The organism is Streptomyces sp. NPDC111802 (assembly GCF_055634335.1).
The window spans coordinates 1-197232 of the sequence record NZ_JBVKCZ010000017.1; the positions used below are offsets into that span (position 1 = coordinate 1).

Here is a 197232-nt window from a genome sequence, read left to right on the forward strand (position 1 = left end):
ATACGTGGAATCGGCTTCGGAGTCGACCACCGGCCAGCGGTGGTCGTGCACTGCGTCCGGCCCATATCCGCCAGGTTGGAGCCGGTGTCGTAATTACGGGGCGTCAAGCACTGATTCCTCGCGTGCACCTTCCCGTCTCGCTAGCCGGACCCGGACCGTCTGGCAGTGCCAATCCGTCCCGACGCTGTCGGGGCTGCTTACCGCTCGACTCGGCATCCCCCGAATCGAACTGCCCCCAGCTTCAGCCAGATTGCTGCGACAACCCGGCGGTGAAGGTCTCTCACCTCACTCGATTCCATGGCGCCTCGTGGCGCACCCACGCGCTACGACAAGCTCGCGGTCCGCTACGAGGCGACTGTACTGGTCGCAGCGATCAACGAATGGCTATGAGCCAGTCTCGCGCGTCATCACATATGTGTTCCCGATGTCGGGATCGCCGTAGAAGAAGAACAGCTTCAACTCGTCGTGCTGATCGCGGTCCACGTAGAAGGACCACGCGTATGTCGACGGGGGCTCAGGAGCCGAGGTGTCAGTGGCCGTCGCGGGGAAGCGGCTCTCCACTCGGGTCCGGGCTGTCAGCGCGAGCCGGACGACCTGTCCACCGTCGTCGTCGGTCAGTTGCCAGGTTCCCGTACCGGAGAGGCGCCAGCCGTCCTCGAAGTCGAAGTCCTGCCCGTCGAGCTTTTCGAGAAGAGCCGTTCCGTCTTTGCGAAGCACCACGCGGGTCCCCTCGACGTTTTCCCAGCCCCCAGCGACTTCGGCCGCCGTGGTGTCGTGGATCCCTGTTCCCTCGTAGTACTGATAGGGACCGGCGCACGCCGCCAGAGCAGCCAAAACCCCCATCAAGCCACCGAGGGTTGCCCCCAACGCACGCAGCCTGCTTCCGCCCGCCACCAGGCCCTCCCACCCTCAGCCCGCATCGGCCAACCGATAGGAGTGGGCCGTGGAGAGATACCTTGCCAGGCCGGTTGAACGTGTTCAACTCTGCGACTGGGAGGTAGCGCGTACCACCCCGGCTCGTGTATCCGGCGCTGCCCGCAGCCAGCGATGAGCACCGCGAACAGCGTTTTCGATACACGCCCTAGCTGTGCTGTTCGGGCAGGTTGGTGATGCGGCTGGCTGGGGTTTGGCCGCCGATTCCGGTGTGGGGTCGGTGGTAGTTGTACCAGTCCAGCCAGTCGGGAAACGCTGTCTGCCGTTCGGCGTCTGAGGTGTAGGGCTGGTGGTAGGCCCATTCGTCGAGCAGGGTGCGGTGGAAGCGTTCGACCTTGCCGTTCGTCTGCGGCCGCCAGGGCCGCGTCCAACGCGGACTGACGCCCAGCTGGTGGCAGGTCTGGCGCCAGGTGTTCTTGGTGTAGGCCCAGGCGTTGTCGGTCAGGACGCGCTCGACGGTGACGTGACGTGCGGCAAACCAGGCCGTGGCGCGGGTGAGGAAGCCGGCGCAGGTGGCAGCGGTCTCGTCGGGCAGGTTTTCGGTGTAGGCCAGGCGGGAGTGGTCGTCCAGGGCGGTGTGCAGGTAGGCGTAGCCGGGTCCCGGTCCCGGTGCGGTTGCGTCGGCCTTCAGCACGGCCTTGGGTGCGGTGCCCGCCGCCGTCGGGGATGCGGCCGAGTTTCTTGACGTCGATGTGGACCAGTTCGCCGGGCCGGGAGCGTTCGTATCGGCGGACGGGCTCGCCGGTGGCCCGGTCCAGCGCGGCCAGAACGGGCAGGCCGTAGCGCTTAATGATGCGGTGGGCGGTGGACGCGGCGATCCGGGTACGGGCGGCCAGCCGTAGCGGTCCGATGCGGTGCTCGCGTCGCATCCGCACCACCTCATCTTCGACGTCGGCGGGTGTCCGCCAGGGGCAGTGGTGCGGGCGGCTGGAGCGGTCGTGCATGCCCCCGGCGCCGTGGCGGCGGTAGCGGTCGGCCCAGCGGGCGGCGGTGGTGTGACTGACCTGGAAGCGTTCCGCGGCTCGTCGCAGCGGCCAGCCGTCATCAACGACACACCGGGCCAGACGCAGCCTGCCGGTCGGGGTCAGCGGGGCGTTACGGTGGGACAACGAGGGCCTCCTGGCTGCCGGTTGTAGATGTCGCAATCCACACCGAACCCAGGGGCCCTCACCTCGTTCAAGGACCACTCAAGGCGTGTAGCCCGTCACCAATGTCCCCGGACAACACACCTAGCCCCGTTCAGCCAGGCCACCCATCCTGGTAGATGCTTGATGTCCACAAGCCGCAGCGCCCAGGGCACGGCAGGCGACGCAGCGGGCGGCGTCAGGGCTCATCGGGTTGAGCGGGCTCACCTCGGTACCCGCGTGCAGGTCGGGGTCCAAAGACAGCAGGGTGGCGTCCTCGCCTGCCTGCCTGCCTGCCTGCCTGCCGGGCCACGATCACTGAGGATGCTGGATGCACCCCCCCAGTCCGCCTGCCGTTTCTGGCTCCCGTCGTCACCTTGATCATTGAGGCGGCAGCGGTTGTGGAGGATCCGCGATTCGGTGAGCGCTGTCGGCGGATCATGAGCACCGTCGGAGCAAATTCCGGGTGATCATGAGCATCGGTGGAGCTCAGTGGCTGTCAGGTATGGGCTTGTGGCCGGACCGTACAGGTGCTCCGTACCGTCGACGGTTTGCGATCTTGCCCGGCGTGTCCCGGGGACCCCAGGCGTAGCGATAGCCGGATCGCGGCGACGGGCCCTGCGAGGTGTGATCGATGCGTCTCGCTGGGTTGGGCCTTGGGCCGGTGGGCCGACCTGCGCACACTGGAACTGTGCGCGAAATGCTCGTGGGCGGGATGGCGGAGCGTGAGGATCTGCTCGCTGCTGCCGTCGTCGAAGCCGTCGAAGGAACCGGTGCGTACGCGGGGAGTGTCTTTCTCCGCTCCCGCGACCGTCGGTCGATCGTGCTCGCCGCGACGTGCGGGGTGCCGCCTTCTCTGCTGGGTGGCTGGCACCTCATTCCGGTGAGCAGTCCCATCCCGGTCGCCGCGGCCTACAGCTCTGGGCGTACGGTCCACCTGGCCGACGCCGACGAGACGATGCGCCGGTTTCCTCAGCTGGCGGTAGCTCTGCAGTACGCCTTCGGCTCCTGCTCCGTGCCGGTAGGCGCAGGTGAGGAGACCTTCGGGGCGCTGGCGATCGTATGGGCGGCGTCACCCGGCAGCGCAGGGCTGTCCAGGGCCCAGCGCCGCCGCGTGCGGACCATCGCCAAACGGCTCGGTGCCTCCCTCGCCGATCTCCGCGCCCGTACCGGCGATCCCATCGAGTGCCACCCGCAGACGATTCCCGTCGAGTCCCCAGCCCCCTTGGCACCGGCCGTGAGGGTCGGCCTGTTCGACTGGGACCTCGTCACCGGTACCCTCACCGTGGACGACGAGCTCTGCGCGATCTTCGGTCTCGTCCCCCGTGATTTCGACGGACGAGCCGAAACGCTGACTTCCTGCTTGCACCCCGGCGACCGCGCCGCCCTTCGAGCGGCCGCCCGCGCGGCAGCCGCCGAGGGCCGGATCACAGCGCGACCCCTGCGCATACGGGATCGCAGGGACGGCGCCGAGGGGTACCGCACAGTCGAGTTGTGGGGCCGCGCACCGCAGGCCAACGACGCGCGGCCACACACCCACCTGGTCGGCACGGTCGTCGACGCACAGGCCGGCAGCGCGGCCGTCGCCGCGGTCGAACGGCTGCGGGACGGGATGTTCTCCCTCGCCCCCGACGGGCGGGTCACCTACGCCAACCACAGTGCCCTGCAGCTGCTGGGCGTGCGCGGCGACGCGCTGCTGGGTCAGTTTCTCTGGGACGTGCTGCCGTGGCTGTCCGATCCCGACGTCGAGTACCGGCACCGGTCCGCGATGATCTCGCAGGCGCCCGTCTCCTTCCTGGCCTGCCGACCGCCCGACCGGTGGCTCGCCTTCTCCCTCCATCCGGAAGCGGACGGAGTAACCGGCCGGGTGGTGCCCTCCGGTCATCCACCCCCGACCTCGGCGCCATCAGCCTCCTCCGCCGAGCCAGCAACCGCTGCCACACCGGCGCGCCTGGGCGTCATGTACCACGTCCTGCAGCTGGGCAGCGCGCTGACCGAGGCGGTCACCGCCCGCGAAGTCTGCGAAGTCATCTCCGACCAGCTCCTACCAGCCTTCGGAGGCCAGCAGCTGGCGATCTACGTGGTCCGCGACGGAACCATGCGTCTGCTCTACCACACCGGCCACCACCAAGACTTCCTCGACTGGCTGGAGGGCGTACCGCTGCACGCCTGCCTGCCCGGTACAGAGACCCTGACCTCCGGCGCTCCGCTCTTCATCGAGTCGCAGCAGGACCTCTCCCAGGGCTACTCGGGCATCCCCACGGGCGAAGTGAGCTCGTGGGCGTATCTGCCACTGATCGCCTCCAGCCACCCCGTCGGCACCTGCATCCTCGGCTTCGACGAGATCCACCGGTTCACGGAGAAGGACCGCGGCGTCCTCACCGCACTCGCCGGCCTGATCGCCCAGGCCCTGGAACGAGCGCGGCTCTACGACGCGGAGTCCGCCCTCGCGCACGGCCTGCAGCAGGCCCTCCTGCCGCACCGACTACCAGTAGTCCCGGGTCTCCGCACCGTCGCACGCTATCTGCCCGGCACCAGCGGAATGGACATCGGCGGCGACTGGTACGACGTCATCCCCACCGGTAGTGGGGTCTGTCTCGTCATCGGAGACGTCGAGGGACACAGCATCGCCGCCGCGGCCACCATGGCCCAGCTGCGCAGCGCCGTACGGGCCTTCGCCGCAGTAGGCCATACACCCAGCGACGTGATGGCGGGCGCCAACCGAACCCTCATCGACCTCGACCCCGGGCTGCTGGCCAGCTGCTGCTACATCCACCTCGAACCCCCCGGCCACCACGCCTACGCCGTCACCGCCGGCCACCCCCCACCCCTGCTCCGCCGTCCCGACGCAACGACCAACGCCCTGGAACTGGACATCGGCCCACTCCTCGGTGTCGATCACGCAAGCGCCTATCCACCGGTGCAGAGACAGTGAACAAGAACACCATCAAGGCAGCCGGCCTCACCCCCGTCGACCCGTCGAAGTACCAGCTGATCCCAGTGGCTCGCGACGCGGCGATCCGCGACTGGGTCATCGAATGCGGGCACAGCTGCCGCACCGGGGGTGCGTTCTACCAGCTGAGCAAGTCGGAGAAGGTGCAGGCGCAGAAGCAGATTGCGGTGCTGGAGAAGAACACGGACCGGGTGTACACAGGGCCCGAGGCCCGAGCCCTGCTCGGCCTGCCGGACGTGGAAGTCCGCATCAAGCCGGACCACAACGACGACTTCACCATCTTCGTGCAGAGCACCAGCGTGAACCGCAAGCTTGTACCGAACACACGGCTTCTGCTTATGCTCTGACACCTTGCAACCCTGCGCGACACGTTCAGCGCCGAGCAGGGCAAGGGCCTCATCGTCGCAGGACTGACCGGCGTTTTCATCATCGGCTCACTCAGCACCGTGTTCACCATCGTCTACGGCATGGCCCTCTAGCCGACCCCGACACCGCAGTCTCCAGTCGGCGACCGACCTCAGCACGACGGACGGGCCCTCGTGGGAGGGTCCGTCCGCTCCCGACAACCAGCCCGGCATCCGCGACACGCCCACCCGGCCCGCCCAGTTCACCGACACCGGGCAGCCCCGAGGGCCAGCCCATGTCAGGGTCGTCGGCCAACTGGCCAGCCAGCGCCTTCAGCGCGTATGGAACTCCGGATCCGAGCTGGCCGGCAGTGTCCCGTAGAGCGGGCCGAATTCGACGTTCACAGCCTGCTGCTCCTTGCTGGTCGGATGGAGGGCGGTGCCCGTCTCACCCTAGGACGCGCGCGCTCAGCCTTGGGTGGTGTGGGCGCCTCGTGCGGGCGGGCCAGGCCGTTGTCGGGATCCGTGCCCGCGAAACAGCGAGCGCTCCGCCCCGTCCCACTGCCTGCACGGTGAGCCCGCTGTGCGGCGCGGCACAGGCCGTCCGCATGGGTTCCGGGTCGGCGATCGCTCCGTGAACGGTGCAACGGCCAGCGCCCCCTCGGCAAAACGGCTTTCGCGCCGATCGCTCCGCTCGCCTCCGAGCCGCCCCCGTCCGGCCGGGTGCCCGCACCGTCAGCGCAGCAGCATGGGCACCCTCAGGGGCGCCCGCTCATGACGCTGCGCAGCAGGTCGACGATGGGCTGCACCGGGACGGTGGGGTCGAAGGCGCGCTGGACTCCGAGCCCGATGCCGAGGCTGAGCAGGGTGAGGGCGGCGGTGTCGGCGGGCAGGGTGGGTGTGATGCCGAGTTCGTCCGCCTGCGCCCGGATCAGGTCCGCGAGCGCGTCGGTTACGGTGCGCCGGCGCTGGGCGAGTTGCTCGCACACCTGTTTGTCGCGGCGGTTGGCGGTGGCGAACTCGACTTCCAGCGAGGTCCACGAGCTGTCGCCGATGGTCTCGTCGGCCCAGCGGGCAAATCCCGCGATCCGGTCCTCGAAGCGGGGCGCGTCGCCCATCGCGGCGGCCAGTTGTGTCACCTGTTCCGCGGCGATGCGGTCGAGGACGGCCAGACACAGCTCGTTCTTGGTGGCGAAGTTGGAGTACACCGCTCCCTTCGAATAGCCCGCCGCCTCGGCGACACGCTCCATCGACGTCGCCGTGAAGCCGTCGCCCAGGAAGAGCGCGTACGCGGTATCGAGGACGTGTTCGCGGGTGCGGGCCTGGCTCTCGGCCCGGGTCAGTCTTGCCACCCCCGCAGGATACCGCTAGCTTTCGGATTCCCTTGGAATTCAAATTCTGGGAGTATCTATGGCGCGGCGTCAACGTCGCGGGCTGGTCGTCGGGTGCGGCGGCACCCTCGGCTTCGCATGGGCGGTTGCGGCACTGGCCGCGGTCGAGGAGCAGCTCGACTGGGATGCCCGCACCGCAGAGGTGCTGGTGGGGACGTCGGCGGGGGCGGAGGTCGTGTCCGTGCTCGGGTCCGGCCGGTCGGTCTCCGACCTGCTCGCGGCACTGCAGGGCCGGTCCGACGCGGACCCGCTGCTCCTGCGGCACGTCGGCGCGCACCCGGGCGCCCTGCCACCGCTTCCATGGCCGGGGCTGCCGGGCGCCGGGCTGACGGCGGCGGCAGCCCGGGGCCGTGTCCCGCTCGGGTCGGGGCTGCTCGGTCTCCTGCCACTCGGCCGTGGTGATGCGGGGTGGCTGCGGGGCTTCGGCGCCTCGCTGGCGGACGGCCACACGTGGCTCGCCTCGTCACGTACGTGGCTGGTGGCGACCGAGACGCGCTCCGGCAAACGGGTCGCGTTCGGTTCGCCCGACGCCCCCGTCGCCGACATCGGCAGCGCGATCGCCGCGTCGTGGGCGATCCCGGGCTGGTTCCCTCCCGTACGGATCGACGGGCGCGCCTACCTCGACGGCGGGATGGTGTCGCCCACGTCGGCCGACCTCGTTGCCCCGCTCGGCCTGGACGAGGTGGTGATCGTCGCCCCGATGGCGACGTCCGGGGGCCCGCCCGCCACCGGGCTGAGCCGCCTCGAACGCGTCGTCAGGCGCTGGATGACCCGGACCCTCGACGCGGAGGAACACCTGCTTCGGGCAGCGGGGACCCGCGTCGTCCGGATCGAACCCGGCGCCGAGGAACTGGCCGTCATGGGCTTCAACTTCATGGACATCGCCCGCCGCCCGGCCACCCTCGACGTCTCCCTGCGTACCGCACCCGACCGTGTCAACCGAGCTATCGACAGGAGCACGACGGCATGAGCGCCCATTTCGAGGTCATCGTCATCGGCGCCGGCATCTCCGGGGTCGGCGCGGGGGTCAGGTTGCGTGAGGCCGGGATCCGGGACTTCCTGATCATCGAGGCCGCCGACGACTTCGGCGGCACGTGGCGGGCCAACACCTATCCGGGCTGCCAGTGCGATGTGCCGTCCCGGCTCTACACCTACTCGTTCGCGCCGAACCCGGACTGGACGAGGGTGTACGCGCATCAGCCGGAGATCCTCGCCTACGTGAAAGGAGTCGCCGACCGGCACCGGCTGCGCGAGCACACCCGGTTCGGCGTGCGCATGAACGAGGCGCACTGGCAGCCCCAGGCGGCACGGTGGCGGATCAGCACCGATGCCGGGGAGTTCACCGCCCGGTTCCTGATCGCCGGTGCCGGGCCGTGGAACGAGCCTCTCACCCCCGATATCCCGGGCCTTGCGGATTTTCCCGGCGAGGTGTTCCACTCCGCGCGCTGGAACCACGACTACGACCTGCGCGGCAAGCGGGTCGCAGTGCTCGGCACCGGGGCATCGGCCGTGCAGTTCGTCCCGGCCATCGCCCCGCAGGTCGATCGGCTCCACCTGTTCCAGCGCACTGCCCAGTGGGTGCTGCCCAAGCCGGACCATCGCATACCGAAGGCCGAGCGGTGGGTGATGCGTCATGTGCCCGGCGCCCGGGCCGCGGTGGCCGCGGTGGAGTACCGGGCCATGGAGACGCTGGGCCGCGGATTCCGCAGGCCCTCGCTGCTGCGCGGCGTACAGGCCGTGGCACGCGCACACCTGCGCGCCACCGTCCGGAACCGTGAACTGCGCCGGAAGCTGACCCCCGACTACACCATCGGCTGCAAGCGCATCCTGTTCTCCAACCACTACTACCCGGCCCTGACCCGCCCGAATGTGGACGTGCACGCCAGCGCCGTCCGCACGGTCGACGGCACCACCGTGCTCGGCGCCGACGGCAGCAGCGCCGAAGTGGACGCGATCATCCTCGGCACGGGCTTTCACATCCTCGACATGCCCCTGTCGAACCTCATCCACGACGGCGCCGGACGTTCCCTCGCCGACCACTGGCAGGGCTCCCCCGAGGCCTACCTCGGCACCGTCACCGCCGGGTTCCCCAACGCGTTTCTACTCCTCGGTCCCGGCCTGGGCACCGGACACAGCTCCGCGTTCACCATCCTCGAAGCCCAGCTCGATCTCGCCCTCGGCGCGATCCGCTCAGCACGCGCCCAGGAGGGGGCATCGATCGAGGTACGCCACGACGTGCAGAGCGCCTACAACACCGAACTGCAGGCCGCCCTCGCGGGCACCGTCTACAACACCGGCGGATGCCGGAGCTACTACCTCGACGCCAACGGCCGCAACAGCTTCAGCTGGCCCTGGTCCACCAGTCGGCTCCGCACACAGGTGGCACGCTTCAACGCCCGCGACTTCACCGTCATCCACCCCACCGACCAGCAGGATCTCAGCTCATGAGATTCCCCGCCATCGACATGCGCGGCGCCGACATCGCCATCACCGGCGCTGCACGCGGCTCGGACTCGCCACCGCGAAGGCGTACGCCCCCGGTGCCCACGCCACGCTCGGCGAACTCGACGGCGACCTGGCCGGCAGACCGCTTAGAACTCCTAACGAAATGATCCTAGAGGTGGTTGGATCGCTCTGGGACCGTTGATCCGGGGGTGCGGGGTGGCCCGGCCGAAGCCGTGGGATGTCGATGACGAGTTGTGGGCGGTGGTTGAGCCGCTGCTGCCCAAGGTTGAACGGCGAGCTCGGCATCCAGGAAGGAAGCGGCATCCGGACCGGCTGGTGTTCCAGGGCCTGGAACATTGCAGGATCGTCGAGATCTCAGGGTCGTGGAGACACTGTGGACGGCCGCCTGAGCCGAGCGGCAACTGCTAGCGTTCGGGCCGATCATTACTGGGTCGACCTGGGGGAGCAACCCGCGATGAAGCGTCCGATGGCCGTTGTCGGCGTCGCCACCGCCGCCGTTCTACTGGCAGGTTGCGGCGGCAGCGACGACAAGTCCGACTCGAAACCCGAGAGCGGCGACAGCACCGCAGCCGCCACACCGTCGGCGCCGGCAGCCGCCTCCTTCGACCCGCCCAAGGCATTCGTCGCGATGTCGGCGTTCGGCGTCGAGCGCACGGACAAGGACAACCAGTACACACTCAAGCCCGGCATGGTGGGCCAGAGCTCCCTGATCGCGGGACTCACCGGTGTCACCGGCCGCAACATCGCCGCGCAGGGCGAGCCGTGGACCGTTCCGTCCGCTGCGGTGCCCACCACCGAGACGCTGGACGTGACCGCACCGATGGGCGTCCAACTGGACGGCAAGGACGTCGTAGCGATCGCTTACGTGCAGAACGACAAGGGCAACGGCACCCAGAAGTCCAAGGGCCAGGTGGTGTTCCAGTGGCTCAACGCGACCGACGGCAAGAAGGTCGCCGAGGTCACCGCGGACCTCACCGCGGCCCTCGGCGTCGGCCAAGGCGGCGACAACGTGGTGAGCCAGGCGTACGACGCCGCCACCGGGCAGATCGTCGTCGGTGTCGGGGCCGACGGCGAGGAGGCCGCCAAGAAGGGCGGCGAGGTGTTCACCGTCTATGCCGATCCGAAGACCCAGAAGTCGAACGTCATCCCGTTCGTCACCCCTGCGGGCGTGCTGAACGGTGTCGTCGCCGGTGCGAAGGGCAGCAACCGGGAGGGCGCGGCCGACGGCACGATCGTGATCGCCGATGGCCCGACCGGCAAGATCACCAAGCAGACCCCGACCAAGCAGGACTACCTGAAGCCGGCAGGCAGCGGCTCCAAGCGCGCCTACCTCGCCTCCAACTCGTATACGGGCAACGACAAGTACAACAACGTCCTCTACTCGGTGGACATCGCGGGTGGCGCCGTCGTGCGGACCAAGTCACAGGTCGTGGACGAGCAGGTGAGCACCTTCACCTGCTGGGGCGACCAGGCCAAGGCCGTGGTCTGCACGTCCGGCGAGTCCGGCGGCAAGGAGATCATCGGCTTCGACGACACCACCGGCAAGAAGGTCTGGGGGTACACCGACAAGTCGGCGAGCCGGGACGTCCCTGCGGTCACCGCGGCGTACCACGGCATCGTCTACGCCCAGTCCGAGGTCCAGCCGGTGCTGATGAACGCCGCGACCGGCGCGGACGTCAGCACGCCAACCGCGACCTCGATGCCTTCGCACAGCAAGGACCCGAGCACCACGAACGGCTCGGACATGTCGCTGTACGACGGCAAGCTGAAGTCGCCGACGGCGGTCACGAAGTACGGCGGCGCCTACCTGCAGGCCCCGAGCGGCAGTAACTACGACTTCGAGTCCATTCTGATCGCGCTGGCACCCACCGCCTGATCACCTGAGAACGGCCCAGAGGGCCGGGTCACCCGGCCCTCTGGCCCGAACCGATACGGCGGCTAAGAACCCTAACGAAATGATCTTCGAGGAGGTTGGGGCACTCCGGGACTGATGAACCGGGGTGCTGGGTGGCGCGGCCGAAGCCGTGGGAAGTCGACGACGAGCTGTGGGCGGTGATCGAGCCGCTGCTGCCCAAGGTGGAGCGTCGGACCCGCACCCGGGACGCAAGCGGCATCCGGACCGGCTGGTCTTCCAGGGCATTCTGTTTGTCCTGCACACCGGGATCTCGTGGGAGCATCTGCCGCAGGAACTCGGCTTCGGCTCGGGCATGACCTGCTGGCGCCGCCTGGCCCAGTGGTCCGAGGCCGGGGTGTGGCCCCGGGCTACACGAGGTCCTCCTTGCCAAGCTCCGCAGCGCGAACGCCCTGGACTTCTCCCGGGCGGCGGTTGACGGCTCCCACATCCGGGCGTTGAAGGGGGGTTCCAAGACGGGCCGAAGCCCTGTTGACCGGGGCAGAACCGGTAGCAAACACTATTTGATCACCGATGCCACTGGCATCCCGCTTGCGGCCACGCTGACCGGCGGCAATCGCAACGATGTCACCCAGCTCATCCCGCTACTCGAAGCGGTGCCGTCGGTGCGGGGCAAGCGTGGCCTGCCCCGGCGTCGCCCGGACATGGTGCTGGGCGACCGCGGCTACGACCATGACAAGTACCGCCGCCTGGTCTGGGATCTCGGTGTGAAGCCGCTGATCGCCCGCCGGGGCACCGAGCACGGCTCCGGTCTGGGAACCCAACGCTGGGTCGTAGAGCGCGCCTTCGCCCACCTGCACTGGTTCCGCCGCCTGCGGATCCGCTGGGAGATCCGGGACGACATCCACGAAGCCTTCCTCACCCTGGGATGTGCACTCATCTGCTGGCGACGTCTGCGCTCACGCTGTTGATCCGTCTAGCAAGTTGGACGAGGGGACTGCGGATCAGGAGTGCATGCTGCTTCCTGGGCGGCCATAACCTCATCGCCGTACTCGAAGGCCCATGCGCCGACGGCGTCGATGGGCGCCAGCAAGCTCCTTCCCAGAGCGGTGAGTTGGTACTCGACCCGTGATGGCGCGTCGGGGTCTGCCTGCCGGTCGACCAGTCCGTTGAACTGCAGCCGGCGCAGAGTCTCGGTGAGGACCTTGGAACTGATGCCCCCGATCCGCTCCCGTAATTCGACCGGGCGCCTGGGACCGTCGCGCAGTGCCCAGAGCACCACGGCGTTCCAGGTGTTGGAGAGCAGATCGAAGGCGAGGCGGGCGCGGCAGTCAGCGAGGAAGGCGTCGGTCGTCACGTACCAAATGGTGCCCGAACGGCCTTCTAGCGTCGGTGTGAACGGTCGAAGCAGGCACGGAAAGGGACCACGTGATGAGAATCGGCGTACTGGGCACGGGCAACATGGCCGAAGCGCTCGCCACCCACTGGGTGCGGGCCGGGCACGATGTGACCGTCGGGGGGCGGGACCCACACAAGGCGGAGCGGCTCGCGACGCGCATCGGAGGCAGCGCGAAGCCTGGCAGTCTGCGCGCGGCGGCCGAGTCCGGTCAGGTGGTGTTGGCCGCGCTGCCCTTCGGGGCGGGAATAGACGTGGCACGGGACCTGCACGCGGCACTGGAGGGCAAGGTGCTGCTCGACTGCTCCAACCCGGTGGGACCGGGCTTCCGGCTGCTGACGGAAGGAGGCCCCTCAGCCGCGCAGCAACTGGCTGTGGCAGCACCGGGCGCCCACGTGGTCAAAGCTTTCAACCTCTGCCACGAGGACGTGTGGCGGATGCGGCCGCCTGTCTTCGATGGGCGACCACTGGCCGTTCCGGTCTGCGGGGACGACGAGACGGCTCTCGTGAGTGCACGCGAGTTGGTGCGGGACGTGGGCTGTGAACCCGTGGCTGGCGGCGGTCTCGAACGTGCGGGACTCCTGGAAGCGACCGCCGCGCTGTTCATCGCGCTGTGGGTCGGCGAGGGAGCGGATGCCCAGGCAATCGCCCCTCCGCTGGCATACGCGGCCGGACCGAGCCACCAGGAAGCGGAGGGCGGCACGGACGCATTCCGTTAGGTTCTAAGTGGCCACTCAGAGCGGAAAGGTTGCCGTCTCAATTATTTCTTTCGCCGAGACGCGGTAGCACCGTCTCACCGGACCCGGTGATCCCGTGACCCGGTGCCCCGGTGACACGCCCGGGCTCCCTTTCCACCTCCACGGCGCGAACCATCACATGCTTCCGGCCGCACGCCGCCCCGCCGTGGCCGAGCGACTGAAGCCGCACAGGAAGCACAGGAAGAGGGAAATTCCACCGGCATGCGGCGGACCCAACCACCCGCCGCTACAGAACGTGGACCTTTGGCCGAAGGGCCCCAGGAAGCAGACCACTCGTGCTAGAAGTTCACCGCTCGCTGCTCATGATCGTTCTCAGCGCCAACCGCTGTACCGATGTTCCCCAAGCCTGGAGATCCCCGTGGGTTCAGGGAAACCGGAGGTCTTTCAGCGCGAACCCACGGGTCCAACGGTCTGCGTCAGGCCGATGCATCCGTGGGTTCGGGTGAAACACGAGGATGCTGAGCGATCCGAAGTGTCGCGTCGAGCGCGGCCACATGCGCGTCGGCGACCCCGGCGACCGTGGTGCGGCCGCTCAGGACACGGCACACGTCGTCGAGCCCGAGGCCCAGCTCCCGCAGGGTGCGGACCAGCTCGACGCGGGCCACGGACTCGGGCCGTACAACCGGTAGCCGCCCGCGGAACGGCCCACAGGTGGCACCGCGCCCTCGTCCGACCAGAAGCGCAGGGTACGTACCGGAAGTCCGGTGCGGTGCGCGAGCCGGCCAATGGTGAGCACGTCGGGGCGTTCGTCGTCCATGAGTAGGATCCTGAACCCTCCGGCGGCTGGAGACTCAAGCGCCTCAGTGCGACATCCCGTGAGTTCTCCAGAACTCTGCCGAGTCTTCTCACCACCGCCAGCGTCGACAGCATGCGCCTCCCTGCTTTCAACGAGACTGCAGACTGATCAGATCGGACGAGAAAGCTTCAGGAATCCCGAAGTCACGTCACTGACCGGCCGATCACGCGAACGAGAGAGAAGCCCCAGGCCAGGGGCTCAGGGTTCCGGCAAGAACCGCGGGAACCCACGGGCTGTCGCACAGCTGGCCGGTTGGCTACAGGACTCCGTGCCGCCGCAGGAGGGCCGGGGGGGCGTCTCGTCTGCATTCCTCCTGTTTAATCCCGTGACGCGCCTTCGTGCGTCGTCCGCTTCGCGCGCCCGATGCATGCGCCTGGGCGGAACCGGCGGCTGACCGGTACTTCAAGACCATGGCCGAACGCCGTCGTTATCCGAGCGATCTGTCGGACGCCCGCTGGGAGTTGGTCGAGCCGGCCCTCACTGCCTGGCGGGCCGAGCGTCGCGGCCGGGGACTGGACATCGGCCGCCCGCCGGACCATGACCTGCGCAGCCTCCTGGACACGATCCTCTACGTGAACCGCACCGGGATCCCCTGGCGCTACCTCCCGCACGACTACCCGCACTGGAACACCCTCTACGCCTACCTCGCCCGCTGGCAGGAGGAGGGCGTCTTCGACCAGCTCAACAGTCTCCTGCGCCGGCAAGTTCGCAGGCAGGAAGGCCGGGAGGCCGAGCCCAGCGCATGCGTGATCGACTCACAGAGCATCAAGACGTCCACCAACGTTCCCGCGGCCGGCCAAGGCGTCGACGCAGGCAAGAGGATCGTGGGCCGCAAGCGGAGCATCGTCATCGACACCGTCGGCCTGCTGCTGGGGTACTGGTCACGGCCGCGAGCGTTCAGGACTCCGTCGCCGGCCAGGCCTTCATCGAGAAGGTGGCCACCGATCACCCCACCGTCGTCAAGACCTGGGGCGACGGCGGCTACCGCCAGCACCTCGTCGAGCATGCCGCGACCCTGGGCATCACATGCACATCGTCCGCCGTGACCCCAGCGTCAGGGGATTCACCGTTCTGCCTCGCCGCTGGACCGTCGAACGTACCCTGGGCTGGCTGATGAACCACCGCCGCCTGACCCGCGACTACGAAGCCCACCCCCACCGCTCCGAAGCCATGATTCACCTCGCGATGATCAACCTCATGCCCCGCCGCCTCACAGCTGGATCCACCCCGAGCTGGCGCCGCACCTAGAACCCCACCGAATTAGGGCACCCAGGGACTAAACAATGGAATGAAACGCCCTCTCACTGCTCATGCCTATGCGAACCGACTCCAACGAGATCGGAACCAACGCCTAGAACCTCTGGATCATCGACGAGCTGCTTGCGTTCCAGGACTACCTCGTCTCCGACGAGACGCTCAAGAGCATGCCCACCACCGGATCCGAGTCGACGACGGAGCCCGACGTATTCGCGACTCGGCTCGTCGACACCCCGGCGCTGACCGCGGAAGGCGAGAAGCTCCCGCTGCCGTCCATCGTCGTGATCGAGATCAAACGACCGATGCGTAACGACGCGTCGGAGGGCAAAGACCCGATCCAGCAGTGCCTTGAGTATGTGAATCGCGTGCGCGCCGGCGGCGTGACCACCATGGCGAAGACAGGCCGACTGAGCCCGGTGTTCAGCGGAGCCGACTGGAGCGATGTGACCGCAGCACTCGGCGAGCCGTAGGACATCGGAACAATGAGCCGGAACAGAAAGTGGCCGCGGCTCTTCGCCTACGGAGACCTTGAGCTGAATGTCTGCCGCTGCCGCGAGGTTTCCCTCATCTGCGTCCAGACCTGGCGTGACGTCGTCGAACTCCCTCCGTCGGTTGTCGGGGGGGACGGGCACCTTCCCGGCAGGGCTCAAGCACGCGGACGTCGTTTCCGCCTTGGGCAGGGCGGGCTGTTCCTGGAAGCCGCATGCTGCGCTGACCTTCGGCAACCAGTGCTCGCTCACGGCGATCGCGTCAGGAGCGAACTTCACCTTCGAGATCCCCGTGGGAGGAACCCGTGCTGAACGTCATGGGCCTGCCCGGCGACGGACACGACTGCTCCGCACAGACCGCAGGCCAAGATCACTGACGCGAAGCGCCGTCAAAACTCGTGAAAACCTTTCCCCCAGAGATCGCAAATCGCCGCTCAAACTGGTCGACAAACGCTGTCACTGAAGGTGAACGAAGCCAAGGTGGGCGTCGGCGCCGAAGCGATGGGCTCGTAGTTGCAGCAGGAAGACGACGTGGGTCCAGGGGAACGACGGCGACACGGACCGATGCCCGGGATGGGCTTGCGGAATTCTCGGCACACCACGGCCGGCAGGCGGATCCCAGGATCCCCGGTGGCGTCATAGGGCCTCGGTCCGTTCCCACGATGAGAGTCCACGAAAGAGAGAAACCCCAGCCGACGCGCGGCTGGGGTTCCTCAAGGCGGTGAGTATCGGTCAGCAGGTGGAGTTACCCGCGCCGTAGACAGCTCGTCCACGCGGCGGCGGACCGCACCCCATGGCTGTCACCGTGGATCAGGCGGGTCAGCGCTGCAGGGTGAGCAGGCCCGGCCGGTACGGCAGTTGCATGTAGCCGGTGTTCGGCGGGATGTCTTTGAGGAGGCCCTGGTAGAGGAACTGCAGGTTGCAGGGATCGATGGTCATGGTCTGGTCGGGGTTGTTGCGGACCAGGTCACCGTGGCTGACGCCCTGGGCCCAGGTGGAACCGCTGTTGGCCTGGCCCGCGAAGGGGCTGCTCTCGCTGCCGGCCTGGACGGTCCACGGGCCGTTCAGGCTGGAGGCGGTGAACGAGCGGAAGTAGCGGTTCGAACCCTGCGCCTCAACGATCATGAGGTACTGGTCCCGGCCCTGGACCTTGTAGACCTCCGGCGCCTCGAACAGAAGGTCCCTGTTTGTGTCACTCATGACCGTCGTGTACGAGGAGCCGAAGCTGCTGGGGAAGTTCCCGAGCGGCATGCTCGTCCGGTAGATCTTGCCGTTGTCACCGGCGAAGAACAGGTACATGTTCTGGTTGTCGGCGATCATGGTCGCGTCGAGCGGGGCGCCGTCTTCGCCGGCAGGGAGGCTGCCGGTGAACAGCGGCTGCGGGGCGGACCAGCCGTTGGGGTTGGTGGGGTCGCTGGACGTGCTGTAGACGAACGACGGCCACTGGTACACCATCACCCAGATGTTCTTGGTTGAGAGGTAGAACAGTTCGGGCGCCACCGCGTCCTGGTTCGTCTTGGTCTGGGTGGCCGCCCCCATGTCCGACCAGTTCGTGAAGGGACTGAACCCCGTCGAGCCCCACCCACTTTCGTTGGCGGTGGTCGCGTAGACCAGGTTCTTGCCGTTGTACTTCACGGTGGCGAAGTCCTTCAGCGCGAGCTGCCCGTTCGCCGGCTGCGCCAGCGGACCCGTCGAGGTCCAGCGGTAGGTCGACGGAAGAGCACACGCGTTGCTCGCCCCGGACAGGCCGGTCCACTTCTGGTTGGCGCCGCCGTGGCACGACCAGAGCCGCACCTCCGTGCCGTTGGCCTTACCCCAGCCCGAGACGTCCAGGCACAGCCCGGACCGCACGCCGACGATCGTGCCGTCGGGGTTCACCCGCCACTGCTGGTTCTCAGTGCCAGTGCACGTCCAGATCTGCACCGGGGTCCCGGCCGTGGTGCCGCCGCCCCGGGCATCCAGGCACTTGTTGCCGTACACGGTCAGCTGGGCGCTGTCCGTCAACGTCCACTGCTGGTTGATTCCACCGTGGCAGTCCCAGATGTACACGTTCGCGCCGTCGGTCTGGCTGACGCCCGCCACATCGAGACAGCGGCCGGAATCAACACTGCGCACGTCGCCGGTGGTGGCCGCCTGAGCCGGGCCGGCGACGAGCAGCGCCGCCAACGCGGCCAGGGTCGCAACCGCGGCGGCGAGCACCGCGGACGGGCGTCTGCGGCTGAAAATACGTCTGCGCATAAGGACCTCGTCATCCTTGAGCAAGCGGCTCCGGTTGGCCCGTCAGGGGCTGCCCGGATGCCGGTGTGGCGGAACTCCGACTGTTCGACATATCGAACAGCGGTCGAAGTGCCGATCGTGAGAATGCTAGACATCCCATGAATGACGTCAATACTTCTCGCAAGACCCGCGGGCAGGAAACGTTCGCAGGCTGAAACCAGGCAGCTTCAAGTCCTATGGTTGTACGGGCCTTTGGCGTGAGGGCCAGGTAGCGGTGCGGGCGCGGACTTGGTGATCATCACGGGCCCCGACCAGGTCGCTCACCTGAGCCTCTGGTCCGGCTCGGTACCCGACCCGCGCCCGCGGCGGGGCCGGTGGCACTCACTGACGCCGGTCCGGTCGACGTGTGCCCGCGGCGGTCGTCTGCGGTGCGGGGAGCGTCGAGAACTCGCCGAGCGGGGCGCGAGGGCCTCGGGTGGGCCGTTCACGGGCCCTCGCTGTGGGCCGTCACCTGCCCGGGTGGCGGCGTACACCGTCGTCGGCGGCGATCGGGCGTGCCGGGGGCTGTTGACGGCGACGCCCTGGACCGGGCGGTGGCTGCCTACCTCGCCGACCAGCACCACGCCACCGACCAGCACCGCGGGGACCGTCGACGTCCGCACCCGCAGTCTGCGCTCCCGAAGGAACTGCACGAGGCCGTCCATGGGTTGACCATCGCACCGGCGGGGCGCCTCGGACGGGCTCGCCGTGATCAGTTCGGCAGCGAAGCCGGAGCCCGTGCAGGCCCGGACGAGGATGGCCGCGAGGTGAAGTGCGGCCTGGTGAGCGAGGACCGGCAGGTGCGGTTCTCCACGCGAGCGATGGCCTGGCCAGCTCCGGTTTGGTGGCGAAGGTCCTCTCGTCGGGCAGGCCGTCGGGGGTGCGGTGGCCTGCGTGTTCGGCCAGTGGTCAGCCGTTTTTGCGGCCGACCGGACCGAGGAGGGCGCGGACGTAGTCACGCATGCGGCGTCGCAAGTCGGCGGGGCCGAAGCGGTGGCCGATGCGTAGGAAGAGGTCGTCGAGTTCACGGTCCCAGGTTGCGTCGGCAAGGTCGTCGATCCCCCGGGAGGCTGCCCTCATCACAGCTCGGACAGCCCTCGATGCCACTCGTTGGAGGGGCGGTCCGGCGAGACCGCCCCTCCAATGAGTGGGGTCGGGACTTGGCCAGGCTCCGACAGGGACAGCCTCCCGGCATGACCACGAAGAGTTGGCCCGGACGACTTCGAGAGCCCCGAAGCGCGCACGATCACCGAACGACGACTGCTGCGGGCGAGCCGCCAACCACCCGCTGATCGCCCGGTGTTGACGCCCCTCCTGCCCCCTCCTATATTCTCGTTCGATACTCAGAATAATGTCCGACATTTCGAACTTCGGCTCTCGGTCCCCGCACCCGTAAGGAAGCTGATCTCGCATGTCCTGGCTCCAACACCCCCACAGCCGCCGGAGACTCATGGCGGTCACCGCCGGTCTGGTCGCGGGCGCCACGCTGCCGGCGATGCGCGCGGCGGCGGCCACGACGGCCCAGCAGGAGCGGTTCACCAACCCGGTGATCTGGCAGGACTTCGCCGACCTCGAGGTCATCCGCGTCGGCGACACGTACTACTACACCGGCTCGACCATGCACTACTCGCCGGGCGCGCCCGTCCTGCGCTCCTACGACCTGGTCAACTGGGAGTTCATCGGCCACTCGGTGCCGGTCCTCGACTTCGGCGACGCGTACGACCTCAACGGCGGACGGGCGTACGTCGGGGGCATCTGGGCGTCCTCGATGCGCTACCGCCCCAGCGACAAGACCTTCTACTGGCTGGGCCAGATCGGCTTCCAGCGGTCGTACATATACAGCGCCACCGACGCGGCGGGCCCCTGGACCCGGCACGCCGAGATCGGCAGCATCTACTACGACGCGGGGCTGCTCTTCGACGACGACGGCACCCCGTACGTGGCGTACGGCGCCAACGAGATCCGCGTCGCGCAGCTCTCCCCGGACATGCGCTCCGAGGTCAGGTCCGAGCACGTGCTCACCAAGCCCGCCGAGTTCGGCCTGATGGAGGGCTCCCGCTTCTACAAGATCAACGGGAACTACTACATCTTCGTCACCCGCCCGGCCGACGGCACCGCCGGGCAGTACATCTGGAAGTCCACCTCAGGCCCCTTCGGCCCGTACGAGATGCGGGAGGTGCTGTGGGACCTGTCCCGCCCGATCCCCGGCGGCGGCGTGCCGCACCAGGGCGCGCTGGTCGACACCCCGAACGGCGACTGGTACTACATGGGCTTCATCGACGCCTATCCCGGCGGCCGCGTCCCCGCCCTGGCCCCGGTCACCTGGAACGCCGAGGGCTGGCCCGAGCTCCAGACCGTCGACGGCGAGTGGGGCGAGACATACCCCTACCCGGTCACCCCGCACCCGCTCCCGCCGATGACCGGCGCCGACACCTTCGAGGGGACGGCGCTGGCGCCGTACTGGGAGTGGAACCACAACCCCGACACCGCCGCGTTCACCGTCGACAACGGGCTCACCCTCAGGACCGCCACCGTCACCGACGACCTCTACAACGCTCGTAACACCCTCACCCGCCGCATCCAGGGCCCCGCCTCCACCGCGACCGTCGTGCTCGACTACTCCGGGATGGCGGACGGCCACCGGGCCGGGCTGGCGATGCTGCGGGACTCCTCCGCCTGGATCGGCGTCACACGGCAGAACGGCGTCAGCCGGCTGGTGATGTTCGACGGCCTGACCATGGACGCCCGCTGGAACACCACCGGCACCGGCACCGAGCAGGCCCGCGCCGACCTCCCCGCGTCCAGCAGCCGCGTCTGGCTGCGCGCCACCGCCGACATCAGCCCGGGGCCGGGCCGCCGGGCGACGTTCTCCTACAGCACCGACGGCACCACCTTCACCCCGCTCGGCCCGGCCTTCACCATGACCAACGCGTGGGAGTTCTTCCTGGGCTACCGCTTCGCCGTCTTCAACCACGCCACCAAGACCCTCGGCGGCAAAGTGCGGGTGGAACGCTTCGAGTTGAGCGCGTGCGCGCCGACGGCGCAAGCGGTCACTGTGGACACGAACGCCTGGTACATCATGGTCAACCGCAACAGCGGCAAGGCACTGGACGTGGCGGGCGGGAGCTCCGCGGACGGCGCCGCGGTCACGCAGTGGGCCCGGCACGACGGGACCAACCAGCAGTTCCAGTTCGTGGACTCCGGTGACGGCTACTACCGGTTGAAGGCCAGGCACTCCGGCAAGGTGCTGGACGTCTCCAGCTGGTCGACGGCCGACAACGCCGCCATCCACCAGTGGAGCGACCACGGTGGCGTGAACCAGCAGTTCCGGTTGGCGGACTCACCGGACGGATACGTCCGGTTGATCAACCGCAACAGCGGGAAGGCCGTCGAGGTACCGGGCTTCTCCTCCGCCGACGGGACCGGCATCGTTCAGTACTCGGACTGGGGCGGCGTGAACCAGCAGTGGAAGCTCGTCCGCGCCGGCTTCACCGGCTTGCCCTCCTGCTGACACCGCTATCCGGTTCAAGCCCACCGATACTCCCCTTGCCCGCTGGGCAAGGGGAGTATCGGTCTGCGCGCACCCGAGGTCGCACAGCCGACAGCGAGGTCCGAAAAAACTTGGACCGGGCGCCAACCTTTTCTGAAGAGGATCGAACGCTGGGATGCCCGGTCCTGACCACTGCGTGCTGCGCAGCGCGCTCGGGAGACGTGGCGCCGCCCTGAACCGTGTGCCAGGCACGGCAGGCCGCGTTCTTCCCCTGAGCGATTAGCCGGCGCACTGCTCCACGGGGTCCGCGAGATCCTGGCCCGGCTCCTGCCGAGACGGCGACGACGCAGCAACCTCCGCGTGGTCAAACGCAAGATGTCCACAGATCGACCACCTGCAGACCCGGTTGCGGGACGCCGAGATGCACCTGGAGCACCTCACGATCACCCGCAAGACCGTCACCGGTCTCACCGACCGGCTCCCGGCCGTCGCGCCGGACCTGCCCGAACACCCGGACTACCCCTGCATCCTCGCCGCCTTCAACTCGGATGTGCGGTCCACGGGTGGCGGTGGTCCGGGCGACCGTCGGTCTCTGTCGTTCTGGCGGGATGCCGGCCGGCCGGTCCGGCGGGACTGCCGGCGGCCGATGCGCCGGGTCATGAGCACGATGGCACGCTGGGCCCACGCCGGTGGGCGGCGTCTCGCGTGCCGTCGGCCCGGCACCCGTGGTGATCGCGGATGCCGGGCCGACCGTGCAGAGAGAGGCGGTCCGTCAGCCCTGGCGGGCCTTGAAGCGCGGCTCCTTCTTGTTGATCACGAAGGTCACGCCCCGACGGCGCACCACCTGGGCGCCGGGCCTGGCCTTGAGTGAGCGAAGCGACTTGCGCACCTTCATCGTGGTCTCCTCTCGACTGGCCGGTGAGTCGGCTGTCAGTGGCCGGCGGCGGTACGGCCATAGCGCCGCTCGAATCGCTCCACACATCCTGCGGTGTCCAGGACACGTGAGGTGCCCGTGTAGAACGGGTGGCTCGCCGACGAGATCTCGACGTCCACCACCGGGTAGGTCTCGCCGTCCTCCCACTCGACCGTCCACCGCGAGTCGAGCGTGGAGCGGGTCAGCATGGCGAATCCCGACGCACGGTCGCGGAAGATGACCGAACGAGAGACGGGATGAATGCCGGGCCTCATGGAATGTCCCTTCGTCACGTTTGCTGCGAAGCAGCGGGATGCCGACGTCAGCGTTCCTCGCGGAACATGACGTGAGCGTCGGCGACCGGGTCGTACTTGCGCAGGACCAGCCGGTCGGGGTCGTTGAGACGGTTCTTGCGGGTCACATAGGTGACACCGGTGCCGGCCGTCGACGTCAGCCTCACGACGGGCCGTGCGCTGCTGCGTGCCATTGGGGACTCCCTTCCGCCACCATGCGAGCCAGTTGACTCGAACATGTCAGGTACGGGGTTCAACAACATGCCCCGGTGCCGCATTCCCGAGCCCCTCTCGGCAGGGACAGCCGCCGCTCGTGACCATGCAACGCGCACGTCAGCCGGTAGATTCCCGATGTCCCAGGGGTCGTGAGTGCTGCCTGCCCCTCCGTTCGGAGGCCGGGACAGCCCACCGCGCCGTCTGCGGGACGTCGCGCGCGCCGCCTACGTCGCCGCCGACTAATCGCCGTTGCCCATCAGCCGGCGCTGCGGCGGCCTGCCCTGGTCGGACAGCCACTCGGCGGGCAGGCAGCATGGCTCACCGCAGATGCACGCCCCGGATCAGCCCTCGCGCTCCAGTACCGGCCACGATCTGCCGTAGGAACCACAACGACGCCGAGGCCTGACCCGCAGATGCTAGGCGGCCAGTGTCTCGTCCTCTTGCGTGGTGCTCTTACGGCCGGCGCGGTACCCCTGCAGAAGTGCATCCGCCGCGGCAAGAGCCTCATCGGCAGTGCGGGCGCCGGTCATCACGCAGAGCGTGTACGTGGCGTCCTCGAGAGCGCGGCTGGTGCGAACGGTGGGAAGCACATCGTGCTCGATGCACGACTCTGCAAACCGGGCCAGGGCGGCACGCAACTCCTTCTCAGCCGGAAGGATCATGGCAAGTCCCCTCTCAAAGACGCAGCCCGCATGCCGCTCGGCGTCACCAGGAAGAGCAGGCTGGATACAGGGCTTCTCACGCCACCGCCCGGCACCAAGCAGCGCCGGGCAGAACCCCAAGTGCCCCGCGTTGAAGGATTTACGCCTGAAACTGCCCCGGAGTCCCCCGTGCGGAGCAAGCGGCCGGCCTCCCCCTGCCGGGTCACGGGTCGAGCGCGGCGGAAACGACGTCGGCAGCAGACCAGCGGCTCGCTCTCTACGCCCGTGACGAGCGGGGTGCGCCGGCCGACGGCAGCAAGACAAGCACCGCGAGTGCCGGGCTGCAACGGCAGCGGGCGACGAGGAGTATGAGTAGGGCACGGACGCGGGCGGCCGACGTACCCGCTCTCGCGGGCGCGGAGCGGATGCGGATGCGGATGCGGATGCGGATCAGGGGAAACGGAGCGGCTGTGACGAGTGGTGACGCCGTCTTGTCGGACCTTCTGGCGCGCTCCCACAGGGTGGCCGCCGGGGAGATTCCTGCGCTGATCGACGAGGCAGGGCATCGCCTGGGCCTGTCGAGTACCCAGGTGTACGTGGCCGACCTGCAGCAGAACCGGCTGGTCCCCTTGCCGCACCCCTCCCCCGCCGCGGTCGCCGCCATTGACATCGACGGTTCGCTGGGCGGCCTCGCCTACCGCACGCAACAGGTCCAACAGTCCCGCGACGGCAGCACGGCCTGGCTGCCGCTGATCGACGGAGTCGAGCGAGTAGGCGTCATGAAGGCCGGTGCGCCCCTCCTGGGACCCGCCCTGCTCGAGACCTGCCAGGCGTTGGCGGGACTGGCAACCCTGCTGGTGATGTCCAAGTCGACCCACAACGACCTGCTCATCACGCAGGCACGCTCGCGGGCCATGACCACCCAGGCGGAACTGTTGTGGGCGTTCGTGCCGCCGCGCACCATCGGCACCCGGCACGTCACCTCCAGCGCTCTCCTGGAACCGGCCTACGACGCCGGCGGAGACGCCTTCGACCACAGCCTCAACGACGGCGTACTGCACCTGACCCTGTTGGACGCCATGGGCCACGACCTGGCCTCCGGAGGCGCAAGCGCGGTCGCTCTCGCGGCCTGCCGCGCCACCCGCCGTGCCGGTGGCACCCTCACCGACATCGCCGCCACCATCGATCAGACCCTCAGCCAGTGGATCCCCGACCGCTTGCTGACCGCCGTCATCGCCCATCTCGACATCACCACCGGTCACCTCACGTGGATCAACTGCGGCCATCCCGCTCCACTGCTCATCCGCGACGGTCACGTCCTGCCCCAGGCCCTGGAACGCCCCCCGCAACTCCCCCTCGGCCTCGGACTCGACACCGGAACCGCACCGACCGAGCACCACGCCCGCCTCCAGCCCGGAGACCGCATTCTGCTCTACAGCGACGGCGTCACCGAAGCTCGCTCAGCCGAAGGCACCCTCTTCGGCGAACAGCGCCTTACCGACACCGTCATCCGCTCCATGGCAACAGGAAACAACGCCCCCGAAACCCTGCGCCGCCTCATCCAGAACCTCCACCAGGAACACCGCCTGCACGACGACGCCACCATCCTGCTGACCCAATGGCACCCCACCTGACCCGCAAGTCACCAACAGAGGGACCGCGTCCCGAATCTGAGTGTGGGTCAGCACGTCTCACCCGGTGTACCGGTCGATCGGTCTACCGGTCTACCGGTCTACCGGAGACTGACTGTGCTGAGGCATCAATGAGTCCCCAGGTCACAGCACCGCACCTGACGGTAGATCAACGGGCCGCCCGTGGCGCATGATGGAGCGCCCGTCCCCTCACAAGCGAGGTGCCGCGTCCCGATGAACCGCAAGACCAGACTCCTCCTGGCGGGCCTGGCCTCCGTGGGCGGCGCCGTCGCCGGCGCGGGCATGCTGCACAACCGCCGGCCCGATCGCAGGGAACGCCTCCACGTCACCGTCTTCAGCGAGCCCAACTACATGGGCCGCAACGAGAGTCTGACCTGGACCGGCGGCGAGCGCGAGGTCGTCCCGCTCACCCGGGTACAGCTGCCGCGCATCGGCTCGATCAGGCTGGAGCGGCTCGTGTACCGCTTCCAGCCCGAGGTGCGGCTACCGAACATGTACATCCTGTGGCACGCCCTCACCGAGCGCCCGGACCGCACCGACCCCGAGGACGGCGTGACCAGCTTCATCGCCATGCACGAGCTCGCCGGCATGTTCTCGGTGGGGTGGTGGGAGCCGGTCCGCGAGTCCGAGGGGCGGTCGGGAGTGCGGCTCTGGGCCGGGCGACCCGGCTGTCCGCCGGCCGCGCTCGACGAGGAGGACCCTTCCGGTAAGGCGACTTCCGACGAGGCGGCCGCTCCCCGCACCCAGCCCTGGCACGACGTCCTGGCCAACACGCCCGACCTCGGCTCCTGGGGCACCCGCACCCGCTACCTCGAACTCGGCTACCACCGCGGAAGCACCCACAACGGCTGACCGGCCGCCTGCCCCCCCCCGGATCCGAAGCCCTCAGGCCGAGCCACCCATCCGCGACGGCCGGTCCGGACCCTCGACCTCCTCCACCGGCGGCATGAACGCGCGCAGCCACCGCTCCGTCTGGGCGACATGCGCCTGGGCCGCGCCGGCCGCGGCGACGGGGTCGCGGTCGGCGATGGCGGTGGCCAGGACGCGGTGGTCGTCGTCGCTCTTCCTACGCATTTCAGGGCCTTCGGGCAAGGTGAAGACCTGGTACTTGCGGGAGCGGGACCGGAAGACCGCCAAGAGGGAGGCCAGGGTGGGGTTGCCGCCGACGCGGGCGATTTCCGCGTGGAAGCGGTGGTCGAGTTCGGAGGCCTTGGTGGGGTCGCTCGTGGCCTCCATGTCCTCGATGAGAGAGAAGAGCGTGCGCACCGTCTCCGGCGTGCAGCGGGCCGCCGCCTGGGCGGCGACGTGGGCCTCGAGGACGCGCCGGATCTCGTAGACCTCCAACAGGCCCGACAGCGGGAGGAGTTCGAGGGTCAGGGAGAGGCTGCCGATCACGTCCTCGGGCCTCAGTTGTGAGACGTACGTACCCGAGCCGTGCCGCGGCTCGATGACGCCCAGGGCGGCGAGCATCCGTACGGCCTCGCGCAGCGATCCCCGTGAGACGCCCAACTCCTCACAGAGGTCGCCCTCGGGCGGAATGCGCTCACCGGGACCGAGGCGTCCCGTCGCGATCATGTGCCGTAGGCCGTGGAACGCCCTGTCGACTGCGGACATCCGTCCCCTTCCTCCCCCTGACGGGCCCGCGATCACGCCGCGGTCCCCTCGGAGCACTGTAGCGAGTCTCAGATGTGAGTCGCAGATGTGTCGGATGCGTCTCCCCGAAAGTCATCTGATGACTTTCACTGTACGACCCTTGTTTCCGTCCAGAAAGCCGTGCAGGATGCCGAGTCATCATATGAGTCCGGGGAATGGACCTGACCTTCCGCGGGACCGCCCAGCCCCTGCCCCTGCCCCTGCCCAGATGTGGAGTCCTGTGAGCGAGACCGAGGTGACCACCGCACCGCGCCCTCTGCTGCTGGCGGACGGCCGGCCCGCCGACCGGGCGTGGTCGCTGGATCCTGCCCTCAAGCACCTGAACCACGGCTCCTTCGGGGCGGTTCCGCTGGTGGCGCAGGAGCGGCAGGAACTGCTGCGGGTGGAGATGGAGCGCTCGCCGGTGGTGTGGTTCCCGGCGCTGCCGCAGCGGCTGGCCGCCACCCGTGTCGAGCTCGCCGACTTCCTCCATGTCAATGCCGACGAACTCGCCCTCGTCCCGAACGCCAGCGCCGGCGCGAGTGTCGTCTACGCCGCCCTCGCCCTCCGCCACGGCGGGGAAATCCTCGTCACCGACCATGGCTACGGGGCGGTCACGATGGGTGCCGAGCGGCTGGCACGTCGCTGGGGCGGCCGGGTCCGTACCGCCCGGGTGCCGCTCGACGCGGACGAGGACCAGGCATACGAGGCCGTGGCGGGCGAGCTCAGCGACGCCACCGAACTCGTCGTCGTCGATCAGATCACCTCGGCTACCGCGCGCCGACTGCCGGTGGAGCGCATCGGGGCGGAGGCCGGGCGCAGAGGCGTCCCCGTGCTCGTCGACGGCGCGCACGCGCCGGGGCTGCTCGCTGCCCCGCTCGCCGACGCGACGTACGACTTCTGGACCGGCAATCTGCACAAGTGGGGCTGCGCCCCGCGCGGCACCGCGGCGCTGGTCGCCCGCGGCCCGCTGCGCGATCGGCTCCACCCCCTCATCGACTCGTGGGCAGCGGCCGACCCCTACCCCGACCGCTTCGACCAGCAGGGCACCATCGACGCAACCGCCTACCTGGCCGCGCCGACGTCCCTCGCCTTCGTCGAGCGCACCTGGGGGTGGCCCGCTGCCCGCCGCTACATGGACGACCTGGCCGACTACGGCGCCCATGTCATCGGCACCGCCTTCGCCGAACCGACCGGTGCGGACTGTGCGGTCGACGTCGGCATGCCCGTGCCCGGCATGCGTCTGGTGCGCGTCCCGGACGGCCTCGCCGCCGACCGGATCGAGGCCGACGCACTGCGTGACCGGGTGGCCCTCGAACTGGGCGTGGAGGCGGCCTTCACCAGCTTCGACGGCATCGGCTACATGCGTCTGTCCGCCCACGTCTACAACACCGCCGCCGACTACGAGTACTTCGCCGAGGAATGCGTCCCCGTCCTCGGCAAGTGGGCCCGAGAGAACTCAGGGAAGAGGTCAGCACAATGAGAAGAAGGACGGCAGCTCTCGCGCTCGGCACCGCCGCCGCGATGGTCCTGACCGGCTGTTCCACGATGAGCCCCGACGCGAGCGGGACTGTCACCGTCAACATGGTCGAGAGCCTGACGAACCCCACCCGCACCGACCTGCTCAAGGACCTCATAGCCGACTTCGAGCAGCAGAACCCCAAGATCAAGGTCAACCTGGTCTCGCCGCCCACCGAGCAGGCCGACCAGAAGCTCCAGCAGATGCTCCAGTCCGGCAGCGGGGTGGATGTGCTGGAGGTCCGCGACATCACCGTCGGGCCCTGGTCGAACAACGGCTGGCTCTACGACATGAAGAAGGATCTCGGCGGCTGGAAGGGCTGGCAGGCCATGACGGAGAACGCCGTCAAGGCCTCGCAGGACGCCAAGGGCAGAACGTACTTCGTTCCGTACGGCTTCTACGGCCTGAGCCTCTTCTACCGCACCGACCTGATCAAGAAGGCGGGCTTCAGCAAGCCACCGGCGACCTGGTCGGAACTGCTGGAGCAGGCCGCCGCCATCCACGACCCGGCTCAGCGCCGTTACGGCTACGCCTTCCGCGGTGGCGCCAACTCCAACAGCAACGCCACCGCCGCCATCGAGGCCTACCTCGCCGACCAGGTCGACCCGGCCAACGGCTTCAAACTCAAGAACGGCCGTACGATCTTCTCCGCGCCAGAGGCGGAGGACGCCATCGAGAACTACCTCAAGCTCTTCAAGCAGGCGTCCCCCAAGTCGTCCGTCTCCTGGGGCTACCCGGAGATGGTCGAGGCCTTCTCCAACGGGTCGACGGCGTTCCTGCTCCAGGACCCCGAGGTGATCGCCACGGTCTCGGAGTCCAAGTCCATCTCGAAGGGGCAGTGGGGCACCGCGCCGCTGGTGGCCGGGCCCGGCGGCAAGACCGTGCAGCCCCTGGCCACCGCCGGGTGGGGTGTCGCCAAGGGCAGCAAGCACAAGGCAGAGGCCGTCAAGCTGGTCGAGTTCCTCTCCGAGGGCGCGGCGTCGACGACGTTCACCAAGAAGAACAGCCTGGTGCCCATCCTCAAGTCCGCGAGCAGCGACTCCTTCTACCGGACCGGCCCCTGGTCGAGCTACGTCACCATGACCGAGCACCCGGAGAAGTACCTGGTCGTCACCCAGCCACGCGGCGTGACCTGGTGGGCCGAGTGGCAGCAGAAGGCGGACGCCGACGTGCAGAAGCTGATCCTGGGCAAGACGACGCCCAAGAAGCTGCTCGCGGGCTGGGACGCGTACTGGACCGAGAAGTGGCAGCAGGAGCAGTAGACATGTCCGTCGCTTCAACGACTACGGCGAAGACGACCGCGCCGGGCAGTGGGGAGGCCTCCCGCAAGCGAGGTCTCCCCCAACGGGGCCGCCGACGGGAGTTCACCACCCGGCGCGGTCTGCAAATCGCCGCCTTCATGGCGCCGGCCGCGGTCCTCGTGGCGGTCTTCACCTACTACCCGATGATCGCGGGCGGCCAAATGGCCTTCCGCAACTGGAAGTTGACCGACCTGACCGACACCTCCTGGGTCGGGCTCAAGAACTTCCGCGACGTCTTCGCCGACCCTGCCTGGGGCACCGTGCTGGGCAACACCGCGGTCTGGGTGATCGGCTCGATCGTCCCTCAGTTGGTGATCGGCTTCGCCCTCGCGCTGTGGCTGCGCCGTCGCTTCCGCTTCCGCGGCCTCTACCAGGCGCTGATCTTCTTCCCCTGGGCGATCTCCGGATTCCTCATCGGCATCCTCTTCCGCTGGCTGTTCAACAGCGAGTTCGGCGTCGTCAACGACCTGCTGCAGAAGGCCGGACTGATCGACGAGCCGATCGCCTGGCTGGCGGATCCGAAGACGGCGATGGTGGCCGTGCTCGTCGCCAACATCTGGTACGGCGTCACCTTCTTCGCGATCATGATCCTGGCCGCCCTCCAGTCGATCCCCGACGAGCTCTACGAGGCCGCGGCGCTGGACGGCGCGGGCAAGGCACGCACGCTGTTCCAGATCACCATTCCGTACATCCGCACCACGCTGGCACTGACCGTGCTGCTGCGGGTGATCTGGATCTTCAACTTCCCCGACCTGATCTTCGGAATGACCGGAGGCGGGCCGAACAACGAGACACACATCGTGACCACCTGGATGATCAAGATCACTCAGCAGGGCGACTACGGCAGAGCCTCCGCGCTCGGCCTCCTCGTGGTGGCCGCGCTGCTGGTGTTCGCGGTGTTCTTCCTCATGGCCACACGTGAGAAGAAAGGGGTGAGGCCGTGATCGGCAAGGAGACGACGGCCGGCCGTGCCGTCAAGTTCACCTTCCTCGGTGTGTGGCTGCTCTTCACCGTCTTCCCGCTCTACTGGATCACCGTCACCTCGCTCAAGGCGCCCGGCGACATCTTCCACTTTCCGCTCGCCTACTGGCCCGAGCGCTTCTCCCTGGAGAACTACAGCGGCCTGTTCGGCACGGCGGACTTCGGGACGTACCTCACCAACAGCCTCGTCGTCTCCACCGTGGCCGGCGTGACGGCCACGGCGATCTCGATGCTTTCGGCGTATGTGCTGGCCCGCTTCGAGTTCCGCACCAAGTCCGCTCTGCTGATGGCCGCCCTGGTCACCCAGATGATCCCGTCGTTCATCGCACTCGGGCCGCTCTACCTGCTGATGACCGACCTGAGGCTGGTCGACAACCGCCTCGGACTGATCCTCGTCTACATCGCGGTGTGCATCCCCTTCTGCACGGTGATGCTGCGCGGCTTCTTCGAGAACATTCCGGACGCGCTGGAGGAGGCCGCCATGATCGACGGCCTGTCCCGGTTCGGAGCGCTCTTCCGGGTCCTGTTGCCGGTGATGCGCCCCGGCATCATCGCCGCGTTCATCTTCAACTTCGTCAACTGCTGGAACGAGCTCTTCCTGTCGGTGACGCTCATGAACAGCGACAGCAACAAGACCGTACCCACGGCCCTGAACGGCTTCATCTCCAGCTTCAACATCGACTGGGGCTCGATGTCCGCGGCGGCCGTGCTCACCATCCTGCCGACCATGCTTCTGTTCGCCTTCGCCAGCCGCCACATCGTTCAAGGCCTCACGTCAGGCGCGGTGAAGGGCTAGCGTCGGTAGCTGTGGCTGTGGCTGTGACGGTGGTTGCGGCTGTGGCGGTGGCTGAAGGCAGTCACCGCCAGGGTGGTCAGGACGAGCACTCCCGCCGTCTCGACGTACAGGGTCGGGCGCACCAGCTCCGCGTCGATGTACTCGTTGAACCCGAACAGGCCCGCGGTGAGGCTCAGGAACAGCGCGCCCAGCGCGCCGACCGTGAACAGCGCGGTGACGGCGGCGACCGGGCCGAGCCCGCTCACGGGCGTGACCAGCAGCGCCAGGGCGAGCAGGATGCCGACAACGCCGGTGAGCAGGAAGAGCGGCCCGATCGTGGCGAGGTCCCGGTAGCCCTCGGCCCACAGGCGCAGATGGATCGCGGCCATCGCCGCCGTCAGTCCGGCGCCGGCCAGACGCAGGACGAGCCGCGCGCCCGCTCGGTCAGTAGCCATTGCCCGGGGAGGTGTTGTTGTCGGACGGCGCCGAGGCTCCGCCGACGGTGATGTCCGTCTTCATGCCCTGGTCCTTGTGTCCGTCGACCGGGCAGTAGACCTCGTACGAGCCGGACTTGAGCGTCACCGTGAGAGTCGTGGACTGACCCGGCTCGATCGTCTTGCTGCGGTCCTCGCCGCCGGGGCCCTCGATCTCCAGGGCATGGTCGTGCGAGCCCGTGTTGTTCGCGGTGAAGGTGTACTGGCCGGGCTGGAACTTCTCCGTCGAGAGCTTGATGTGGAAGTCGGACAGCTCCGCCGTGACCTTGGTGCCAGGGCCCTCGCTGTTGCTGGTGCTGTTGTCGTTACTGCTGCTGCCGTCGCCGCCGCCTCCACAGGCGGCGAGCAGGGCGGTCAGGCCGCCGGCGGCCACGCCGAGGAGCAGGCGGCGGATGTGCGGGATGGTCATGAGTCGGTCCTCCGGTTCGTCCCCCCGCAAGGGGTACGACGCTGCCGGGCCGAGGGATTGCGGCCCGCGGGATCACGCGGGCGGAGAATGGACGTAAGGCAATCCGTTGCAGGCGGCGAAACGTATCCCTGGTATGTGGCGCATGGGCCTCTCCCTCGGGCGGGTCCCCGACGAGGCACTGCTCACCGGTCTGACGACGGGCGATCCGGAGCTCGCCGTCGCGTTCGTGCGCCGTTTCCAGCGCACGGTCTTCGGCGTGGCCGTCGCCGTCCTCGGCGACCCCCAGCTCGCCGAGGACGTCGCCCAGCAGACCTTCGAACGGGCCTGGCGGCACGCACAGATGTACGACCCCCGGCGCGGTTCCGTACGGTCCTGGCTGACGGCGATCGCACACAACCTCGCGATCGATGCGGTACGGGCCCGGCGTGCCAGCCCGGTCGCCCCGGAGGACCTGGACACGCTGCTCGGCATCGTGACCGAGACGCCCGAGCGGCGGGCGCTCGCTGACGACAGCGCGGAGCGGGTCAGGCGGGCGGTGGCGGAGCTGCCCCGGGAGCAGGCGCGGGCCCTGGTGATGGCCGGGATCTACGGGATGACGGCGCGGGAGGTCGCGGACGCTGAGCACGTTCCGCTGGGCACGGCGAAGACCCGGATCCGGAGCGGGACGCTCAAGGTACGAGCGCTCCTTGAAGAGGCGGAGAAGCGGTGAGCGGCATGGAGTGCGAGCGGCTGCGTGAGCTGGACGCCGAGCTGGTGCTCGGGGTCCTGCCGGCCCGCGAGCGCGCCGAGGCGGTCGCCCATCTGGACCGCTGCCCGGAATGCCGGGAGCACGTCGAGGGGCTGACGGTGGTCGGCGACGGTCTGCTCGCCCTGCTGCCGGGCGCCGAGCCGCCGGTCGGTTTCGAGAGCCGGGTCGTACGGGCCCTGGGCGCGGCGCCCGCGCCGAAGCGGCGTAGGCACCGGCTCCGGCTGGCGGCGGCTGCGGTGGCCGCGGCCCTGGCCTGTGGTTTCGGCGGATGGGCGATCGGCACGGTGGTCGAGGCCGCGCCACCGTCCGTCTCGCAGCGGACGGACGACGGCCTGCGGGAGGCGGCCTTGGTCTCCGACGGCCACGAGGTGGGCCGTATCTACGCTCATGCCGGTGACGAGGTCTGGGTGTACATGTCGGTGGACCTGGACGGGAGCAGCCGGGAAGGCTCGGTGCGCTGTCTGCTCGTTCGGGCCGACGGGTCGACGGTCCCGTTGGGTTCCTTCCCGCTCAAGGACGGCTACGGATACTGGGGCGGGCCGGCCATGACCGACCCTGCGACCCTGACCGGCGCCCGCCTGACGGCCCCGGACGGAAGCGTCGTGGCCACGGCGAGCTTCCCGACGAGTTAGGCCGTGTCCGCAGGCGGTCTCGTTTTGACCAGCGGGCAGAGCGGGACTGAAATCGATTCGAACGGGCACTCGTACGCCACCAACGATTGAGGGGTGGCATACCGCTCATGGAGATCTCAGGCGTCCTCAGCGCCATTGTTATCGGCATTGTGATCGGTGTTCTCGGCCGACTCGTCGTTCCCGGCCGCCAGCGCATTGGCGTCCTCTGGACGATCGCAATCGGCATCATCGCCGCGTTCATCGGAACCGGCATCGCCTCCGGCCTCGACGTCGCCGACACCAAGGGCGTTGACTGGGTCGAGTGGCTGTTCCAGATCGCTCTCGCGGCCCTTGGCGTTGTCGCAGTCAGCAAGGTGAAGCTGCGCCACTGACCGAAGGTCTCACAGCACCTGACGCGAACAGAGCGCGCAGGCGCACACCCACCTCGCCGGCGCGGACAGTCCCCCGCCGGCGAGGTGGTCCCGCTTCCGGCTCCGGCAGGAACCACGGGCCGCCGCGCCGGTCGGTTCACGGCGCGGCGGCCACTGTCCGTCGGCTTCCCGCGTCACGCACCCGGTCCGGGGTCCGGCTGGACCGGTGATTCGATGCCGGCGCGAGCCGCTTCCAGTTGTGCGGCGAAGGCGATGCCGAGGAAGAGTACGACGGCGGTGAGGTTGGCCCACAGCAGCAGGGCGATGAAGGCGGTCAGAGGCCCGTACACGGCGCCGAAGGCACCGCTCTCCTCGACGTACAGCGCGAGCGGCCAGGTGGCCGCCACCCACAGCACGAGGTGTACGGCCGAGCCGAACGCCAGCCAGGTGTAGCCGGGCTGGTCGCGGCGGGGCGACCAGCGGAAGATCACTGCGGAGGCCACCCAGGCCAGCGCGAGCCCCACGGGGACGTCGAGCACACCCCACCACTGCGGCCCACCGCCCTCCCAGTCGGCGGAGTCAGCCACCGCGTCACCCACGGCCTCACCGGCGACGAGCACGACGAACCCGAGCACCAGGGGCAGACCGGCGGCGAGCGAGAGAACCATCGCCCGCCCGTACTTGCGCGGGAAGGGACGGTCGCGCTCGATGCCGTAGATACGGTTGGCGCCGCGCTCGATCTGGCCCATGGCCGAGGCGAGGTTCAACAGTGCGAACCCCAGGCCGAGCCACAGAGCGAGCGTGCTCCAGACGTCGCCGTGAGCGGTGCGCCGGGTGCCCTGGAAGGCGTCCTCGACGATGTCGGCGCTGGCACCCGGCACGATCCGGCCGAGGGTGAGCTCGATGATCCGGCCCACGCCCTCCGTGTGCACCGACGTGGCCAGCCCGACGAGCGCCACGGTGCACGGCACCAGACCGAGCACCACCTGGAAGGCGAGAGCTCGCGCGTTGGTGAAGCCGTCCGCGTAACGGAACCGTGCGAACGAGTCGGTCAGCAGCCGCACCCCTCCGTAGTGGCGCAACGCGGTGAACGCCTCGTCGCCGGAGAGCTCCTCCCCGATCATGTCCCGGGTCTGCGGGACGTGGACGGCAATACCCATCGCGTCAACGCTCCTAGTCTCGCCGCTGCTCCCTGTCCGGATGCCCCGGGAACCCCTTGGTACGACCTCATGCTTCCGGCGCCGGAAGCCGGATGGGGGCGCAACCTCCACCGGTCGGCGCTGCGCGTCCAGTCATCAGTACCCGTTGCGGCGGCGCAGCCCGAAGGGCCGGCCATCCGGGTCGATGAGGACGCGATGCAGGGGCGTGCAGAACGCCTTCGTCGTACGCGAAAGGCGCGGCGGCCGATAGGCGCGCAGACGTCCGGGCGGCCTCGGACCGCGGCGGCCACGGTCGTGCCAGGCGTCCAGTGCGGCGGCGCTCGCCGCGAAGGCGTCGAAGGCCTTCGCGGGATCACAGAGCACGTCCGGCATGTGCGGGGTCGCGGGTTCCTCCAGGTCCAGATGCTCGCGTGAGAGTTCCAGGCGCAGATCCCTGGCAAAGGCACGCGCGCCGTCCCCGAGACCGCCGGGATCGTGCGGCCCGCGCGGGTCGGCGGTCTCGTCCAGCACGGCACAGGTGAGTTCCGAATCGTGGGTCCAGGAGCGGAGGTTGACGTTGTCCGACCCGACCGAGGCCCACACGTCGTCGATCACACACACCTTGGCGTGTACGTACACCGGTGTCCCCGCGTGATTCTCCAGCCCGTACACCGCGACACGCCCGCCGCCGGCACGGCGCAGCCTGTCCAGGGCCGTGATCCGGCCGATCAGGTTCATCGGCAGGGTGAGCCGGCCGTCCTGTTCGGGGACGGAGGGGATGACCGCGATCAGTCGCAGGCCGGGGTGGGCGCTCAGCGCCTCGGCGAAGCACTCCACCACATGCGGTGACCACAGGTACTGGTCCTCCAGGTAGATCAGGGCCCGGGCCCGGCTGAGCGCCTTGCGGTAGCCGCGGGCGATGCTGCGCTCGCCGTCGGGGGCGAAGTCGTAGCCGCGCAGCAGCCGGTTGGGGTAGGTGCGCAGGACCTGGAGGGTATGTGTGCCGCACGGCGCGGGGTCGGGTGTCTGAGGTGGTAGCCGGTCGGCACGTGTGTCCTCGCGGTGAGCGAGCTCCCGCAGGCGGACGAAAGGGCTGCGGGTGAGCGGCGCGGGGTCTTCCCAGCGTTCGCGGAAGACGGCCTCGATGTCGCCGACGGCCGGCCCGTGCACCGCGAGCTGGATGTCGTGCCACGGCGGGTGCGGTCCGTACGCGGCGGCGATGCGCAGCGACTGCCGGTCGCCGCGGTGCGTGGCGTCGTCGTTGCGGTTGTGGCACAGGTCGATCCCGCCGACGAACGCGACGTCGAGCTCGGGCCGGTCGACGTGACGGAGCACGACGAGCTTCTGGTGGTGCGAGCCGCCGGGGCGCACCCGCATGTCCAGCAGGCATTCGCCGCCGGCCGCCTCGATCTCCTCGCCGAGGTGCCGGTTCTCCGCCTCACTGAACTGGAATCGGTCCAGGTGGGAGCGCCACAGCAGTCCCTTGACGATCACTCCGCGCTCGGCCGCCTCGGCCAGGACCCGGCCGATTTCGCTGCCGGGGCCGTCCAGGCGCTCGTCGGGGTCCCCCCGCCAGTCGGTGAAGAGCAGCAGGTCCCCTGCGCGCTGTGCGCTGATCGCGCCGAGAAGTTCCCGGAAGTACGTCACCCCGTGGACGAGGGGCCGTACCAGGTTGCCGCGCGACCAAGCCACCCGATCTGATCGGCGCTTGTCCAGACGAGTGGCGCTGTTGCCCCGTTCGCCCGAAGTCAGCAGCCATTCGGTGAGTTCCACAGCCCAAGCCCTCCAGACGGGGCAGAAGGGCACACGGGTACCCACTTCGCCCGGTGAGAAGCCCTCGGTTCGCCGGAACGGCAGGAGACGCGGCACTGCGTGCCCGGAACGCCGAGGTCGTCAAGGCCGTCGAACGTGCCCTCCGGCCGCGTCCTGAACGACGCTCCGAACCCGGCCAAGTACCCCGTATCTCTCGGCCCATACGTCGTCGGCGACGAGTTCACCGTCTTACAGGAACCCCCCGCACCAGGCTTTTGTTGCCGCCTGACAACTGAGTTAACCTTCACCGGATCTTCTCATCCGCCCGAACCCGTGAACAGCGGAAACCCGGGCGGTGAGTGGGCCCTTCACGGGGTCCGGCGCGGTTCCGAGTCCTCGGCTCGAGGGCTCTTGGGGAGCGGAACGAGGGTGCGCATGACGAGCAAGACGATCGAGGCCGTCGACGGGGCCCCTGGCGAGCGGGAGCTACGGCAGTTGCTGGCCGGACTGACCGCCGTACGGGACGGCGACTTCGGCACCCGGCTGCCGTCCGACGCCGAGGGTCTGCTCGGCGATATCGCAACCGTCTTCAACGGCATGGTGGACCAGCTGTCGGTGTTCACCTCGGAGGTGACCCGGGTGGCGCGCGAGGTCGGCACCGAGGGAACGCTGGGGGGCCAGGCCGCGGTGCCGGGCGTCTCGGGCACCTGGGCCGATCTGACGGACTCGGTCAACGCCATGGCGGGCAATCTGACCACTCAGGTGCGTGACATCGCGCAGGTGGCGACGGCGGTCGCCAGGGGCGATCTGTCGCAGAAGGTCGACGTGCCCGCGCGGGGCGAGATCCTGCAGCTGAAGGAGACCGTCAACACGATGGTCGACCAGCTCTCCGCGTTCGCCGACGAGGTCACCCGGGTCGCCCGCGAGGTCGGCAGCGAGGGACGGCTCGGCGGTCAGGCACAGGTGCCCGGTGTGGGCGGTGTGTGGCGCGACCTGACCGATTCGGTCAACTTCATGGCGGGCAACCTCACTTCCCAGGTCCGCAACATCGCCCAGGTCACGACAGCGGTCGCGCAGGGCGACCTCTCACAGAAGATCACCGTGGACGCCCGCGGCGAGATCCTGCAGCTCAAGAACACCATCAACACGATGGTCGACCAACTGTCCGCGTTCGGCGACGAAGTCACCCGCGTCGCCCGCGAGGTCGGCACCGAGGGACGCCTCGGCGGACAGGCGGACGTCAAGGGGGTGAAGGGCACCTGGCGCGACCTCACGGACTCCGTGAACTTCATGGCGGGCAATCTCACCGCACAGGTCCGCAACGTCGCCCAGGTGGCCACGGCCGTCGCGCAGGGCGACCTCTCACAGAAGATCACCGTGGACGCCCGCGGGGAGATCCTGGAGCTGAAGACCACCATCAACACGATGGTCGACCAGCTGTCGGCCTTCGCCGACGAGGTCACCCGCGTCGCCCGCGAAGTCGGCACCGAGGGCAATCTGGGCGGCCAGGCGATCGTCCGGGGTGCCTCCGGGACGTGGAAGGACCTGACCGACAACGTCAATGTGATGGCGTCGAACCTGACCGGCCAGGTCCGCTCGATCGCCAAGGTCGCCACCGCGGTCGCGCGCGGTGACCTGTCCCAGAAGATCACGGTCGAGGCCAAGGGCGAGGTCGCTGCCCTGGCGGACGTCATCAACACGATGGTCGACACGCTCTCCGCGTTCGCCGACGAAGTCACCCGCGTCGCCCGCGAGGTCGGCACCGAAGGACGCCTCGGCGGACAGGCGCACGTGCCGAACGTGGCGGGCACGTGGAAGGACCTCACCGACAACGTCAACTCCATGGCCAACAACCTGACCGGCCAGGTCCGCAACATCGCCCTGGTGACGACGGCGGTGGCGGGCGGCGACCTGTCGAAGAAGATCGACGTCGATGCCCGCGGCGAGATCCTGGAGCTGAAGACCACCATCAACACGATGGTCGACCAGCTGTCGTCGTTCGCCGCCGAGGTCACCCGGGTCGCCCGTGAGGTCGGCAGCGAGGGACGGCTCGGCGGGCAGGCGGAGGTCGAGGGAGTCGAGGGCACCTGGAAGCGGCTGACGGAGAACGTCAACGAGCTGGCCGGGAACCTCACGCGCCAGGTCCGTGCGATCGCCGAGGTCGCGAGCGCCGTCGCCGAGGGCGATCTGACCCGTTCGATCACCGTGGAGGCATCGGGCGAGGTCGCCGAACTCAAGGACAACATCAACTCCATGGTGGGGTCCCTGCGGGAGACCACACGGGCCAACCAGGAGCAGGACTGGCTCAAGACCAACCTCGCCCGGATCTCCGGGCTCATGCAGGGCCACCGCGACCTTCCCGTCGTCGCCGAGCTCATCATGGACGAGCTCGCGCCCCTGGTCTCGGCGCAGTACGGCGCCTTCTACGCCGCCGAGGACACCGTGCGCGGACCCGAACTGCGGCTGGTGGGCTCGTACGGCTATCCCGACACCGACCGGCCCGAACGCATCCCCGTCGGACACTCGTTGGTCGGGCAGGCCGCGCGCAACCGCCGTACCGTCAGCGTGGAGGAGCTGCCGCCGGGCTATGTGACCATCTCCTCCAGCCTCGGGCAGTCGGTTCCCAGCGCCTTGGTGATACTGCCCATCGTGGTCGAGGACCAGGTCCTCGGTGTCATCGAGCTGGCCTCCGTCACCCGCTTCACCCAGATCCACCAGGACTTCCTCGCCCAGCTGATGCCGACCATCGGCGTCAACCTCAACACCATCGTGGCCAACGCCCGCACCGACGAGCTGCTGGACGAGTCCCAGCGGCTCACCGCCGAACTCCAGGCCAGGTCCGAGGAGTTGCAGGTCCAGCAGGACGAACTGCAGCGCTCCAACGCCGAACTGGAGGAGAAGGCCTCCCTGCTGGCCTCGCAGAACCGCGACATCGAGGCCAAGAACCTGCAGATCGAGCAGGCACGGCAGGAACTGGAGACCCGCGCGCAGGAGCTGGCGCTGGCGTCGAAGTACAAGTCGGAGTTCCTGGCGAACATGAGCCACGAGCTGCGCACCCCGCTCAACAGCCTGCTGATCCTGGCGCAGTTGCTGGCGCAGAACCCCTCACGCAACCTCACGCCGAAGCAGGTCGAGTACGCGGGCATCATCCACTCGGCGGGCTCGGACCTGCTGCAGCTGATCAACGACATCCTCGACCTGTCGAAGGTCGAGGCCGGCAAGATGGACGTCACTCCCGAACGCATTCCACTGCGCGAGCTGCTGGAGTACGTCGAGGCGACGTTCCGCCCGATGACGACGCAGAAGAGCCTGGAATTCACGGTGGCCACCGCACCGGGCACGCCGGCCGATCTGCTCACCGACGGCTCCCGGTTGCGGCAGGTCCTGCGCAACCTGCTGTCCAACGCGGTGAAGTTCACCGAGCAGGGCGGTGTCGAGCTGCGTATCGAACCCGCCGCGGACCGGGAGGTGCCCATGGGCGTCCACCGCGGCGGCCCCATCGTGGCCTTCCGTGTCAAGGACACCGGCATCGGCATTCCCAAGCAGCAGCTGGAGGCGATCTTCGGGGCCTTCCAGCAGGCGGACGGCACGACCAGCCGCAAGTACGGCGGCACCGGCCTGGGGCTGTCGATCACTCGGGAGATCGCCCATCTGCTGGGCGGCGCCGTCATGGTCGACAGCACGCCCGGCCAGGGCAGCACCTTCACGCTCTACCTTCCCGTGGCACGCGCCGACTTCGAGGGCCTGCCCGACGGTGGCGGCCGGCCGGTGGAGCTGCCGCCCGCCACCGCCGCCGAGCTTTTGCCGCCCTCTTCGTCGGACACGCCTTCCACCAGGGCTCCCGAGCAGCGCAGGCGCCGTCTGCTCGTCGTAGAAGGCCGTACGCGCGGACTGCTCACCCTGGTCGCCGAACGCGCGGTCGCGGACATCGCACCGGACCCCGACGACCCGCTCGGGGCGATCGACATCATCACGGCGGTCGGGGCGCAGGAAGCGGCGAGCACACTGGCCGCCGAACCCTGCCACTGTGTCGTCCTGGAACTCGGCATGCCCGGCGACGAGGGCGCGCGTCTGCTGCAGGCCATGGAGGGTGACTCGGCGCTGGCCAGTGTGCCGGTGCTCGTGCACACCGGTCATCATGTGGACCTGGCTCAGGAGCAGCTGTTGCGCTCCGGCGCCGAGGGCCGCCCGCTGGACTTCCTCTCCAGCCTGGACGAGCTGCGCGAACGCATCACCCTGCACCTGTCAGCGGAGGAACCCGGGGACGTGCTGCAGCTGGTGCGCGGCGAGGAACCCCAGCACGCGATCGCGCAGGTCGTCGACAACGCCCTCGTCGGCCGTACGGTGCTCGTGGTCGACGACGACGCGCGCAACCTCTTCGCGCTCAGCGGGGCACTGGAGCTCCACGGCTTCCACGTCCTGCACGCCGAGAACGGCCGCAAGGGCATCGAGACGCTGCTCGCCCACCAGGACGTCTCGCTGGTCCTGATGGACGTGATGATGCCGGAGATGGACGGTTACGCCGCCACCGCGGAGATCCGGTCGATGCCCCAGTACGCGGACCTGCCCATCATCGCGGTCACCGCCAAGGCCATGCCCGGGGACCAGGAGAAGAGTCTGGCGTCCGGGGCGAACGACTACGTCACCAAGCCCGTCGACACCAACGACCTCATCAGCCGCGTCCAACGCTGGCTGTCCCTGTGACGGGCGGTCGACCCGTCGTGCGCAGCAGTCGACCCTCTGGCGTCCTCGGACGTCCCGGCCGAGGAACAGGTCAACCGTGAGCAACTCCCACCGTCCGACCGAGCCGGAGACCGCCGGCGGCGCCGAACTGCTTCCCGCCGACCGGCCCACCACGGTGCCCGTCGCCCGCAGCGGCGACGGCCCGCCGGGGACCGACGTGGCCGTACGGGACGAAGACGGCCGGCGCTCCCCCGTCGGCAGGCTGGCGGCGACCGTGGAGCGGCTTCGCCGGGAGGTGCGGGCGGCCCAGGCCGAGGCGGACGGGCGTGCCCTGATCGAGCTGGCCAAGGGCATCCTCGTCGAGCGGCTCGGGTGCGGGCCCACGCAGGCCGCACGGCAACTCGCCGAGCTGACCGAGCAGGCGGGCATGGCACCTCTCGAATTCGCCGTCGAGGTCATCAACCAGGCCTCGCGTGACCGGCTCTCCGAGGTGACCGCCGCCTTCCTCACGAACACGGCGGGCAGTGCCGAAGCCACCGATCCAACGGAGAGCACTCCCTCCGCCGTACGGCTGCGGGCCGCCGAGAGCGGTGCACTGGCCGCTCCCGACGCCCAGGCCGTCGCCGAGTCCCTGATGGAACACGCCCTGCGGCCGCTCGGCGCGGAAGCGGTGGCCATCTGGGCGCTGGGCGGCGACGGCTCGCTCACCCTGGCGGGCAGCGCCGGGTTCTCGGTCCCGGAGGCCGGACGCTGGCGGCATGTGCCACCGGGCGTGGCGACGGTGGCGCGTCGTGGGCTCGGCGAGGCGACCGGCCACTGGATCGGCTGTCTGTCGGCCAGCGGGCTGCCCTCCATCGGCCAGCACCAGCACCCGGACGGCGGCCGCGTCGCCGTACCGGCCGGCACCGGCGGTCGGATCAATGGCGTGCTCGAGATCGTCTGGCCCGCGCCGCTGGAACCTCAGTCGCCACAGATCGTCCGTCAGGTGGAGGCTCTGGCCGAGCTGTGCGCGCACACCCTGGAAACCTCCGCCCCGCGCCACCCCGACGGCGATGGGCGGCCCGGTGTCCTGCCGGACGTCGCCGAGCTGATGGACCTGGCCGACGGCCTGCACGACCCCGCGCTGGTGCTCGTCCCGTATCTGGACACCGCCGGGGAACTCGTCGACTTCCGTATCCACCACATCAACAACCGCTTCCTCGACCCGAGCGGCCGGCCCCGGAGCGTCGTCAACGGCTCCCTGCTGCTGGAGGCGTACCCGTTGGTCGCCGGCGAGAGCGAGCTGTTTCAGCAGATCGAACGGGTCTACGCCACGGGCGAGCCGTTCCGTGCCCGCCGCGTGCGGCTGACCGCGCTGGTCGACGACGTTCCGCTGGCAGCGGTCGCCGACATCAACGTCAGCCGGCACGGCGGCTGCGTGCTGCTCATCTGGCGCACGGAGACCGAGACGGCACGGCTGGCGAGCCTGCTGCAGCACGCCCAGCGCCTGGGCCGCATAGGCGGTTTCGAGGAGAACCTCCTCACCGGCGAGATCACCTGGAACGTCCAGCTCTACAGCCTGTACGGCAAGCCCCCCGCGAGCGGCCCGATCTCGTTGGAGGACCTGCCCGCCCATGCCCACCCGGACGACGCGGTCGCCATCGGCCGGTTCCTGCGTACGCTGCTGCACCACCGCCGTCCCGCGTCCACGGCCTTCCGGCTTCAGCGACCCGACGGTGTGACCCGGCACATCCGTGTGGTGGCCGAACCGGGACTGGACTCCGACGGCCGGCTGTTCGTCGTACGGGGCGCCTGCCAGGACATCTCCGCTCACCACTGGACGGAGGTGGCGCTCGCCGCCACGCGTGACCAGCTCGCCCACTCCGAGCAGCAGGCGAGCGAACGCAACCGACTCGCCCTCCAGCTGCAGCACGCGATCATGCCCCCGACGCAGGCGCCGCTGGACGCCCCGGGACTCCAGGTGGCGGTTCGTTACCGGCCGGCCGAGACCCAGCAGCTCGTCGGCGGCGACTGGTACGACGCCGTCGTGCTGCAGTCCCGGCTGGTGCTGCTGTGTGTGGGCGACGTCGCCGGACACGGCATGGACGCTGCCACCAGCATGGTCGTCCTGCGCAACGCGCTGCGCGGCCTCGCCGTGACAGGCGCCGGGCCGGGCCAGTTGCTGTCCTGGCTCAACATGGTGGCCCACCATCTGACCGGCGGCATCACCGCCACAGCGGTCTGCGGCCTGTACGACCCCGAGCGCCACACCCTGCGCTGGGCCAGGGCCGGCCATCTGCCGCCCGTCCTGGTACGCGGCAGCGAAGCGACACCCCTGCCCCTGGTCCAGGGCATGCTGCTCGGCGCCGTGCCCCAGGCGACGTACGAGGAACACGAGGTCCAGCTGGCCGTCGACGACACCTTGCTGATGTACACGGACGGCCTGATCGAACGTCGTGACCGGTCCGTGGAGGAATCACTGACCCAGCTGCTGGCGGCCGCCCGCACGGTCCCGCCCACGCTCGAACAGCAACTGGACAGGCTGCTCACCTACAGCAAGTCCGACACGGACGACGACACGTGCATCGTGGGGGTCCGCGTGACCTAGAGGCGCACTCCGCCGCCCCCTGTGCGGTCCCTTCGGTGGCGCGCCACGTGGTGAAAGGGGACGCTGGATTCAGGGGTTCGTGATGGAGAGGCGCCCCATGGCCGAGACCAGCCCAGACCACAAGGCTCACACGCCGTTCCTTTCCCGCCCCGGCGTCCGCCGCCTCGTGCCGTTCGTTCTGATCACCGCGGTCGCTCTGGTCTTCATCTTCGAGAACCGCGCGAGCGTCGAGATCCGCCTTCTCATCCCACAGGTGACCATGCCGCTGTGGGGTGCCCTTTTGATCGCCTGGGGCCTCGGCATGCTGGCCTGCGCCCTTACTCTGCGTCGACGCCCGAAGCGGCATTCACGACGGCCGCGGTAGGTTCGTGCGCCGCCCGCGCGTCGGAGCGGAATGCCGTTGCCTCGGGCGGAACGCGGCCGAAATGACCATGGACCGGTTGCACGAATGGCCCGCCCCGAAGTGCCTGGCAGGCCCCGAGCTACTTAGCGTCGTCCTGCGCACCCCGCGCGGACCGCGCCGCGCGTCCACGCCGTGCCGTTCTGGTGGAGGGAGAAGGCACTGCGAGAATATTTCGCCCGCATCGGGCATACGATGACAACTGGGCCAGTGCACTCTCACGTGCCAGGGCCCGGAAGGGCGGCCCCGGTGTGCATGCGCCGGGGCCGTTGCACACCGGCCGCTTCGTCCCGGAGCCCTGTGCCGCCACAGCCGTCTCCCCGGGACGAAGGGAAGCAAAGCAGCGATGACGGACGGTAGGCGGAAGTCGGACAGGATTGGGGTGGACCGGTCGGAGGGGTTTGGCGAACGACTGCTGGGTGTGCTGCTGGACCGGGCCCACGAGATGCCGCCGGAGTTGATCGCCCCACTCGTCGCGGAAGAGGTGGCCAGGGTCGGGGGGCGGGAGGTCTCCATCCTCCTGCAGGACTACGAACAGGTGCTGCTGGTGCCGCTGCCGGGCCGGAGGCTGAGGGTCGGCGGCCCCGAGCCGGTCGAGGACTCCCCGGCCGGCGAGGCGTTCCTGGGCCGCAGAACGGTAGAGGTGCCGCAGGACGGCAGTGTGCGGATGTACCTGCCGCTGCTGGACGGCAGCGACCAGATCGGGGCGATGGCCGTCACCCTGGACAGGGTCGATGACGACGACCGGCGGTTGCTCCGCAGACTCGCCGGTCTGGTCGCGGACATGATCGTCACCAAGGACGCCTACACCGACCAGTTCTTCCAGGCCCGCCGCAGCGCCCCGATGAGCGTGGCCGCGGAGATCCAGTGGTCGTTGCTGCCCCCGCTGTCGATGACCGTTCCGCAGGTTGAGGTGGCCGGAATCCTGGAGCCCGCCTACGACGTGGCCGGCGACAGCTTCGACTACGCCCTCAACGGCGAGATCCTTCATGTGGCCATGATCGACGCGATGGGCCACGGACTGGACGCGGCGACCATGGCGACGGTGGCCATCGGTGCCTATCGCCACACCCGACGGGCCCATACCGATCTGTCCCAGGTGTACGCGTTCATGGACAGGGCCATCCATGAGCAGTTCGGCGCCGACCACTTCGTCACCGCACAGATGATGGTTCTGAACATCGCCACAGGCCGGCTGCACTGGGTCAATGCCGGCCACCCGGCTCCGTTCCTGATCCGTGACCGCGCTGTGGTGGACCGGCTGGAGAGCCCGACCACATTGCCGGTCGGCTTCGGCGGTGAGGAGCCGGTGGTCAGCGAGCGGATGCTGCAACCCGGGGACCGGTTGCTGTGCTTCACCGACGGCCTGATCGAGGAGCACCAGACCGGCGGGGAGCAGTTCGGTGAGGAGCAGCTCATCGAGTGGACCAACCGGATCCTCCGCGACCGCACCGAGGTGCGGGCGGTGGTGCGAGCGCTCTCCCACGCCCTGAAACAGGAACGTGGCGGCACCACGAGCGACGACGCGACCATTTTCCTCATCGAATGGCGAGGCGGCGACGCCGATCATCTCGCCGCTCTCGATTGAGTGCGCGACGAACGCTGAGCTGCCCATCCGCGGCCGGCCTCGCCGTCGGCCACAGGAGGTCCAGGCCGGGACGTCAGTCGGGCCGTTGGGTGCGGTTCTCGTGGGCGAGGCCGTCCGTGCGGGCAGCCGTGCGGGGCCCGAGGGGAAGGACCAGGGCCCGTAGCAGCACAGGGTGCGACGGCCGGAGGGCCGTGGGATCCGGCGGCCGACGGATCGCCCCGATGTCCTGCCACCCCCACGACTGGAAGGCGTCGTAGGCCAGAGCGTCGGCCTGGTCGACCAGTGTCGCCCCGAGCGAGGCATGGTGGTCGGCGAGCAGGCGTTGCTGGAGTCGGCGGGCGAGGTCCCGGTCGTCCGTGTGGGGGTGCACCACGATCTCGGTGATCGCGAAGACGTGTCCGGACGCGGTGAGCTGCTCGACGCTCTGCGGAAGGGTCCCGTCGAACCCCCTCCACCATGTCCCCTCGCGCGGAACGGGGAATCCGTAGGCACACCCGGCGAAGGCCGTGTCCTCCGCGATCAACAGGGCGAATCCGGCGCGCCGGATGTCGCCGGTGAGCCGCCGTAGAAACGCCTCCCGGCCTCGGTACTCCTGGCCTGCCTGCGCACGGGAGGACTCCACGTACAGATCGGCCAGGTCCTCCCTCAGGGTCTCGGCCTGCCAGCGGTTCAGTCGGCGCAGACGTACCGCGTGGGCGGAAGTCCGTGTGCTTCCCTCACCCACTTGCGGCTCGCGGTCGAGCGGGGCCATCACGGCGCACCGGCCGCGGCAGCAGGTACCCGAAGTGATGCCGGTCGAGCGGCATGGAGCTCGTATTGGATCTCTCGTGCGTGCCGGTACACGTTCAGTTGTGGATGGGGCATGGCTCCTCGGTTCGGAGTGCTCGTCGGAGAGTGTCGCGGGACGGAAGGTCCGCGCCCGGCGGGCATGTTGTCCTGGAGGGGCGCCGTCCGAGGCACGAACGGCTCATCGGCCTCGTTGGCTCGCGCACAGGACACGGGAAGACCCCGGCCTGTCAGGTGCGGTGCTGCGGCCGGGGTCCTGGGCTGCGGGTAGTGCTGTCAGTTCGGCCCGTTCGGCCCGTGCGGTGATGGGCCGGGAGAATCTGCCGGAACCATGGGCTCATCCCGCTCTCTTATGGGTGCGGCGCCGGGGGCGGAGCCGCCCGCGTCCGCCGTCGCGATGGTCACGGCGGCCGCCGGGGCCGCTTGCCCCCGCCCGACCACCGGCCTTCAGCGGAGCCGACGGGGCCGGTCCCGGGACGGGCATTCCGGAGCGGCCGTAGTGGAAGGCCACGACGCGCCCGCTGTGCTGCGAGTTGAGCAGGTGGATGACGAGCATCCCAAAGGCGATCATCGCCAGGATCGCCACCACGGTCACGAGCGTCTGCATGATCCTCACCTCCCCATCGGCTGATGCGGCATCGCGGCGGTCACGGTCGGGATCTGTGGACGTGCGGCCGGGTCGCGCGCCTCATGTCCACCTTCGGAGTCCCAGACCGCTTCCACGGCCCGGTCGGCCTCGGACACCGTCCGCAGGCGCGCCGCTTCCTCCATCAACCGGCTCGCGGTCGACGTGCGCAGGGGGTCGCTCGCGGCGGCCATCAGCCAGGCGGCCGAGACGGGAGTGGTCTGCGGCGGGACCACCAGGAGGTTCCAGCGGCCCAGGCCGTACGAGAGCAACAGCAGTTCGTGCGGGTCCTGCTCGGCCAGGAACCAGCCCACCTTCACCACGTGCCCGGCGACGGGCACCTTGCGCGGCACGATCGGCCAGTGCGTGGGATTCACCGTCACCCGGGTGATCCGCCCCCACAGTGGATCCAGTACGGCGGTCAGTGAGGGGAGTTCCGCCCCGAGATCGCGGGAGCGGGGCCACCAGGCGCCGTCCAGCAGAGCCGGTGCGGGACCGACGGGAGCCAGCGACAGACGCAGAGAGGACGAGGAGATCGGGTCATCGGCTTCGAGTGTCGGCGGTAGAGAAATGGTCGCAGTCATGACGCGAACCCTGCCCCGGGCCAGCCGTAACCGGCCCGGCGTATTCAATCGCCGAAAACGACACGAGCCTAAATGCCGGTGCGCGAAATGTCCTCGGTACTTTTAGAGTACTCCTCGGACAGGCCCAACGGACCGTACGGCCAGCGGAGGAACGGTCCCAGCGCCCCGCGGCCACCACGCCGCGTAGGCCTGGTGGAGGGCGTCCGGCAGGAGCCTGGTCACTCGTGGGGGCTGCGGGGCGCACCGGAGTAGAGTGAATGATCCGGTCCGTCTCATAGGGGTCCGTCTCATACGGGTCAGTCTCATACCGGGACATCGAACTCCGAGGTCACCATGCAGCCCACGGAAACACCTTCGGACGGGCACGCCGCGGTCCGTATCGTCGCCGCCTCCCCCGAGGTCGCCCGTCGCGTCGCCGAGGTTCTCCGCCGTTGCTTCGCCGCCACAGAGCAGCGCAGCTATCCCGCGGGCACCGATGGAGGCACGCGTCTCGACCTCACCGTGGACACCACTCGCACGGCAGAACCCGCGCGGTCGTGGCTCGAGACCAGTTCGTCCGCGCAGGAGGGCAGTGGGCGGAAGTGAGACGGCGTCCGGGAACGGTCGGCTCAGCCCTTTCGGGGAGTAGCGTGAAGCCGTCGGGAACACTTCGCACACCGGCTCCGACGCCGGTGTCGTTCCTGGTGAGCGACGACACCGGGCAGCTGCCCTTGCGCAGGGTCCCGGAGACAGGTTTGCGCGATGTCCGCGACCACCTCTCATCCCTCGCTACGGGCCGGTCCCTTCAGAGTCCCGACCGCGCGCCTCGCGCTGAAATCCGAGAGCCTTTCCGGGGGTCCCGCCGAGTTGGACGGCGCGTGGTGGCCTCGTTCACGTGACCTGCCGAGTGAACTCTCCGCCCTGGCGGATGTGCTGGATCCGCTGTGGGGACGGATCACCCGTATCGCGGTCAACCCCCGCCACTGGGCGACCCTCCCGCCCAAGATCTTCGTCAACGGCCATGTGCTGAAGGTCGGTTGGTTCACCTCGGAGCTGGATCCGCACGCGATCCTTCTCCTGTCCCGCACCGCGGGCCGCTGGAACCTCCTGGTGATCCCCCCGGAGACCGACGCCCCCTCAGCCGCACGGCTGATGGCCGCCGCGAGCGCGGACACCGGTCCACCGATCACCGCGACCGCCCTCATGACGGCAGAACGGGCCGGCCACGGAAGCGGCAGTGCCCTCTCCTCCCACGGCCGGAATCAGCGGCACGCTGTGGGGATGTGACCGGCACGCCGAACCCGTCGCCCGCCGAGGCATGGCAGCGCAGGGCGGGTCCCGTCGCAGTCGTACGACCTGGATGGCGCCGAGTGTCCGGCCAGGTGCCGGGGACCAGGCTGAACGGGCGCCTCCGTGGGGAGCCAGGCGCAGGCGCGTCGGTCAGAGCGTGGACCACGCCGCGCAGTCGCCGATCGGGTCGTACGCGTCGATGCTGTTCGCTATCGACTCTCCGGCCGGCCAGTCCGGTCTGCGCCTCCCAGAAACAGCCAACAGACACCGGAACGCCCGTCACGTGGCCGACGGTCGTGGCTGTTCCGGCGGGACCGAGCCCTCGGCGACCGCCATCCACTGGTCGAGGTCAGCCTGCGTGAACTCCGGCCACGGCGGGATCTCAGGAAGCCGGCGGAGAAGGTCGAACGCCTCCCCGATCTGTGGCCGGCGAAGCACCGGCGTGTGGCAGCCGGCGATGACCTCGGGACCCAGTCGCTCGAAGTCGTCGACCACTCCCCGGAACTTCTGGCCATCCAGCAACGCGACCCAGGGCGAGACCAGGCGCCCGCCGAAGAATTGCCCGTCACGAAATTCCCCCGCGGACAGGTCGGCGATTTCGGGCATGGGAGTAGGCACGTTCGTCGCGAAGGTATCCACCGCCCACAGGACATTGGTCTTCGGGTCGAAGAGGCCGCGGGTCGTCGGGTTGTCGTACAACGGCGGCCGCTTGGCAACCAGTGTTCGGTCACCCACATCCACCGTATCGCCGTCGATCATGAAGCGGCACCGGCTGATGGGCGTCTCCCACTCCTCGGCCATGCGCCCGAGCGAAAACCAGGTCGTCAGCAGTGTCGCGTTCGGACATGCGGCGAGAACCGCCAGGAGATTGCCCGCGTGATCACGGTCGTCATGGGTGAGGAACACCCACCGCACGTCCAACGGATCCACGACGGACCATGCGGCCTCCAGCCACTGCGTCCGCACCGCCGGTGCTCCGGTGTCCACGAGCACCGGTTCGGATCCCCGGATCACCATCGAATTCATCGGGAAGTGGCCGACCGGCGGGGCTTCCAGGGCCCACGGAATGACGAAGGTCTCCTCGGCGATCTGGTACGGCTGGAGAAGATTGAAAGTTTCCATAGTTGTCATCGCTGCTCTCCCTAGGATGAGAGTTCGACCGCAGCGCTCGTGATTCCAGTCCAGCCCCATGGCACGTCATCGTCAAGCGCAGGACAAACACGCTGGCCACGGGTACGTCATTCAGGCCCGCAGCCCGGTCCGATGGTCGAGCCGAAGATCTACGAAGCGGTGAGTCAGCGGGTCGTGAGCACCATGCGGAAGCGGGCGCTTCCGGCGAGCATCTTTTGGTAAGCCGCATTGGCCTGGCCCAGTGGCACGGTCTCCACCACCGGACGGATCCCGTGCAGGGCGCTGAAGGCCATGGTCTCCTGCACGTCCTGCGCGGTACCGGAAGAGTGGCCGCGCACGGTCCTGGCCGGCAGGATCAGTTGCAACGGGCTGATTCCCAAGGGGTCAGGGCTTACTCCGATGACCACCAGTTCGCCACGATGCGTCATACCGTCGACTGTCGCCGTGATGGCGTCGGAACTGCCGGCGGTGGCCAGTACAACCTTGGCACCCCCGAGAGACTGCAGCGAATCCGCGACTGCAGTCGGTCGCGTGCTGTCGATGTAATGGTGAGCCCCGAGCTGCTTGGCAAACTCGGCCTTCTCCCCTCCCCGTGCGATGGCCACCGTCTCGAAGCCCATGGCCACTGCGTACTGAACGCCCAGATGACCAAGACCGCCGATACCGAGTACGGCTACCAGGTCGCCCGGCCGGGCGGAGCTGCACCGTAGGCCATTGAAGGTGGTCACGCCCGCGCAGGCCATGGGCCCCGCATCCGTCGCCGTCAGCGCGTCGGGAATACGGGCCAGGGCGTCGATCGGCGCAATCATGTTCTCGGCAAAGCCCCCGTCGTAGGCCCAGCCGGGAATCTTCAGGTTGTCGCAGACGATGAAGTCGCCCTGCCTGCAGGCAGTGCAGTGGCCGCAGCTGCCTCCGAACCAGCCCACTGTGACACGGTCCCCCACGTTCCAGTTGCGGCCCTGAGTTCCTTCGCCGAGCTCCTCGATACGCCCCGCGACCTCATGCCCGGGAACCAGCGGGAACTGCACGCCGGGCATACCACCGCTCACGAAGAAGTCGTCGCTGTGGCAGATTCCGCAGGCCTCCACGGCGATCCGTACATGACCGGGGCCCGGCTGCGGTACCTCACGCTCGACGATCTCGAAGGGCCCGCCTGCCGTGGCAACCTGCGCAGCTTGGTATGTACTCATGTGCGTCTCCGGATTCGTCCAACGCGAGAGCACATCCATCGCACCACTGTGCGGTCGGCACAGCAACAGGAGTTCGCAGGGGTCAGGATTTCTCACATCAAAACAGGTCAAAACGGATCAAAACAAGGATGCCTCGGCCATAGTCCAGGCAGGTGCCAGATCGCTCAATGAAAGCTGCGTCACAGGTCTGTGACCACGAAAGCAGGGCACCTGAACTCCTACTTCATCTCTACGGAACAGGAGTTGCGAGCATGGCGAAGGACCTCACCCCCAAGTACACGGTGCCGGGCATCGAGCGCGAGGCAGCCGGTCGGCTCATCGACGTCCTCCGCCTGCGGCTGCACGCCCTCAACGACCTCCACCTCACGCTGAAGCACGTCCATTGGAACGTCGTGGGACCCCACTTCATCGCCGTGCACCAGATGGTCGACCCGCAGGTCGACAGGGTGCGCGACATGGCCGACGACGTGGCCGAGCGCATCGCCGCACTCGGCGGAGTCGCGCAGGGCACGCCGGGCGCTCTGGTCAAGGAGCGAAGCTGGGACGACTACTCGATCGGCCGCGAGGACGCCATCGCTCACCTCGGTGCGCTCGACGTCGTCTACACAGGCCTTGTCGAGGACGTCCGCGCCGCGATCAAGGTCGTGGGCGAGATCGACCCGGCGACAGAGGACCTCCTCATCGAACAGCTGCGGGACCTCGAGCAGTTCCAGTGGTTCGTCCGGGCCCACCTGGAGAACGCCGGCGGCACGCTGACGACGGCCCGGGCCGAAACGGAGGAGGACGGCGCCAGGGCTGCCAAGGCCTGACGGGTCGGTGGACCGTCCGCGCGGGCACCGGTGCCAGCGACGACCACGGCCCCGGCCTCGTCTGCACCCTCGCCGCCCGGCCGTGTCCGCCGGGCGAGCGATGGGTCCATGCGGACTACGGGAGTTGCACGAAGGGCGACAGGAAGGTGCGGGCGCCCGGGGTGTCCAGACGGTAGGTCACATTTGTCGCGTAGCAGGGGGTGTCGCCGGTGATGGTGGTGGCGGCCAGGATCCTCTTGCCGCCTGTCACCATGAAGTTGGGGCCGCCCGAGTCGCCGTAGCAGGCACCGCCGTTGCCCTGCGGAGCGGTCATCGCCAGGCGTACCCAGGAGGCGTTGAGGGCGTCGAAGGTGACGGGCGCCTTCATACGGACGCCACCTCCGGGGTGGGTCTGCCCGCCGGGTCCGTTGACGGCCTCCTGGGTGCCGTATCCGGCGACGAACCAGTCAGTGTTGTTCAGGGCCTGCGGGCCGAGAGCGCCGAGCTGGTTCTCGGTGGGCAGGGTGGCCGGGGTGAACGTCCAGCGGGCTTTGACCTGGGCGGCGGGCAGTTCGACCACCGAGATGTCGTGGGTGTCGGACGCCGGGCCCGGGAAGCCGGGGTGGCTGTGGGCGGTGCCCTGGACGGCCACGGCCCTGGCCTGGGCGGCCGGATCGCCGGGGTATCTCTTTGCGGCGGCGTCGAGACCGGCCTGCACATCCTGGTCCAGCGACACGTAGAACTTCACGTTGTCGGGCCAGTCGGTGGTGCAGTGCGCGGCCGTCAGGAACGTGTCCGCGTCGATCATGGTGCCGGAGCAGACCCAGTCGACCCGGTCCGGTGTCGCGGCATCGCCGTCGTGGTCCCAGGTGGCCACGAGCGCGCCGACCTCGGTTCGTTCGGGGGCGGGCGACGCGTTGTACGAGTTGATGGCCGAGGACGGCACCGCCGTGGCGAGCACGGCCGCACAGGCCGCCGCGGTGACGGCGCAGGCGCGTATGGCTGACAAAAGAACTGACCCTTCTGCTGGTGAGCTTGGGTGTTCTCCTGCGGGGGGTGCGCCCAGTGAAACGCCTGAGAGCGACCGCGACAAGGGGATGACCATGGCTCCAGGGTTTTCCCTATGGACCATCAGCACGGCCAGCACGCTCAGCACGACCGGCTGGACGAGGTCGCATCACGCCACCGTGGACACGCTCACATCATTCAGGCCATTTCACACCCCGGGCACCTCGGCCACACCTGCAACCGACGAATAGCCCCAAAGACCTCTCACCTCCTCAACCGTGAAGAGTGGTTGGCCGATCAAGCCACTGATTCAATAGGCAATTTGGTCTGAATTGCAGCGATGAGAGTGGTTCTTTCTTGTCCGCCCTGAAACGGAGGCAATAGGACGGGTACTTCGAGTCCTTCAGCACCACAACCAGAAGGGAGACACACCATGCGGCCAATGACACGCTGGGCAATGTCAGGAGCTCTGCTCACCGCAGCCGTGGCGGGCCCCTTGAGCATGAGCACGCCCGCCCACAGCGCCCCCGCCTCGCTGTACGCCCCCTCAGCCCTGGTCCTCACCACCGGCCACGGCGAGAACGCCGTCACCACCACACCGGAGCGCGCGGTGACGCTGAACTGCGCGTACACCACCTCGGGGACTCACCCCGACGCGCGGCAGGCCTGTGCGGAACTGGATCGCGTGAACGGGAACCTCGACCGCCTGGCCACCCTCCGCGGAAATGAGACGGGACGCCCCTGCACGAAGGAGTACCGGCCCGTTGTCGTCACCATTCAAGGCGTATGGCGAGGTACGCGCGTGAACTACGAGCACACGTTCGCCAATTCATGCATCAAGGAAACTCAGGGAGCATCGGCATTCGCCTTCTGAGCCATCACAGCTCAGTAGGTCTCCAACCGGTGGGACCTGAACATGCCGGGCCACGGCGATGATGCCGCGGCCCGGCCGCATGCCGTCAGAAGGACCCCGGGTCAGGAGGTCCGAGCGGCGAGGTACTCCTCCACACCGGGCGCGGTGTGCGCCTCCTCCACGTTCACCGCGGCGCCGACCGCCTTGGCGTCCGGCTTGTACACGTACGTCGAGGTGCTCGCCGGCTGCGCCTTGTCGGAGAAGTTCTGCGCGCTGCCGAGGCCGACGTCGACCTTCGACTGCGAGCGGTGCGCCTTGACCACGTCCTCGCGGGCGAGGCTGCCGTTCTCACAGGCCTTCTCCAGGTCGGCACCCATCAACTGGGCGGCGTTGTAGCCGGAGAGCACGCCGGAGTCGACCAGGGAGTCCGGGTACTTCTTCTTGTACGAGGCGACCATCTTGCGTACCCCGGCCACATCGGAGCTGACCGCGGGCACGGCGCTGACCACGTTCAGCATGGCGGTGAGGGCGGGCGCGGCCGGTGTCTTCATCAGCTGCGGGGCGTAGCCGGGGGCGCTGCTGACGACGGGCACCTTCAGACCGCGGGAGGCGGCGACTCCGACCAGCGACGCGGTCTGGGCGGGGCCCGCGCTGATCAGGATCGCCTTCACGCCCTCCTTGCGGAGCGCCGAGACCTGGGCGGACAGGTCGGTGTCGGTGGCCTTGATCTTCTGTCCGACGACCTTCACCCCCGCCTTCTTCGCGGCCCACTGCGAGCCTTCGAGCGCGTTCGCGCCGTAGTCGCCCTCGAAGTAGACATGGCCGATCGTGTCGCCCTTCGCCAGACCCTTGGTACGGGTGAGGAAGTCGACCGCGGCGATCATGTCGATGTCGTAGGTGGTGCCCAGGACCTGCACGGAGTCCCGGCCGAGCAGGGAGGCGGCCCAGGCCTGGGGGAAGGTCAGCAGCTTGTCCCGCTCGATGTCGTCGAGCAGTGCGGCCATCACGGGCGATCCGATGACCTGGGGCAGCGCCACGACGTCGGCGGAGATGTCGGCGTAGGCGGTGACGGCCTTCTGGACGTCGTAGCCGTGGTCCTTGACGACGATCTCCACACGCCGGTCGCAGATGCCGCCGCGGGCATTGACCTCGTCGGCCCACATCTGCTGGGCCTGCACGATGCTCTTGCCGAGGGTCGCGTACGGGCCGGTGAGGTCCGTCAGGGCGCCGAGCTTGATGGCCTTGTCGGTCACTCCGGGCCCGGACTTGACGCCGTCGGCGCCGTCGGCGGCGCTCCCGGAGGAGTCGGCCTTGGAACTGCATCCGGTGCCCGCGAGCAGCAGAGCCGCGAGGGCCGCGGCCAGGAGAGTCCTGGAGCGTGGGGCGGGGCGGTGCGTGTGGTCGTGCGTGGGCTTCACGGGGTGGGCTCCTTGGCTCGTACGGCTGACGCGGGTGGGTGGGACGGGGAGGAGGTGGATTTCGGGGGTGGTGGGGCGGCTTCGCGGGCGCGTAGACGTGCGCGAAGGCGGCGGACCAGGCCGTGCAGGCCGTCGGGGGCGAAGAGCAGGATCAGGACGATCGCCGCTCCGTAGAGGTAGCGGGCGGCCTCGGTGGGGCCGACCGTGCCGTCGGTGGTGCCGGGGGCGGCCACCAGGGGCAGTTGGTCGGCGTAGCGGGTCATCAGCAGGGGCAGCGCGGTGACGAAGACGGCGCCGGCGGTGGCTCCGGCCACCGACCCGAGCCCGCCGATGACGATCATGGCGAGGTAGTCGACCGACAGCACGAGGCCGAAGTAGTCGGGCACGACGCGCCGGAAGGAGAGGGCGAGCATCACTCCGGCCAGGCCCGCGTACATCGACGACACCACGAAGGCCGCCGAGCGGTAGCGGGAGACGTCGACGCCCATCACGGCGGCCGCGGTCTCGCTGTCGCGCAGCGCCGCAAGGGCGCGTCCGGGACGGCCGCGGAGCAGTCCGCGGGCGGTGAACCAGGTGACCGCGAACAGCGCGAGCCCCAGGTACCAAAGCCGTTCCTCAGCTCCGAACGGCACGCCCAGCAAGGTCAGTTCGGAGTCGGCGGAGAAGGAGAAGCCGCCCACTTCCAGCGGTGGCACCGAGCGGCCGTTGAATCCGCCGGTGACGGAGTCCGCGGTGAGCAGGACGTGGTGCCCGAGGAAGACCAGGGCGAGGGTGGCGACGCCGAGGTAGATGCCACGCACCCGGCCGGCGACAGGGCTGAACAGGCCGCCCGCCGCCCCGGCGAGCAGGACCGCGAGTACGGCGGCTACGGCGGTGGGCAGCCCGGGTCCTGGCTCACCGGCCAGCCATACGTAGCCGTAGGCGCCCACGGCGAGGAAGAAGGCGTGGCCGAGGGAGAGTTGACCGGCGGTGCCGGACAGCAGTCCCAGGCCCACCGCGCCGACGGCGGCCGCCATCGAGAACAGGCCGATGCGCAGCCAGAACGCATCGAGGTAGAACGGCAGCGCGCACAGGACGATGACGGCCGCGAAGGTCCAGCCGACGCGGAAGGCGGCGGCGCGGGAGAGTCGCTCAGACACGGACCGCCGCCTTTCCGCCGAACAGCCCGGTGGGCCGCACCAGCAGCACCAGCACCATCACCGCGTAGGGGGCGACGTCGCCGAACCCCTCACCCAGGACGTGCAGATCGGACTGGTAGCCCGCTACGAGCGCCTCGGTCAGACCGATCAGCAGGCTGCCCGCGAGGGCGCCGGGCGGCGAGGCCATTCCGCCGAGGATCGCCGCCGGGAACGCCTTGAGGGCGATCTGCCCGGTGGTGCGCTCCAGGCCGGGCGCGGGGAACGCGGCGAGGAAGACCGCGGCAAGGGCCGCCAGCGCTCCGGCCAGGCACCAGGCGAGGGTCCGCACCCGCACCAGCCGTACGCCCATCAGGGCTGCCGCCTCGACGTCCTCGGCCGAGGCGCGCAGCGACAGGCCCCAGGAGGTGTACCGGAAGAGGGCGAAGACACCGGCGATGACCACGGTGGAGACCACGATCGCGGCGATCCGGCTGTCGGCGACGGTCACCGGCCCCAGCCCGCTGACCGAGTCTCCCCAGGGGTCGCCGAGCGAGAGCAGGTCGCCGCCGATGCGCCGCGACAGGTCGGTGAGGATGACGATGTCGACGCCGATGGTGACGATGGTCTGCACATGGGCGGCGTGCGGGTCCGCTCCCCCGCCGGCCTGGAGCAGGAAGCGGTCCATGGCTCCGGCCACGGCCGCCGTCACCAGGACGGAGACCGCGAGGGCTCCGGCGAAGCCGAGGTCGTCGTGGAGTACGGCGGTGAGGTAGCCGCCGAGCAGGAGCAGCGAGCCGTGGGCGAAGTTCATGACGCCGGACGCCTTGAAGATGATCACGAAGCCGAGGGCGACGAGGGCGTAGACCGCGCCGAGGGCGAGGCCGTTGAAGATGTTGTCCAGGAAGGTGGTCATGCCGCGTCCTCCTCTTCGGCCCCGGTGCCGAGGTAGGCGCGCAGCACCTCCGGGTCGCTGCGGACCTCGTCCGGGGTGCCGTGCGCGATGACGCGGCCGAAGTCGAGGACGGTGACCTCGTCGGCGAGCCGCATCACCAGCCCCATGTCGTGCTCCACCAGCACCACGGACAGACCGAGTTCGGCGCGTACGGCGCGCACGACCTCCGCCGTGCGGGCGCGCTCGGCCGCGTTCATCCCGGCGACCGGCTCGTCCAGCAGCAGGACGCTGGGCTCCAGGCACAGGGCGCGGGCGAACTCCACGCGCTTGCGGTCGCCGTAGGAGAGCAGGGTGATCGGGCTTTCGAAGTGCTGTGCCAGACCGGTGAGTTCGGCGATCTCACGGGCGCGGTCGAGGTGTTCGCGTTGTTCGCGCCGTGCGTGGGGCAGGCGCAGCGCGCTGGCGGCGAATCCGGCCCGGGACAGGGCGTGGCGGCCGAGCATCAGGTTGTCGGCGACCGTGCCTTGAGTGGTGACGATGTTCTGGAAGGTGCGGGCGACGCCGAGGGCGGCGATGCGGTGAGGGGCGAGCCGGGTCAGTTCGGCGTCGCCGAGGCGTACGGCGCCGGCGGCCGGGCGGCACAGTCCCGACAGCACGTTGAAGCAGGTGGACTTGCCCGCTCCGTTGGGTCCGATGAGCGCGTGGACGGAGCCCGGGGCGACGGTGAAGGACACCGCGTCCAGGGCGGTGAGCCCGGCGAACCGGACGGTCACATCCGTCACGGCGAGTTCGGGCGGTGCGGTGGTGCGTACGGTCACGCGGCTCCCTGCCCCTCGATGTTGTCGGCGGCCTTGGCGACCCCGCTGGACTCCGTATCCGCGGTGGTCTCTGTGGCGGTGGTCTCTGCCGTGGCCTCTGTGGCCTCTGTGGTCTCGCCCAGGTACAGCCGCCGTACGGCGTCTGTGCGGGCGAGTTCGTCGGCGGGTCCGGAAAGCCGCACCTCGCCGACCTCCAGGACGTGGGCGGTGTCGGCCAGGGACAGCGCCATGCCCGCGTTCTGCTCGACCAGCAGGACGGCGGTGCCCTGGGTGTTGATCTCGCGGACGACCTCGGAGATCCGGTACACCATCTGCGGGGCGAGGCCCAGGGAGGGCTCGTCGAGCAGCAGCAGTCGCGGGGCTGCCATCAGGGCGCGGCCGATGGCGAGCATCTGCTGCTCGCCGCCGGAGAGCAGCCCGGCGGCCTGCCGGGTGCGCTCGGCAAGCCGTGGGAAGAGCGCGAAGACTCGCTCCCGGGCCTCGGCGACCTGAGCGGGGCGGCGCCGTCCGAGACCGAGACCACCGGTGCGCAGGTTCTCGTCGACGGTGAGCCCGGCGAAGACCCGGCGGCCCTCGGGAACCTGGACGACTCCGGCGCGCACCGCGGCGACCGGGTCGCGCCCGTCGAGTTCCGTGGCGCCGTAGCGGATACGGCCGGCCGTGATGGCGCCGCGGTGCAGGCGCAGGGTGCCCGACACCGCCCGCAACAGGGTCGTCTTGCCCGCGCCGTTGGCGCCGAGCAGGGCGACGACCGTGCCGTGCGGGACGGTCAGGGACACGGAACGAAGGGCGGACAGGGCGCGGCCGTAGGTCACGTCGAGGCCCTCGACGTACAGGGCGGGCTCTTCGTCCGGTGGTGCTTCGGGCATCACGACTCCTCGGATCCGTGCCGTCGGGCACGGGTGCTTCGGGGGGTAGGGCAGCCCACGACAGCACGGGGTCGGGCGGGCGGTACAGGTGTTCGGGCGAGGTCGCTGCGTGGTCCCAATGCAGGTGGCCGGGGGTTGTGCGGGTGCCCAGGGGCCGTGAGCCGAGGGCGGCCGGACGCGCGGAGCCGCTGCCCTACAGGCTGTGCAGAATGGTTCCTTTGCCGGCCACGACGTCTCCCGCCCGACCGGCCCCCCTACCCGGTCAACCCTGCAGCAGCCGCCGTGTCGTCAGCGCGAGGCTGATCTCCACCACGTCCACCGGGCGTGCCAGTGAGCGTCCGGTGAGCTGCTCGCAGCGGCGCAGCCGGTTCAGGACGGTGTTGCGGTGGCAGTACAGGCGCTCACCGGCGCGCTGGGCGGAGCCGTCGCAGGCGAACCAGGCAGCCAGGGTGTCCAGCAGTACGTCCCGGTCGACCGGTTCCAGCCGCAGCAGCGGGCCGAGAACCCGCTCGGTGAGGCTCGCGCCCAGCTCCGGACAGGAGATCACCAGGGCCTCGGGGAGGTGCTCGGTGAGCCGGACCGTGCCGCCCGCGGGCGCGCAGATGTTCAGGGCCAGGTCGGCCAGGCGCCGGGCGTCGCCCACCGCGGCCAGCCCCGTCACGGCGCTGCCGACACCGATCCGGCCGCAGGACGTGCCGTCGGCGGTCAGCCCCAGCGCCTCCACCGGGTCGCGGTCGTCCTCCTCGTTCCCCTCGGCACCGACCAGGACGATGCCGTAGTCGACTTCCACTCCTGAGTGCCAGTACACCTGCGTGCCAGGTGGTACGGCTGGGGCGCGGACGCCCGTGGGGAGCTGCGGCCGGGCGCCGGCGACCGCGACGACGACGTACCGGCCGTGCTCCGGCAGGCGCAGTCCCTGGGCGGTCTCGGGCAGGTCGGCGATCCGGCTGGTGCCGTCGAGGAGGGCCGCCGCGAGCAGCCGTACCCGGTTCTCGCGCCGCCAGGCCAGTTGCCGCTCGGCCTGCCGGTAGGCGTCGGCCACGACGCTGCAGTGCTCGTCGACGAAGTTCCACACATCGGTGGCCACGTGCACGAGGAGCCGGACGTCCTCGGGCGCCGATCGCGAGGTCTCCTCCACCAGCCGCTGCCAGACCAGGGACCCGCCCAGCCGGAACGCGTGCAGCAGGGCGTCCAGCGGCAGCCCCTGCTCGGCCCGGGCGACGCCGATCCGCCAGGTGCAGCGGTGGGCGGCGTCGCGGGTGCCGCGCGGATCGAGCAGCGAGGTCACGCTGTGCCGCAGCGAGCGGTGCACCTCCTCCCAGGTGCCGGTGTGGTCGTTGTCCAGGGCGGTCCGGTACGCCGGTTCCTGCTCGCTGAGGACCGCCAGGAGTCGGTCGGTCAGCTCCGGCAGGTCGTCGAGCAGGACGCGGGCCGCCCGGTGCAGGACACGCAGCGCGTCGGCGTCGATCAGCGACCGGATGCGGCGTGTCCGCGGCTGCGGAACGGGCTTCGGCCCGGTGCTGATCCTCGTGCGTGTGCGTACGGCAGGATGCATCGCGCTCCTCCCCCAACCTCGGCGTCCCGGCAGCGCTCCGGCACCGGGCCGGCTTAGCGGTGTCCGGCGGGTTGCGCTGCCCGTGCGACGGTCGTCACCCGACTCGTCCTGCCCCGAAGGATGGCATACCGTCCGGTCGGTCCCTAGGGTCGTGCAGCGGCATTCTTCCCGGCGGACCACGGGATCTTCCCGTTGGCGCCCAGGTTCACGCGGCCGGGTGGAGGTTCAGCGGCTCTCCTGGTCGATCATGCGGGCCAGTTCGATACGGGAGCGCACGCCGAGGGCGGCGAAGACGTTGCGCAGGTGATAGTCGACCGTGCGAGTGCTGACGGCCAGCCGCTGGGCCACCTCCCGGTTGGTTGCGCCCTCGGCCACGTGCCGTGCGATGCGCAGCTGCTGCGGGGTCAGCCGTGACAGCTCTCCGCCCGCCTCCGTCCTGGACGCCGCTCCATTGGCCCGCAGCTCGCCGCGCGTCTGCTCGGCCCAGGCGCCGGCGCCACAGCGTTCGAAGCCGACCAGGGCGGCTCCGAGCCGATTCCGTGCCTCCCGCAGTCGGCGCCGCCGCCGTAGCCATCGGCCGTACAGGAGCTCCGTACGGGAGCGTTCGAAGTCGCCGCCCGTTTCGTCGTGCAGGGCGAGCGCCCGCAGGTAGAGGTCGTCGGCGCAGTCCCCGGGGGCGAGCATGGCGCGGCAGCGGGCGAGTTGGGCGGCGGCGTGCGGGTCGGCACCGTAGGCCGCCCACAGGGCGAGGGAGGTGACGACGGTCCGCGCCTCCTCAGGGTGCCCGGCGAGCACCGCGGCCTCCACGAAGCAGGGCACGGCGAGCATCCACACGGCGAAGTGGCCGCGCCGGGGGCCGGGCCCGACGAGCGGGCCAAGCCGGTCGGCGGCGTCCAGAGGACGGCCACGGGCAAGGTCGGCGCGGGCGACGGCCCACTCGGCCAGGGTCGCCGCCTGGGCCAGGCCATGGCGGCGGGCGATGGTCAGGGCTGCGGAGGCGTGCCCCTGGACCGCGCCGGCGTCTCCCTCGATCGAGGCCGCCAGGGCGAGCATCGCGTGGTGGCTCGCCGCCGTGTTGCGGTGCCCGGCCGTCAGCGCGGCCCGGACGCCCTCCTCGGCGTGGGCGCGCGCCTGCGCGTGGCGGCCGGCGCGCAGCTCGCCGTATGCCAGGTACTCCAGGGCCCTGGCCTCGAACGCGACGCAGTCAGCGTTGCGCGCCGAAGCGAGGGCGCGGGCCCCTGCGGCGCGGGCTGCGCGGACGTCCCCGAGCAGCAGGGCCGCCGACGCGGCGCGCAGCAGCCGCTCGGGGCGCTCGTCGGCGCGCGCACGGTCCAGCACGCGCCGCAGCGGCTCGGCGGCGAGTTCCGGACTTCGGGTCAGCAGGGCTCGCATGCCGTCGCGGTAGTCCCGCACGAACGCGTCGCGGGGCCGGCCTGGACCTGGCCGGCGGTCGTCATCGAGGGATACGGCGGGGTCCACGGTTACGCGTGTCCTCGGATGGTCGGCATCCCCTACGGCGTCCGGGACGGCGAAGGCTCCCCCTGTTCGGCGTACCCCACGGTGTCCGTGCCGTCCAGCGTGCTCAGGCAGGCCGTGAGGTCCCCTGCCGCCCAGGCGGCGTCCGCTGCGCAGAGGCGGGCGGCCTCGGCCTGCTCGGGGGCGTCGGCGGCCAGCAGGGACGCGGCCAGCAGCAGGGTTTCGCGGGCGTCGTCCACCGGCCCGTCGAACAACTGCCGTCTGCCACGCGCGAGTTCGAGATGGCCGCGGTCGACGACGACCGACCCGGCGCTGTCTTCTCCGTTCCGGCTCCGTACGCCGGGACCCGTTCGCACACTGCTCCTGTCTCCGGTCATTCCCGGGACGCTACTTGCGCGTAACGAAGACAGGAAGGCTGAGGTCCGCGCCTTCCGGCGCACAAATCGGCGGCGCCACCTGGGTGTTGTCCGCGTACGGCGGCCAGGCGGACTGTGCGCCCGCCCAGCCACCCGCCGCCGCAGCCGTGCCCCTGCACAACACCGGGCGGCGGACGCGTCGCGCGCGTCCGCCGCCGGTTCCCCGTCCTGCCGCAACTCCTCGGCGCCGGAACGCCGGACGGCGTCAGGAGGTGTGCGGGCAGTTGCCCCGGTACTCCTCGATGGTCAGGCTCGGCCGGGGAAGCGGGCACAGGAACTGCTCGTAGCGGGCGTCGTTGTCGATGAAGCGCTTGAGCCAGGAAATGCTGTACTTCGCGATCGTCGTGTTCGACGAGTTGGGCGTGAAGTGGGTCGCCGAGTTCAGCTCCAGGTAGCCCCGGTCGAGCGAGGAGGACAGGCTCGAGTAGAACGGTTCGGCGTGGGAGGCGACCGGCGCGACGGTGTCGCCGTCGGCTCCGAAGATCAGGGTCGGCGTGGTGACCTCGGGCCACGTCTTGTCGAGGTTCCACGGGGTCAGCGGAATCGCCGCCTGGAGCGCCGGACGCGACTTTGCGGCCTCCAGACTGCCGCCACCGCCCATCGAGTGGCCCATGACGCCGAGACGGCTGGCGTCGATGCGGGTGCGTACCGAACTGCGCTCGGTGAGGTGGTCCAGGGCGGCCAGCAGCTGACGGCCGCGGGAGTCGGGTTGGTCGAGCGTGGTCAGCGTGTCGATGGTGAACACCACGAAGCCCTGCGAGGCCAGGCGCGGTCCCAGCCAGGCGATCGACGACTCGTAGGCGGTGTAGCCGGGCGCGATGGCCACGGCCCCGAAAGTGCCGTCGCTGGTGCTCGTCGGGTAGTAGATGGTGCCGCCGCCGAATCCGGTGACGGACAGCGAGGAGACGGACGTCTGCGACACGGCGTACGGGCCGCGCAGCGCCTCGATGCTGGACGTGGTGGGGGCCGGGCCGCGCTCGTAGGGGTTGTCCGCCGCATGGGCGCCCGGGCTGGTGAGCGTCCCGAGGCCGACGACCGCGGCGAGCGCGGCGGCGGCCCCGGCCAGTCGCCCGACCCTGCTCCGGGGAGAGCCGGGGGCATGCGTACGTGGGGTGGGGCGGGTGTGGAGTTGCACGACGAGCCGTCCTCTCTGTCGTGGCGTGCGGCCATGCCGCGGGCACGCGGGACGTGGGGCGTCGGGCGCGTGCGCGGTGGGGCATCGCCATCGGGCTGGCCGTGCCACTGTCGGGGACCGGCCGCGGCGGGCGGACCGGCAATGTCACCGGTCTTGTGGGGCCGTCTTCGGACAGAATCGAACTAACGTGCCCGCAGCCGAACGTCTTCGGTGACCGGCGGCAGGAAAGGGCGTGCTGTCACCGACGACGACTTGGACACGGCCGCTACCGCCTGTGACAGGGCCGGGTGTGTGGCGGCCCAGCCGGGGCATCCGGATTGCCGGGAGGCATGCATGGACATGAGTGCGTTGGCATGGACTGGTCGGTTCCGGGCCCGGCGGGCGGCGCGTGGTTCCGTCATCGAGTGGGCCGCACGGGCGGGGCTCGCCGCCAGGGGCGTCATCTATCTGCTCGTCGGTGTCCTGGCGCTGCAGATCGCCTTCGGCGACACGAGCGAGCAGGCCGACCGCGGCGGGGCCCTGGCGGCGCTCTCGCAGAAGCCGTTCGGAGCGGTTCTGCTGTGGGCGCTGGGCATCGGACTGGCCGGCATGGCCCTGTGGCGATTGTCCGAGGCGCTGTTCGGCTCCGTCGGCAAGGACGGTCGAAGCGCGCGCAAGCGGCTCCTGGCGACCTTCCGCTTCGGGTTCTACGTCTTCGTCGCCTATTCCGTGCTGGCGTTCGCGGTGAACCGGGACCAGAGCGGTGGCGGATCCAGTGACCAGCAGTCACGGGACGTCACCGCCAGGGCGCTGGAGATACCCGCCGGTCAGTGGCTGGTCGGGGTGGCCGGGATCGCCATCGTCGTGGCCGGTGGCTGGATCGGCGTACGGGCGGCCCTGCGCAAGTATCACGACGATCTCAGGCTGGGGCAGATGAGCCACCGGACCCGGCAGCTGGTGGACGTCACCGGCGTGGGCGGCGGCGCCGCACGTGGGCTGGTGTTCGCCGTGGCCGGAGTCTTCGCCGTCCGCGCGGCCGTCGACTACGAGCCCGACCAGGCCAAGGGACTAGACGACACCCTGCGCACCTTCGTCGACACCCCGCTCGGCCCCTGGCTACTGGTCTGCGTCGCCGCCGGGCTGGTGCTGTTCGGATTGTTCTCCTTCGCCATGGCCCGCTGGCGACGTGTCTGAATCGCGTTGTTCGGGAAACCCGGTGCGGATGAGTGAATCCGAGATTCCGCATGGCGACGGACGGCCCGTAGACCTGTACCTGGAGTTCCTGCGCATCCGGATGGAAACGGAGGACTACCGCCTTCTGCTGGATGTGGTGGAACCGATCCTCAAGGCGATCGACGAGGAGCGCCTGTCCAGCCTGGACCTCCCGGTCGAGTCAGGGGCCGGCCCTGAGCTGTCCCAAGAGATCCGTGACGAGGCCGCCCTCGTCATAGCTACAGCCGCCACTGGCCGGCTGGACAACGAAGTGATCGAGCTCGACGTCGACGAGACCGGTCCGGTCAGGATCGTCACGGACGCGGCCACCGCTTCCGATCCCCACCGGCTCGGCGAGATCGCCGACTTCATCAGGGAACGGCACAGGCAGACCGAAGAGCTGCGGGGCATCGCCGAAGTGAGTGGGATGCCCACCGACTTCTGAGTGGCACCGGCAGTGATCAGCACTCACCGGACCCATACGTTGCCTCCGCCTGCCCAGGTCCTCAGCCACTGGCGCGGCGAAGGCGCCGCGCACCGCAGGCCCCGCTCTCACGACGCTCAGGGGCCCGGTCCCGGCCGCCCGGCGTGAACGGGGGCCGGGGACGGCCCGTCCGGCCACGCATGCAGGTAGCCGTCAGCCCGTGGCACCTCGCCGCAGCGTGCTCGGGCGGCTGCACGAGCCCCTGCTCCTAGGCGAGTTGCCGCAATCCATTCTCCAGCAGCGCGAACGCGTGCTCCGCGTCGGACACCGCCCCCGCGAAGCGGGCGTCGGCCGACTCCCCGTACACCAGACGGTCGGCATTGTCCTGTGCCAGGGCCCAGTGGACCCCGACGATCTGGACGGCAGCGAGCCGTGCGGTGAGTTCGGGAGTGTCCGCCGTTTCCCGCAACGCCTCCGCCAGGGCGCGTTCGGCAACGGCCTTGAAGCGTTCCATCCGGGCCACCAGGGACGGTGCGTCGAGGATCATGCGGTGGAGCTTGCGCACCTGTGGGTGGTCGTTGAGACCGGTGATCGGGTCCCGTTCACGCAGGCCCTTGAGGAAGTGCTCGCGCACCGCTGTCAGCGGGGCCGTGCCGGGCGGGCGGGCCCGCACCACGCGCGCGATCTCGCTCTCGTGGTCGGCGAGGCGGTGCAGCACGAGGTCTTCCTTGGTGGGGAAGTAGGCGAAAAGCGTCCGCTTGGACACCTCGGCCGCCTCCGCCACCTGTGCCACCGCGACCTGGTTGAAGCCGTGTTCGAGAAAGAGCGCGATCGCCGCGTCGGAAATGGTCGCGCGGGTCCGCTGCTTCTTTCGCTCCCGTAGCCCTGGCTTGGCGTCCACGGCGCCCACCCTAGCAGATCACTGCCCCCAGGATATATCTGCACCTGGTATACATTTACCCTGAGGCGAGAGATGGTGTGAAACGAAGAGGAGTCATCTTGTCCGAGACCGAAATCGGGACCCAGACCGAGACCCAGACCCAGACCGAGGTCGTCGTCGTAGGCGCCGGCCCGACGGGACTGACGCTGGCGTACGAACTGGGCCTGGCCGGGGTCGACACCCTCGTGCTGGAGAAGCTGCCCCAGCGCACCCAGCAGGTGAAGGGCGGCGGGATCCAGCCACGCACCTCCGAACTCCTGGACGCGCGCGGGCTGCTGGAACCGCTGCTCCAGCGAGCCGTGTCACGTGATCCCGTCGGCGGACACTTCGCAGCCCTTCCCGTGCCGCTGGACTGCACGCCCTGGCAGACCAGACACCCGTTCCCGATCGCGATCCCGCAGTGGGAGATCGAGGAAGTACTCGAAGAGCGGGCGACCCGCAACGGGGTGCGGGTCCTGCGCGGCACCGCCGTCACAGGGGTCGAGCCGCACGACCACGGTGTCGTCGTGACGGCGGGCGGGGCGCGCGTGCGGGCCCGTTACCTGGTGGCGTGCGACGGCGGACACAGCACCGTCCGTAAGCTCCTCGACCTGCCGTTCCCCGGCAGGCCCGGCACACATCAGGCGGTGTTGGCCGACATCCGCCTGACCGCGGTGTCGTCACTGGTGCCGCGTCAGATGGGGCACATGAGCAGTCTCACCCGGCATGCGGGCGGCTACTGGGCCATGCTGGTGCCCCTCGGCGACGACCGCTACCGGTTCACCTTCGGGCGCGCGGACCAGACGGACACCGAACGCGACAGCCCGGTCGACCACGAGGAGATCAGCGCCGCGCTCAGCGCCGTCTACGGCCACGAGACCATCCTCGGGGTGGTGGACAACTCCTCCCGGTTCGGTGACGCGACCCGTCAGCTGGAGCAATACCGCGTCGGCCGCGTCCTGTTCGCGGGCGACGCCGCCCACATCCATCCCCCACTCGGAGGCCAGGGGCTCAACCTCGGGATACAGGACGCGTTCAACCTCGGCTGGAAACTCGCCGCGGTCATCCAGGACCGGGCGCCGAACGGCCTCCTGGACAGCTACCACACCGAACGCCATCCCGTCGCAGCCCAAGTCCTGCACCACACCTCCGCACAACGCGTCCTGGCGAGCCCGAACCCGAGCGAGGACATTGCCGCCCTACGGGACATCTTCACCGACCTGCTGCGACTCCCCGACACCAACCGCCACCTCGCAGGCCTGATGTCCGGCCTGTCGCTGCGCTACGCACTGCCCGGCGACCACCCCCGCATTGGGCACCGCATACCCGACACCGACCTCATCACCGAGACCGGCCCCATCCGCCTCTCGGCCCTCTTCGGCTCCGGGCACGCGGTCCTGCTCGACCTCACCGGAACTCTTCCCGCCGACCTGCCGCTCCCACCCCGCGTCGACATCGTCCACGCCACATCCACCGACGATCTCGGCGCCACAGCCCTGCTCATCCGCCCCGACGGCTACATCTGCTGGGCCACGGACGACTGCGCCCCCGGCAAGGACACTCTGCTCGCCGCGATCACCAGCAACATCGCCAAGACGCAGCCGACCCAGCAGCCCTCCACCGCGGCCTGACCACAACCACGGCCGCCGGCCCACCCGTCCAGGGACCTCGCGCGCGACCATGGTTCGCAAGGGTTGCGCCGGGAGACGTTGGCGCACTGCGGCTCGATCCGGCGGAGCGCAGCTCTCTGCGTGCGGTGGCGCGTTGGCCGGGTGCGGGTCGCGTTGGGCGCCTCATGCCATGCAGAAGGTACGTCCCGGGATCCACGCACTGCTCGCCCGCCTCGGGGACACGTCGACCTTCCCGGGTGGGGCGCCCTACGGACATCCTGTCCGCGTGGGCCACCGACCAGGCCCGGCGGTCCTGTCACTCGTAGAGGGGGCCCGCCGCGCTCCCCTCCCCCGCCGCCCAGGGCCTCAACGCGCTGCCGCACCCGCCCGAGTCGCGTCGGTGGGTGGGCAGCGGTGAGCGCGCCTCATACGAGTTCGGGCTGCGGTGTGGGATGCGGCGCCAGTGCGGCCTTCGGGTCCCACTGCCTGGTGGTGCGTATAAAGCCGTAGATCATCGAGGTCATGGCCAGAATGAGCAGTGGCCCGAACAGCCACGGAAGTTTCGCCATCTCCATCGGCAGAAAGCGGTAGGACAACAACAGCGCGGCGAACACGGTTGTGCCATAGGTGACCAGCTGAATTCCTGACCGGTCCCAGCCGCGTGCGAGCGAACGCAGGGCTGTTTCGATGGTGAGTGCGAACACCACGCCGGCCACCAGGTCCACGCCGTAGTGGTAGCCGAATCCCAGCGTCGCGCCGAGCGTGGCGATCAGCCAGAACGTGCCTGCGTAGCGCAGAAGTCGCGGGCCCTTGCGGGAGTGGATGAACAGCACGGTGGCCCATGCGGTGTGCAGACTGGGCATGCAGTTGCGGGGGGTGATCCCGTCGAAGGGCATGGCGTGGGGGGTGGTGAGGGGCGGCGCTGTCTCCGGCCACAGGTTGCCCGCCGCCCACTGGCCGCCGTCGGCGCCGAAGGCGAAGACCGGACCGACCACCGGGAAGATCATGTAGATGGCCGGCCCCAACAGGCCGATCACCAAGAAGGTGCGCACCAGATGATGGCCGGGGAATCGGCGTTCGGCCGCCACATGGCGCAGCTGGTAGAGGGCGACGACGACCGCGGCCAGAGCCAGTTGCACATAGACGTAGTCCAGAACATGGGCGCCGACGGGACCGGTTGCCCTGACGAGCCGGCCCACGAGCCACGACGGGTTGGCCAGTGCGCTGTCGGCGGTCGCCACGTACTGGTCCAACACCGTCGGGCGCGTCTTCGACGTGATCAGCAGCCAGGTGTCGCCCGTCTTGCGGCCGGCCACCAGCAGCAGGCCCAGCCCGACGCCTTTCAGGAGCAGGATGCGTTCCCGGCCGGTGCGGCGGGTGAGGGCGATGACCGCACAGCCCAGCATCACCAGTAGCGCGCCGTTGCCGAAGGGGTGGCCTTCCGCCACCTTCACGCCGAGGGCCCATCGGCCCAGTACGAAGGCGACGTCGATGCCGATCGCGGCAGCGGCCGCCAGGAGTCGTTGCCGCCAGGTGAGCACCACCGTCATCAACGCCAGACTGCCGTACAGCAGGAAGCCCGACTTGGGCGGGAACATCACCTCCCGCGCCTGGTTGGTGATGGGTCCAGGCACGCCGTAGCGACGTGCCGCGATCTCCAGCGCGATCAGGAACCCGAGGGCCACCACAGCCGCCCCGGCCCACCACACCACCCGCAGGTCCCACCGCATGGCGAACTTGCTTCTGCGGTCTTTTCGCGTTATTCGCGTTGCTCGCGTTGCTCGCGTTATTCGTGCTCTTCGCGCTCTTCGCGACAACCACCGCGATGATCTATTTATCAATGGTCTTTAGCCGATATTTTCGATGTAGTTGATAGGGCACACTTCGATTCGGACAGCACGGACTCTCCGGCGAAGCACGAACGCACATGCTCGCTCGTAAGTTCGATCATGCTAACGGAGTAGTGCACAAAAACCACTCAGTCGAGCAGAACGCCCGGGTTGAGGATGCGGTGGGGATCCAGGGCGTCCTTGGCGGCGCGGAGTGCCAGGGCGAAGGGGTCCGGGCGCTGGAGGTCGTAGCCGGGGCGGTGGTCGCGGCCGACGGCGTGGTGGTGGGTGATCGATGCGCGGTGTCGGTGCAGGACGTCGCTCGCGGCGGACTTGATGTCGTCCCAGACCTCGACTTCGTCGCCTGGGCGGCCGGCGACGGCCACGGTGAAGTAGGGGGCGGCGCCGTCGGGGTAGACGTGGGTCAGGCGGCAGTTGATGGTGGCCCGGTGCCGGGTCGCCTTCAGGGCGGCGGCGCCCACCTCGGTGCGGACGGCGTCGATCAGCGCGGGAATCCTGTCCCAGGTGGCGGCGGTCTCGAAGGTATCGACGACGGCTCCCATGCGGGCCAGGGCGTCGCGCAGATAGGGCATGCGAAGAAACGCCGAGCGCCAGGCGCTGACGGCCGCGTCAGCCGGGGTGGCGTGGTCCGCCTTCGGTGCCTTGCCGCGGCCGCCGTGGCCACGGGCCAGGTCCAAGGCGGTCGCGAGGCGGTCGTCGACGCCGGTGGTGGCGGATTCGAAGCCGAGGACCAGAACGCTGGAGCCGTCGTTCGAGGCGCCGGACAGCAGCGCCTCGCCCGGGTCGAGCAGACGGCAGTTGGCCGGGGCGAGGTCGGACTGGGCGATGGCCCGGACCGCGTCCAGCGCCCGGTGGAAGTCGGTGAAGGTCACGGATGCGGAGGCCTTGTGCCGGGGGCGTTCCTGCAGCCGCATCCACGCCTCGGTGATGACGCCGAGCGCCCCTTCGCTTCCCAGGAACAGCCGGTCGGGCGACGGTCCGGCGCCGGAGGCGGACAGGCGCCAGGACGTGCCGGTACCGGCGGGCGTGACCACGCGCAGGGATTGCGCGAAGTCGTCGATGTGGGTGTGGACGGTGGCGTAGTGACCGCCGGCCCGGGTGGCCAGCCAACCGCCGAGGGTGGAGAACTCGAAGCTCTGCGGGAAGTGACGCAGGGTCAGGCCATGGGGCCGCAACTGCCCCTCCAGCACGGGGCCGAGGGCTCCTGCCTGGATGAGCGCCGAGCGGCTGGCGGTGTCGATCTCCAGGACCCGGTCCATCGCGGTGAGGTCGAGCGAGAGGACCGCGTGGTGGGCGTCGCCGCGATACTCCACGCCGCCGACCACCGAGGAGCCGCCGCCGAAGGGAATGACGGCCACGCCGTGCTCGGCCGCCCAGTCCAGCAGGTCGGCCACTTCCTGGTCGCCGGTCGGGCGGGCGACCAGATCGGGGATACGGCCGGGTCGGCCGCGCAGGGCCCGGATGACATCGCGATAGGCCTCTCCCATGGCGTGGGAGGCCCGCGCTTCGGGATCGGCGGTGACCAGGTGCGCCAGGGCGGGCGGAGGTGTCGTACCGGGGCGGCCGATGGCAAGGTCGGCGACCCGGGGTATCGGCAGTGGGCGGGTCAGAGTGCCCGGCAACAGGGCGCCCAACGCGACACATTCGGCGTCGTCGGGGTGGGCATCGGCGTAGCCCCAGCCCCACCAGGAGCGTGTGCGGGAGGTGCCGGGATCGGTCGCGGTGGCAGACATGAGGGTGCTCCCAGCAGGGTCCGAGGAATTTACCGAACGGTAAATTACCCTAGGGTAAGATCGGGGTCATGACAACGCTCCCCTCCAAGGCCGGCACCAAGGGCGTCCCGAGGGCCGCACGCGAACGACAGGTTCTGGCCGCGGCCACCGAGGAGTTCGGCCGCCAGGGCTACGAGGCCACCACCATCGCCGCCATCGCCGCGCGCGTCGGTGTCAGCAAGCCGCTGCTGCACCAGTACTTCGGCAGCAAGCAAGACCTCTACCTCGCCTGCCTGAACCCGGTCGGCGACCGGCTGCTGAACGCCGTCCGCGCCGCCATGGCCGAACCCGCCATCGATGCGCCGCCCACCCACCTGCGCGTACTGGGCGCCCTGTTCACGGCACTGGACGGACAGCGCGAGGCATGGTTCGTCCTCTACGACGCCACCCTGCCGCCCGACAGCGACGCCGCCCACCGCGCGGCGTACTACCGCGGCGCCATCGACGACCTCGCCGCGACCGGCACCGCCGACCTTCTGCACACGGCCGGATCCACGGACCCGCTCGACGCCGACGCCCTCAAGTACGCCTGGCGCGGCCTGTGCACCGCCCTGGTCCGCTGGTGGATCAATCATCCCGACCAGTCACCCGAGGCCATGACCCGGCGCTGCGCACGCATCTTCGCCGCCGCCCGCTCGATCGGATCCCCCGAGGGCGACCGCGCGTGAGCGCTGACGGCTGGGCCGATGAGCTCTGATCAGCTATGGAAATGGCATTCATCCGGGCCCGTCTAATCGTCCTGGTGCTGCTGATCGGCGCGGTTGCGGCTCTTGCGCCGGTCAGCCATGGCGGATAGCGCGCGCACATCGGCCCGATCAACCGACAGGGCTACGACGCATCCGCACCAGGGGCACACCGGCAGCCACGATGGCGCACACCGCCAGCACCGCGGGAAGCACTCCGGCCCATCCCGGGGCCGCGCGCAGCAGTGTCATGGAGACCCCCGCTCCCACCATCAGGCCAGCCGAGCAGGCGCCCAGCGATCCGGGCGGCCCACCCTCACGCCCTTGACGATGTACGTGGTCAGCGTGCCGGTGAGATAGGTGGTCGGCGCCGCCGCCCGCCCGGCCGCCACCATCGCCGCCGACTGGATGCCCATCGTCGCCGCGGCCCCGAACTGCAGGGCGTCGCGCGCCACTTGCCCCGGCTCGCCGCCCACGGCAGCCCAGCACCCCGCGCCGACGGCCAGCACGACCGCCTCCCCGGCGAGGCAGAACATCACCGGCGGCGCCCAATGCGTGGCCGCGCCTTCGTGCCGTCGGGTGAGCCAGGCAGTGACGGCCGCGCCCAGACCGAAGCCCGCCAATGCCAGTACTGACGCGGTGACACCCGTTGCCTGTCCCCGACCGATCGCCATCCCGAGCAGAGCGATGTTGCTCGTCATGACCCCGGCGAACACGTGGCCCAACGCGGTGAAGGAGATGGCTTCCACCGCCCCGGACGCAGCGACCAGAAGCACGACGGCCAAGTGCAGGACCGCCCCCGGTTCCGTCGGCGGCTGCACCGGTTCCTCGCCGACTCGCCCCTGCCGTAGGTCACTCACAGTGATCGAGGATAACGACAGGTGTGCGGCGATCGTGGCTTCAGTGACGGGTTGCGGCTACCCGCGCTTCAAGCCGTGCCTGTCCGGGAGACTCTGACGCAGTCGTTGAGCCTCCTCGAAGAGGCGGTTCGTGTGGCTCGCGAGTACGCCACCCAGGAGCAGCTCCGGGAGGTAGAAGGAGCTTGCCGAGGCGGCCACCTGCCGTGCGGACAGGGCGATCTGCATGATCTCGGTGCGGCGGATCTCGTCGATCGAGCTTGCCCAGACGACGCGCCGCAGATTCGCCCACGCCATCGCGCTCATGCACATCGAGCAGGGCTCACCGGTCGTGTAGAGGGTGGTGTCGGCCCAGCCCTGGTTGCCCTGCCGTGTTACGTAGTCGTTCATGGCGACCATCTCGCCGTGCAGGACCGGGCTGATCGCCCCGGTGTTGACCCCGCTCCCCAGGATCTCGCCGGTGCGGGTATGGACGATCACCGCGCCGAACGGCCACTCGGGGTTCTTCCGGGCCTGCTCGATGGCCAGCCACATGTAGCGCTCGTGTCCAGTGCCGGTGCCGGTGCCGGTACTGGCACGCAGGTCCGGCGCCGGGCTCGCACCGGGGTCGAGGTAAGGGTGGGCGTGACTCTCCTGGAGCACGTCCTGAGGGAGGGCGAACGGCGCCGCAACTCCCGTCAGCGCGACCCCGAGCCGTCCTAGGAACTGGCGCCTGCCCGAGTCCATACGCTTCCCCTCAATCTGCCGCCGAAGTCAGGGCCGGGAGTCAGGCGACGTGGCCGCCTCCCACGCGAATCCGTCCGGGTCGGTGAAGGAGTCGGCGGTGCCGCCGAGGACGACGCGGTGCGAGCCGGTGCCGTCGGCGGGGACTCCGAGGTCCTTGGCCAGGCCCCGGCGCTTGTACAGCGCCAGCTTGACGGGGCTGGACTCGTCGGACGTGAACTCGGCGTACTTGCCACCGAAGCTCCTGGCCACGGTCAGGCCCCGGCCGACGTAGAACTGCTTGCTGGCCTTCACGTCCTCGACGCCCAGCAGCAGAACGATCTCGTCGATCTCGCTCGTGGCCGGGCCGGTGTCCTTCTTGGCCGGGGTCGCGGCCTTCCAGATCGTCCCGTCGGGGGCCTGGACGACGCCGCCGTAGCCCCACAGCGACTTCGCGGCGGGCTTCAGGACCGTGGCACCGGCGTTCACGGCGGCGCCCAGGAAGTGGTCGACGGTGGCCGGACGGGACACCGTGAGCGCCAGCGTGAAGCCGCGGAAGCCGGTGGAGGGCGCCTCGGATGCCCGCAGGCGTATGTGCTCGTCCACCCCGAAGGAGGTGTAGAAGCGGTGAGCGGCCTCGGTGTCGGCCACCTCGAGCGTGACGGACGCGAAGGACATGGTGGTTGCGGTGGATGCGGTGGTTTCCATGGCCACCACGCTAGGCGCGGCCCGGCGGCCGGAGCTTCTCGATTCCTGACCCGTCTCCTGACCGTCTCCTGTCCGTCTCTTGACCCTTCTTGCCGCCCTCGCCGCCGCGGACGGGTGGGCAAGGGTGCGCCGGGGCACGGTTGAAGGAACCGGCCTCGGTGATCCAGAGGGCGACGGGCCGAGCGGAGGTGTACCTGGATGGAGCCGCAAACGGCAAGACGACCTGCGGCGGGGTTGTTCGTCGGTCTGTGCACCCTGGATGTCATCCAACTCGTCGATCACGTGCCGGCGCCCGACGAGAAACTCACCGCCCGCGAACAGACCGTGGTCGCAGGCGGCCCGGCGGCGAACGCGGCCGTGACCTTCGCCCACCTGGGCGGCTCCGCCGGACTGCTCACCGCCATCGGCTCCCACCCGCTGGCACTCGCGGTCACCGCCGACCTCGACCGGGCGGGCGTGACCGTGTCGGACCTTGCGCCCCACTCGGCCGACCCGCCCGCCGTGTCGTCCATCATGGTCACCGCCTCCAGCGGACAACGCGCTGTTGCCTCGACCAACGCAACCGCACACCGGCTCGCCCCGCCCGACGACCTCGACGCGCTGGTGGCGGCCTGCGACGTCATCCAGCTCGACGGCCACCACATGGAACTGGCCACGGCCACCGCCCACGCCGCGCGCGCCGCCGGTCGCCGCACCGTCCTCGATGCGGGCAGCTGGAAGCCGGGCACACAGCGCCTCCTGCCCTCCGTCGACGTCGCCGTCTGCTCCGCCGACTTCCACCCGCCCGGCACCGACCACACCCCCACCGACACCCTGCGGTTCCTCCGACAGCACGGGGTCTCCTGGACAGCAGTCACCCAGGGAGGAGGCCCCATCGTGTGGGCCGGCCCCGACAGCAGCGGGACGATCGAGGTGCCGCCCGTGCCGGTGGCGGACACCCTCGGCGCCGGAGACGTCCTGCATGGAGCCCTCACCCATCACCTTGCCGGCCAACGGCCTTTGACGTCACAGGAGTTCGTCCACGCTCTGCGCGCCGCCGCCCTCGTGGCCTCACAGGCGTGCACCTCGTTCGGCACCCGAGCCTGGATGCGTTGATCTCCCGGCCCGGTTGCCGTACGCCAAGGTTGTCGGCGTCCAACCGAGGACGTTGGGGATCTGGGACGGAGATCCGGGCGCCCGGAAGGGCGGCCGCCGTCCCCGAAGCGGTCAGGTGTCGGTAGGTCCACCCCTGGGTCGGGTGTCCAGGCCCAGGGACTCGCGGCGTCGTGCGCGGCACGATTCATGTCGTCGGCAGGCAGTCGACGAGAAATCCGCCACCGGACTTCGGGGGAACCCATGAACGAGACCTTCGCCAGGCGTCTGACGGGCGTTGCCGCCATCGGTACCGCGGCCGCCCTGATCATCGAGGTACCGCTCTACTTCGTCTACTCCGGTCCGCCGCCGGACTCGAACGTCCTGGCCAGGCTGCTGGTCGCGATCGTCGCCCTGGCGTTCCTGATCGTGTTCGTGACGGCCTTCCGTGAGCTGGTCAAGCGGGTGAACCCCGCTTATGAGTGGGTGGGGTCGATGGCCTTCGCCCTCGGACTGGTCTACTCGACGGTCACCCTGGTCTCCAGCGGCCTGGAGGCCGGGGCGGTCATCGCCGCCGACCGGTCCATCGATCCGACCATCACGGTCAGCGGCACCTACATCCTCTACGGGTCGATCAGCCGTCTGATCCTGGCGCTGTTCCTGGCCACGGTGGGTTACGGCATCTCCCGTACGAACCTGTTGCCGCGTTGGACCGGGCGCTCCGCCTACGTCCTGGCCGGTGTCAATCTGCTCTTCGTGCCGTCCTTGTTCTTCGGCAACGACCCGGCGGACTTCTACGCGGCGAACGGCTGGGGCACCACCGCTTCGATGGGCGCGATCCTCAGCTACTGGCTGCTCGCTCTGGGCATCTCGATCTACCGCAGCGGCACCCGCCGTGCGGTGTCGGCCGGGGCACCGTCCCCGCGGCACTGACAGCACCGTCCGCGAACATGGATGCGGTGCCGGGGCGGGCGCCGGGGCGCGGCAGGGTGTATCCAGAACGTATGGTTCCTCGACGCCTCAAAGATCTTGGTTGGTCACAGGAGCCACGTCCGGCGCTGCTGGCGGTGCCCATCGGGCTGGTCGCGATCGTCACGGTGGTCGACATCCTGGCTCCGTCCGACGTCCATCTCGGGCCGTTCCTGGTAGCCGCGCCCGCCGTCACAGCGTCGTTCGCCGGTCCCTGGGCGACCGCATTCGTCGGCGCGCTCGCCGTTACTGCCCAGGCCGTGGTGGCGGCGGCGCGCACCAGCCTCGTCGATCTGAACCACTCCGTTCAGCTGATCACCCTGATCCTCATGTCGGCGTTCGTGACCTCTTTCGCCGCCAGGCGGGAGCGCCATGAAAGGGAACTGGTGCAGTTGCGGTCTGTGGCGACGGCCGCGCAAGAGGTGGTGCTCAAGCCGCTCCCCCAGCGAGTCGGTCCCTTGCGCATCGCGTCGGTCTACCTGGCCGCGGAGTCCGAGGCGCAGATCGGGGGCGATCTGTACGCCGCGGCTCGTACCGAGCACGCGACCCGGATCGTCATCGGCGATGTCCGGGGCAAGGGCCTGGAGGCGGTCGGGGATGCGGCCCTCCTGCTCGGAGCCTTCCGGGGCGCGGCCCACAGACAGGCCGATCTGCCGGCGCTGATGGCCTTCCTGGAGGGAACCGTCTCCTCGGACCTGGACGACCCCGCGGCTCCCGACGCCGCGACCGAGGATCGCGGCGAGGCGTTCATCACCGCAGCAGCGTTGGACATCCCTGACGAGGAGCCGGTCCTTCACCTGATCAACTGCGGACACCCCCCGCCTCTGCTGCTGCGTCACGGCCAGGTCAGCGCCCTCGAAGTGCGCAGCCCGGCGCCGCCGCTGGGTCTCACCGAGTTCGTGGAAACCGAGCTGTCCGAGGAGACGTTCGCCTTCGAACAGGGCGACATCGCCCTTCTCTACACGGATGGTGTCATCGAGGCCCGCAACGGCGAGGGCACGTTCTACCCGCTCGCGGAGCGGATGGCGGGCAAGGCCGGCAAGGGTCCCGACGCCCTCCTCGCCAACCTGTGCAAGGACCTGATGCGACATGCCGGCGGGCATCTGGGGGACGACGCCGCCATGGTGGCGATCGAGCGCGTGCCGCGACCCTCCTGAGGCTCGACCTGGCGCTCTCCTGGGGTCACCGGATCGTCGGCCTGCGGGCCGGCCAGGTGCTGATGGACGGTGCCGTCCTGAGGTGGCGCGACCGGGTTCACGGACGGTGCCGTGGCTCCCGGGCCTCGGCGCCCGCGTCCGTGGCGTCCCGTCGTGCGGGTGCCAGGGGCTCCAGGGAGAGGGCGAGGACGGCTCGGTCGTCCTCGTCGGACGCCGCCGACCAGCGTTCCGCGTCGGTCCGCACGAACGCCACGACCGTTTCCGGGTCGGGCGCGCGCTCGCCGGCGAACCGTTCGCCGAGCCGTTCCAGGACCGGGTAGAAGACGCCGTCCGCGTCGCGTGCCTCGCTGACCCCGTCCGTGTGCAGGACCAGCACCTCCGACGGGGTCAGCGGATGCACCGTCGTGTCGTCCCCGTCCGGCGCCAGCCCGCCCAGCCCCAGGGGCAGTCCGGGCGCCGTGACCAGTCGCCGGGCGCCCTGCGGGCCGACCACCAGGGGCGAGGGGTGACCGCGGTCGACGATGCGCACCTGGCCGCCGTCCGGCGGGAACTCCAGCACCAGCGCGGTCACGAAGAGCTCCGGGTCGCCGGCGTCGCCGGCCGGGCTGTTGCGGGCGATGCCGAGCTCCAGCCGCCCGGCCAGAGTGCTCAGGCTCCGCCACTCGTGGGCCGAGCCCCGGAAGCTGCCCAGCACCGCCGCGACCGTCTGGACCGCGTCCAGCCCCTTGCCGCGGACGTCGCCGATGATCGCCCGCACCCCGAAGGGCGTCTCGCAGACGTCGTACAGATCCCCGCCGACCAGCGTGCCGCCCTCCCCCGCCGCGTAGAACCCGGCGGCGCGTACCGGGCCGAGCCTGTGCGGTACGGGGCGCAGCAGGGTCCGCTGCATGGCCTCCGCGACGGAGTTGGCCCGGATCAGATGCTCCCGGTTCCGCTGCCGCTGGCGGGCGAGCGCGACGCTGGCGATGCCGATGAGGGACGTGGCGATGTAGACGGCGACATGGTGCTGCTCGTCGAAGTGGCCGGGGCGGCGGGCGGCCATCCACATCTGCAGTCCCAGGCAGACCACCACCGACAGCGCGGTACCGCGCGGGCCGCGCGTCGCGGCGGCCAGGGGCGGTACGGCGATGAGCATGAAGCTCACCGGCTCGCGGCCGTGGACGATGAACTCGGCGGCCACATCGACGATCACCGCGACCAGCGGCAGCCACCACACCCACCCGCGTACCGAGGGGGGAAGCAGTTCGGGGTGCGGGCTCGGGCCGGTCACGGCGCGTCCTGGCTTCCGTACGCGGATCTCGTGGGGCCGGCGGCCGGTGTGTCGGGGGGTGCATCGAACTCGTCGGCGATTCCGGGGACGGCCATGTTCAGCGCGAAGAAGTCGAGCTGGACGCAGAACAGGGCAACCGCCACCGCGATGAAGGCTCCTGGCCGCGCGGCCTGCGAAGACTCAGCGCGCATGAGCACGTTCCTCTCGTGCCGACGCGCCGCCTCGGCGTCGTCGTCGGGCCGGGCAGGCGATCCACTGCCATTGTCGGCCGCCCACATGGGGACCGCAGCCCGACGGTCGCCTACGGCAGGATGGAGTCGACGTACCCGCCGTCCACGCGCACCGCGCCGCCGGTGGTGGCGGATGCCTGGTCGGAGCTGAGGTAGACCACCATGTTGGCGATCTCCTCCGGTTCGATCAGGCGCTGCAGCAGGCTCTGCGGTCGGTGCTCACGCATGAAGGCACGCTGAGCCTCGTCCCAGGGCAGGTCGCGGTCGACCAGTTCGTAGACGAAGTCCTCCACGCCACCGGTGTGGGTGGGCCCCGCGATGACGGAGTTCACGGTCACCCCCGTCCCGGCCGCCTGCTTGGCGAAACCCCGACTGACCGCGAGCAGCGCCGTCTTGGACATGCCGTAGTGGATCATCTCCGCCGGGGTCACGATCGCCGAGTCACTGGCGATGTACTGCACACGCCCCCAGCCGCGTTCGGTCATGCCCGGCAGGAACATGCGCGTCAGCCGCACGGCCGACAGCACGTTCACCTCGAAGTAGCGCCGCCACTCGTCGTCGCTGATCCGGAGCGGGTCGGCGGCACCGAAGATGCCGAGGTTGTTGACGAGGATGTCGACGTCCAGCAGCGTCTCGGCCACGCTGTCCGCGCCCTCCTGCGTGGTCACGTCCGCCGGCACCGGCACCCACTCGGCGCCGGGCACCTCCCGGGCCAGTCCGGCGACACTCTGCTCCACCCGCTCCGGATTGCGGCCGTTGACACCCACTCGGGCCCCGGCACGGGCCAGTCCGACGGCGATCGCCGCGCCAATGCCCTGGGTGGAACCGGTGACCAGTGCGGTGCGGCCCTTCAGATCGATCTGCATGCCTGGCAGCCCCTTTCGCGTGCGGATGTGGTCGAGGAGTACCCGAGAGATTAGTTGCAAACGCGCGCTACACGCAATCGCGGCCATTTTGTGCGCGCAATCAACTGGGATGGGCCGGGGGATGGTCTCCCTGGTCTCCCCTCAAGACGCGCTACGCCCTTTCGGGTTTCGCGGGCACGCAGATGTACGCCACGACTGCCGCGGCCAGATAGGCGAAAGCGCCGATCCCCATGCTGATGCGCAGCCCGCTGCCGTGATCGTCGGCCGTGGCGAGCAGGCTGCCGCCCAGTGCCACGCCGGTGGCGCTGCCGATCTGGCGGGTGGTGTTGAACAGGGCGGAGGCGGTGCCCGAATACGCCGGGGGCGCGGCGCTCATCACGGTGGCGGTCGAGCCGGTGAGGGCGAAGGAGGTACCGAATCCCGCGGCCATCATCGGGGCCACGAGCAACGCGTAGGCGGGGTCGGCTCCCGCCGCGGCCCAGCCGGCCAGCCCCAGTGCGGCCAGGAGCATGCCGGAGATCACCAGGGGACGGTCGCCGGTACGACGGGTCAGCCGTCCGGACAGGACGGAGGCGAACATCGTCATCGCCACCGCCGGGAACAGCGCCAGGCCGGTGCCGAGGGCGCTGTAGCCGCGCTCGTGCTGGAAGTCCAGGCTGGCGGTGAACACCATGCCGTAGAAACCGAAGTTGAACAGCAGACCGATGACCGCTCCGCCGCTCATCGCGCGTGAGCGCAGCAGGTTCAGCGGAAGGGCGGGTGACCGGGCGAGCCGCTCGCGCACCGCGAAGGCAGCGGCGGCCAGTACGGCCAGGCCCAGCCCCGTGAGCACGGCCGGATCGGACCAGCCGCGCCGTCCGGCCTCGTTCAGCCCCGCGGTGAGCAGAGCCACCGCCGCCACGACCGCGCACTGCGCCGGCCAGTCCAGGGCCCGGTCGGCGCGCCGGGGTGAGGGTGCAACGTACCGCAACGTCAGTGCGAGGCAGACCGCTCCGACGGGCAGGTTGATGAGGAACACCCAGCGCCAGCCCACCGTGGAGACGAGCAGCCCGCCCAGCAGCGGACCGGCTGAGGCCGCGATGCCCGCCATCGAACCCCACACCCCGAAGGCCCGTGCGCGTGTGGCCGATGCCGGGTAGGCCTGCTGGAGCAGAGCGAGGGATCCGGGCACGATCAGTGCCGCGCCGAGTCCCTCCACCAGGCGGGACACCACCAGGAAGGCGGAGTTGGGCGCCAGTGCGCACGCGGCCGAGGACAACGTGAACACGGCCACGCCCGAGCAGAAGATCCGGCGGTTGCCCAGCCGGTCGCCCAGCGCGCCACCGGTCAGCAGGAATCCGGCGAGGACCAGGGTGTATCCGTCGGTGATCCACTGGATGCCGGTGAGGGAGGCCGACAGTTCGCGGCCGATCACCGGCACGGCGACGTTGATGACCGTCACGTCCAGGATCACCATGAAGTACCCGGCGCAGACGGCCAGCAGCGGTGCCCAGGACCGGCGTTCGGGTTCCGGGACGGGTTCGGAGGGGGACGTCGGATCGCCGCTGCCGGCCGACTCCGCGAAGGCCACGGTCCCAGCTCCATCCCGTCACAGAAGTCCTGTATCGACGGTCACAGTAAAGGACCTATGACGCATATCGACGGATAGCTCCCTCGCGCCTACCGGAGCCTCGCGTACGGCCGATCCCGGCCGGTCAAGGTGGGCGCGAGGCGGTCTGACGAGGGCCCGGAAGTCTCGCGTGACATGCTGTGCAGAGGGCCCGACCGGGGCGCTCGCGAGAGGTGGAGGCCGCGATGGACTGGGCTTGGTTCGCGCAACAGATGGCGTCGATGGCCCGGGATCTTCTGGCCCAGGAATCGGTCGACGCCACGCTGGAGCGGATCACCGGCTCGGCGATCGAGCTGGTGGAGGGCTGCGACGCGGCCGGGATCCTGGTGTTGCGGAAGAGGCAGATCCAGACGCTCGCGCCCACGCAGGAACTCGTCGTCGAGAGTGACCGGCTGCAGGGGCAGCTGGGCGAAGGCCCGTGCTTCGACGCAGCCCGCATCAAACAGGGCGAACGGGTGTTCCGTATCCCGGACTTCACTCTGGGGGAGCCGCAATGGCCCAAGTTCGCGCCTGCGGTCCGCCGGCTCGGCGTGGGCAGCATGATGGGTTTCCTGCTCTACACGGAGGACGAGGACCTCGGCGCGCTGAACGTCTACTCCCACAAGCCGGGCGCCTTCACCGACGCCAGCGAACTCGCCGGCTGGCTGCTGGCCTCCCACGCCGCCGTCGCCTTCTCCAGCGCCCGCGCCCACGCTCAGATGGAGCACGCCGTCGCCACGCGCCACATGATCGGTGAGGCCATGGGCATCCTCATGGGCAGCCTCGACCTGACGGAGCATCAGGCGTTTGACGTTCTGCGCCGCTACTCGCAGGAGAACAACGTCAAACTGCGTGAGGTCGCGCGCCTGGTCTGCGAGCAGGGCAGTCTTTCCTGACCGCAGGCGACGGCGGCTCCCCGGGCTCACGGTCTGAACCCAGAGGAGCCTGGCCGGGCCAGCCCCCATGGGAAACGCCGCTGGACCCCGGCTTTACCCCCAAGTCCCCCGCCCGACCTGTTTCACTCGGCCCGACGCCCGGCACCTGCACGCGGTGTCGTCCCAGCGCTGAGCAGCAGCACGTACAACCTCTTCGTTCAGGAGGACGCCGCGCCCCACTCGTGGGCGAGGGCGGCGGCCTCGCCGCGGGAGCTGACGCCCAGCTTCTCCAGGATGTTCGCGACATGGAACTTCACCGTGGACTCGCTGATGTGCAGGTCCTGCGCGATGTCCCGGTTGCGGCGGCCCCGCGCCAGATGGCGCAGCACCTCCAGTTCCCGTTCGCCCAGCGCGGTCAGGGGGTCCTCGCGCGGGGTCTGCGGCGGGGCCAGCGGCACCCGGACGGTCACCGTCGTACCCCAACCCGGCACCGCGTCGAGGTCGACGCGCCCGCCCAGTGCCGACAGACGCTCCCCGACACGGCGCCGGTCCAGAGCGGCGCGGGAGAGGATGCCTGGCCCGTCGTCCCGTACGGTGGCGCGCAGTTCGTCGGCGTCGGCCTTCCAGGAGATGTGGACCCGCCGCACGGTCTGCTCCTCACCGCCGTCTCCCGGCCCGGGCCCTCGCCCCTGGTCGTCCAGGGCGGCGTGGACGACAGCGCGGACCACGGCCTGGGCGGTGTTGGACACGTCGGCGGGCAGCACCCGGTCCGCCCCCTCCTCCGCGCCGGGGGTGCCCAGGTCGAGACGTACGCCCCGGGCGCGCAGCGACGGACGCAGCGAGTCGGCGAGCCGTGCGAACGCGTGGTCCGTCCGCTCCTCCACCAGGGCCTGGTCCCGCTCGCCCTGGCTGCGCAGGTCGATCAGCGCGAGGGAGGCCAGGTCGATGGCGCGGGACCGGGCCGTCGCGTCGTCGAGGTCCCGGCGGCGCAGGACGTCGAGCAGGGCCGTGAGCGAGGCTCCGTGCACGTCGCCGAGTTCGGCGATGGCCGCCGCGCGGGCCGCGGCCGCCGCCCGGGCCGGGCCCAGCGTGCCCGGGACCGCCTCCATGACCATGCGTTCGCGGTGCGCGGTGACCAGATCCCACATCGTCTGTGCGGCGGCTAGCCGGTCGGCCGGGACGGGGGTGTCCTCGGTGCGGATGAGCACCAGCCAGGCGCCCCTCTCCGTGAGGTCGCTGGCGAGCACCAGGACCGGCACCTCGGCGCCCGCCATCCGGCCTCGCCCCTGCCAGGTGCCACGGACCGGGACGTGCTCCCGCAGCGCCGCCACGTCGGCGGTGGTGATGACGGATCCGGGACGGCCCGGCGAGGCGCCATGGGTCTTGAACGGTGAGTACGAGCAGTTGCTCGCCAGTTCGGCCGCCCCCGCGTGCGGGATGTCCTCGGCGAGCACGGCGGAGAGCCGGGGCAGTGTCTCGCTCAGGGGCGCGCGGATCACGTCGACTGCTCCGGTGAGGTCCATGCACACCACCGTAACCAGCCGCTCCCCCGGTCGGCCTGTCCCTTCGGCCAGCCCGAACCGGCCGAAAGGACAGCCGGGTGCAAGGGGGTGCCGACCAACCATGGAGCCGTTGCCACGGCCCCCGCTCAGCGGCGGGCCGCACACTACCGATCATCAGGAGTGCGTGACATGAAGGCGATCGTCTATGGGGAGTACGGCAGCCCGGACGTGCTGCGTTTCGCCGAGTTCGAGGAGCCGCACGCCGGCCCCGGCCAGGTGCGGATCCAGGTCAGGGCGGCGGCGGTGAATCCCGTCGACCACAAGATCCGGCGCGGCTGGGTGCCCTTCCTTGGCCCCTCCTCCTTTCCGGCGGTCCCCGGCATCGAGGCTGCGGGAGTCGTCGACGAGGTGGGCGAGGGTGTGACCGGGGTATCGGTGGGGGACGACGTCCTCGGCTGGACGGAGACCGGCGCCTACGCGCCGTACGCCCTGCTGAACGGTTTCGCCGCCAAGCCCGCCGGGCTGGACTGGGAGACGGCCGCCGCCCTGCCCGTGGCCAGTGAGACGGCGAGCGGTGTGCTGGACGTCCTCGCTCTCGCGGAGGGCGAGACGCTGCTGTTGCACGGTGCGGCCGGCGCGGTCGGTTCGCTCGCCGTGCAGTTGGCCGTGGCGCGGGGCGTGAGCGTGATCGGCACCGCGTCGCCGGGCAACCTCGACCACCTGCGTTCGCTCGGCGCGGTGCCCGTCGCCTACGGCGAGGGTCTGGCCGACCGGGTCCGGGCGGCGGCGCCGCGGGGCGTGGACGCGGTGTTCGACGCGGCCGGTTCGGGCGATCTGCCCGTACTGATCGAGCTGCGCGGCACCACCGACCGCATCGTCACCATCGCCGACCCGCAGGCCGCGGAGCACGGCGTCACCTTCCATGCCGGAGGCACACACCCCGCGGACACGCTCGCCGAGCACGCCCGGCTGGCAGCCGAGGGCCGGCTGCGGATCCGCGTCGCCGAGAGCCGTCCCCTCGCGGACGCCGTCCAGGTCCACGAGCGCAGCGAGGCGGGGCACGTTCCGGGCAAGTTGATCCTGGTGCCCTAGTCGTCGACGGGCCGCGAGAGACGGCCCCGTCTCGCAGCTCGCGGCGCCTCCGTCGTATCCGTCCTAAGGGACTGTTAGGACTTGGTGCGCGATCTTGAACGGCCCTGTCGTGCGGTCGACTCTGTGTGCTCCCGGGCCGCAGACAAGGGAGTTCTCGATGGCCACACAGACCACGACCGAGGGCGCGCGGGACTCGCGCCACGGCGAGCGCAGAGTCGTCAGCAACATCGTGCGCGGATCGATCGGCAACCTGATCGAGTGGTACGACTGGTACGCGTACACGGCGTTCAGCGTCTACTTCGCCGCCGCGTTCTTTCCGTCCGGCGACCAGACCGCCCAACTGCTGAACACCGCCGCCGTGTTCGCCGTCGGCTTCCTGATGCGCCCGATCGGCGGCTGGCTGCTGGGGCGGTACGCCGACCGCCGTGGGCGGCGCGCAGCGCTGACGCTGTCGGTGACACTGATGGCGGCCGGTTCACTGATCGTGGCGCTGACGCCGTCGTACGACGCGATCGGCGTCGTGGCGCCGGTGCTGCTCGTGACCGCACGGCTGCTGCAGGGCCTGTCGGTCGGCGGGGAGTACTCGACGTCGGCCACCTACATGTCGGAGGTGGCCTCGCCCGGCCGGCGCGGCTACTACTCCAGCTTCCAGTACGTCACGCTGATCGCCGGCCAGCTGACGGCGCTCGGGCTTCAGATCGTCCTCCAGCAGCTGCTCAGCGGGACGCAGATGGAGGCGTGGGGCTGGCGGATCGCGTTCGTCGTCGGTGCCGCCGGGGCGATCGTCGTGCTGTGGCTGCGGCGCGGCATGGACGAGTCGGAGAGCTTCGAGCGGGCGGCCGCCGCAAGCGAGGAGGAGCAGGACGGGCGGCCGGCGCGCGGCAGTCTGCGGATGCTGCTGTCCTACCCCCGGCAGTGCCTGGTCGTCGTCGGGCTGACCATGGGCGGCACGCTGTTCTTCTACACGTACACCACGTACTTGCAGAAGTTCATGGTGAACACCAGCGGCATCGCCAAGCCGACGGCGGCCTGGATCAACTTCTTCGCGCTGCTGGTGTTCGTGGTGCTCCAGCCGGTCATGGGGCTGCTGTCCGACCGGGTCGGGCGGCGTCCGATGCTGATCGCGTTCGGCGTGCTGGGTGCCGTGGTCGTGGTGCCGTCGCTCACCCTCCTTTCGCACACCAGCGATCCCGTGTACGCGTTCCTGCTCATGGTCGGTCCGCTGGCGGTCAGCTCCCTGTACACCTCGATCAGCGCGGTGGTGAAGGCCGAGCTGTTTCCGACGTCGATCCGGGCGTTGGGCGTCGGGCTGCCGTACGCGCTGACCGTGGCGGTGTTCGGCGGGACCGCCGAGTACGTCGCGCTGTGGTTCAAGGACGCCGGTCACGAGAGCTGGTACTTCTACTACGTCACCGCCTGTGTCCTGATCTCGCTGCTCGTCTACATTCGGATGCGCGAGACGTCGGACGGATCGCCGCTGGAGAGCGAGGCCAAGGACTGACCGGGAGGGTGGCGAGCGTGCGCGTACTGCTGGCCGAGGACGACGACGGGGTGGCCGGTGCCCTCACCGAGGTCCTGTACGAGCACGGTCATCTGCCCACCCGGGTGCGGCGCGGCGAGGAGGTCCTCGCCCGCCACCGCCAGGCCGATCTGCTGCTGCTCGACCTGGGCCTGCCCGACCTCGACGGCCTCGAGGTGCTGCGCAAGCTGCGCGCGGTGAGCGGTCTTCCGGTGGTGGTGCTCACCGCGCGGGCCGACGAGCGGTCGGTGGTGCGGGGCCTGCGGCTCGGCGCCGACGACTACCTGGTCAAACCGGTACGGCTGGCCGAGCTGCTGGCCCGTATCGAGGCCGTCACCCGCCGCGCCGCCACCCCGGCCGCGCCGGTGCCGCGCACGGTGAGCGCGGGTGACGTCGAAGTCGATCTCGACGCGCGCCGGGTGACGGTGGGCGGTGCCGACGTGCGGCTGACCACCAAGGAGTTCGCGGTGCTGGCCGCGCTGGCGGCCCGTGCCGGTACGGCCGTCAGCCGTCAGCAGCTGATGGACGAGGTGTGGGGCGACGCCTATCTGGCGGTGTCCCGCTCGCTCGACGTGCATCTCACCCAGCTGCGGGCCAAGCTCGGCCGCCCCGAGGTGCTGACGACCATCCGCGGTTTCGGCTACCGGTTCGGCGGCTGACCCGGCCCATGCGTACTCGGGTGCTGACCGTCGTCCTGGCCTTCGCGGTGCTCGCGGTGGCCGGTTTCGCCGTGCCCCTGCTCGGCGTCACCGCCTCACAGCGCACCGAGCAGCTCGTCGCGGCCCGCACCGGTGACCTGGACCGATTCGCGGGGCTGGCCGAGCAGGCCGCGGAGAGCGGCGACACCGGCGTGCTGACCGCCGAGGTCAGCCGGTACTCCGAGTTGTACGGCGAGGCGGTCGTGGTCGTCGACACGCGCCGCGCCCCGGTCGTGCAGAGCGGCGGCATGCGTGCCGCGGACCCGGCCGTCGCCCGTCTGATCGACGCGGCGCTGCGCAACCAGCGCGTGGCACCCGGGGGCACGCTGCGCCCCTGGTCACGCGGCACCGAGCTGCTCGCCCGCCCCGTGGGCACCGGCACCCGGGTGTCGGGCGCCGTGGTGCTGCGGGCGTCGGTGCGGGCCGCCGCCGACGACATCGCACTGCGCTGGGCGCTGGTCCTGGCCGGGGCGGGTCTGTTCGCCGTGGCCTGCGTGCTGCTCGCCCGCGCCGCCACGCGGTGGGTCGTACGCCCCCTGCACCACCTGGACCGGGCGGTCGGCACGCTGGCGGCGGGGCTGCCGGCCGAGCACGCGCGGGCCGGCGGGCCGCCCGAACTGCGGCAGCTGGCCGGCGGCTTCAACCGTATGGCCGACGCGGTGACCACCGCGCTGGAACAGCAGCGCCGCCTGGTGGCCGACACCTCCCACCAGCTGCGCAACCCGCTCGCCGCGCTGCGCCTGCGCATCGACTCCCTCCAGCTGCGCCTGCCCGACTCCGCCACCCGCACCTACACGGGTGTGACGGCCGAACTCGAACGCATGGAGCACCTCCTCGACGACCTGCTCGCCCTCGCGAACGCCGAGCACCGCGCCGGAGAACTGGCCGTGACGGACGCACCGCAAGCGTGCTGCGACGCGACGACGGTCGCCGTCGCCCAGGCACAGCTGTGGCACCCGGTGGCCGAACAGGCCGGGGTCCACCTCGACTCCGTGCCCGGTCCCCCCGTGCCCATGGCCTGCTCGGAGGCCGAACTGGCCCAGGTCGCCGACATCCTGCTGGACAACGCGATCAAGTACGCGGGGCGCGGCGCCCGCGTGGCGACGCGCTGCTTCAACGACGGCCCGAACGCGATGTTCGAGGTACGGGACGACGGTCCGGGCCTGGTCACGGCCGAACTCCTCCAGGCGGGCACCCGCTTCTGGCGCTCGGAGCGCCACCGGGACGTACGCGGCAGCGGCCTCGGCCTGGCGATCGCCGAGCAATTGGCGGCCGGGCGGGGCGGGCGCGTCGAGTTCGCGTCCGCCGAGCCCCACGGCCTGCGGGTCAGGGTCGTGCTCCCGCGCGCCGAGCATGTGACGCCCTCGGGGAAAGGCCGTACGCCACGACCGCCCTCGGCGCAGGGCGGTACCCCATGACCGGCCCGGCTCGCCGCACCGCCCTGCGCGCGGCCCTCGCGGCGGCGTGCACGGCAGTGCTCGCCGCCGCCGGGACGGCCGACGCACGGCACGCGGACCGGGGCCCGCAGGGCAGGCTGCGGATCGCGACCGGCGAGTCCGGCAACTTCTACGCCGCCTTCGGGCGACTGCTCGCCGACCAAGTGCGGGCGGCCTACCCCCGGCTGTCCTGCGAGGTGATCAACAGCGAGGCCAGCGTGGCCAACATACGGCTGCTGCGGACGGGCCGGGCCGAAGTGGCGCTGGCCCTGGCCGACATCGCGTGGGCCGCGCACGCGGGCTCGGCACCGTTCGGCCGCCCGGTCCCGCTGCGGGCCATCGGCCGGGTCTACGAGAACTACCTGCAACTGGCCGTGCGCGCCGACACACCGATCCACACCGTCGCCGACCTGGCGGGGCGCACCGTCTCGCTGGGCGCGCCCGCGTCCGGCGGTGCCGTACTCGGCGACCGCCTGCTGCGCGCCGCGGGCCTGACCCCGGGCACCGACGTCCACGTCCGCCACCTGTTGCTGCCGCAGGCGGCACGGGTGATGCGGGACGGCGCGATCGACGCCCTCCTCGTGTCGGGCGGCATTCCGCTGCCGACGCTCTCCGCCCTCGACACCCGGCGCGGCATCCGCCTGCTGCCGCTGGCCGGCCTGCTCCCCCGCCTGCGTGCCGGTACGGATCGCTCCGGATCGGGCCTCGAGGCGGTGACAGTGCCGGCCGGGACGTACCGGGGCACGCCCGAGGTGACCACCATCGGCGTGGCCAACCTCCTCCTGTGCCGCCCCGACCTGCCCTCCCCCGTCGCCGCCGCCCTCACCGACGTCCTGGTCCGCCGCGCCACCCATCTCGTCCCAACGACGGCACTGGGCACGCAGTTCCTCGACGTCCGAAGCCTGATCTCGACGGGCCCCGTGCCGCTGCATCCCGGGGCGGTCGTCGCGTATCGAGAGCTGCACGGCTAGCCGAACCGGGCGGCCCCGCGTCTGACCTATCTTTTCCTGCATGCAGGCATACACGATCGGCCAGGCCGCAAGGCTGCTCGGCGTCAGCCCGGACACCGCGCGGCGGTGGGCGGACGCGGGGCGGGTGGCGACCCATCGGGATGAGAGCGGCAGGCGACTCGTCGACGGGAAGGACCTGGCCGCCTTCTCGGTGGAGTTGGCGAAGGGCGGCAGCGGCGAGGAGGAAGCCTCCTACACCTCGGTCCGCAACGCCTTCCCCGGCATCGTCACCGCGATCAAGCTGGGTGACGTGGCGGCGCAGGTGGAGATTCAGGCCGGGCCGCACCGGCTGGTGTCGCTGCTGACGCGGGAGGCCGTGGAGGAGTTGGGGCTGGAGGTGGGGATGGAGGCCACCGCCCGGGTGAAGTCGACGAACGTGCACATCGACCGCGTGTGAGATGAACGTCGCGCGGCCGGATTCTCGCGCGGGACTGGCTCACGGGCTGCCACCTCCCGGATGACCCCGAACCGTCACTCACCTCCGTACAAACGCACATGCCAAGCCAGATGATGGATGATCCGGCTCATGCGAAGCAACGAGAGACTTTCGCCTCGCATCTGCGGCATTATCATCGGCACATGAGCGTTGCCGGGCGACCGTGAACAAGGTCGCAAGGCCGTGGCCGGGTCCGTACCGGACCAGAGTGAGTCCGTTCAGGACCAGAGGGAGTGGACCCGTGATGACCCGTTCCGTGCGCCGGACCCGCCGGATGCTGAAGGTGACCGGCGCAGGAGCCGCCGCCCTGCTCGCCCTGAGCGCCTGCTCGTCCTCCGACTCGGACTCCGCCACGAACTCGGACTCCTCCGGGTCGGCCTCCGCCTCGGGCAAGCTGTCCGGCGAGGTGATCGTCTTCGCCGCGGCCTCGCTCAAGGAGAGCTTCACCACGCTGGGCAAGGAGTTCGAGCAGGAACACCCCGGGACGAAGGTGACCTTCAGCTTCGGCGGCAGCGACGCCCTCGCCGCGAGCATCACCGGCGGCGCGCCCGCCGACGTGTTCGCCTCGGCCAGCCCCAAGACGATGAAGATCGTCACGGATGCCGGGGACGCGTCGGGCGCGCCCGCGACCTTCGTCCGCAACCAGCTGGAGATCGCGACCCTGCCGGGCAACCCCGACAAGATCGCCTCGCTGAAGGACCTCGCCAGGTCCGACCTGAAGGTCGTGCTGTGCGACAGGACCGTGCCGTGCGGTGCCGCCGCCCAGAAGGCCCTGGACGCGAGCAAGCTGAAGCTCACGCCGGTCTCCTACGAGGAGGACGTCAAGTCCGCCCTCAACAAGGTGGTGTTGCAGGAGGCCGACGCGGCGGTCGTCTACAAGACCGATGTGAAGGCGGCGGGTGACAAGGTGCGGGGCGTGGAGTTCCCCGAGTCCGCCGACGCCATCAACGACTACCCGATCACCCTGCTCAAGGAGTCGCGGAACACCGACGCGGCCAACGCGTTCATCGCGCTGGTGCGGTCCCCCGAGGGCCAGAAGGTCCTGAACGAGTCCGGGTTCCTCAAGCCGTGACCTCCCCCATGGACAAGGCCGGCGCCGCGGACACCTTGACCGGTGGCCCGCGACGCCGCCGCGTCCGCGGGGACGGCCGCAGGGGTCTTCGAGGGAGCGGGGGTGCCCCGTTGCCGCTGCTGCTGCCCGCACTGATCGGTCTGGCCTTCCTGGCTCTCCCGCTCGTCGCCCTGCTGGTCCGCGCCCCCTGGCGCAGCATGCCCGACCTGCTCACCAGCTCCGAGGTGTGGCAGGCGCTCCAGCTGTCCCTGGTCTGCGCGACGGCGGCGACCGCGGTGAGCCTGGTGATCGGGGTGCCGTTGGCCTGGCTGTTGGCCCGGGTCGAGTTCCCCGGGCGGGGGATCGTACGGGCCCTGGTCACCCTGCCGCTGGTCCTGCCGCCGGTCGTCGGTGGTGTGGCGCTTCTGATGGCGCTCGGCCGTAACGGCGTCATGGGCCGATGGCTGGACGACTGGTTCGGTGTCACGCTGCCGTTCACGACGGCGGGCGTGGTGGTGGCGGAGGCGTTCGTCGCGATGCCGTTCCTGGTCATCAGCGTGGAGGGCACCCTGCGGGCCGCCGATCCGCGCTACGAGGAGGCCGCCGCGACCCTGGGCGCCTCGCGCTTCACGGCGTTCCGCCGGGTCACCCTGCCGCTCATCGCCCCCGGTATCGCCGCCGGCGCCGTCCTCGCCTGGGCCCGGGCACTCGGCGAGTTCGGCGCGACGATCACCTTCGCCGGCAACTTCCCGGGCCGTACCCAGACCATGCCGCTCGCCGTCTACCTCGCCCTCCAGAACGACCCGGAGGCGGCCATCGCCCTCAGCCTCGTGCTGCTCGCCGTGTCGGTCACGGTGCTGGCGGGGTTGCGTGACCGATGGATGACCGCCTCATGACCGACCTCGAGAAGATCACTGCCGATGCCCCCGCCCCGCCGGCTGCGGGGCTTGATGCCCGGCTGGTGGTGGAGCGCGGCTCCTTCCGTCTCGACGTGACACTGCACGCGGCGCCCGGTGACGTCGTAGCGCTTCTCGGCCCGAACGGCGCGGGCAAGACGACCGCCCTGCGGGCACTCGCCGGACTGGTTCCCCTGTCCGGCGGTCATCTCCGGCTGGACGGCGCGGAGTTGGACCGTACGCGTCCGGAGTCGCGCCCGGTCGGCGTGGTCTTCCAGGACTATCTGCTCTTCCCGCACCTCTCCGCGCTGGACAACGTGGCCTTCGGGCCGCGCTGTCACGGCGCCACCAAGGCGGAGGCCCGCGCCCAGGCCGCCGTGTGGCTGGAGCGCATGGGGCTCGCCGACCACGCCGGCAGCAAGCCGCGCGGACTCTCCGGCGGTCAGGCCCAGCGCGTCGCCCTCGCCCGCGCCCTGGCCACCCATCCGCGCCTGCTGCTCCTCGACGAACCGCTCGCCGCCCTCGACGCCCGCACCCGCCTCGATGTGCGCGCCCAGCTCCGCCACCACCTGGCCGACTTCGAGGCGGTCGCCGTACTCGTCACCCACGACCCGCTGGACGCGATGGTGCTGGCCGACCGGCTGGTCGTCGTCGAGGACGGCCACGTCGTCCAGGAGGGCACACCCGCCGACATCGCCCGCCATCCGCGCACCGACTACATCGCGCACCTGGTCGGCCTGAACCTCTACCGGGGCGAGGCCGAGGGGCACACGGTCCGCATCGACGGCGGGCCCACGATCACGACCACCGAGCACCTCACCGGCCCGGTCTTCGTCGCCTTCCCGCCGGGCGCGGTCACCCTGCACCGCGAGCGCCCCACCGGCTCCAGCGCCCGCAACCTCTGGCGCTGCGAGGTGGCCGGCCAAGAGACCCACGGCGACCAGATCCGCGCCGACCTCACCGGCGGACTGCCCCTGGCCGCCGACCTCACGACCATCGCCGCCGCCGAGCTCGACCTGCGCCCCGGAGCCACGGTCTGGGCGACGGTCAAGGCGGCCCAGACACACGCGTACCCCGCGTGAGAGGCGAGCGCCTCGTAGTGGTGGATACGGTGGGCCTCACAGCACCCCAATAGGGACAAATCATTCACACCCTGCGAGGCGTACGAGCATGAGCCTGAGCATCCGCAACCAGATCCCCGGCACCGTCACCTCCATCACTCCGGGAGAGGCCATGGCGACGGTCAGGGTCCGCCTCGACGGCGGCCAGGACGTCACCGCCGCCATCACGCTCGACGGCGTCAACGACCTGGGCCTCGCGGAGGGTTCCGCCGTACGCGCCCTGATCAAGGCCACGGAGGTCTCGCTGGCCACCGGCCCGGTGGAGGGCCTGTCCATCCGCAACCGGCTGCCCGGCACCGTGCGCGAGGTCGCGACGGGCGCCGCCATGGCCTCCGTGCGGGTGTCGGTCGACGGCGGCGAGGTGACCGCCGCGATCACCAAGGACGCGGTGGCCGATCTCGCCCTGGGGGCGGGTTCCCCCGTCACCGTCCTGTTCAAGGCCACCGAGGTCTCGCTCGCGACCGCGTGAGGCGACGGGCGCGGCGTCCTATGAGGTGACGCCTCCCGGGCTGGTCAACTGCCCGGCTTCTGCTGGAGCTTGGCCAGGGTCAGGACCTCGCCGCCGATGCCCCAGCCGCCGTCGGGGACCTCCTCGACGAGCACCAGGGTGGTGGCCCGGGCGCGCTCGCCGTAGATGTCGACGTACAGCTGTGTGGCGGTGGTGACGATCCGGGTCATCTGCTCGGTGGTCAGGGTCCCGGCGGGGACCTTGAAGTTCGCGAACGGCACGGTGGTGCTCCTTCGACTCGGGTTCGGGATACGGCACTTGCGGGCTCCACCCTCGCCCCGTGCCCTGCCTGCGGCCAGGGCTGCGCTCACCCTGGGGTTGCCGTCCCCTGGGTGAGCGGGGCGGTCGAAGGCAGGATGGGCGCGTGGACCTTTCCGAACTCGCCGCGTTCCTGAAGTCCCGGCGCGCCCGCGTCCGGCCCAGCGATGTCGGGCTGACGGCCGGGCCCCGGCGCCGTGTGCCCGGTCTGCGCCGCGAGGAGGTGGCGCAGCTGGCCGGGTTGTCCGCGGACTACTACACGGAGCTGGAGCGCGGCCGTGGCGCCCAGCCCTCCGACCAGACGCTGGCCGCGCTCGCCCGCGCGCTACGGCTGACCAGGGACGAACGCGACCATCTGTTCCACCTGGCGGACCGTCGTGTGCCCCCGGCCACGCACGGTCCGGCCGCGCATGTCGAGCTCGGCCTGCTCAGCCTCCTCGACCGGCTCACCACGACACCCGCCATGGTCATCACCGCGCTGCACGAGACCTTGGCGCAGAACCCGTTGGCCATCGCCCTGCTCGGCGCGCACTCGGTGTCCAGCGGCCCTGGGGCCGGCGGCGCCACGACGGGGTTTCTCTACCGCTGGTTCACCGATCCCGCCTCGCGCTCCGTCTATCCGCCCGAGGACCACCCCCACCACTCCGCCGTGTTCGTCTCCGATCTGCGGGCGGTGGCCGCCCGGCGCGGCCGGGACGCCGAGGTCGCCCGGCTGGTGGCCCGGCTGCGGCACTCCAGTGAGGAGTTCGCGGCGCTGTGGGACACCCGTGACGTGGCCCTGCGCCGGGCGGACCACAAGCGGATCGTCCATCCGACTCTCGGCCTCATCGAGGTGGACTGTCACAGTCTGTTCAGTGAGGACGGCCATCAGCGGCTTCTGTGGTTCACCGCACCGCCGGGCACGGACGGCGCTGCCCGCCTGGAACTGCTGTCCGTCGTCGGGAGCCAGGACATGTCGACGGCGGGCGAGGGGCGGTCCGTCTGAGGGGCCGGGGGCCGGCCAGGTCGGCGCCCCTCAGACCGCTGGACCAGGCCGGCTCCTCAACTGACCCACTGTCGGCCTTCGCGGCGGTCCGCTCGGCGGGCGGGACGACGCAGTAGCGTCGGGACGCGGCAGGCAGGCTCGGAAAGGAGTCACGATGGAACCCACCGGTATCACCGCCAACCTCCACGTCCCGGACATCGCGGCCGCACGCGACTTCTACATGGGGTACCTCGGCCTGAGCGACGAGGCCATGAACATGGGCTGGGTCGCCCGCTACCAGTCACCCGACGGGCGGGCGCAGATCCAGCTCGTGACCCGCGACGCCTCCGCACCCGAGTTGGCCGTCGTCTCGGTCCGCGTGGGCGCGGGGGTCGACCCGGCGTACGCCGAGGCGCTGCGGCGCGGGTACGAGATCGTGCACCCCCTCACCGATGAACCGTGGGGTCTGCGCCGCTTCCTCGTGCGCGCGCCCGACGGCAATGTCCTCAACATCGTCAGCCACCGGGACGACTGAGGGCGACTCGGATCAGGGGCGCGGCTTGTTCGTCGCCGCGAACGCGTCCGCGCCCGCAAGGTCGAAGTCCCCGTGATCACTGCCGAGTCCCCCTGCCACCAGTGCGGCCGCCGCGCAGCCGAGGACGGCGGAGTCGTACGGGGTGCGGCCCAGTCCCGTGCCGCGTACGAAGCCGGCCGAGAACGCGTCGCCGCAACCGGTCGTGTCCACGACGTCGATCGCGAAGGCGGGGACCTTCTCGGTGCTGTCCGGGGTCACCAGCAGCGCGCCGTCGGCGCCCCGCGTGACCGCCACCAGGCCCGCGCCGGCGGCGAGCAGCTTGTGCGCGCCCGCGACCAGGTCCGCCTCGCCGGTGAAGCCGAGGACCTGGTCCTCGTTGGGCAGCATGTGGTCGATGTACGGCAGCGCCGATTCGATCTGCTCGAAGCTGCCGAGCACGCCCGGTGCGAGCAGGTCCACCGAGGTGGTCACGCCGTGCTTCCTGGCGTACGACAGGATGCGTGTGGCGGTGTCGACGCCGATCAGTTCGGGGCCGCCGAGGTGGAGGTGGGCCGCTTCGGCGATCACGTCCCAGGGCACGTCGTCGGGGCCGTAGGTGATGTTGGCGCCGAGGAGGTGGAGCGAGGGGCGGTCGCCATTGGGGCGGATGGGCAGGACGCTGGCGGAGGTCGGGGTGTCCGCGCGGCGGACGAGGTGGGTGGTGTCGATGCCGGCCGCGCCCAGCAGCTGGACCAGCATGTCCCCGGTGGGGTCGGACCCGATGGCACCGGCGCTGTGTACCGAGGCCCCGAGCTTGGCGAGGGTGAGCGCGGTGCCGCCGGCCGTCCCGGCGGCGGTCATCCTGATGTCCTCGACCAAGGTCGCGCCCTGGCCCTCGGGTATGGCCTCCACCGGCCGCACCAGCACGTCCAGCACATGCACGCCCAGCGTGACGACCTTCATCGGTTTCCCTCCTGCACGGGTGGTACGGGGTGGGTGGTGCCGTAGTTCCGGGCGAGAGCGGCCTCGATGACCGCGAGTTGCTGGTGTTCGTCGAGGGCGCGGGGTGTGCCGAGGGCCGCCGCGTGCTGGTAGACGCCGCACGCCCACTCCAGCAGCAGCGCGTGCTCGACGGCCTTGCTCAGCGTCGGGGCGTGGGTGAGCGCGCCATGGCTGGCCATCAGTGCCGCGCTACGGCCTTCCAGCGCCGTCAGGACGGACTCGGCGAGCTCGGGTGTGCCGAAGGTGGCGTACGGCGCCACGCGCACCGAGCCGCCCAGGGCCAGCAACTGGTAGTGGATGCAGGGCAGTTCGTCGAGTACGCAGGACAGCGCGGTCGCCATCGGCGCGTGGGTGTGGACGACCGCGCCCGCGCCGTAGCGGTGGTAGACGCCGAGGTGCAGGTCCAGTTCGGAGGTGGGCCGGTACCTCCCGGCCACGACGTTTCCGTCGAGATCGACCACGCTCACCTGGTCTGCCGTGAGCTCGGCCAGCACCGCGCCGGTGGCCGTGATCGCGACACGGTCCTCCACGCGCACGCTGACGTTCCCGGCCGTGCCGATGAGCAGCCCCTGCGCCCCCAGCCGACGGGATGCCTCGGCCACGGCGGCGCGCTCCTGACCCAGCACCGAGCTTGAGCCTGTCATGTGCGCGACGCTAGCCTAAACCTGAAACAATGTCACGTTCACATTCGGAGGCGCACCGGTGGGCGATCCGACCCCCGAGCCCGGCGGTACCCGGCAGGTCCCCCTGCGCCGCACTCCGCAGCAGGCACGCAGCAAGGCTCGCCTGGCCCGGGTCCTCCAGGCCGCGGAACGCGTACTCGTCCGCGAGGGCGTCCAGGCGCTGACGACGACCCGTATCGCGGCGGAGGCCAAGGTCTCCGTCGGCTCGCTGTACCAGTACCTGCCCGACCGGGACGCCGTCATCGACGCCCTCGCGGCCGGCTACTTCGCCCGGCTCGAGGCCACCATGGACGACCTGGTCCGCGCCGCGGCGGCCGAGCGGTGGGACGACCCCGTGGGCCTGCTCATCGACGCCTACGCCGCGATCTACCGCACCGAGCACGGCTTCCGGGCCCTGTGGTTCGGCAGCAGCCTCACCGAGCAGACCCGCGCGGCGGACCGCGAGCACAAACGCCGTATGGCGGACGGCGTCCGACGGGTCCTGCTAGCCCTGGGCCTCGCCCGCGACGACGAGGCACTCGCCCGCGCCTGCCACGCCGCCGTCCTCGCCGCGGACGCCCTCGCCCAGGAGGCCTTCCGCCGGGACCCCGAGGGCGATCCGGGGCTCCTCGACGAGGCCCGGCTCATGCTGCGCGGGTACCTCGCCGCCATCGCCGGGCGCTACCGCTGACGCCGGGGCCCCGCGTCAGGACGGATGCGGGCTCTGCCATCCTGTCGTCGTGCTGCAGCCCACTCCTGTCACGCCGGACGCGCCCGGCCGCATATCCACCCCTCTGCTCACCCAGGAATGGCTCGACCTCGCCTTCATCCACTGGGCCGTCGAACCGGACGTCGTGGCCGGGCTGCTGCCGAGGGGGACGGTGCCGGACACACACGACGGCGTCACGTACGTCGGGCTGGTCGCGTTCCGGATGCACCGGGTCGGCTGGCTGCGGCTGCCGGGGGTGCCGTATCTCGGGACCTTTCCCGAGACCAATGTGCGTCTGTACTCGGTGGACGAGCACGGGCGGCGCGGCGTCGTCTTCCGGTCGATGGACGCTTCACGGCTGATCCCGGTCGTGATGGGGCGTGTCGGCTTCCGGCTGCCGTATCTGTGGTCCCGGATGACCGTCCGCACGGACGGTGACACCGTCACCTACACCAGTTCCCGCCGCTGGCCCGGCCCGCGCGGCGCGTCGAGCCGCATCACCGTACGCACCGGCGAACGCATCGAGGAGCCCACCGAGTTGGAGCACTTCCTCACCGCCCGCTGGGGGATGCACAACGCCTTCTTCGGCGGGCCCACGCCGCTTGCGTACCTTCCCAACCACCACCCTCGGTGGCCGCTGTACCGGGCGGAGCTGCTGACCTGCGAGGAGAACCTGATCACGGCGGCCGGACTGCCCGCCCCGAGCGCCGCGCCCGTCAGCGTCCTGTACTCCCCCGGCGTACCGGTCCGCCTGGGCCGTCCGGCGCGGCCCGCGGGCATCCCCACGCCATGATCCGCGCGGGCGTGTCGAATCCCGGGTCTCGGCGCCGACGTATCGGATGAGGGCTGGGCCCGCGCTGCGCGGCCGGAAATTAGGCAGCCCGATCGGAACGGAGATCGACATCATGTTGCTGACGGACAAGGTCGCGGTGGTGTACGGAGCGAGCGGCCCCATCGGCGGGGCTGCGGCGCGCGCTTTCGCCCGCGAGGGGGCGCGGGTCTTCCTCGCGGCGCGCGGCTCGGCAGCGCTGGACAAGCTCGCCGAGGACATCCGCGCGGACGGCGGAAGGGCGGAGACATCCGTGGTCGACGCGCGGGAAGGAGCCGCGGTCGACTCCTTCGTCGACGGGGTGGCCGCGCGTGCGGGGCGGATCGATGTCTCGTTCAACGCCATCGGTTACGGAGATGTCCAGAAACCGCTGATGGAGATCTCGGAGGCGGACTTCCTCCAGCCCATCGTGACCGCGATGCGCTCGCAGTTCCTGACGACCCGGGCGGCGGCCCGGCACATGATCGCCCGCCGTGCGGGAGTGATCCTCGCCTTCGGCGGCTGTGGTCCGCAGACCCTGCCCGGCCTCGGCGGTTTCAAGATCGCGCTGGACGCGCTGGAGGGGCTGCGCCGCCAGTGGGCCATCGAGCTGGGCCCGCACGGCATCCGGGTCGTCACACTGAAGTCCGGTGGCGTACCGGAGACCCTTCCCGAGGGGTTCCCCGGCCGGGACGCGATCGTCGCCGGCCTGGTCGAGTCGACGCAGCTCGGCCGGGGCGCGACCCTCGCGGACGTGGGCGATGTGGCCGCCTTCGTCGCCTCCGACCGGGCCCGCACGCTGACCGCGACGGACGTCAACATCTCCTGCGGCGCCATCGTGGATTAGGGCACTGCCATACACCGCCTGCCGCGTTTTCCGGAGAACGCGCGAGGCCCGGACCGGGAAGACCGGTCCGGGCCTCTGCGGGACGTCAGCGCCTCACGCGCCGTTCCGTTGGGTCGTCACCGTCCTCGGGCGCTGCGTCTGCCGCGCACCAGCAGCAGGAGACCGCCCATGAGGAGGACGGCGCCGGCCGCGGCGGGCCACAGCGTGGTACCCGTCTCGGCCAGGTCGCCCCCGACCGCCTGCGGCTTCGTCCCCAGACTGTCCTCGGTGTCGTCGCCGACGTCGGCGGGCTGCGTCTGCGCCGCGGCGCCTTCCGCGTTCGCCTCGTCGTCGCCGGAGCCACCCTGCGCCTGGTCGTTGCCCGCGTCGGCCGACGGGGTTCCGTACGACTTGGGCGCCACCGTGCTCGACACGGTGGGCTTGTCGTCGTTCGCCGGGTCGGTGGCGGGTGCCTCGTCACCGGGCTCGTCGGCCGCGGGGGGCTCGGTTGCCGGGTCCTCGGTCGCCGGGTCCTCCGTTGCGGGGGCCTCGGTCGCGGGGGCCTCGGTCGCCGGGTCGTCGTTCGTCGGCGGGTCCGTCTGCTCGTCCCCTCCGTTGCCCGGCTCCGGCTTGTCGTCGCCGGCCGGCGGAGTGGTGGGAGCCTGCGTCGGCTCCTCGGTCGGCTCCTCCTGGCCCGGGTCGCCGCCCTCGTCGGCTCCGACGCCGCACTTGCGGCCCTCGTTGATGCAGTCGACCATCTCGCCCATCAGGTCCTCGTCGAAGACGTTGATGAAGTCGCCGTGGTCGGTGACCGGCTTGTGCAGCTGCTCCGGGAAGGAGTCCACCGCGAACAGCGGGGTCGTCTTGCCGCCGTCCTGGAGGCTCGGCGCGTCGACGTCGTACACGATCCGCTGCACCAGCTGCGGAATGGCCTTGAAGCCATTGGCGCAGCTGCCGTCCGCGGCGGCGAACGCCACGTGGGTGCGGTGGTTGGCGCTGTCGATGTTCTGTCCGTCCCAGCAGCTCTGGAACTTGAAGGTCCGCACCACGTCGCTGCCCTGCGGGCACAGCGGGTACTTGTCCTTCAGCTGCCGATCCTCGAAGCCGGTGCAGCTCCAGGAGGCGTTGGCGTTGGCGGTGCCGTTGACGAACGCCTTGGCGTCACCGGTGATGATGCGCAGCAGGCGCGGCATCCCGGTGACCTTGCTGCGGGGGCTGCCCACGAAGTTCAGCGTCACTTCCTTGGGGGTGACGATCTCGCCGGCGTTGCCCTCGACGCCGCCGCCGGGGGAGTTGGCGTCCTTCTCCTGCGCTCCGTTCTGGAGCCGGATCACGGGCCAGTAGTACGTGGACTTGTCGCCCTGGTCGACACAGCTCGTCTCGGCGTTCGCCAGGTCCTCGTCGCCCGCGAAGGCGTCGTTGGACTGGTTGCCGATGTAGTCGTGGAAGTGGTGGGCGCCGTTGGAGACGCCGGGGGCCACGATGACGTTGTCCGAGTTGAACAGGCCGTTCTCGTTGACTCCGCAGCTGGTGGCGAAGGTGCCGCGGGAGGCGTCCGACGACAGGGCCGGCTGCTGGACGTTCGGCTGTACGGCCTTGATGTCCTGGTAGTCAGCCGCGGCAGGGCCGTTGCCGGCCTGTCCGCCGTTGCCCTGCTGCTGGCCGTCCTGGTCGGCGCCGTCCTGGCCGTCGCCGCCGTTGTCCTGGGCAGCGTCCCCGCCGTCGGCGCCGTTCGCCTGGTCACCGCTGTCGGCCTCGGGGGCGCGCAGGGTGCAGTCGGCCAGGGAGTCCAGACCCTCGGGCCGGTCGCCCGTGCGGTCCACGGCGATGGCGATCCGCTCGATCGTCGCGCCGCGCTTCTCCTTCAGCGGCTTCATGATCGCGTTGTCGGCGAAGCCGGGGTCCTGCTGGATCGCCTGCGCCGCCTCCGTCAACCGCTGGTAGGCGTCGGCGATCTGCTGGTCCAGGAGGGCGAGTTCCTTCGCCACGTCCTCCTTGGCATCGTCCGGCACGTCCGTCAACTTGTCGCCGACGTCCGGACAGTCGATCGTGCCGGCCGGGGAGGACAACGTCTGAGCGGAGTCCGTTCCGCCGTCTTCGGTCGCCGAGGCATAGACGTTGGCCCCAACAAGACCGCCGCCGCCCAACATCAGCGCGACCGCTGCAAAGGTCGCGCGCCGTGCGCCCGTTGGGCGTCTTCGCGTGCTGCGTCCCAAGGAAGTACTCCTACGCCTCGTGGTCGGTCAGGGCATGAAAATCCCCTGCCCCCATACGGAAGCCGACCCCGTGGTGTTCAACCGCCCCGCGAATTCACAGAAATATCTTATGAGCTCCGTAAACCTCGTCCGAGCATCGAGGTCCCGCCGCTGCTCAGGCGGGCCATCGCGCCGTCCTCACTCCATCAGGCCGGCGGCGAGCGTCGCCCCCAGTTCCCAGCACGCCTCGATGTCGGCCTTGCCGGGCTCGCCCGTCACCGTGACGGGCTGGGCGGTGCGGCGCCAGTCGAGGCCGGTCGTGATCGAGTCGAGCGCCCGCACGGCGCCGGTGACGTCGCTGCCGCCGTGCACGTAGTAACTGAAGGGCCGGCCTCGGGTCGCGTCCAGGCAGGGGTAGTAGATCTGGTCGAAGAAGTGCTTGAGGGCTCCCGCGATGTAGCCGAGGTTCGCCGGGGTGCCCAGGAGGTAGCCGTCGGCGTCCAGTACGTCCGAGGCCGTGGCCGACAGCGCCGGTCGCCGCACGACCTCGACGTTCTCGATCTCGGGCGCGGTCGCGCCCGAGACGACGGCTTCGAGCATCGCCTGGCAGTTGGGCGAGGGCGTGTGATGGACGATCAGCAAGGTAGGCACACCCCGAACCCTGCCGTCGCCCCGCCGATCAACGCAACCGCGACTCTCGGGACGCGGAGTTGACCTTGGCGACCGCGGTCGACAGTTGCTCGCGCATCTCCTCGGGCAACGCCTCGCCCTGCACCGCGGTGACCAGGTCCCCGGCGAGGGTGTGCAGTTTGGTGTTGGTGTTCTGGGAGAGCGTGACCAACACCGTCCAGGCGTCCTCCGGGCTCAGGTTGAAGGAGGCCATGAGGACACCCCGGGCCAGGTCGATGGACGGCCGGGTCTGCATGGCCCGGCGCAGCTGGGCGACCTCGATCCGCAGGTCCTCGTCGAAATCCTCGGACGCCCGCGTGTCCTCGACTGCCACACTCTGCCCGTCCGGGCCGGCGAAAAGCTCGTGCGTGCCGGTCAGCTCGAGCAGGCGGTCGACTGCCGTACTGCTGGTGTGCATGGACACGGTCTTGCCTTCCTTCAGCGCTCGTTGACGCACGCCGAGCAGGATGTTGAGGGCGGCGCAGTCGCAGAACGAGACGCCCTCAAGATCCAGATCAACGCCCCGGACGGAGCGGCTCAGCGCCTCGCGCAGGACGCTTCGGAACCGCTCGCTGGTGTCGAGGTCGAGTTCTCCGCACACCTTCACGCCGATCCGGTCGCCCTCCGAGCGCAGCGCTGTTGCCAGCGCGCGCGTCGGCTGCACCACCGGTGAGCCCGAGCTGGTCCCACGCTCGTCGCCCCTGGAGGACTGGGTGAAGGACGTGAGCTCCGGCATGACCGCCTCTCCCTCAAGTGCTCCCCGTCTCCGTACCAGACTGAGCCCGAACCACCGAACACGTCAACAGATACATGAAATGCAGTGCGTGTTTTTGTATACGTGAACCCCCCGTCGTAGTCTTGGCACATGGATGCAGTCCCTGAGCCGCACTCCGGGTGGACATTTCTGACCAATCACGCCCGCGTGCTGGCGACGATCGCCGACAATCCGAACGTTCGCATTCGGCACATCGCGGCGCACTGCCGCCTCACCGAACGAGCCGTCCAGAAGATCATTTCCGACCTTGAGCAGGACGGCTATCTGTCCCATGTCCGTGAGGGGCGCACCAACACCTACCGGATCGAACCCGGCAAGGTGCTGCGTCACCCGGCCGAGGCCGGGCTGCCGGTGGCCGCCCTGCTCTCGCTGCTCCTCCAGGACGAGGCCGATCGCAGCACGGTCGCCGATCAGCTCAACGCGACGCGCCAGCGGATCCCGGTCGACGGCGGATGAGCGGTCGCCGGACGTGGATCGGGGCGCGAGACCGGTGGAGCGGACTCAGCACAGGACGCGCAGCGCGCCAGGCTGGACTCGGACCGTGACCGGGAGGGTCGCCTCGACCTCGCCGTCGGCGCCGTAGGGCACCTCACGGTCGGCGGCGATGCGGATCTCCTTGCCGCGCAGGATGTGGACCTGGGGGCGGCGGACGTGAGCGCCGGTCCTGAGCTCGTTCATCAGGGCGAAGAAGAGGCGGCGCGGTGCCTCGCGAATCATGACCACGTCCAGCAGGCCGTCGTCCACGCGGGCGTCGGGAGCGATAAGCCGACCGGAGCCGTAATAGCCGGAGTTGGCGGCCACGACCGTGTAGCCGGTGTGCAGATGCTCCTGGCCGTCGACGGTGACCCGGTAGCGCGCGGCGCGCCAGGTGGTGACGGCGCGCAGTCCGCCCGCGTAGTAGGAGGCGGCACCACGCAGCAGGGTGGCGTTGTTGGCGTGGCGGTTGGCCAGTGCGTCGACGCCGGCGTAGACGCTGCCGAGGACCACGGTGCGCTGGTGTACGGCCGACTCGACCTCGATGGTGTCGACCTTGCGCGGCTCATGGTGGAGCAGCACCTCGGCGAGGGCCGCGGGTTCGGTGGGCAGGTTCAGGGCCCGGGCGAAGTCGTTGCCGCGGCCGGCCGGGACGAGGCCGAGCAGGACGTCGGTGCCGCTGAGGGCGCCGCCGATGCCGCCGGCCATCCCGTCGCCGCCGACGGCCAGCACCACCCGGCCCCGCTCTCCGGCGTCCCGCGCCAGTTCCCGGGCATGGTCCAGGCTACGGCTGTACTGGGTCTCCAGGTCGGCCCCGGCCTCCCGCAACGGCCGGGCGACGTCCAGCAGTGCGGCCGCTGAGGCGGATCCGCCCGCCGTGGGGTTGACGATGGCGGTGAACTGTCGCATCGGTGTGCCTTTCGGGCCGACGGGGGCGCTGCCGGAGGCGGGCGGGTGGTGGATGAGCGGGAAGCCGGAGTCGCAGGTGAGCCGGGTCAGTCGAGGGGCAGGAGGACGCCCGGGTTGAGCAGCCCGGCCGGGTCCAGGCGGCGCTTGACGGCACGCAGCGCCTCGATGCCCAGGGGGCCCGCCTCGCGGACGTACCAGTCCCGGTGGTCGGTGCCCACACCGTGATGGTGGCTGATCGTGCCGCCGGCCGCGAGGATCGCCTCATTGGCGGCGTGCTTGGCCTTCTCCCAGTGCGGGACCGGGTCGTCGCCCTGTGCCGAGACGACGGTGAAGTACAGCGAGGCACCGTTCTCGTAGACGTGGGAGATGTGGCACATGACCAGGGGCGGGGTGCCGGCCTCGGTGAGCGTGCCGGTGAGCGCGTCGCGCACGGACGCGTAGAGCTCGGGCACGCGTGACCAGAAGGCCGCCGTCTCCAGTGTCTCGACGAACGCCCCGGCGTCCAGCAGGGAGTCCCGCAGATACGGCGCCGAGTAGCGGCCGTGCGCCCAGCGCTGCCCCGGCTCCTCGCCCAGCGGGGTCCCGCCGCAGTCCCGCAGGACGGCCGCCGCCCGCTCCCTGCGGTACGCGGTGTCCTCGTCCGTGCCCTCGTAACCGGTGATCGCCATGCATCCCGCGGACTGCTGCCCGGCGCCGATGGCGTCGGGCTGGGCGAGGCCGATCAAGGTCTCGGTCTCGTCGGACAGGCGCAGCACCGTCGGACGCGGGCCGTCCTGGGCGAGACGGCGCAGCGCGGCGGCGCCCGCCTCGAAGGAGTCGAAGCGCCACCCCTCGTACACACAGCTCGCGGGGAGGGGCCGGATCCGCACGGTGACGGACGTGATGACGCCGAACGCGCCCTCCGAGCCGAGCACGAGTTGCCGCAGGTCGGGGCCGGCCGCGGAGCGCGGTGCGCGTCCCGTGTCGATGGTGCCCTCGGGGGTGGCGAGGGTCAGGCCCAGGACCATCTCGTCGAAGCGGCCGTAGCCGGCGGACGCCTGGCCGCTGGAGCGGGCGGCGGCGAACCCGCCGATGCTGGCCCACTCGTAGGACTGGGGGAAGTGGCCGAGGGTGAAGCCCTGTTCGGCCAGCAGCGCCTCGGCGTCGGGTGCGCGCAGACCCGGCTGCAGCGTGGCGGTGCGGGAGACGGGGTCGAGGGCGAGCAACCGGTTCATGCGGCGCAGGTCCAGGGCGACGAAGGGACCGCGACGGGCGGGGGCGAGACCGCCGACGACGGACGTACCGCCGCCGAACGGGACCGCGGCCAGGCCGTGTTCGGCGCATACACGCAGTGTGGCGAGCACTTCGTCGTGGTCGGCGGGGAGCACCACGGCCGCGGGGATGTCGTCGACCTCGCCCGCGCGGATCCGCAGCAGATCGGGGGTGGACTTGCCGCGCGTGTGCCGGATGCGGCTCTCGGCGTCGGTGCGGACGTGCGCATCTCCGCCGACCGCGCCGGACAGGGCCTGGTGTACGGCGGGTTCGAGTCCCGGCTCGGGTACGGCGATGTCCTCCAGGGCGACCGGCCCTTCGGTGAGCGGCTTGACTCCGAGCAGATCGCGCAGCAGGCCGGTCACGGTCTCGGGCAGCGGCGCCGCCTTGGCCGGGTCACCCCAGCCGCTCCACAGCATGTCCATGGATCTCGTCCTCACCGGTCGATTCGAGCGATGCCGTGTTCTCGTCGGCCCCGCAGGCGTTACACTGTGACACATGACGCCTATTCGTCACAACCACTCGGACAGCGACGCTGTGCTCGACGCGGTGCGCGACTGTGTCCTGGCCGTCGGAGTCCGCCGTACGACGCTGACCGACGTGGCCCGCCGCGCGGGTGTCTCCCGGATGACGCTGTACCGCCGCTGGCCCGATGTGCGCTCCCTGGTGGGGGACTTGATGACCCGGGAGTGGGTCGCGGTGGCCACCGGCGCCATGCCCGAGCGGCGGTCCGGGGCGGCGACGCGCGGCCTGATCGTCGACGGGCTGGTGGCCGGTGTGGCGGCCTTCCGCGCCCACCCGCTCTTCCGGAAGATCGTGGACGTCGACCCGGAACTGCTTCTCCCCTACGTCCTGGACCGCCGCGGCGCGAGCCAGCAGGCCCTCCTCGCCCTGCTCGCCGAGGCGCTGCGGGAGGGCCACGCCGACGGATCCGTACGGCGCGGGCATGTCGAACGGCAGGCGCGGGCCCTGCTGCTGATCGTGCAGTCCTTCACCCTGTCCCTGCGGACCATGACCGACGAGGACGACGCCGACCTGAGCAGTGAGGCCTTCCTGGCGGAACTGCGCAGCATTCTGGAGAGGACCCTCACGCCATGACCCCTGCCACTCCCCCGGTTCCCGGATCGTCGCTGTCCGCGGCCCGGCGCTCACGCGAACTGGCCGACACCGTCGGGGGTCCGGCCGTGGACGTCCTGGTCGTCGGGCTGGGCGCGACGGGCGCCGGGGCCGCCCTGGACGCCGCCGCCCGGGGTCTGACGGTGGCTGCCGTCGACGCCCACGACCTGGCGTTCGGCACCTCGCGCTTCAGCAGCAAGCTCATCCACGGCGGGCTGCGCTATCTCGCCTCGGGGCAGCTGGACGTGGCGCATGAGAGTGCCGTGGAGCGCGGGGTGCTGATGGAGCGTACGGCACCGCATCTGGTGCGGGCCCAGCCGTTCGTGCTGCCCCTGACGCCCCTGGTCTCGCGTGCCCAGTCCGCCCTCGCCCGGGCCGGGTTCCGGGCCGGCGACGCCCTGCGCCTGGCGGCCCGCACGGCCCGCGCCACCCTGCCCCCGCCGCGCCGTCTGTCCGTGGTGGAGACCCGGCATCTCGCCCCCGCCCTGCGCACCCAGGGCCTGCGCGGCGGCCTGCTGTCCTGGGACGGTCGGCTGACCGACGACGCCCTTCTGGTGACGGCGATCGCCCGCACCGCCGCGGCACACGGCGCGCGGATCCTGACCCGTGTCAGGGCGCTGGAGCTCACCGCGTCCGGCGCCCGGATACGCGACGAACTCACCGGCGAGGAGGGCGAGATCAGGGCCCGCGTCGTGATCAACGCCTCCGGCGTCTGGGCGGGCGGCCTGGTGGACGGCATCCGGATCCGCCCCTCGCGCGGCACCCATCTCGTCCTGCGCTCCGAGCACCTGGGCCCGCTGCCCGCGGGGCTGCACGTCCCGGTCCCCGGCGAGACCAACCGCTTCGTGCTGGTCCTGCCCCAGGGCGACGGCCGGGTCTACGTCGGCCTCACTGACGAGCCCGTCGAGGGCGAAATCCCCGACGTTCCCGAGGTACCCGAGACGGACATCGGCTTCCTGCTCGACGTCCTCGGCTCGGTGCTGGACGTGCCCGTCCGACGCGAGGACGTGGTGGGCGCGTTCGCCGGCCTGCGGCCCCTGCTCGACACCACGCCGCCCGAGCGCTCCGGCGGTGCGGGTGCCCCACGCACCGCCGACATCTCCCGCCGGCACGCGGTCCTCACCTCGTCCGAGGGGGTGATCACGGTGGTCGGCGGCAAGCTGACGACCTATCGCCGGATGGCGGAGGACGCGGTGGACACCGCCGTCGCCACCCGCCGCCTCACTGCCGGCCCCTCACGCACCGCCTCCCTCCCCCTCGTCGGCGCCGCGTCACCCGAGGCCCTCGGCACCGTCCGGGCGCCGCGCCGCCTCGTCCAGCGCTACGGCACCGAGGCCGCGACCGTCCATGCGCTCGGCACGCACGACCCCCGGCTCAACGAACCCCTGCTGCCGGGCCACCCCGTCACCGCCGCCGAACTCCTGTGGGCCGTACGCCACGAAGGCGCCCTCGACGAGTCCGACCTGCTCGACCGCCGCACCCGCATCGGACTGGTCCCGGCCGACCGGACGGCGGCGCTGGAGGCCGTACGCGAGGTAATTCTGACGCACCCTTCCGACCTGCCCTTCTGCCAGCCGAACCCCCTGTGACCTGCTGAGACGGGTGCCGGAAGTGGTCACGCCGCCGCGTCCGGTCAGGGGGCAGAGCGCGGCAGGCGGCACCTCCTGGTCTGTACGGGGGGGCGGAAGTGCACGCCGCCGCGTCCGGTCAGGGGCGGCGCCCGGCAGACGGCACCACCTGGTCTGTGCGGGGCCGGGTGCTTCGGCCGTGAGGCCCTCGCGGGTCACTTGGCGGGAGGCCCGCCGCGAAGGTGTCGCGGTGCTGCACGACGGGCGCCGAAGTGCGCACGTGAGCCGAGGAGTTGGCGGTCGCGGACCTGTCATCTGCCAGTGCGTGGCCGCCCCTCCTCGCCCTCGCCGCACGTCGATCGCCGACTCGCTTCCAGCTGGCCGGTACAAGGACTCCCGCCGCCTGCACCGCAACTGCCGCCACCGCAGGCAGGATCAGCGCAAGCCCCGGCGCGATGAAACGCACCCCGCCGATCAGCGCGCCGGGTGTGCCGAGCGCAGCCGCCACGCGGTGAAGATCTCCAGCTGAGCGGAGGCCGGTCCTGGCAGGAGATTCGTCGCCGCGATCCCGTCCTCGAACTCCGCGGCCGTATCCATCCTCGGTGCTGGACGCACAGCTGCCGCGGCAGTGCGATGTGGGCCGATGGCCGCCGAAGCCGATACAGCCGAACCGGCCCGCCCGCTCCCGGGCGATCACGCCCAGCCCCACCCCCGGGATCCCCGGCTCCCACTCGCCGTCCGGGGCACCGCCGTCGCCTCGCTGGTCATGCACCGACTTCTCGCCGACGCCTGCCCGGCGCGCCTACACGACACCGATGCCGGACGACACCGATGCGCCTCGCGACACGCCACCGCGCCCGCCCCGAGGCGCATCGCAGGCCGCCGAGGGCGGAGGGAGTGGTCAGCGTGGCGACTGGTCGGGGCCGGGCGGCGCGGCGGGCCGATGGGCGGGCTGGAACAGCTCGATGAGGTTGCCTGCCGGGTCGGCCAGCAGGATCTGGCGTCCGCCAGGGCCGGAGACGACCTCGCTGCGGAAGGAGATACCGGCGCCGCGCAGCCGAGCGATCTCGGCGTCGAGATCGTCGAAGGTGAGGTGGATGCGGTTGCCGCCGGCGACGGCAGCCTCCTTCGGGGTGGCCCGGGCGCCCGAGCTCGCCGGGCCCGACAGCAGCAGCCGCAGCCGGCCACGGACCACGTCGGCGAAGGCAGGGGCGGCGCTGGAGTGCAGCGTGAACCCGAGGTGGGTGGTGTAGAAGTCGGCGGCGCCCTGCACGTCATCGACGAGGTAGCGGACGCTGACGTATTCATCCTGAGCGGTCATGACTCGGACCTCGCAACGGTCTCGGGGATGTTCAGAACCGGCATCAAGTACCTGACGCGGGTGTCTATGTCTGCCGCAGCGCGCTCAAAGGCCGTATAGCCGGCCTGGCCGGTGTCATCGGTCGCGCCAGGGTCGGCCATGCTCCAGTGGACCCGCCGCGAGCCGAACTCCGGGCAGACCTCGCGAGCCTTGTCGCACAAGGTGATCACATGGTCGAAGCGGCGGCCGGCCAGGTCGTCCACGTGCCGGGTACGCCGACCTGAGAGGTCGATGCCGAACGACTCGCGCAGCACCCGGACAGCATGCGGGTGCAGCTGCGGCTTGGGGCTGGTGCCCGCACTGGCCGCAGTCACACGGCCGGCGGCGTGGTGGTGCAGCAGGGCTTCAGCGATCGGCGAACGGGCGCTGTTGCCGGTGCACACGAAGAGCACCGCGACACGGCGGCCTCGCGCCCGGGCGACCGGAGGACGGGGCGATGCGGGGGCCTGGCGCAACGCGGGGTGCAGGGCGGCCCCGGCGGCGGCCAGCGCCTCAGCGCAACGCTCCAGGTCGAGGTGGTAGTAGCTGTCCCGGCCATCGAAGCTGCTGCGCCTGGCCGCGACCAGACCGCCGTCGCGCAGCAATCGCAGGTGATACGACACCAGGTTCTGCGGCTCCCCGACCCGCTCCACCAGCTCTCGGACCCGACAGTCGCCCTCGGCGAGTTCCGTCAGCAGCCGCCAGCGCAGCGGATGCGCGGCCAGCCGGACGAATTCCGGTGGCTCGACGGCCGTGTCCGAGGCTCGGGGTCCCACACGTCGAAGGTACATCAAACCAATTTGATGCATCAACGCCGATTGATCAGCGTCCCTCGACGAGGCCGTGGTGTGCGTGCCCATACCCACAGAGGTCTACGGTGGATATGAGGCCGGACGCGTACGCCTACGCCTGTGCAGGCACCGCCGGCGGCCGCTGCAGGTGACCGCACGCGCCGGTGGTCCGCTCCCGCGACAGGAGGGAGAAGGCAATGCCCGAGCACAAGGTCGGGACGCTGGAGGAATTCGAGGCGGCCCGCCAGGAGCTCCTGGTGGAGGAGAAGGAGCTCACCCGGCGGAGCGACGAACTCGCGCGGAAGCGGCGGGAGCTTCCCTGGGTGCCGGTCGAGAAGGACTACCGCTTCGAGACCGAGGCCGGGTCCAGAGCACTCGCGGATCTCTTCGACGGGCGCTCGCAGCTGCTCGTCTACCACTTCATGTTCGGTCCGCCGTACGAGGCCGGATGCCCGGTCTGCTCCTCGATCGCGGACACCCTCGACCCCAGCGTGGTCCACCTCAAGGCGCGCGACGTGACACTGGTCTGCTCCTCGCGGGCGCCGCTCGACAAGCTTCTTGCCTACCGGGAGCGAATGGGCTGGAGCTTCGACTGGGTCTCCACCGTGGGCAGCGACTTCCACCGCGACCTCGGCTTCCTGCACACCGAGGAGGAGCTGAGGCCGTTCCTCGAAGGCGGGATTCCGCCGACCGTGAGTCAGATGGCGGAGGCGACCGGCACGGACGTGCTCGGGTACGTCACCGAGGGGCCCGGGCTGAGCGCCTACGCGCTCTCCGACGGCACCGTCCACCGGACTTACGTCACCACCGCGCGCGGCCTCGAGCCGGCCATGGCGTACTACGGGCTCCTCGACCGGGCGCCGTTGGGCCGCCACGAGGAGGGCGAGGAGACGCACTGGCTGCGCCGCCACGACGAGTACGGCAGGACATGAACAGCAAGCTGCCCCAGCACTCCAGTGGATGGCGGCACGGCCCCACGGCGCGATCGTGGGCGACTTGGGAGGCGTGCCATGTCCCAACTCCGGATCGCCCCGCCGGTGCCCACCCGGCCGGGAGTGCTGCTGCCGAGGCATGATCTGGCCGTCGGCTGGACCCTCCTGGTACTGATCGCCGCGCCGGCCTGGCTACTCACGGTCGCACAGGCCCGCGACATGGGAATGGAGCCGGGCACCATGGGCCTGGCACTCCCGCTCTTTCTTCTCCTGTGGGTGGTCATGATGGCGGCGATGATGTTGCCGTCACTGGCACCCGTCGCCCTCACCTGGGTACAGGCGATCCGCCGCAGCGCCGCCGGACACGCCCGAACCTTGCGCACCGCGGAGTTCGTCGGTGGTTACCTGCTGGCCTGGGCCGGGTTCGGGCTGCTCGCGTACGGGGCCCTGGCCGCCACCGGGCGCCTCGTCGACAGTGATCCGGACGTGGGCCGCTGGATCGGGGCGGGCGCGTTCCTGCTCGCGGGACTGCACCAGTTCGGCCCGCTGAAGCGGGTCTGTCTGCGGCACTGCCGCAGCCCGATGTTCCAGCTGCTGCGGTACGCGCACTTCCGGCCGTGGGCGAGGGATCTGCGGGTGGGCGCGCACCACGGGCTGTACTGCGTCGGCTGCTGCTGGGGCCTGATGATCGTCCTGATCCCGCTGGGCCTCATGAACGTGGCGGTGATGGCGGGGCTGGCGGCCGTGATCTTCCTGGAGAAGCTGTGGCGCGGCGGCCCCTGGCTCAGCTGGGCGGTCGGCGCCGCCTTTCTCGTACTTGCTGTGCTCGCCCCGTTCCAGGAGTGGCTGTTGCCGGGTCTGCGGATGCCCGGTCCGTCGATGGACGGGATGTGAGGGCATGCGCTCCGGGACTTGGCTCAGGCGCCCGGCCGGAGAACCGGGCGCCCGCGTCGCGGACCGTCGGATGTCAGGGGAGGCGTCAGGCGACACCCCGTCGAACACGCCACACATGGTCGTACCGGAAGCCCTCCACGCCCTCGGGCGAGACGTGCGCACTGCGCACCGTCTCCAGCGTCTCCACGGTCCAGTGGGCCTCGGGCAGCGCGAGTTCGTCGAGCAGGCCGTGCAACGTCGGGAACTCCGCGTCGAAGGGAGGCTCGGTCTGCCAGGACGGCCAGCCCGCGTGCATGACGATCAGCAGCGTGCCGCCCGCCGCGACGGCATCGGCGGCCCGACGCAGGATCCACTGCTGGTCCAGTTCGATCGGCGACTGCAGGAACTGCGCGTTCACCAGGTCGAAGGAGCCCTCGGGGAACGACTCTCCGAGCACATGGCGTTCCCAGACCGTACGGTCGCTCACACCGGCCTCGGCGGCGTGCGAGGCGGCGCGCTCCAGGGCCGTGTGCGAGATGTCGGCGCCGGTGACCCGCCAGCCGCGCGAGGCGAGCCACACCGCGTCGGCTCCCTCGCCGCAACCGAGGTCGAGCGCGCGGCCCGGCGCGAGGTCGCCGGCTTCACGGACGAGCAGCGAGTTGGGGCGGCCACTCCACAGGCGGCCGCCGTCGCGGTAGCGGGCCTCCCAGAACTCGGCGGCCTTGAGGGGATGAGTCTCGGTCACGGGGCCTCCCGGATGCGCAGGATCGGTAGCGGGGGCTGAGCTCGGGCGAAGGCCCGGGCCCCCTTGAGGAAGCCTGCGCGATGCTCCGCAGGACGACAAAGACTCTTGCCGGTTCAGCAAAAGCCCCCGAGCGGTTCACGCGTCCGGCGCCTCCAGCCAGAAGCCCGAGCGGGTGCGCCAGAGGTCGAGCAGGGCCGTGTCGCCCTTCGTCTCGACGGCGGGTGCGGGCCGTTTGTAGAAGTACAGGAGCAGGTCGGTCACCGGGCCGCGTGCGGTCGCGGTGGCGGCGTCGGAGCCGGGGCGCCAGACGGGCCGCTCGCCGGTGAGGTCCACAAGCCACTCACCGGCATCGGTCGTGTCGAAGTGAAGCCACCGGTCGGGGCCGAGCAGGTCGGGCAGGTCCGGCCGGGGCTCGAACGCCTCGGGGAACGTGGAGTACTCCAGCCATTCCTCCACCGCGTCCGCGGCGAGGTCGGCGTCGAGCCCGAACCCGGCTCCGGCCGCCAGGGCCGCGTCGGCCCGGTGCACGACGGTCTCGTGCGTCATGCGCCGGGCCCAGAACGCCACGGGCGCCGGCCGCTCGTCGGAAGGGTTCCAGGCCAGGGCGTCGGGCCCGGCGGCGCGGAGGGTGGCGCTGAGCCGTGCCGCGCCTTCGGTGAGCCACGGGGTGAGGACGGACGCGTCCTCGTGGGTGTAGGCGGTGACGTCGTTGACCCCGTCGTCGGGGATCGGGCCGTCGGCGCGGATGCGGACGATCTCCTCGGCCCAGCGGTGGTCTGCGCCGATGTGCCGCAGCAACTGGCCGAGGTTCCAGCCGGGGCAGGAGAGCACCGGGGCGGTCATGTCCGCGCCGCGCACATGTCCCGCCAGCCGTTCGGTCTGGGAGACGATCTCGTCGCAGTGGCGCTCGAAGCTCAGCGAGGTCATCGCCTCATGATGCCGCAGGGCCAGGATCGGCCCTGCGGCCCTGTCGGTGCTCTCGGATACTGTGAGCCGGTTGAGCAAGATCGGGAGGGGAAATCGCGATGCTGGTGGGGGCGGGAAAGGTACGGCGGCGGCTGGCCCAGGCGGCTTTGCTGGCCTGGCTGCTGACGGGCTGTTCGGGTGCGGCGGAGGACGATGCGAAGACGTCGCCGAGTGCCTCGGCGTCGGCCGACGCGGCGAGTGCCGGCGGTACGGCGGTGAAGAGCGGGGGCAGTATCGGCGCGGCCGGCTCGGCGTGCGAGCTACCCGTCACCTTCGACATCGCCGAGGACTGGAAGGCTGAGGCCGTCGACAGCGGGGCGGGCGGCGGCGGTGACGATTCCGCCGAGCCCGAGAGCGAGTTGGCCCAGGAGGTGGCCGACGCGCTCCTGCACCAGGGCCCGGTCACGGCCGCCTGCGAGGTCGACGCCAAGCCGGCCGGGAACATCGGCTTCCTCCGCGTCTGGACGGGCGAACCGGCTGACGACGACGCTCGCGCCGTACTGGAGGCCTTCGTCAAGGCGGAGAGCGGCGCGAGCAAGGCGAAGTACGGCACCTTCGAGGCGGGGGGCGTCAAGGGTGTCGAGGTGAAGTACCTCGTCACGAGCGAGCTCCTGGAGGAGACGAAGGAGGAGAGCGCGCTGGCCGTCTCCACGAAGCGAGGGCCGGTCGTCATCCACCTCGGCGGGATGGACACCGACGAGCACCGGGCGATGCTCCCGGCGTTCGAACTCGCCAAGCGGACACTGCAAGTCACCTGAGCGGGGGTGTGCCCGGCGCGGCGGCAGGGACGCCGCGCCGGGCGGGCCGGCCGGAGCCGGTCAGGACGTCGTGCAGGAACCGATCGCCGGGTCCGCGCTGTTGCCGTTCTTCATGACCGTGAAGCCGAAGCTGGTGGACGCTCCGGCGGCCAGGCTGCCGTTGCCGTTCGGCCTCATCGTCATGACGTTGCCGCTGCTGTCCCAGCTGGGCGTGCCGTTCCAGGTCGCGGAGACCTTCTGCGGAGACGTCACCGTGACGTTCACGGTCCAGTTGCTGATCGCCGAACTGCCCGCAGTGATGGTGACCTTGCCGTTGAAGCGGTCGCTCCACTCCTCGGCCCTGCTGTAGGTCGCCGTGCAGGCCGCGCCCGGTGTGCCGCCACCGCCGGAGGAGGAGCCGCCGAGCGCGGTCAGCACCGCGTTGTACGCGGGCTTCTTGTTGTAGTTGCCGTCGAACAGCAGCGGCGTTCCGCTCGCGCGCCAGGAGTACTTGTCGGTGACACCCCAGACCGTGATCCCGGTGCAGCGCGAGACGGCCAGGCAGGCCCGCACCACGCTGCTGTAGCTGTTGGCCTGTGCGGTGCCCGAGCCCTCGATGTCAAGCTCGGTGATCTGCACGTCGACGCCGAGGTCGGCGAAGCGCTGGAGGTTGGCCTGGTAGTCGGAGGGGACCGGCGAGGCGCTATTGAAGTGGGACTGGAAGCCGACGCAGTCGATCGGCACGCCACGGGACTTGAAGTCCCTGACCAGGTTGTAGACGGCATTGCTCTTCGCGTTGACGCCGTCGGTGTTGTAGTCGTTGTAGCAGAGCTTGGCGGCCGGGTCCGCGGCGCGGGCGGTGCGGAACGCCTCCTCGATGAAGCCGTTGCCGAGCTTGTCCTGGAAGGGCGAGCTGCGCCGCGCGCCGCTGTTGCCGTCCTGGAAGGCCTCGTTGACGACGTCCCAGGAGTGGATCTTGCCCTTGTAGTGCTGCATGACCTGGGTGATGTGGTTGTTCATCGCCGACCTGAGGTCGGCGGTGCCAAGTCCCGCGACCCAGCTCGGTAGCTGGGAGTGCCAGACCAGGGTGTGTCCGCGGACCTTCATGCCCCGGCTCTGGGCGTGGTTCACGATCTGGTCGGCGGAGCCGAAGGTGAAGGTGCCGCGGGTGCGCTCGGTGGCGTCCCACTTCATCTCGTTCTCCGGTGTCACCGAGTTGAACTCGGTGTTGAGCGTCGAGACGTACGCGGCTTCGCCCAGGTGGTTGGCCGCGACCGCGGCGCCGAAGTAGCGGCCCTTCTCGGCGGCGGCCGCGCCGAGGGTGCTCGCTGCATCGGCGGTGCCCGCGAGGGCGGTGACGCCGGCCGTGGCGAGCAGACCGGCCATGGCGAGGGCCAGTGCGTTGCGGGTGCGTGTGCTCATGTCGTCCCTTCTTCGAGTGATCCGGTGATCCAGAACTTCGAAACTTTCGGACGCATTTCCGAATTTCGCGGCAGAACCTAGAAGCACTCGTCCCACTCGTCAATCAATCACACACTCACCAGCTTGAGTTGGCTCAAGAAGGGCCCATGACGCGCTTGAGGGGGTCGAATGTTTCGACCCCCTCTACGACTGTTCCGTGCCGCGACCTATGACTCGGCCCCGGTGTAGAACGCGATGGTCGCCGCCGTCGTGGCCGCCACGACCTCCTCGTCGGCGCCCGAGGCGGCGTAGGCCTCGCCCCACAGTTGGCCCGAGCGCGTCGCGTACGCCTTCCCCTCGTCCGAGAGCTGCCAGGCCTCGGCCTCCTGCCTGCTCATCCCGCCGCCGGCGAGGTGCATGCCGAGGCCGAGCAGTGCCCCGTCCCAGCCGACACCCACGGCTCCCGGCCCGAACTGGTCCCAGAACTCGGGCGGCACCACGGCCACATGCTCCAGCTCCAGCACCGTGCGCTCCTCGCCGTCCGGCGTCAGCCGCACCTCCACCTCGCTGAATCCCGGATCCGGCCCGTACAGCCAGCTGACGCGCAGCCGTGCCGGCTCCTCGCACTCGAGGATCTCCCCGCCGGCGTTGCCCTCCAGCTGGTACCGCCCGCCCAGCTTGAACTCCCCGCTCACGGGCAGGAACCAGCGGCTGATGCGCTCGGGCGAGGTCACCGCGTCCCACACGTCGGCGACCTCGGCGTCGTAGGTGCGCCGCATCAGCACCGTACGGGCCTCGCCGGCCTGGACCTGACGTACACCGACCTGCCTGTGCAGACGGTTCAGCTCGTCGACGATCTCACTCATCCTCGTTCACTTCCTCTCTCAGTCTGCGTTCGCGCTTGCCCCGCGCGAGTTCCGTTCCGAGGGCGTCCAGACGCTGCTCCCAGAAACCGCGGAACCTCTCCAGCCATGCGTCCACCTCCCGCAGCGGCGCGGCGTCCACGGCGTACAGCCGTCGTGTGCCCTCCGCCCGCACGGACGCGAAGCCGCTCTCGCGCAGCACCCGCAGATGCTGCGAGACGGCGGGTTGGGAGATCCCGAACTCCTCCTGGATCACGGCACTGATGTCGCCCGATGCCTGCTCTCCCGAGGCGAGCAGCTCCAATATCCGGCGTCGCACCGGATCACCCAGCACATCGAAGGCGTGCACGGCTCCCACTATGCCAGCCCCTGCTTATATAAGGCAAGCCTTAAATAAGGCGCGGGGACGGGCCGGGGCCCGAACGAGGTGCGAAGTGTCTACGTGCGGTCGGCGAGGAACCGGTCGAGCGCCGTCGTCAGCTCGGCGGGCTTCTCCACCGGCAGTTCGTGGCCGGCGTCCACGACGCGGACCACCGCGTCCGGGTAGGCCTTGGCCATCCGCAGCATCTGGGACAGGGGCAGCTGGATGTCGTGGTAGCCGTGCACGATCAGCGTGGGCGTCCGGATGTCGCCGACCTTGTCCAGGACGTCGAAGGCGCGCATCGCTCCGTAGAGCGTCATGACGACTTCCCGGGGCGTGTCGGCGGAGGCGCGGATGTACTCGCGGATCTCCTCACGCGGATACCCGGGGGCGAAGGCGCGCTGGATGTTGGTGGCGAGGAACAGCTTGAAGGGGACGAGCGTCGAGGCGGCCATCAGCAGGGCGCGGCCACGGCTGTAGGCCATCTTCCCGATGGAGTTCACCAGCACCATGCGCTCGACCCGCTCGGGGTGGGAGAGCGCGATGGTCTGGGCGATCATGCCGCCCATGGAGTGCCCGATGATCACGAACCGCTCGATCTCCAGGTGATCGAGAAGGGCGAGGACGTCCTTGGCCAGGGCGTCGATCGTGGGCACTCCCGCCCCGCTGCTCTCGCCGTGTCCGCGCAGGTCGAGCCGGACGACGCGCCGCTGCTTCGCGAAGTGGGCCATCTGGTGGTCCCAGCGGTGCCGGTCCGCCGTCCAGCCGTGGACGAACACCAGGGGCACACCCGCGCCGTCACGGGGGCCCTCGTCGTCGTACGTCAGTTTCGCGGCGTCGACTTCGAACTGCGGCATGGGCGGCCTCCTGGGGTGCGTTACCGGTTACTGACCGGTACGGTATCCGTCCGTCCCGGCTGCCGTCACCGGCGTTCGCCCAGGAAGTCGAGGATATGGCCGAACACGTCGAGGGCCGCTCCCCTGCCGAGGAACGTGTCCAGGTGGCCGTAGCCGGGGATCTCGGTGTAGGTCACGTCCAGTTGGGGCTGGCGGTGGGCGAGGACGTCGCGGCAGAGCCGCTGGGAGTCGAGCCACAGCCCGTTGTCGCTGCCGGCCAGGAGCAGGACGGGGGTGTCGATGCGGGCCGCCGCGTCCAGGGCGTTCTGCGGCAGGGCCCGGTAGCGGTGGTCGGTGTCGTGCCAGCGGACGACGGTGCGGGCCAGCTCGATGCGGCGCAGGTGCGGCAGGATCCACAAGGGGGCCGGGCCGAGGAGTTCGGCGAGCCGGTTGTGGGTGGCGTCGGTCAGGTGCTCGTGGACGAAGAGGGAGGCGCCGGTCCCCCACGCCGAGTGGTGAAGGATCTGGCAGGTCGGATCCGGGCAGCTCGCCTTGCGGGAGGCCAGGGCGAACAGCGGGGTGTACTTCGACCACAGGCCGACCTTGCGGAAGTCGACGGGGATGTGGTCGATACGGGACTTCAGCAGTTCCCCGGCGAGGGACATGCGCAGGGAGGTGCGGCCGGCGAGCTTGGGGGTGAGGAAGACCCCCTGGGACACGACGCCCGCGAGGCCGGGCACCAGGCCCGCCGTCATACTCAGGGAAAGGGTCAGCGAGCCGATGCAGTGGGCGACCACGAACAGGGGGCGGTCGCCGATGCGGGTGCGGATGTGGGCGACGGCCTCGGGGATGTCGTAGAGGGCGACGTCGTCGTAGGTGTAGCGGCGGCCCGTCTCGTTGTACGGCAGCCGGCAGCTGCCCCGCCAGTCGAGCAGCCAGGGCTCGTAGCCGTCGTCCAGGAGGACGTCGACCAGGTTGCGGGTCTCGGGCAGCAGGAACATGTCGGCCGAGGCGGTGTGGCCGTGCAGGAGCAGCACGGCGGGGCGGCCCCGGTCGCCGGGGTCGATGCGGGTGAGGCCCAGGCGCACGCCGTCGCTCGCGTGGAACGGGATCTCCTCGACCTTCGCCGGGTCGAGGCGGTGATGGAGGGGGCGCAGGGCCGTGGTGGTCCTGACCCTGCGCAGGGCGGGCCCGGTGGACCTGGGAGTGGGCGTGCGGAAGATCATCGGTGGTGCTCCGTGGGGGTCTGGGTACGGCGCAGGTCGAGCAGGTCCGCGGCGGCGCGGGCGAACGGGCCGAGCAGTCCGCGGCCCATCTCCAGGCCGAACCAGGCGAGCCAGGTGAGCTTGGCGGCGCGCTTCTCCTGGCTGGTCAGGCGTGGGTCGACCTTGATGCCGTCGATCTGGTCGCGTACGTAGGAATCCGCGGGGACCACGACTTCGCCCGCGAGGCTCGCCGGTTCGCCCTCGCGGCCGAGTTCCACGGTGAGGGCGCGCGTCTGGCGCCAGACGTCGCGGCGGGCGCGGGCGTACTTGTGGCCCTCCAGCCACCAGCGACCGCCGTCGGCGTCGGTCAACACCAGTCGGTAGCGCAGAAGTTGATGGCGTAGGCCGTGCTGGTGCGGGATGCCTTCCTCGGGGCGGATCCAGATGTCGCCGCGCTCGACGGTGAGCGGCTCGGGGTGGAGGGCCGTGCAGGCGACCTCGCCGCGGACGTCGACACGACGGTCCGTCACCAGCTGGTGCATGCCCGCGATGGAGAGGGTCAGGGACATCGAGCACGGGGTGTCGGGGGTGGCTCCGACGGGGCCGACGCCGCCCTTGGTGGTTTCGGTGAACCACAGGTAGGGCTGGTCGTCCCTGTGCGGGAGGCGGGCCAGGCCGTCGTCGGCGAGGCGTTCGAAGGTCTTCAGCTGGGCCCGGGCGTCGTAGCGGGCGGCGGGCGGCAGACCGAGGGCCTCGACCAGTGCGGTGGTGCGGTCGGCCGTGGCGGCGGGGCCCTTCAGGGTCGCCTCGCACAGCTTCAGGGCGGTGGGGCTCTGCAACACGCGGGTGAGGAAGGCCAGTTCGGGGACTGGGTCGGCCGTCAGGCGGGCCACGGCGTCGGTGCGCCACTCGTCCCAGTCCTGTACCCGGACGTGCATTCCGCCGAGTGCCATGTCCCGTACGACGTCGTCGAGGGTGTTGGGCTCCCCGGTGAGGTTGTAGTCGAAGCCCCAGGCGTCGGGCTCGCAGATGGCGGCGACCGCGACGCGGCTGACCCAGTCGACCGGGGCGGCGTTGAGGTAGCGGAAGGCGGGGACGGTGCGGAAGCGGCCGAAGGCCGAGATCAGGCCGCTGCTGAGGTCCTGCGGGTTGTAGGCGCCGGTCCTGGTGTGGCCGCCGATGCCGCCCGGCCGCAGGGCGGTGACCACGAGGCCGTGGTCGCGGGCGCGGCGCAGGGCGACTTCCGCGGCCCACTTGGTCTGGTCGTATCCGGCGATGAGCCGGTCGATATGGGCGAGGGGGTCGTCCTCGCCCATGGAGGGGATGCCGACCTCGTTGAAGACGGCGATGGAGGAGATGTGGTGCAGGGGCTTGGGGCGGCCGGTGGCGGCGAGTTCGGCGAGGGTGAGGGCGCCGAGGACGTTGCTGGTGCGCAGTGACTGGTAGCCGCGCAGGAAGTCCACGGCGGCCGCTACGGAGACGACACTGTCCAGTTCGTGGGCGAGGGTGTGCCACACCTCGTCGGACAGGCCCAGGTGGGGGTGGCGGATGTCGCCGGGGAGCACGGTGATGCGGCGGCGGACCTCCGAGGACCAGGGCAGCCCGTAGCTCTTGAGCGCCTCGCCGAGCCGGGCTGCGGCCGCCTCCTCGTCGGCTGCGCGGACCAGGCAGTGGACATGGGCGTCGCTGTGCCGCAGCAGGTCCAGGAGCATATGGCTGCCGAGGAATCCGGTGGCGCCGGTCAGCAGGACGCGGCGGGGCGGGAGAGGGTCGGGCGAGGCGATGAAGGGGAGGCGGTCGGCGAGGGACAGGTCGGCGAGGATCTGGGTGAGGTCCTCGGGGCGTGCCGTGGAGTCCGACGGGGCGGTGAGGAGGGGTGGGGCGGCCGTCGGCGGAGGCTGGATCGCCTGCCGCGCCGCCGGGTCTGCCGTTTCCGGTACGGCGATTGCGGCTCCCGTGCTCTCCAGGCGGCGCTTGGCCAGGGCGATCGGCCTGGCGTCGGCGAACACCTCGTCGAGATCGAGCGGCAGGCCCAGCTCGTCCTCCAGCGCCGAGACGAGCTCGACCGCGTTCACGGAGGTGCCTCCGGCGTCGAAGAAGTCGGCGTCGGGCGCCAGTTGTCCCGCCGGGACGTAACGGCCCGCCACGGCCGCGACGGCGGCGGCGAGTTGGTCGCGATCACGCGGTCGGACCGGCTGGACCGTGCTCGGAGCCGTTCGGTGGGGCGTCGGATGAGCCCCGGCATCCGGCCGCACGGGCGGCTCGACCGTCCCCTGGACCTTGGCCAGCAGCTCGGACACCGTCAGACCGCCGCCGCCTCGCTCGATCGCCTCCTCGGTCGCCCGCCGGCCGGTGACTGCCGACATGTTCTCGTTCACCTCACGCATGAGAGCCCTTCACGGTGTTGCCCTGCCCTTTCATCGTTGCCGTCCGCACATGGCCGTCCCGTCATGGGCGCCGCCAGGAGCGGAACGCCCTCAGGTGCTCCGGCGTGACGACGATCTCCAGACGTTGATCGTTCTGGTCGCCGCCGCCCAGCGCCGCCACCAGACGGCGGGCGGGGGTGTTGCGCGCGGTGCGTTCCGCCGTCAGGCGGACCTTGGCGCAGTGCAGTTCCTCGGCGCGGTCGGCGAGCCACCGCAGCAGGCGTTCCTCGACGCCCCGGCCGAGTGCGCGGCAGCTCATCAGCCAGGCCAGGACGTCGAGTTGGTCGCCCTCGTGGCGCAGGGCGACCAGGCCGATCTGGCCGTAGTCACCGAAGCGGTCACGGGCCGTTGCCGTCCACACCTCGCCCCTCTCGCGCCACCGGGTGACGTCGCCGCCGTCGGCGGAGCGGGCGTGGAGGGTGAACTGGTTGGTGCGGCGTACGAGTTGCTCCGCCCGTTGCACATCGGCATCGGACAGGGCCCGCACGTCGACCACCAGCTCCAGCTGCTCCAGGAACTCCTCGAAACTCGCCTGTTCCCGGACGGCGTCCCGCTCCCGCTCCTGCTCGTAGAACCGCGCGCGCAGCGCGTCCTCGGCCGTCGCCGCCGCGGGGACCAGCGGCCACAACCTCCCCAGGAACTCCTGCAGTTCGGCCGCCGGTGGGCAGGTCACCGACAGCACCTGCGGCAGCGCGGCGCGTGCCTTCGCGATCTCGGCCGGGTTGTCGTCGAGGAACAGGAAGCTGTCGAGCCCGAGGTTGAGTGTGCGCGCGGCCTCGGCCAGCCGGGCCGGCTTCGGGCCCCACTCCGCGGAGAGCACGCTGAAGTGCTCCGCCTTCAACAGGCTGTCCGGGCGGTCCAGTACGGCGCGGACGGTGTCCTCGTCGTTGTTGCTGACCAGCACCAGCAGCGCGCCCGCCGAGCGCCATCGCAGCAACCGGCGCGCCAGCAGGGCTCGCGGGCCGGTCAGGTCCACGGCCTCGGGGCCGATCTCGCCGGCCACGCCGCCCCACAGGGTCTCGTCGCCGTCGACCGCGATCACCTTCGGCGCCGGGCGCAGTACCGCCCGGACGGCCTCGGTGAGGCGCAGGGCCACGGCCGCCTGGAACTGCGGGCTGAACGGCAGGTGGGCCAGGCGTTCGGTGCGTTCGTCGAAGGGTTCTTCGACGGGGTGGTGACGGGTCCAGTCGTCGGGGCCGAGGACGGCGATGCCGGGCACCTCGGCCAGTTCGGCGGCGAGCTGCCGCTCCCACCTGCGGAGGCGGTCCTCGTGCTGTGCGGTGGGCAGGATGCCGACGATCAGCGGCTTGCGGGTGCGCTCGGCGACCGCGCGCAGGGCGGCCGGGTAGGCGGTGCGCAGTTCGGCCAGGAGCGTGTCGTCGACGGGGCCGAAGCGTTGCAGGTCGGTCGCCCGCAGCAGGACGACGCCCGCTGTCGTGGCCGGGTCGGCGAACACACCGGACGGGTCGCGCAGGCCGGCCAGCACATGGTGGTACGGGGCTTCCACGACGGTCGTCGCGCTGCCGTCGCGCACTGTCTCGTCGACCGCCGTCTCGCACATCAGCGGGAGGTTGCCGAGGGCGAACGTGGCGGCGAGGGCGAGCGTGCGGGGCGGCTCGGCTTCGGCCTGCTCGGGGACCGCCTCCGTCGCCCGCACGGGTCCCGCCGGATCGTCGGCCGTCTCCGCGAGCAGCCGCAGCAGGTCCTCCCCCAGTTCGGTGACCGTGGCCGCGTCCAGGATGTCGAGGTTGTGGTCGAGCCGGACCCGCCCGGCGTCCGGCGTCATCGTGATCATCAGGTCGAGGTCCGAGTAGCCGGTCCCCGCCGGCAGCACCTCAAGGCCGGTCAATTGCCCGGCTGCGCGCACGTAGTTGAAGTACACCTCCACCAGCGGCGCGTTCGCCCGGTACAGCCCCTGCTGGGCCAGCACCGGCAGCACGTCGGAGAACATGGCGCCCTTGGTGAGGACCCGCTCCAGGCGCCCGTCGGTGCGGCGCAGCACCTCCTCGATCCGCTCCCCCGGGTTCGCCTCGGCGGGGAAGGGCACCGGCACGCCGAAGAAGCCCACCGCGTCGTAGGCGTCGGCGTGGATGCGGGTGTCCACCGGCACGGCGAGGACGAAACGTTCACGCTCGCGCTTCCTGGCCAGGAGGACGGTCAGCGTGCCGAGGCAGAAGGCGGCGGGCGTCACGGCCAGTCGGCTCGCGGCGGCCGAGATCCGCTCCATCAGCCCGTCGGGGATCTGCACGGTGACGCTTCCGGCGCGGTACGAGCGGGTCCCCGGGCGCGGCCGGCTCAGGGTCAGGTCGAGGCGGGCGGCGCCCTGGAACGCGGCGCGCCAATCGGGGGCGTCGGCCCGGCCGTTCGCCTGCGCCTCGGTCCGCTGAGCCTGGATCAGCAGGTGGATGTCGCGGTTGGTGACGCTGTCGCCGAGCGTGGCCCCGGACAGCTCCGCGTCGATCTCGCCCGCTACGAGCAGCAGCGACTGGAGATCGCTGACGGCGTGGTGGGCGCCGTACACCAGGATCTGGCCGCGCTCGCCGCCGTCGAGCAGCTCGAATCGCCACAGGGGGGCGAACGCGAGGTCGAACGGTGGCTCCAGGAGTGCGCGCAGCCGGTCGGCAGCGTCGAGGGCGGTGCCCTCCGGCACGACCGTCCACCGCAGGAGCGGTGCCGGAAGCTCGCGGTCCACCCGCAGCTGCCGTCCGCCCTCGGTGGCGGTGACGACGGCGGTGCGCAGGGCCGCGTGCCGTGCGGTGAGGCGGGCGAGGATGCCGGTGAGCGCCTCGCGGGTGGTCGGTGCGGTGAGGCGCACCGCCAGGCCGACCGCGTGGGCCGCGTCCGGCATCCCGGGCGGGGCGCTGCGCAGGAGGCGTACGACGTCTCGGGTCGCGGGATGCGGTTCGACGGCCGGAACCTCGGTCGTGCGCTCCGGCTCCTCCCGCGCCGCGGTCTCCCGTTCGGGCAAGGCCGCGCCGAGGGCCTGGGCGAGGCCTCGGATGTCGGCGGCGGAGAAGACGGTGGCGGCGGGGAGTTCGACGCCGAGTTCGCGGGCGAAGGCGTTGCGCAGCCGCACGAGCATGAGGGAGTCGAGGCCGAGTTCCTTCAGGCCCGTGGTCGCGGACACCTGGACCGCGCCGCCGGAGACCTCGCCGACCCTGGCGCGCACGTACGCCTCGAGGCGTGCGGCCCGCTCGGTTTCGTCGGTGGCCGCGAACACCTTCTTGACAAGGTCGTCCGTGCCGGGCGTCCCGGTGGGGACGGTGATGAGGTCGGCCAGGATCGGGCGAGTGAGGGCGGCGTCGGGGTCGAGGGCCAGCATCTCCCAGTCCAGGGCCAGCGGGGCGAGCTGGCGGCGGGCCGTGGTCAGCACCCGCTCGAAGAGCTCACCGCCGTCCTGCGCGGAGAAGGCGACCAGGCCCGAGCGTGCCGTCTCGGTCTCGCGGGTGCCGGACTCGGCCACCATGCCGACGCCCGACCAGGCACCCCAGTCCAGGCTCAGCGCCCTGCGGTCCGAACGGGAGAGGTGATGCGCCCAGGCGTCGAGGAAGGCGTTCGCCGCTGAGTACGGGCTCTGTCCGGCCGAGCCGAGCAGACCGGCCGCCGACGCGAACAGCACCAAGTCCGCCGTGCCCGGGGTGAGTTCGGTGAGCAGGGCGGTGCCCAGGACCTTGGGGGCGAGAACGCGCAGGACGCGCTCGTCGGTCAGGTTGGCGATCGCGGCGTCGTCCAGGACACCGGCCGCGTGCACGACCCCGGTGATCGGGCCGAGTGCGTGGCGTACGGCGTCCAGGGCGGCCGTCAGGCCGGTGCGGTCGGCGACGTCCGCGCGGGCCAGGTGCACGGTCACGCCCCGCTCTTCCAGCCGCCGGATCCAGCCGAGGGCGTCCTCGGTGGGCTCGCCGCGGCTCATCAGGGCCAGCCGGCGGGCGCCACGGCTGACGAGCCGCTCGGCGACGACACGCCCGAGGCCACCCAGACCACCGGTGATCACGTACACGCCCTCCGGGGTGATCGTGCCGTGGCCGCCGTCGTCGGGGCGGGTGCGGGTGAGCCGGGGTACGAGTCGTCCGGCGCCGCGCAGCGCGACGAGCCGTTCGTCGTCGGCGTGCCGCAGCTGGGCCCACAGAGCGTCGGCGCCGTCTGTCGGCGGGAGGTCGACGAGGGTGGTCCGCAGCTCCGGGTACTCCTGCGCCACGGTGAGGCCGAAGCCCCAGGCGAGCGCCTGCTGAGGGTGCGTCACCTGCTCGCTGTCACCGGCCGCTTGGCTGCCCCGGGCGACGACGAAGAGACGCGGCGCCGAGCCTTGGGTCCGGTCGGCGAGTGTGCGCACCAGATGCAGGGTGCTCAGACAGCACAGCCGGGCGGCCTGCTCGGCCGTGTGGGCGTCCTCGATCGCGGGAGCGTCGAGAGCGGACAGCTGGACGACTTGTCCTGGACCTTCGCTCGCGAAGGCGTCGTCGAGCAGGCGGGCGAGATGCCGTGGGTCGGCCGGGTCGAGGACGTAGCGGCCCGGGCCCTCGACGCCGAACGACTCGCCCCTGCGGGCGATCACATACGGCGTCGAGTCGCCCAGCCGCGCGACGAGTTCGGCCGCCATCCCCGACTCGTCGGCCAGGATCAGCCAACTGCCCTGCGCGGGCGGCTCGTCGGCGACCGGACGGGGCTGCCAGCGGGTCTCGAAGAGCGCTCCGTCCAGGGGAGAGAGCGCTGCCAGCTCGAACTCCTGTGCTTCCAGGATCAGTTGGTCGTCTTCGTCGTACAGGTGAAGGTCCAGGGTGGCGATGTCGCCGGACACGGACCGCAGCTCACATGTGACCCACGCGGGGGTGGTGCGCAGCCCGGTGTGGCGCAGGCGCCGTACCCCGGCGGGCACGAACGCCCTGCCGTGCGGGGCGTCGCCGGGCAGCGCGGCGGTGTGGAAGGCGGCGTCGAGGACCGCCGGGTGGAGGAGATGACCGGCGGCGGGCGTGTCGGACAGCCGGGCCAGCCCAGCCGACTGGGTGCGGTGGCCCGACTCCAGGCCCCGGAAGGCGGGGCCGTATTCGATGCCGAGGGCCGCGAGACCGCCGTAGACGGCCGACAGGTCGACCGGCTCGGTGCAGCGTTCCCGCAGCGCGGCGAGCGGCTCGCCCGGGTCGGCCGTGGGTCCGGCCGGGGTGACGGCGATACGGCCGGCGACGTGGCGTTCCCAGCTCGCGCGCGGTCCACGTGCGGTGGGAGCCGAGGAGATGGCGAAGTCCCGGAAGCCGTCGGCGGCGGCGTGCAGGACCAGTTGCAGCCGGGTCGGCCGGGACTCGTCGAGGCGCAGCGGCTGGAGGAACCGCACATCGGCGAGTCGTACGTCGGCGGCGGCCTCGACGGCGTACGCGGCCTCCAGCGCCATGTCGAGGAAGGCGGCGCCGGGGAGCCATACCTCGCCGGTGACGCGGTGGTCGGTCAGATAGGCGAAGCGGCTGTCGCGCAGGTCGACTTCGCTCTGGAAGATGTGCCGGTCGGCTTCGTCGCTGGCCTCCACATGCGTGGCCAGCAGCGGTGAGGCGCCGGTCGCGGTGGCAGGTGCGGGGGTGAGCCAGTGGCGTTCGCGGGCGAAGGCGTAGGTCGGCAGGTCGACACGGCGGCCCGCCGGGAGGAGCGGCGTCCAGTCGGGCGTGTGGCCGGCCGTGTACAACTCCCCCAGCCTGCCGAGCAGTACGTCCCGACCACCGTGCCGGCGGCGCAGCGAGCCGATGCTGACCGCGTCGATTCCGGCCTCGGCGGCCACCGCCTCGATGGACGAGCCGAGGGAGGGGTGCGGGCTGAGCTCGACGAAGTAGCGGTAGCCGTCGTCCAGCATGCGGGTGATCGTGTCCGCGAAGCGGACCGGCTCGCTGAGGTTGGCGTACCAGTACCCAGGGTCCAGACGGTCCCCGGACACGGGCTCCGCCAGCACCGTCGAGTACAGCGGGGTCCCGGTGCGGATCCCCTGGATGCCGGAGAAGCGGTCGAGGAGCTCTTCGCGCAGCGGGGCCATCAGCGGGGTGTGCGAGGCGAACGGCGTCGACAGCGACCGGGCCTCGATCCCCTGCTCGTCGAGGCCGCGGCGCAGCTCGGCCAGCGCGTCACCTTCGCCGGAGACCGCGGTGGAGTGCGGGCTGTTGACGGCGGCGACGAACAGGCGGCCGGCGTAGGGGGCGAGCAGTTCCTCGACCCGGGGGCGCGGCAGGTCGAGGGAGAGCATGCCGCCCTTGCCCGCGACCGGTACGACCGCCTGGGCGCGCCCGGTCACCACCCGCACGGCGTCGTCCAGGCTGAGCGCGCCCGCGCTGTAGGCGGCGGCGATCTCGCCCAGGCTGTGCCCGGTCATGGCGTCCGGGGTGACGCCCAGCGAGCGCCAGGCGGCCGTCAGTGCCGCGTTCACCGCGAACAACGTCGGCTGCAGGTACTCGGTCCGCTCCAGCGGGGAGAACTCCTCCGGCGCCCGCAGCGCGTTGAGCACCGACCAGCCGACGTGCCGTTGCACGGCCTCGTCGATCCGTGTGAGCTCCGCGCGGAACGCCTCCGACTCCTCCATCAGATCCAGCCCCATGCCGGGCCACTGACCGCCATGACCGGCGTGGACGAAGGCGACCTTGCCCGTCTGCTCCTCCCGGAGCGGGGGCAGCAGGATACGTCCGGCCGCCAACTCACCCAGCACGGAACGCAGTTCGTCCCGGTCCCCGGACACGACCGCCGTGCGCCGCTCGAAGTGGCTGCGGTGGCGGGCCAGTGTGTGGGCGATGTCCGGCAGCGCGGCGGAGTCTTCGGCGAGGTGACGTGCCAGCGCGGCGGCCTGTCCGCGCAGGCCCGTCTCGCCGCGCCCGGACAGGACGAACAGGCTCTTGCCCGCGGGGGGTTCATCCGCGGGCTCGGACAGCAGGGGCTCGGCCTCCTCCACGATCACATGGGCGTTGGTGCCGCTGATCCCGAACGCGCTCACGCCCGCACGCCGCACCCGCCCCGCCGACGCGGGCCAGTCGGCCTCCTCCCGCAGCAGCCGCAGCCCGCTGTCCGCCCAGTCGACATGCCGGCTGGGCGTGTCGGCGTGCAGGGTGCGCGGCAGGGTCGCGTGGCGCAGCGACTGCACGACCTTGATCAGGCCGACCACACCCGAAGCGGCCTGTGTGTGCCCGACGTTGGACTTCAGTGAGCCGAGGTACAGCGGCGGTCCCTCGGCACGTGAGGCGCCGAAGACCTCCGCGAGGGCGTTCGCCTCGATCGGGTCGCCCAGCGTCGTGCCCGTGCCGTGTGCCTCGATGTAGTCGATGTCCTCGGGCCGCAGCCCGGACCGCGCGAGCGCGCGGCGGATCACCTGTTCCTGCGCGGGGCCGTTCGGCGCGGACAGCCCCTGGCTGCGGCCGTCCTGGTTGACGGCGGTACCGCGCAGTACGGCCAGGACCCGGTCGCCGTCGCGCCGGGCGTCGCTCAGTCGCTTCAGTACGACCATCCCGGCGCCCTCGGCCCAGATGGCGCCGTCGGCGGCGTCGGAGAAGGAGCGGCAACGACCTGTCGGGGACAGCCCCCGCAGCCGGCTGAACTCGACGAAGGTCTGCGGCGTGACCATCAGCGTGACACCGCCGGCCAGCGCCAGATCGCACTCGCCCGCGCGCAGCGCCTGCGCCGCCAGATGCACGGCCACCAGCGACGACGAGCAGGCGGTGTCCACGGTCATCGCGGGCCCGTTCAGCCCCAGCGTGTAAGCGAGCCGACCCGAGGCCACGCTCAGGGCGGAACCGGTGCCGACGTAGCCGTCGAGTTGGTCGAGCCGGGTGCCCGACAGGTAGTCGCTGCCGAACATGCCGACGTAGACGCCGGTCGTGCTGCCCGCCAGGTCGGCGGGGACGATTCCGGCGCGCTCCAGCGACTCCCAGGCCGTCTCCAGCAGCAGTCGCTGCTGTGGGTCCATGGCCGCCGCCTCCTTCGGGGTGATCCCGAAGAAGCCCGCGTCGAAGGACTCGATGTCGTCGAGGAAGCCACCCTCACGGGCGTAGGACTTGCCGAGCGCGTCCGGGTCGGGGTCGTACAGCGACTCGACGTCCCACCGCCCCGCCGGGAACGGGCCGACCGCGTCCCGGCCCTCCGCGACGAGGCGCCACAGGCCCTCGGGGTCGCCGACTCCGCCGGGCAGCCGGCAGGCCATGGCGACGAGAGCCACCGGCTCGTCCGAGGAGGGCGCGGGTGCGGGCGCGGCCTTGTGGCTCGTACGCGCCGTTGTCGCCAGGGCGTTGGTGAGCAGGTACTCGGCGAGGCGGGTCGGTGTGGGGTGGTCGAAGAGCAGTGTGGCGGGGAGCCTGGTGCCGATGCGGGCGCTGATGCGGTTGCGCAGGTCGACCGCCGCCACCGAGTCCATGCCGAGTTCGCGCAGCGGCTGGTCGGTGCGGACGGACTCCGCCGAGCGCAGCCCGAGCGCGTGCGCGGCCTCCTCGCGGACCAGGGCGAGGACACGTGCGGCGCGTTCGGGCTCCGGCAGCCGGGCCAGTCGGTCGGCGAGGGTGCGGCGGCCGGTCTGGTCGGGCTGGGGTGCGGGCAGCAGGGTGCGCCACAGGGCGTCCGTCGGTGCGGCGGTCCTCAGCCGGGGCAGGTCCAGCGCCCAGGCGACCAGGTGCGGGGCACCGCGTCCCAGGGACAGCTCGGTCAGTTCCCGGCCCTGCTCGGCGGTGAGGGCACGGTGGCCGAGGCGAGCCATCCGCTCCAGGTCGGCGTGCTCGGCGGCGAGCCCCTCCCCCGCCCAGGCGCCGAAGGACACGGAGACGCCGGGCAGGCCCAGGGCACGTCGATGGTGGGCGAGTTGGTCGAGGAAGGCGTTGGCGGCGGCGTAGTTGGCCTGGCCCGCGTTGCCGACGACTCCCGCGGCGGAGGAGACCAGCAGGAAGAGGTCGAGGGGGTGCTCGGCGGTGAGCCGGTGCAGGTGTGCGGCCCCGTCGACCTTGGGGCGCAGCACCTCGTCGAGGCGCTCGGCGCTCAGCTCCGCGACCACGCCGTCGGCGAGAACTCCGGCGCAGTGCACGACGCCGCGCAGGGGAGAGTCGTCGCCGAAGCGGTCCAGTACTGCCGCCACGGCCGCCGCGTCGGCGACATCGCACGCGACGACTTCGGCCTCGGCGCCGAGTGCGGTGAGTTCGGCGGTGGCGTCGGTCGCGCGTGGGTCGTCGGCTCCTTGGCGGGACGTCAACAGCAGGCGCGGGACGCCGTTCTCGGCGAGCATGCGGGCGAGGTGGCGGCCCACTGCGCCGAGTCCGCCGGTGATCAGCACAGTCCCGTCGGTGGGGATCTGCACGGGTCGCTCGGGCGGGGCGGGGCGGGCCCGCACGAGGCGCGGGGCCAGCAACTGGTCGCCGCGCAGGGCGAGTTCGGGCTCGTCGGCATACGCCGCGACGGTCGGCGGCGGCGCTTGGTCTCCGTCGAGGTCGAGCAGGGTCAGCCCGAGGCCGGGGTGTTCGGCACGGGCGCTGCGGACCAGGCCCCACAGCACCGACTGCGCGAGTCCGGGAACCGTGTCCCCGCTGGCTGCTGCGACTGCTCCACGGGTCACCCAGATGGTGCGCGCGGGTGCCTCGTCCGGCGGGAGCGCGATCAGCGCCTGCAACTCGGCGAGCGCCGTGGCCGCCAACTCATGGACCGCGGGAGCCAGTTCGGTGTCGGGCGTCGTCCGGGGCCAGAGCCGTACGACGGTGTCGGCGCGGTCGTCGGTTGCCTGGGCACTCGGCGCATCGCCGGTCTCGGCGGGCGTCCCCGGCACGGCCGTCCACGCCACTTCGTACAGGTGGCGCCCGTTCTGCGACCCGACGCTCAGGTCGGCCGGGTTCACGGCCCGCAGGCGTACGCCCTGCAGACGGCCCGCCGGGAAGCCGTCGGCGTCCCACAGGGTGACATCCAGCGTGAGGTCGGTGTCGGAGGTGCCCGTCCGGCGTACGGACGCGGTCAGGTCCGTCGCCCCGCCGGGCGGCAGGACGCAGCGGGCCACCGCGACAGGCAGCAGTACGCGCTGATCCGAAATGTCGAGGGCGGCGGCCACGTGGAGGGCGGCGTCCAGGAGTGCGGGGTGCACCGGGTAGGGGTCGGCCGTGTCGCGGGCCCCGGCCGGCAGCGAGAGTCGGGCCAGCAGGGTCCCGTCGCCGGTCGCGGCGGCCTGTCGTACGCCCTGGAATGCGGGACCGTAGCCGAGACCGAGCTCGGCCAGGCGCTGGTAGGTGTCCTCCGACCAGGCCTGTTCGGCTGTCTCGGGCCACATGGGTGGCTCGTCGGCCGGCAGGGCGGTGGGGTCGGCGGCGGACGCGGTGGCGTGCAGGGTCCAGTCCGTGGACTCCTGACCGCGCGGGCGGCTGTGGACCGTGATCTCCGATGCGGCCCCGGCCGTGAGCACCTCCACGGACACCTCGACCGTGCCGGTGGCGGGCAGGGTGAGGGGGGCCAGGAGGAGCAGGTCGGCGAGGTCGGCGGGGGTGTCGGGGCGGGCCACGGCGAGAGCGGCGCGGCACAGCTCCATCAGGGTGGTGCCCGAGACGACGGTCCGGCCGAAGACGGTGTGGTCGGGCAGCCAGTCGGCGGTGGCCGGGGACCACTCGCCGCGGAAGGTCCAGCGGGTCTCGTCGGCCGACTGGAGCTGGATCCCGAGCAGCGGGTGCGCGGCGCGGTCGAAGATACCGGGGGTGGTGGCGGAGGCGGCGGGCTCGATCCAGTGGCGCTGTTCGTCCCAGGCGTACGTCGGCAGGTCCGCCGGTGCCGTGTGCGGGACCAGGCGGCGCCAGTCGATGCGCCGGCCGTGGACGTGGAGTTCGGCGGCGGCGCGGTCCAGACAGGCGGAGCCGTCCTCTTCGCGGCGCAGGGATCCGACCGCGACCAGGTCCTCGTCGATGGTGCGCAGGGCGGTCAGCAGCGACGGGTGGGGGGCGAGTTCGACGAAGTGGCGGTAGCCGTCGGCGGCCATGCGTTCGACGGTGGGCGCGAAGCGGACGGGCTCGCGCAGGTTGGTGAACCAGTAGTCGGCTTCGAGTTCCTCGGTGACCGGTTCGGTCGTGACCGTGGAGTACCAGGCGACGGAGGTGGGGTAGGTGGTGACTCCGTCGAGTTCGTCGAGGATCGTGGCGCGGACCGGCTCGACCTGGGCGCTGTGGGAGGCGTAGTCGACGTCGAGGCGGCGGACGAAGACCTGTTGCCGTTCGAGTTCGGCGAGCAGGGCCTCCACCGCGTCCACGGCACCGGCGATCACGGTCGAGCGGCCGCTGTTGACGGCGGCGACGCCGATCTCGCCGCCGTGGTGGGCGAGTTGTGCCTCGACGTCGGTGTGCGGCAGGGCCACGACGGCCATGGTGCCGGTGCCGGACAGCTCGGTCAGGGCCTGGCTGCGCAGGGCCACCACCGCCGCCGCGTCGTTGAGGCTGAGCGCCCCGGCGACGCATGCCGCGGCGACCTCGCCCTGGCTGTGTCCGACGACCGCGTCCGGCCGTACGCCACGAGCGCGCCACGTCGCGGCCAGCGACACCATCACGGCGAAGAGCACCGGCTGGACGACATCGACACGGTCCAGGCTCGGAGCGCCCGCGTCGCCGCGCAGGACGGAGGTCACCGACCAGTCGGTGAAGGGGCGCAGGGCGGCGTCGCAGCGGTCGAGTTCATCGGCGAACACCGGGTCGCGGTCGAGCAGATCGCGTGCCATGCCGGGCCACTGGGATCCCTGGCCGGGGAAGACGAACGCCACCTTGCCCGCGGGGCGGGTCTGTTGCGGGCCGATCGTCAGGTCGGTGTCCGGCCGGTCCTCGGCGAGTGCGCGCAGGGCGGTGAGCAGTTCGTCGCGGTCGCCGGCCTGGACGACGGCTCGGTGCTCGAAGTGGGTGCGGTGATGGGTGAGCGTCGCCGCCACTTCGGGGAGCGGCACCTTGGGTCGCTGTTCCAGGGTTTGGAGCAGGCGACCGGCCTGGCCGCGAAGTGCGGGGAGGGTGCGGGCGGAGAGCGGGAAGAGGGTCGGGCCGGGGAGGTCGCCGGGCGGCTGCGGCTGGTCCTCGGGCGTGGCGGGGGCCGACGGCGGAGCCTGCTCCAGCACCACGTGGGCGTTGGTGCCGCTGATCCCGAAGGCGCTCACCCCTGCGCGCCGTACCCGCTCGGGGTCCTCGGGCCAGGCCTGTGCCTCGTGCAGTACGCGCAGCCCGCTGTGCTCCCAGTCGATGTGCTCGGTGGGGGTCTCGGCGTGCAGGGACGCCGGTATGCGTTCGTGGGCGAGGGCCAGCACGGTCTTGATGACGCCGGCGATGCCGGCGGCGGCCTGGGTGTGGCCGATGTTGGACTTCAGGGAGCCGACGCCGAGGGGGCGGTCGACGGGACGGTCGGGTCCGAAGACGGCGGCCAGGGCGCGGCCCTCGATGGGGTCGCCCAGCCGGGTGCCGGTGCCGTGCGCCTCGATGTGGTCCAGGTCGTGCGGCCTGAGCCCGGCCGCGTCGAGGGCGGCGCGCAGGACGCGTTCCTGGGCGGGGCCGTTGGGGGCGCTCAGTCCCTGGCTGCGGCCGTCCTGGTTGATCGCCGAACCCTTGACGACCGCGAGGATCCGGTCGCCGTCCCGGCGCGCGTCGGCGAGCCGCTTGAGCAGCACCACTCCGCAGCCCTCGGCCCACACCACCCCGTCGGCGTCCGCCGAGAAGGGGCTGCACCGCCCGGACGGCGACAGCCCGCGCAGCCTGCTGAACTCCACATGCCCACGCGGGGTCACCAGCAGCGTCGCGCCGCCCGCCAGCGCGAGGTCGCACTCACCGGCCGCCAGCGCCCGCGCCGCCAGATGCAGCGCGACCAGGGAGGACGAGCACGCGGTGTCGACCGTGACCGCCGGGCCCTGAAGGCCGAGGGTGTAGGCGATACGGCCCGACGCCACACTGGACGCCGAGCCCGTGCCGACGTGCCCGTCGAGCTGGTCCAGCGCGGCCGAGGCCAGGTAGCCGCTGTCGTAGAGGCCGATGTAGACGCCCGTGGAGCTGCCGTTCAGCGTCTCCGGGACGATCCCGGCACGTTCTATCGCCTCCCAGCCGGTCTGCAGCAGCAGCCGTTGCTGGGGGTCCATGGCGGCGGCCTCGCGCGGCGAGATCCCGAAGAAGGCCGCGTCGAAACGGTCGATCGCGGAGAGATAGCCGCCGTGCAGGGAGTACGCCTTGCCGGTGGCCTCCGGATCGGGGTCGTGCAGCCCCTGGGTGTCCCAGCGGCCCGCCGGCACCTCGGTGATGGCGTCCTCGCCCTGGGCGAGCAGCCGCCACAGTGCCTCCGGGCTGTCGACGCCGCCGGGGAATCGGCAGGCCATGGAGATGATCGCGATGTCGTCCTCGGCCCGCACCGGAGAGCCGCCCGGCGAAGGGACCTCGGGCGATGCGGGCGCGGGAGGCTCGGCGAACACCGCCTCGGCCAGCGCCGCGATCGTGGGGTGGTTGAAGACCAGGGACGGGTCCAGGCTCCGGCCGGTCGACGCGGACAGCTCGGCGGCCAGGGTCACCAACTGCCGTGATCCAACACCGAATTCGGCGATCGGCCGGTCCGGGTCGACGGTCAGCGGGTCGAGCCCGGCCGCCTCGGCGACGGCCGACTCCAGCCAGGCCCGCACGCCCTCCGGGGTGGTGAGGGACGGCTCGGGGGACTGCTTCGTGGACTCGTGCGCAGGCATCTGGAACAGGTGTCCTCGTGGATTCGGGCAAAGGGCGGGGCGGCGGTACGACCCGTGGCCGGCGGCCGTACGACCCGTCGGGCTCGGGGCCGTCCGGCCGTGGGGCTCACGTCGGCGTGGCGGCCCGGCCGTCGCGGTCGTCGCGGTCGTCGTACGGCGCATTCGGCGGCGTACGACGACCGGCGGGACGGTGTCAGCTCAGGGTGGGTTCGGTGACCACGGCGAGGGTGCCGTCCAGATAGGCGGCCCGGGTGGCTCGGCGCTGGATCTTGCCGCTGGACGTCTTGGGAATGGTGCCCGGCCGGACCAGGACGACATCGCGCACGGACAGGCCGTGGGCGTCGCCGATGCCGCTGCGGATGACGTCGATGATCTTCTCCGCCTCGGACGCGGCGTCCGGGGCGATCTCGGCGACGACGACGGGCTGTTCGCCGCCCGCTCCCTGGTGGTCCCCCTCGACGGAGAACGCGGCGGTGCAGCCGGGGCGCAGCTCCGGGTGGGCCATCTCGGCGGTCAGTTCCAGGTCCTGCGGGTAGTGGTTGCGGCCGTCGATGACGATGAGGTCCTTCAGACGGCCGGTGACGAACAGTTCGCCGTCGCGCAGGAATCCGAGGTCGCCGGTGCGCAGGAAGCGGCCTTCGTGGCCGGCCAGGGTGGCGCGGAAGGTCTCGCGGGTGGCGAGGGCGTTGCGCCAGTAGCCCTTGGCGACGCTCGCGCCGCGCACCCAGATCTCGCCGGTCTCGCCCTCGGGCAGCTCCTCGTGCCGTTCGGGGTCGGCGATGGCGACGGTGACGTCGGGGCCGGGGCGGCCGGAGCTGACCGCCGCGGCGTCGGCCTGGCCGGCGTGCGGACCGGCTTCGGAGGCCTGGAGCAGGGTGGGCGGGGTGTGGACCGCGCTGCCGGTGACGATCAGGGTGGCCTCGGCGAGGCCGTAGCAGGGGTAGAGGGCCTCGCGGCGGAAGCCGGCCGGGGCGAAGGTGTCGGTGAAGCGTCGCAGGGTGGCGGCGCGTACCGGTTCGGCGCCGTTGAAGGCGACCTTCCAGCTGCTGAGGTCGAGTCCGTCGAGGAACCCGGGGGTGGCGTGCTTGAGGCAGAGCTCGTACGCGAAGTTCGGGCCGCCGCTGGTGTGCGGACGGTAGCGGCTGATCGCGGTCAGCCAGCGCTGGGGCCGCTGGAGGAAGTGCAGCGGCGAGAAGAAGGTGGCGGTGGCGCCCAGGTGGACGGTGTTGAGGACGGGGCCTATGAGGCCCATGTCGTGGTACACGGGGAGCCAGCTGACGAACATCTCGTGCCCGTACTCGGCCATGACCTCGGGTGTGTGGCCCATGCGCTCGGTGATGACCCGCTCGTTGTCCAGCAGGTTCCCATGGGTGACCATCACGCCGCGCGGGGCCGAGGTGGAACCGGAGGTGTACTGGAGGAAGGCGACGGAGTCGGCGGTGAGGTCGGGCTCGCGCCAGGAGGCGGCCGCCTCGTCGGGGATGTCCTCGGTGGCGACGCGGGTCAGGTCGGCGAGCTCGGGCAGGTGCTCCGCCGGGCCGGCCAGGGCCGCGATCACCTCGCGACCGCCCAGGATCACCTTGGCGTCGGCGTCGGCGATCAGCCGCTTCATCCGGGTCAGGGCGCGGTGGTTCTGCGCGCGGCCCTGCGGCGGGACGCCCGGCACGGCGACGACTCCGGCCGCGAGACAGCCGAGGTAGGCGCTGATGAACTCCAGGCCCGGCGGGTACAGCAGCATGGCGCGGGATCCGGCGAGGCCGCGCTCCTGGAGCCAGCCGGCGACGGCGCGGGACCGGTCGGCGAGACGGGCGTAGGAGATCTCCTGGATCTCGCCGTCGCAGTCGCCGGTGGCGAGGTAACGGTAGGCGGTTCGGTCGGGGTGGTGGGCGGCGTGCTGGAACAGCAGATCGACCAGGGATCGAACCATGTTGCGAGTCTCACCTGTCTGCATCGATGGGCGACGAACTGGAGTTCGAGGGTGAGGCGCTGAATGCGCAGGACGCCTTGGTCGGTCCGGCCCCCTTGCCCGACCTCCGTCGTGACGATCCACCGAGGTGTCACGGCACCGATGTGCCGACCCCCGACATCCCCCCGTTCGGCTTGCTACCGGTGAGTAGCACCATAGCAACACCACCAGGTTCGACGAGCCGAACAAATGTAAACCCTACGTGTCCAAAGTGAGTTGGCGCAGCGGGGGTCCGACCTCCAGGCAGGCGAAAGCCCGGACACTCTCGGCGTTGCCGGTGTCCGGGCCGGGGGAACGGGCTTGACTCAGCCTTCGCTCAGGCGCTTGCGCAGCAGCGTCTTGCCCAGTTCGGCACCCTTGCGGCTGTCGGCCTGGGCCTTGCGGAACAGGTCGGCCACCTCGGTGTCCTTGGCGCGCTCCGCGTCCTCGATGTAGGTCTCCAGCCGCAGCGCGTTGTTCAGGCACGCCTCGACGTACCAGATCAGGTTGTAGTCCTTGTCCTGCGTACCGGTGACGCCGCCGGTCTCCGTGCCGCTGGTCATGCGGGCCTCCTCCCAACGTTCTCGTTCCTGACCTGGCCCGAGTACCCGTAGTCCGACCTGGTACACGACGCCGAGGCGGTCATTCCCGCACCCGGGCCGGCACTCGCGGACATCCCCCGGTCGACGCCAACTCGGCCTCCCCGGACGGCAATTCAGACAGTTCTCGCAGAAGCGAGCAGAGTCCCTTCACTTTCGAAGCGAAGTATCCGTGGACCGTGCGAGATCGATCGATGACGGTGTGTACTGTGCTGCGAGCGGCTCGCCCGACGGCCCTCGGAGCCAGCCCTGCCCGACTGCCCCGAACCGACCTCTGGAAACCGACTCGATGATCGAATTACCGGACCTGGCCACCGGCGGTCTCGCCGTCGGCATGGTGTCCGCACTCGCCCTGGGCGGCGGGCTGTTGCGCGCAGAGCGGCAACTGGCGCGCCGCCGCGCCGAGATCGCCGCTCTGCGTCGGCAACTCGACGGCGCGGTGAACGCGTTCACGGCCGAGATCGAGCATCTGGCGACTCAGCGTGTCCCGGCCACCGCCCAGCAGCTCGCCCATCCGCATGTCCCGGTGCCGGGTCCGCTGCATCCGCAGACCGCGGCGTCACCGCTGGGCAGCGCACTGGAGCACGTCCTGACCGGGCTGCGCACCGAGTTGGCCGGGCAGCGCACACGGATCGACGCGGCGGCGCAGGCCGGCATGCGCGGAGCGACACGCGAGATCCAGGCGGCCCTGTACCGCCTCCAGGACGCCTTGCGCGGGCTTCAACAGAAATACGACGACCCCGAGTTGGCGCAAACGCTGTTCCAACTGGATCACGAGAACGAGCAGTCACTGCGGCGGGCGCAGGTCGCGGCCGTGGTGTGCGGAGCCTGGGTGGGGCTCGCCCGCGAGGAGTCGCACCTGGTGGACGCGGTGACCGGCGGCCAGGCCCGGCTCTCGGGCTACCACCGGGTCCGGATCAACAACCACCTCACCGCGGGCACCGGACTGGTGTCCCACGCCGTGGAGCCCGTCGCGATCATCGTCGCCGAGCTCCTCGACAACGCCCTGCGGCACTCCGCGCCGGACACCGACGTCGTGGTCAACCTGGAGCACGTCCATCACGGCGTCTGCGTCACGGTCGACGACGCGGGCCTGGGCATGACCCAGGACGAACGCGCCCGCGCACAGCGGTTGGTGGCGGGCTCCGAGCCGATTCTGCTGACCGAGCTGGGTGATCCACCGCGTATGGGCCTCGCCGCGATCGGGCAGCTCACCAGGCAGTTCGATCTGGGCGTGGACCTGTCCTCGCCGTCGCCGTACGGCGGGGTGCGGGCGGTGCTGCGGGTCGACAGCCACCTGCTCAGCCGCATCGACCCCGACGAGCGACCGCCCTCGGCCAGCGCAGCGCGCTCCACGCGCCCGGCTTCCCGCGACGAGACGCCCGGCCCCGGCATGTCCCGGATCAGAGCGTCCGACGACCGGGTCAGAGCCTCCGGCGAGTCCCCCGACGAGCCGTCCGTCGCCTCCGGAAGCGAGGCATCCGTAGCCTCCCCACCCGAGGCGTCCGGCAGCTCGCACGGATACGGGTCCGACCATGCCGACGACACCTCCGGCACCGCGTCCGGGCACCACGCGCCACGGGACACCGGCGGCCTGCCACAGCGCCGGCGCCGACCGCGGGTGACCGAGGCGTCCGGCGACACTCCGGCACCCCGGCCCGCGACACGCCGCCCGGAGCAGGCCGCCGCGGCGCTCGGCGCGCTGCAGGCCGGTACCGCGGCGGCCCGGTCGGCGTCCGGCGAGCCCACGGGGGACGACGCCTCCACCGCCGTACCGGAATCCGCGCGAGCGGCACGGCAGCGAGCGGAAGCCCCCGCTCACGACCCCGACCAAGCCGACCAAGACCGCGACCACGACCACGACCACGACCACGAAGGGGGCACGGCCCGATGACCAGCCGCGATGCGGGGGACACCGCATGGGTGCTCGATCCGATCGTGCAGGTGCCGCATGTGGTGGCCGCCGTACTGCTCACCCGGGACGGGCTGGTGACCGGGTACACGGACGCGCTCAGCCGGCCCTCGGCGGAGCGGGTGGCCGCGATCACCGGCACCGTGCAGGGGGCGTGCCGTACGGCCGCGGCGGCGTTCGCCGACCGGGATGGCGCCGAGGTGCGGCAGGTCGTCATCGAGTCGGACCACGGGTACGTGCTGATCGTGCCGACGGACCACGGCACCTGTGTGGCCGCCTACGGGGACGAGGAGGTGCGCCTGGATCTGCTCGCGCACCGCGTGCACTCGCAGGTGGCGCGGCTGGGTGAGAAGGCGATGGCCGCCGCGCCCCGAGGTGCCGACGGCGGCGCGTCGGCATGACCGGGCGCCGCGGAGGCCGCCCCCTGGTTCCCGCGTATCTGTCGACCGGCGGAGTGGCCCGGCCCAGCCGGCCCCAGCTGGAGCGGCTGTCGGTGCTCAGGAGTACCGGTACGCCCGCGCCCGACGGTCTGCCCGCCGCCCAACTCGCCCTGCTGGACGCCCTGGACGGCGGTTCGCTGACGGTGGTGGAGGCCGCCGCGCTGCTACGGCTGCCGGTGTCCGCCGTGCGCGTCCTGGCCGGCGAACTCATCGACCGGGACCTGGCGTCGGCCCGCCCGCCGATCCCGCCCGCCGAACGCTTCGCCCCCGACCTGCTGGAAAGAGTGGCCGATGGCCTTCGCGCCCTCAAGCGCACCTAGCGCTCCCCCGGGCCCGTCCGGGGACGTCCACCTGCCCGACACCGCCCGCGACCTGGTCAAGATCCTGGTCACCGGTCCCTTCGGCGTGGGCAAGACGACCCTGATCGGTTCCGTCTCCGAGATCCGCCCGCTGCACACCGAGGAGCCGATCAGCGAGGCGTCCGCGCCGCTGGACGATCTGGCCGGGGTGCGGGACAAGTCGACGACCACCGTCGCCGTCGACTTCGGCCGGATCAGCCTGGCCGGCGGGGTCGTGCTGTATCTGTTCGGCACACCGGGGCAGGAACGGTTCCGGGCGCTGTGGGACGACATCGCGTACGGCGCGCTGGGTGCCCTCGTGCTGGTCGACAGCCGTCGGATCGATGCGTCGTTCGATGTGCTGGGGCTGGTGGAGGAGTCGGGGCTGCCGTACGCAGTCGCCCTCAACGCCTTCCCGGACGCGCCCCGGCACCACACCGAGGAACAGTTGCGCGCCGCCCTTGACCTGGAGGCGGGCACGCCGATGGTGACGTGTGACGCAAGGGACGCCGACAGTTCCGTCGACGCGCTGCTCGCGCTGGTCCAGCACCTGATCGACCGTCACGCTCCGGAGGGCCGTTGACCACCCACTCCCCCGACCGACAGGCCTTCTCCCGCTCGGCGCCCGTGCGGCTGTGGGAGGACGGCTTCGCACTGGACCCGTACCGCTACTACGACGCCCTGCGCGCCCAGGGCCCGGTCGGCTGGGCCGAGTTGGCGCCGGGCGTGCCCGCGTATGTCGTCACCGAGCGGCGGGCGGCGCTGGATCTGCTGCACGACACGGACACGTTCTCGCACGACCCGCGCCCGTGGGAGGCCACGGTCGCCGACGACTCGCCGGTCCTCGGCATGATGCGCTGGCGGCCGAACACGCTGTTCGCCGACGGCTCGGCCCATGTCCGGTATCGCACCACGCTGATCGACACCTTCGACCGGATCGAGCCGCACGACCTGCGGGCCCGGGTGCACCGGGCGGTGCGAGTGCTGGTGGGCCGGTTCGGGCCCAACGGCGAGGCCGATCTGGTGGCCGAGTTCGCCCGACCGCTGATGGCGCTGGTGTTCAACAGCCTCTTCGGGATGCCCGACAGCCAGAGCGACCGGCTCAACGCCGCGCTCGGCAAGATGATGGAGGGCGGCGCCGAAGCAGCCGAGGGCGAGGCGGAGTTCGGCGGCTACGTACTGGAGCTGATCGCGGCCAAGTCGGAGCGGCGGGGCGAGGACCTGCCGAGCCGGCTGCTGGACCACCCCGCCGGGCTCACCCCCGAGGAGGTCACCTGGCAGGTGTTCCTCACCCTCGGCGCCGGGCACGAGCCGACGGCGAACCTGGTGTCGAACGCGCTGTCCCGCGTCCTCGGCAACCCGCTGTACTACTCCACTCTCACCAGCGGGGCCAGACCGGTCACGGACGCGGTGGTGGAGGTGCTCCACCATGAGACACCGCTGGCCAACTACGGCATCCACTACGCGCGCAGCCCGGTGTCCTTCCATGGCACCTGGATCAGGGCCGCGGTGCCGGTGGTGGTCTCGTACGGGGCGCTCGCGCACTTCGCCGAGCGTGAGGTCACCAGTGATGGCCACCCCCGGGACGCCTCGCACCTGTCGTGGTCGGCGGGCCCGCACGCCTGCCCGGTGCGGCAGCACACGCTGCTCATCGCCACCGAGGCGATCGAGCGGCTCACCCAGTGGCTGCCCGATCTGGAGCCGGTGCTGCCCCGGGCGCGTCTGACCTGGCGGCCCGGCCCCTTCCACCGCTCGCTGACCTCGCTGCCCGTCCGGTTCAGCCCTCGCTCCCCCGACCAGCCAGGAGTTCCGCAGTGACCCTGACCGACCGTATCGACCGCTTCGCCATCGACCCGTTCGGCGCCGACATCCCCGCCGAGAGCGCCCGACTGCGCGCCCTCGGCCCGATCGTGCCCGTGGAACTGCCCGGCGGCATCCCCGCGTGGGCGCCCACGGGCTACGACACGCTCAAGGAACTCATCCTCGACCCCCGGGTCAGCAAGGATCCCCGGCGGCACTGGCGGCTGTGGCCGGAGATCGGCGAACACCCCTCCTGGGGCTGGATCCTGGGCTGGGTGGGTGTGGTCAACATGCTCTCCACGTACGGCGCCGACCACACGCGGCTGCGCAAGCTGGTCGCGCCGAGCTTCACCCAGCGGCGCACGGAGATGATGCGACCGCGTGTGGAGGCGATCACCGCCGAGCTGCTCGACACGCTCGACAAGGGCGACGCGGAGGTCGATCTCAAGGCCGGGCTCGCACATCCCCTGCCGATGCGGATGATCTGCGAACTCTTCGGTGTCCCCGACGAGTTGCAGGAGGCGACGGCAACCCTCATCGCGGCGATCATGGACACCTCCGACCCGAGTCCGGAGCACGCCGCGTTCGTGCAGGAGCAGATCGGTACGGTGTTGCCCGCGCTGATCGCCCACCGCAGCGAGCATCCCGGGGACGATCTGACGACCGAGCTGATCCGGGTGCGCGACGAGGACGGCGACCGGCTCAGCGACGAGGAGTTGCTGTACACCCTGCTGCTGGTGATCGGTGCCGGGTTCGAGACGACGGTCAATCTGATCGGCAACGCGGTCGTCGCCCTGCTGTCCCATCCCGAGCAGCTGGCCGCCGTACGGTCCGGGGAGATCGGCTGGGACGCGGTGATCGACGAGACGCTGCGGGTGCACCCGTCGATCGCGGCGCTGCCTCTGCGGTTCGCGGTCAGCGACATCGAGGTCGGGGACGTGACCATCGCGGCCGGCGACGCCATCATCACCACGTTCGCCGCCGCGGGGGTGGATCCCGCGCACTACGGCCCGGACGCGGACGCCTTCGACGCCTCGCGCGGGGCCGACGACCATCTGGCGTTCGGGATCGGGGTGCACCGGTGCATCGGCGCGCCGCTGGCCCGCGTCGAGGCCCTGACGGTACTGCCGGCGCTCTTCGACCGCTTCCCCGGCCTGGAGCTGGCCGTCGGGACGGACGAGCTGCGTCAGGTGCCGTCGTTCATCGCGTTCGGCTGGCAGGAGATCCCGGTGCGGCTGCGGGGGTGAGGCGCTCTGGGCGCGGGAACGCGACCGGTCCCCCGTTCCGGTCGTGTCCCCGCGGGGAGTCGAACTTACGTCTGCGAAGGCGGCATTGGGTATCGCGTCGATGCCCACTGTGCCGCCTTTAGGACTCACCCGTGCACAGCTGAGTCCTAAAGGCCCGGTTTCGCCGCGTGCAGGGCGGGCTGATCGAGGTCGCCCAGCGCGAGATGGGCCAGGACGACCTCGTACAGGTCGGTGCCGCCGGCCAGCAGCCGGCGTTCGAGGACGGGTTCCGCGCTGCGGACGTGCTCGCGGACGGTTTGGGCGTGCACACCGAGGGTCTGCGCCGTCCGTTCGGCGTTTCCGCCCGCGGTGATCCACGTCCGCAGGGTACGGCGCAGATCCCGGGTGTCCCGGTTCAGACGGGCGAGGAGGTCCTGCGCCCAGGTGCGCATGGCGGGCCCGGACAGCAGGTCGCCCAGCGAGCCGGGTGCCGCTTCCCGGGTGCCGGTGTCGGCCGGCGCGTCCGCCAGGCCCACCTGGATGTTGAGCGCGAGGTGGACGACGGCGCGGGCGGTCAGGTCGGCGAAGTCCGTGCGCAGCAGGGACTCCACGCGTTCCATCCGGGCGCGGACGGTGTTGCGGCTGACGCCGAGGATCTTGGCCGCGTTCACGGCGGTGAACTCAAGGCCCAGCCGGGTGGTGGCGAGCAGTTCGGCACGGGTGTGGTGCGGCAGGGTGTCGAGCGGGCGCAGCAGCCCGTCGGTCCAGTCGCGCAGGGCCGCCGGGTCGATGAGCCGCTCGGGGTGGGTGCGTTCGGCGTAGACCGCGGCCTTGTCGGGGCGGAAGTGCGCGACGGCGAGGGCGCTCACGGCCTGTCCGTACGCGGTGGCGGTGCGGGCCAGGCTGTGCCGGGCGCTGCCGCCGAGGAAGGTGCGGGGGCGCGGGCCGATCAGCGCCCGCAGTTCCCGGGCCTCGGCCTCGCCGGGTGTCACGACGATCACGTGCTCGTCGACCGCCGGGCAGAGCACGACGAGCGCCCGCTCGCCGGTCGCGTCGATGCATTCGTCGGCGAGCCGTTCGCGCTCCTCGACGGTGCCCTCGACCACGTGGACGGACGCGGTGTCCGTGTCCAGCAGGCCGGGCCACAGTCCCGCGGCGACGCGGCGTGCCGAGACGGTGTCCTCCACCATCAGCAGCTGAAGGATCGCCAGCCGCAGATCGGACGTGGCCTGTTCGAGCCGGAGGCCGGCGGCGGTCGTCTCGCCCGCCCTGAGCAGGAGTTCGATGACCTGGACGGTGTGCGTGACGATGTCGGCGGCGCGGCGGTCGAAGGGGGTCTCGCGCGACACGGCGAGGACGCCCGCCGTCGAGGTGGTCGGATACGTCACCCTGACCAGCCGCAGATGACGGCCCTGGCCCTCCCAGGCGGCGGAGGCGATCCGGCCGGCGGCCACGGCCTCGACGAGTTGGTCGTCCAGCGGCTGCGGGGTGCCGGCGAGGTGGGTGCCGGTGTCGTCCTGAAGCGAGGCGATGCCCCGCACCGCGTCCGCGAGCCAGTCGACGACCTGGCGCACGTCCCGCCCGTTCGGCCGCAGATGCTCCAGCAACTCCTCCGCCCACGCCGAGCCGTCGACGCTCCTTCCCCCTGCCCGACGGCTCCCGTCCTCTCTCCCAGCCACGTCGGCCTTCACCTCGTCCTGCACTGTTCCACGACGTACCGGTCGGGGACGTTACCTCACGTTTCCGTGATGGTGGGGTGGGCGGACGGCGACTCGAACGTCCGGACGCCGGGTCCGCCGACGCGGGTGGGGTCGAAGACGTACCCCTGGTGGTTCCAGTCGGCCGAGTACAGTCGTCGCCGGGGCGGGCCGAGGCGCGCAGGCCACGTTCGACGATCCTCTGCACTAGCCGGACCGGGTGGTCGTCCGGCCCTCGACAGCGCACCCACCTCGCGTCGCCCCCTCCACCGCCTGAGCGTAGTCATTCTGCTGCCGGTCGCGCCGCGCTCACCAGCGGTTTATCTGTCCGCCACGCCCTGCTCCCGGGCCCTGCCCGCCCCCGCCTGCGCCACCACCGGGCGTCCAGGGCATAGGCTCGTCGAATGGCGAAGTACTTCGACGTGCACCCCGACAATCCTCAGCCGCGCACCATTAGCCAGGTCGCCGACAGCGTCCGCTCCGGTGCGTTGATCGCGTATCCGACGGACTCCTGCTACGCGCTGGGCTGCCGGCTGGGCAGCCGTGACGGCATCGACCGGATCCGGACCATTCGCCGTCTGGACGACCGGCACCATTTCACCCTGGTCTGCCAGGACTTCGCGCAGCTAGGCCAGTTCGTGCACGTCGACAACGACGTGTTCCGCGCGATCAAGGCGTCCACGCCCGGCAGCTACACGTTCATCCTGCCCGCCACGAGGGAGGTGCCGCGCATGCTCCAGCATCCGAAGAAGAAGACCGTGGGCGTGCGCATCCCCGACCACATCGTCACCCAGGCGCTGCTCACCGAGCTCGGGGAGCCGCTGCTGTCCAGCACGCTGCTGCTGCCCGACGAGGACGAGCCGATGACCCAGGGCTGGGAGATCAAGGACCGGCTCGATCATGTGCTGGACGCGGTGGTCGACTCCGGGGACTGCGGCACCGAGCCGACGACGGTGATCGACTTCTCGTCCGGTGAGGCCGAGATCGTGCGCAAGGGAGCAGGCGACACGTCCCGGTTCGAGTAAAGCCGTCTCCAAGTGGGAGGGGGTGGCGCGGCCCGAATGGATGGTACGTGCAACCATGCGTGCGGCCCGATTCCGCCGGGCCGGCGACCTGTTTCGCCGTGGACTGCGCAGAGAGGGAACCCCCCATGACCTCCGTACAGGGAACAGACGTTGACGTCCCGACCGAGGACGGCGTAGCGGACGCCTATCTGGCCAGTCCGGGCGACGGCCTGCCCCGGCCGGGCGTCCTCCTGTACCAGGACGCCTTCGGGCTGCGTCCCCATCTGCGGTCGATGGCCGACCGGCTGGCGGAGGCGGGTTACACGGTCCTGGTGCCGAACGTCTTCTACCGGCACGGGCGCAGTCCGGTCTTCGACCTGCCCGAGTTCATCGACCCCGCCGCGCGCCCGGAGCTGTGGGAGAAGATCGTGCCGGTCCTGCAGTCCCTGACGCCGGAGCTCGCGATGCGGGACGCCGGTGCCTATCTGCGGTGGATGGCCGAGCGGCCCGAGTTCGCCGACGGGCCGGTCGCCCTCACCGGTTACTGCATGGGCGCCCGGCTCGCCCTGCGCACCGCCGGTGCCTACCCCGACCGGGTGGCCGCCGCGGCCGGTTTCCACGGCGGGCAACTGGCGACCGACGCGCCGGACAGCCCGCACCTGGTCGCCGAACACGTCACGGCGGAGCTGTACTTCGGGCACGCCGACGCGGACGACTCGATGCCGCCCGAGCAGATGGAGCGCCTCGCCGCCGCGCTGACCGCGGCCGGGGTCCGCCACCAGTACGAGGTGTACGAGGGCGCGCACCACGGTTACACACAGGCCGACACCTCGGCGTACGACCACGGCGCCGACGAGCGGCACTGGGAGGCGCTGCTCGATCTGCTGAAGCGGACGTTCTGAGCCTCGGGGGTCCGGTCCGACCGACAGACTTCTCCATGGGCGTGATACCCATGGAGAGGGAACTCAGCGAGGCAGGACGTTCAAGCGGACAGGGAGGGCACTGCGATCGCAGCGGCCCAGCAACGAGCGCAGCACACCAGAACCGATGCCGCTGCCCTGGCCGAACTGGAGGATGGCGCTGCGGCAGTTCGTCGAGGTGAATGCGATGTGCGGCTGAGCGGCCGCCCGGTTTCACGCGGTTTCGTTGTCGGCCGCCGGTCCGCGGGACACCTCGGTGGCCGTCGCCCGGCGCAGTGAGTCGAGTGCGCGGGCCGATTCCGAGCCCGGCTCGGCGTGGTAGATCGCCAGGATCTGGCCGCCGGAGTCGGTGATCGGCAGTTTCTCCCGGCGCAGCTCCAGCATGCCGACCTGCGGGTGGCGCAGCCGCATCGTTCCGCCGGTCAGCGGGCTGACGTCGTGCCGGGCCCACAGCCGCCGGAACGTGTCGCTGGCCAGCGACAGCTCGCCGACCAACTGGACGATCCGCGGGTCGTCGACTTCGCTGCCCACGGAGGTGCGGAACCCGGCGACCATGCCCCTGACCCCCTGCTCCCATTCCGGGTAGAGCTCCCGTTCGGCGGGGTCGAGGAGGATCGCGCGCAGCCGGTTGACCCCGAGCCGGATGTTGGGTGACACGGCGGTGGCCAGCGGGTTCGCGGCGAGCACCTCGAACGTCCGGCTCTCCACGAACGCCGGCAGGTTGATCGCGTCGAGGAGCTGCCGGATCCCGGCCGGCACGACCTCGCGGCGCGGTCGCCGGGGCCTGGCCGGGCGGGCCGTGGACAGGCTCAGCAGGTGCTGGGTGGCGGCCGCGTCCAGCCGGAACACCCTTGCCAGGGCCTCCAGTACCTGCGGGGACGGGTTGCGGTCGCGGCCCTGCTCCAGGCGGAGGTAGTAGTCGGCGCTGATCCCGGCGACGGTGGCGACCTCCTCGCGGCGCAGCCCCGGGGTGCGGCGTACGCCGACGACCGGCAGTCCCACGTCAGCCGGGTCGGTCAGTTCTCGGCGCGCCCGAAGGTACTCGCCAAGCGCGTTCGGCCTGCTCATGCCTTCGATCCTACGAGCGCCGGCAGCACGGTTCCTGGTCCTGTCGCTCCCAGGATGAACGGGGCTCAGGCTGTGCGCGCGGCGGCCTCGTAGCGTCGGATCAGCTCCCGGACACGCCGGCGAGCGGAAAGGGAACATGACTGTCAACGAGCTTCCCGGCGGCACCTATCGCGTGGGCGACCTCACCCTCACCCGGTTCGGCTACGGCGCCATGCAGCTGGCCGGCCCCGGCGTGTTCGGGCCGCCCGAGGACCGGGGCGCCGCCGTCGCCGTACTGCGCACGGCCGTCGAGAGGGGCATCCGGCACATCGACACGGCCGACTTCTACGGCCCGTACGTCACCAACGAGATCATCCGGGAGGCGCTCGCGCCGTACCCTGACGACCTGCACATCGTCACCAAGGTAGGCACACGCCGCGACGAGCGGGGCGGATGGCTTCCCGCCCGTACACCGGACGAGCTGGTGCAACAGGTCCACGACAACCTGCGGCGGCTCGGCCTCGACGCGCTCGACGTGGTGAACCTGCGGGTCGGCGGCTTCGACTCGCCCGAACCGGGGTCGATCGCCGCGCAGTTCGGCGCGCTCGCCGAGCTGCGCGATCAGGGGCTGATCCGTCACCTCGGGCTGAGCACGGTCAACGCGGAGCAGCTCGCCGAGGCCCAGTCGATCGCGCCCGTCGTGTGTGTGCAGAACCTCTACAACATCGCCAACCGGCAGGACGACGCACTGGTCGACAGCACGGCTCGGCAAGGCATCGCGTATGTGCCGTACTGGCCGCTGGGCGGCATGTCGCCCCTTCAGTCGGACACACTGCACAAGGTCGCCGCGCGTCTGGACAGCACCCCGATGTCCGTCGCACTCGCCTGGCTGCTGCGACGCTCGCCGAACCTGCTGCTCATTCCCGGCACGTCCTCGACGGAGCACCTGCGCGAGAACATCGCCGGCGCCGCGCTGGAACTGCCCGCCGACGCGCTCGCCGAGCTGGATGCCCTCGGCGAGGAGAAGTAGCCTCCTACGGCTGTCACGTTCGCCGGCTCGCCGGTGTCTTCATGTCGAACTCGCAGACATACAAGGAGGACACCATGGCGCTTCGCCTCCCGAAGGCCGAACTCCCCGTCGAACTCAAGGAGAACATGGTCAAGCAGCTCGGGGCGGTGCCCGAGAACGTCGAGGTGGTGTGGCACAGCCCCGAGGTCGCCCAGGCCAACCTGGAGTTCGGCGGCAAGGTGGGTGTGTGGAAGGCGGCGGACGCGAGCCTGAAGTCGTTCGCGCACATGGCCGTCGCCGCTCAGGTCCTGGCAGGCCGTCAACCGTCTGCGGTCGCTGGCGCGCAGCCGCGAGGACTACGTCGGCGAATGGCTGCCGGAGCCGCTGCTGACCAGCCCCGACGTCGCCGAGGACGTCGAACTCGCGGAGAGCGTCTCCATCGCCATGCTGACCGTGCTGGAGACGCTCGGGCCCGTGGAACAAGCCGTGTTCGTGCTCCGCGAGGTCTTCGACCTGCCGCACGGAGAGGTCGCCGAGGCCGTCCGTAGATCCGCGCCCGCGGTGCGGCAGATCGCACGGCGGGCCCGCGAGCACGTGGCGGCCCGGCGGCCCCGGATGCGGGTGAGCCGGGCGGAGCAACAGGCCGTGGTCGAGGGGTTCCTGGCAGCACTGCGCACCGGGCGCTCGCAGGACCTGATGGAGGTCATGGCGCCCGTCGTGGTCCTGATCGCCGACGGCGGCGGGCTGGCGGCCGCGGCACGGGCTCCGGTCCACGGGGCCAAGGTCGTGGCGACGTTGCTGGCGCGTTCGGAGCGTACCGCGTTCGATGCGACGGCTGTGTGGCTCAACGGCGCGCCCGCGGCCCGGTCGAGACCGGTGGCAGGTCGGCCGCGGTGAGCCTCGTGGTGGAGAACGGCCGGGTGACCCGCATCTACGCGACCGCGAACCCGCGCAAGCTGACACGGCTGGACGAGTTGGTCGAGTTCACCAGGTGATCCGCAGCCGGTTTCGTGTGCGGTGCACCCGCTCGGGTCAGGCATGGACGCCGGACGCGAGGCCGGTCAGGGCGTGAGCAGCCGGTCCTGCTCCACCGGCGGTGTGCCGTCGTGCCAGTCCAGTGCCTTGCCGAAGCGGATCAACTCGCCGTAGAGGGAGGGGTCGACATGCTCGGCGAAGATCAGGTCGAGCACCGCGCGGGCGGCGTCGGACGGGGACTGGGCGTGGTCGTAGTCGCTGAACCAGGGGCGGGAGGTGGCGGTGTCGACCATGCCGGGGCAGACGGAGGCGATCAGGGTGTCGGTGGCCAGGTCATGGTCACGGAGTTCGGCGGCGACCGCGCGGACGGCGGCGACCTGGGCGACCTTCGAGGGCACGTTCAGCCAGCGCGGCCAGCCCGCCTCGGCGGCGGTGCGGTGGTGGATGGCGCCGCGCCAGGACTCGACGGCGTACTCGACCTGGTCGAGGCTCGCGCCGTCGAAGAGCTGGTGCAGCCGTGGGTCGAGGTGGCCGAGGGTGCCCAGGCTGCTGGCCACGACGAGCAGTCGGCCGCCCGGGCGCAGGACGGGGCCGAAGGAGCGCAGGATCGCGTGGGTGGCGGTGTTGGAGACGTCGATGAACTCGTCGGCCCGTTCCGCCTGAGACTCCTCGGGCAGCACGCGGGCGACCGCGTTGGAGACGACGACGTCGGCCCCGCCGTACCGGGCCTTGAGGTCCGCGGCGAGGCGCACGATGGCGTCGGTGTCCGTGACGTCCAGGGCCCGGCCCTCGACACGGGCGCGCGTGCCGTCCATGTGGGCCACCGCGTGGGCGGCGTCCGTCACGCGCTGGTGGTTGCGACCCGTGAGCAGGACCAGGTCGTCCGGGTGCATGCGGGCCGCCAGTCCTTCGACGAGGGCACGGCCGAGTCCTTGGTTGGCGCCGGTCACGAGGGCGATGCGTGAAGCGTTCATGCCTGCCACGCTAGGAACGCCACGTCCATGAGTCCAACGAAAGTCATGCACGGTTAGTATGCGTAATCGTCATGGACTTCAACGATGTGTCGCTGACCGCGCTGCGGGTCTTCCGCGCCGTGGCCGAGCAGGGAACCTTCACCGCGGCCGCCGCGTCGCTGGGCTACACGCAGTCGGCGGTCTCGCGGCAGATCGCCGCGATCGAGCGGGCGGCGGGCGCGGAACTGCTGGAGCGGCGCCGCGACGGCGTACGGCTCACCACGGCCGGCCGGATCGTCATGCGCCGCGCGGCGACCGTGCTCGATGAGATCGACGCGGCCGCCCGGGAGCTGTCCGGCCTGCCCGACCAGGCCGGCACCGTTCGTCTGGGGTGGTTCCCCAGCGCCGGCGCCGTCCTGGTCCCCAGAGCTCTGACGGCGCTGCGCCGGACCCACCCCGGCCTGCGCGTCGTCGGCCGTGAGGCCAGCACGCCGGCGCTGGTGCGCGCCCTGCGGGCCGGCAGCCTCGATCTGGCGCTGCTCGGGTCGGCACCGCCGTTCCGGGCCCCGGACACCGAGTCGCCGCCGCTCGAGCTGCGGACGCTCACCGAACGCCCCCTGTGTCTTGCGGTGCCCCTCGCCCATCCGCTGGCCCGCGGCGACTTCGTCGACGTGGCCGACCTGCGCGGTCAGCGGTGGATCGCCGGTTCCGCGTCCGGGGAGGACGGGCTGATGGGCGTGTGGCCGGGTTTGGACGAGCGGCCCGAGATCGCCCACACGGTCCGCGACTGGCTGGCCAAGCTGCATCTCGTCGCCGCGGGCTGCGGGCTGACGACCGTGCCGGCCGCCCTCGCCTCCGCCGCACCGGAGGGTGTCCGCGTCCTCCCCGTCCGCGGCGGACCCCAGGAGCAGCGGCGCCTGCTGCTGGCTCGTCTACCGCACCCGCCGACCGAGCCGGTCGCCGGGGTGGCCGCCGCCCTGCGCGCCGCGGCACTCGACGTGGACACGCCCGCCCTGCCCTCCTGACCGAGGAGACGGGGCCGTCGAACGATGTGCGGCACCAGTGACGCTGGAGCAAGCTGGAGGCCTGCCCGCTGTGCCCGCTCTGCCCACTCGCAGCACGAGCCCCATGGGGAGGATCCGATGACAGTCCGCATCGACAAGCCGTACCGCGTCGAGGGACCGAACGGGCGGGTCGGCCTGCTGGACCTGTTCGAGGGGCGGCCCCAGCTGGTCACGCATCACTTCATGTGGACGTACGACAACGAGTACGACATCCGATGACCCTGCGGAACGAGGCCGCCCGGGGGACGGCCCTCGATGATCGCAGGGGGTGGCGGGCGTGTCTGCTCGGCGGGGCGGTGTTCGCCGTGTGCATGGCCGGCACCACGCTGCCGACTCCCCTCTACGACCATTACCAGGACAAGTTCGGGTTCTCCGAGCTGACGGTCACCATCGTGTACGCCGTGTACGCCTTCGCGGTCATCGGTGTGCTGCTGCTCGCGGGCAATGTCTCGGACGCGGTGGGCAGACGTCCGGTGATTCTGTCGGCCCTGGGCTTCGCGGCACTCAGCGCCGTCTGCTTCCTCCTGGCCACCGCCCTGGGCTGGCTGTATGTGGGACGGCTGCTGTCGGGACTGTCCGCCGGTCTGCTCACCGGGGCCGCCACGGCCTATGTGATGGAACTGGCGCCACGTGACGGCGTCGCCCGGGCGACGTTGGTCGCCACCGCCGCCAACATGGGCGGCCTGGGCTGCGGTCCGCTGCTCGCCGGGGTGCTGGCGCAGTATGCTCCCTGGCCGCTGTATCTGCCGTTCGCCGTGCATCTCGCCCTGGTGGCCTGCTCGGCGGCCGTCGTGCTGTGGCTGCCGGAGACCGTGGCGGAGCGGCGGCCGCTGAAGACCGTACGGCCGCAAGGGGCGAGCCTGCCGCCGCAGGTGCGGTCGGTGTTCGGACCGGCGGCGACCGCCTCGTTCGTGGGTTTCGCCCTGTTCGGGGTGTTCACTTCGGTCAGCCCGGCGTTCCTCGCGGAGTCCCTGAACGAGCGCAACCATGCCGTGAGTGGACTGGTCGTGGCGCTGGCCTTCTTCGCCTCGATCGCCGGGCAACTGGCCGTCGGCCGGGTCGGGGTGAGCCGGTCGCTGCCGTTGGGCTGCGCCGCTCTCCTCGTCGGGCTGGCGCTGCTCGCGGGCGCGTTGTTCTGGGATCTGCTGGCGCTGGTGGTGGCGAGCGCGCTGGTCGGCGGGGCCGGTCAGGGACTGGCGTTCCGCGCGGCGCTGTCCGCCGTGGCCGGGGCGTCCCCGGCGGACCGGCGGGCGGCGGTCATCTCTGCGCTGTTCGTGGTCGCCTACGGCGGCATCTCGGTCCCGGTCATCGGGGTGGGGGTACTGACGGGTCCCATCGGTCTGGAGGGCGCGGGGCTGGTGTTCATCGCCTGTATGACGGTCCTGGTCTCGACGGCGGCCGTCTATCTGCTCCGTCGGCCGGTGCCGTCAGCCGGTCGAGCCACCTAGGTGACAGCGGACGCTCCGAGGGGCTATGCGGTTCCGGGCAGGGCCGCGAGCCAGTCGATGAGGAGTCGGTTGGTCTCCTTCGGGCGTTCCTGCTGGACCCAGTGGCCGCAGCCGTCGAGGACATGCGAGGACAGCAGGCCGGGCAGGGTCGTGGGGTAGGCCTCGATCGCGTCGGCCAGCCAGGTGGTGGAGGCGTCCAGCGCGCCGCCGAGGAACAGCGAGGGCTGGGTGAGGGGGGCGCCGCCGTGGCCGGCGAGGTCCGCCCAGTCCCGGTCCATGTTCCGGTAGCGGTTCAGGGCTCCCGTCATGCCGGTGCGTTCGAACTCCCCGGCATAGAAGTCCAGGTCCGACTCGTCGAGCCAGGCGGGCAGACGTCCGGCGGGGAACCGCTCGCGCAGGGTGCCGCCGGGGGTGACGAAGTGCGGGTCGGGGGCGCCGGGGTCCGGCATGGTGTCGGCGGACAAGGCGGCGTAGAAGCCCGCGAGCCAGCCGCGGACGTCGGGCTCGATCTCGGCCTCGGCGCGACCCGGCTGCTGGAAGTAGGAGACGTAGAACTCCTCCGGGCCGCCCATCATCGCGAAGACCTCGCTCGGCTTCGGTCCGCCGGGCGGGGTGTACGGCACACTCAGCAGCCCGACCGCGCGGAACACATCGGGACGCAGCAGCGCGGAGGTGGCGGCGATGGTCGCGCCCCAGTCGTGCCCCACGATGACGGCGGACCGCTCTCCGAGGGCGTCCACCACGGCGGTGTTGTCCGCGACCAGCTCCAGCATGCGGTAGGCATCCTCCGGCTCGGGCTTGGAGGAACGGCCGTAGCCGCGCACGTCCACGGCGACCGCTCGGTATCCGGCCGCCGCCAGCGCCGGCAGTTGGTGGCGCCAGGAGTACCAGCACTCCGGGAAACCGTGCACGAGGAGAACGAGCGGGCCCGTGCCCTGCTCCACGAGATGGAGCCGACCGGCGGGAGTGGGGACCAGGCGGTGGGTGATGTCCGTTGCGTGGGCGGGGTGCGGCATGTTTCCTCCGGAGCTGCTGCGCGAGGGCTCTGCGTACCGCCATCGTGCGTTGGCCCGGAGAAGCGTCGCGATGTTCGTTGCCGGTTCGGCAAAGTCGTACGGGCCGAGGGGTCGCGGGGGGGGCGAGGTCATGCCTTAAGAGCCCGCCTCACCCGGTTCGTCGAGTGCTCTACGTGAGGTTCGTACCGGCGCGTGCCGAAAGCGCTCGCCGCAGGCACTCGGCGAGGCGGCCGGCGATCGTGCCGTCCGGATCGAGGCGGGGGTTGAAGATCGTCACGTCGAGTCCTACGGCTCCGGGGTCGCCCAGTGCCGTGCTCAGCACGGTCTCCAGCTCCTGCCAGGTCAGCCCGCCCGGCTGCCGGTAGTCGACGGCGGGCATGATCGCGTCGTCCAGGACGTCGACGTCGAGGTGCACCCAGAGCCCGGCGCTCGGCCCGGCGGTGAGCCGGTCGACGGCCCGGCGCGCGGCCGTGGCCGCACCGGACGCGCGCACGTCGTCGAGGTCGATCGTGTGCAGCTCGACCGGCAGTGGCTGCATACCGGCCTCGGCGGACTCGTCGGCGTCGCGGAAGCCGAAGGCCACCACGTCCTCGTCCCGCAGCAGCGGGCCGCGGCCCTCCAGGTCGGTGAGCAGCCGAGGGCCACGCCCCGTGGCCAGGGCGAGTTCCATCGAGGCCGCTTCTCCGTTCGGCTCCGCCGAGGGCTGGTAGAAGTCGGTGTGACCGTCGAGGAACAGCAGTCCGGGACGTCCACGACGGCGCAGCGCGAGAAGGTTGCCGAGCAGGACGGTGCAGTCCCCGCCGAGAACGACCGGGAATCGGCCGCCGTCGAGGGCGTCGCCGACGGCATCGGCCAGCCGGACGGAGTACTCCGCGATGGCGTGGGGATTGAGCACACCGGTGTCGGCGTCCCTCGTCGGGTCGTACGCCGGCGGCTCGACCGTGCCGGACCGCACCGCGTCGAGATCGGCGAGCAGTCCGGCGTCCAGCAGGGCCGCCGGCAGCTCCTGGACTCCGGACGGCCGCAGGCCGAGCACGGACGGTGCCTCGATGATCGCGAGTTCCCGCACGACGGCCCCTTCCGCTGATCCCCGACCGCTGCTGCCGCCCGCCCTCACTCCATCTGTGCCACAGCCGAAGGACCGACACCACTCGGGGCGGGTCTGGGAGGGGCGTTGGGGCTGCGGTGCATCGTGCGGTCGCTGCTCGACGAACAGTCGTGGAGCCGGGCCGGCCGGCGCTGGGTGCCGCTTCGATCGGCTGCGGCATCTGGACCGGCGCCCCCCTCTCGGCGCTCTCTAGATCATTGTTACGGTGCACCGGTGTCTGACTCCTCACGCGATACCGCCGAAGGCGCCGGCTGGGGCGCCGCCGAACTCGGCACGTACAAGCGGCTGATGCCGCACACGGTCGAGAAGATCTCCTGGCTCAACCCCAAGATGCTGTGGGCCGCGCGAAACGGTGTGCTGGCGTCCTGGTTCGGGGATCCCACAGGACGTACCCGAAGCCGCTGGGTGGCCCAGCGGACGGCCGTCGGCGCGCCCGCCGACAAGGTGATCCGGCGGGACGACCCCGACCGGTTCTCCTTCCTCGTCATCGGCGACACCGGCGAGGGCGACGACCCTCAGTACGCCGTCGTGCCAGGGCTTTTGAAGGTGGGTCAGGACACCCGGTTCACGGTCCTCGCCAGTGATGTGATCTATCCCGTCGGAAGCGCCGACGACTACGGCTCCAAGTTCTTCCGCCCCTACCAGGACTACCGGGCGCCCATATACGCGATACCGGGCAATCACGACTGGTACGAGGACCTCGGCGCCTTCATGCGCGTCTTCTGCGACGACGCTCCGCCCCTGACACCGGAGCCCGCGCCACGTCCGCTCAGCGGGGCCTGGCTGCGGCAGCTGCTGTGGCACCGGCCGCGCAAGGGTGACGGCCAACGGCTGTCCGAGGCACGGCAGTTGAGGTCGGCCGCCGGTCAGCGGGCCGTTCAGCCGGGGCCGTACTGGGCGATCGACGCCGGGCCGGTGCGGATCGTCGGAATCGACACCGGGCTGCTCGGCACGATCGACGCCGAGCAGGGCGCCTGGCTGCGTGAGGTGTCGAGGGATCCCCGCCCGAAGATCCTCGTCACGGGCTCGCCGCTGTACGTGGACGGTGAACACCATCCCTGCGCGATCGAGGGCGGCGGCACGGTCGACGAGATCGTCCGTGACCCGGCGCACCGCTATGTCGCGGCGATCGGCGGCGACATCCACAACTACCAGCGCTACCCGGTGCAGGTGGACGGCCGCACGATCCAGTACGTGGTCTCGGGCGGCGGCGGTGCGTTCACGCACGCCACCCACACCATCCCGCGGGTCGACATCGCGAACGTCACCGAGAAGGACTTCCGTTGCTATCCGCTGCGCGGTGACTCCCTGGCCTTCTACAGCAGGCTCTACGGCCGCCGGCTGCGCCTGCGCCGCTTCTTCACCCTCACCGAGGCGCAGGCCACGGCCGTCATCGCCGAACGGCTGGAGATCCAACCGGGTCGTGCGGCGGGCGCGGACGCCCGCATCACCTGGCGCACCCGTCTGGTCGCGGGTCTGCTGGGCACCGGACGCCGTCCCGACCGGGCCAAGCGGTTCCGCCTCCCCGTGCGCAAGATCCACACCCAGCTGTTCTCACCGAGCTCGGCGACGTACAGCCCGCCGTTCTTCAAGCAGTTCCTCCGCCTGGACGTCACCCCGGAGACCGTCCGTCTGCGCTGCTACGCCGCGACCGGCAACCGCGCGCAGGAGGTCGACCCGCCGGTCGAGGACGAGGTGACGATCCCCCTGAACTGATCGCGGGCGGCGGGAACAGCGCGGGACCTGATCGAGTTGGCACCTGGACAGGCCCATTGAAGGTTCAATGATGGAGGAGCCCATGCCGCCCCCCTCACGCCCGCTGCGCAAGCTGGGCTTCCTCACCATCGGCCTCTTCGACGAGGCGGATCCGCGCCGCGGTCATGAGTCCACGCTGGAGATCATCGAGCTGGGCGAACGGCTCGGCTTCGACAGCGCGTGGGTCCGCCATCGCCATCTGCAGTACGGCATCTCCTCCCCCGTCGCCGTCCTTGCGGCGGCCTCGCAGCGCACCAGCCGTATCGCGCTCGGCACGGCGGTCATCCCGCTCGGCTGGGAGAACCCGCTGCGGCTTGCGGAGGACCTGGCGACGGTCGACCTGCTGTCCGGCGGCCGTCTCAATCCGGGCGTGAGCGTGGGTCCCCCGATGCACTTCGACCGGATCAAGGAGGCTCTCTACCCCGACACGGCCGATGGCGAGGACTTCGGCTACGAACGGGTGCGGCGGCTGCTGGACTTCGTGCGGGGCAAGCCCGCCACGGACTTCGGCGGCATGGAGGGCTTCGAGGGCGCGCGGCGGCAGCCGCAGATCGAATACAGCTCCGACCGGGTGCAGCCGCAGGCCCCCGGTCTTGGCAGCCGTATGTGGTACGGCGGCGGCAGCCTGGGTTCGGCGCGGTGGGCCGGCGAGCACGGGGTGAACTTCCTGACCAGCAGCGTCGTCAAGGCGGAGGGCCCCGAGGACGCGGCCGAGGCACCGGACTTCGAGCGGATCCAGCTCTCCCACATCCGCGCCTTCCGCGACCACCACCCCGACGGCGAGCAGGCTCGTGTCTCCCAGGGCCTCGTCGTCATCCCGACCGACTCCGCGACGCCCGAACAGCGAGCGAAGTACGAGGAGTACGTCGCCGAGCGCACCCCGCGCACCACGTCACCGCAGGGTCCGGCGCGGCTGCTGTTCGCGCCGCACCTCGTCGGCACCTCGGCGGAGATCGCCGAACGCCTGCACGCCCACGCCGCGTTCCGTGAGGTGGACGAGGTGGCGTTCGCGCTGCCGTTCACCTTCGAGCACGAGGACTATGTGCAGATCCTCACCGATGTCGCGACCCGGCTGGGTCCGGCACTGGGCTGGCGCCCGGCGGCCTGAGCGGCGGTTCTCCCTCCTCGGCGAGGACTCGGTCGAGCAGGTGCAGCGGGGCGGGCCGTATCCCGGCCGCCTCGACCGCGTCCCAGTGGGCGAGCGCTCGGGGCAGGTCCACCAGGCCATGGATCAGGGGCAGTTCGCCGGGGGCGCGGCCGGGTGCCGTGAGGTGGGCGTGGAGCAGTGACTCCAGTCGGCACGAGGCCAGGGTGCCCGCGATCCCGGGCCGCATGGCGAAGCCCGCGCTCGCCACCGTCGGCAGGTCCTCGCTGAGCCGTGTCCGCGTGGAGCCGACGGCCAGCAGTCCGCCGCCGACCACCAGGACGTCCCGGTCCCGGGTCATGCGGTCCAGAGCGCTCGCAGTGTCGAAACAGTGCGGGAAGGAGTCGTCGACGACGATCGTGCCGGGGCGCAGGCGATCGACGTCCAGGATGTTCGCCGCGCCGCTGACGGCGGTGACGATCACGTCGGCAGCGTAGACCGCCCGGGGCAGCGTCCGCCCCGATTCGACGACCTGGACCGGCATCTCCGGATGCTCGGACGACAGCTCCGCCGCCAGCTGTTCGAGTCGCGCGGCGCTGCCGGGCACGTCGCACAGCAGCAGCCGGGCCGGTGGGCGGGAGGCCGTCGCCAGCAACAGTCGTAGGGACGAGGTTCCGATGGAGCCGCAGCCGACGGCGGCGAGCGACAGCTCGTCGAGGCGGCGGCCGGTCGCCGCGAGCGCGGCATGGACGGTCTTCGCCACGGCGACGGTCGTGGTCGCGTGTCCGGTGGTGATCGCCGCGTCGGTCGTGGCCTCCCGCAGGACGTCGTAGCCGTAGCCGGTGAGCGACGGGATCATGCCCGCGAGCGAGACACAGCGGGCGCCGAGTGAGGCGGCGTGCTCGACGGCGCGGGCGGTGCGGGCCGCCAGATCGCCCGTCGGGGCCAGTTCGTCGGCGAAGAGCGGCAGGGCGACGAAGCCGGAGTTCCCCAGCGGGGTCCCGGTCTCCTCCAGCAGACGGGCACGGCCGTCCGGGAAGAGCAGTGCGCGGATCTCCTCGCGACCGAAGCCGGGGCTGTCGTACGGGAGTCCGGCGAGGGCGGCGAGATGGTGCGGGGCGGGCAGGTATCCGACGAGTGCGGCGTCGAGCCGGGGGCGCCGACGTCGGCCGGGGCCGCTGACGGCCTCGCTCAGCTGCCGCCGCAACTCCTCGGCGAACCCGGCCACTTCACCGTGCGTGAGCGCGGCCGCCGAGGCCCGGACGGTGACCCGCAGGCCCTCGCCGTCCGCCACCGGCCGTACGGCAAGGAACACATCGGTGCCGAGCGGCGGCGGGGCGAGGGAGGTGTCGGACTCGTCCGCGTGCAGCGACAGGCCGCCGTCCGCCTCGGAGCCCAGGCCCGTGAAGTCGAGGAAGGTGAAGAAGAACTGGGCGTGGTACGGCAGCCCCGCCGCAGTGCGCACTTCGCCGGGGCCCTCGGCCCTGGCCAGGTCCGCCTCGGCGGCGAGACACCGCATGTCGTCGTCGAAGCCGACCGGTCGGGTCTCGGTCGCTGCGCCGGCGGGCGGCGCGGGGCGCAGTGCCACCGCCTCCGCGAACGGGCCGAACACCCGATGCGCGTCCGCCGTGGACTCCTCGCGTCCGGTGACGGCGAGCCCCAGCATGAGGTCGCGCCGGCCGGTGAGGTCGGCGAGCGCGCGGTAGTACGCGGTGAGCAGCGGCGCGTACAGGGTGCGGTGCGCTGCTCGGGCGAGACGGCGCAATCCGCCGGTGGTGGCTGCGTCCAGGGTGAATCCCGTGGTGTGGAACGCCGGTTGCGCGTCGGCGTCGTCGGCGGTCGGCCGACGCAGCACGGGCGGGGTGTAGGGCGCGCGGACACGCGCGCGGTACGCCTCGGCCTCGGGTCCTTGCGGGCGGGGCCGTACGGCGGACTGGGTCACGTGGTCGCGGAAGGTGCTGTCGAGCGGCGGGAGGCCGTGCGGCAGGCCGCGGTGGAGGCGGTCGTAGGCGGTGAGAAGTTCCCTGGTGAGGAGGGCGGCACTGTAGCCGTCGCCGATGAGGTGGTGGGCGTGGACGAGGAGGACGTGCTCGGTGGGTGCCAGGGTGAACAGCCGCAGCCGGAGCAACGGCCAGGCCCATGGCTCCAGTCGGCGCCGCGCCTCCTCGGCGATCCGCTGCTCCAGCAGGTCGGGGTGCGCGAGGGTCTCCGACTCGACCGGCAGGCGCAACGAGTCCGGCAGCTCCTGCTGCGCGGGCGGACGGGCGCCCGCCGGGAAGACGGTCCGCAGCATCGGATGACGGGCCACCAGAACGTCCACGGCACGCTGGAGGACGTCCTGGCGCAGCGGCCCGCTCAGCCGGAACCGGGCGAGCCAGCCGGAGCCCGCGTCGGGGTTGATGGTGTCGGCGAGCAGGAAGCCCCGTTGGGAGGGCGTGAGTGGGTAGGGGCCGGCGGGCTGCGCGGGAGCGGCCGGCGGGGTCGGGCGGAGCGCCGACGCCTCGGTGGCGGCGGAGTCGACAGCCGCCGCGATGGCGCTCACCGTGCGGTGGGTGTAGACGGTCGTCGGCCGGGGCACCGCGGGCAGTTCCTCGCGCAGCCGGGCGAAGAGTTCCAGCACCATGATGGAGTCGCCGCCGAGTTCGAAGAAGTCGTCCTCGCGGGTGACGTCCGGTACGTCCAGCAGAGCCGACAGGATGCGCGCCACGGTCTGCTCGGTGCGGGTGGCGGGCGGGGTTCGGTGCCCGCCGGTCCGGGGCTCCGGGTGCGCGGGCTCGTCCGTCGTCTCGCTCTCGGGGGCCAGCCGGTTCCGGTCGATCTTGCCGGTGCCGGTGAGGGGCATCACGGGCAGCGTGCGGATGTGTCCGGGCAGCATGTACGACGGCAGCACACGGGACAGGAAGGCTCGCACCTCGCGCGGGTCCGGCTCGGCGGCTCCGGTCCGGGGCTCGAGGTACGCCACCAGCCGTCCGTCGGCGAGCAGTACGGCGGCACGGGCGACGTCCGGGTGGGTGAGCAGTGCCGCCTCGACCTCGCCGAGTTCCACTCGATGCCCTCGGACCTTGACCTGGTCGTCGCGGCGGCCGAGGAACTCCAGTACACCGTCCGCGCTTTGGCGGACCCGGTCACCGCTGCGGTACCAGCGGCGGCCGTCGCGTTCGACGAAGGCCTCGGCGGTGAGCTGCGGGTCGCCGAGGTAACCCGGGGTCAGGCCCGTTCCGGCGATGAGCAGTTCACCGGCCTCGCCGGGAGCACACTGGCGTCCGTCCTCGGCGACGACGGCCAGTTCGGTGCCGGCCACGGGGCGGCCGATGGGCAACTGCCGTACGTCGTCGGCCGGGCGGGCGTCGATGATGTGGCAGGTGGCGTTGATGGTGGCCTCGGTGGGCCCGTACAGGTTGGAGATCCTGTGCTCCGCTCCCCCGCGTGTGTCGAGCAGATCGAACCACCGGCGCACATGCGCGGCGGGCAGTGCCTCGCCGCCGACGTGCACCCAGCGCAGTGCCGACAGGTCCGGAGGGGTGCCGTCCTGCCTCGTCCGGGTCTCGGCGGCGGTCAGCAGCCGCTCCCACAGCGTCGGCACCGAACTCCACACCGTGATCCGGTCGTCGACGAGACGGTCCAGGAGCGCCTCGGGATCGCGCAGCAGATCCCGGGTGAGGGTGTGGACGGTGGCGCCGGCCAGCAGCGGTGCCAGCAACTGGCGTACGGAGGCGTCGAAGCAGACGGACGCGGTCTGCACGAGGTGGTCGTCGGGGCCGTAGCCGAAGGTGGTCAGTGACCAGTCGAGGTAGTTCAGCATGGACCGGTGGGTGATGGGGACCGCCTTGGGGCGCCCGGTGGAACCCGAGGTGAAGATCACGTAGGCGATGGCGTCCGGGTCGGCGGGCGGTGGCTCGATCGGGTTCCGCGCGGCCGGGGACCGGTCGTCGGCGGTGACCGGTAGAACGCCGTCCAGCGCGTCGACGGTCTCGCGCGTCTCGGCGTGGCAGACCACCGCGCCGGCGCCGGTGCGCGTGACCTGGTCCCGCAGCCGGGCCACGGGATGGGCCGGGTCGAGGGGCACCCAGCCCGCGCCCGCCCGGAGGATGCCCACCACGCCCACGACGGTGTCCGGGCCGGGTTCGGTGAGCAGGCCGACCAGGTCTCCGGGGCGTACGCCCTTGGCGTGCAGCCGGGTCGCGAGGGACGCGGAGGCGGCGTCGAGTTCGGCGTAGGTGAGCGTGGCGCTGCCGGTGTTCACCGCGACGGCCGTCGGTGTCGCCCGGAACCGGGCACACAGACGGTCGACGATCCCCGCCTCATCGTCGTGCCTCCGGGCGGGGGCGGACTGCTCGGTGGTGGCCCGCAGTTCCCGCACGAACTCCCCCGCCAGGCGCTCGACGGTCTCTCGGCGGAAGAGATACGCGGGGTGGTTCCAGGAGAAGTGCAGTGACTCGTCCGATTCCCAGCACAGCAGTCCCAGCCTGGTCGCCGCGGAGGCGGTGGCCGCCGCGGTCGGCGTCACGGTGACCGGCCAGTCCCGGCCGTGGCTCACGGGGAAGCGGGCGAAGCTGAACCCGGCCGGGGCGACCGTGCGGGGAGCGGGGCCGGTGGCGGGCAGCAGCGCGGCGATGTCGGGGCTGGTGAGGGTCCCGTGGGCCTCCGCCTCTCGCCAGATCCGCCGCAGCCGCTGGGCCAGCGCGGTCACGGGCTCATCGGGGTCGACGGTGACGAACACGGGGAGCGTGTCGGCGAGCGGCCCCACAAGGCGGTCGATCCCGGGCAGCGGCGCTTCCCGCCGGGCACGCGCCACGTTCACGGCGACGGCCCGCTGGCCTCCCCAGCGGGCCAGGCAGCGGCCGTACACCGCGAGGAGCAGATGGAAGAGGGAGACGTCGTGCCCGGCCGCCGTCTCTCGCAGTGCGGCCGTGAGCGAGGCGTCGACGGTCGACTGGTGGTGAGTGAGCGGCGGAGCCGGGAGGGCCTCCGGGTCGCCGTCGTACGGCAGCGCCGGGGCCGTGGCCGCCGCCGTGTGCTCGGCGACGCGCTCACGCCAGTACCGCTGGTCCCGGGTGAACGCCGGGGACTCGCGGTCGGCGGTGACGAGGGCCGTGTAGTCGGTGAACTCCGTGCGTGGGGGCGGGAGTTCGAAGGGGTGGGCTTGGGCGAGCGCGCTGTACAGGGACCAGAGTTCCTCGCACAGGACCTTCAGGCTGAAGCCGTCCGCCGCGCTGTGGTGGACGACGAGCAGCAGATGGGCGAGGTGGGCGTGCTCGCGGTCGCGGATCAGGACGGCGCGGGCCGGGGCTTCGGCGGTCAGGTCGAACGGGCGGTTGTACAGCCGCCGTTCGAGGTCGGCGACCGCGGTGGGGGTGTCCGGCTCGTGGACCTCGTACCAGCGGGGAGCGCGGTCGGTGGGCTCGGCGGGCGCGGTGTACTGGCGCGGTGGCGTGCCCTCGGTGATGCGTAGCCGCAGCATGGCGTGGCGTGCGGCGAGGTGGGCGAGTGCCTGGCCGAGGAGGTCGGGGTCGAGGGGGCCGCGGATGGTCTGGCGGATGTAGCCGTAGGCGGTGAGGCCTTGGTAGAGCGCCTCGGTGGTGAGGAAGGCGAGTTGCAGGGGCGTGAGGGGGCTCGGGGTGTTCGCCCGGGGGCGGCTCACGGGGGTGGGCACGGCGGGGGCTTCCGGCCGCTGGGTGCTGAGGTGTGCGGTCAGTTCGCCGACCGTCCGGTGCTCGAAGAGCAGCGTGGCGGGCAGCGGCAGCCCGAGTTCCGCCTCCAGGCGGCGTGCGAGGTCGACGGCGGTGAGCGAGTCCAGGCCGAGGCTGAGGAACTGCTCGTCGGCGCCTATGTCCTCGGGGGCTCGGTGGAGGGCCTCGGCCAGGAGGCGGCGGATCAGGTCCGTGATGCGGGTGGGTTCGCCGAGTGACGCGGCCGTCATGGTGGCCGGGCGGTCCGGAGCGGTGGCGGTCTCAGCGGGCGTAGGGGGCATCGGGAGGTGCACGGCATCGGGGGCGACGGTCTGTGCCGACGCCTCCGTGGAGGTCACCAGCAGGTGCGCGGCGTCGGCAGCGACCGCCGTCCGTAGAGCCGTGATCGCGGCCCGCGGGCTCATCGGGCTCAGACCGCGAGCGCGCAGACGTGCCTCGGCCGGTGACCCGGCGGCCAGGCCCGCGTCGGCGACGGGCCCGAAGCCGATCGACTGCCAGGGCCGGCCCGCAGCGCGCTCGGCGGCGGCGAAGGCGTCCAGGAAGGCGTTGGCCGCCGCGTAGTCGCCGAGGGCGCCCGCCAGTCCGGGCAGGACCGACGAGACGGAGGAGAAGGCGACGCATACGGCCGGTTCCTGGCCGTGTCGGCGCAGCGCCTCGGCGAGCAGGGCCGTGCCGCGCACCTTCGCGGCGAGCACCTGTCCGATCTCCTCGTCGGTCTTGGCGCGGAGGGTGCCCGGCCGGACCCTTCCCGCGGCGTGGAACAGCCCGTCCAGCGGGGGCAGTACGGCGAACAGCGCGTCGACGGCGGCCTCGTCGGTCACGTCGGCCGCGTGGTACCGGGCCCACGCACCCTGGGCCCGGAGTTCGGCGAGAAGCCCGTCGGGCACGTGCTCGGAACGCCCGGTGAGGATCAACTCGCAGGCGCCACGCCCCGCCAGGTCACGCGCGAGCGCGGAACCGAGCCCTCCGGCTCCCCCGGTGATCAGATAGGTGCCGTCCGGCGGCAGTTCCCCAAGCGGTGCGGGACTCTCCTTCTCCGCCACGTCGGCAGGCGTACGGCCGAGCCGGCGCCCGGACCGCCACGCGACCGCGGTCTCCGCCCCCGGCTCCTGAGCCGAGCCCAACTCCCCTACCAGGGCGTCGACTCGGGCGGCGAGCGCGTCGCCGGAGGACAGGTCGACGCCACGCACGGCGAGCCCTGGGTGCTCGTCCGGGAGCGCCAGCGCGAAGCCGTGCAGGAGTGCCTGCGCCGGGTTCGGCTGTTCCATATCCGAGGTGCCGGTGGCGTAGGCGTCCTCGGTGACCACAAGGAGGCGTGAGCGGTCGGGCAGCAGGTCGAGGGCGTGGCGCAGTGAGGTGACGGCGGCCTTGGTGGCGGCGTCCAGGCCCTGCGGGCTCCCGTCCTGCGCGCCCCCCTCCTCTCCCAGCCACACCACGGTCTCCGCCTGCGTCGTGACGGCGTCGTCGTCGCCCAGCACCGTCACCCCGCGGTCGACGAGCCGCTCGGTCAGCGCCCGGCCGAGCGCTCGGTCGCCGCCCAGCAGCCGTACCACGCGGGGCCCGGTGCCGGGCGTGAGCGGTGCGTCCCGCCAGTCGAGGCGCCGCACCAGGGACGCCGCGCCGGTCCTGCGCGGCCAGTGACGGGTGCGCTGGAAGGGGTACGTCGGTACCGGCACCCTCGGCCGCCCGGCGGCAGGGGTCATCCGGTCCAGGGCCACACCACGGGCCCAGAGCCGACCGGCCGTCTCCAGCAGTGCCCGCGCGGCGCTCCCTTCCTCGTCACGGCCCGCCCCTGGAAGGACTCCCGTCGACAGCACCGCCACGTCCGAGGTGTCCCGCGTAGCGGCGACGGCACGGATCGCCCCGCCCAGGGTGTTCCCGGGCCCGAGTTCGAGGAAGGTGTCGTAGCCCTCGTCCAGAAGCCGCGCCACCGCGGCCCCGAACCGCACCGGCTCGACCGCGTGCCGCTGCCAGTAGCCGGGCGTGAGAGCGGGCTGCCACTCCCCGCTGACCGTGCTGAGGATCGGTACGGCCGCCCGCTTGACCGCCAGCCCCTCCGCGGCATCCCGCAGCGGAGCAAGGACCGGCTCAAGCAGCGGTGAGTGGAAGGCATGAGAGACCCGGAGCCTGCGCGTGGCCACGCCCCGTCTCGTCAGCTCCGCGAGGGCTCGCTCCACGGCGTCCTCGGCGCCCGAGATCACCACCTGCTCCGGCCCGTTGACGGCGGCGACGCTGACCGGACCGACGAAATCGGCCACGGTGTCCTCGTCTCCCCTCACCGCGGCCATGGCTCCGGGCAGGGCCAGTTCACCCACCAACCGCCCGCGCTCCGCGGCGAACCCGACCGCCTCGGCCAGGCTCAGCGAACCGGCGACACACGCCGCCGCGATCTCGCCCACGCTGTGCCCGGCGACGGCGTCGGCGGACACGCCCCACTCCGTCAACTGCCGGGCCAGGCCCACCCCGAACGCCACGAGCAGCGGCTGAGCCACCTCCGTCCTCGCCAACTCCCCGGCATCCACACGGGGATCGAGGCACCACTCGGCGAGCGAGCGCCCGAGCACGGACCCCGTCAGCGAGGACGCCTCGTCGAGCGCCTCCCGGAACACCGGCGCCGAGCGGTACAGCGCGCTCCCCTGGCCGGGTCGCTGGGCGCCCTGGCCCGGCAGCAGGAACACCGTCCGGGGCCGGGAGCGAGCGACCGTGAAGTCCGTGGCGCGAACGGCGTCGAGTCGGTCCGCGAGATCGCCGTCGGCGACCACGACGAGGCGGTGGGGACCGTCGTCGCGGGCGGTGTTGACGCTCGCGCAGACGTCCGCCTCGGGCAGTTCCGGGTGCGTGCGCACATGCGCGGCCAGATCGGCGGCAGCCACGCGGAGGGCGTCGGGGCCGTGGGCCGACAGCGTGAGGAGGTGCGGGCCGTCGACGGCGGGCGGCGCGGCGGCCGTCCGTCCGGCCGCCTCCTCCAGGACGGCGTGTGCGTTGGTGCCGCCGAAGCCGAAGGCGTTGACGCCCGCGATCAGGGGCCCGGGGGCCCGCCATTCCAGTTGCTCGGTGACGAGTCGGAAGCCGGGGGCGACGCGTGCCAGGTAGGGGGCGGCTGGGGTGGTGTTCGGGGAGGGCGGGACCTGCCGGTGCTGGAGCGCGAGGATTGTTTTGACCAGGCCCGGCATTCCGGCGGCGTTCAGCAGGTGTCCGATGTTCGCCTTGACCGAGCCGAGCAGGCGCGGAAGCCCGTCCGTGCGGGGCGGGAAGGCGTGGCCGAGTGACTGTGCCTCGACGGGGTCGCCGACCGGAGTGCCGGTGCCGTGCGCCTCGACGTACGACACCGTGTCGGGGTCGATGCCGCACTCGTCGTACGCCTGGCTGATGACCTCGCGCTGGGTGCGCGGGTTGGGGGCGAGCAGGCTCAGCGACCGGCCGTCGTTGTTGACGGCCGTGCCCCGTACCAGGGCGAGCACCGGATCGCCGTCCCGCAGCGCGTCGTCCATGCGGGCGAGGACGAGGGCCGCTCCGCCCTCGCCGGGAACGATTCCGTCGGCGGTGGCGCCGAAGGGCCGGCTGGCGCCCGTCGGGGACAGTGCGCCCGCGCGGGCGAGCAGTCGGTGGCCGGTCGGGGTGAGGGCGAGCTGGGCGCCGCCGACAACGGCGACATCGCACTCGCCGCTCTGCAGGCTGCGCCGTGCCAGGTGGAGCGCCACGAGCGCCGAGGAGCAGGCGGTGTCCACGGCCAGGGCGGGGCCGTCGAGGTCGAGTGCCTGGGAGAGGCGGGCGGCGATCAGATTGGGCAGGTTGCCGGTGAGGGCGCCGGGATGGGCGGCCAGGTCGCCGTCGGCGGCCGAGGCCAGGATCTCGCGGTAGCCGCTGTCGCCGACGGCGGCGAACACGCCGACCCGGCGGCCGTGGCGGCGCGCGCCCGCGTACCCGGCGCGTTCCAGCGCCTCGTGGGCCAGCTCAAGGAAGATCCGCGCCTGGGGGTCGGTGGCACGGGCCTCCTCGTCGTCCATGCCGAAGCGGGTGGCGTCGAAGTCCGCGGGGTCGGGGAGGAAGGAGCCGTGGAAGCCGGGGGCGCCCTCCCACCGTCCGTCGGGTGCGGAGGTCAGTGTGTCGCGGCCGGAGACGAGCAGCTCCCAGAAGGCCTCGGGCGTCTGCGCGCCGGGGAAGCGGCAGGCCATGCCGAGAACGGCCACCGGCCGGTTCGCCGCGCCCGGGTGGGGCGATGCCGAGCCGCGCCCCTCGGCAGTACCTGACACCCCGTCAACATCTGCCAGCAGGGCCAGCACATGCCCGGCCAGGGCGGCGACGGTGTCATGGTCGCGCAGGACACGGGGCTCCACGGAGACGGAGAAGGTGTCCTCGATCCCGGCGAGCACCGCCATCGCCTTGAGCGAGGAGCCGCCAAGGGCGAAGAAGCGGTCGTCCCGGCCGATGTCGGCCGCAGAGAGGTCCAGCACCTGGGCCCAGATCCCCCGGACCGCTTCCTCGACGTCACGCCGCGAACGCGGCGACCCGGCCCTGTGGGGGCCGCGCTGCTCGTGCCGGGCGGTCGAGCCCTCGGCCCGCACGGTCGCGATCCGTTCCTCGACGGCCGTATAGGCGCCCGCCTCGAACCGGTCCCGCATCAGCGCGCGCCGCAGCTTGCCGCTGGTGGTCCGGGGAAACGCCCCCGGTGGCAGGGGCAGCACCCGTACGTCGTCGTGGCCCAGTGCCTCCCGGACCCGGGCCGCCGCCGCGTCCAGCACCGGAAGTGCCTTGGTCAGGGCGGGCCTTGCCCACTGCACGAAGACCACCACCCGGTCGCCGCCGGTGTCCGGATCGGTGGACCCGATCGCCGCCACCGTCCCCTGGGGCAGTCCCGGGGTGGCGGCCACGGTCTCCTCCAGATCGGGGGCGTGGAAGGTACGGCCGCCGACGAACACGACGTCCTTGTGCCGGCCGGTGACACAGAGCCGGCCCTCGCTCAGGAAGCCCAGGTCGCCGGTGCGCAGCCAGCCCTCGGTGAACGCGGACGCGGTCGCCTCGGGAGTGCGGTGATAGCCGAGTGCCAGCTGGGGGCCGCGGACCTCGATGTGGCCGACCCTCCCGTCGCCGAGTGGTTTGCCGGAGTCGTCGGTGACACGGATCTCGCAGCCCGGCACGGGACGGCCCACGTCCATGAACTCGACGGCGTCCGGGCCGGGGCCCGCGAGGACGGCCCGACCTCGGCTGAGCGCCTTCCGGTCCAGTCGCAGGGGCGCGGCGACCTCCCCGAGCGGGGGCACCGTCACGGCGAGCGTGGCCTCGGCAAGTCCGTACACGGGAAGCATGGCCCGGGCATCCAGCCCCGCCGGCTCCGCCTTGGCGGTGAACTCCCGCCACACGCGCGGTGCGATCGGCTCGGCACCCACCAGCATCAGGCGTACGGAGCTCAGGTCCAGTGCGTCCCAGGTGCTGTCCGGCACGCGCCGCACCGCGAGCGCCAGCGCGAAGTTCGCCGCCGACAGCAGGGTCGCCCGGTGCCGCGCCACCGACTCCAGCCACAGCGCGGGGCGCTTGGCGAAGGCCAGGGGTTCGAGCCGTATCTGCTTCAGGCCCGCCGCCATGGGGACGAGGTGAGTGCCTATCAGGCCCATGTCGTGGAAGTACGGCATCCAACTGGCCACGATGTCGTCGGGGGTGATCGCCATCGCGGTGCGGATTTGCCGGAGGTTGGCGAGGACGGCCTCGTGGGTGAGTTCCACGCCCTTGGGTGCGCCCGTGCTGCCCGACGAGAACTGGAGGAACGCGAGGTCCTGTGGGCTCCGGCGGGGCAGCGTGCCGGGCGGGCGGCTCTCGCGCAGGGCGCCCAGCCGCAGGGCGCGCACCGGGCCGGGGAGCTCGGCGAGCAGGTCCTCGGTGGTGTCGTCCACCAGGACGGCGGGCCTGCCGAGGAACTCCCACACCGGTCCGACCCGTCGCGCCTGCGCGGCGAGCGGCACAGGCACGAGCCCGGCCGCCAGCGCTCCCCAGAACATCGGCTGGAAGTCCTCGCCGAGAGCCGCGAGGAGAGGTACCGGGGTGCCGGGTTCCAGTCCCGCCGCGCGCAGGCCGCCGGCCACCCGCAGCGCGTCGTCACGGAGCTCGGCGAAGGTCACCGCGTGTTCGCCGCCGTCTCCGCGGACATGGACGACGACCTGCCCGGGGGCCTCCTCGGCGGCGTGCAGAAGCACGTCGAGGAGCGTGACGGCCGTACGGGGTCCCGGAGTCGGCATGTGCTTCCTTCCCTCGTCGCACGCGGCGAGGGCACGCGGGCGCGCTCCGCCGAGGGCGGGTACCCGGCGGGAGCGTTGTCGATCATTCACCTGTACGACGACGAGTCTCGTTCATCGGTTCACCGGTGACCTGATCGGTCGGCCGTCTGTTCGTGCTCCGTAATCTGGCGAGCGCGCCACCAGTCGGTATGCCGAGACCAGCCCCTGGGTGAGCAACCCGCTGCCCGCGCCCGCCAGTTCGTTCGCCGCAGGGATGAGTGCGGCATGGGCATGGGCACGGGCCATGGTCCGCCGGTCGCCGAGCATCGCCGCCGCTCGCCCTCGGGTGCCACGAAGGGCTGGGTGGCGAAGACGTACGCGGGGCCGCCGTGGCCGGGATTGCGGTACTCGGTCCTGGCCACCACGGTGTTGTCGAAGACGGGTCGGGAGCCCCCCGCCCGGGAGCACCCAGTCGCCGAACGACAGGTCGGTCCGTTCGGTGCTGCCGTCGGTGAAGGTGACCGTGGCCGTCGTCCGTACGTCCCCGTAGATCGCGGCGCCCACGAACACCAGGCGTTGTGCGTCCTTGACTGGTGCGTCGATGGTCTGGCCGTCCGCGTAGAGGTGGTCGGGGCGGCCGGGCGGGGAGCCCGGCCAGGTGAAGGTGGTGCCCGAAACCTCCACCTGCGCACCGGGGTTCAGTCCGGCGGCGGCCAGTGCCTGTCGGGAGTAACTGCGCCCGAGCCGCGGCGAGGCGGAGCCACTGGGACCTTGATTACCGGTACATACGTACCGTAAGTTAGCGGTACATCTGTACGGATAGTCAGGGAGAGCACGGAGATGCAGAGGGTGACCGACGGACGCCTCGCGCGCGGCGAGGCCCGGAGGAATCTGCTGCTCGACGCGGCGGTGGGCATCGTGGGCGAGCAGGGCCTGGGTGCGCTCACTCACCGCGCGGTCGCCGGCGCGGCGGCGGTGTCGCTCGCTTCGGTCACCTACCACTACCCGTCGGCCGATGACCTCCGCCGTGCGACGTTCGAGCACGCCGGCTCGCGCATCGGGCTTGAATTCCTGGGGCTCGTCACCCGCGCCGCCGAGGAGCCCGACGCCCTCCCGGACATCTGCGGCGACTTCACGGCACATCTCGTCACCGAGCGGCGGATCGACACCATCGCCGTTTTCGAGATGATCCTCGCGGCCGGTCACGACCCCGAACTCGGGCCGGTCAAGCGACTTCTCGAACTGCGCCTCGCCCGCCTTCTGGCCCCGTACGTCGGCTCGGACGAGGCCGCGTCCACCGTGACCGCCGCGCTGCAGGGCCTCGTACTCACCGCTCTCGCACCCGACCGGGCACGCGAACCCGATCGCCTGCGGGACGCGGTGAGCGACCTCATCCGCCGCTACCGCGCCGCGCCCACAGCCGTACGCACCGCAGGAGAAGCCCTATGGAACCGTTCCTCTCCGCCCTGAGCGGCCTCGCCTGGACGATCATCTACATAGACGCGATCCGGATCGGGTTCCGCCACCGGACCTACGCGATACCTCTCGTCGCGCTGGGCCTCAACTTCGCCTGGGAGACCACCTACACGGCGCACGACCTCATGGGCCACATGTCGCTCCAGGGTTACGTGAACCTCGTCTGGACCCTGGCCGACCTCGTCATCGTGTACACCTTCTTCGCCTTCGGCCGCGGGGAGTTCCCGCGGCTCGTGACCCGGCCGGTGTTCGCCGTCGGGGCCACCCTGGTCTTCGGCGCCTCGTACGCGGTGCAGTGGCTGTTCCTCGCGGAGTTCGGCGAACACGACGCCGCCCGCTACTCGGCCTTCCTGCAGAACCTGCTGATGTCCGGCCTGTTCATCGCGATGCTCATGGCACGCCGCGGCCTGCGCGGACAGACCCTCACGATCGCCGTCGCGAAGTGGCTCGGCACCCTCGCCCCCACCATTCTGTTCGGCGTACTCGACGGCGAGCCGTTCATCCTCGGCATTGGCATCCTGTGCAGCGTCTTCGACCTCGTCTACATCGGACTCGTGCTGCGGCTCAAGGCCCATCCCGACGCACTCTCCGACGCCGCTGCGGCACCTGCGCCGACCTCGGCGCGGCTCCCGTCCCAACGGGTCCCCCCATCCTGACGCCCTGGTGCCGCGCCCCTTCATTCGGCGGTCCCAAAACGGCGTGCCGATTTCTGTTATGCCGATACTCACCAGGGACCCTCCTCCAGTCATGAGCGAGATTTCACACCGTGGGTACGACGGGCAAGACGACCGCCGGGACCGGGCCACGGTCGTGCGCGCCGCGCAAACCGGCGACCAGCGGGCCCTCGACGACCTGGTGGCCGAGTACCTCCCGCTGATCTACAACATCGTGGGCACCGCGCTCTGGACGCCCCTGCCGACACCGACGACGTCGTGCAGGACGTCATGATGCAGATGATCCGCGACGTGCGGGCGCTGCGTGACCCCGAGGCGTTCCGGGCCTGGCTGGTGGCCATCACGATGCGGGAGGTGCGCAGGCACTGGCGGGTGCGGCACGCCGCGCCGACGGCCGACGGGACGTCCCCACCGACTCCGGCATCCTGGCGCTCGACGAGGACGGCACCGACACGATCTTCCTCCCCCTCGTGCACTGACCGCAGAGGCCCCACAACCCGCCCCCGAGCCGATGAACATGGAGGCGGGGACCGGGGGACGGGGCGGTCAGCGGCCTTCGTCGGTGGCGAAGTCAGGCAGTTCGGTGGACAGCAGTTCTGCGGCGCCGTTGTCGAGGAGCTTCTGCATCTGGTGGGAGCGGGGCAGCATGGTCTGCTCGTAGGCGTGGATGGCGTCGTTGATGGTGTTGTTGTTCGCGATGGCGAGGGCGAGTTCGCAGGCGTCCAGCATGGCGAGGTTGACGCCGACGCCGAGCGGGGGCATGAGGTGGGCTGCGTCGCCCAGCAGGGTGACCGTGGGGTTGTGCTCCCAGGTGTGGGGGACGGGCAGAGCGTGGATCGGGCGGTCGACGTAGCGGCCGTCGTTGTCGGTGAGCAGTTGGCGCAGGCGCGGTGACCAGTCGCGGTACCGGTCCAGGAGGAGGGCACGGATGCCGTCGGTGTCCTGGATGGTCAGGCCGCTTGCGGTGATCCAGTCGGCGGGGACGCGCTGGATGATGTAGACGCGGATGTGGTCGCCGCTGTTGCGCTGCGCGAACACACCGCGGTCGCCGTCGGCTGCGGCGGCACCGCCCTGGCCGACGAGTTCGGCGATGTCGGGGTGCCGGCGATCGACGTCGTGGAACCACGCTTCGAGGAAGCTGACGCCGCTGTACTGAGGGGCGGCCGGGGAGATGGCGCGGCGCACCTTGGACCAGGCGCCGTCGGCGCCGATGACGAGGTCGGCCTCGATGGCGGTGCCGTCGGTGAAGTGCAACTGCCTCGGGCCCTCTGCGGGGCCTTCGACGGACCGGAGGGTGCGGCCCCAGCGCACAGTGCCGGGCTTGAGCGAGGCGAGGAGAAGGTCGCGCAGCTGGCCGCGGTCGATCTCCGGCTTGAAGCGTTCACCCTCTTCGGGGGTGTGGTGGAACAGGACCGTGCCTGCCGGGTCCATCTGGCGCATCTCCTGCCCCTCGGGGCGGGACAGTTGGAAGAACTCCTCCAGCAGCCCGGCTTCGCGCAGAGCGATCTGGCCGTTGTCCTCGTGCAGGTCGAGGGTGCCGCCCTGGTTGCGGGCATCAGGCCCGCTCTCGTGGTCGTAGACGGTGGCGGAGATGCCGTGCTGTTGCAGAATGCGGGCGCACGTCAGGCCACCGGGACCGGCGCCGATGATCGCGATGCGGGGCGTGGGAGTGGTGTTCACGGGTCGTGCTCCATTCGTGTCGCGCGGCGCTGTGCAGCCGTGCGCGGGGCGGGGGCCGTGGTCTGCGGGCCGCCACCAGAAGAGCACACCAGTTCATTAAGTGCAACGGATGCACTTTTGGCGTTGCACAACCGAATAGTAGGATCCCGGGTATGCCCGAGACAGACACCTCCCCCGCGCAGGCGGCGCCGATGGGGCGCCGTGAGCGCAAGAAGGCCGCCACCCGCCAGGCCATCGCCGACGCCGCCCTGCGCCTGTTCCTGGAGCGCGGATACGACGACGTCGGGATCCGCGAGATCGCGGATGCGGCCGACGTGTCCACCACCACCCTGTTCAAGCACTTCCCGGTCAAGGAAGCCCTGGTCTTCGACGAGGACGCCGACCAGGAGGCCCGCCTGATCGCCGCCGTACGAGAGCGGCCCGAGGGCCAGTCGATCCCCGCGGCCCTGTGCGAACACGCGCTGCGCTACCGCAGGGCCGCCGCAGACAGCGACGCCCGCTTCACCGCCTTCTCCGACCTGGTCGACAACACCCCGGCTCTGCGCGACTACGTCCAGGCCATGTGGCTGCGCCACACCGACGCCCTGGCCCGGGCCATCGCGGAGGACAGCGGGCTGCCCGAGGACGATCCCGCCTGCACAGCCCTGGCCCATTTCGCCCTCGAAGCCCCCCGCACAGCCCGCGGACACAAGGACCCCCGCCAGGCCATCACCCGCGCCTTCGCCCTCCTCCAGGACGGCTGGCCCGCCCTCACCACCACCCGATGAACAGCGACAGCTTCTTAGCCCACCGGCCTTCTCCAGTTTCTCCAGTACCGCCCGACCAGCGGCGTGACGGCCTCGCCGTCGAAGCCGACCGCTCCCTCGGCGGCCTCCAGCACCTCGCCGAGCACGGCGATAAGCCGCTCGGTCTCGGCTCGGTGCCGCTCACGGATCTTCTCCGCCGGCTGAAGCCCGAGCCGGAGCCAACCCTCCGCGCTGCGGCCGAACCCCCGCCGCCGTCGGCTACCACCGCCCCGGTTCGGTTCCGGTGACCGGCTCCGACGGTTTGCCGTCCACCCCCACCGGTACGTCGCCGGTGAGCATCACCCGGTGCATGATCCGCGGGAAGTCCAGGTGGGCGTTGTCGCTCGGGGCGAGGTGGATGGTGGCCCGGTTGTCCCAGAAGGCCACGCTGCCGGGCTCCCAGCGGAAGCGCACCGTGTACTCGGGGCGCACCGCCTGCTCCAGCAGCATGTCGAGGATCGCCCGGCTCTCGGCCCGCGAGAGCCCGGCGATCTGCTCGACGTAGTAGCCGTTGACGTACAGCACCCGCTCCCCCGTCTCCGGATGGACACGTACCAGGGGATGCAGCGAGGCGACCTGATGGTCCAGCAGATGACGGACGTACGCGTCCTCGCCGGGCCGGGGCTGGTAGCCCACGCCGAGGCGGTGCTCGGCCCGCAGCCCGTCCACGAACTCCCGCACAGGTTGCGAGAGTCCGGCGTACGCGGCCGCCAGGTTGGACCAGGTCGTGTCGCCGCCGTACGGCGGTACGGTCTCGGCGCGCAGGATCGTCGCGGCGGGCGGGTCGATGCGGGCGCCGTGGTCGCAGTGCCAGCCGCGCAGCAGCGTGTGGCGGCGGCGCAGCAGCCACTCGTCGTGCTCCATCCCGAACTTCCCGCCCAGCTCCAGCCGGTCGGCGGTCGTCTCGACCTCGGGGAACTCGGCCGGCGACGCACTCCCCCGCTTGCGCGGCACGACCGGTTCCCCGAACCGCCGAGCGAACGCCACATGCCCGGCGTGATCCAGCCGCTGCCCCCGGAAGAACACGACCTTCCAGCGCAGCACCGCCGCCCGGATCGCGGCGACCACGGCGTCGTCGAGCTCACCGGCCAGGTCGACTCCCGTGATCTCGGCCCCGAGGTACCCGGCGACCGGTTTCACCTCGATCCCCGCGACCGGCTCCGTCCCGTCCGCTGTGGCCCTGTCCATCGTCATCCGCGCGCTCCGTCGGTCGTCCGGACCGGCTCCGGTCCGAGCCGGTTCCAGGAAGATCGTGACAGTGTTCGGCGGACGTGGCGACAGGGCCTCAGACCGCGAACTCCCGTACCACCGTGTTCCGGAACACCGCGGTCCCCTCGATCGTGAACAGCGCCAACCCGGTGTCGATCAGATACGGGAAGACCTCCGACGAGTGCACGTACCGCCCGTCGTCCACGAACATCTCGACGGATGTGCGATCGACCAGGATCCGCAGCCTCACGGTCCGGGCGGACGGGTCGAAGGGGCTGTGGCTCTCCTGCCATCTGCCGGAGGCGTCGGGGTTGACGGTGGGGCGGCGGTTGAGGAAGGCGTAGACGCCGTAGATCCCGGCGTCGACATGCCGGCTGCCGTCGGGCGACCGGCGCAACTGCAGGCCGGCGCCCTTGAGCTGGTCCCAGGTGATCTCGCAGGTCACCTCGTAGGCCGTGCCCCGGTAGTCGAGCACTCGGGTGCCGGTGACCTCCAGGTCGCCCAGGTTCACCGTACGGGAGACGTGGTCGTCCAGCGCGGCGACCGGCTGCGAGACGAGATGGTAGGCCCCGTCAGAGCCCCGCTTCAGCGTGAGCTGCCGGACGATCGAGTCGGTGCCGTTGAAGCCGTCGCAGTCGATGGTCGGTGTGACGTTCGCGTAGTCCCAGTTGTTGAGCCAGCCCATCGCGTAGCGGACGGAAGTGTCGACCGAGCCGTCGCCGTGGTGCTTTTCGAAGGTGACGGCCGCGTACCAGTCCCAGCCGTGGTCGAGCCACTGCGGGTCGTCGGCGTCCGCGGTGAAGGCGGTGCCGTCGAAGGAGCCCGTCCAGTAGGCGTACGTGTTCGGCAGCCCCGCTCCCTTGCCGTTCGCGCTGACGCCCAGCACCCACTTCGCGGTGCCGTCGGCCGCGCTGATGCGGAACAGGTCCGGGCACTCCAGGACGCCGATGCCGCCCTTGACGAAGCCGCTGACGTACCTCCACGACTTCAGGTCGGTGGAGTGGTAGAAACCCACCTTGTCGTTCTCGGCCAGGGCCATCACCCATCGCCCGCGCTCCTCGTCGCGGATCACCTTGGGATCGCGGAAGTCGCGGACGCCGGGGTTGGGCAGCACCGGAGCGGTGCCGTGGTTCACGAACGTCCGGCCCCCGTCGGTCGAGTAGTACAGGTACTGCGCCTGCGTGACCTCGTCCGGCGCCATGGTGGCGATGACGATCACCGCGCCCGCGCCGAAGCCGGCCGTGTCGTCCGTGTCGATCACCGCCGAACCGGACCACACATCACCGTTGGGGGTGGTGTCCTTCGGTACGGCGATCCCGCGGTCCCTGAAGGTGACCAGGTCGGTGCTGGTGGCCAGGCGCCAGGCCGTGCCGGCGGTGGTCCCACCGGTGAGATAGTCCGGGTTGTACAGGTAGTAGTAGTGATACTCGCCGTCGATCCAGACCGGGCGCTGCGGGTCGTTCTTCCACTGGTCGGGGACCGTGAAGTGGTACTCGGCTCGGTAGCTCGCGCAGGTGGCGGAGGCCTTGTCGGGCTTCGCGGCGGCCGGGGTCGCGGTCGGCAGCAGCGCGGCCGAGGCCCCCGCGGCCGAACCGGCGAGCAGGGCTCTCCTCGTCATCGCGCGCATCAGGCATCGTTCCTCTCGTCAGACGTCACAAGCGTCGGGAGGGCGGCTCATCTGGACCAGGACTTTGCGACCTAACTCGTTAAAGGTCAAGTCGTTCACGACTATTGACAGGGCCGTAACGCGCTTCTCATCATCTGGGGCATCACTTCTCGACTAACACGAGTTAGGCCCCTGCATGACCGACTCGCATCTCACTCGCCGCAGCTTGCTGCGGTACGGCGCCTACGGCGCGGGAGCCGCCGCGCTGGCCGGTACCGCCGCGAGCTGGGACCGGCTCACCGGAGCCGACATACCCGGCCGGAACGACGGCTCGCTCGTCGTCGCCACGCTCGGCCCCGCCTACGGGCCGGAGGCCGTCCGCACCCTCACCGAGGGATTCAAGAAGGTCCACCCCGACATCAAGCTGCGGATCAACGCCGTGCAGGCCGTCGACTGGTCGGACTTCTTCGCGAAGATCCTCACCCAGATCGCGGCGGGCACCGCGCCCGATCTCGTGTACGTCGCCACCGAGGGCGTACAGCTCTTCGCGCAGCGTCTCGGTGTCCCGCTGGACCACTGGGTGAAGCGGGACGCCGAGGAACTGCGCGAGTACTTCGCCGACGTCCACCCCTCGCTGGTGGAGTCGATGATGTACGAGGGGAGCCTCTACCAGCTGCCGGTCGAGTTCAACGCGGCCGACATCTACCTCAACAACCAGGTGCTGAAGCGGGCGGGAGCGGGCTTCCCGGCGGCCGACTGGACCCGCGACGACTTCACCGCGCTGCTGCGGGACATGAAGCAGGCCAGTGGCTCCCAGTTCACGCCGTACTTCTGGACCAACCGGCTGTGGGGCGGCGTGGTGCCCTGGCTGTTCGCCAACGACACCAACCTGCTCACCGAGTCCAAGGCGCCCGGCGGTGCCTGGCTGTGGGACTCCTTCTATCCGGCCGCCGCTCGGCAGGGACGCGGCGGCGGCTTCCGGTGGACGACCCCGCAGGCCACCGACGCACGCGTGGAGGAGGCGTACGACTATCTCGCCTCCCTCATCCAGGAGGGGCTGTGCACGCGCCCCGAGGGCGGCAACGGCCAGAACCTGATCGGCGTGTTCTCCACCGGACGGGTCGGGGTCACGCCCGCGGGTGGCTTCTGGGCGGGCGGCCTGCACCAGGCCGGCATGGCGGCGAACGGCTTCGACGTGCAGTACTTCCCGCGCTGGCGCACCCAGCGGATGCAGTACGGGGCCGCCGGCTACGCGCTGCTGCGCACCTCCAAGCGACAGGAGGAGGCCTGGGAGTTCATCAAGTACGCCGCCCGCCGGGACACCCTGATGCGGCTGTTCACGACCAATCAGACCACCCCGGCGCGCCGCTCGATGCTCACCGCCGAGCGGTACCGCGAGACCGGCCCGGACCAGTGGCCGGTCTTCTACGACACCCTCGACAAGTTCCCCGACACCGGGCCGATCCCGGCGCCGCCGCAGGTCGCCGAGGTGGAGCAGGTGCTGCTCAAGCACACCGGTACCGCGCTCGCCTCGCGCCGCTCGGTGGCTCCCGCGCTGCGCCGGATGCAGAGCGATCTGGAGAAGGCCATGGAGCGTGACGTATGACGAACACCCAGATACCGGCCGTACGACAGCAGCGGCCGGCCGCGCCGGCGGCCTCCGCTCCCCGGCCCTCCGCCCGCGACCGCGGCGCCCGGCTGCTGGCCGCGCTGTTCCTGGCGCCGACGATCGTCGGCATCGTCGTCTTCACGGTCGTCCCCATCGTCGGCTCGCTGGTGCTCAGCCTCTTCCACTGGAACGTGATCGACGACCCGAGCTTCGCGGGCGCCGCCAACTACCGTGAGGTCTTCACCGACTCGACCGTGCTGGTCTCCTTCGGCAACACGCTGCTGTTCATGGTGTTCGCGGTGGCACTGCAACTGCTGATCGCGCTCGTGCTGGCCCTGGCGGTGAACGGGCGGATGCCGGTGTGGCTGCGCTCGGTGTTCCGGTCGGCGTTCTTCTTCCCGCTGGTGCTGTCCGCCGCGTCGATCTCGGTGGTGATGAAGTACCTGTTCAACCAGGACTTCGGGGTCGTGAACTGGCTGCTCGGGCTGGTCGGGATCGCTCCCGTGCCCTGGCTGACGTCGGAGAACGCGGCGATGGCCACGGTGATCCTGGTCTATGTCTGGCAGCAGTTCGGGTTCTCGTTCCTGCTGTTCGTGGGCGGGTTGAACAACATCCCCAAGGAGGTGCACGAGGCCGCCTCGATCGACGGCGCGACCGGGCTGCGCAAGCACCTGAGCATCACGCTGCCGCTGCTGTCGCCCACGCTGCTGGTCGCGTCGGTGGTCGGCATCATCAACGCGCTCCAGGTCTTCGAGCAGCCCTATGTGCTCACCGACGGCGGGCCCGGCGACGCCACCCGCACCGTGGTGATGGTCATCTACGAGAGCGCGTTCCAACAGCTCCGCTTCGGCGCGGCCTCGGCGGTGGGCGTGCTGCTGTTCGTGCTGATCATGGCGGTCACCGCCCTCCAGTTCCGGCTCAGCCGGCGTTTCGTCCACTACCAGTGAGCCGGGTGAGTCCCTTGAGCCAAGCAACCCTGTCCCTGAGTCGCACCCGGCACTCCCTCGCGCCGTGGGCCCGGATCGCCGCGCTGGCCGTGTGCGCGCTGCTGACCCTGGGTCCGGTCATCTGGACCGTCTCCACATCGCTGCGCACCCCGGCTGAGGCCTTCGACCTGCCGCCGAGCATCATCCCGACGAGCCCGTCGGCCGAGGCGTACCGCGGGGTCTTCGACCAGATCGACGTCTGGCTGCTCGCCCTCAACTCCACGCTGGTGACCGCGCTGATCGCGGTGGGCCAGATGATCACGGCGGGTCTGGCCGGATACGCCTTCGCCCGCCTCGAATTCCGGTTCAAGAAGCCGCTGTTCGGGCTGGTCCTGGCGACCATGATGGTGCCGTTGCAGGTCACCATCGTGCCGGTGTTCCTGGTGCTGAAGTCGATGGGCCTGACCGACACCCTGCTCGGTCTGATCATCCCGGCCTTCCCGACCGCGTTCGGGACCTTCCTGATGCGCCAGTACTTCCTGGGCATGCCCAAGGACCTGGGCGAGGCGGCGATGCTGGACGGCTGCGGGCCCTGGCGGATCTTCCGGTCCGTGTACGCCCCGCTGGCCGCGCCTGGCCTCGCGATCGTCGGCGTACTGGCGTTCAACTACCACTGGAACGAGTTCTTCCGCCCACTGATCCTGGAGACCTCCGGCCAGAACTACACCCTTCCGCTGGGGCTGGTCTCGCTCCAGGGCAACCTCGGCACCGGCTCCATCTCGGTGGTGCTCGCCGGTGTGGTCCTCTCCATGATCCCCGCCGTCGCCGTGTTCGTCGTCGGTCAGCGCCCTCTCCGCGAGGGCATCACGTCCGCAGGAGTCAACCGTTGAGCCTCGCAGCTCGCTCCACGGACCCCGGCGCACCGCGTTTCAGGGTCCGTCCACCCGCCAACTGGCTCAACGACCCCAACGGGCCGTTCCGTTGGCGGGACCGCTACCACCTCTTCTACCAGCACAACCCCGACGCTCCGGTGCACGCGAACGTCCACTGGGGCCACGCCTCCAGCGCCGACCTCGTCCACTGGGAACACCATCCGATCGCGCTCACCCCGACACCCGGCGGCCCCGACGAGGCGGGCTGCTGGTCGGGCTGCGTGGTCGACGACGACGGCGTGCCGACGGCCGTCTACACGGGCGTCGACCGGAATCACACCGGCATCGGCTCGATCTGTCTGGCGCGGGCGCTGATGCCGGAGGACGAGACGCTCACCGACTGGCGGCCCCTGCCCGCACCGGTCGTGACCGGCCCGCCGGCCGGACTCGACGTGGTGATGTTCCGCGACCCGTTCGTGTTCAGGAGCGGCGGTCGGCGCTGGGCACTCGTCGGCGCGGGGCACGCGGACGGCACGCCGTCCGTGCTGCTGTACGACTGCGACGACCTGGCCGACTGGCGGTTCGCCGGAGTGCTCCTCGACGGTGACGACCCGATGGCCGCGAAGATCCTCGGCGGCAAGGCGGTGGGCTGGGAGTGCCCACAGCTCTTCGAGACGGCGGGCGGGGAATGGGTGCTGGTGCTGTCGCTGTGGGACGGAAACCCGTGTGACACCGGGTATCTGACGGGACGTCTGCGGGCCGAAGGCGAGGGCGAGTTGCGCTTCGAGCCCCGTACCGGCGGGCGGCTGGACCACGGCCGTGACTTCTACGCGCCCGCGGTACTCCAAGAGCCGGACCGGACGTTGATGTGGGGCTGGTCCTGGGAGGCCCGTGAGCAGGAGGAGGTCGATCGCGAGGGGTGGGCCGGAGTCCTGACCGCCCCGCGTGTCGTGGACGTCCATCCCGACGGATCCCTGCGGGTCGTACCGGCGCCGGAGCTCGAACTGCTGCGTGCCGCCGAGCCGTTCGTCACGGCGACGACACGTCGCGCGGCGCTGCCGGAGGCGTACGACCTGACCGTGACCGCGTCCGACCGCACCACCGTGAGCCTGCTGCGGTCCGCCTCGGGCGCGGAGCTGACCGTGCTGCTGGACCCGGACGAGGGCACCGTGACGCTCGACCGCGGTGACTGGCTCCGGACACGGCCCGAGCGGCCGGCGCCGATCGTGGTGCGGGCGCCGGCGGGGGAGGTGCGGATCCTCGTCGACGGATCGCTGTTCGAGCTGTTCGTCGGTGACCGGGCGATGGTCACCGAGCGGGTCTACCGGCGGCCGGACGATGTCGCCGAACTCGCCGTGACCGGCGCCGCGGCCACGGTCACCGGCTGGGAACTGGTCCCACCGACGCCCGGCTGATCACCGGGCAGGCCAGACGCCGTACCGTCGCGGGCGGCGTCCGGCCCGTCTCGATGGCGTCGAGGAGCAGGCGCGCGGCCGCGTCGCCCATCTCGCGGTGGGGCAGCGCGACGCTGGTGAGGGGCGGGGTGAGGAACTCGGCCATGTGTTCCTGGTCGTCGTAGCCGACCACCGAGAGTTCGGTGGGGACGGCGATGCCGAGCCGGGTCGCGGCGTGCAGGGCGCCCGCCGCGACCCGGTCGTTGTAGCAGAACATCCCAGTGGGCCGCCGGTCGGCGGGGACGCCGTCGAGGACGCGCATCGCGCCGGCGTACCCGCCGGAGATCTCGCCGCCGCTGCGGACGACCCACTCCTTGGGCACGGTGATCCCCTCGGCGCGCAGCGCGTCCCGGAAGCCGCGCAGCCGGTCGACGGAGGCGATGTCGTCCTGCCCGCCCACCATGGCGACCCTGTGGTGGCCCTGGTCCAGCAGCAGCCGGGCCGCCGTACGGCCGCCCGCGCGCTCGGCGGGGATGACGGCGGGCAGCGAGTCGTCCTCGGGCAGGCAGTTGGCGAGCACGGAGTGGGTGCGGTGCAGGCCCTCCGGGACACGGACGCGGCGCAGCGACATCGCCGCGTAGATGATGCCGTCCACCCGCCGGTCGAGGAGTTCGGCGACGGCCGCGTCCTCCTTGGCCGGGTCGCCGCCGGAGTCGATGGTCAGCACGAGGTGCTCGCTGTCCCAGGCGGTCTCCATGGCGCCGCGCAGCAGCCGGCCCGCGAAGGGCGAGGAGGCGATCTCGTCGGTGACCAGGCCGATCACGGCCGTACGGCGGCGGCGCAGGCCGCGGGCGACGGGGTCCGGGCGGTAGCCCAGCTCGGTGGCGGCGCGGCGGATGCGCTCCTGGGTGGCGGGCGAGAGGTTGCCCTCGGCGCGGCCGTTGAAGACGAAGGACACCGCCGTGTGCGACACCCCGGCCAGCCGGGCGACATCGCGCGACGTGGGACGCCCGGGTCCCGCCGGATGCCTCTCCTCGGTGCCGCCCATGCCGTCCGCCGCCCTCATGCCCACCCGCCCGGTTGATCAATCCTCACCCTATCCGTGACGCTGGTTGTACGGCACAGTCGAGGGAAGGTCCCACAGTGATCAGCATTCCGCTGCACACTCTCAACGACGGTACGACGATCCCCGGCATCGGTCTGGGTACCTGGCCGATGGACGACGCCCAGGCGGAACAGGCGGTGGTGGAGGCCCTGGAGCTGGGCTACCGCCTCGTCGACACCGCGACGAACTACCGCAACGAGACGGGGGTGGGCCGGGGCGTCGCGCGCAGTGACGTTCCGCGCGAGGACGTGGTCGTGACCACGAAGCTCCCGGGCCGGCACCACGGCTACGAGGAGACCCTCGCCTCCTTCGAGGAGTCCCGGAGCCGTCTGGGCCTCGAATACGTCGACCTGTACCTGATCCACTGGCCGCTCCCCCGCGTCGACAAGTACGTCGACTCCTGGCGGGCCATGATCAAGCTTCGCGAGGACGGTCTGGTCCGCTCGATCGGCGTCTCCAACTTCACGCCCCAGCACATCGAGCGGCTGGAGAAGGAGACCGGCGTCCTGCCCTGCGTCAACCAGATCGAGCTGCACCCGCTCTTCCCTCAGGACGAGCTGCGTGCCTTCCACACCAGCAAGGACATCGTCACCGAGAGCTGGAGCCCACTGGGACGCGGCACCAGCCTCCTGGCGGACCCGGTCGTCAAGGGCATCGCCGACGCCCTCGGGGTGACTCCCGGCCAGGTCGTCCTGCGCTGGCACACCCAGTTGGGCGCCCTGCCCATCCCCAAGTCGGCGAACCGGGAGCGGCAGCGCGAGAACCTCGACATCTACGGCTTCACCCTGGACGCCACCCAGATGGCCGCCGTCGCCGACCGGGACCGTCGCCGGCTGGGCGGGGATCCCGAGGTGCACGAGGAGTTCTGAGCGGGAGTCGCGGGCGCCCTCGGGGGGTACTCGGGGCGCTCGGAAAGGAGGCGCTCGTGGGTGAGAAGGACCAGCTGCGGGAGTACCGCGGCAAGCGTGACTTCGGTCGGACGCGTGAGCCGGAGGGGCGCTCGGCCGCCGCCGGTGCGGAGCCCCGGTTCGTGGTACAGATCCATGACGCCAGCACCCTGCACTTCGACTTCCGGCTCCAGGTGGACGACGTACTGAAGTCCTGGTCGGTGCCGAAGGGACCCTCCGACGATCCGCACGACAAGCGGCTCGCGATGCCCACCGAGGATCATCCGCTGGACTACGAGGACTTCGAGGGCGTGATCCCGAAGGGCGAGTACGGCGGTGGCACAGTGATCGTCTGGGACAACGGCACATACGAGCCGCTCAGCCATGACCGCAAGGGCAGGCCGGTCGACTTCGGCGAGTCGCTGGAGCGCGGTCATGCCACGTTCCGGCTGAGCGGGTCGAAACTGCACGGCGAGTACGCCCTCACCCGGATCCGCGGCGGGCAGGACGACCGGGAGGCGTGGCTGCTGGTGAAGGCCGGCAAGGGGCGGGCCCACGCGCACGGCACGCCCGATCCGTACCGGGCCCGTTCGGTACGGACCGGCCGCACCCTCGCCCAGGTCGCCGCGGACGGCGACGAGGGCTGACGGTGGCGACCGGACTGCTGGACACGCTCCCCGACGAACAGCGGCGGCTGCTGCGACCGGCGCGCCCCGGGGCGGACCTGGCCGCGCAGCCGATGCTGGCCACGCTGAGCGACCGGCGGGACTTCTCCGGCGAGGACTGGCTCTTCGAACGGAAGCTGGACGGGGTGCGGGTGCTGGCGGTGCGTGAGGGCGGCCGGACCTCGCTGCTGTCCCGCTCGGGCCGCCGGATCGACGCCACGTACCCGGAGGTCGTGGACGCGCTCGGCGAGCAGTCCTGCGAGGACTTCACCGTCGACGGGGAGATGGTCGCGTTCTCGCGGGGCCGCACCGACTTCTCGCGGCTCCAGCAGCGGATGGGCCTGACCCGGCGGCAGGACGTGGAGGCGAGCGGTGTCGCGGTGACGTACTACGTCTTCGACCTGCTCAGGCTGGACGGGCAGGACATCACGCGGCTGCCGCTCAGGGCCCGCAAGTCCTTGCTGCGGCGGGCGCTGTCCTATCGCGCGCCGCTGCGGATGTCGACCCACCGCAACGACGGCGGGGCCGACCTCCTGGCCGACGCCTGCGCCCGGGGCTGGGAGGGTCTGATCGCCAAGCGGGCCGACGGGGACTACCAGCCGCGCCGGTCCCGGGACTGGCTCAAGCTCAAGTGCGCTCAGGGGCAGGAGTTCGTCGTCGGCGGGTTCACCGAGCCGGCCGGGAGCCGGGTGGGGCTCGGTGCGCTGCTGCTCGGCTACTACGAGGGCGGGCGGCTGCGGTACGCGGGCAAGGTGGGCACCGGTTTCGACCGGGGCACGCTGCTGGAACTGCGGGAGCGTCTGGACGGGATGCGGGTGTCGCGGTCGCCGTTCGACGGGCCGGTGCGTCAGGCGGACGCGCGCTGGGTGAGGCCTGAACTGGTCGCGCAGATCGACTTCACCGAGTGGACGCGTGACGGCATGCTGCGGCATCCGCGCTATCTGGGGCTGCGGGACGACAAGGCGGCCGAGGAGGTCGTACGGGAGCTGCCGGCGGGGCGGGCCTGAGGCCGAGCGCGTTCGACGTCCGGCGAATTCGGCGGATCTTGTGGTTCCGCCCCCAACTCGCTTTTCCCGCCTCTATGTTCACGGCGACAGCGCTCTCGCCCCAGGAGGCTCCTCGTATGCGCTCCGCCCTCCGCACCACCGTCACCGGCGCCGTGGCCGCCGCCACCGTCCTTGTCGCCACGCCCGCCCAGGCGACTCCGCCCGGGCCGGGTGTCACCGCCCGGACGATCAGTCAGAAGACCGTCGGCGACACCGACTACATCCTTCGGGAGGTCACCATTCCGCCGGGTCAGGCCACCGGCTGGCACTACCACGACGGCCCGCTGTACGCCTTCGCGCAGCAGGGCACACTGAGCCACTACGACTCCACCTGCGCCTCCGACGGCGTCTACCCGAAGGGCAGCTTCATCCAGGAGCCGGCCGGACCCGGCAATGTGCACATAGGCCGCAACGAGGGCGCCACGCCGGTCGTCCTCGATGTGCTCTACGTGCTGCCGCACGGCGCGCCGTTCTCCGAGGACGCGCCGAACCCGGGCTGTTCGTTCCAGTGATCACACCGGCGGCAGCGGTTGTTCCGCCCAGATCGTCTTGCCGCTGCCGGTCTGCCGGCTGCCCCAGCGCCGGGTGAGCTGGGCGACCAGCAGCAGTCCGCGGCCGCCCTCGTCGTAGGCGTGGGCCCGGCGCAGATGCGGGGAGGTCGAACTGCCGTCGGAGACCTCGCAGATGAGGGTGCGGTCGCGGATCAGCCGGAGCTGGATGGGCAGTGCGCCGTACCGGATGGCGTTGGTGACGAGTTCGCTGACGACGAGTTCGGTGACGAAGGCCGCCTCGTCCAGCCCCCACGCGGTCAGCTGGTCGGTGGCCGCCTGCCGGGCGGTCGCCACATGCTCGGGGTCGGGCGCCACGTCCCATGTCGCGATGCGGTCGGCGCCCAGGGCCCGGGTGCGGGCCACCAGCAGGGCCACGTCGTCGCTGGGGTCCTCCGGCAGGACGGCCTTGAGCACTCCGTCGCACAGCGCGTCGAGGCTCTCGGCGGGTGCGGTCAGCGCGCGGCACAGTTCGGCGGTGGCGTGGTCGATGTCGCGGTCGCGGTCCTCGATGAGACCGTCCGTGTACAGGGCGACCAGGGCGCCCTCCGGCAGCTCCAGCTCCATGGCCTCGAAGGGCAGTCCCCCGACGCCGAGGGGCGGCCCGGCGTTCATCTCGACGACCTGCGTGGTGCCGTCGGGCAGGACCAAGGCCGGCGGCGGATGGCCGGCGGCGGCGAGGCTGAGGCGGCGGGTGACGGGGTCGTAGACGGAGTAGAGGCAGGTGGCGCCCAGTTCGGCGACCTCCTCGGAGTCGTCCCCGGCCAGATGGGTGACGAGGTCGTCGAGGTGGGTGAGGAGTTCGTCGGGCGGCAGATCGACGTCGGCGAGGGTGCGCACGGCCGTGCACAGGCGGCCCATGGTGGCCGACGACGGGATGCCGTGTCCGACGACGTCACCGACGACGAGGGCGACCCGGCTGCCGGACAGCGGGATCACGTCGAACCAGTCGCCGCCGATGCCGGCCTGCGATCCGGAGGGCCGGTAGCGGTGGGCCACGTCGACGGCCGCCTGTCCGGACAGCCCCCGGGGCAGCAGGTTGTGCTGGAGGGCCAGCGCGGTGGTGCGTTCCCGGGCGAAGCGGCGGGAGTTGTCGATGCAGACGGCGGCCCGGCTGGCGAGCTCCTCGGCGAAGACGGCGTCGTCGCCGCCGTATTCGTCGGACTGTCTGATGCGTACGACGACCGCGATGCCGAGCGTGATGCCACGGGCCCGTAGCGGCACCGCCATCATCGAGTGGGCGCCGACGCGGTGGCGCCGGCCGTCCGGGGCCCGGGAGTTGCGTTCCGCGACCCACCGCATGAACGCCGGCTCGCCCGCCTGGCTCTGCATGACCCGGCTTTCCAGGATGGCCCGGGCCGGCGGCGAGAACGGCGGGTAGTGGTCCACCTCGCCGAGGTGCACGGCCGCCTCCGGGGTGCCCTCGGTGCCGGAACCGTGGGCGACCCGGCGCAGGGCGATGTCGGTGCCGGACAGCGCGGGCGGCTCCTCCGAACCCAGGACCCAGTCGAACAGGTCGACGCTGGCGAAGTCGGCGAACCGGGGCACCACGACCCCGATCAGCTCCTCGGCGGTGCGCACCACGTCCAGAGTGGTGCCGATGGCGGCGGCGGCCTCGTTCAGCAGGGCCAGCCGCTGCCGCGCCCAGTACTGGTCGGAGCTGTCGAATGCGGCGAGCGCGGTCCCGATCAGCTCGCCGGAGGGGTCCCGCACCGGCCACATGTCGGTCGTCCAGGCGTGCTCGCGGTTCAGGGCCGGGGCGCCCGTGAAGCTCTCGTAACGCACAGGCCGACCCGTCTCGGTGACCTGGCGCATGTGCCACAGAAAGCCCCGGCCGTGGACGTCGTCCGCCACGGTGTCCGGGAAGTGACGGCCGAGCAGGGCCTCCTCCGGTACGCCCATGACCTTGCAGGCCGCCTCGTTGAGCCGCAGGTAGCGCTGCTGGGCGTCGAAGACGGACATGGACATGGAGGCCTGCTGGAAGGCCAGCTCCGCCAGGGTGAACTCGTGGGGGGCGGGCGGTTCGGCGGTGAGGACGTATCCCTCCGGTCGGCCGTCCTCACCCAGCACCTCGCACGCCGTCACGTTCAGGGCTATGGTCGAGCCGTCCCGGTGACGCAGCACGGCGGTGCCGGTCAGCGCCGCCACGGCTTCGGGCGGTGGCTGCTCGGCGAGCAGGTCCCGCACCGGCCTCCCCACGGCGTGGGCGGCTTCCAGGCCCGTGAGCCGCCGGGCACCCTCACTCCACCCCTTCACCACACCCTGGGCATCGAGGATCACCGCGGCGGAGGCGCGCTCCATGTCGTCCAGCATGAGTCCTGGGCCGCACCGCATCAACCGCGACGCCGGGCTGCCACGCCTGCCCTCAGGACACTCGTGGCCGTCCGCTCACTTGCGCAGCGCGGCGAGGGCCCGGTCGGCGTGGGTGTTCATCCGCAGTTCGCTGCGGACGACCTCCAGGACGGTGCGGTCCTGCCCGATGACGAAGGTGGCCCGTTTGGTGGGGGCCAGCGTGAAGCCGCGCGTCACTCCGAACCGCTCGCGGATCTTGCCGTCGGCGTCGGACAGCAGCGGCATGCCGAGGGTGTGGCGGTCGGCGAACTCCTGCTGGCGTTCGACCGCGTCCCCGCTGATGCCGACGGGCCGTGCGCCGACGGCGGCGAACTCGGCGGCGAGATCCCGGAAGTGGCAGGCCTCCGCGGTGCAGCCGGGGCTGAGGGCGGCGGGATAGAAGAAGAGGACCACTGGTCCCTCGGTGAGCAGTTCGGTGAGACTGCGGACGGTGCCGGTCTCGTCCGGCAGCTCGAAGTCCTCGGCCTTGTCGCCGACCTCCACTCGGGCGCTCACGACCGGCCCTCCGCGTTCCTGGCGACACCGCGGGCCCACAGCACCAGCGGGATCTGCAGTGGCAGCCGGCCGAAGGCCACGGCCTGCTGCCGGGCCGGGCGGTGCCGCCAGTCGACGGCCATCTTCACGTTCGCCGGGAACACACCGACGAAGAAGGCCGCCGTGGCCAGCGCGGCGGCCTTGCGGGTGCGCGGCAGCGCCACTCCGGCGGCCAGCGCGAGCTCCGCGACGCCACTGGCGTACGTCCAGGTCCGGGGTGTCCCGGGCAGGGAGCTCGGCACGACCGCGTCGTACTGGCGTGGGACGGCGAAGTGGGTGACCCCGGCGGCGGCCAGCAGGCCGGCGAGCAGCAGGGGCGAGCGTTCGGACCGGGGCACGGATCCTCCTTGGATGGCCTGCCGCGGGATGCTACCGGAGGGTAGATCCGGCTCCGTCATCCGCCCCCGCCTGTTCATTCGCCCTGGTGTGTACGGCGGTTGTGGGTTCCCGGGGTGTAACCGAAGGAGCGGCGGAAGACGTCGATGAAGGCGCTGGCGGAGGACCAGCCGCAGCGGTGGGCGACCGTGGTGACGGGGGTGTCCTCGGCGAGCAGACGCAGCGCGTGGTAGAGGCGGGACTGGGTGCGCCACTGCGGGAACGTCATGCCGAACTCGCCGCGGAAGAGCCGGCTGAGGGTGCGCTCGCCGACCCCGGTCGCGGCGCCGAGCGCGGCGAGGGTGCGCGGGTCGGCCGGGTCGGCGTGTACGAGCGCACAGACCGCGGCCAGACGTGGATCCGTGGGCGTCGGCAGCCGCAGTGGCTGCTGCGGCGAGGCGCGCAGCTGGTCGCGGAGCACGGCGAGCAGGCGGCGGCGCTCCGGGCTGTCGTCGTCGGGGTCGCGGGTGTAGGCGAGGATCAGCTCGCGCAGGAGCGGGCTGACGGCGAGGACGGTGGGGGCGTCCAGGCCGAGCAGATTGTCCTCGGCGGGCAGGCCCACCAGGTACAGGTCGAGATGGCCGTGGGCGCGATGGGCGTGCGCGGTGCCTGCGGGGACCCAGATGGCGCGGTTGCCGGGCGCGAACCAGGTGCCGGCGTCGGTGGTGACGGCGAGGACGCCGGAGCCCGCGTAGACGATCTGGTGGTCGTCGTGCCGGTGGGCGTCGACGCGTTCCCCAGCGGCCAGGACCTTGGCGCGGGTCGGTGCGGTCGGGGTGTGGCGGATGTTCGACACACTTCGGCAGATTATCGGAAGCGGGCCAGGGTCGCGGATGGCGACGATCGCAGCGTGACCGAGAAACGCAGTCGAGCGATCACTCTGATGTCCCTGGGCCATGCCTGTGTTGACGTGTACCAAGGTGCCGTCGCGGCCCTCGTCCCCTTCTTCGTCGCCGAGCGCGCCTACAGCTATGCCGCCGCCTCGGGTGTCGTCCTCGCCGCGTCCTTGCTGTCGTCGGTGGTGCAGCCGCTGTTCGGGGCGCTCACCGACCGGTGGGCGATGCCCTGGCTGCTGCCGCTGAGCGCGCTGACCGGCGGTGCGGGGGTGGCGCTGAGCGGTGTCACGGACTCCTACGCGCTCACGCTGGCGGTGGTGGCCGTGTCCGGGATCGGGGTCGCCGCGTACCACCCGGAGGCGGCCCGCGCGGCCCGCGCCGCCTCGCGGGGCAGTCATACGGCGATGGGCTGGTTCTCCCTCGGCGGCAACGTCGGTTTCGCCCTCGCGCCGCTGCTGGTGGCGGCGGTGATCGCCACCGGCGGACTCGGCGCCTCTCCCCTGCTGTTCGTACCGGCCGTCGTGGGGGCGGCCCTGTGCGCGGCCGCGGTGCGTTCGGCCGGGGGCCGTGGTGCGGCCGTCGGCAAGGGCGAGGGCGCCGGCACCGACGACTGGCCGTCGTTCCTGCGTCTGTCCGGCGCGATCATGTGCCGGTCGGTCGTGTTCGTCGGCCTGAGCGCGTTCGTGTCCTTGTACGTCCGTGAGCGGACCGGCGACGGGGAGGTGGCCGGCACGGCCGCGCTGTGCGTGCTCTACGCGGGCGGCGCGGTGGGCACCGTGGCCGGGGGCCGGCTCGCCGAGCGGTACGGGCGGCTCACGGTCGTACGCCGGGCGTACGCGCTGTCGGTGCTCGCGGTGGCCGGAGTGGTGCTCGTGCCGGGGCCTTCGGTGTATCCGTTCGTCGCGCTGACGTCGGCCGGCCTGTACGTCCCGTTCTCGTTGCACGTGACGCTCGGCCAGGACTATCTGCCCCGGCGGGTGGGCACCGCGAGCGGTGTGACGCTGGGGCTGGCCGTGAGCGTGGGCGGGCTCGCCGCCCCGGCCATCGGCGCGCTGGCCGACGCCACCTCGCTGCGGACGGCACTCGTCCCGCTCATCGCCCTGCCCGCGCTGGGGCGGCTGCTGCTGTGCGGGCTACGGGAGCCGGCCTCGCCCGGACGGGCCGCGCCTGCTCCCGGCCCGTCCGATCAGCGCCCTCGCGCGGCGTCCGCGTGAGCGTCCGGGTCAGGTGGTCAGGCAGTCCCGGACGGTGCCGTCGGCTGCTGTTCGCTGTCCTCGTCGACGGCGTGGGTGAGGAAGTCGTCGACCATGCGGTGGAAGAGGGTGGCCAGCTGGCGCAGTTCCTCGGGCGACCAGTCGGACAGGGCGAGCTGCATGCCCCGGGCGCCGGCGTCACGGACCCGCGCGATGGCCTGCCGGCCGGCCTCCGTGAGCTCGATGCGCTGGGCCCGGCGGTCCCGGGGGTCCGGGACGCGGGTGACGTAACCGGACTTCTGCAACTGCTGCACCGTGCGCGTGACATGCGAGGCCTCCACACCGAGCCGCCCGGCCAGCTCCCCCGGGCGCAGCGGCTCCGAGTCGGCGACCTGACGCAGCAGCGCCACGGCCGCCCGGTCCAGCGGCACGCCGGCCAGGGCCATCAGTCGGTCGTGCTGGCGGGCCCGCGTACTCAGATAGGTGATGCGGGTGAGCGCGCGCTCGATCTCGACCACTTCCGGGGACGCGGGCGTGTCGGGGAGTTCGGGGAGCGGTGGTCTGGACATGGTGACCAACTTTACCATCTCATTGCGTAACGCAATTAATTTGGTAACTCCTTGTGCGGCGGCGTCAGCGGGTGGGCGTGACGGGTGCCAGCCACATGCCGACGACCGCGTCGGTCAGGCCCGTGGCGGCGTCGGCCCAGGTGGAGCGCGGGGTGGGGGTGTGCTCGGCGAGGGCACGCTCGCGCTCGGCGGCCACGTGCACGATCAGGTGGCGGACCATCTCGCCGCGTTCGGCGCGGACCTCGGCCGGGAGGTCGGGCAGACAGCGGTTCAGGCCCTCGATGATCGTCTGGAGGGACGGGGCGGTGAGGGCCTCCTCGACCATGATCCGGTGCAGTGCGGGATCGGCGACGACCTGGGCGCAGAAGCGCGCGTACCAGGTGGGGCTGCCGAGCGCGGCGAGGTGTTCGAGGGAGGGGCGGACCAGGCAGTCCACCCAGCCGCGTACGTCGTCCGGGTCGGCCAGGTCGGCGACCAGGCGGGCGCGGATCTCCTCGATACGGACGGAATGGCGGCGGACGATGGCGCGGACCAGGTCGGTCTTGGTGCCGAAGTGGTAGCCGACGGCGGTGTTGTTGCCCTGTCCCGCGGCCTCGCTGACCTGGCGGTTGGACACCGCGTACACGCCGTGCTCGGCGAAGAGCCGCTCGGCCGCCGTCAGCAGCAGCTCCCGGGTCGCGCCCGCCTGTTCCTCCCGCAGCGTCCTGCCTGCCATGATCACCACCGCACCGGGACTTCGCACCGCCGGTCGACGGCCAGTCCCTGGGGCCGCCGCGGCTTCGCTCCCTACAATCTAAGTCACTTGATTGAACGGGATGTGAGCGTGGTGGAGCGGGCTCCATCTGCGTCCTGGGTGCCCGCACCCCTCGCGCGGGCCTCGGCGCCTGGCTGCCCGAGACGGTTCTCCTCGTCCGGCGCATCGCCGGAGCCAAGCGGCGACTGACCGCCAGCTGGACGGGGCGGGAGATCCCCGAGGCGCACCGGAGCACCGACGGACCGCTGACTGAACGTCTGCGCACGGCCGTGCGCGATCCCGGCACGCTCACCGCTCTGCGCTCGATGCTCGCCCACTGCGTCTACGGCGCGCTGGTCGTGCGCGCAATGCCGCTGCGGCCGGCTGGTCGACCGCGCTGCCCGGGTCGAGCGGCTGACCGCGACCCGGGCCGATGCCATCGCCGCGCACGGCGCCGAGCTGCGCCGAATCGAGCGGGACCTGCACGACGGCGCCCAGGCCCGGCTGGTGTCGCTGTCCATGCGGATCGGGCCGGCCCAAGCGGGCCTAAGACCGTGATCCGGACGCCGCGCGAAAGCTGCTGCAGAACGCCCAGGAGCAGGCCGAGGAGGCGCGGCGGTGGAGGCGGCCGGCTACTTCGTGGTGGCCGAGGCATTCACCCACGTGGCCCAGCACAGCGGCTCGCACTGCCGCGGTCCGCCTCACGCGGACCAGCACGGACCAGGGGTCGCCATGGCCGACGAGGGCCAGGGCGGCATTGACGAGTCCGCCGGATCAGGCCCCCGGGGTACGGCGGCGGGTTGCGGCGCTCGACGGGAGCGTACGGGTGTCGAGTCCGGTCGGGGGGCCGACGGTGGTCGAGGGGGAGCTGCCGTGCGTGTCGTGGGGACGGGCCCGCTCCGCCTGGGGGATGACCTTGCGCGCGGCGGCGTACTGCGTTTCGAGTACCGGCCTGTCGGCGGACGCACGACGACAGGCCGAGCCGTTCCCTGGAAGCTGTAGCCGACCGCCCCGGAACCGGAAGAACCCGCTCATGACCATCCGCGTACTGCTCGCCGACGACCAGGCCCTGCTGCGGGCCACCTTCCGGATCCTGATCGACTCCTGTGCGGACATGGAGGTGGTCGCCGAGGCCACCGACGGCGCCGAGGCCGTCGACCTCGCCCGGACCCACCGTCCCGACCTGGTCCTGATGGACATCCGCATGCCCGGCACCGACGGACTGGCCGCCACGTCCACGATCTGCGCGGACCCGGACCTCGCGGCGGTTCGGGTGCTGATCCTGACCACGTTCGAGATCGACGCGTATGTGGCGCAGGCGCTGCGGGCCGGCGCGAGCGGCTTCCTCGGCAAGGACGTCACCGCGGACGTGCTGCTCGACGGCATCCGCACCGTGGCCGCCGGCGAGTCCCTGCTCTCCCCCACCGCGACCCGCACGCTGATCACACGGTTCCTGGCCTCTCCCGCCGAGAGCTCCCAGTCGGCCGCCCCCGATGACCTCGCCGCCCTGACCGCGCGCGAGCGGGAGGTCATGGCCTGGGCGGCCGAGGGGCACTCCAACGAGGAGATCGCCGGGAAGCTCTTCGTCAGCCCGCTGACCGTGCGCACCCATGTGCACCGCGCCATGACGAAGCTCGGTGCCCGTGACCGTGCCCAACTCGTGGTGATGGCCTATCAGTCGGGTCTGGTGCGAGCCCTGCCGCCGAACGCGGACCAGTGACGGACGGGCCGCCGATCAGGGGAAATCAACGGCCGGGGCGCGTGAGGGAGGGCGGGGCCGTCGAGAACTGACCCGTGACCCTGCCGCTGATCCCTCCGATGCTCGCCACGCCCGGCACCCTGCCGCCCGCCGCGCAGGACGCGCGCTGGGCGTACGAGACCAAGCAGGACGGCCAGCGTGCGGTGGCCTATCTGGCGGGGGACGGCACGCTGCTGCTACGGGCCCGTTCCGGCGAGGACATCACGGGCGCCTACCCCGAACTGCGGCCGCTCGGTGACGCGCTCGGCACCACGTCCGCCGTGCTGGACGGGGAGATCCTGGCGCTGGACGAACAGGGGCGTGCGAACTTCCAGTTGCTGCAGTCCCGCATGGGTCTGGTGCACGCCCCGGCGCGTGCCGTCAGGATGGCCGCGCGGACTCCCGTCCAGCTGGTGCTGTTCGACGTGATGCACCTGGCGGGCCGCTCGCTGCTCCAGGTCCCCTATTCCCGGCGCCGCGGACGGCTGGAGGAGCTGGACCTCGACGGGCCATTCTGGTCGACGCCGGGCGCCCTGGTGGGACACGGCGCACAGGCGCTGGAGGCCACCCGCGAGTACGGGCTCGAAGGCCTGGTGTGCAAGCGGCTGGACTCGCTGTACGAGCCCGGGGTGCGCTCCCGCGCCTGGATCAAGATCCGCAACATGCACAGCGAGGATGTGATCGTCGGCGGCTGGCTGCCCGGCAAGGGACGGATCGCGGGCCTGCCGGGCGCACTGCTGGTCGGGCAGTTCACGCCCGGCGGACGGCTGCGGTACGTCGGCGGCGTGGGCACCGGCTGGAGCGAGGCAGAGCGGACCGAGCTCGCCGAACTGCTGCGGGCCGGCGCGACGGACGTATGCCCCTTCGATCCCGTGCCCCATGTCGCGGGCGCGCACTGGACGCTGCCCCGGCTGGTGGGCGAGGTCCGCTACAGCGTCCGCACCCGGTCGGGGTTGCTGCGTCAGCCGTCGTGGCAACGGCTGCGACCGGACCTGACGCCGGAGGACTCGGCGGCCCATCTTCCCGACGACGCCTGACTCACAGGTTCGGCGGCAATTATGGCGGATTCAACTGGTCGTCGCAACACCTTGATCACGGAGGTGTGCGATGGGCCGAGACGAGAGGCAGAAGGTGCCGGAGGCGCCTGCGGGGGCGCGTCGGCAGTGGGCGGCGGATCGGGCGTTGCGGCCGCCGATGCGTT

At 71.1% G+C, this 197232-nt stretch carries 161 protein-coding genes and 11 pseudogenes; 91 read left to right on the forward strand and 81 right to left on the reverse strand.

Features of this window, described 5'->3' with window-relative positions; translation table 11 throughout:
* Positions 1–384: 384 nt before the first annotated feature.
* Both ACZ7NC_RS20025 and ACZ7NC_RS20030 read right to left on the reverse strand, forming a co-directional pair.
* A complete protein-coding gene (locus ACZ7NC_RS20025; RefSeq protein ID WP_471489986.1) occupies positions 385–894 on the reverse strand; it encodes a hypothetical protein in 510 nt (169 codons plus the stop codon).
* A 187-nt stretch (positions 895–1081) separates the two neighbouring features.
* Positions 1082–2042 (reverse strand): annotated as a pseudogene (locus ACZ7NC_RS20030) (IS481 family transposase).
* A gap of 715 nt (positions 2043–2757) precedes the next feature.
* Between ACZ7NC_RS20030 and ACZ7NC_RS20035 the strand changes: the two are divergent.
* Positions 2758–4992, forward strand: coding sequence for a SpoIIE family protein phosphatase (locus tag ACZ7NC_RS20035; protein WP_471490211.1), 2235 nt, complete (start codon positions 2758–2760; stop codon positions 4990–4992).
* Positions 4956–5357 (forward strand): annotated as a pseudogene (locus ACZ7NC_RS20040) (VWA domain-containing protein); the annotation flags it as partial. The gene ACZ7NC_RS20035 and the pseudogene ACZ7NC_RS20040, both read left to right, overlap by 37 nt.
* Before the next feature lie 755 nt (positions 5358–6112).
* Here ACZ7NC_RS20040 and ACZ7NC_RS20045 read toward each other — a convergent pair.
* On the reverse strand, positions 6113–6706 hold the full coding sequence (locus tag ACZ7NC_RS20045; protein ID WP_471489988.1) for a TetR/AcrR family transcriptional regulator: 594 nt from the start codon (positions 6704–6706) through the stop codon (positions 6113–6115).
* 58 nt (positions 6707–6764) lie between these two features.
* Here ACZ7NC_RS20045 and ACZ7NC_RS20050 point away from each other — a divergent pair, with 58 nt between their 5' ends.
* The 5 genes and pseudogenes from ACZ7NC_RS20050 to ACZ7NC_RS20070 all read left to right on the forward strand — a co-directional run bounded on the left by ACZ7NC_RS20050 (position 6765) and on the right by ACZ7NC_RS20070 (position 12034).
* A complete protein-coding gene (locus ACZ7NC_RS20050) occupies positions 6765–7715 on the forward strand; it encodes a patatin-like phospholipase family protein (protein ID WP_471489989.1) in 951 nt (316 codons plus the stop codon).
* Positions 7712–9193 (forward strand): flavin-containing monooxygenase, encoded by a 1482-nt coding sequence (locus ACZ7NC_RS20055; RefSeq protein WP_471489991.1) that lies wholly within the window; start codon positions 7712–7714, stop codon positions 9191–9193. The genes ACZ7NC_RS20050 and ACZ7NC_RS20055 overlap by 4 nt, the downstream gene beginning before the upstream one ends.
* Positions 9194–9406: 213 nt before the next feature.
* Positions 9407–9541, forward strand: a pseudogene (locus ACZ7NC_RS20060) (IS5/IS1182 family transposase); the annotation flags it as partial.
* A gap of 124 nt (positions 9542–9665) precedes the next feature.
* Entirely contained in the window at positions 9666–11087 is a 1422-nt protein-coding gene (locus ACZ7NC_RS20065) for a hypothetical protein (protein ID WP_471489992.1), read from the forward strand.
* Positions 11088–11218: 131 nt separating this feature from the next.
* Positions 11219–12034 (forward strand): annotated as a pseudogene (locus ACZ7NC_RS20070) (IS5 family transposase).
* Between the two features lie 5 nt (positions 12035–12039).
* On the opposite strand, the gene ACZ7NC_RS20075 reads toward ACZ7NC_RS20070, so the two are convergent.
* Positions 12040–12420 carry a winged helix-turn-helix transcriptional regulator gene (locus tag ACZ7NC_RS20075; protein ID WP_471489993.1) on the reverse strand — a complete coding sequence of 127 codons (381 nt, stop codon included), beginning with the start codon at positions 12418–12420 and terminating at the stop codon, positions 12040–12042.
* A 74-nt stretch (positions 12421–12494) separates the two neighbouring features.
* On the opposite strand from ACZ7NC_RS20075, the gene ACZ7NC_RS20080 reads away from it, so the two are divergent.
* Complete coding sequence (locus ACZ7NC_RS20080; protein ID WP_471489994.1) at positions 12495–13178, forward strand: NADPH-dependent F420 reductase; 684 nt, start codon at positions 12495–12497, stop codon at positions 13176–13178.
* 506 nt (positions 13179–13684) lie between these two features.
* Here the strand turns inward: ACZ7NC_RS20080 and ACZ7NC_RS20085 are convergent.
* Positions 13685–13974 (reverse strand): annotated as a pseudogene (locus ACZ7NC_RS20085) (helix-turn-helix domain-containing protein); the annotation flags it as partial.
* Positions 13975–14423: 449 nt separating this feature from the next.
* On the opposite strand from ACZ7NC_RS20085, the pseudogene ACZ7NC_RS20090 reads away from it, so the two are divergent.
* Positions 14424–15261: pseudogene (locus tag ACZ7NC_RS20090) on the forward strand (IS5 family transposase).
* Positions 15262–15437: 176 nt separating this feature from the next.
* Positions 15438–15740 (forward strand): hypothetical protein, encoded by a 303-nt coding sequence (locus ACZ7NC_RS20095; protein WP_471489996.1) that lies wholly within the window; start codon positions 15438–15440, stop codon positions 15738–15740.
* A gap of 837 nt (positions 15741–16577) precedes the next feature.
* Here ACZ7NC_RS20095 and ACZ7NC_RS20100 read toward each other — a convergent pair.
* The 3 genes from ACZ7NC_RS20100 to ACZ7NC_RS20110 all read right to left on the reverse strand — a co-directional run bounded on the left by ACZ7NC_RS20100 (position 16578) and on the right by ACZ7NC_RS20110 (position 19094).
* The gene (locus tag ACZ7NC_RS20100) at positions 16578–17996 is read right to left on the reverse strand and encodes a non-reducing end alpha-L-arabinofuranosidase family hydrolase (protein ID WP_471489997.1); all 1419 of its coding nucleotides are present in this window, start codon (positions 17994–17996) and stop codon (positions 16578–16580) included.
* Positions 17997–18295: 299 nt separating this feature from the next.
* Positions 18296–18679: a hypothetical protein gene (locus ACZ7NC_RS20105; RefSeq protein WP_471489999.1), complete on the reverse strand. Its 384-nt coding sequence runs from the start codon at positions 18677–18679 to the stop codon at positions 18296–18298.
* Positions 18680–18923: 244 nt separating this feature from the next.
* A complete protein-coding gene (locus ACZ7NC_RS20110) occupies positions 18924–19094 on the reverse strand; it encodes a hypothetical protein (protein WP_471490233.1) in 171 nt (56 codons plus the stop codon).
* A gap of 331 nt (positions 19095–19425) precedes the next feature.
* Here ACZ7NC_RS20110 and ACZ7NC_RS20115 point away from each other — a divergent pair.
* A pseudogene (locus tag ACZ7NC_RS20115) lies at positions 19426–21045 on the forward strand (glycoside hydrolase family 43 protein); the annotation flags it as partial.
* 24 nt (positions 21046–21069) lie between these two features.
* Complete coding sequence (locus ACZ7NC_RS20120; RefSeq protein ID WP_471490212.1) at positions 21070–21525, forward strand: RICIN domain-containing protein; 456 nt, start codon at positions 21070–21072, stop codon at positions 21523–21525.
* A 751-nt stretch (positions 21526–22276) separates the two neighbouring features.
* Here the strand turns inward: ACZ7NC_RS20120 and ykgO are convergent.
* The 4 genes from ykgO to ACZ7NC_RS20140 all read right to left on the reverse strand — a co-directional run bounded on the left by ykgO (position 22277) and on the right by ACZ7NC_RS20140 (position 23588).
* Positions 22277–22399: a type B 50S ribosomal protein L36 gene (gene ykgO / locus ACZ7NC_RS20125; RefSeq protein WP_055619862.1), complete on the reverse strand. Its 123-nt coding sequence runs from the start codon at positions 22397–22399 to the stop codon at positions 22277–22279.
* Positions 22400–22434: 35 nt separating this feature from the next.
* Positions 22435–22692: a type B 50S ribosomal protein L31 gene (locus ACZ7NC_RS20130; RefSeq protein WP_471490001.1), complete on the reverse strand. Its 258-nt coding sequence runs from the start codon at positions 22690–22692 to the stop codon at positions 22435–22437.
* A gap of 47 nt (positions 22693–22739) precedes the next feature.
* Positions 22740–22904, reverse strand: a complete 165-nt coding sequence (gene rpmG, locus ACZ7NC_RS20135; RefSeq protein ID WP_471490003.1) for a 50S ribosomal protein L33 — start codon at positions 22902–22904, stop codon at positions 22740–22742.
* Between the two features lie 438 nt (positions 22905–23342).
* On the reverse strand, positions 23343–23588 hold the full coding sequence (locus tag ACZ7NC_RS20140; RefSeq protein WP_471490004.1) for a DUF5133 domain-containing protein: 246 nt from the start codon (positions 23586–23588) through the stop codon (positions 23343–23345).
* Between the two features lie 347 nt (positions 23589–23935).
* On the opposite strand from ACZ7NC_RS20140, the gene ACZ7NC_RS20145 reads away from it, so the two are divergent.
* The gene (locus tag ACZ7NC_RS20145; RefSeq protein WP_471490006.1) at positions 23936–25201 is read left to right on the forward strand and encodes a PP2C family protein-serine/threonine phosphatase; all 1266 of its coding nucleotides are present in this window, start codon (positions 23936–23938) and stop codon (positions 25199–25201) included.
* Positions 25202–25432: 231 nt separating this feature from the next.
* The gene (locus ACZ7NC_RS20150; protein WP_471490008.1) at positions 25433–26071 is read left to right on the forward strand and encodes a hypothetical protein; all 639 of its coding nucleotides are present in this window, start codon (positions 25433–25435) and stop codon (positions 26069–26071) included.
* A gap of 33 nt (positions 26072–26104) precedes the next feature.
* Here the strand turns inward: ACZ7NC_RS20150 and ACZ7NC_RS20155 are convergent, their stop codons facing one another.
* Positions 26105–26833, reverse strand: a complete 729-nt coding sequence (locus ACZ7NC_RS20155) for a FadR/GntR family transcriptional regulator (protein WP_471490010.1) — start codon at positions 26831–26833, stop codon at positions 26105–26107.
* A gap of 259 nt (positions 26834–27092) precedes the next feature.
* Between ACZ7NC_RS20155 and ACZ7NC_RS20160 the strand changes: the two genes are divergently transcribed.
* Genes ACZ7NC_RS20160 through ACZ7NC_RS20175 form a run of 4 tightly spaced genes read left to right on the forward strand, consistent with a single transcriptional unit; the run spans position 27093 to position 31448 of the window.
* Positions 27093–28334 (forward strand): aminotransferase class V-fold PLP-dependent enzyme, encoded by a 1242-nt coding sequence (locus tag ACZ7NC_RS20160; protein WP_471490011.1) that lies wholly within the window; start codon positions 27093–27095, stop codon positions 28332–28334.
* Positions 28331–29632, forward strand: coding sequence for an ABC transporter substrate-binding protein (locus ACZ7NC_RS20165; protein WP_471490013.1), 1302 nt, complete (start codon positions 28331–28333; stop codon positions 29630–29632). Before ACZ7NC_RS20160 ends, ACZ7NC_RS20165 begins: the two co-directional genes overlap by 4 nt.
* Before the next feature lie 2 nt (positions 29633–29634).
* Positions 29635–30615 carry a carbohydrate ABC transporter permease gene (locus tag ACZ7NC_RS20170; protein WP_471490014.1) on the forward strand — a complete coding sequence of 327 codons (981 nt, stop codon included), beginning with the start codon at positions 29635–29637 and terminating at the stop codon, positions 30613–30615.
* Positions 30612–31448: a carbohydrate ABC transporter permease gene (locus tag ACZ7NC_RS20175; protein WP_471490016.1), complete on the forward strand. Its 837-nt coding sequence runs from the start codon at positions 30612–30614 to the stop codon at positions 31446–31448. The genes ACZ7NC_RS20170 and ACZ7NC_RS20175 overlap by 4 nt, the downstream gene beginning before the upstream one ends.
* Here ACZ7NC_RS20175 and ACZ7NC_RS20180 read toward each other — a convergent pair.
* Together ACZ7NC_RS20180 and ACZ7NC_RS20185 are read right to left on the reverse strand one after the other, a co-directional pair.
* On the reverse strand, positions 31445–31882 hold the full coding sequence (locus ACZ7NC_RS20180; protein WP_471490017.1) for a hypothetical protein: 438 nt from the start codon (positions 31880–31882) through the stop codon (positions 31445–31447). The two genes, ACZ7NC_RS20175 and ACZ7NC_RS20180, sit on opposite strands and share 4 nt — an antisense overlap.
* The gene (locus tag ACZ7NC_RS20185) at positions 31872–32330 is read right to left on the reverse strand and encodes a cupredoxin domain-containing protein (protein WP_471490019.1); all 459 of its coding nucleotides are present in this window, start codon (positions 32328–32330) and stop codon (positions 31872–31874) included. Before ACZ7NC_RS20185 ends, ACZ7NC_RS20180 begins: the two co-directional genes overlap by 11 nt.
* Before the next feature lie 133 nt (positions 32331–32463).
* Here ACZ7NC_RS20185 and ACZ7NC_RS20190 point away from each other — a divergent pair, with 133 nt between their 5' ends.
* From ACZ7NC_RS20190 to ACZ7NC_RS20200, 3 genes are all read left to right on the forward strand, one after another.
* Positions 32464–33039, forward strand: coding sequence for an RNA polymerase sigma factor (locus tag ACZ7NC_RS20190; protein ID WP_471490021.1), 576 nt, complete (start codon positions 32464–32466; stop codon positions 33037–33039).
* Between the two features lie 5 nt (positions 33040–33044).
* Complete coding sequence (locus tag ACZ7NC_RS20195; protein ID WP_471490214.1) at positions 33045–33710, forward strand: hypothetical protein; 666 nt, start codon at positions 33045–33047, stop codon at positions 33708–33710.
* Between the two features lie 107 nt (positions 33711–33817).
* The gene (locus tag ACZ7NC_RS20200) at positions 33818–34081 is read left to right on the forward strand and encodes a GlsB/YeaQ/YmgE family stress response membrane protein (RefSeq protein ID WP_471490023.1); all 264 of its coding nucleotides are present in this window, start codon (positions 33818–33820) and stop codon (positions 34079–34081) included.
* 173 nt (positions 34082–34254) lie between these two features.
* Here the strand turns inward: ACZ7NC_RS20200 and ACZ7NC_RS20205 are convergent, their stop codons facing one another.
* Positions 34255–35220, reverse strand: a complete 966-nt coding sequence (locus ACZ7NC_RS20205; protein WP_471490024.1) for a YihY/virulence factor BrkB family protein — start codon at positions 35218–35220, stop codon at positions 34255–34257.
* 135 nt (positions 35221–35355) lie between these two features.
* A complete protein-coding gene (locus tag ACZ7NC_RS20210) occupies positions 35356–36972 on the reverse strand; it encodes a phospholipase D family protein (protein WP_471490026.1) in 1617 nt (538 codons plus the stop codon).
* A gap of 414 nt (positions 36973–37386) precedes the next feature.
* Here ACZ7NC_RS20210 and ACZ7NC_RS20215 point away from each other — a divergent pair, with 414 nt between their 5' ends.
* The 4 genes from ACZ7NC_RS20215 (at position 37387) to ACZ7NC_RS20230 (ending at position 46209) form a co-directional block, all read left to right on the forward strand.
* A complete protein-coding gene (locus tag ACZ7NC_RS20215; protein ID WP_471490027.1) occupies positions 37387–41655 on the forward strand; it encodes a HAMP domain-containing protein in 4269 nt (1422 codons plus the stop codon).
* Positions 41656–41731: 76 nt separating this feature from the next.
* On the forward strand, positions 41732–44221 hold the full coding sequence (locus ACZ7NC_RS20220; RefSeq protein WP_471490029.1) for a SpoIIE family protein phosphatase: 2490 nt from the start codon (positions 41732–41734) through the stop codon (positions 44219–44221).
* A 97-nt stretch (positions 44222–44318) separates the two neighbouring features.
* Positions 44319–44585: a hypothetical protein gene (locus ACZ7NC_RS20225; protein WP_471490030.1), complete on the forward strand. Its 267-nt coding sequence runs from the start codon at positions 44319–44321 to the stop codon at positions 44583–44585.
* Positions 44586–44967: 382 nt separating this feature from the next.
* Positions 44968–46209 carry a PP2C family protein-serine/threonine phosphatase gene (locus tag ACZ7NC_RS20230; RefSeq protein WP_471490032.1) on the forward strand — a complete coding sequence of 414 codons (1242 nt, stop codon included), beginning with the start codon at positions 44968–44970 and terminating at the stop codon, positions 46207–46209.
* A gap of 73 nt (positions 46210–46282) precedes the next feature.
* Here ACZ7NC_RS20230 and ACZ7NC_RS20235 read toward each other — a convergent pair whose 3' ends face one another.
* From ACZ7NC_RS20235 to ACZ7NC_RS20245, 3 genes are all read right to left on the reverse strand, one after another.
* Positions 46283–46960 carry a hypothetical protein gene (locus tag ACZ7NC_RS20235; RefSeq protein WP_471490033.1) on the reverse strand — a complete coding sequence of 226 codons (678 nt, stop codon included), beginning with the start codon at positions 46958–46960 and terminating at the stop codon, positions 46283–46285.
* Between the two features lie 372 nt (positions 46961–47332).
* On the reverse strand, positions 47333–47602 hold the full coding sequence (locus ACZ7NC_RS20240; RefSeq protein WP_471490034.1) for a hypothetical protein: 270 nt from the start codon (positions 47600–47602) through the stop codon (positions 47333–47335).
* A gap of 5 nt (positions 47603–47607) precedes the next feature.
* Positions 47608–48204, reverse strand: a complete 597-nt coding sequence (locus tag ACZ7NC_RS20245; RefSeq protein ID WP_471490036.1) for a DUF5994 family protein — start codon at positions 48202–48204, stop codon at positions 47608–47610.
* A gap of 333 nt (positions 48205–48537) precedes the next feature.
* On the opposite strand from ACZ7NC_RS20245, the gene ACZ7NC_RS20250 reads away from it, so the two are divergent.
* Both ACZ7NC_RS20250 and ACZ7NC_RS20255 read left to right on the forward strand, forming a co-directional pair.
* Complete coding sequence (locus ACZ7NC_RS20250; RefSeq protein WP_471490037.1) at positions 48538–48789, forward strand: hypothetical protein; 252 nt, start codon at positions 48538–48540, stop codon at positions 48787–48789.
* A gap of 156 nt (positions 48790–48945) precedes the next feature.
* The gene (locus tag ACZ7NC_RS20255; protein WP_471490039.1) at positions 48946–49470 is read left to right on the forward strand and encodes a DUF5994 family protein; all 525 of its coding nucleotides are present in this window, start codon (positions 48946–48948) and stop codon (positions 49468–49470) included.
* Positions 49471–49752: 282 nt separating this feature from the next.
* Here ACZ7NC_RS20255 and ACZ7NC_RS20260 read toward each other — a convergent pair whose 3' ends face one another.
* Entirely contained in the window at positions 49753–50664 is a 912-nt protein-coding gene (locus ACZ7NC_RS20260; protein WP_471490040.1) for an MBL fold metallo-hydrolase, read from the reverse strand.
* A gap of 104 nt (positions 50665–50768) precedes the next feature.
* Positions 50769–51794: an alcohol dehydrogenase gene (locus ACZ7NC_RS20265; protein ID WP_471490216.1), complete on the reverse strand. Its 1026-nt coding sequence runs from the start codon at positions 51792–51794 to the stop codon at positions 50769–50771.
* Positions 51795–52045: 251 nt separating this feature from the next.
* Between ACZ7NC_RS20265 and ACZ7NC_RS20270 the strand changes: the two genes are divergently transcribed.
* Complete coding sequence (locus ACZ7NC_RS20270; protein ID WP_471490042.1) at positions 52046–52603, forward strand: Dps family protein; 558 nt, start codon at positions 52046–52048, stop codon at positions 52601–52603.
* Between the two features lie 115 nt (positions 52604–52718).
* Here ACZ7NC_RS20270 and ACZ7NC_RS20275 read toward each other — a convergent pair whose 3' ends face one another.
* On the reverse strand, positions 52719–53591 hold the full coding sequence (locus ACZ7NC_RS20275; RefSeq protein ID WP_471490043.1) for a trypsin-like serine protease: 873 nt from the start codon (positions 53589–53591) through the stop codon (positions 52719–52721).
* 432 nt (positions 53592–54023) lie between these two features.
* Between ACZ7NC_RS20275 and ACZ7NC_RS20280 the strand changes: the two genes are divergently transcribed.
* The gene (locus tag ACZ7NC_RS20280) at positions 54024–54464 is read left to right on the forward strand and encodes a subtilase-type protease inhibitor (protein ID WP_471490045.1); all 441 of its coding nucleotides are present in this window, start codon (positions 54024–54026) and stop codon (positions 54462–54464) included.
* Positions 54465–54565: 101 nt separating this feature from the next.
* On the opposite strand, the gene ACZ7NC_RS20285 is transcribed toward ACZ7NC_RS20280, so the two are convergent.
* From ACZ7NC_RS20285 to bdeA, 8 genes and pseudogenes are all read right to left on the reverse strand, one after another.
* Positions 54566–55861 (reverse strand): ABC transporter substrate-binding protein, encoded by a 1296-nt coding sequence (locus ACZ7NC_RS20285; protein ID WP_471490046.1) that lies wholly within the window; start codon positions 55859–55861, stop codon positions 54566–54568.
* The gene (locus tag ACZ7NC_RS20290) at positions 55858–56940 is read right to left on the reverse strand and encodes a branched-chain amino acid ABC transporter permease (RefSeq protein WP_471490218.1); all 1083 of its coding nucleotides are present in this window, start codon (positions 56938–56940) and stop codon (positions 55858–55860) included. The genes ACZ7NC_RS20285 and ACZ7NC_RS20290 overlap by 4 nt, the downstream gene beginning before the upstream one ends.
* A gap of 52 nt (positions 56941–56992) precedes the next feature.
* Positions 56993–57892, reverse strand: a complete 900-nt coding sequence (locus ACZ7NC_RS20295; protein ID WP_471490048.1) for a branched-chain amino acid ABC transporter permease — start codon at positions 57890–57892, stop codon at positions 56993–56995.
* Entirely contained in the window at positions 57889–58689 is an 801-nt protein-coding gene (locus ACZ7NC_RS20300) for an ABC transporter ATP-binding protein (RefSeq protein ID WP_471490049.1), read from the reverse strand. The genes ACZ7NC_RS20295 and ACZ7NC_RS20300 overlap by 4 nt, the downstream gene beginning before the upstream one ends.
* Positions 58686–59558: an ABC transporter ATP-binding protein gene (locus ACZ7NC_RS20305; protein ID WP_471490050.1), complete on the reverse strand. Its 873-nt coding sequence runs from the start codon at positions 59556–59558 to the stop codon at positions 58686–58688. Before ACZ7NC_RS20305 ends, ACZ7NC_RS20300 begins: the two co-directional genes overlap by 4 nt.
* A gap of 262 nt (positions 59559–59820) precedes the next feature.
* Complete coding sequence (locus ACZ7NC_RS20310; protein ID WP_471490051.1) at positions 59821–61113, reverse strand: RsbRD N-terminal domain-containing protein; 1293 nt, start codon at positions 61111–61113, stop codon at positions 59821–59823.
* 225 nt (positions 61114–61338) lie between these two features.
* A pseudogene (locus ACZ7NC_RS20315) lies at positions 61339–62879 on the reverse strand (helix-turn-helix transcriptional regulator); the annotation flags it as partial.
* A gap of 331 nt (positions 62880–63210) precedes the next feature.
* Entirely contained in the window at positions 63211–64140 is a 930-nt protein-coding gene (gene bdeA / locus ACZ7NC_RS20320; protein WP_471490052.1) for a bis(hydroxyethyl) terephthalate hydrolase, read from the reverse strand.
* 333 nt (positions 64141–64473) lie between these two features.
* Here bdeA and ACZ7NC_RS20325 point away from each other — a divergent pair, with 333 nt between their 5' ends.
* Together ACZ7NC_RS20325 and ACZ7NC_RS20330 are read left to right on the forward strand one after the other, a co-directional pair.
* Positions 64474–65313 carry a DUF1206 domain-containing protein gene (locus ACZ7NC_RS20325; protein WP_471490053.1) on the forward strand — a complete coding sequence of 280 codons (840 nt, stop codon included), beginning with the start codon at positions 64474–64476 and terminating at the stop codon, positions 65311–65313.
* Positions 65314–65341: 28 nt separating this feature from the next.
* Complete coding sequence (locus ACZ7NC_RS20330; RefSeq protein ID WP_471490054.1) at positions 65342–65776, forward strand: hypothetical protein; 435 nt, start codon at positions 65342–65344, stop codon at positions 65774–65776.
* Between the two features lie 247 nt (positions 65777–66023).
* Here ACZ7NC_RS20330 and ACZ7NC_RS20335 read toward each other — a convergent pair whose 3' ends face one another.
* Positions 66024–66656, reverse strand: coding sequence for a TetR/AcrR family transcriptional regulator (locus ACZ7NC_RS20335; RefSeq protein ID WP_471490056.1), 633 nt, complete (start codon positions 66654–66656; stop codon positions 66024–66026).
* 98 nt (positions 66657–66754) lie between these two features.
* Between ACZ7NC_RS20335 and ACZ7NC_RS20340 the strand changes: the two genes are divergently transcribed.
* Entirely contained in the window at positions 66755–68305 is a 1551-nt protein-coding gene (locus ACZ7NC_RS20340; RefSeq protein ID WP_471490058.1) for an FAD-dependent oxidoreductase, read from the forward strand.
* A 404-nt stretch (positions 68306–68709) separates the two neighbouring features.
* On the opposite strand, the gene ACZ7NC_RS20345 is transcribed toward ACZ7NC_RS20340, so the two are convergent.
* Both ACZ7NC_RS20345 and ACZ7NC_RS20350 read right to left on the reverse strand, forming a co-directional pair.
* A complete protein-coding gene (locus tag ACZ7NC_RS20345) occupies positions 68710–70014 on the reverse strand; it encodes a phosphatase PAP2 family protein (protein WP_471490059.1) in 1305 nt (434 codons plus the stop codon).
* Between the two features lie 248 nt (positions 70015–70262).
* A complete protein-coding gene (locus tag ACZ7NC_RS20350) occupies positions 70263–71867 on the reverse strand; it encodes an FAD-binding oxidoreductase (RefSeq protein ID WP_471490061.1) in 1605 nt (534 codons plus the stop codon).
* 68 nt (positions 71868–71935) lie between these two features.
* Between ACZ7NC_RS20350 and ACZ7NC_RS20355 the strand changes: the two genes are divergently transcribed.
* Positions 71936–72574, forward strand: a complete 639-nt coding sequence (locus ACZ7NC_RS20355; RefSeq protein ID WP_471490062.1) for a TetR/AcrR family transcriptional regulator — start codon at positions 71936–71938, stop codon at positions 72572–72574.
* A gap of 287 nt (positions 72575–72861) precedes the next feature.
* Here ACZ7NC_RS20355 and ACZ7NC_RS20360 read toward each other — a convergent pair whose 3' ends face one another.
* From ACZ7NC_RS20360 to ACZ7NC_RS20370, 3 genes are read right to left on the reverse strand one after another with little or no spacing between them, the layout of a single operon-like run.
* Positions 72862–73449 carry a DUF1275 family protein gene (locus ACZ7NC_RS20360; RefSeq protein WP_471490064.1) on the reverse strand — a complete coding sequence of 196 codons (588 nt, stop codon included), beginning with the start codon at positions 73447–73449 and terminating at the stop codon, positions 72862–72864.
* 57 nt (positions 73450–73506) lie between these two features.
* Positions 73507–74172, reverse strand: a complete 666-nt coding sequence (locus ACZ7NC_RS20365) for a nucleoside deaminase (RefSeq protein WP_471490066.1) — start codon at positions 74170–74172, stop codon at positions 73507–73509.
* A 27-nt stretch (positions 74173–74199) separates the two neighbouring features.
* A complete protein-coding gene (locus ACZ7NC_RS20370; protein WP_471490068.1) occupies positions 74200–74856 on the reverse strand; it encodes a glyoxalase in 657 nt (218 codons plus the stop codon).
* 198 nt (positions 74857–75054) lie between these two features.
* On the opposite strand from ACZ7NC_RS20370, the gene ACZ7NC_RS20375 reads away from it, so the two are divergent.
* The 3 genes from ACZ7NC_RS20375 to ACZ7NC_RS20385 all read left to right on the forward strand — a co-directional run bounded on the left by ACZ7NC_RS20375 (position 75055) and on the right by ACZ7NC_RS20385 (position 78053).
* Complete coding sequence (locus ACZ7NC_RS20375) at positions 75055–75951, forward strand: PfkB family carbohydrate kinase (protein ID WP_471490069.1); 897 nt, start codon at positions 75055–75057, stop codon at positions 75949–75951.
* A gap of 240 nt (positions 75952–76191) precedes the next feature.
* Positions 76192–76860 carry a hypothetical protein gene (locus tag ACZ7NC_RS20380; protein ID WP_471490070.1) on the forward strand — a complete coding sequence of 223 codons (669 nt, stop codon included), beginning with the start codon at positions 76192–76194 and terminating at the stop codon, positions 76858–76860.
* Positions 76861–76931: 71 nt separating this feature from the next.
* On the forward strand, positions 76932–78053 hold the full coding sequence (locus ACZ7NC_RS20385; protein ID WP_471490072.1) for a PP2C family protein-serine/threonine phosphatase: 1122 nt from the start codon (positions 76932–76934) through the stop codon (positions 78051–78053).
* Between the two features lie 97 nt (positions 78054–78150).
* Here ACZ7NC_RS20385 and ACZ7NC_RS20390 read toward each other — a convergent pair whose 3' ends face one another.
* From ACZ7NC_RS20390 to ACZ7NC_RS20405, 4 genes are all read right to left on the reverse strand, one after another.
* A complete protein-coding gene (locus ACZ7NC_RS20390) occupies positions 78151–79323 on the reverse strand; it encodes a PP2C family protein-serine/threonine phosphatase (protein WP_471490073.1) in 1173 nt (390 codons plus the stop codon).
* Entirely contained in the window at positions 79320–79514 is a 195-nt protein-coding gene (locus tag ACZ7NC_RS20395) for a hypothetical protein (protein WP_471490074.1), read from the reverse strand. Before ACZ7NC_RS20395 ends, ACZ7NC_RS20390 begins: the two co-directional genes overlap by 4 nt.
* Before the next feature lie 110 nt (positions 79515–79624).
* Positions 79625–80419 carry an SDR family NAD(P)-dependent oxidoreductase gene (locus ACZ7NC_RS20400; protein WP_471490075.1) on the reverse strand — a complete coding sequence of 265 codons (795 nt, stop codon included), beginning with the start codon at positions 80417–80419 and terminating at the stop codon, positions 79625–79627.
* A 151-nt stretch (positions 80420–80570) separates the two neighbouring features.
* Positions 80571–81989 carry an MFS transporter gene (locus ACZ7NC_RS20405; protein WP_471490077.1) on the reverse strand — a complete coding sequence of 473 codons (1419 nt, stop codon included), beginning with the start codon at positions 81987–81989 and terminating at the stop codon, positions 80571–80573.
* A gap of 224 nt (positions 81990–82213) precedes the next feature.
* On the opposite strand from ACZ7NC_RS20405, the gene ACZ7NC_RS20410 reads away from it, so the two are divergent.
* A complete protein-coding gene (locus tag ACZ7NC_RS20410; protein ID WP_471490220.1) occupies positions 82214–82903 on the forward strand; it encodes a GAF and ANTAR domain-containing protein in 690 nt (229 codons plus the stop codon).
* Positions 82904–83100: 197 nt separating this feature from the next.
* On the opposite strand, the gene ACZ7NC_RS20415 is transcribed toward ACZ7NC_RS20410, so the two are convergent.
* Positions 83101–84405 carry a helix-turn-helix transcriptional regulator gene (locus ACZ7NC_RS20415; RefSeq protein WP_471490079.1) on the reverse strand — a complete coding sequence of 435 codons (1305 nt, stop codon included), beginning with the start codon at positions 84403–84405 and terminating at the stop codon, positions 83101–83103.
* Between the two features lie 168 nt (positions 84406–84573).
* Between ACZ7NC_RS20415 and ACZ7NC_RS20420 the strand changes: the two genes are divergently transcribed.
* The 10 genes from ACZ7NC_RS20420 to ACZ7NC_RS20465 all read left to right on the forward strand — a co-directional run bounded on the left by ACZ7NC_RS20420 (position 84574) and on the right by ACZ7NC_RS20465 (position 94112).
* The gene (locus ACZ7NC_RS20420) at positions 84574–85476 is read left to right on the forward strand and encodes an NADP-dependent oxidoreductase (protein WP_471490081.1); all 903 of its coding nucleotides are present in this window, start codon (positions 84574–84576) and stop codon (positions 85474–85476) included.
* 157 nt (positions 85477–85633) lie between these two features.
* Positions 85634–86977 (forward strand): MFS transporter, encoded by a 1344-nt coding sequence (locus ACZ7NC_RS20425; RefSeq protein ID WP_471490083.1) that lies wholly within the window; start codon positions 85634–85636, stop codon positions 86975–86977.
* Between the two features lie 17 nt (positions 86978–86994).
* Entirely contained in the window at positions 86995–87654 is a 660-nt protein-coding gene (locus ACZ7NC_RS20430) for a response regulator transcription factor (protein WP_471490084.1), read from the forward strand.
* Positions 87655–87662: 8 nt separating this feature from the next.
* Positions 87663–89111 (forward strand): sensor histidine kinase, encoded by a 1449-nt coding sequence (locus ACZ7NC_RS20435; RefSeq protein ID WP_471490085.1) that lies wholly within the window; start codon positions 87663–87665, stop codon positions 89109–89111.
* Positions 89108–90100 (forward strand): TAXI family TRAP transporter solute-binding subunit, encoded by a 993-nt coding sequence (locus tag ACZ7NC_RS20440; protein ID WP_471490087.1) that lies wholly within the window; start codon positions 89108–89110, stop codon positions 90098–90100. Before ACZ7NC_RS20435 ends, ACZ7NC_RS20440 begins: the two co-directional genes overlap by 4 nt.
* Positions 90101–90140: 40 nt before the next feature.
* Positions 90141–90536 (forward strand): TOBE domain-containing protein, encoded by a 396-nt coding sequence (locus ACZ7NC_RS20445; protein WP_471490088.1) that lies wholly within the window; start codon positions 90141–90143, stop codon positions 90534–90536.
* Between the two features lie 283 nt (positions 90537–90819).
* Entirely contained in the window at positions 90820–91647 is an 828-nt protein-coding gene (gene modA, locus ACZ7NC_RS20450) for a molybdate ABC transporter substrate-binding protein (RefSeq protein WP_471490089.1), read from the forward strand.
* An 8-nt stretch (positions 91648–91655) separates the two neighbouring features.
* Positions 91656–92522, forward strand: a complete 867-nt coding sequence (modB, locus tag ACZ7NC_RS20455) for a molybdate ABC transporter permease subunit (RefSeq protein WP_471490222.1) — start codon at positions 91656–91658, stop codon at positions 92520–92522.
* Complete coding sequence (locus ACZ7NC_RS20460) at positions 92519–93604, forward strand: ABC transporter ATP-binding protein (protein WP_471490090.1); 1086 nt, start codon at positions 92519–92521, stop codon at positions 93602–93604. The genes modB and ACZ7NC_RS20460 overlap by 4 nt, the downstream gene beginning before the upstream one ends.
* 88 nt (positions 93605–93692) lie before the next feature.
* Positions 93693–94112 (forward strand): TOBE domain-containing protein, encoded by a 420-nt coding sequence (locus tag ACZ7NC_RS20465; RefSeq protein ID WP_471490092.1) that lies wholly within the window; start codon positions 93693–93695, stop codon positions 94110–94112.
* A gap of 44 nt (positions 94113–94156) precedes the next feature.
* Here ACZ7NC_RS20465 and ACZ7NC_RS20470 read toward each other — a convergent pair whose 3' ends face one another.
* Positions 94157–94372, reverse strand: coding sequence for a tautomerase family protein (locus tag ACZ7NC_RS20470; RefSeq protein ID WP_471490094.1), 216 nt, complete (start codon positions 94370–94372; stop codon positions 94157–94159).
* A gap of 143 nt (positions 94373–94515) precedes the next feature.
* Here ACZ7NC_RS20470 and ACZ7NC_RS20475 point away from each other — a divergent pair, with 143 nt between their 5' ends.
* The gene (locus tag ACZ7NC_RS20475; RefSeq protein WP_471490096.1) at positions 94516–95394 is read left to right on the forward strand and encodes an MmyB family transcriptional regulator; all 879 of its coding nucleotides are present in this window, start codon (positions 94516–94518) and stop codon (positions 95392–95394) included.
* Positions 95395–95548: 154 nt separating this feature from the next.
* Positions 95549–95908, forward strand: coding sequence for a VOC family protein (locus ACZ7NC_RS20480; RefSeq protein WP_471490098.1), 360 nt, complete (start codon positions 95549–95551; stop codon positions 95906–95908).
* Positions 95909–95920: 12 nt separating this feature from the next.
* On the opposite strand, the gene ACZ7NC_RS20485 is transcribed toward ACZ7NC_RS20480, so the two are convergent.
* Both ACZ7NC_RS20485 and ACZ7NC_RS20490 read right to left on the reverse strand, forming a co-directional pair.
* The gene (locus tag ACZ7NC_RS20485) at positions 95921–96850 is read right to left on the reverse strand and encodes a carbohydrate kinase family protein (protein ID WP_471490100.1); all 930 of its coding nucleotides are present in this window, start codon (positions 96848–96850) and stop codon (positions 95921–95923) included.
* Positions 96847–97533 (reverse strand): class II aldolase/adducin family protein, encoded by a 687-nt coding sequence (locus tag ACZ7NC_RS20490; protein WP_471490101.1) that lies wholly within the window; start codon positions 97531–97533, stop codon positions 96847–96849. Before ACZ7NC_RS20490 ends, ACZ7NC_RS20485 begins: the two co-directional genes overlap by 4 nt.
* Before the next feature lie 58 nt (positions 97534–97591).
* Between ACZ7NC_RS20490 and ACZ7NC_RS20495 the strand changes: the two genes are divergently transcribed.
* The 3 genes from ACZ7NC_RS20495 to ACZ7NC_RS20505 all read left to right on the forward strand — a co-directional run bounded on the left by ACZ7NC_RS20495 (position 97592) and on the right by ACZ7NC_RS20505 (position 99915).
* Positions 97592–98242, forward strand: coding sequence for a TetR/AcrR family transcriptional regulator (locus ACZ7NC_RS20495; RefSeq protein ID WP_471490103.1), 651 nt, complete (start codon positions 97592–97594; stop codon positions 98240–98242).
* 49 nt (positions 98243–98291) lie between these two features.
* On the forward strand, positions 98292–99053 hold the full coding sequence (locus ACZ7NC_RS20500; RefSeq protein ID WP_471490105.1) for a YqjF family protein: 762 nt from the start codon (positions 98292–98294) through the stop codon (positions 99051–99053).
* Positions 99054–99165: 112 nt separating this feature from the next.
* Positions 99166–99915, forward strand: coding sequence for an SDR family NAD(P)-dependent oxidoreductase (locus ACZ7NC_RS20505; protein ID WP_471490107.1), 750 nt, complete (start codon positions 99166–99168; stop codon positions 99913–99915).
* Positions 99916–100031: 116 nt separating this feature from the next.
* Here ACZ7NC_RS20505 and ACZ7NC_RS20510 read toward each other — a convergent pair whose 3' ends face one another.
* From ACZ7NC_RS20510 to ACZ7NC_RS20520, 3 genes are all read right to left on the reverse strand, one after another.
* A complete protein-coding gene (locus tag ACZ7NC_RS20510) occupies positions 100032–102044 on the reverse strand; it encodes a DUF1996 domain-containing protein (RefSeq protein WP_471490224.1) in 2013 nt (670 codons plus the stop codon).
* A 243-nt stretch (positions 102045–102287) separates the two neighbouring features.
* Entirely contained in the window at positions 102288–102740 is a 453-nt protein-coding gene (locus ACZ7NC_RS20515; RefSeq protein WP_471490109.1) for a flavodoxin family protein, read from the reverse strand.
* Between the two features lie 28 nt (positions 102741–102768).
* Positions 102769–103494: an anti-sigma factor antagonist gene (locus ACZ7NC_RS20520; protein ID WP_471490111.1), complete on the reverse strand. Its 726-nt coding sequence runs from the start codon at positions 103492–103494 to the stop codon at positions 102769–102771.
* A 129-nt stretch (positions 103495–103623) separates the two neighbouring features.
* Between ACZ7NC_RS20520 and ACZ7NC_RS20525 the strand changes: the two genes are divergently transcribed.
* Positions 103624–103989 (forward strand): helix-turn-helix transcriptional regulator, encoded by a 366-nt coding sequence (locus ACZ7NC_RS20525; RefSeq protein WP_471490113.1) that lies wholly within the window; start codon positions 103624–103626, stop codon positions 103987–103989.
* A 45-nt stretch (positions 103990–104034) separates the two neighbouring features.
* Here ACZ7NC_RS20525 and ACZ7NC_RS20530 read toward each other — a convergent pair whose 3' ends face one another.
* Together ACZ7NC_RS20530 and ACZ7NC_RS20535 are read right to left on the reverse strand one after the other, a co-directional pair.
* Positions 104035–104916 (reverse strand): YegS/Rv2252/BmrU family lipid kinase, encoded by an 882-nt coding sequence (locus ACZ7NC_RS20530; protein ID WP_471490115.1) that lies wholly within the window; start codon positions 104914–104916, stop codon positions 104035–104037.
* 86 nt (positions 104917–105002) lie between these two features.
* On the reverse strand, positions 105003–106592 hold the full coding sequence (locus ACZ7NC_RS20535; RefSeq protein WP_471490116.1) for an FAD-binding oxidoreductase: 1590 nt from the start codon (positions 106590–106592) through the stop codon (positions 105003–105005).
* A gap of 73 nt (positions 106593–106665) precedes the next feature.
* Here ACZ7NC_RS20535 and ACZ7NC_RS20540 point away from each other — a divergent pair, with 73 nt between their 5' ends.
* Positions 106666–107265: a TetR/AcrR family transcriptional regulator gene (locus ACZ7NC_RS20540; RefSeq protein WP_471490118.1), complete on the forward strand. Its 600-nt coding sequence runs from the start codon at positions 106666–106668 to the stop codon at positions 107263–107265.
* Positions 107262–108872 (forward strand): glycerol-3-phosphate dehydrogenase/oxidase, encoded by a 1611-nt coding sequence (locus ACZ7NC_RS20545; RefSeq protein ID WP_471490119.1) that lies wholly within the window; start codon positions 107262–107264, stop codon positions 108870–108872. Before ACZ7NC_RS20540 ends, ACZ7NC_RS20545 begins: the two co-directional genes overlap by 4 nt.
* Before the next feature lie 453 nt (positions 108873–109325).
* On the opposite strand, the gene ACZ7NC_RS20550 is transcribed toward ACZ7NC_RS20545, so the two are convergent.
* From ACZ7NC_RS20550 to ACZ7NC_RS20560, 3 genes are all read right to left on the reverse strand, one after another.
* Positions 109326–109448: a hypothetical protein gene (locus ACZ7NC_RS20550; RefSeq protein ID WP_471490121.1), complete on the reverse strand. Its 123-nt coding sequence runs from the start codon at positions 109446–109448 to the stop codon at positions 109326–109328.
* A 304-nt stretch (positions 109449–109752) separates the two neighbouring features.
* Positions 109753–110172: a VOC family protein gene (locus ACZ7NC_RS20555; protein ID WP_471490122.1), complete on the reverse strand. Its 420-nt coding sequence runs from the start codon at positions 110170–110172 to the stop codon at positions 109753–109755.
* Positions 110169–110966: a metalloregulator ArsR/SmtB family transcription factor gene (locus tag ACZ7NC_RS20560; protein ID WP_471490124.1), complete on the reverse strand. Its 798-nt coding sequence runs from the start codon at positions 110964–110966 to the stop codon at positions 110169–110171. The genes ACZ7NC_RS20555 and ACZ7NC_RS20560 overlap by 4 nt, the downstream gene beginning before the upstream one ends.
* 212 nt (positions 110967–111178) lie before the next feature.
* Between ACZ7NC_RS20560 and ACZ7NC_RS20565 the strand changes: the two genes are divergently transcribed.
* Entirely contained in the window at positions 111179–111913 is a 735-nt protein-coding gene (locus tag ACZ7NC_RS20565; RefSeq protein ID WP_471490125.1) for a DUF899 domain-containing protein, read from the forward strand.
* A 78-nt stretch (positions 111914–111991) separates the two neighbouring features.
* Positions 111992–112807: a DUF2182 domain-containing protein gene (locus tag ACZ7NC_RS20570; RefSeq protein WP_471490127.1), complete on the forward strand. Its 816-nt coding sequence runs from the start codon at positions 111992–111994 to the stop codon at positions 112805–112807.
* Between the two features lie 85 nt (positions 112808–112892).
* On the opposite strand, the gene ACZ7NC_RS20575 is transcribed toward ACZ7NC_RS20570, so the two are convergent.
* Together ACZ7NC_RS20575 and ACZ7NC_RS20580 are read right to left on the reverse strand one after the other, a co-directional pair.
* Entirely contained in the window at positions 112893–113531 is a 639-nt protein-coding gene (locus ACZ7NC_RS20575) for a class I SAM-dependent methyltransferase (protein ID WP_471490129.1), read from the reverse strand.
* 135 nt (positions 113532–113666) lie between these two features.
* Positions 113667–114458 carry a maleylpyruvate isomerase family mycothiol-dependent enzyme gene (locus ACZ7NC_RS20580; RefSeq protein WP_471490130.1) on the reverse strand — a complete coding sequence of 264 codons (792 nt, stop codon included), beginning with the start codon at positions 114456–114458 and terminating at the stop codon, positions 113667–113669.
* Between the two features lie 98 nt (positions 114459–114556).
* Here ACZ7NC_RS20580 and ACZ7NC_RS20585 point away from each other — a divergent pair, with 98 nt between their 5' ends.
* Entirely contained in the window at positions 114557–115255 is a 699-nt protein-coding gene (locus ACZ7NC_RS20585) for a lipoprotein (protein WP_471490132.1), read from the forward strand.
* A 60-nt stretch (positions 115256–115315) separates the two neighbouring features.
* On the opposite strand, the gene ACZ7NC_RS20590 is transcribed toward ACZ7NC_RS20585, so the two are convergent.
* The 9 genes from ACZ7NC_RS20590 to ACZ7NC_RS20630 form a co-directional block, all read right to left on the reverse strand.
* Entirely contained in the window at positions 115316–116656 is a 1341-nt protein-coding gene (locus ACZ7NC_RS20590) for a glycoside hydrolase family 10 protein (RefSeq protein ID WP_471490133.1), read from the reverse strand.
* Between the two features lie 206 nt (positions 116657–116862).
* A complete protein-coding gene (locus ACZ7NC_RS20595; RefSeq protein ID WP_471490135.1) occupies positions 116863–117501 on the reverse strand; it encodes an SRPBCC family protein in 639 nt (212 codons plus the stop codon).
* Positions 117494–117856 carry an ArsR/SmtB family transcription factor gene (locus ACZ7NC_RS20600; RefSeq protein ID WP_471490136.1) on the reverse strand — a complete coding sequence of 121 codons (363 nt, stop codon included), beginning with the start codon at positions 117854–117856 and terminating at the stop codon, positions 117494–117496. Before ACZ7NC_RS20600 ends, ACZ7NC_RS20595 begins: the two co-directional genes overlap by 8 nt.
* An 80-nt stretch (positions 117857–117936) precedes the next feature.
* A complete protein-coding gene (locus tag ACZ7NC_RS20605) occupies positions 117937–118716 on the reverse strand; it encodes an alpha/beta fold hydrolase (RefSeq protein WP_471490138.1) in 780 nt (259 codons plus the stop codon).
* 65 nt (positions 118717–118781) lie between these two features.
* On the reverse strand, positions 118782–119921 hold the full coding sequence (locus tag ACZ7NC_RS20610; protein WP_471490140.1) for an alpha/beta hydrolase: 1140 nt from the start codon (positions 119919–119921) through the stop codon (positions 118782–118784).
* Positions 119918–122287, reverse strand: a complete 2370-nt coding sequence (locus ACZ7NC_RS20615) for a thioester reductase domain-containing protein (RefSeq protein WP_471490141.1) — start codon at positions 122285–122287, stop codon at positions 119918–119920. Before ACZ7NC_RS20615 ends, ACZ7NC_RS20610 begins: the two co-directional genes overlap by 4 nt.
* 61 nt (positions 122288–122348) lie before the next feature.
* Complete coding sequence (locus ACZ7NC_RS20620; protein ID WP_471490143.1) at positions 122349–135980, reverse strand: SDR family NAD(P)-dependent oxidoreductase; 13632 nt, start codon at positions 135978–135980, stop codon at positions 122349–122351.
* Between the two features lie 193 nt (positions 135981–136173).
* Positions 136174–137907 carry a fatty acyl-AMP ligase gene (locus tag ACZ7NC_RS20625; RefSeq protein ID WP_471490145.1) on the reverse strand — a complete coding sequence of 578 codons (1734 nt, stop codon included), beginning with the start codon at positions 137905–137907 and terminating at the stop codon, positions 136174–136176.
* Positions 137908–138251: 344 nt separating this feature from the next.
* Positions 138252–138488: a hypothetical protein gene (locus ACZ7NC_RS20630; RefSeq protein ID WP_471490146.1), complete on the reverse strand. Its 237-nt coding sequence runs from the start codon at positions 138486–138488 to the stop codon at positions 138252–138254.
* Between the two features lie 325 nt (positions 138489–138813).
* Between ACZ7NC_RS20630 and ACZ7NC_RS20635 the strand changes: the two genes are divergently transcribed.
* Genes ACZ7NC_RS20635 through ACZ7NC_RS20660 form a run of 6 tightly spaced genes read left to right on the forward strand, consistent with a single transcriptional unit; the run spans position 138814 to position 144261 of the window.
* Positions 138814–140418, forward strand: a complete 1605-nt coding sequence (locus ACZ7NC_RS20635; RefSeq protein ID WP_471490148.1) for an ATP-binding protein — start codon at positions 138814–138816, stop codon at positions 140416–140418.
* A complete protein-coding gene (locus tag ACZ7NC_RS20640; protein ID WP_471490149.1) occupies positions 140415–140837 on the forward strand; it encodes a roadblock/LC7 domain-containing protein in 423 nt (140 codons plus the stop codon). The genes ACZ7NC_RS20635 and ACZ7NC_RS20640 overlap by 4 nt, the downstream gene beginning before the upstream one ends.
* A complete protein-coding gene (locus ACZ7NC_RS20645; RefSeq protein ID WP_471490151.1) occupies positions 140834–141196 on the forward strand; it encodes a DUF742 domain-containing protein in 363 nt (120 codons plus the stop codon). Before ACZ7NC_RS20640 ends, ACZ7NC_RS20645 begins: the two co-directional genes overlap by 4 nt.
* Positions 141168–141797, forward strand: coding sequence for a GTP-binding protein (locus ACZ7NC_RS20650; protein WP_471490153.1), 630 nt, complete (start codon positions 141168–141170; stop codon positions 141795–141797). The genes ACZ7NC_RS20645 and ACZ7NC_RS20650 overlap by 29 nt, the downstream gene beginning before the upstream one ends.
* Positions 141794–143032, forward strand: a complete 1239-nt coding sequence (locus tag ACZ7NC_RS20655) for a cytochrome P450 family protein (RefSeq protein WP_471490154.1) — start codon at positions 141794–141796, stop codon at positions 143030–143032. The genes ACZ7NC_RS20650 and ACZ7NC_RS20655 overlap by 4 nt, the downstream gene beginning before the upstream one ends.
* On the forward strand, positions 143029–144261 hold the full coding sequence (locus tag ACZ7NC_RS20660; RefSeq protein WP_471490155.1) for a cytochrome P450 family protein: 1233 nt from the start codon (positions 143029–143031) through the stop codon (positions 144259–144261). Before ACZ7NC_RS20655 ends, ACZ7NC_RS20660 begins: the two co-directional genes overlap by 4 nt.
* A gap of 146 nt (positions 144262–144407) precedes the next feature.
* On the opposite strand, the gene ACZ7NC_RS20665 is transcribed toward ACZ7NC_RS20660, so the two are convergent.
* A complete protein-coding gene (locus ACZ7NC_RS20665; protein WP_471490156.1) occupies positions 144408–145919 on the reverse strand; it encodes a helix-turn-helix domain-containing protein in 1512 nt (503 codons plus the stop codon).
* Between the two features lie 422 nt (positions 145920–146341).
* Here ACZ7NC_RS20665 and ACZ7NC_RS20670 point away from each other — a divergent pair, with 422 nt between their 5' ends.
* A complete protein-coding gene (locus tag ACZ7NC_RS20670; protein WP_471490158.1) occupies positions 146342–146962 on the forward strand; it encodes an L-threonylcarbamoyladenylate synthase in 621 nt (206 codons plus the stop codon).
* A 125-nt stretch (positions 146963–147087) separates the two neighbouring features.
* Positions 147088–147843, forward strand: coding sequence for a dienelactone hydrolase family protein (locus ACZ7NC_RS20675; RefSeq protein ID WP_471490159.1), 756 nt, complete (start codon positions 147088–147090; stop codon positions 147841–147843).
* A 231-nt stretch (positions 147844–148074) separates the two neighbouring features.
* On the opposite strand, the gene ACZ7NC_RS20680 is transcribed toward ACZ7NC_RS20675, so the two are convergent.
* Complete coding sequence (locus ACZ7NC_RS20680) at positions 148075–148929, reverse strand: helix-turn-helix transcriptional regulator (RefSeq protein WP_471490160.1); 855 nt, start codon at positions 148927–148929, stop codon at positions 148075–148077.
* A gap of 136 nt (positions 148930–149065) precedes the next feature.
* Here ACZ7NC_RS20680 and ACZ7NC_RS20685 point away from each other — a divergent pair, with 136 nt between their 5' ends.
* The 3 genes and pseudogenes from ACZ7NC_RS20685 to ACZ7NC_RS20695 form a co-directional block, all read left to right on the forward strand.
* The gene (locus ACZ7NC_RS20685) at positions 149066–149938 is read left to right on the forward strand and encodes an oxidoreductase (protein ID WP_471490161.1); all 873 of its coding nucleotides are present in this window, start codon (positions 149066–149068) and stop codon (positions 149936–149938) included.
* A gap of 74 nt (positions 149939–150012) precedes the next feature.
* Positions 150013–150225: pseudogene (locus ACZ7NC_RS20690) on the forward strand (carboxymuconolactone decarboxylase family protein); the annotation flags it as partial.
* Between the two features lie 4 nt (positions 150226–150229).
* Positions 150230–150912, forward strand: a pseudogene (locus tag ACZ7NC_RS20695) (sigma factor-like helix-turn-helix DNA-binding protein); the annotation flags it as partial.
* A gap of 66 nt (positions 150913–150978) precedes the next feature.
* Here the strand turns inward: ACZ7NC_RS20695 and ACZ7NC_RS20700 are convergent.
* The gene (locus tag ACZ7NC_RS20700) at positions 150979–151866 is read right to left on the reverse strand and encodes an SDR family NAD(P)-dependent oxidoreductase (protein ID WP_471490163.1); all 888 of its coding nucleotides are present in this window, start codon (positions 151864–151866) and stop codon (positions 150979–150981) included.
* Between the two features lie 71 nt (positions 151867–151937).
* Between ACZ7NC_RS20700 and ACZ7NC_RS20705 the strand changes: the two genes are divergently transcribed.
* The 3 genes from ACZ7NC_RS20705 to ACZ7NC_RS20715 all read left to right on the forward strand — a co-directional run bounded on the left by ACZ7NC_RS20705 (position 151938) and on the right by ACZ7NC_RS20715 (position 154357).
* Positions 151938–152870 carry a LysR family transcriptional regulator gene (locus tag ACZ7NC_RS20705; protein ID WP_471490164.1) on the forward strand — a complete coding sequence of 311 codons (933 nt, stop codon included), beginning with the start codon at positions 151938–151940 and terminating at the stop codon, positions 152868–152870.
* A gap of 117 nt (positions 152871–152987) precedes the next feature.
* Positions 152988–153128 carry a DUF899 family protein gene (locus tag ACZ7NC_RS20710; RefSeq protein ID WP_471490165.1) on the forward strand — a complete coding sequence of 47 codons (141 nt, stop codon included), beginning with the start codon at positions 152988–152990 and terminating at the stop codon, positions 153126–153128.
* The gene (locus ACZ7NC_RS20715) at positions 153125–154357 is read left to right on the forward strand and encodes an MFS transporter (protein WP_471490167.1); all 1233 of its coding nucleotides are present in this window, start codon (positions 153125–153127) and stop codon (positions 154355–154357) included. The genes ACZ7NC_RS20710 and ACZ7NC_RS20715 overlap by 4 nt, the downstream gene beginning before the upstream one ends.
* Before the next feature lie 23 nt (positions 154358–154380).
* Here ACZ7NC_RS20715 and ACZ7NC_RS20720 read toward each other — a convergent pair whose 3' ends face one another.
* Together ACZ7NC_RS20720 and ACZ7NC_RS20725 are read right to left on the reverse strand one after the other, a co-directional pair.
* Positions 154381–155373: an alpha/beta fold hydrolase gene (locus tag ACZ7NC_RS20720; RefSeq protein ID WP_471490168.1), complete on the reverse strand. Its 993-nt coding sequence runs from the start codon at positions 155371–155373 to the stop codon at positions 154381–154383.
* Positions 155374–155542: 169 nt separating this feature from the next.
* On the reverse strand, positions 155543–156442 hold the full coding sequence (locus ACZ7NC_RS20725; protein ID WP_471490170.1) for an arginase family protein: 900 nt from the start codon (positions 156440–156442) through the stop codon (positions 155543–155545).
* 252 nt (positions 156443–156694) lie between these two features.
* Between ACZ7NC_RS20725 and ACZ7NC_RS20730 the strand changes: the two genes are divergently transcribed.
* Both ACZ7NC_RS20730 and ACZ7NC_RS20735 read left to right on the forward strand, forming a co-directional pair.
* A complete protein-coding gene (locus ACZ7NC_RS20730) occupies positions 156695–158197 on the forward strand; it encodes a metallophosphoesterase family protein (protein WP_471490172.1) in 1503 nt (500 codons plus the stop codon).
* An 82-nt stretch (positions 158198–158279) separates the two neighbouring features.
* A complete protein-coding gene (locus tag ACZ7NC_RS20735) occupies positions 158280–159344 on the forward strand; it encodes an LLM class flavin-dependent oxidoreductase (protein WP_471490173.1) in 1065 nt (354 codons plus the stop codon).
* On the opposite strand, the gene ACZ7NC_RS20740 is transcribed toward ACZ7NC_RS20735, so the two are convergent.
* Positions 159289–171240, reverse strand: a complete 11952-nt coding sequence (locus ACZ7NC_RS20740) for an amino acid adenylation domain-containing protein (RefSeq protein WP_471490175.1) — start codon at positions 171238–171240, stop codon at positions 159289–159291. The genes ACZ7NC_RS20735 and ACZ7NC_RS20740 overlap by 56 nt on opposite strands.
* A 111-nt stretch (positions 171241–171351) precedes the next feature.
* Positions 171352–171903 carry a hypothetical protein gene (locus ACZ7NC_RS20745; RefSeq protein WP_471490176.1) on the reverse strand — a complete coding sequence of 184 codons (552 nt, stop codon included), beginning with the start codon at positions 171901–171903 and terminating at the stop codon, positions 171352–171354.
* A gap of 156 nt (positions 171904–172059) precedes the next feature.
* On the opposite strand from ACZ7NC_RS20745, the gene ACZ7NC_RS20750 reads away from it, so the two are divergent.
* From ACZ7NC_RS20750 to ACZ7NC_RS20760, 3 genes are all read left to right on the forward strand, one after another.
* Entirely contained in the window at positions 172060–172689 is a 630-nt protein-coding gene (locus tag ACZ7NC_RS20750; protein ID WP_471490178.1) for a TetR/AcrR family transcriptional regulator, read from the forward strand.
* A complete protein-coding gene (locus ACZ7NC_RS20755; RefSeq protein ID WP_471490179.1) occupies positions 172665–173351 on the forward strand; it encodes a transmembrane-type terpene cyclase in 687 nt (228 codons plus the stop codon). The genes ACZ7NC_RS20750 and ACZ7NC_RS20755 overlap by 25 nt, the downstream gene beginning before the upstream one ends.
* Before the next feature lie 91 nt (positions 173352–173442).
* Positions 173443–173643, forward strand: a complete 201-nt coding sequence (locus ACZ7NC_RS20760; RefSeq protein ID WP_471490181.1) for a hypothetical protein — start codon at positions 173443–173445, stop codon at positions 173641–173643.
* A 272-nt stretch (positions 173644–173915) separates the two neighbouring features.
* Here ACZ7NC_RS20760 and ACZ7NC_RS20765 read toward each other — a convergent pair whose 3' ends face one another.
* The gene (locus tag ACZ7NC_RS20765; RefSeq protein WP_471490182.1) at positions 173916–175049 is read right to left on the reverse strand and encodes an FAD-dependent oxidoreductase; all 1134 of its coding nucleotides are present in this window, start codon (positions 175047–175049) and stop codon (positions 173916–173918) included.
* A 152-nt stretch (positions 175050–175201) separates the two neighbouring features.
* On the opposite strand from ACZ7NC_RS20765, the gene ACZ7NC_RS20770 reads away from it, so the two are divergent.
* The gene (locus ACZ7NC_RS20770; RefSeq protein ID WP_471490183.1) at positions 175202–175816 is read left to right on the forward strand and encodes a TetR/AcrR family transcriptional regulator; all 615 of its coding nucleotides are present in this window, start codon (positions 175202–175204) and stop codon (positions 175814–175816) included.
* The gene (locus tag ACZ7NC_RS20775; RefSeq protein WP_471490185.1) at positions 175813–176082 is read left to right on the forward strand and encodes a hypothetical protein; all 270 of its coding nucleotides are present in this window, start codon (positions 175813–175815) and stop codon (positions 176080–176082) included. Before ACZ7NC_RS20770 ends, ACZ7NC_RS20775 begins: the two co-directional genes overlap by 4 nt.
* Here the strand turns inward: ACZ7NC_RS20775 and ACZ7NC_RS20780 are convergent.
* Together ACZ7NC_RS20780 and ACZ7NC_RS20785 are read right to left on the reverse strand one after the other, a co-directional pair.
* Positions 176054–177028, reverse strand: coding sequence for a TauD/TfdA dioxygenase family protein (locus tag ACZ7NC_RS20780; protein WP_471490187.1), 975 nt, complete (start codon positions 177026–177028; stop codon positions 176054–176056). The genes ACZ7NC_RS20775 and ACZ7NC_RS20780 overlap by 29 nt on opposite strands.
* Before the next feature lie 91 nt (positions 177029–177119).
* Positions 177120–178670: a glycoside hydrolase family 32 protein gene (locus tag ACZ7NC_RS20785; RefSeq protein ID WP_471490188.1), complete on the reverse strand. Its 1551-nt coding sequence runs from the start codon at positions 178668–178670 to the stop codon at positions 177120–177122.
* A 175-nt stretch (positions 178671–178845) separates the two neighbouring features.
* Between ACZ7NC_RS20785 and ACZ7NC_RS20790 the strand changes: the two genes are divergently transcribed.
* The 4 genes from ACZ7NC_RS20790 to ACZ7NC_RS20805 are packed head-to-tail and all read left to right on the forward strand — an operon-like array spanning position 178846 to position 183471.
* Positions 178846–180255 carry an extracellular solute-binding protein gene (locus ACZ7NC_RS20790; protein WP_471490190.1) on the forward strand — a complete coding sequence of 470 codons (1410 nt, stop codon included), beginning with the start codon at positions 178846–178848 and terminating at the stop codon, positions 180253–180255.
* Positions 180252–181205 (forward strand): carbohydrate ABC transporter permease, encoded by a 954-nt coding sequence (locus tag ACZ7NC_RS20795; protein WP_471490191.1) that lies wholly within the window; start codon positions 180252–180254, stop codon positions 181203–181205. Before ACZ7NC_RS20790 ends, ACZ7NC_RS20795 begins: the two co-directional genes overlap by 4 nt.
* Positions 181206–181219: 14 nt before the next feature.
* Positions 181220–182074 carry a carbohydrate ABC transporter permease gene (locus ACZ7NC_RS20800; RefSeq protein ID WP_471490193.1) on the forward strand — a complete coding sequence of 285 codons (855 nt, stop codon included), beginning with the start codon at positions 181220–181222 and terminating at the stop codon, positions 182072–182074.
* Entirely contained in the window at positions 182071–183471 is a 1401-nt protein-coding gene (locus ACZ7NC_RS20805; RefSeq protein ID WP_471490194.1) for a glycoside hydrolase family 32 protein, read from the forward strand. The genes ACZ7NC_RS20800 and ACZ7NC_RS20805 overlap by 4 nt, the downstream gene beginning before the upstream one ends.
* Here the strand turns inward: ACZ7NC_RS20805 and ACZ7NC_RS20810 are convergent.
* Positions 183434–184498 (reverse strand): LacI family DNA-binding transcriptional regulator, encoded by a 1065-nt coding sequence (locus ACZ7NC_RS20810; protein WP_471490226.1) that lies wholly within the window; start codon positions 184496–184498, stop codon positions 183434–183436. The two genes, ACZ7NC_RS20805 and ACZ7NC_RS20810, sit on opposite strands and share 38 nt — an antisense overlap.
* Before the next feature lie 95 nt (positions 184499–184593).
* On the opposite strand from ACZ7NC_RS20810, the gene ACZ7NC_RS20815 reads away from it, so the two are divergent.
* The 4 genes from ACZ7NC_RS20815 to ACZ7NC_RS20830 all read left to right on the forward strand — a co-directional run bounded on the left by ACZ7NC_RS20815 (position 184594) and on the right by ACZ7NC_RS20830 (position 187665).
* Positions 184594–185424, forward strand: coding sequence for an aldo/keto reductase (locus ACZ7NC_RS20815; RefSeq protein ID WP_471490195.1), 831 nt, complete (start codon positions 184594–184596; stop codon positions 185422–185424).
* 56 nt (positions 185425–185480) lie between these two features.
* On the forward strand, positions 185481–186089 hold the full coding sequence (locus ACZ7NC_RS20820) for a DNA polymerase ligase N-terminal domain-containing protein (protein WP_471490197.1): 609 nt from the start codon (positions 185481–185483) through the stop codon (positions 186087–186089).
* A 2-nt stretch (positions 186090–186091) separates the two neighbouring features.
* Positions 186092–187114, forward strand: a complete 1023-nt coding sequence (ligD, locus tag ACZ7NC_RS20825) for a non-homologous end-joining DNA ligase (RefSeq protein WP_471490198.1) — start codon at positions 186092–186094, stop codon at positions 187112–187114.
* A 116-nt stretch (positions 187115–187230) separates the two neighbouring features.
* The gene (locus tag ACZ7NC_RS20830) at positions 187231–187665 is read left to right on the forward strand and encodes a cupin domain-containing protein (protein ID WP_471490200.1); all 435 of its coding nucleotides are present in this window, start codon (positions 187231–187233) and stop codon (positions 187663–187665) included.
* Here ACZ7NC_RS20830 and ACZ7NC_RS20835 read toward each other — a convergent pair whose 3' ends face one another.
* The 4 genes from ACZ7NC_RS20835 to ACZ7NC_RS20850 all read right to left on the reverse strand — a co-directional run bounded on the left by ACZ7NC_RS20835 (position 187666) and on the right by ACZ7NC_RS20850 (position 191758).
* A complete protein-coding gene (locus ACZ7NC_RS20835) occupies positions 187666–190002 on the reverse strand; it encodes a SpoIIE family protein phosphatase (RefSeq protein ID WP_471490228.1) in 2337 nt (778 codons plus the stop codon).
* Positions 190003–190089: 87 nt separating this feature from the next.
* Positions 190090–190548, reverse strand: coding sequence for a peroxiredoxin (locus ACZ7NC_RS20840; protein WP_471490201.1), 459 nt, complete (start codon positions 190546–190548; stop codon positions 190090–190092).
* A complete protein-coding gene (locus ACZ7NC_RS20845) occupies positions 190545–190925 on the reverse strand; it encodes a DoxX family protein (protein ID WP_471490203.1) in 381 nt (126 codons plus the stop codon). The genes ACZ7NC_RS20840 and ACZ7NC_RS20845 overlap by 4 nt, the downstream gene beginning before the upstream one ends.
* 74 nt (positions 190926–190999) lie before the next feature.
* Positions 191000–191758 carry an AraC family transcriptional regulator gene (locus tag ACZ7NC_RS20850; protein ID WP_471490204.1) on the reverse strand — a complete coding sequence of 253 codons (759 nt, stop codon included), beginning with the start codon at positions 191756–191758 and terminating at the stop codon, positions 191000–191002.
* An 87-nt stretch (positions 191759–191845) separates the two neighbouring features.
* Here ACZ7NC_RS20850 and ACZ7NC_RS20855 point away from each other — a divergent pair, with 87 nt between their 5' ends.
* Entirely contained in the window at positions 191846–193012 is a 1167-nt protein-coding gene (locus ACZ7NC_RS20855; RefSeq protein WP_471490230.1) for an MFS transporter, read from the forward strand.
* Between the two features lie 17 nt (positions 193013–193029).
* Here the strand turns inward: ACZ7NC_RS20855 and ACZ7NC_RS20860 are convergent, their stop codons facing one another.
* Both ACZ7NC_RS20860 and ACZ7NC_RS20865 read right to left on the reverse strand, forming a co-directional pair.
* On the reverse strand, positions 193030–193560 hold the full coding sequence (locus tag ACZ7NC_RS20860; protein ID WP_471490206.1) for a MarR family winged helix-turn-helix transcriptional regulator: 531 nt from the start codon (positions 193558–193560) through the stop codon (positions 193030–193032).
* A gap of 64 nt (positions 193561–193624) precedes the next feature.
* Positions 193625–194275 (reverse strand): TetR/AcrR family transcriptional regulator, encoded by a 651-nt coding sequence (locus ACZ7NC_RS20865; protein ID WP_471490207.1) that lies wholly within the window; start codon positions 194273–194275, stop codon positions 193625–193627.
* 173 nt (positions 194276–194448) lie between these two features.
* On the opposite strand from ACZ7NC_RS20865, the pseudogene ACZ7NC_RS20870 reads away from it, so the two are divergent.
* The 3 genes and pseudogenes from ACZ7NC_RS20870 to ACZ7NC_RS20880 form a co-directional block, all read left to right on the forward strand.
* Positions 194449–195179: pseudogene (locus ACZ7NC_RS20870) on the forward strand (histidine kinase); the annotation flags it as partial.
* A 147-nt stretch (positions 195180–195326) separates the two neighbouring features.
* Complete coding sequence (locus ACZ7NC_RS20875; RefSeq protein ID WP_471490231.1) at positions 195327–196013, forward strand: response regulator transcription factor; 687 nt, start codon at positions 195327–195329, stop codon at positions 196011–196013.
* Positions 196014–196087: 74 nt separating this feature from the next.
* A complete protein-coding gene (locus ACZ7NC_RS20880) occupies positions 196088–197068 on the forward strand; it encodes an ATP-dependent DNA ligase (protein ID WP_471490209.1) in 981 nt (326 codons plus the stop codon).
* The last annotated feature ends 164 nt before the right edge of the window (positions 197069–197232 follow it).

Excerpts from the sequence above, each read along its gene's own strand:
- ACZ7NC_RS20545 (WP_471490119.1), top strand. The coding sequence starts at position 107,262 with ATGACCCCTGCCACTCCCCCGGTTCCCGGATCGTCGCTGTCCGCGGCC.
- ACZ7NC_RS20150 (WP_471490008.1), top strand. The coding sequence starts at position 25,433 with ATGAACCGCAAGACCAGACTCCTCCTGGCGGGCCTGGCCTCCGTGGGC.
- ACZ7NC_RS20180 (WP_471490017.1), bottom strand. The coding sequence starts at position 31,882 with ATGGCTACTGACCGAGCGGGCGCGCGGCTCGTCCTGCGTCTGGCCGGC.
- ACZ7NC_RS20205 (WP_471490024.1), bottom strand. The coding sequence starts at position 35,220 with ATGGGTATTGCCGTCCACGTCCCGCAGACCCGGGACATGATCGGGGAG.
- ACZ7NC_RS20055 (WP_471489991.1), top strand. The coding sequence starts at position 7,712 with ATGAGCGCCCATTTCGAGGTCATCGTCATCGGCGCCGGCATCTCCGGG.
- ACZ7NC_RS20235 (WP_471490033.1), bottom strand. The coding sequence starts at position 46,960 with ATGGCCCCGCTCGACCGCGAGCCGCAAGTGGGTGAGGGAAGCACACGG.
- ACZ7NC_RS20720 (WP_471490168.1), bottom strand. The coding sequence starts at position 155,373 with ATGCCGCACCCCGCCCACGCAACGGACATCACCCACCGCCTGGTCCCC.
- ACZ7NC_RS20065 (WP_471489992.1), top strand. The coding sequence starts at position 9,666 with ATGAAGCGTCCGATGGCCGTTGTCGGCGTCGCCACCGCCGCCGTTCTA.
- ACZ7NC_RS20460 (WP_471490090.1), top strand. The coding sequence starts at position 92,519 with ATGACCGACCTCGAGAAGATCACTGCCGATGCCCCCGCCCCGCCGGCT.
- ACZ7NC_RS20110 (WP_471490233.1), bottom strand. The coding sequence starts at position 19,094 with ATGAGGGCAGCCTCCCGGGGGATCGACGACCTTGCCGACGCAACCTGG.
- ACZ7NC_RS20480 (WP_471490098.1), top strand. The coding sequence starts at position 95,549 with ATGGAACCCACCGGTATCACCGCCAACCTCCACGTCCCGGACATCGCG.
- ACZ7NC_RS20580 (WP_471490130.1), bottom strand. The coding sequence starts at position 114,458 with ATGACCTCGCTGAGCTTCGAGCGCCACTGCGACGAGATCGTCTCCCAG.
- ACZ7NC_RS20425 (WP_471490083.1), top strand. The coding sequence starts at position 85,634 with ATGGCCACACAGACCACGACCGAGGGCGCGCGGGACTCGCGCCACGGC.
- ACZ7NC_RS20095 (WP_471489996.1), top strand. The coding sequence starts at position 15,438 with ATGCCCACCACCGGATCCGAGTCGACGACGGAGCCCGACGTATTCGCG.
- rpmG (WP_471490003.1), bottom strand. The coding sequence starts at position 22,904 with ATGGCACGCAGCAGCGCACGGCCCGTCGTGAGGCTGACGTCGACGGCC.
- ACZ7NC_RS20280 (WP_471490045.1), top strand. The coding sequence starts at position 54,024 with ATGCGGCCAATGACACGCTGGGCAATGTCAGGAGCTCTGCTCACCGCA.
- ACZ7NC_RS20435 (WP_471490085.1), top strand. The coding sequence starts at position 87,663 with ATGCGTACTCGGGTGCTGACCGTCGTCCTGGCCTTCGCGGTGCTCGCG.
- ACZ7NC_RS20385 (WP_471490072.1), top strand. The coding sequence starts at position 76,932 with ATGGTTCCTCGACGCCTCAAAGATCTTGGTTGGTCACAGGAGCCACGT.
- ACZ7NC_RS20465 (WP_471490092.1), top strand. The coding sequence starts at position 93,693 with ATGAGCCTGAGCATCCGCAACCAGATCCCCGGCACCGTCACCTCCATC.
- ACZ7NC_RS20595 (WP_471490135.1), bottom strand. The coding sequence starts at position 117,501 with ATGAGTGAGATCGTCGACGAGCTGAACCGTCTGCACAGGCAGGTCGGT.
- ACZ7NC_RS20615 (WP_471490141.1), bottom strand. The coding sequence starts at position 122,287 with ATGCGTGAGGTGAACGAGAACATGTCGGCAGTCACCGGCCGGCGGGCG.
- ACZ7NC_RS20145 (WP_471490006.1), top strand. The coding sequence starts at position 23,936 with ATGAGTAGGGCACGGACGCGGGCGGCCGACGTACCCGCTCTCGCGGGC.
- ACZ7NC_RS20400 (WP_471490075.1), bottom strand. The coding sequence starts at position 80,419 with ATGCAGATCGATCTGAAGGGCCGCACCGCACTGGTCACCGGTTCCACC.
- ACZ7NC_RS20305 (WP_471490050.1), bottom strand. The coding sequence starts at position 59,558 with ATGCCCGAAGCACCACCGGACGAAGAGCCCGCCCTGTACGTCGAGGGC.
- ACZ7NC_RS20630 (WP_471490146.1), bottom strand. The coding sequence starts at position 138,488 with ATGACCAGCGGCACGGAGACCGGCGGCGTCACCGGTACGCAGGACAAG.
- ACZ7NC_RS20155 (WP_471490010.1), bottom strand. The coding sequence starts at position 26,833 with ATGTCCGCAGTCGACAGGGCGTTCCACGGCCTACGGCACATGATCGCG.
- ACZ7NC_RS20650 (WP_471490153.1), top strand. The coding sequence starts at position 141,168 with ATGGCCTTCGCGCCCTCAAGCGCACCTAGCGCTCCCCCGGGCCCGTCC.
- ACZ7NC_RS20860 (WP_471490206.1), bottom strand. The coding sequence starts at position 193,560 with ATGTCCAGACCACCGCTCCCCGAACTCCCCGACACGCCCGCGTCCCCG.
- ACZ7NC_RS20260 (WP_471490040.1), bottom strand. The coding sequence starts at position 50,664 with ATGGGGCTGGACTGGAATCACGAGCGCTGCGGTCGAACTCTCATCCTA.
- ACZ7NC_RS20675 (WP_471490159.1), top strand. The coding sequence starts at position 147,088 with ATGACCTCCGTACAGGGAACAGACGTTGACGTCCCGACCGAGGACGGC.
- ACZ7NC_RS20195 (WP_471490214.1), top strand. The coding sequence starts at position 33,045 with ATGGAGTGCGAGCGGCTGCGTGAGCTGGACGCCGAGCTGGTGCTCGGG.
- ACZ7NC_RS20605 (WP_471490138.1), bottom strand. The coding sequence starts at position 118,716 with ATGCCGCAGTTCGAAGTCGACGCCGCGAAACTGACGTACGACGACGAG.
- ACZ7NC_RS20265 (WP_471490216.1), bottom strand. The coding sequence starts at position 51,794 with ATGAGTACATACCAAGCTGCGCAGGTTGCCACGGCAGGCGGGCCCTTC.
- ACZ7NC_RS20105 (WP_471489999.1), bottom strand. The coding sequence starts at position 18,679 with ATGGACGGCCTCGTGCAGTTCCTTCGGGAGCGCAGACTGCGGGTGCGG.
- ACZ7NC_RS20200 (WP_471490023.1), top strand. The coding sequence starts at position 33,818 with ATGGAGATCTCAGGCGTCCTCAGCGCCATTGTTATCGGCATTGTGATC.
- ACZ7NC_RS20775 (WP_471490185.1), top strand. The coding sequence starts at position 175,813 with ATGAACAGCGACAGCTTCTTAGCCCACCGGCCTTCTCCAGTTTCTCCA.
- ACZ7NC_RS20535 (WP_471490116.1), bottom strand. The coding sequence starts at position 106,592 with ATGGACATGCTGTGGAGCGGCTGGGGTGACCCGGCCAAGGCGGCGCCG.
- ACZ7NC_RS20420 (WP_471490081.1), top strand. The coding sequence starts at position 84,574 with ATGAAGGCGATCGTCTATGGGGAGTACGGCAGCCCGGACGTGCTGCGT.
- ACZ7NC_RS20250 (WP_471490037.1), top strand. The coding sequence starts at position 48,538 with ATGCAGCCCACGGAAACACCTTCGGACGGGCACGCCGCGGTCCGTATC.
- ACZ7NC_RS20365 (WP_471490066.1), bottom strand. The coding sequence starts at position 74,172 with ATGGACTCGGGCAGGCGCCAGTTCCTAGGACGGCTCGGGGTCGCGCTG.
- ACZ7NC_RS20215 (WP_471490027.1), top strand. The coding sequence starts at position 37,387 with ATGACGAGCAAGACGATCGAGGCCGTCGACGGGGCCCCTGGCGAGCGG.
- ACZ7NC_RS20245 (WP_471490036.1), bottom strand. The coding sequence starts at position 48,204 with ATGACTGCGACCATTTCTCTACCGCCGACACTCGAAGCCGATGACCCG.
- ACZ7NC_RS20485 (WP_471490100.1), bottom strand. The coding sequence starts at position 96,850 with ATGAAGGTCGTCACGCTGGGCGTGCATGTGCTGGACGTGCTGGTGCGG.
- ACZ7NC_RS20345 (WP_471490059.1), bottom strand. The coding sequence starts at position 70,014 with ATGCGGTGGGACCTGCGGGTGGTGTGGTGGGCCGGGGCGGCTGTGGTG.
- ACZ7NC_RS20635 (WP_471490148.1), top strand. The coding sequence starts at position 138,814 with ATGATCGAATTACCGGACCTGGCCACCGGCGGTCTCGCCGTCGGCATG.
- ACZ7NC_RS20795 (WP_471490191.1), top strand. The coding sequence starts at position 180,252 with ATGACGAACACCCAGATACCGGCCGTACGACAGCAGCGGCCGGCCGCG.
- ACZ7NC_RS20570 (WP_471490127.1), top strand. The coding sequence starts at position 111,992 with ATGTCCCAACTCCGGATCGCCCCGCCGGTGCCCACCCGGCCGGGAGTG.
- ykgO (WP_055619862.1), bottom strand. The coding sequence starts at position 22,399 with ATGAAGGTGCGCAAGTCGCTTCGCTCACTCAAGGCCAGGCCCGGCGCC.
- modB (WP_471490222.1), top strand. The coding sequence starts at position 91,656 with ATGGACAAGGCCGGCGCCGCGGACACCTTGACCGGTGGCCCGCGACGC.
- ACZ7NC_RS20865 (WP_471490207.1), bottom strand. The coding sequence starts at position 194,275 with ATGGCAGGCAGGACGCTGCGGGAGGAACAGGCGGGCGCGACCCGGGAG.
- ACZ7NC_RS20310 (WP_471490051.1), bottom strand. The coding sequence starts at position 61,113 with ATGCATCCTGCCGTACGCACACGCACGAGGATCAGCACCGGGCCGAAG.
- ACZ7NC_RS20790 (WP_471490190.1), top strand. The coding sequence starts at position 178,846 with ATGACCGACTCGCATCTCACTCGCCGCAGCTTGCTGCGGTACGGCGCC.
- ACZ7NC_RS20225 (WP_471490030.1), top strand. The coding sequence starts at position 44,319 with ATGGCCGAGACCAGCCCAGACCACAAGGCTCACACGCCGTTCCTTTCC.
- ACZ7NC_RS20100 (WP_471489997.1), bottom strand. The coding sequence starts at position 17,996 with ATGCGCAGACGTATTTTCAGCCGCAGACGCCCGTCCGCGGTGCTCGCC.
- ACZ7NC_RS20555 (WP_471490122.1), bottom strand. The coding sequence starts at position 110,172 with ATGACCGCTCAGGATGAATACGTCAGCGTCCGCTACCTCGTCGATGAC.
- ACZ7NC_RS20715 (WP_471490167.1), top strand. The coding sequence starts at position 153,125 with ATGACCCTGCGGAACGAGGCCGCCCGGGGGACGGCCCTCGATGATCGC.
- ACZ7NC_RS20505 (WP_471490107.1), top strand. The coding sequence starts at position 99,166 with ATGTTGCTGACGGACAAGGTCGCGGTGGTGTACGGAGCGAGCGGCCCC.
- ACZ7NC_RS20230 (WP_471490032.1), top strand. The coding sequence starts at position 44,968 with ATGACGGACGGTAGGCGGAAGTCGGACAGGATTGGGGTGGACCGGTCG.
- ACZ7NC_RS20680 (WP_471490160.1), bottom strand. The coding sequence starts at position 148,929 with ATGAGCAGGCCGAACGCGCTTGGCGAGTACCTTCGGGCGCGCCGAGAA.
- ACZ7NC_RS20610 (WP_471490140.1), bottom strand. The coding sequence starts at position 119,921 with ATGATCTTCCGCACGCCCACTCCCAGGTCCACCGGGCCCGCCCTGCGC.
- ACZ7NC_RS20625 (WP_471490145.1), bottom strand. The coding sequence starts at position 137,907 with ATGGTTCGATCCCTGGTCGATCTGCTGTTCCAGCACGCCGCCCACCAC.
- ACZ7NC_RS20755 (WP_471490179.1), top strand. The coding sequence starts at position 172,665 with ATGGAACCGTTCCTCTCCGCCCTGAGCGGCCTCGCCTGGACGATCATC.
- ACZ7NC_RS20670 (WP_471490158.1), top strand. The coding sequence starts at position 146,342 with ATGGCGAAGTACTTCGACGTGCACCCCGACAATCCTCAGCCGCGCACC.
- ACZ7NC_RS20740 (WP_471490175.1), bottom strand. The coding sequence starts at position 171,240 with ATGCCGACTCCGGGACCCCGTACGGCCGTCACGCTCCTCGACGTGCTT.
- ACZ7NC_RS20170 (WP_471490014.1), top strand. The coding sequence starts at position 29,635 with ATGTCCGTCGCTTCAACGACTACGGCGAAGACGACCGCGCCGGGCAGT.
- ACZ7NC_RS20710 (WP_471490165.1), top strand. The coding sequence starts at position 152,988 with ATGACAGTCCGCATCGACAAGCCGTACCGCGTCGAGGGACCGAACGGG.
- ACZ7NC_RS20530 (WP_471490115.1), bottom strand. The coding sequence starts at position 104,916 with ATGCGACAGTTCACCGCCATCGTCAACCCCACGGCGGGCGGATCCGCC.
- ACZ7NC_RS20350 (WP_471490061.1), bottom strand. The coding sequence starts at position 71,867 with ATGTCTGCCACCGCGACCGATCCCGGCACCTCCCGCACACGCTCCTGG.
- ACZ7NC_RS20785 (WP_471490188.1), bottom strand. The coding sequence starts at position 178,670 with ATGCGCGCGATGACGAGGAGAGCCCTGCTCGCCGGTTCGGCCGCGGGG.
- ACZ7NC_RS20810 (WP_471490226.1), bottom strand. The coding sequence starts at position 184,498 with ATGGGCGGCACCGAGGAGAGGCATCCGGCGGGACCCGGGCGTCCCACG.
- ACZ7NC_RS20440 (WP_471490087.1), top strand. The coding sequence starts at position 89,108 with ATGACCGGCCCGGCTCGCCGCACCGCCCTGCGCGCGGCCCTCGCGGCG.
- ACZ7NC_RS20550 (WP_471490121.1), bottom strand. The coding sequence starts at position 109,448 with ATGGATACGGCCGCGGAGTTCGAGGACGGGATCGCGGCGACGAATCTC.
- ACZ7NC_RS20410 (WP_471490220.1), top strand. The coding sequence starts at position 82,214 with ATGGACTGGGCTTGGTTCGCGCAACAGATGGCGTCGATGGCCCGGGAT.
- ACZ7NC_RS20370 (WP_471490068.1), bottom strand. The coding sequence starts at position 74,856 with ATGGAAACCACCGCATCCACCGCAACCACCATGTCCTTCGCGTCCGTC.
- modA (WP_471490089.1), top strand. The coding sequence starts at position 90,820 with ATGACCCGTTCCGTGCGCCGGACCCGCCGGATGCTGAAGGTGACCGGC.
- ACZ7NC_RS20140 (WP_471490004.1), bottom strand. The coding sequence starts at position 23,588 with ATGATCCTTCCGGCTGAGAAGGAGTTGCGTGCCGCCCTGGCCCGGTTT.
- ACZ7NC_RS20490 (WP_471490101.1), bottom strand. The coding sequence starts at position 97,533 with ATGACAGGCTCAAGCTCGGTGCTGGGTCAGGAGCGCGCCGCCGTGGCC.
- ACZ7NC_RS20640 (WP_471490149.1), top strand. The coding sequence starts at position 140,415 with ATGACCAGCCGCGATGCGGGGGACACCGCATGGGTGCTCGATCCGATC.
- ACZ7NC_RS20540 (WP_471490118.1), top strand. The coding sequence starts at position 106,666 with ATGACGCCTATTCGTCACAACCACTCGGACAGCGACGCTGTGCTCGAC.
- ACZ7NC_RS20185 (WP_471490019.1), bottom strand. The coding sequence starts at position 32,330 with ATGACCATCCCGCACATCCGCCGCCTGCTCCTCGGCGTGGCCGCCGGC.
- ACZ7NC_RS20445 (WP_471490088.1), top strand. The coding sequence starts at position 90,141 with ATGCAGGCATACACGATCGGCCAGGCCGCAAGGCTGCTCGGCGTCAGC.
- ACZ7NC_RS20165 (WP_471490013.1), top strand. The coding sequence starts at position 28,331 with ATGAGAAGAAGGACGGCAGCTCTCGCGCTCGGCACCGCCGCCGCGATG.
- ACZ7NC_RS20520 (WP_471490111.1), bottom strand. The coding sequence starts at position 103,494 with ATGCCGGAGCTCACGTCCTTCACCCAGTCCTCCAGGGGCGACGAGCGT.
- ACZ7NC_RS20330 (WP_471490054.1), top strand. The coding sequence starts at position 65,342 with ATGAGTGAATCCGAGATTCCGCATGGCGACGGACGGCCCGTAGACCTG.
- ACZ7NC_RS20050 (WP_471489989.1), top strand. The coding sequence starts at position 6,765 with ATGGCGCGGCGTCAACGTCGCGGGCTGGTCGTCGGGTGCGGCGGCACC.
- ACZ7NC_RS20510 (WP_471490224.1), bottom strand. The coding sequence starts at position 102,044 with ATGTTGGGCGGCGGCGGTCTTGTTGGGGCCAACGTCTATGCCTCGGCG.
- ACZ7NC_RS20590 (WP_471490133.1), bottom strand. The coding sequence starts at position 116,656 with ATGAGCACACGCACCCGCAACGCACTGGCCCTCGCCATGGCCGGTCTG.
- ACZ7NC_RS20855 (WP_471490230.1), top strand. The coding sequence starts at position 191,846 with ATGTCCCTGGGCCATGCCTGTGTTGACGTGTACCAAGGTGCCGTCGCG.
- ACZ7NC_RS20395 (WP_471490074.1), bottom strand. The coding sequence starts at position 79,514 with ATGCGCGCTGAGTCTTCGCAGGCCGCGCGGCCAGGAGCCTTCATCGCG.
- ACZ7NC_RS20875 (WP_471490231.1), top strand. The coding sequence starts at position 195,327 with ATGACCATCCGCGTACTGCTCGCCGACGACCAGGCCCTGCTGCGGGCC.
- ACZ7NC_RS20760 (WP_471490181.1), top strand. The coding sequence starts at position 173,443 with ATGAGCGAGATTTCACACCGTGGGTACGACGGGCAAGACGACCGCCGG.
- ACZ7NC_RS20750 (WP_471490178.1), top strand. The coding sequence starts at position 172,060 with ATGCAGAGGGTGACCGACGGACGCCTCGCGCGCGGCGAGGCCCGGAGG.
- ACZ7NC_RS20270 (WP_471490042.1), top strand. The coding sequence starts at position 52,046 with ATGGCGAAGGACCTCACCCCCAAGTACACGGTGCCGGGCATCGAGCGC.
- ACZ7NC_RS20525 (WP_471490113.1), top strand. The coding sequence starts at position 103,624 with ATGGATGCAGTCCCTGAGCCGCACTCCGGGTGGACATTTCTGACCAAT.
- ACZ7NC_RS20585 (WP_471490132.1), top strand. The coding sequence starts at position 114,557 with ATGCTGGTGGGGGCGGGAAAGGTACGGCGGCGGCTGGCCCAGGCGGCT.
- ACZ7NC_RS20735 (WP_471490173.1), top strand. The coding sequence starts at position 158,280 with ATGCCGCCCCCCTCACGCCCGCTGCGCAAGCTGGGCTTCCTCACCATC.
- ACZ7NC_RS20770 (WP_471490183.1), top strand. The coding sequence starts at position 175,202 with ATGCCCGAGACAGACACCTCCCCCGCGCAGGCGGCGCCGATGGGGCGC.
- ACZ7NC_RS20080 (WP_471489994.1), top strand. The coding sequence starts at position 12,495 with ATGAGAATCGGCGTACTGGGCACGGGCAACATGGCCGAAGCGCTCGCC.
- ACZ7NC_RS20835 (WP_471490228.1), bottom strand. The coding sequence starts at position 190,002 with ATGGAGCGCGCCTCCGCCGCGGTGATCCTCGATGCCCAGGGTGTGGTG.
- ACZ7NC_RS20705 (WP_471490164.1), top strand. The coding sequence starts at position 151,938 with ATGGACTTCAACGATGTGTCGCTGACCGCGCTGCGGGTCTTCCGCGCC.
- ACZ7NC_RS20130 (WP_471490001.1), bottom strand. The coding sequence starts at position 22,692 with ATGAGGCCCGGCATTCATCCCGTCTCTCGTTCGGTCATCTTCCGCGAC.
- ACZ7NC_RS20700 (WP_471490163.1), bottom strand. The coding sequence starts at position 151,866 with ATGAACGCTTCACGCATCGCCCTCGTGACCGGCGCCAACCAAGGACTC.
- ACZ7NC_RS20375 (WP_471490069.1), top strand. The coding sequence starts at position 75,055 with ATGGAGCCGCAAACGGCAAGACGACCTGCGGCGGGGTTGTTCGTCGGT.
- ACZ7NC_RS20190 (WP_471490021.1), top strand. The coding sequence starts at position 32,464 with ATGTGGCGCATGGGCCTCTCCCTCGGGCGGGTCCCCGACGAGGCACTG.
- ACZ7NC_RS20685 (WP_471490161.1), top strand. The coding sequence starts at position 149,066 with ATGACTGTCAACGAGCTTCCCGGCGGCACCTATCGCGTGGGCGACCTC.
- ACZ7NC_RS20645 (WP_471490151.1), top strand. The coding sequence starts at position 140,834 with ATGACCGGGCGCCGCGGAGGCCGCCCCCTGGTTCCCGCGTATCTGTCG.
- ACZ7NC_RS20355 (WP_471490062.1), top strand. The coding sequence starts at position 71,936 with ATGACAACGCTCCCCTCCAAGGCCGGCACCAAGGGCGTCCCGAGGGCC.
- ACZ7NC_RS20780 (WP_471490187.1), bottom strand. The coding sequence starts at position 177,028 with ATGACGATGGACAGGGCCACAGCGGACGGGACGGAGCCGGTCGCGGGG.
- ACZ7NC_RS20325 (WP_471490053.1), top strand. The coding sequence starts at position 64,474 with ATGGACATGAGTGCGTTGGCATGGACTGGTCGGTTCCGGGCCCGGCGG.
- ACZ7NC_RS20830 (WP_471490200.1), top strand. The coding sequence starts at position 187,231 with ATGCGCTCCGCCCTCCGCACCACCGTCACCGGCGCCGTGGCCGCCGCC.
- ACZ7NC_RS20295 (WP_471490048.1), bottom strand. The coding sequence starts at position 57,892 with ATGACCACCTTCCTGGACAACATCTTCAACGGCCTCGCCCTCGGCGCG.
- ACZ7NC_RS20565 (WP_471490125.1), top strand. The coding sequence starts at position 111,179 with ATGCCCGAGCACAAGGTCGGGACGCTGGAGGAATTCGAGGCGGCCCGC.
- ACZ7NC_RS20240 (WP_471490034.1), bottom strand. The coding sequence starts at position 47,602 with ATGCAGACGCTCGTGACCGTGGTGGCGATCCTGGCGATGATCGCCTTT.
- ACZ7NC_RS20415 (WP_471490079.1), bottom strand. The coding sequence starts at position 84,405 with ATGGACCTCACCGGAGCAGTCGACGTGATCCGCGCGCCCCTGAGCGAG.
- ACZ7NC_RS20380 (WP_471490070.1), top strand. The coding sequence starts at position 76,192 with ATGAACGAGACCTTCGCCAGGCGTCTGACGGGCGTTGCCGCCATCGGT.
- ACZ7NC_RS20255 (WP_471490039.1), top strand. The coding sequence starts at position 48,946 with ATGTCCGCGACCACCTCTCATCCCTCGCTACGGGCCGGTCCCTTCAGA.
- ACZ7NC_RS20620 (WP_471490143.1), bottom strand. The coding sequence starts at position 135,980 with ATGCCTGCGCACGAGTCCACGAAGCAGTCCCCCGAGCCGTCCCTCACC.
- ACZ7NC_RS20035 (WP_471490211.1), top strand. The coding sequence starts at position 2,758 with ATGCTCGTGGGCGGGATGGCGGAGCGTGAGGATCTGCTCGCTGCTGCC.